Origin of the sequence: Vandammella animalimorsus (genome assembly GCF_002285285.1) — a bacterium.
GTDB lineage: Bacteria > Pseudomonadota > Gammaproteobacteria > Burkholderiales > Burkholderiaceae_C > Lampropedia > Lampropedia animalimorsus.
The window spans coordinates 508,487-685,088 of sequence record NZ_NSJF01000002.1; the positions used below are offsets into that span (position 1 = coordinate 508,487).

Genomic DNA, 176,602 nt, shown 5'->3' on the forward strand with positions numbered 1-176,602 from the left:
CACGCCTTCGACACTGGCAAGCGCCCGCTGTGGGACTTGCGCCAGGAAGGCTTTGCGCGCTGCTTCATTGCGCTGCACGGCCGTGGCGGAGAGGACGGCACCATCCAGGGCCTGCTGGAGCTGCTGGGTATCCCCTATACCGGCCCGGGCGTGACAGCTTCGGCCATGGCGATGGACAAGGTGCTGACCAAACGCCTGTGGCAAGCCGATGGGCTGGCCACCCCAGGCTGGCGCCTGGCCGATTCGCCCCAGGCCGTGGCCCTGGCGCTGGAAGAGTTGGGCGCGCCCATGATCGTCAAACCCGCGCGCGAGGGCTCGACCATCGGCCTGACCAAGGTCGTCAGCAGCGATCAGTGTGAGCAGGCTTATGCGCTGGCCGCGCGCTACGACGCGCAGGTGCTGTGCGAGCAATTCATCGATGGCGAGGAAACCACCTGTGCGGTGCTGCAGCTGCCCGGGCAAAAGGCGCGCGCCTTGCCGGTGATCCGCATCGTCGCGCCCGGCGGCAACTACGACTACGAGAACAAGTATTTCGGCGAGTCCACGCAGTACTACTGCCCCAGTGGCCTGCCTGCGCAGCTGGAAGAGCAGATCCAGCGCATGAGCCTGCAGGCCTACCAGTCGCTGGGCTGCCGCGGCTGGTCGCGTGTGGACGTGATGATCCGCGAAAGCGATGGCAAGCCCTTTTTGCTGGAGATCAACACCTCGCCGGGCATGACTGGCCACTCGTTGGTGCCGATGGCCGCACGCGCTGCAGGCATCAGCTATGAGGACTTGTGCCTGCAAATCCTGCTGGCGTCGCGCTGCGATGGCGCAGCGCCTCGGCAACACATGGACGAAAGGGCCGCTGCGGTATGAGAGCGATCCAGCCGCCACCAGTGGATGTACGCCTGATGAACGCCACGGCTTCGCTGGTGTTTTTGGGCGTGTTCGCGCTGGCCTGTGCGGCGCTGGTGGCCTGGCTGCTGCGCAATCCGGCTTTTGCCATTGCGCAAGTGGTGGTGCATGGAAACCCGCAGCACAGCAGCGCCGTGAGTTTGCGCGCCAATGTGCTGCCGCAACTGCAGGGCAATCTGTTCACGTTGAACCTGGCACTGGCCAGGCAGGCTTTTGAGCAAATGCCCTGGGTGCGACACGCTGAGCTGCGGCGCGGCTTTCCGAACACGCTGGAGGTGGTGCTGGAAGAGCATCAGCCCGTGGCCATGTGGGACGGCTCGGACGCCCAGGCCATGCTCAACAGCTTTGGCGAAGTGTTTGAGGCCAACCGTGGCGAGGTCGAGCACGAGAACCTGCCGCGTCTGGCTGGCCCGGATGGGCAGTCGCAGCAGGTGCTGGCGATGTATCGCTATCTGGCGCAGCTGTTGCAGCAGCGCCAGCCGACTACGCAGACCGCACAGGCTGTGGCGTTGTACCTGACGCCGCGCGGCAACTGGCAGCTGTTTCTGGATAACGGCGCGCAACTGGAGCTGGGCGCTGGCGAGCAGGCCCAGGTCGGCGCCCGGCTGCTGGATTTCATCGACACCTTGCCGCAGGCCCTGGGACCGCTGGGCGTCAAGCCTGGCGCGCTGGAGTATGCCGATCTGCGGCACAGCAACGGCTATGCCATCCGCCTGCGCGGCGTGGCCACACAGCCCGAGACGCGTGCGCAGGGCAAGTGAGGGGGCCGGGGCATGGGCAATGGATCAACCGACACGAAATGGACACTGGCCGCAAAGGCCTGATGAAAATGGCTAAGGAATACAGAGACGTCATCGTGGGGCTGGACATCGGCACGGCCAAGGTCATGGCGGTGGTGGCCGAGGTGCAGGAGGGCGGCCAGCTGCGCTTGGCCGGGTTTGGCGCTGCGCCCAGCAATGGGCTCAAGCGCGGCGTGGTGGTCAACATCGAGGCCACGGTGCAAAGCATCGAGCAGGCGCTGCGCGAGGCCGAGATGATGGCCGACTGCAAGATCCAGCGCGTCTACACCGGCATCACCGGCAGCCATGTGCGCGGCTTCAATTCCAGCGGCATGGTGGCCATCAAGGACAAGGAAGTCTCGCAGGCCGACATCAGCCGCGTGCTGGAAACCGCCAAGGCGGTGCACATCCCTTCCGACCAGCGCCTGCTGCTGGTGGCCTCGCAGGAGTTCGTCATCGACGGCCAGGAGGTCAAGGAGCCCATTGGCATGAGCGGCCTGCGCCTGGAGGCCAAGGTGCACATCGTCACCGGCGCGCAAAGCGCGGCCGAAAACATCATCAAGTGCGTGCGCCGTTGCGGGCTGGAAGTTGACCAGCTGGCGCTCAATCCGCTGGCCTCCAGCCTGTCGGTGCTCACCGACGACGAGCGCGAGCTGGGTGTGGTGCTGGTGGACATCGGCGCGGGCACCACGGATGTGTCGATCTTCTCGGGCGGGTCGATCCGCCACACCGCCGTGATCCCGATCGCCGGCGATTTGATCACCAGCGACATTGCCATGGCGCTGCGCACCCCCACCAAGGACGCCGAGGACATCAAGGTCGAGAACGGCTGCGCCAAGGCCATGCTGGCCGATCCGGATTCGCAGGTCGAAGTGCCTGGTTTGGGCGACCGCGGCCCGCGGCTGATCAACAAGCAGGCGCTGGCCGGCGTGATTGAGCCGCGCGTGGAGGAGATCTTCTCGATCGTGCAGCAGGTGATCCGTGAGTCCGGCTACGAGGAGCTGCTGTCATCGGGCGTGGTGCTCACCGGCGGCTCCTCGGTCATGCCCGGCATGGTCGAGCTTGGCGAGGACATCTTCCTCAAGCCCGTGCGCCGGGGCGTGCCCAACTACGACGGCCCACTGGCCGACATGATTGCCCAGCCGCGCGCGGCCACCGTCATGGGCTTGCTCGAAGACGCACGCATCGAGCGCACGCGCGGCTACAAGGTCGCCACCAAGAGCGGGCCGGTCAAGAACCTGCTGGCGCGCATTCGTGACTTCATTGCGGGGAATTTCTGACATGGCGCCACCCATTCCCATCCCCCGCAAGCTGTTGCGCTGGTTCCTGCGCAAGCGCGGCCGCCGGCGCTGGCGGCTGCCTACAGATTGCAACCGCTGGCGCGGCGATGCCGTTTTCAGGCATCGCCACGGCCCCATTCATTTTTGTTTTGGTTTTGATTTCACCCCATCCCCCAACCCGCAAGGAGAAACACTATGAGCATCGAAATGATCGACAACGAATCGTTCACCCAAGGCACACGCATCAAGGTACTGGGCGTGGGCGGCGGCGGCGGCAACGCCGTGCAGCACATGATCGAGAACAACGTGCAGGGGGTGGAATTCATCTGCGCCAACACCGATGCGCAGGCGCTCTCGCGCAGCTCGGCCGCGCGCATCATCCAGCTGGGCACCAACGGCCTGGGCGCAGGCAGCAAGCCTGAGCAGGGGCGGGAGGCTGCGGTGCTGGCGGAGTCGGAAATCCGCCGCGCCATCGAGGGGGCCAACATGCTCTTCATCACCGCAGGCATGGGCGGCGGTACGGGCACGGGGGCAGCGCCAGTGATCGCGCGCGTGGCCAAGGAGATGGGCATTCTCACCGTCGGCGTGGTCACCAAGCCATTTGACTGGGAAGGCCCGCGTCGCATGAAGAATGCCGATGCCGGCCTGGACGAGCTCGAGCGTAACGTGGACTCGCTGATCGTGGTGCTCAATGAAAAGCTGTTGACCGTCTATGGCGACGACATCACGCAGGATGAGGCCTTTGGCTTTGCCAACGACGTGCTGCGCAACGCCGTGGGCGGCATCGCCGAGATCATCAACGAGCACGGCCACGTCAACGTGGACTTTGCCGACGTCAAGACCGTGATGAGCGAGCCGGGCAAGGCCATGATGGGTACGGCCAGCGCCTCCGGCCCTGACCGTGCGCGCATCGCCGCCGAGCAGGCCATTGCCTGCCCGCTGCTCGAAGGCATCGACCTCTCGGGCGCCAAAGGCATTCTGGTGCTGGTCACGGCCGCGCGCGGCAGCCTCAAGCTGTCCGAGTCCAAGCTGGCCATGAGCACCGTCAACGCCTATGCCAGCGACGATGCCCACGTCATCTACGGCGCAGCCTACGACGACAGCCTGGGTGACGAGCTGCGCGTGACCGTCGTGGCCACCGGCCTGGTCAACCACCAGCAGCGCCGTCAGAACCTGACCATGGTGCAAAGCACGCTGCGCACCGGCACGGACAACCTGCCGCTGCAAGGCATGCAAGGCATGGTGCGCGGCGGCGGCCTGGCTGGCGGCGCGGCCGTGCCCATGCGCAGCAGCCAGCTCAACAACCTGGCCGTGCCCACGGCCTGGCGCACCTCGCGCGGCAGCGATGCCAGCGCCGCCGCCGCGCGCGTGGATGCCATGTCCTCCAGCGGCATGGACGACGTGGAAATCCCCGCCTTCCTGCGCAAACAGGCCGACTAAAGCCCGTGCTTGGTTTGTGAAGGAGTGCCGCCCCCGGCAGCAGCCGAGGGCGGCCCTGGCAGGCCCACAGCGGCCAATACCGTTTTTCAATAGAATGCGCGCCCATGCTAGCCCAGAGAACCATCCAGACCCTGATCCGTGCCGTGGGCGTTGGACTACACAGCGGCCAACGGGTCGAGCTGACTCTGCGCCCTGCGCCAGTGGGCACGGGCATCGTCTTCACACGCGTCGACCTGCCCGAGCCTGAGCCCGTGCCGGTTTCGGCCCAGGCCGTGTTCGACACGCGCCTGGCCTCCACCATTGGCCGGGAGGGCGCGCGCATCAGCACCATCGAACACATCATGTCCGCCTGCGCAGGGCTGGGCATCGATAACCTCTACATCGACCTTACGGCCGAGGAAGTGCCTATCCTCGATGGCTCTGCCGCTGGCTTTGTGTACCTGTTGCGCAAGGCGGGCATCGCCTTGCAGGGCGCACCCAAGCAATTCGTGCGCGTGCGCAAACCCGTCGAAGTGCGCACCGAGTCACTGGGCGAGCGCAAATGGGCCCGGCTGGAGCCCTACCACGGCTACCGCCTGAGCTTCGAGATCGACTTCAGCCACCCGGCCGTGGACTCCACCGGCCAATGCGTGAGCTTCGACATGGGCCAGGGCAACTACGCCCGCGACATCGCCCGCGCGCGCACCTTCGGCTTTACGCGCGATGTGGAAATGCTGCGCGCCAACGGCCTGGCGCTGGGCGGTGGCTACGACAACGCCATCGTCATGGACGACTACAAAGTCCTGAACCAGGACGGCCTGCGCTACGACGACGAATTCGCACGCCACAAAATCCTGGACGCCATCGGCGACCTCTACATCCTGGGCAAGCCCTTGCTGGCCTCCTACAGCGCCTACCGCTCCGGCCACGCCATGAACAACCAGCTGCTGCACGCCCTGCTGGCCGACCAACAGGCCTGGGAGCTGGTGAGCTTCGGCGACGAAAAACAAGCCCCGCAGGGCTTCGCGCTGCCCAGCCTGGCTTGGTAAGCCCAAGCCAACAAAGCGGCTGCAGCCAATTGCCTGTACTGTGGATCTCCCCTGATCCTCCTTGTGCCGTTACTGCCTGGGCCTTAATTCCAAACAAAGCTGATTTGGCGTGGGCTGCAAGGCACAAAACGCAGCCAAAGCTATAGCAAGGTTTTGCGGGTGCCCCAGCCTACCCAAATCCACGTTCTTGTTAGCAACTGTGTAGAGACTTTGAACAGACTCTTTTGACGGCGTTACGCTGGATTTTTGGGGCAGCCGCCAGATAAAAAAGCATTTCAAGTGCATTTGTGCAACCTCGGAAGTTTTCAAAGGTTGCACGAGGTTACTTGCGGATAAACTACCGCCGCCTCGACCCCGCAATGGGGTTGAGTCCAACATTTGTAATGGAAAGTTTTAGATTATGTGGACTGGAATCAGAAAGCATTGCGCCACTGCTTTGAGGTGTGACAAAAAGCAGTTGGCTGTGCTGTCGATGTTGCTGGTGGGGGGCGCGTGGTCAAACCAGGCCTTGGCAGCGCTCGATATCAAGGTGGCCAAGGAGTATGACGGCACCGGCACCTGCGCGCTCGATGCGAATGCTCAAAACAACTTGCTGTGCACCAACGACGAAGCGCGCTACAAGGTGGACTATCAAGTGACGCCGCCGCCCGTGGCGCAGGACAACGTTCGCATCACGGTGAGCCTTCCCGCTACGGAGCCGTTCCGTTTTTCTCGCACAAGCGGGGGCTTGACTGCCTGCCGAAATGCCGCCACCGCCATTAGTAATGATGGCCGCACGGTGGACTGTTTGCTGGCTGGCAGCGGCGGTGCCAACCAGCCCAATGGTCCTATCTCCAATCAGTCCGGTACCATCTTCTTTGACGTCTACACCAACAAGGATGCCAAGAATGGCGATCAGTTGGCCGGTGTCACCGGCAAGATCGTTTCCGATCAAGACACCGCTGGCGTAACCTCCACCGCGCCCGGCGTGACTGTGGTGGCCAAGCCGCAAATTGACATCGTCAAGCGATATGTCGACAGCCTTGGCGTAATCGCAAAGCCGAAAAGCTGTGACTCTGCCGCCTCCGACGTGGGGGTGGCCCTGCGGTACAGCGTGGCTTTGAACATCCCGCAAACCAAGGGCCATGAGTCGCTGCAGCAGGGCTGGAGCTACACCGATGACATCAGCGGCCTGGGCGCGGACGCCTGCGTGTACATGGTGGAAAGCTACCGCGAGCGCAACAAAGGCACCTTTCCTGTCGGCGGCGTGCCAGCCGATGTGCCGGTCGATGCCGGTACCGGTTCCTACAGCTTTGCCCGGGTTGGCAACTCGAAATCGGTGACTGTCACCGCCTCCACCACCAATCCGCCGCTGACCTCGGGCGAAATCACGGCGCCCTGGCCCGATGCGCCCAATGCCACGGCCCTGCACTACATCACGGTCTGGGTCCCCAAGGACACGGCAAACAGCAACGGCACCACCTGCCAGTACTCGCCGCAGAACAGCATCGAGAAATTCACCGCTCAGGGGCTGTCGGGCGTGCCCAACGACAGTGACGATCCCGCCAATAACGTGGTGACGACCAACGCGATCAATGTCTGTTCCGGCAACTTCCAGAAGATGTTCTATGCCACGAGCAAGGGCCGCTCTGCGCCGTTGATCAATGGCCCCAACCGCATGAGCAACGATCTGATCGGGCCGAGCGATTACATCGACTCCTACGTTTTTTGGAGCAACACCGGGCTCAACGCTGCCCAAGTATCGCTGTGCGACCATTGGGACAACCGCAAGCTGCAGCTCGACCTGTTTGATCCTTCCCAGCACGGGATCTGGACGGCGCCGCCGGGCAAGCCTCGTTTGGGTGCCAACAGCCATTACAAATGGAAAAAACTCCCAGCCAATTCGAATCCGGGCAAGGTGGATCACAGCGCTGGCTACGCCCACTTCTTCAGTGATACCGGCGATGCGGGTGGTGCCAGTTCGGCCAGTGTGCGGCCTGAGGACGAGGAAATCCAGTTTGGCTTCTCTGCCTTTGACAGCGGTGACGAGACGAAGCTGCGTAATGCAAGCTGCAACGATGGCGACTCCACATTGAGCGCCGTTGCTGCTAAGGCCGGCGTGCCGACCACTGGCATCCTGCCCTCCGGCTGGATCACCCAGAGCGAGCTGGAAAAAAATCCGGCGCTGGTGCCGTTCATCAACTCGGCCCGCGTGGTGAACGCAAACATCCCTGTGACCGGCCGCATTCAGTTGTTCGTACACCTGAAAACGCTGGCGGCCAACCCGGAGGGCGGCGCCACTTGGCCCAATGGCACCATCATTCCCAACTACGGCCTGTACCAGACCTCCACCGAGAACGGCTTTGAGCCGGGTACCCTCAACTGGAAGCGTTCCGAGTACGCTTTCATGGGCAATGACCCGAATGCCGCGCTGGAGGGCGCGGGCAGTTCATCGTGCCGGACCGGCACCGACCCGGCCCGCTATTGCGATGATGGCTACAGCGACCGCCTGCGCCTGTCCACGCAGTCCGTCAGCATCCGCAAGGGCATTGAGGGCGCCGACCCCGACGGCGGCCCGGCAGCAGACAACCCGGCCGTGCTCAAGACCAAGGGCCAGATCGTGACCTACCAACTGTGGCCGCGCCTGGTGCCCAACGATCCGAATGTGACCATCAAGAACGATTTGGTTCTGATCGACACCATTCCGGCGGGCATGAAGTTTGTTCCCGGTTCGCTCAAGTGGGGTGGTACGCCTGTGGCTGCCGGCGACTTCCACTTGGACGACCAATCGGCCACCTTTGCCGCGTCCACGCTGCACATCCGCCTGCCCGAGCAGAAGGCCACCCACCCGCCGGTCAATATTCCAGTGGTGGAGTTCGAAGCGGAAATCATGCTCGATGCGCCGGGCAACATCCCCAACGCCTCGCTGATCAACAAAGTGGAAGTTCGTGGTTGCGCCCCGGGGGCCAGCTTCACCGGTGGAGCCCTGACTTGTACCGACCAAACGGCAGGCCAGCGCCTGGCTGAGCGTCAAGCGATGCGCACCGTGCGCTTGGGCGCCATCGATGGCTTGGTGGTGCAAAAGTCGGTGATTGGCGATGCTGCCAAACAAATCGGCTCAAGCTTTACTATGGAGCTGCGTTACCAGAACGTGGGTAACGAAACGGTGCATGAGCACCGCCTGATCGACGTGCTGCCTTACAACGGCGAGCCGCCGCGCGGCGGCACCAGCTTCAGTGGCCAGCGCCCTGTGACCCAGGTGCGCGCGCCTGCGGCCACCGGCTATCAGGTCTATTACACGACCGACCTGCCGACCACCATCAACACCAATCCCAAGTGCTCCAGCAACATCACCGCCACCACCACCGGCAACTGGCCTGCGTTCGCGCCGGGCGTGCCAGCAGCGGCAGGCTGTGCCAACAACAGCGGCAGCACCACCTGGGTGCTGGCGACCCAAGCTGGCGCGAACTGGACGGTGCCCGAAAACACCACAGCACTGCTGATGAAGGACACCACGCCCTTTGCCTCTGGTGCGCCCAGCCGTGCATTCCAGCTCGACTTCGAGACGCCCGGCTCGCGCCATGACGATGTGTACGCCAACAACTTCAGCGGCGCCCACGGCAGCGCAGGCACCGCTGCGCAGGAGGGCACGGGCGCGCGCTTTGATGTGACCTCGAACAACGTGCAGGTGCGCGTGTACGCATCGAGCATCCAGGGCACGGTCTTCGTTGATCCGGATGCCAATGGCGCCGCCACAGGCTTTGACCCGACAGGCGGCGACACCGGTCTGGGCGGCCAGACCGTGACTTTGCAGCGCACTGGCATGCCTGATCGCACCGCAGTGACGGCCACGGCCGCTATCCCGGCTGGCCAGTTCTACAACCCGGCCGATGGCAGCGCCTCCGCCACTGGCGGCCCCGGCCTGTGCCCGGTGCCCGCCGCTGGCCTTGCCGTGGGCCAGTACCTGTTCTGCGACCTGGAAGCGGGTGAATACACGCTGGTCGAAACCCAGCCAGCAGGCTACACCACCACCGGCAACAAGCCCGGCACGGCGGTTGGCACGGTGGATGGCGATGCGATCAAGACCATCAACCTGCCTGCCAATGACGGCGCCAACCCCAATGCCAACGCCACTGGCTATGACTTTGGCGAGCGTGCGCTCACCTCGGTCACAGGCCGTGTCTATGTCGAAGGCAATGGCAACAATGCCGACGATGGCAACGCCACTGACCCAGGCATTGCTGGCGTGACTGTCACCCTGACCTACACGCCCCCGGGCGGCGGTGCGCTGGTGACGCTGAACGCGACGACCGGGCCGGATGGCAGCTATGCCTTCAACAATCTGCCGGTCGGTGCGACTGATGTGACCATCACCGAAACGCAGCCTGTGAATTACGTGAACATCTACAACACGCCAGGCTCGAATGGTGCAGCCAATGGTGGCGACAACGCTGGCACGACAAACAACAGCGTGATCACCATCCCGGCACTGGCCGTGGGTGGCTCGCAGGGCAATAACTTTGCCGAGCAGCGCCAGAGCACTTCGGTCTCCGGCCGTGTCTATGTCGAAGGCAATGGCAACAATGCCGACGATGGCAACGCCACTGACCCAGGCATTGCTGGCGTGACTGTCACCCTGACCTACACGCCCCCAGGCGGCGGTGCGCTGGTGACGCAGACCGCGACGACCTCGGCGGATGGCAGCTATGCCTTCAACAATCTGCCGGTGGGCGCCACCAATGTGACCATCACCGAAACCCAGCCTGCGAATTACGTGAATATCTACAACACGCCAGGCTCGAATGGTGCGGCCAATGGTGGCGACAACGCTGGCGCCACCACCGACAGCGTGATCACCATCCCGACACTGGCCGTGGGTGGCTCGCAGGGCAATAACTTTGCCGAGCAGCGCCAGAGCACTTCGGTCTCCGGCCGTGTCTATGTCGAAGGCAATGGCAACAATGCCGACGATGGCAACGCCACTGACACAGGCATTGCTGGCGTGACTGTCACGCTGACCTATACGCCCCCAGGCGGCGGCTCGCCAGTGACGCTGACCACGACGACCGGGTCGGATGGCAGCTACACGTTTACCAACCTCCCGGTGGGCGCGACCAATGTGACCATCACCGAAACCCAGCCCACAGGGCACGGTAACGCCTACAACACCCCGGGCACCGGGGCGGCCGATGGCGGTGGCGGCACGCCTGGCACCAGCACCAACAGCGTGATCACCATCGCGACTCTGCCGGCAGGTGGCTCGACGGGCAATAACTTTGCCGAGCAAGGCGCGACCACCGATCTGACCTCGGCCGTTGCCTGCACGGTCTCGGGCACATCGGCAACGTGTGAGCTGACCTGTACCAACAATGGGCCGGCTGCGGCGAAGAATGCGACCTGTGGCTTCACCTCGGCCCTGCCTTCGGGCGTGACCGTGAGCTGCACACCCAACTCGCCGCAGGCCACGCTGGCTGTGGGTGAGAGCATTGTGTGCAAAACCAGCCCATTCCCGGTTCCATCCAGCCCGCTGGACGTGCGTGGCGGCACCGGCGCTGACAACGACAGCAAGGGCGGCACAGATCCGGCTGCGGGCAACAACCCCTCGCGCACCACGCTTGGGGCGCCAGCGCCCTCGACAGTGCCGGTGCCGACCCTGGGCCTGGGTGGCGTGCTGCTGCTGGCCTTGGCGTTGCTGGTCGCCGTGGGCCTGCGCCGTCGCGTAGCCTGATTGGCTGAGCGTGCTTGAAACCAGGCGGCCCGTATGGGTCGCCTGGTTTTTTTGCGCGCATGAAAACCTGCTCAAGACTCTCGGCGCGAGCGGGCAGTCAATCGGATCGGAATGTTTGATGACTTGCGGGCCACCTCATCTTGGGGTAGAGCCATTCGTAACGAATTTGGCGGCAGGCGCGTAGTTCATCAAACGCCCACAGCCCCAAACCAGCGATCCAAAAAATGCGCGCCTGCGCAATGAGCCCGTTAGCCCGTTGGGGCAGATCAATGCAGCCGCCTATGGGGGATGATGGGGGCCCAAGCCCATAGGTGGTTTTTCACTGGGCTGCATCGTGTTGCTGCAGCTGGTCTTGCCAGTGCAGCAAATCCTGCAAATGTGCCTGCAGCCCGCCCGTGGCGCTGGCAGCGTTGAGATGATCGAAATAGCGGTACCAGCCGCTGGCTTCAATGCCGGCCAGCAGGGCATCGCGGGCTTGGGCGTCGGGAAAACGCCAGATGCCCAGAAAGCGATGCGCACTGGCGTGCGGGGTATTCATGGCGGTGGGCGCCAGGCTCAGCAGCTCAATGCCTACATCGGCCAGGCCTTGCATGCCCTGATTGATCTGGTTCATGAATGCTTGCCTTTGTTCTGCAGGCAGGGCCAGCCAGGCGGCGTTGGGGGTGTAAAGCTCGACGAGGTATTGCTGGGTCATGGGTCTTGTCCTCCAAAAAATCCAAACAGCTAGGGCCTGTTCACGCTATGCAAAGCGGCGCTATGGGGCTTGTGCGAGCAGGCTGCGTTGGGCGCGCTGGCAGATGCGGGCCGTGGCCGGGCATGGCGATTGCTGCAGCCATTGGCGGCACAGGGTGCGCACCCACTCGGGCTGGTCCTTGGCCACATCGTTGAGCCAGTTGGCCACGGAGTCCTGCACGTAGTGCGAGGCATCGGCGCGCAGCGGCTGCAGGATGGGCAGGGCGCGCTGCGGCGCTGTTTTGAGGGCGGCGATGTGCGCGCACCAGACGCCACGCGGGCGCAGGGCTTCGCTGGCGAAGCGGCGCAGGTTTTCGCTGGGGTGTTGCGTCCAGGGTGTCAGTGCGTCGATGGCTGCATCCAGCTCTGCGGCCAGATGGGGCCGCAGGGCCAGCCAAGCCCACTCGCGCACGGCAAAGTGCGGGTCATCGGCCAGCGGGGCAATGGCGGTCAGCCGCTGCGGCAATGGCAGGCCGGGCTGGGCGCCGATCATGAAGCAGGCCCAGCCGCGCACAGTGTCGCTGGGGTGCTGCTGGCAGCGGGCGATGCCATCTGGGCCCAGCGCGGCCAGCAGCGCGTCGGCCACCGCCTGCATGCGCTTGAGGATGCCCAGCTGGCAGGCGGCGTCGATCTGGGCCAGGGCGGTTGCACTCAGCTCTGGCAAGGCGCTGCGGGCCAGCTGGCGTTGGTCCAGGGCCAGGGCTTCGGTCAGCGTGGCGCTGGCGGCCTCGCCGCGCGAGAGCGCCTGCAGCAACTCGGGCGGGATGTCGGCGGCGCGGGTAGCGCCTTTGCGCGCTGGGGCCTGGTCGCTCATGGAGTGTTCTCCTGCATGGCGGCGGCGACTTTGCCCAGCAGATGTTGGAGCTGCCCGCGCTCGTCGCTGCTGAGCGGGGCCAGCAGCTGGGCGATCCATTGGCTGTGTTGTGCGATCACCTTGCGGGCCGTACGCCGCCCTTGGGCGGTGAGCACGATGCGCAGTGCGCGCCGGTCGTGGGCATCGGGCTGGCGTTCGATCAGGCCCTCGCGTTCCAGTCCGTCGAGCAGGCCGGTGACGGTGGCGCGACTGATGCCGGCCTGCTCGGCCAGGGCATTGGGCGCCAGCGCTGCGCCCTCTGCGGCGTCGAGCAGGAACAGCAGCACAAAGCGCCCTTCGGAAAGGCGGTATGGGGCCAGCCGGGCGGCGCAGTCGCGGTCGATGGCGCTGCTGAGCGAGAGCAGCTCGAAGCACAGGCGCATGCTCTGTGCATCGGCCAGATCGCGCTGCTGGGCCTGGCTAAGCAGGGCCTGGTATTTTTTCTCAAGGCTCATCATGCGGCATATTGTATGCTGGCTAATTATCTGTTGGCAAACTGATTGGGCTGATTGGGGTTGTCAGGCACAAGCGCCCGGCATAGGCCGCGCGGCAAGAAAAATGGGCAGCCCGTGGGCTGCCCATGTGGGTGGCGTTGCGCCTTGAGCGCTTGCTCAAGCGCCGAGGTAGGCCTTGCGGATGTCCGGGTTGCCCAACAGGTTGGCGCCGCTGTCTTCGAGCACGACCTTGCCGGTCTCCAGCACGTAGCCACGGTCGGCGATCTGCAGGGCCTTGTTGGCGTTTTGCTCGACGAGGAACACGGTCACGCCTTCGGCGCGGATGGTCTGGATGATCTCGAAGATCTGCGCAATGATCAGCGGCGCCAGGCCGAGCGTGGGCTCGTCCAGCAGCAGCAGCCGCGGCTTGCTCATCAGGGCGCGACCGATGGCCAGCATTTGTTGTTCACCGCCAGACATGGTGCCGGCGCGTTGGTGGGCGCGCTCTTTCAAGCGCGGGAACAGCGCAAATGCGTGCTCGATGCCGGCCTCAATGGCGTCGTTGTCCTGGAAGAAGCCGCCCATTTTGAGGTTTTCCACCACGGTCAGATCGGGGAACACGCGCCGCCCTTCGGGGGAGATGGCGATGCCGCCCTGCATGATTTTGTGCGTGGGCTGGCGGGTGATGTCCTGACCTTCGAACAGCACGCGGCCACTGGTGGCGCGCGGGTTGCCGCAGATGGTCATGAGCATGGTGGTCTTGCCCGCGCCGTTGCTGCCGATCAGGGTGACGATCTCGCCCTGGTTGACGTGGATGGAGACGCCATCGAGCGCCTGGATGGCGCCGTAGTGGGTGTGGATGTCCTCCAGCTGCAGCATGGGCTTGAGCGGTGCGGCGCTGTACGTGGCGTGGGTGGTGACGGTCATGGTTTCTTCGACGATCAGGCTCATCATTCTTCTCCCAGGTAGGCCTTGATGACGCGCGGATCGTTGCGCACGGCGTCGGGGGTGTCGGTGATGATGGGCTTGCCGTGTTCCATGACCAGAATGCGTTCGGAGACGTTCATCACCAGGCTCATGTCGTGCTCGATCAGCAGCACGGCGACGTTGAAGTCCTCGCGCAACTGGGCGATCAGGTGCTGCAGCTCGACTTTCTCCTGTGGATTCAGACCCGCAGCCGGTTCGTCAAGCATCAGCAGCCGGGGCTTGGTGATCATGCAGCGGGCGATTTCCAGGCGGCGCTGGTGGCCGTAGGCCAGATTGCCCGCCTCACGGTTGGCGTACTGGCGGATGCCCATGAAGTCCAGCCACCAGACGGCGCGCTCGAGCGCATCCTGCTCTGCCTTGCGGTAAGAGGGCAGCTTCAGCAGGCCCTTGAGCATGTTGCTCTCAACCTGGGTGTGCTGCGCCACCAGCAGGTTTTCCAGCGCGGTCAGCTCCTTGAACAGGCGCACGTTCTGAAAAGTGCGCACCAGGCCGTGGCGCGCCACCTTGTGGCTGGGCAGGCCGGCGATGTTCTGCCCGGCCATGTGGATTTGCCCGCTGGTGGGGCGGTAGAAGCCGCCGACGCAGTTGAACACCGTGGTCTTGCCCGCGCCGTTGGGGCCGATGATGGCGAAGATCTCGGTGGGGCCGACGTCGAAGGCCACGTTGTCCACGGCCAGCAAGCCGCCAAAACGCATGCTCAAGTCGCGCACGCTCAACAGCGGCGCCTGGCCGCCGGCCATGGCGGCCGGGGCGGAGTGGGAAAAGGTCTGTGCGTTCATTGCTGGATCTCCACGTGGGGGCGCTTGGTGGGCAGCAGCCCTTGCGGGCGCCACATCATCATCAGCACCATGACCAAGCCGAACAGCAGCATGCGGTACTCGGCAAATTCACGCGCCACCTCGGGCAGCACGGTCAGCACGATGGCCGCCAGGATCACGCCGATCTGCGAGCCCATGCCGCCCAGCACCACCACCGCCAGAATCAGCGCCGACTCGATGAAGGTGAAGGACTCGGGATTGACCAGGCCCTGGCGCGCGGCGAAGAAAGCGCCGCCGAAGCCGGCGAACATGGCCCCCAGCGTGAAGGCCGAGAGCTTGATGTTGGTCGGGTTCAGGCCCAGCGAGCGGCAAGCGATCTCATCCTCGCGCAGCGCCTCCCAGGCGCGGCCGATGGGCATGCGGATCAACCGGTTGGAGACGTACAGCGTGATCAACGCCAGCACCAGCGCCATCAGGTACAGGTAGATCACCATGTGCTGGTTGGAGAACGTCCAGCCCATCATCTGGTGAAAGGTCTGCGCGCCTTCCTCGCTGGCGCGGCGCGTCATCTCGTAGCCGAACACGGTGGGCTTGGGGATGCCGGAGATGCCGTCCGGGCCGCCGGTGTATTCGGTCAGGTTGATCAGCAGCAGGCGGATGATCTCGCCAAAGCCCAGCGTGACGATGGCCAGGTAATCGCCGCGCAGGCGCAGCACCGGAAAGCCCAGCAGGTAGCCAAACAGCGCCGCCGCTGCGCCCGACAGCGGCAGGGCTTGCCAGAACGACCAGCCGGCCCAGTGAAAGAGCAGGGCGTAGGTGTAGGCGCCCACGGCGTAAAAGCCCACGAAGCCCAGATCCAGCAGGCCGGCAAAGCCCACGACGATGTTCAGGCCCAGGCCGAGCATGACGTAGATCAGCACCAGCGTGGCGATGTCCACCTGGCTGCGCGTGCCGAAGAATGGCCAGGCAATGGCCAGCACGATCAGCAGCAAGCCCAAGACCTTCTGCCCGTTGCGCGGCATGGCCGGCAGGCTGGGCAGGCGTGCATAGCTGAAGATCTGCGCCAGCGAGGGCTTGAGCAGCTGCAGCACGAACACGATGGCGCAGCCCGCAGCCACCAGGCCCCACTGCGAATTCAGGTGTGTTTGGGAGCCCTGGCGCACCAGTTGCAGCCCGAAAATCGGGGTAATGATGATCGCCGTCATGGCGGCGGCGATGAAGGCATTTTTCAGAGCGTCGCGCATCAACATCAGACCTTCTCCACTTCAGGTTTGCCCAGCAGGCCGGTGGGGCGGAACAACAGGATCAGCACCAGCAGGCTGAAGGCCACGATGTCCTTGTATTGCGAGGAGATGTAGGCCGCGGCAAAGGTCTCGGCCAGGCCCAGGATCACGCCGCCGAGCATGGCGCCGGGGATGGAGCCAATGCCCCCCAGCACCGCAGCGGTGAAAGCCTTGATGCCGGCGATGAAGCCAATGAAGGGGTTGAGTTTGCCGATGGTGATGGCAATGAGCACGCCGCCCACGGCGGCCAGCACCGCCCCCAGCACGAAGGTGAAGGAGATCACGCGGTTGGTGTCGATGCCCAGCAGGCTGGCCATCTTCATGTCCTGCGAGCAGGCGCGCGAGGCGCGGCCCATGCGCGAGTTCTTGATGAACAGCGTCAGCGCCACCATCAGCGCCACGGTGATGCCGATGATGAGCATGCGCGAATAGGGCAGGGTGACGGTGAAGCCGCCCATGTCCAGTGTGGCTGCGCCGGAGATCAGCGTGGGCACGGCCTGGTCGCGCGCGCCCTGGCCCAGCGCGACCCAGTTCTGCAGAAAGATCGACATCCCGATGGCCGAGATCAGCGCCACCAGGCGCGGCCCGCCGCGCACCGGCCGGTAGGCAATGCGCTCGACGGCAAAGCCGTAGGCAGCGGTCACGACCATGGCCACCAGCAGCATGGCGGCAATGATGAGCGGCAGCGGCAGCCCGCTTTGCGTGCCAAAGGCTGTGAGCGTGACCAGCCCGACGTAGGCGCCGATCATGTAGATCTCGCCGTGTGCGAAGTTGATCATGCCGATGATCCCGTAGACCATCGTGTAACCGATGGCGATGAGGGCGTAGATGGCCCCCAATGACAGACCGTTGAAGATCTGCTGGATGATTTGTGCAAGTTCAGACATGTAGAAATGGCTCCTGACGAAGCCGGCGCTCAGCGTGTGGCTGGCGCCGGCTTCGGAATCCCTTCTTGGGAGGATGGCGCGCGCTGCGGCGGGTGGCGCCTGGCAGGCGCGCGGCGGGGCAATACTAAGGCCTGTTTACAGTTGTTTCTTGCTGCCGTCCTTGTCCTACTGGTAGACGGCAAACTCGAAATTCTTCAGATCGCCCTTGGCATCGAATTCAACCCTGCCGATCGAAGTCTCGAAGCTGCCGGCGTGCAGGTAATTGGCCACTTTCTCCGGGTCGTCGCCCACGGCCTTGATGGCGGTGGCCAGCAGCTCCACGGCGGCATAGGCTGGCATCTGGAAGGCGCCATCCGGATCGCGCTTGGCATCGCGGAAGGCCTTGACGATGTCGGCGTTTTCCGGGCGCTTGGTGAAGTCCGCCGGCAGCGTCACCAGCAGGCCTTCGATGGCCGGGCCGGCAATGGCCACCAGATCCTGGTTGGCCGTGCCCTCAGGGCCCATGAACTGCACCTGCAGGCCCTGCTCGCGCGCCTGGCGCAGCAGCAGGCCCAGCTCCGGGTGGTAACCGCCGAAATACACCAAATCCGGCGCCATGGTCTTGAGCTTGGTGATGATGGCCGAGTAATCGCTGTCGCCCACATTGATGCTCTCGAACAGGCTGATGTTGACGCCATGCTTTTGCAGCGCATCGCGCACCTGCGTGGCCACGCCTGCGCCGTAGGACTGCTTGTCATGCAGCACCACTACGCTTTTGGGCTTGAGCTTCTCTGCAATGTATTGCGCGGCAAACGGGCCTTGCTGGTCGTCGCGGCCAATGGTGCGGAAGAAGAAATGTGGTTTGATGGTATCGGTCACTGCCGGGTTGGTTGCGCCTGGCGTGATGGTGACGATCTGCTCTTCCTCATAGATCGGCACAGCCGGGATGGTGGTGCCTGAGCAGGCGTGCGCCACGGCGTAGCGCGCCCCGGAATTGACCACCTGGTTGGCCGCCGGCACGGCCTGCTTGGGCTCGCAGCCGTCGTCGATCAGGATGGGCTCGAGCTTGCGGCCCACCACGCCGCCGGCGGCGTTGATGGTTTCGATGGCCGTCAGGGCCCCGGCCTGAATCTGGTCGCCGTATTGCGTGTTGGGCCCGGTCATGGGCTGGGGAATGCCGATCTTGATCGTGTCCGCGGCCAGGGCCGCGCCGCCCAGGCAAAGTGCGGCCGCCGCAGCCAGGACGGGGGTGCGCCAGGAAAGCATCATGCTGAGAAGCTCCTTGTGAATGTCGATGTGTTGTGTGCAGGCGGCTGCACAGCTCAATGGCCGGGCCGCAAAGGCAGGCCAGAGACCTGCCATCAAAATGCCACGCTGGGTGGCAGCGCGGCTGGGGGGCGTATTGTGCTGTGCGTCATGGGGCTTGTCATGGGCAGGATTACCCTAAGAGCTTGATCAAGGCCTGGGGGCGGCGGGCAATCAAGCGGATTTGGGCGGTCTGCCGCGTTGCAAAGCCTCGCCGGGCCACCCGGCCCGCCTGCGTTTTGCGCCTTGCAGCCCATCCCAAACCACTTGTTGCCCGCTGCCCCCAGGCCTTGACCAAGCTCTGAGCTTGGTCGAAAGCTCTGCATGAACGGCGGAGTGATGGAAGCTGATGTGGGCGGTCTGCCGCGTTGCAAAGCCTCACCGGGCCGCCCGGCCCGCCTGCGTTTTGCGCCTTGCAGCCCATCCCAAATCGCTTGTTGCCCGCTGCACCCAGGCCTTGACCAAGCTCTGAGCTTGATCGAAAGCTCTGCATGAACGGCGGAGTGGTGGAAGCTGATGTGGGCGGTCTGCCGCGCCTGCAAAGCCTCGCCGGGCCGCTCGGCCCGCCTGCGTTTTGCGCTTTGCAGCCCGTCCCAAACCACTGCACTGACTCTTGTCAGCCCGGGCGCAGGGGCTGCGCGCAGGTTCTTAAAATAGCGCGCTTTTGTTTTGCCCTGGCGCCCGTTTGGGCGCACGGGCCTGCCTGCCCGAGCCTTCTGCCGTGACCTACGCCAAAGAAACCCGCCGCCGCCGCACCTTCGCCATCATCTCCCACCCGGACGCGGGTAAAACCACGCTGACCGAAAAGCTGCTGCTGTTCTCCGGCGCGATCCAGATCGCCGGGGCCGTCAAGGGCCGCAAAGCCAGCCGCCACGCCACGTCCGACTGGATGGAGATCGAAAAGCAGCGTGGCATCTCGGTGGCATCGAGCGTGATGCAGATGAGCTACCGCGAGCATGTCATCAACCTGCTGGACACGCCCGGCCACAAGGACTTCTCCGAGGACACCTACCGCGTGCTCACCGCCGTGGATTCGGCGCTGATGGTGATCGACGCGGCCAACGGCGTGGAGGCGCAAACGCGCCGCCTGATCGAAGTCTGCCGCCAGCGCGACACGCCCATCATCACCTTCGTCAACAAGATGGACCGCGAGGTGCGCGACCCGCTGGACATCCTTGATGAAGTGGAGCGCGAGCTGGGCATGCCCTGCTGCCCCATCACCTGGCCCGTGGGCCAGGGCAAGAGCTTTGGCGGCATCATCAACCTGCGCACGCAAAGCATGACGGTGTTCCAGGCCGGCACCGAAAAGCGCCCGCAGGACTTTGAAGTCATCCCCTTGGCTGAGGCCGACAAGCTGCGCGCGCGTTTTGGCAAAACCTTTGACGATGCGCTGGAGAGCATGGAGCTGGCCCAGGGCGCATCGGCCGAGTGGGATCACGAGGCGTTTCTGGCCGGCAAGCTCACGCCCGTGTTCTTCGGCTCGGGCGTGAACAACTTTGGCGTGATGGAAGTGCTGGACGCGGTGGTGGACATGTCGCCCCCGCCCGGCCCGCGCATCAGCCGCCTGATCGCCAAAAACGGCGAGGCGACCGAAACCACCATCCGCCCCGAGGACAAGGCCTTTTCTGGCGTGGTCTTCAAGGTGCAGGCCAACATGGACGCCAACCACCGCGACCGCATCGCCTTCGTGCGCGTGGCCAGCGGCCAATACAAGCCCGGCATGAAGATGAAGGTGCAGCGCACCGGCAAGGAGCTGCGCCCTACCAGCGTCGTCACCTTCATGAGCCAGCGCCGCGAGGCCGTGGAAGAAGCCTTTGCGGGCGACATCATCGGCTTTACTACCCACGGCGGCGTGCAGTTGGGCGACACCATCACCGACGGCGCGAATTTGCAATTCACCGGCCTGCCCTTCTTCGCGCCGGAAATGTTCGCCACCGTGGTGCTGAAAAACCCGCTGCGCACCAAACAATTGCAGCAAGGCCTGCTGCAATTGGGCGAGGAGGGTGCCATCCAGGTCTTCAAACCCGATGCGGGCGGCAACATGTTGCTGGGCGCGGTGGGGCAGTTGCAATTCGAAGTGGTGCAGCACCGCCTGAAAACCGAATACGACGCCGAAGTGCGGCTGGAGCCCAGCCAGTACACCAGCGCGCGCTGGATCACGGCCGAAACCCCCGAAGATTTGCGCCAGTTCGAGAACGCCTACCCGCTGCGCATGGCGCACGACGCCGCTGGCGCGCTGGCCTATATGTGCACCAGCCCCTACGACGTGCGCCTGGCGCAGGAGCGCTTCCCGAAAATCACCTTCCACCCGCTGCGCGAGCATGCCGGGCTGGAATTGCAGGCCGGTTGAGCATCGCTGCCTGCGAGTCTCCTGCACGACCTGCGCTGCGGCGCATCAGGAGGCCAGCAGCTCCTTGAGCGCATAGAGCTGCTCCAGCGCCTGGCGTGGCGTCAGGGCGTCCACGTCCAGCGCCTGCAGCTGGGCCAGGGCCTGGGCGGCGATGGCGTCCTGTGTGTGCTCGGCGTCGGCGCTGCCTGCCTCTGCGGCTTCGAGTGCCATGGGCGGCGGGCTGAACAAATCGGCCTGGGCCTGTTGCGGCTGCTGCTGGGCCTGCAGGCGCTCCAGCGTGGCGCGCGCCTGGTGCAGCAGGGCGGCGGGCATGCCCGCCAGCTTGGCCACGTGGATGCCATAGCTGCGGCTGGCCGGGCCGGGCTGCAGCTCGTGCAGGAACACGATGCGGCTGCCGCTTTCGGCGGCGGCCACATGCATGTTCACTGCATGTGGCAGCTGCGCAGGCAGCTCGGTGAGCTCGAAGTAGTGCGTGGCAAACAGCGTGAAGGCGCGCGTCTTGTCGTGCAGGTGGCTGGCGATGCTGCCGGCCAGCGCCAGGCCATCGTAGGTGGAGGTGCCGCGCCCGATCTCATCCATCAGCACCAGCGAATGCGCCGTGGCGCTGTGCAGGATTTGCGCCGCCTCGGTCATCTCCAGCATGAAGGTCGATTGCGCATTGGCCAGGTCGTCGGCCGCGCCGATGCGGGTGTGGATGGCGTCGATGGGGCCGATGCGGCAGCTTTGCGCCGGCACGTAACTGCCCATGCTGGCCAGCAGCACGATCAGCGCCACCTGGCGCATGTAAGTGGATTTACCGCCCATGTTCGGGCCGGTGATGATTTGCATGCGCGTGCGCCCGCCCATGCGCGTGTCGTTGGCGATGAAGGCCGCCTGCGAGGTTTCGGCCAGGCGCATCTCGACCACCGGGTGGCGGCCTTGTTCAATGTCGATGCAGGGCTCGATGGCAAATTGTGGCGCGCACCAGTTCAGCGTGACCGAGCGCTCGGCCAGCGCGCTGAGCGCATCGAGCTGCGCCAGCGCCGTGGCCACGCGCTGCAGCGCCGGCACGTGCGGTTGCAGCTGCGCCAGCAGTTGTTGGTAGAGCCATTTCTCGCGCGCCAGCGCGCGCTCCTGCGCCGAGAGGGCCTTGTCCTCGAAGGCCTTGAGCTCGGGCGTGATGAAGCGCTCGGTGTTCTTCAGCGTCTGGCGGCGCTTGTATTCGGTGGGCACCTTGTCCAGCTGGGCCTGCGTGACCTCGATGTAAAAGCCATGCACCTTGTTGTATTGCACGCGCAGGTTGGCGATGCCGGTGCGCTCGCGCTCGCGCGCCTCCAGCGCCAGCAAAAAGCCGTCGGCATTGTTCTGGATGTCGCGCAGCTCATCGAGCGTGGCATCGAAGCCGCGGGCGATGACATTGCCATCGCGCACCAGGGCGGCGGGCTCTTCCAACAGGGCCTGCTGCAGCAGGGCGATGACCCCACCCGGCGGCGCGAGGGCCTGCAGCACATCCTGCAGCGCCGCATGGCCACTCGCCTCGGCCAGCGCCTGTGCCTGGCGCAGCGTGTGTTTGAGGGCCACCAGCTCGCGCGGGCGCGCCTGCTCCAGCGCGATGCGCGCGCTGATGCGCTCGACATCGGCCACGCCCTGCAGCTGCTGGCGGTAGTGCTGCCACAGTGCTTGGGCGCCATCGTCCTGCCATTGGCGCAGCGCGTCGATGTGCGCCAGGCGCTGCATGGCTGCATCGCGCGCGCGCGGCGGGTTCAACAGCCAGGCCTTGAGCTGGCGGCTGCCCAGGCTGGTGATGCAGCTGTCCAGCAGCGACAGCAGCGTGGGCCCGGCCTCGCCGCGCAGGGTGTGCACCAGCTCCAGGTTGCGGCGCGTGGTGGCCGGCAGGTGGATCACGGCGTCGTCGCGCTCCACGCTGATGCGCTGCAGGTGCGGCACCTCGCGCCCCTGGGTGTGGGCGGCGTAGTGCAGCAGTGCGGCGCTGGCCGCGTGCGCCAGCGGCAAGGCCTCGGCGCTCCAGGCCTGCAGGCTGGCCGCCTGCAGCAGCTCTTTGAGTTTGTTGGCGCCCAGCGTGGCGTCGAACTGCCAGGCCGGCACGGTTTGCAGGGCGCAGCCGATGCCGGCCTGCTGGCGTTGGCGCAATTGCTCCTCCAGCGCGCTGCTGGCGCCAGCGCTGAGCAGCACCTCGGCCGCGCCGATGCGCTCCAGCCAGGCGTCGAGCGCTGCCGCCGGGCACTGCGCCAGGTGCACGATGCCTTGGGTCAGGCTCATCCAGGCCAGGCCATACTGGGCGCCGCCAGCCTGGCTGCGCGCACGCGCGCCACTGGCCTCGCTGATGGCCAGCAGCACGGCCTCATGCTTTTCGGGCAGCAGGGCGCTGTCGGTCAGTGTGCCGGGCGTGACCACGCGCACCACCTTGCGCTCGACCGGCCCTTTGCTGGCTGCCGGATCGCCAACCTGCTCGCAAATGGCCACCGATTCGCCCAGCTTGATCAGCCGCGCCAGATAGGTCTCGACCGAGTGGAATGGCACGCCGGCCATGGAGATGGGCTGCCCGGCGGACTGGCCGCGCTGGGTGAGCGTGATGTTCAGCAAGCGAGCGGCCTTGTGCGCGTCTTCATAGAACATCTCGTAAAAATCGCCCATGCGGTAGAACAGCAGCGTGTGCGGATGCTGGGCCTTGAGCGAGAGGTATTGCGCCATCATCGGCGTGTGGCCGGCCAGCTCGGGCTTGGCGTCGGCAGGGCAGGGGGCGGCGGTGTTCTTCATGGCAGCAGGCGCGGACAGGCTGTCGAGGGATCGGGCGCTGGATTGTAGAAGCGGCGGCCATGCCACGGGCCGCGGCTGCGTGCGCAAGGGCAGCGGCTTGCGGCGGCCCGGCATGGGCAGGCATCCAAGGGTTTTCCCATATATGTGCCGGCCTGAATGGCGCCCGATTGGCTGTATGCTTAAACGCTTTGACGATTTGTTCAACAATCTTGTTGGGCAAGGGGGTCTGCACGAGTTCGGCGCCTGGTGCGCGCTGGGGTTCATGCAGAACACCCCAAGAACTGCCATCGTTTCACAGGCGCGTTTTTGGCCATGAGTGACATCATTCTTGCAACGCAGAATCTGACCAAGGAGTTCAAGGGCTTCACCGCCGTGGACCAGGTCAACCTCCAGGTCCAGCGCGGTCATATCCATGCGCTGATCGGGCCCAATGGGGCCGGCAAGACCACCTGCTTCAACCTGCTGACGAAGTTTCTCGTGCCCACGCGCGGCACCATCACTTTCAACGGCATTGACATCACGGGCGAGAAGCCGGCGCAGATTGCGCGGCGCGGCGTGATCCGCTCGTTCCAGATCTCGGCAGTGTTCCCGCATCTGACGCTGCTGGAGAACGTGCGCATCGCGCTGCAGCGCCAGCTGGGCACGCAATACCATTTCTGGAAGAGCGAGCGCACGCTGGACCAGCTCAACGACCGCGCCCTGCAGCTGCTGGGCGAGGTGGGGCTGCGCGAGCTGGCCGATGAAATCACCGTCAACCTGCCGTACGGCCGCAAGCGCGCGCTGGAGATCGCCACCACGCTGGCCATGGAGCCTGAGCTGATGCTGCTGGACGAGCCTACGCAAGGCATGGGCCACGAAGACGTGGATCGCGTCACGGCGCTGATCAAGGAAGTCTCCAAGGGGCGCACCATCTTGATGGTCGAGCACAACATGAAGGTGGTTTCGACGATCGCCGACCGCATCTCGGTGCTGCAGCGTGGCGCGTTGCTGGCCGAGGGCAATTACGAGCAGGTCTCGCAAGATCCGCGCGTGATGGAGGCCTACATGGGCACGAGCGAAGGCCAACTGCAAGGAGCGCACTGACATGACGAGCACCAGCGCAAGCCAGGCGCCCCTGGCCCTGGAAATCAACAATCTGCACGGCTGGTACGGCGAATCGCACGTACTGCATGGCGTGAATCTGCAGGTGCGCCGTGGCGAGGTCGTTACCCTGCTGGGCCGCAACGGCGCGGGCCGCACCTCGATTCTGCGGGCCATCACCGGCCTGATCGGCAAGCGCAGCGGCTCCATCAAAGTCAACGGGGTGGAGACTGTGGGCATGGCCACGCACCGCATCGCGCACCTGGGCATTGGCTACTGCCCTGAGGAGCGGGGCATTTTCTCCAGTCTGACGACGGAGGAAAACCTGCTGCTGCCGCCCGTGCTGGGCGTGGGTTTCGTGCGTGCGCTGGGCGGCAGCGTGGGCAAAGGCCAGGAGGCGGGCATGAGCGTGGAAGAGATCTATGCCATGTTCCCCAACCTCAAGGAACGCCGCCACAGCCAAGGCACGCGCCTCTCCGGCGGCGAGCAACAGATGCTGGCCGTGGGACGCATCCTGCGCACGGGCGCCAATCTGTTGCTGCTCGATGAAATCTCCGAAGGCTTGGCACCGGTGATCGTGCAGGCGCTGGCGCGCATGATCAGTACCTTGCGCGCCAAGGGCTATACCGTGGTCATGGTGGAGCAGAACTTCCGTTTTGCCGCGCCGCTGGCCGATCGCTTCTACGTGATCGAGCATGGCGAGGTCATTGAGCACTTCGAGGCCGCGCAGCTGCAGGAGAAGATGGATTTGCTCAACGAGCTGTTGGGCGTGTGATGTCACTTCCCCAATCGCAGCAGGGCGCGATGTGCAAGCATCGCGCTGCGTATTCTTCATTTTGAAAATGGCCTGAGGTCTGTGGCGCCAGCCGTTTTTCATCCTTTGCCAATCTTTTACCCCCTCAAAGTGAACAAGGAGATCGTCATCATGAAAACCAAACTGACTGTGCTGGCCAGCCTGCTGGCCGCCGCGGGTGTAATGGGCACCGCCCAAGCACAGGACAAGGTCGTGATCGGCTTTGCGACCGACATGTCCAGCCTGTACTCGGACGTGGACGGCAAGAACGGCGCGCTGGCTGCGCAAATGGCCATCGATGATTTCGGCGGCAAGGTGCTGGGCAAGCCCATTGAGCTGGTCACGGCCGACCACCAGAACAAAGCCGACATCGCTGCGGCCAAGGTGCGCGAGTGGATCGACACGCAAAAGGCGTCGATGATCCTGGGCGGCACCAACTCCAGCGCGGGCCTGGCCGTCAACGCCATCACCAAGGAAAAGAACGTGCTGTATTTGGTCAATGGCGCAGGTTCGACGGCCTTCACCAATGAGCAGTGCGCGCCCTACACCATCCACTACGCCTACGACACCATGGCCCTGGCGCGTGGCACAGGCTCGGCCGTGGTGGCAGAGGGCGGCAAGAGCTGGTTCTTCCTGACGGCCGATTACGCCTTCGGCCACGCGCTGGAAAAAGACACGGCCGCCACCGTCAAGGCCGCTGGCGGCGAGGTCAAGGGCAATGTGCGTCATCCGCTCAATGCTTCGGATTTCTCTTCCTTCCTGCTGCAGGCGCAGACCTCTGGCGCCAAGGTGCTGGGCATGGCCAATGCCGGCGGCGACACCATCAACACCATCAAGGCTGCCAACGAGTTTGGCATCACTGGCTCGATGAAGCTCGCGGGCTTGCTGCTGTTCCTGACCGACATCCACAGCATGGGGCTGGAGTCCACCAAGGGCCTGCAGTTCACCACCAGCTGGTACTGGGATCAGGACGAGGCCTCGCGCGCTTGGGCGCAGAAGTTCTATGAAAAGGCCAAGCGCATGCCCACTTCCATCCATGCGGCCAACTACTCGGCTGTGATGAACTACCTCAAGGCCGTTGAGGAAGCAGGCACGCTGGAGACTGAAAAAGTCAACGCCGTGCTGCGCGGCAAGGAGCTGAGCGACTTCTACGCCAAGGGCACGATCCGCCCCGATGGCCGCTACGCGCACGACATGTACCTGGTCGAGGTGAAGAAGCCGGCCGAGTCCAAGCGCGAGTGGGATTACCTGAAGGTGGTCAAGACCCTGCCCGCCAGCGAGGTGTTCTTCAAGAAAGAAGAAACCAAGTGCGCGCTCTGGAAGTGACGCCGTAGCGCGGGGCGCCGGCTTGCCCGGCGCCCTGGCTCTTGTGGCGCGCTTGCGCGCGCCTTAGCCTGCTGATTGCCTCCGCGCACAGCAGGCCCCAGCGATTGTCTCGCGCCTGATCAACCCAGTGCATCTTTGCCATGGATACCATTTTCGGAGTACCGCTGCCCGCCCTGTTGAGCCAGCTTTTGCTGGGGCTGGTCAATGGTTCGTTCTACGCCATTCTCAGCCTTGGCCTGGCTGTGATCTTTGGCCTGCTCAACGTCATCAACTTTGCCCATGGCGCGCTGTTCATGATGGGCGCGGTCGTGGCCTGGATGGCCGCCAACTACCTGGGCATCAACTACTGGGTGATGCTGGTGGGCGCGCCCGTGGTGGTGGGGCTGTTTGGCATCGTGCTCGAACGCTTCTTTCTGCGCTGGATCTACAAGCTCGACCACATCTATGGCCTGTTGCTGACACTGGGGCTGACGCTGTTGATCGAGGGCGCGTTCCGTTCGGCCTATGGCGTCTCCGGCCTGAGCTACAGCACGCCTGATCTGCTCAAGGGCGGCGTGAATCTGGGCTTCATGTTCATGCCCAAGTACCGCGCTTGGGTGGTCGTGGCCTCGCTGGCGGTGTGCCTGTTCACCTGGTTCATGATCGAGAAGACGCGCCTGGGCTCGTACCTGCGCGCCGGCACCGAGAACCCCCGCCTGGTGGAGGCCTTCGGCATCAACGTGCCGCTGATGATCACGCTGACCTACGGCTTTGGCGTGGCGCTGGCGGCCTTTGCCGGCGTACTGGCTGCGCCGATCTACCAGGTCTCGCCATTGATGGGGCAGAACCTCATCATCACCGTCTTCGCCGTGGTGGTGATCGGTGGCATGGGCTCCATCATGGGCTCCATCGTCACCGGCCTGCTGTTGGGGGTGGTCGAGGGCCTGACCCGTGTGTTCTATCCAGAAGCCTCGTCCACGGTGGTGTTCGTCATCATGGCCATCGTGCTGCTGGTGCGCCCTGCCGGTTTGTTTGGCAAGGAACAATGACAAGGCGGGAATCAAGACTATGAACAAAACATTCGTTGCCGTCGGCTATGCGGCGCTGCTGCTGGCTCTGATCGCCGCGCCCCACATCGGCGCTTATCCGATCTTCATGATGAAGCTGTTTTGCTTCGCGCTGTTTGCCTGCTCCTTCAACCTGCTGTTCGGCTACACCGGCATGCTCTCGTTCGGCCACGCAGCTTTTCTGGGCGGTGCGGCCTACATCACCGGCCACTCGCTCAAAGTCTGGGGCGTGCCGCCCGAACTGGGCCTGCTGCTGGGTACGGCCTTTGGTGCGCTGTTGGGCCTGGTCATGGGCTATCTGGCCATCAAGCGCCAGGGCATTTACTTCACGATGATCACCCTGGCGCTGGCGCAGATGTTGTACTTCGTCTGGCTGCAGGCCAAGTTCACCGGCGGCGAAGATGGCCTGCAGGGCGTGCCGCGCGGCAAGCTGCTGGGCGTGCTTGACCTGAGCAGCGACCTGACCATGTACTACGTGACCCTGGCCATCGTGGCTGTGGCCTTCTTGTTCATCATGCGCATCGTGCATTCGCCCTTTGGCCACGTGCTGCACGGCATCAAGGAGAACGAGCCGCGCGCCATCTCCCTGGGCTATGACACCAACCGCTTCAAGCTGCTGGTGTTCGTGCTCTCGGCCGCGCTCTCGGGCCTGGCCGGCGCGCTCAAGACCCTGGTGCTGGGCTTTGCCACGCTGACCGACGTGCATTGGGCCATGTCCGGCCATGCCGTGCTGATGACGCTGGTGGGCGGCATGGGCACCATGCTCGGCCCCTTGGTGGGCGCGGTGGTGGTCGTGGCCATCGAGAACAAGGTGGGCGAATGGGGTGAGTGGATCGCCTCGCTCACCCAGATCGAATGGTTCCGCTCGCTGGGCGAATCGGTGACCATCGTCACAGGCCTGATCTTCGTCGTCTGCGTGCTGCTGTTCCGCCGCGGCATCGTGGGCGAAGCCATTGCGCTGTTGCAGCGCAAGCGCTGAAGCATCCTGCGCCCAATCCCAACGCCCCCGCCGCCTGCATTGGCTGCGGGGGTTTTTCATAGATGGGCGCATTGCACGTGCCGTGCGCGATGACCGGATGGCACTCCTACAATCGGCGGCTTTGCCATTGCATTGCCCAAGCAAGGCGCTGTCTGCCGCACTCGCAGTTCTCGATTGCGTATGGCGTTTTTGATAGTGACACCTATTGCACCTTGATAGGAGCATTCCTTTTCGCTCAAGCAGTACACAGCAGCACTTTGTAGTGTGGGAGGCACCGCACCGTCACGCTATGCCGCATACGTGCTCGGCGTTGTAGGTGCGCGTTTGCCGCGGCTTGAAACTTCGATGCGGCTACGCTGATTGCCGGTACATCCGTGTCGATGGGGTAGCGTTTGGCCATGTCGAGCTGTGTGCTACAGCGCCCACGACAGTTGTCTGAAGCGGTTTATCCACTTGACCAGCATGACCTCTGTGTCGATGCAGTCGGCGAATCCTGCCTGCCTGATCTTGATGGTGCTGGCGATGGACGCTGGTAGCGGAGCCTGCTTACCATGGTTGAGCTGGAAGTCTGCATAGGCGAAACCCTGGCCGACAAAGTCAGCCAGCCGCGCCGGTGCCTTTAAGCCATGCCGGTGCACGATTTGTTGCCACAGATCCTCCTTGGCAGGCAGGGTTTGCTCCAGTGAACAGGGGCGGTGCTCGCCCGGCTCCATGTCGAATGCGCGTGCGATCGTGGGCCAGACGTTGTGCCAGACAAACTCATCGCCGTTGGTCAGGTTGAAGATTTGTTCATGGCTACTTTGTGAAGTGGCGGCCCAGGCGCAAGCGCGACCGATCAGGTCCGAATCAGTGGCCTGGTAGATGCGTGGCGGCCCGCCGGGGAAATGCAGCGGCTCGCCGGAAGCTTTGAGCAGGGCTGCATATACGGCCAATGCAGGAACGATGTTCATGTTGCTGGCCCATGCATCGCCGAAAACTATTCTCGGGCGCAGCACTGTCCAGTGCCAGCGGCGTCGCGGTTGTCTCTCGCGCAGGTAGTCCTCCTGTAGCCAGTAAAAGTTAGCGTGGGGATGGCGTGGCCAGGATTCCTTAGCAGGCACAGGCACCTGCGGGTTGATGTGCACGCCATAGGCCTTGCCTCCCTGGAACACGGTGATATGTTGCAGTTCGTGCTCGCCGACCTCCAGCGCTTCGACTACGTGGCGAAGCATGGCGAGATTGATCTGCATTTGCTCTGGATCGCTCCAGCTTGCGATCAGCCCAGGCTTTTCGTGCACAGCGGCAAATACCAGATGCGTGATGCCTTTGCACTGTGCTAGTTGGCGCTGGGTGGCCTCGGCGTCGCGCAGGTCGATGGCCACATGCTCCGCATCCCCGACATCGAACGGCTTTCTCCGGCTGGCGCCTATGCATTGCCAGTCTGGAAGGGTGCTGAAATGCCGCAGTACCGACTGGCCAACTACACCGGAGGCGCCTACCACTAAGACTTTTTTTGCCATGACTGCTCCTTGATTTGCTTTCGTTGCCAACTTCACAAGAAGATGAGGGAGCCCGTTCTAGTCCTTCCTTGAGCAAGAGTCACGCTGCAGTGCATAAAAGTTTTGTCTTCTGAAAAACTGCGTCAGGGCCGAGGCTGTGGGAGGCTTCAGGTCGGCTGCATAGCGAGGAGGAGAGGAGCGGCAGTTTTGGAATACAAAACTATGCTGCATTGCGCAATGACAGAGTCTAGACGGCGCAGAAAAATCGATGCCAGTGAAATCCTGTTGATTTAAGGAGCCTGCTGTTGCCTGCCATCAATACGTCTGTGCAAAAAGCTTGCCGCCTGCTCAAAGCGCTGTCGGATGAGCGTAATGCGCGCCTGGTGGATTTGGCCCAGGCCACCGGCATCGACAAGGCGTCAGCGTTGCGCCTATTGGAAACCTTGGTGGCTGAAGGGATGGTTCAGCGCGATGCGCGCAGCAAACGGTTTAGCTTAGGGCGAGAGTGGCTGGTGGCGCGTGCTGCCGCTGCCCAACGGATGGATGCGCGGCACTTGGCGCGACCTGCACTGATCCGCTTGGCGCACCGTTTCGAAGATTCGGTCATTTTCTCTGAGCTCAGCGGCTGGGAGTCGGTATGCACCGAGTTGCGTTTTGGCACGTTCCCGATCCGGGCCAACTATTTGAGCATCGGTAGCCGGCGTCCGTTGGGCGTGGGTGCGGGTAGCTTGGCGTTATTGGCGGCACTGCCCGATGCCGAGGTTGAGGCGGTGATGCTGAGCATCGCTCCGCGCTTGCAGCGCTATCCACGCATCAGTGTGGATTTTCTCTGCCAGCAGGTCGAATGCACGCGCAGAAGAGGCTATGCGTTGCTGCTGGATGTGGTGGTGGAGCACATGGGCGGCATTGCGATCGCTGTGCCTGACGCCAATGGTGACTTGCTAGGCGCCATCAGCATTGCCGCTTTGAGCGAGCGCCTGATCGAGCGTCGAGATGCCATCGTGGTCGAGTTGCGGAAAGAGGCCGCCATGATCACGCAGCGGTGGCACGAACAGTCCGAACTATCTCGCCGACCCTTTGACTTACCTCACGCTGTCTTGCCATGAAACGCTGGATTCAACGACCACCAGGCTCCAACTGGGGCGATTTTGGCCCTGATGATCAATTGGGACGAGTCAATCTGATTGGCCCCGAGCAGGTGCGCAAGGGGGCGCAAGAGATCCAGGCAGGGCTCAGTTTCTGTCTGTCGATGCCACTGGATTTCCCCGGAGGTAGTGTGCTCAACCCGCGCCGGCATCCGCCGCAAAAAGGGCCGACCTACCGGGGCGAGACGCCGTACTTCAATCACCTGCTGCGGGACGATCTGGATGCGGCTGCTATTGATGGCATCAGCGACGATCAGGTGCTGCTGTCAATGCAGTACTCGACGCAGTGGGACTCATTGGCTCATGTGGGCGCGCTGTTCGATGCCGATGGGGATGGTGTGGAGGAGCTGGTGTACTACAACGGCTACCGAGCCGGCGAGCACATCATCGGCCCCGAAATGTCTTGTGCAAACTCTGCCAGCGACCGCGCCTGCGCAGCACATGGGCAGCTCAGTCATGCTGGCGCGCTGGGGGTGGACGCCATGGCCGTCAAGGGCATGCAAGGGCGGGGTGTGCTGCTCGATTTGGTGCGCGTGTTCGGCATGGAGTTGCGTCACGTTGGCTACGACGACCTGATGTATGCCATTGAGAGCACAGGTGTTGAGATAGAAGCTGGCGATATGTTGGTATTGCGCACCGGTTATGCAGAGCTGTTACTGCAAATGGAGCGACAGCCGGACGTGACGGAACTGCACCGCCATTGTGCAGCGCTCAATGGTCGTGACGAGCGATTGCTGCAATGGATCACTGATTCACAGGTCGCCGCCATTGCAGCTGACAACTACGCTGTTGAGCGAACGCCTGCCCTGCCCCCGCCAGTGGGGCAGGTCAAGTACCCGCTGTTCCCGTTGCACCAGCACTGCCTTTTCAAATTGGGCCTGCCGCTGGCCGAGCTGTGGTACCTGCGTGATCTGGCTGACTGGTTGTATGCACACCAGCGCTATCGTTTTTTTCTTACGGCGCCGCCGTTGCGCCTGCCGGGGGCGGTCGGCTCACCTGTCACCCCCATTGCCACAGTGTAGGAGTCTGATCGCGAGCCATTCTTTTTTCCACTACCAACAGGAGACAAAGTATGCAGAAACAAACATTTTCTCCGCGCGCCTGGCTGGCCAGCCTGATGGCCGTCTCGGCATTGGCTGGACATGCCTTTGCTTTGGCGCAGGTTTCTGACGATGCCGTACGACTGGGAATGCTGATGGACTTGAGCGGCCCGTACGCCGATATCACGGGGCGGGGCAGCGTGATGGCCGCGCAGATGGCCATTGAAGATTTCGGCGGCGAGGTGCTGGGAAAGAAGATTGAGCTGTTGTCCGTGGATCACCAGAACAAGGCGGACATTGCTGCCAGCAAGGCGCGTGAATGGTTCGACAAGAATCGGCTCGACGCCATCGTCGATGTCACCGGATCCGCGCCGGCGATTGCAGTGCTGGAAGTTGCCCGACAGAAAAACCGTATCACGCTGTTTTCCGGCCCTGGTACGGAGCGTCTGACCAATGATTTGTGTGCCTCCACGCTGGTGCACTACGTCTACGATACCTATGCCCTGGCCAACTCCACCGCACAGGCACTGACGCAGCGCGGAGGTAAGAAGTGGTACTTTCTTACAGCCGACTACACCTTCGGCCATAGCCTGGAGACCTCCGCTTCGAAGGTGGTCAGAGCCAACGGCGGGGAGGTGTTGGGTGCGGCGCGCCATCCAATCTCCACCAGCGACTTTGCTGCCTATCTGCTGCAGGCGAAGGCCAGCGGCGCCGACGTGGTGGGCTTGGCCAATGCTGGCACCGACACTGTCAATGCCATTAAGTCGGCCGCCGAGTTTGGCCTGACGCAGGATGGCCGCACCACCATGGCGGGGCTGCTGCTCTACATCAACGACGTGCACGCGTTAGGCCTGCCAGCGGCGCAGGGCCTGGTGCTGACCGAAGCGTTCTACTGGGATATGAACGAGGCCACGCGGCAATGGTCCCGGCGCTACTTTGCACGAGTCAAGAGCATGCCCAACATGAGTCAGGCGGGCGTTTATTCCTCGGTGATGCACTACCTCAAGGCCATCAAGGCAGCAGGTACTGACGATACCGAGGCAGTAATGCGACAGATGAAGGCTACGCCCATTGATGACTTTTTTGCTACCGGTGGCCATATCCGCGAAGACGGTCGCATGGTGCATGACATGTACCTGTTCGAGGTCAAGAAGCCAGAGGAGTCCAAGGAGCCATGGGACTACTACAAGCTGTTGGCGACGATCCCGGGCCAGCAGGCCTTCATGCCGCTGGCGGAGTCTCAGTGCCCGTTGGTTCAGAAATGATGGCTGGAGAGGTGTTCATCCGCGGGGTTGGTCACACTGCATTCGGTCGATTGCTTGGCAGTAACCCTCTGACGCTAATGGGTGAGGCAGCTGCGCAAGCCCTTGACAACGCTGGGTTGGAGGGGGCGGCCATTGATGGCGTGCTCAGTGGTTACGCAACTACTCTGCCACACCTGATGTTGGCCAATCGATTTTGCGAGTTTATGGGCTTGCAACCGCAGTATGCCCATGGTTTGGCTTCGGGAGGGGCCACTGGTGGCGTGATGGTGATGCTGGCGACGCAATTGGTGAGCTTGGGGCGCTGCCGCAATGTGCTGGTCGTGGCCGGTGAGAATCGCTTGAGCGGCCAGCAGCGTGACCAAGCCATGCAGACTTTGGCACAGGTCGGTGACCCTGCTGTCGAAGTGCCCAATGGGGCCTCGGTGCCAGCCTACTATGCACTGTTAGCCTCGCGCTACATGCACGAGTCGGGGGTGAACTCCACTGATCTAGCGCGTTTTGCCGTGTTGATGCGCAGCCATGCGCAATTGCACCCCCAGGCACATTTGCGCGAGCCGCTTGATCTGCAGCAGGCACAGCAGGCGCGCGTTATTGCTACGCCGTTGCGTCTGTCCGATTGCTGCCCTATTTCCGATGGCGGCGTGGCTGTGGTTGTTTCGGCTGAGCCAGGTACCGGTACTCCAGTACGCATTTCCGGAGCAGGCCAGGCGCACCGCCACCAGCACCTTTGCGCTATCGATGATGTGTTCGACACAGGGGCAGCGCGCAGTGCGCAGGCAGCGCTGGCGCAGGCCGGCTATGGCATTGATGACATAGATTACCTGGCGATCTATGACTCCTTCACCATCACCTTGGTGATGCTGCTTGAGGAGCTGGGTGTGGCGCCGCCTGGGCAGGCTGTGCGCCGCTTGCTGGCGGGCGATTTCGATACCGATGGAGCCTGCCCGCTCAACACCCATGGGGGGCTACTGTCGTTTGGTCATTCCGGCGTGGCTGGTGGTCTGATGCATTTGGTCGAGGCCTATCAACAGCTGGCGCGACGGGCCGGCAGTCGTCAGATTGCAGGACGTCGGCGAGCGCTGTTTCATGCCGATGGCGGGGTGTTGTCTGCCCATGTCAGTCTGATCCTTGATGCGAGCTAAGTCCCCATGACCCACTCCCGTTTCCAACAAGGGCTGGCGGCGCGGCAAGTGCTGTTGCAGGTATGCCGAGAATGTGGCCAGCACCACGCACTGGAGCGTTTTAGCTGTCCTGACTGCCACAGTCGTGCGCTGGAGTGGCGTGCGGCTTCAGGGCGTGCTTGGGTGCATGCCGTCACAGAGATCCATCGAGCGCCGGCACAGAGCTTCAAGGCCTTGGTGCCCTACACCATCGTTTTGGCTCGTCTTGAAGAAGGCCCGCTCGTGATGGGCCATGCCGATACTGGCTTGGTGATCGGTGAGCCAGTGCATGCGTCATTCAGGTCTCACGAGGAAGGCGTGCTGCTGTATTTCGTTCGTCAATGTGCACAGCGAAATAGCCTACTTTCAAATCCTTTCTGATTGGTATTTATGAATCATTCCCTGTCTGCGTTTCTAGCTCCTCGTTCCGTGGCGGTGGTAGGAGCCTCCGACAATATCCACAAGATCGGAGGCCGCCCCATTCACTACATGCGTGAGCACGGCTTTGCCGGCTCAATCTTGCCCATCAACCCTAGCCGGGATGTGGTGCAGGGTCTGCCATGCCATGCGCGTTTGCGCGATGTGCCCGAACCGCCGGATCTAGCGATCGTGGTGGTCGCTGGCGATGCCGCGCAGGAGGCTATAGAGGACTGTGCGGCACTGGGCGTGCCGGCTGCCATCGTGATTGCCTCTGGCTACGGGGAGGCTGGACCGGATGGGCATGCGGCACAGGCGCGGCTGATGGCCGCGGCACAGGCGGGCGGTGTGCGCATCGTCGGCCCGAACAGTCAGGGCCTAGCCAATTTTGGAACGGGCGCGATCTCCAGCTTTTCCACGATGTTTATTGAAGCGCCACCGAAAGACGGGCCGGTGGCGATTGTCAGTCAGAGTGGAGGCGTGAGCGCCATGGTCTATGGGATGCTGCGGCGTCAGGGTATCGGTGTGCGCCATATGCATGCAACCGGCAACGAGGCCGATGTGACCGTCAGCGAATTGGCGATCGAAGTTCTGCAGGACCCCACAGTCCAACTACTGCTGCTCTATATGGAAAGCCTGAAGGATCCGGAGCACTTGGCCGAGGCAGCGCGGCTGGCGCGCGCGCGCGGTGTGCCCATCGTGGCGGTCAAAGCTGGCCACTCCGCTGCAGGGCAGAAGGCCGCCGCCTCTCACACGGGGGCGTTGGCCAGCGAGGATCGGGCGGTTTCGGCTTTTCTGCGTAAGCATGGCATCTGGCGCGTCGAAGATGCGCATGCGCTGGCAGCTTGTGCATCCGTCTATTTGCATGGATGGCAGCCGCAGGGTCGGCGCGTGGCAGTGCTCAGCAACTCAGGTGCCAGCTGTGTGATGGCAGCGGACCATGCCGAAACTCTGGGTCTGGAGCTGCCCGTGCTGCAGCCGGACACGCAGGCCTGGCTGCGCCAGAGTCTGCCGAGTTTCGCTGCCACCACCAATCCGGTCGATGTGACGGCGGCGTTGCTGACCAACAGCGGCCTGTTTGGTCAGGCCCTGCCTGCTCTGGCCCGTGACCCCCAAGTGGACATGCTGCTGCTGGACATCCCTGTCACTGGCATGGGGTATGACGTTGACCGCTTCGCTGATGACAGTTTGCGCTTCATGCAGGAGCTCGATAAACCGATTGTCGTATCAGTCTGGCAAGAAGAGGCCATGCAGGCCTTTCAGCGTCGTGGTGTGCCGACTGCCGGCCATACCGGTGCGGCCCTGGCGGCTTTGGCTCAGCTGGCTAGTCACCACGAGCTGATGCGAAGCAGCCAGCAAAACCCCGATTGGCAGGCTCCGCCGAGCCAGCTGGTTGCAGCAGCCCCCTCTCATACACTCAGCGAAGCTACTAGCCTGATGCTGCTCGGTGGCGCTGGGGCTGGGGTTGCCGATTTGTCGCCAGCGATGTTGCAGTCTGCCGGCTCCCTGGGCTGCGCAGGGCTGCCGATCGTCGAACACCGTCTTTGCCAAAGCGCTGACGAGGCTGTGCAGGCTTGGCGTGACATGGGCGCATCTGTGGCGGTCAAGGCCAGCTCTCCGGCCGTGCCGCACAAGAGTGAGCATGGCCTGGTGGCGCTCGATTGCAACAGCGAGGCCGCTGTGCGGGCCGCGTTTGAAGCACAAACTCAGACCCTGATTCGTTTGGGAGCCCCGTGTGAAGGAGTGCTGGTGGCCCGCATGGTCAAGGGTCAGCGTGAAATGATGCTGGGCGCGCACTGGGATCCGGTGTTTGGTGCGACTGTGCTGATCGGTGACGGTGGCAAGTATGTTGAAAGTCTGCGGGACACTCAGCTGCTGATCGCACCGTGCAGTATGGATGAAGTGCTGTACGCCATCTCGCGCTTGCGTATCGCGTCGGTGCTGCAAGGGGTGCGTGGCGAATCACCGATCGACTTGCAGGCATTGGCGCACAGCGCAGTGGCGCTGGGGCAGTGGGTGACTGAGGCCCATGGCCGCATCCAATCCGTGGATCTGAATCCAGTCATGGCCAGTGCCAATGGCGTTACGGTTGTGGACGCCTTGGTCGTCGTACAGGCCGCTGGGGCAGGAAGCTGACACGGATTGCCTCATCACGCGATTGGCTGATCTCAGCTTCTTCGACCAAAGCATCGGCGATATAGCGGCAAACAGGCAAGGTGTTTGGGCATTGTTGAGATTCAGGTAACGGCGGGTCTTGGCTTTTCCTGTCAAGTAAAGCAGTCGAAGGCTGTAGAGATGCATGGCGCTGCTGCACGTGCATCGCATCCATAAAATTGGTGCCTTCCTGAACTTCAGACTTCCCCATGCCTGCTGCCTCCGGCCATCATAGTCTCAGCGATTTCGACTACGCGCTGCCCGAGCAGCTCATCGCCCACCACCCCGCAGCGCAGCGCAGCGCAGCGCGTTTGCTCGATGGGCGCAGTTGGCCGCCGGTCGATCGCGTGTTCCACCAATTGCCCAGCCTGCTGCGGGCTGGCGACCTGCTGGTGTTCAACGACACCAAGGTCGTCAAAGCGCGGCTGTTCGGCCACAAGGCCAGCGGTGGTCGGCTGGAAATTCTCGTCGAGCGCGTGCTGCACGGCGACGAAGTGGCCGTGCACTTGCGCGTGAGCAAAAAGCCTGCCGTCGGCGCGTTGCTGCACTTTGCCGGCGGCCGCGAGCAAGGCGGCTTCGATGCCCAGCTGCTGGGCCGCTACCCAGACGAGCAGGGGCCGCTGTTTCGCCTGCGCCTCTTGGCGCCGCCCGGCCAGAGCGCCTGGGATTTGATGGAACGGTTGGGCCATTTGCCGCTGCCGCCCTACATCGAGCGCCAGCAGGCCCAGGGCGACGACCCGCATGCCGCGCAGGACGCGCAGCGCTATCAAACCGTGTTTGCGCGCGCGCCTGGCGCCGTGGCCGCGCCCACGGCTGCCCTGCATTTTGATGAGGCCACGTTGGCGGCGCTGCAGGCTGCCGGCATCGAGCGTACGGCCATCACGCTGCACGTTGGGGCGGGCACCTTCCAGCCCGTCAAGACCGAAGACCTGGACGCGCACCGCATGCACAGCGAGCGCTACCACATACCGCCTGAGACCTTGGCTGCCATGGCTGCCTGCCGCGCCCGCGGAGGGCGCATCGTGGCCGTGGGCACGACCTCGGTGCGCGCGCTGGAGAGCTGGGCGCAGACCGGCCAAACCGAGGGCGAGACGCAAATCTTCATCCGCCCAGGCTTTGCATTCCAGGTCGTCGATCTGCTGCTGACCAACTTCCACCTGCCCAAGAGCACGCTGATGATGCTGGTCAGCGCCTTTGCCGGTTATGAACACGTGCGTGCGCTCTACCAGCACGCCATCGCCCAGCAATACCGCTTTTTCAGCTATGGCGACAGCATGTTGCTGGCGCGCGCTGCTGCAGGTTGAAGTGCCTGCCCAGGTGCTCCGGGCCATTGCCACGTGGAATACGGCATGTGTGTTGCGCGCAACGCGGATGGAATGAGGGCGCGCAAATGGCAGCGCCAGCCCCTACGACTGATCCGGTTTGGGCTGGTCTCTGAAGCTGAAACGGCGCTTGGTGGGGATGTTGGTCAAGGCCATGCGCACGGCGTGAGGAAATCGCCAAGCAGCGCCTGCCAATGTGTCCCTGGCTTGCCGTTTCGACGGTCGGATCAATGCGCACGCCAATCAATACACTGCTGCGATTTCCCATAACTGACCTGTCCATCATCTGATGGATGGCGGTGGCGCTGTTCCGGGGTGGATCTTCACGGAGCCAGGCCTGTCGCGCCTGCAGTGGCTTGTGTGGCTTGATAGACGAGCATGCGAGGGCGCAGGCTCTTGTAGAGCCTTGCGCAAACGGCTCAAAACGGCAGTTTTTGCTGCGGCGCTGGTGGGGGTTTGGGCTGGGGTTGCGATGATGCGTCAGGCGTGTGCGGCGGCACCTGCAGCGTGGCGCTGCCCTGGGCGAGCCGGGCGGTGATGGTTTGGCCGGGCTGCAGTTGCGCGGGCTTGCGCACGATCTCGCCCTGCGCGGTGCTGAGGATGGCGTAGCCGCGTTCGAGCACCTGTTGCGGGTCGAGCATGCGCAGCCGCAGCGCGGCCTGGGCCAGGCGCTGTTGCTGCGCCTGCAGGCTGGCCTGCAGTGCGCGCGGCCATTGCGCGCCGTGCTGTTGCAGGCGCAGTGTTTGGCGTTCGAGCTGTTGCTGGCCGCTGTGGCGCAGGCGCTGGGCGTTGCGTTGCAGTTGCGCGGCGTGCTGCGCCAGCAGCGCCGAGGGGCGCGCCAGCATGTGGCCGGCCCATTGCAGACGGCGCTGCTGCTCCATGCCGTAGCGATCCAGCGCCTGGGCCAGGCGGTCGTGGCTGTGCTGCAAGGCTTGCAGCAGCTGCTGGCGGGGCAGGGCGGCCAGCTCGGCGGCGGCGGTGGGCGTGGGCGCGCGCAGGTCGGCGCACCAGTCGGCGATGGTGAAGTCGGTCTCGTGGCCGATACCAGCCACCAGCGGCACTGGGCTTTGCACAATCAGGCGTGCCAGCTCGGCGTCGTTGAAGGCCCAGAGGTCTTCGATGGAGCCGCCGCCGCGCACCAGCAAGATGGTGTCGATGTGCAGCGGCTGGCCATCGGCGCGGCGCAGCCGGCCTTGGGCGATGCCCTCGTAGAGTTGGGCCAGCGCCGCGCGCAGCGAGGCCGGCGCGCCCGCGCCCTGCACCAGGGCCGGCACCAGCAGCACGGGCACGTGCGGCGCGCGGCGGCGCAGCGCGCTGAGCACGTCGTGCAGCGCGGCGGCGTTGGGCGAGGTGACGATGGCCAGTCCGCGCGGCAGCGCCGCCGGCGGGCGCTTGCGCGCAGCATCGAACAGGCCTTCTTGCTGCAGGCGTTGTTTGAGCTGCAGGAATTGCTCGTACAGGCTGCCCAGGCCGGCGCGGCGCATGCTCTCGACCACCAGCTGCAGGTCGCCGCGCGGGCCGTAGACGCTGACGCGGCCCTGCACGATGACGCGGTCGCCCTCGGCCGGCTCGAAAGTCGCCAGTTGCGCGGCGCGGCGGAACATGGCGCAGCGCAGCTGGCCCTGGGCATCCTTGAGGGCGAAGTACAGGTGCCCGCTGGCGGCGCGGCTTAGGCCGCTGATCTCGCCTTCGACGGCCACGGCGCCAAAGCGCGCCTGCAGCGCATCGCCAATGGCCAGGCACAGCGCCCCTACTGGCCAGACCCTGGCGCCGGGGGCGAGGGCGGTGCTCATGGGCGCGGCGGCGCTGTCTTGGGCATCGCCTGCGGCGTGCCAGGGGCTGAAGGGATCTTGGCTGGGCATGGGGCGGGCAGCGGCAGTGTGTCGACGGGAGGTGGGTGGCGGTATGTCCAAGGCGGCTATTGTCGCCGCTGGCCGGCTCAGGGCCATGCGCGGCTGCGCGCCGGGGCTATGGGACAATCGCCCGCTTGGCCGCAGGGCGTGGCGCAACAACAGAAGGTGACACAGGCATGAATGTGCGAGAGGCCTATCAGGCCAGTTTGGCGGAAAAGGGCTATCAGGCCGACCCAGCGCAGCTGCGCGCGGTGGAGGCGCTGCAGCGCTGCGCCGAAGAATGGGCGGCCTACAAGAGCAAGCGCTCGAACCGCTTCAAGAAGCTGCTCAACCGCCCTGAGATCCCGCAGGGCGTGTACATGTACGGTGGCGTGGGGCGCGGCAAGAGCTTTTTGATGGAATGCTTCTTTCAGCAGGTGCCCATCCAGCGCAAGGTGCGGCTGCATTTTCATGAGTTCATGCGCGAGGTGCACCGCGAGCTGCACGCCCTGCAGGGCACGCAAAATCCGCTGGACGTGCTGGGCGCGCGCATTGCCAAGCGCTACAAGCTGATCTGCTTTGATGAGTTCCACGTGGCCGACATCACGGACGCGATGATTCTCTACAAGCTGCTGCTGGCGCTGTTCGACAACGGCGTGGGCTTTGTCACCACCTCCAACTTCAGGCCCGATGAGCTCTACCCCAACGGTTTGCACCGCGACCGGATTCTGCCGGCCATCGCCCTGCTCAACGAGCGCATGGAGGTGGTCAACGTGGACAACGGCACGGACTACCGCCGCCGCACGCTGCAGCACGTGCAGCTCTACCACTGCCCCAACGGCCCCGAGGCCGACGCCGCCATGGCCGCAGCCTTCGAGCAACTGGCCGAAAGCGCCGATGAGGAGCCGCTGATGCGCATCGAGTCGCGCAGCATCCCGGCCAAGCGCCGCGCCGGCGGCGTGATCTGGTTCGACTTCAAGCAACTGTGCGGCGGCCCGCGCTCGCAGAACGACTATCTGGAAATCGCCAACCAGTTCCACACCGTGCTGGTGTCGGACATCCCGCAGATGTCGGTCAACCTGGCCTCGGAGGCGCGGCGCTTCACCTGGCTGGTGGACGTGCTCTACGACCGCAGCGTCAAGCTGATGGTCTCGGCCGCTGTTGCGCCCGAGCAGCTGTACCTGCAAGGCCCGCTGGCGCATGAATTCCCGCGCACCGTCTCGCGCCTGAACGAAATGCAGTCGCAGGAATACCTGGCGCTGCAAAAGCGCGTGGTCGATACCAGCCTGACTTGAAAGGCGGCCCCAGGCTTTGGAGCCTTTGCGTCAAGGCGCTGTCTGGACGGCGGGCAATGGCAGCGCAGCGGATGGGCGTTTGGCTTTTCTTGCCAAGCGCCATTACGCACGTGATGGCGGGGCGGGCAGCTCCACTTGCTGCGCCTGCCAGGATGGCGCCAGACGGGCGCACAGCGTCAGGAGCAGCAGCAGCATGGAGTAGTCGATGGTGCGCTCGAAGTGGGGCCCCAAGATGGGCTTCAGCTCCTCCTGCAAGACCAGCAGGCTGGTTGGCAGCAGCGCGCACAGCGGGCCGAGCGTCGCCACCAGCCAGCCCAGCGGCCGGATGCGCAGCGCCACATCCGGCGCGGCAGCCGGGCGCTGGCCGGCCAGCACGGCCTGGGCCGCGGCGGCAATGTCTTCGCTGACGGCGTGCTGGCCCAGCACGTCGGTGTCAAAGCGCCGGGTCTGGCCATCCTTGAACACCACGGCCAGGTGGCTGAAGTACAGCATGCCGTGCTCGCCCATGCGCTGCGTTTGGTAAGCGTAGACGGCCTGCAGTTGCTGCCAGGGCATGGGCGGGCCCAGTTGCTGGCGGGGCCAGAAGCCGGCCAGCGCGCTGTGGTCCACCACCAGGCGCAGGCCGTGCTGGTCGATCTGTGCCAGGCGCCGCCGGGGGTGCAAAAAGGCAAAGGCAAACAGCCGCCCCCAGACCAGCGCCGCCAGCAGCGCCAGGGCCGCAAAGGGCAGGGCCAGCAGGCTGAACCAGCCGCCGATCTTGAGCAGCGAGAACACGCCGATGCCCCCGCCCATGACCATGAGCAAGGCGGCGCCCATGCGCAGATTGGCCTCGGCCACGGTGTGTGGGTTGACGATCCAGTAGCGCTCGAATGGCTCGGCGGTGGGCATGCGCATGTCGTTCATCTCCTCCACGGCTCTCAGAGCCTGTTCAAAATCTCTCTACTGCGGCCAAGAGCGCGGATTGGGGCGGCCTGCTTCCGTTGCAAAGCCTCGCCATGGTTGGGGCCATGGCTGTGTTCTGCGCCTTGCAGCCCATCCCAAACCACTTTCTTGCCAACTCGCACCGAGATTTTGAACCGGCTCTCAGGCGCGGTGCTGTGGCCGCAGCATCGCATGATAGGCGGCACAATGCGCCGCGCGCCTGTTGCCGCCTGTTGCCGAAACCCCTTTGTGATGCCCTGCAGAAACCACCCGCCCATGAGCCCCGCCCCCGCCAGCGCCCGCCACGCGCCTTATGCCAGCCAGCCCGCAAACACGCGCGGGCGGCGCGTGGCCGAAGCCGCTGCGCCCACGCGCAGCGATTTCCAGCGCGACCGCGACCGCATCGTGCATTCCTCGGCCTTTCGCCGCCTGGTTTACAAGACGCAGGTGTTTCTCAACCACGAGGGCGATATGTTCCGCACGCGGCTGACGCATTCGCTGGAGGTGGCGCAGGTGGCGCGCTCCATCGCCCGGCCGCTGGCGCTGGATGAAGATTTGGTGGAAGCCATTGCGCTGGCGCACGATCTGGGCCACACGCCCTTTGGCCATGCCGGGCAGGATGCGCTGCACGCCTGCATGCGTGATTTCGGCGGCTTCGAGCACAACCTGCAAAGCCTGCGCGTGGTCGATGTGCTGGAGCAGCGCTATCCGCAGTTTGACGGCTTGAACCTGTGCTTTGAAACCCGCGAGGGCATCCTCAAGCACTGCTCGGCGCGCAATGCCCGCGCCATCGAGGCGCGCGAGCCTGGCGGCATTGCGCGGCGCTTTCTGGACGCGCAGTGGCCCAGCCCCAGCCTGGAGGCGCAGCTGTGCAACCTGGCCGATTCCATCGCCTACAACGCGCACGACATCGACGACGGCATTCGCTCGGGCCTGTTGCATGCCGAGCAACTGCAGGACGTGGCGCTGTTTGCCCAGCACCACGCCCAGGCCGCCGATGAGTTCCCGGCGCTGCGCCAGCAGCCCCGACGCTGGTTGTACGAGACCATCCGCCGCATGCTCAGCGCGCAGATCTACGACGTCATCGACACCACCAGCGCGCACCTGGCCCAGCACCGGCCAGCCAGCGCCGATGCCGTGCGCCAGCTGCCGCCGCTGCTGCGCTTCAGCCAGGCCATGCAGCGCCAGGCCGTGCAGCTCAAGCAGGCGCTGTTTCAGCATCTGTACCGCCACCCGCAGGTGCAGCACACCACCGAGCGCGCCCAGCAGGTCATCACCGATTTGTTCCAACACTACCTGGCCGCGCCCGAGCGCATGCCGCCGGAGTTTGCCGCCCGCGCCCAGCAAGCCGGCAGCGATGCAGGCGCGGCGCGCAGCGTGGCCGATTTCATCGCCGGCATGACCGACCGCTTTGCGCTGGCCGAGCACGAGCGCCTGCACGGCTACGCCATCATGCAGTCCTGATGGCGCTTGGGGGGCCGTTGATGGCGGCGGTGGGCAGGGCTTCAGCGCAGGCGCAAGCCGCTGGAGTCCAGCTGCAGCGCATCGACGTCAAAGCCCACGCGCTGCAGGCTGGCGCGCGCCTGGCTGGCAGCCTGGGCCTTGGCGCTGGCGTCTTTCTTTTCATCGGCCTGGTTGTAGGCGATTTGCTGCACGATGGCCGTCCACAGCAGCAGCTCGGCCATGCGCTGCTTGTCGGCATCGCTTTGCTTGAGCATGCCCTGGTCGCTGCTGAGCACGCTTTGCAGTTGCTTGAGCAGGCCGGCGGTTTCGATCTGGGCCGTGTCGATGCCGTGCACGATGCGGTAATTGCCCAGCAGCCAGAAGGCCATGGCCGTGGCCACGCTGTCGGGGTCGTGGCCCATGCGCTTGAATTGCTCGCGCACGGAGGCAATGCCGTCGTAATCGGCCAGTGCGTTGACGATGGCCAGGCTGGTGGCATCGCCCGCGCTGGATTGTTCGATGCGCTGGCGCATGCCTTGCATGAACTCTGCGCGCACCTGCTGGCTGACGGCTGGGGCGTAGCGGTAGCGGTAGGCGCTGGGCTTGGGCGCGGCCTTGCGCGAGGCCTGGGCCTTTTTGCTGCCGCCAGAGCTGTTTTTGAGCACCTGGCTGCTGAGCAGGTAATTGCCCGCGCCGATGGACAGGCTCATGCCGCCATCGCTGCTCATCCAATAAGACCAGGCCGGCGCGCCTGCGCCCAGGCCCAGGGCGGCGCTCAACAACAAGGTGCGGCAAGCCGATTGCAGAGGTGTCATGACAGCGCCCTTTCGTAGTGGTCAGCGGCTCAGCGGGTCAGCGCCAGAAGCGCCACCAGGATTTGGGCTGCGCCGGTTGCGCGCCGGGCAGTCCTTGCGGGAAGGAGCTTTCGATCACGCGGCGCGTGTCGTCGCGCAGCTCGGTCATGCCCAGTTTGTCGTAGGAGCGCTCCAGAATCTGCAGCGCCTCGGCCAGCGCCGGCGCGTCCTGGTAGTCCTGAATGGCCAGCTGGGCGCGGTTGATGGCGGCCACGTAGGCGCCGCGCGAGTAGTAGTAGCGCGCCACATGCACCTCGTACGAGGCCAGCGCATTGACGATATAGACCATGCGCTGGCGGGCGTCGCGTGCATAGCGCGACTCGGGGTAGCGCTCGACCAGTTCCTTGAAGGCCTCGAAGGACTCCTTGGCCGCGCGCTGGTCGCGCTCGGACAAATCCTGGCGGTGCAGCCAGGAAAACAGCCCGAGGTTGTCGTTGAAGTTGACGATGCCTTTGAGATAGAGCGCGTAATCGGCCGCCGGGCTGGTCGGGTGCAGCTGCAGGAAGCGATCGAGCGTGGCGATGGCCTCGGCCTTGTCGCCATTGCGGTATTGGGCGTAGGCCTTGTCGATTTGCGCCTGCTGCGCCAGCGTAGTGCCCGCTGCACGCCCTTCCAGGCGCTCCAGCAGCGGCACGGCCTTCTCGAAGTTCGAGGCATTCATCTCGCTGCGCGCCTCGGTGTAGATCCGGTCGGGCGACCAGTTGGCGGAGCGGTCGGACGAGGTGTTGGAGCAGGCTGCGAGCAAGGCCGCAAGCGCTGCCGCGCTGCAAAGGCGAAGCAGGTCAGTGGTGTGCATAGAAAATGGCGCAGGCATGGCGCACGCAAGCAGCGGCCAAGCAAGGTTGGAACAAGCCCCCGCGCCCGGTGTATGGCGCGCTGTGCCGCAGCGCCTGGCCGGGCGCGCCGCGATGGCGGCATGGCATGGGCTGGGCGATTGTAGCGGCCCTGTGCCGCGCCGCCTCAGGCAGGGCCTGCGCGCAGCCAGCGGCAAGCTGGGCGCTGCGCCTCTTGCCTTTCTTTCAGCGGGGGCTGCGGCGGCGGCGCACGCTGCGCCAGCGTCGCCAGGCTATGCGCAAATCCAGCAGCACCGGCGCGGTGGCCAGGGTCACCAGAATCAGCGCCAGCGCGGCCGTGAACACATAGCCAATGGTGTTGAAGGCCACAGCGCCCACCACGCCGCCGACGAAGAAGCACAACAGCAGCGCGCCGAGCATGACCAGGTGGCGCCGGTTGGCGCGCACCTTGCGCTGTTCGTCGCCCAGATCGGTGCGGTTCCAGTACAGCAGCCGGCCCAGCTCAATGCCAATGTCGGTGACGATGCCGGTGACGTGCGTGGTGCGGATCTGCGCGCCGCCCAGTTGCGAGACCACGGCGTTTTGCAGCCCCATGATGAAGCACAGCAGCACCACCGTCATGGGGATGAACAGCAGCGAGGGCAGGGCCTGCAGGCGCGCGCCCAGCGCGCCAAAGAGCATCAGCAGCGCAGCTTCCAGCAGCAGCGGCATGGCGTATTCGCTCTCGAGCCGGTGGCGTCGGGCATAGCCGATCATGACTGCGGTGCAGGCCGAGCCCATGATGAAGGACAGCAGCCCGCCCAGGCCTGCGAACACCGCATGGTAGGCCCCCAGCGCGATGGAGTCGGCCATGTGCGCCACGATGCCCGTCATGTGCGAGGTGTACTGCTGCACGGCCAGAAAGCCGCCGGCATTGGCCGCGCCGGCCACGAAGGTCAGCACCAGGCTCAGCCACAGGTTGTTGCGCGCAGTGCGGGTGCGGCCTGACAGCGGGCGGGCACGGCGCCAGTAGGCACGGAATTTCACGGTGGGCAGCTTGGCAAGAAGGCGGGCGGCAAAGCCGCGATTCTGCGCCTGCTGGGCAAGCCCTGCAAATCCCTGGCCTTGATCCAGACGCCCATGTTGTGCCGGCAAAACTGCTTGTTTCTGGCATGTGCGAGGCTCTTTAGACAAAACGTTACACTTGCATCCTTTCGATATTGCGCCTGAGAGCCTGTCCCCCCCAATTCGCTGCGAATGGCGCTCGCCCAGGTCCGGGATGCCTGCAAGGCGCAAAGCGTGGCCAACAGTGCGCTATTGGCAAGTTTTGTGGGTGCAGCAGAGGCCCGATTCTGGGGCTGAGCGCAGCGCGAGGATTTTTTGAGGGCAGGCTCTTACATGAGAGGGGTGAAAGCGCATGAGCCAGGACGATGTGCACAGCAGCGGAGCAGCTGGGATGCCCGATGCCGATTCGAGTGCGGATTCGCAGCAATGGGAGCTGGTGGCGCAATCGCGCCTGCATGAGGAGCCTGCCAGCGCGCCTTCGCAACCGTCCGATGGCGCTGCGCCGCCGTCGCCACCGAGGCCCAGAGCCGTGCGCCCTGCTGTGGCCAGGGCCGACAAATCCAAAATCCCCGTCAAGGCCTATCCCCTGAAGTTCACCGGAGCGGGCGCGCAGTATTTCCGCGTCTGGTTCGTCAATGTGCTGCTGCTGATCCTGACGCTGGGCATCTACACGCCCTGGGCGCGCAAGCGCACGGCCGAATACTTCTTCAGCCACAGCGTGATCGCGCGCAGCCCGTTGGAGTTTCACGCCAGCATCAAGCGCATGGTGATTGGCTTTTTCATCTTCCTGGGGCTGTACAAGCTGTTCGACTGGGCCATCAGCCACGACAACCTGCTGCTGGTGGGCCTGGCGCTGACCAGTGCGGCCGTGGCCATCCCCTTTCTGTGGGGCAGCGCCAAGCGCTTTCGCGTCACGGCCACGCGCTGGCGGGGCCTGCGGCTGCGCTTTGGCACGAACTGGAAGGAGATTTACTGGGCCAGCTGGCCGGTGTTCCTGATGGCTGCCAGCTGGTTTTTGGCCTACGTGGGGCTGGACATGATCGCCACCTTCACCTCGCCCAGCCTGCTGGAGGAAACCCGCCCCACGACCTGGCTGGGCCTGAGGCCCGGCAGCTGGGCGTTGATTGTGCTGGCGCTGCTGGTGAGCTGGCTGTGCGTGGTGCGCGTGCTGTTCAATTACCAGCGCCTGTTGGTGCAGCGCAGCTACCTGGGCATCGAAGGCGGCGTGTTCCGCGCCAACTACTGGGATTTCGTCAAGATCTGGCTGGCCAGCACGCTGATTGGCCTGGTGGGCCTGGCGGTGGTGGCCGGCGGCGCGGGCTACGTGCTCGTGCAAAGCGGGCTGGTGCAGGCCTACCAGTGCGCCGTGCAGCTGCAGCAACAGCAAACCTATGAGGACTTGCGCGAGATGGAGCGGCCCGAGGGCATCTCCGAGCAGGAGTGGGAGGAGTTTTTGCAGCAGATGCAGCGCCAGGCCGAGGCCGCGCCACAGGCCAAGGGGCCAGCGCCGCAGCCAGGTGGCCAGCCCCAAGCCTGCGAGCAATTCGATCAAGAGCGGCTGGAGGACTGGATTCCATCCATGCAGCAAGTGCTGCTGGCCTTTTTGGGCGGCTTGATCGCGCTGCTGACGGGCCTACAGGCCGCGCTGGCCTACCGCGAGGCGGCCCAGCACCGGTTGGTGTGGAACCGCACCGGCATCAGCGACATCGCGCGCTTTCGCTGCGCGCTGAGCGTGCCGGGCTTCGTCTGGCTGCGCCTGCAGAACTGGTTGCTGACGCTGCTCACGCTGGGCTTTTACCGGCCCTTTGCCCGGGTGCGCGAATACCGCGCCAAGTGGAACTCCACCACCGTCTACATCCGTGGCGGCGTCTCGCAGATCAAGAGCCTGCTGGTGATTCAGCAGGAAGGCGGCGCGCTGGCCGATGCCGTTGCCGACTTTGCCGGTTTTGACATCATCTCCTGAGCTCTCATGCCCGCCCATCGCGCCACCGCCCCTGCCCCGGCTGCACAGCCTGGCCGTGCCCTCAAGGCCTTGTGGTACGACGGCCTGAGCAGCCGTGGCCGGCGCGTGCTGGTCATGATCGAGCCGGCCGCTGGCGGCCCGCAGCTGGTGATCGAGCCCCTGGATGCAGCCGGCGATGGCCTGTGCCTGGCGCACCGCCAGGTGCAATGGCCGCAAACCTATGGCCGAGGTACGGCGCAAAACCGCCTGACCGTGGCCCTGGGCGAGCACGGCACGCTGGAGGTGCAAAGCGCCGCGCAATGGCACGAGGCCTACAACCGCGCAGGCGGCAAGCGCAAAGTGGCCGAGCGCCTGCAACTGGGCTGGAAGCTGCTGCTGGGCTTTACTGCCGCCAGCGTGCTGCTGCTGGTGCTGTTCTTCCGCTATGGCACGCCGATGGTGGCCACGCAGCTGGCGCGCTTCGTGCCCATTGGCTGGGAGCTGGAGATCAGCCAGCAGGCGCTGGCCCAGCTCGATGGCAGGGCCTTCAAGTCCAGCAGCCTGCCCGCAGCGCGCCAGTTGGCGCTGCGCCAGCGCTTTGAGGCCATGCTGGCCGACATCCCCGAGCCATTGCGACGCTATCGCGGCTACCAGCCGGTGTGGCGGCTGGAGTTCCGCGCCAGCGAGCTCATTGGCGCCAATGCGCTGGCCTTTCCCGGCGGCGTGATGGTGCTCACCGACGACATGGTGGCCCTGGCCGACAAGCACAAGCTGGGCGATGACGCGCTGCTGGGCGTGCTGGCGCACGAAATCGGCCACATCGTGCACCGCCACTCCAGCCGCGCGCTGATCGAGCAGACCGTGCTCAATGCCGTGCTGAGCATGGCGCTCAGCGACGTTTCCGGCTGGGTGGCGCTGGCCAGCACCAGCCTGACCACGCTGGCCTACAGCCGCGCACACGAGCGCGAGGCCGACTGCTTTTCCATGGCGCTGATGCGCCACCAGAAGATGGACACGCGCCCGCTGGCCAAGCTGTTTGCCGCCGTGACCGAAACCCCCATGCCCACGTCACAGGGGCAGGCCGGCCGCAAGTCGGGCGCAGGTTGGGATTGGCTGTCCACCCATCCCGACTCGGGCATGCGCATCGCCGACTTCCAGTCCGGCCAGGCCATGCAGTGCGACCTGCGCACCGGGCGCTTGCGCTGAGAGCGCACGCTATGACCGGCGCGCTTGCAGGTCAAAGCGAAACAGCCGGCAGTCGATGGGGCCGTTCCACATGGGCACGCGGCGCGACTCCTTCAGGCGCAGCTTGCCCGGCAGCTTCATGTCCGGGCTGAGCAGCCAGGCCGTCCAGCCGCCGTAGTGGCTTTTCCAGTGCGCAGCCAGCTGGGCGAAGAAGGCTGCGCCGTCGTCGTCGCTGCTGAATTCACGCGCTGAAAAGCCCATTTGCCTGCGCGTTTGCAAGTTGCGCCCGGCGCTGCCGGCGGCGTCGATGCGCGTGCCGTAGGGCGGGTTGAGCAGCAGGATGCCCGGCTGCGCGCAGGGCGGCAGGCGCTGCAGCAGGTCGCCGCCGCGCAATTGCACGGCCTGGGCCACGCCGGCGCGCTCGGCATTGCGGCGCGCGAAATCGACCATGCGGTGCGCGATGTCGCTACCGAAGACGGGCGCGGCCGGCGCGCGGCGCTGCGCCAGGGCCTGCTCGCGCAGCTGTTGCCAGTGCTGCGGCTGGTGCGGCAACAAGTGCTCGAAGGCGAAGCGGCGTTGCAGGCCCGGGGCGATGTTGCAGGCCATTTGCGCGGCCTCGATGGCGATGGTGCCGCTGCCGCAGCAGGGGTCGTACAGCGGCAGCGGCGCGTCCGACAGCGGCTGCCAGCCAGTGGCGGCGATCATGCTGGCAGCCAGGGTCTCCTTCAGCGGCGCATCGCCCTTGTCTTCGCGCCAGCCGCGCTTGAACAGCGGCGCGCCGCTGGTGTCGATGGCCAGCTGCTGGGTTTGAGCATCCAGGTGCAGGTGGATGCGCACCTGCGGGCGCTGGGTGTCCACGCTGGGGCGCTGGCCCTGCCGGGCGCGAAAGCGATCGGCAACGGCATCCTTGATGCGCAGCGCGGCGAAGTTCAGGCTTTTGAGCGGGCTGCGCTGGGCCGTGGCCTCGATCTTGAAGGTCTGCGCGGGCGTGAACCATTGCTCCCAGGGCAGCTGGGCGGCCAGGGCATAGAGATCGTCCTCGCGCTGGTAGGGGCCTTGGGCCAGCACGATGAGCACGCGCTGCGCGATGCGGCTGTGCAGGTTCAGCTGCATGGCCAGGGCCAGCAGCTGCTGGCTGTCGGCATCGGCGTGAATGGCCACGCCGGCGCGTTGCAGCGTCAGCGCCGCCTCGGGCAGGCCGGTGATGCGCTGTACTTCTGCGCCCAGCAGCGCTTCGGTGTGCGCGGCGCAGGGCAGGAACAGGTAGGGCGCAGGCTGGCGTGCAGCAGCGGGCGCGGGAGTGGATGCAGGCGCAGGGGCAGGGCGGGGCGATGGGAGGCGGGAGGCGGCGGTCACAGGCTTTTGCGCAGATTGGCGGGGGCGATGCGCAGCGCCTCGCGGTATTTGGCCACGGTGCGGCGCGCGCATTCGATGCCCTGCTCCTTGAGCAGGTTGGCGATTTGGCTGTCCGAGAGCGGCTGGCTGGGGTCTTCGGCGCTGATCCATTGCTTGATGAGGGCGCGCACGGCGGTGCTGGAGGCGCTGGCGCCGCTGTCGGTCTCCAGCCCGGAGCCGAAGAAGTACTTGAGCTCGAAAGTGCCTTGCGGCGTGGCCATGTACTTGGCCGTGGTCACGCGCGAGATGGTGGACTCGTGCATGCCCAGCTCCTGCGCGATGTCGCGCAGCACCAGCGGCCGCATGGCGGTGGGGCCGTGCACGAAGAAGTCGTGCTGGCGCGCGACGATGGCCTTGGATACCCGCAAGATGGTGTCAAAGCGCTGCTGGATGTTCTTGATGAACCAGCGCGCCTCCTGCACGCGCTGCTGCAGCTCGGCGTGGCTGCTGCTGCCGCGCAGCGCCTTGGCATAGACCTCGTGCACGCGCAGGCGCGGCATGACGTCGGGGTTGATGCGCACCACGAAGTCGCCGCTTGGTGCGCCGCGCTGCTGGCCGGGCTGTCCGGGTGGCGCGGCGTGCACCAGCACGTCGGGCACGATGGCGTTGCGCTCGACGTCGGCAAAGCGCCTGCCGGGCTTGGGCTCGAGCCGGGCGATCAGCAGCAGCGCGTCGCGCACCTGCTCGGGCTCGGCCTGGGTGAGCTGGCAGAGCTGGCGCACATCGCGCTTGGCCAGCAGCTCCAGCGGCTGCTGGCACAGCTGCTGCGCCAGGGCCAGCAGCGCGGGTTCGCAGTCGCAGTGCTCGTCGCGCTGCAGCGCGCGCAGTTGCAGTTGCAGGCATTCGGCCAGGTCGCGCGCGCCCACGCCGGCGGGCTCCATGGTGTGCAGCAGGTTCAGCGCCAGCTGAAAGTGGTGCAGCAGCTCGTCCACGTCTTCCAGGCTGCGCGCCAGCGGCAGGGCGAGGTCTTCGAGCGTGTCCTCCAGGTAGCCGTCCTCGTTGAGCGATTCGATCAGAAAGTCCAGCGCGCAGCGGTCCACGGCGTCGAGGAAGAACTCGCCGGCTTGCTGATGCAGGAAGTCGGCCAGCGAAATGTGCGCGCTGTTGATGTCGGCCGCGTCCACCTCGTCGTTCGCGCCTGCTGCGCCGGGTGCGGGCGCATCGCTGCCCCATTCGCCATCGTTTGCGGAAATGTCCATCGAGCCATCGCCGCCCCAGTCCTCGGGCACGGCCTCGAACTCGCGCTCCTCGCTGCCCTGGGCCTGGCCGGTGGCGTCGCTCTCGCCATCGCCCTCTTCGGCAGCGCCGTCATGGCTGCCGACGTGGTCGCCGCCGGGGCTGGTGGGGCCATCGCGCCCCAGCTCTGGCGCGCTGCCGTCTGCGGGCGGGGTATCCAGGCTGGCGTCGCCGCCATCCAGGCCATCGCTGCCGTCGCCTTCCTGCAGCTCCAGGAAGGGGTTTTCCTCCAGCATGTGCTCGACCTCTTGCTGCATCTCCAGCGTGGACAGCTGCAGCAGCCGGATCGCTTGCTGCAACTGTGGCGTCAGCGCCAGGTTTTGCGAGGTCTTGAGGGAAACGCCCAGCTTCATTGCCGCGCCTCACATGCGGAAGTTCTCGCCCAGGTAGACGCGGCGCACGTCCGGGTTTTCGATGATGTCCTGCGCCGGGCCGTGCGCCAGCACGGCGCCTTCGCTGATGATGCAGGCGCGGTCGCAAATGCCCAGGGTCTCGCGCACGTTGTGGTCGGTGATGAGCACGCCGATGCCGCGCTCTTTGAGAAAGGCGATGCTGCGCTGAATCTCCATCACCGCGATCGGATCCACGCCGGCAAAGGGCTCGTCCAGCAGGATGAAGCGCGGCTGCGTGGCCAGCGCCCGGGCAATCTCGACGCGGCGGCGCTCACCGCCCGAGAGCGACAGCGCCGGCGCGCTGCGCAGATGATCGACGCGCAACTCCTGCAGCAGCTGCTGCAGGCGCTGCTGCACCTCGGCCTTGCTAAGCGGCTTGCCCTGGGCGTCGAACTGCAGCTCCAGCACGGCCTGCACGTTCTCCTGCACCGTCAGGCGGCGAAAGATCGAGGCCTCCTGCGGCAGATAGGACAGGCCCAGGCGCGAGCGCTTGTGGATGGGCATGTCGGTGATGGCATGGCCGTCGATGAGGATCTCGCCGCCGTCGCTGCGCACCAGGCCGACGATCATGTAGAACGAGGTCGTCTTGCCCGCGCCGTTGGGCCCGAGCAGGCCTACGACCTCGCCCGGACCCACATCGAGCGAAACGTCCTTGACCACCTTGCGCCCGCCGTAGCTTTTCTGCAAGTGGCGCGCCACCAGGCCGATGGCCGGGGCAGCGGCTGCTGGCGTGTCTGGCCCGTGCGGGCCTTGTGTTGCTTGCGTCATGGCTGTGGGTTCAAGGGGCGGTCTGTTGCAGCTCGCTGCTGGGCGCCAGCGGCGTGGCCGGGGCCTTGGCGCCACGGCTGCCACGGTCGCTGCCGCTGCTGGCCTGGCCCGTGGTGCTGGCGCCGATCACGGCGCGCACGCGACCGCCCTGGCCGGCAGGCGCCGAGCCGCTACTGCCGCCGCCGCGCGTTGCGCCATCGACGCTGAACTGGCCGCTGCCATTGTGGTAGACGATCTCGCCGCCGCTGATCTCATCGTTGAGCTGCCCGCCCTGGTAACGGCGCAGCTGCGCCCGGCCCAGCAGCCGCACCCGGTCGGCCTTGCTGTCGTACTCGATGCGCGTGGCCTCGGCCTCCACCGTTTCCTTCGGGGCGCCTTTGGGGGTGTCGCGCTGCTGGCTGAAGAAGGCGCGCCGCCCGCCGCCTGCCTGCACTGTGCCCAGCTGGCTGCCATCAGCACGCTGCAGCACATTGAGCGAGTCGCCGCGCAGCACGATGCTGCCTTTGGTGACGACCACGCGGCCGGTGAACACCGTGGTCTGCTTGGCCTCGTCGTGGCGCAACGAATCGGCTTCGATGTTCATGGGCTGGGCGCGGTCGCTGGCCAGCGCGTGCGCTTGAGGCTGGGGCAAGGCCAGAGCCAACAGCACGACGCTGGCGGTGGCCAAGGGGAGGAACAGGGTCTTGCTCATTGCGGCATGAATTTTGCTTATGGGGTGCGCCAGATTCTAGGGCTTGTTCACCCGCCAGCGGGCTTTGCCCCTCAGCGGCTGCACAGCGCCAGGGCATGGCGCGGCAACAGGCCATAAAATCGCCGCGCCCTCAGAGCCTGTGCAAGGTCTGCATGAATCCAGCGGCCAGTGAGCCTTGCGATTCGTGCAGGCCTTGCTTGATGGGCGCGCTTGTTTTGCCAGGCACGGCCTGCGCCCCGAATGAATCTATGAAGCCACGCACCATTTTCGTCACCACTGCCTTGCCGTATGCGAACGGCACTTTCCACATCGGCCACATCATGGAATACATCCAGGCCGACATCTGGGTGCGCTTTCAGCGCATGCAGGGCCACCGGGTGGATTTTGTGGGCGCTGACGATGCCCACGGCGCGCCCATCATGATCGCGGCGCAGAAGGCGGGACAGACGCCCGAGCAGTTCGTGGCCGCCATTGCTGCCGGCCGCAAGCAGTATCTGGATGGTTTTTACATCAGCCATGACCACTGGCATTCAACCCACAGCCCGGAGAACACCGAGCTGGCGCAACAGATCTACCGCGATCTGAGACAGGCCGGGCTGATTGCCACGCGCACCATCGAGCAATTCTTTGACCCGCAGCAGGGTATGTTCCTGCCCGACCGCTACATCAAGGGCGAGTGCCCCCGCTGCCATGCCCAGGATCAGTACGGCGACAACTGCGAGGTCTGCGGCAGCGTGTACGCGCCCACTGAGCTGATCGCGCCGTATTCCGCGCTCTCGGGCGCCAAGCCGGTGCTCAAAGAGTCCGAGCATTTTTTCTTCACGCTTTCGGACGCGCGCTGCGTGGACTTCCTGCAGGAGTGGACGCAAAACGGCAAGCATGTGCAGCCGGAGGTGGCCAACAAGGTCAAGGAATGGTTCACCGTGCGCACCAACCCGGACGGCAGCACCAGCGAGGGGCTGGGCGATTGGGACATCAGCCGCGATGCGCCGTACTTCGGCATCGAAATTCCCGATGCGCCGGGCAAGTACTTCTACGTCTGGCTGGATGCGCCCGTGGGCTATCTGGCTGCGCTCAAGAGCCTGCTGGCGCAGCGCGGCGAGGACTATGAGGCCTACATGGCCAACCCGCAGTTGGAGCAGGTGCACTTCATCGGCAAGGACATCGTCACCTTCCACACCCTGTTCTGGCCCGCGATGCTGCACTTCTCCGGCCGCAAGACGCCCGACCAGATTGCCGTGCATGGCTTTCTCACCGTCAACAACGGCCAGAAGATGAGCAAGAGCCGTGGCACCGGGTTGGATCCGCTCAAGTACCTCAAGCTGGGCATGAACCCCGAATGGCTGCGCTACTACCTGGCCGCCAAGCTCAACGGCCGCAATGAGGACATCGACTTCAACGCCGAGGACTTCATGGCCCGCGTCAACGCCGATTTGGTGGGCAAGTACGTCAACATCGCCAGCCGCGCCGCAGGCTTTATCGCCAAGCGCTTCGATGGCCGCCTGGGCCAGCCCTCGGGCGATGGCCAGGCGCTGCTGCAAACCCTGCGCGCGAAGGCCGATGACATCGGCGATGCCTATGAGCGCCGCGACACTGCCCGCGCGCTGCGCGAGATCATGCTGCTGGCCGACCGCGTCAACGAATATGTGGACGCCAACAAACCCTGGGAGCTGGCCAAGGAACCAGCCCAGGGCGAGCGCCTGCACGACGTCTGCACCACCTGCATCGAGGCCTTCCGCATCCTCACCATCTACCTCAAGCCCGTGCTGCCCGCGCTGGCCGCCCAGGTCGAGGGCTTTTTGCAGGTCAGCCCTTTCAGTTTTGCCGACGCCCAGACTTCGCTGAGCGCGGGGCAAGCCATCGCCGGCTTCAAGCACCTGATCCAGCGCGTGGACGAAAAACAGCTCGAAGCCTTGTTCGAGGCCCCGGCCGCGCCCGCCGCTGCGCCTGCCGAGACGAAAAAGGAGGCCAAGAAAAAAGCTGCCTCGGCCTTCGATCCCCAAGCCCCTGGTGGTGAGCCGCTGGCCGATACCATCACCATCGACGACTTTGTCAAGATCGACCTGCGCATCGCCAAAATCCTGCAGTGCAGCGCCGTCGAAGGCTCAACCAAGCTGCTGCAGCTGACACTGGACGTGGGCGAGCAGGACGAGCACGGCCAACCCAAGACCCGTAACGTCTTCAGCGGCATTGCCAGCATGTACCAGCCCGAGCAGCTGGTGGGCAAGCTCACTGTCATGGTCGCCAACCTGGCGCCGCGCAAGATGAAGTTCGGCCTCTCCGAAGGCATGGTGCTGGCCGCCAGCCATGCCGATGAGGGCAGCCAGCCGGGCATCTACGTGCTCGAACCCTTCCCTGGCGCGCAGCCGGGCATGCGCGTGCGTTGAGTTCGCTTGTCGCAGCATAAAAAAAGCAGCGCCCTGGGCGCTGCTTTTTTTATGCGCTGACGCCGCAAAGGCTGCGGCATCAGCACGGTGCTGGACGCGGACTTATTGCGCAGTGGTCTTGCTGCCGTCCTTGTGCCAAGTGAAGACGTCAAATTTGAAGTTATTGAGGTCGCCAGCCTTGTTCCAGGACAGCTCGCCCACCGGGCTGGGCAGCTTGGCGCCCTTGAGGAACTGGGCCACTTTCTCAGGCTCGTTGGCGCCTGCGCCCTTGATGCCCTCGGCAATGGCCAGCGTGGCGGCGTAGGCCGTCAGCTGGAAGGCGCCGCCAGGATTGCGCTTCTTGTCCTTGAAGGCCTGCACGATCTTGGCGTTGTCCGGGTTTTGCGTGAAGTCGGCCGGCAGCGTCACCAGCATGCCCTCGGCGGCCTCGCCAGCGATGGCGTTGATGTCGGGGTTGCCCACGCCTTCGGGGCCCATGAATTTGGCCGTCACGCCTTGCTCCTTGGCCTGGCGCAGCAGCAGGCCCATTTCAGGGTGGTAGCCGCCGAAGTAAACGAAGTCCACACCCTCGGACTTGAGCTTGGTGATCACGGCCGAGTAGTCGGTGTCGCCGGCATTGATGCCTTCAAAAATGGCCACGGGCACCTTGGCAGCCTGCAGGTTGTCGCGCACGGCGCTGGCAATGCCCTGGCCGTAGGAGGCCTTGTCGTGCAGCACGGCGACCTTGCTGGGCTTGATTTTCTCGATGATGAACTTGGCGGCGGCCGGGCCTTGCTGGTCGTCGCGGCCGATGGTGCGGAAGATGAACTGGTAGTCCTTGCCGTCGGTCAGCGCGGGGGAGGTGGCCGAGGGCGTGACCATGACCACGCCTTCCTCGTCATAGATCGGCGCAGCAGCAATGGTGGCGCCCGAGCAAACGCCGCCGACCACGTAGCCGATCTTGTCGTTGACCACGCGGTTGGCAGCCACGGGGCCTTGCTTGGGCTCGCAGGCGTCATCGATGTAGACGGCCTCGAGCTGCTTGCCCAGCACGCCGCCGCCAGCGTTGATTTGCTCGATGGCCGTTTCCACGCCTTCCTTGACCATGTCGCCATACTGCGTCACGGGGCCGGTGGTCGGGCCGACCACGGCGATCTTGATGTTCTGGGCGTAGGCGCCGGCCGAGAATGCCAGCGCGCCAGCGATGGCGGCGGCAGTAACGACCGACTTGAGACGAAATTGCGTCATGATGACTCCTTGATGTGTGTGCGGGACTGTTCGAGATGCAGAACAGGTTTTGATGGATTTGCTCGCGCGTGCCTGACCATGCGCTTGGCGGCAGAACGCGCAAAACGGATCAAGCATACACGCCAAAATTGTTTGCGCCATTGAGGCAAACGCGGATTTCCGAGCCCGTGGTACGGATTCATCAATGGAGCGCAGCGCTGTTGTTGGGGCGTGCGCCGCAGGACGAAAGGATGGTAATGGAGGACAAGCAAAGCCGCGCCGCTGCAGGCATTGCGCTGGATTGGCACGCCGCAGGCGGGGGCGATGGCAAGGGAGACGGTACGCCCTGCTGGGCGCATGTGCGCGTGCGCAATCCGGGAAAACTCGGGGCCATGACGGTGGCCATGTGGTTGCAGTTGCGCGAGGTATTCGAGCGCATCGCGCAGCAGCCGCAGCTGCGCTGCGTGCTGGTCACCGGCGAGGATGGCGCGTTCTGCGCCGGCGGCGACATTTCCGAATACGCTCAGTTTCGCTTTGACCCGCAGACGTTGGCGCATTTTCATGAGCATCAGGTCTGGGGTGGCCTGAGCGCCATGCTGGCCTGTGACGTGCCGCTGATTGCCGCCATCGACGGCCCCTGTATGGGGGCAGGGCTGGAGATCGCCAGTTGCTGCGATCTGCGCATCGCCACGGGGCGCTCGCAGTTCGGCGCGCCGATTGCGCGGCTGGGCTTTCCGATGGCGCCGCGCGAGTTGGCCTTGGTAGGTCGCGCCGTGGGTGATGCGCTGGCGCGGCGCATGTTGCTGGCCGCGCAGGTGTTGCCGGCGCAGGCGTTGCACGAGGTGGGCTTTCTGGCCCAGCTGCTGCCCGAGCAGGAGTTCGAGGCTGCCGCGCAGCAATGGGTGCAGCGCCTGCTGGCCCTGGCGCCGCAGGCCGCGCGCATGCACAAGCGCAGTCTGCGCGTGCTGGCCGACGCCAGCCAGCAACAGGCCCTGGCCGCGCTGCTGCCGGGCGCATACGACTACGCCCCCAGCGCTGAGCACCGCGAAGGCATCGCCGCCTTTCTGGCCAAGCGCAAGCCGCAGTTTTGAACGGGTCTGAACAAGGCGCTGAATCAGCGCCGGGCATGGCGCAGGGCGGTGTACAGCCCGGCGGCGACGATCAGCGCTGCGCCCAGGTAAAAGCCCCATGCTGGCTGCTCGCGCCAGATCAGCCAGCCCAGCAACGTGGACCACAGCAGCAGGCTGTAGTCAAAGGGCACGACCACGGCCGCCGGCGCCAGCCGAAATGCCTGTGTGATGAAGCCCAGCCCCAGCGTGGCGCACAGCGCCAGCGCGGCCAGCTGCGGTGCGTGCGCGGGCGACAGCGGCACCCAGAAGCCGCCCAGCAGGGCGATGGGCGCTGCAAACACCAGCTGGCCCAGCACGATGTAAGTCATGGTGGTGAGCATGTGTTCGCCCGGGCGGATGCGCCGCGCGCTGAGCATCATGATGGCGTAGCCCAGCGCTGTGACCACGGGCAAGGCCATGGCCCACAAGGGCTGATGGGTTGCCTGCGCGCCGCCGCCATGTGAGGCGGCAATCAGTACCACGCCGAAAAACCCTGCGCCAATGGCCAGCCAGGCGCCCAGGCCCAGGCGCTCCTTGAGTACCAGGGCCGAGATCAGCGCAATGAACAGCGGCGCGCAGAAAGTCAGCGCTGTGGTGTGCGCCAGCGGCAGCAGCGTCATGCTCCAGTAAAAGCAAATGGCGCAGACGACGTTGATCAGCCCGCGCAGCGTGTGAATGCCCAGGTTGGCCGTGCGCAGTGCGGCGGGGCCCAGCGTCAGCGTCACCAGTGCCAACAGCGCCGGCGTGGCCAGCGCAGCGCGCAGCAGCAGCAATTGCATGGGCGGGTAGTGCGCGCCCAGCCATTTGGCCAGTGCGTCGCTGCAGGCCAGGGAAAAGGCCCCAGCCAGCATGTAGGCAATGCCTGCCGCGTGGCGTGGCGCGGGCGCGGTGGCGGTGCTCATATGGCGTGGCAGGTGGCAGAGTGCCGGGGCGGGCGATCGGCGCTCACCGGCGTTGCAGCACGAAATGGTGCACCCCGGCCTCGTCGGTGTGCTGTGCGATCAGCGCATTGCCGGTCTGGCGTGCGAAGGCGGCGAAGTCCTGCAGCGAGCCGCTGTCGGTGGCCAGCACGCGCAGCCGCTGGCCGCTTTGCAGCGTGGCCAAGGCCTTTTTGGCGCGCAGAATGGGCTGCGGGCATCGCAGGCCCTTGGCATCGACTTCGAGGGCCACCGCATCGCCGGCGCCATCGTGGGGCGCGGTTGGGCTGGTTGCCGACGGCGGGGCGGCGGCAGTTGGCGCGCCGCTGGCTGCGTCATCGTTGGGCGCTGCGCTGCTGGCCTGGGCGCTGGTCTGTGGATAGCGCTCGATGACCTGCGGCTCGAAGCCGCGCGCGCGCAGCCATTTCTGCAGTGCCAGCCCGGTGCCGGTGGTCCAGACCGTGGCCTGGGCCGGATCGACCAGCCGGTATTCGGACAACTCGGGCGAGAGCGCGATCTCGCCAGTGGCGACCACGTGGTAGCTGATGAGCACCTGGTTCATGCGCAAAAAGGCCGAGACATCAACCAGTGTGCACTGCTGTACGTCGAGGTTGACCTCCTCCTTGACCTCGCGGGCAATGCCTTGCTCGGGCGACTCGCCCGCCTCCATGAAGCCCGTGATCAGGCCGAAGAAGCGGTCTTTCCATAACGCATTGCGCGCCAGCAGGATCTGGTCGTGGTACTCGACGATGGCCGCCAGCACGGGCGTGGGGTTGTTCCAGTGCGTCCAGCCGCAGGCCGGGCAGCGCAGCCGGTCAACCAGGCCGCTGTCTTCAGGCGCCTGCACCCAGGCCAGCGCCGTGGCGCAGTGGGGGCAGTAGCGCATCTCGTAGGTGGGGGTGCTCATGGGGTGCTTTTGTTTGGTGCGTGGGTGCTGGGGACGGAAGGCTGGCTGCGTGGCGCTCAGATCGGAAACACGCCGGTGGACAGGTAGCGATCGCCCCGATCGCACACCACGAAGGCAATCACCGCGTCGCGCGCTGCAGCTTGCACCTGCAGCGCGGCCCAGAGCGCGCCGCCCGATGAAATGCCGGCGAAAATGCCCTCCTCACGGGCCAGGCGGCGGCACATCTCCTCGGCATCGTCCTGGGCCACCGGCAGCAGCTCATCGACCAGGCCCGGCTCGTAGATGCTGGGCTGGTAGGGCTCGGGCCATTTGCGGATGCCTGGGATGCGCGCGCCCGGAGCGGGCTGGGCTCCGATGATGCGGATGGCAGGGTTCTGCTCCTTCAGATAGCGCGCCACGCCGGTGATGGTGCCGGTGGTGCCCATGGCGCTGACGAAGTGGCTGATGCGCCCCTGCGTCTGCTGCCACAGCTCCGGGCCGGTGGTCTCGTAATGAATGCCCGGGTTGTCGGCGTTGGAGAACTGGTTGAGGATCACGCCCTCGCCCCGGGCGGCCATGGCTTCGGCCAGATCGCGCGCGGCCTCCATGCCGCCACTCTTGGGCGTCAGAATCAGCTCGGCGCCAAAAGCCTTCATGGTCTGGGCGCGCTCGATCGACAAATCCTCGGGCATGACCAGCACCATGCGATAGCCCTTGATGGCCGCAGCCATGGCCAGCGCAATTCCGGTGTTGCCCGAAGTCGGCTCGATCAGCGTGTCGCCGGGGCTGATCTCGCCGCGTTGCTGCGCGCGTTGAATCATGGCCAAGGCCGGGCGATCCTTGACCGAGCCAGCAGGGTTATTGCCCTCGAGCTTGGCCAGCAGCGTATTGCCGCGCGCCAGACACGCCTGACGTTCAAGGCGCTGCAGCGCCACCAATGGCGTTTGGCCGACGATGTCCTCAATTGTTTGGAATTGCATGCCGCGAATGTGCCATATAATTTACTGCTTTCTGCCAGCCGGAGTGGTGAAATTGGTAGACGCAGCGGACTCAAAATCCGCCGCCGCAAGGCGTGCCGGTTCGATTCCGGCCTCCGGCACCAGCGAATGTGCAAGGGCTTACGACCTGAATGGGCGTAAGCCCTTTTTTTGCTGCCTGCTTTGAAACAAAACAGCCCCCAGCGAGCCGGGGGCTGTGTGCCTTTGGGTGGCAGAGCTCGAAGGCGCAAGGGCTCAGCCCTGCTCGGGTTGCTCCAGCTCCTTGGCCAGCTCCGGATGGCGAATCAGCAGCTCGAACAGGCACACGGCCGCGCCGGGAGGCACTTGGCGGCCTTGCTCCCAGTCGTTGAGCAGGGCCAGCGGCGTGTTGATCAGCCGCGCGAAATTCACTTGCGGCAGGCCCAGGGCCTTGCGGGCCTGGCGTGTTTTTACCTGTTGTGGCGTGCTGCCAGCATCGGCAGGGCTGGACAATGTCGCGCTCAGAGGCGCGGGTGGCGCTGCGACGGGAGCTTGCACCTTGGTGGCCACCGCATCGGCCATTTCTGCCAGGTTGATTTTTCTTGCGCACATAGGGATATCTCGTCGATGGGGGTGATGCCATTTCCCCTTCAAGGCTTAGCTGGCGGCACTCGCTGGTGCGGCTTGCCCATGCCAGAACACGGCTTGGGCGGATCGCTTCGATCGGGAAATGAGAGAGAAAAGCGCCTGCCGGCAAGAGCTCCTGACAGGCTCGCAGTGCTTATGGCGTCATCAGCGGCTGGCGCGAGCTGGCGAAAAAGTGATGACGGCCATTGATGGCACGCAATGGGCCAATTGTAGAAGCGGATGCCCATGCCGGCGCTGAAGCTGGGCGTAAGCCGTGCGGCTGTGGGGTGGATGTGCAGGGTGGGCAGGGCTTGCGTCTCGTTTCACACGGTAGGCAGCAGTCCGTTGCTGTGCAGCCAGCCGATGATGTGATGGTTGACCTGCTCGGGCTGCTCCTGCTGGCTCCAGTGACCGCAGTTGCGGATCAGTTCGGTCTGGGCGCGTGGCACGTTGCGGGTGATGTCTTGTGCGGTGGCTGGCGGCAGCACAAGATCGTATTCGGCGGTGAGCATCAGCGCGGGCAGTTGCACCATGTCGGGCGTGCCGGCGCTGTCGAGCCAGTTGCGGTGCAGGTTGCGGTACCAGTTGAGGCCGCCGGTGAAGCCGGTGGCCTTGTAGGTGCGCACATAGACGGCCAGCTCGTCCTGGCTGAGCAGCGGTTCGCCCCACAGCTGCGGGGTGTGGCCCAGCAGTGTGGCGGGCAGGGCGCGCAGCAGTTCGGATTGCTGGCGCGCCAGTGTGGCGATGGCGGCTGGGTTGGGGCGGCGCATCATGCCGGAGAAAGTGGCGGCCACGTCGCGGCCCAGCAGCTCCTCGCCCTGGCCTGGCTTCTGGAAGAAGACCATGTAGTGTTGCTCGCCACGGTATTTGCGCAGGGTGGCGATCAGGTCGTCCTCGGTGCGGCGGGTGTAGGGGGTGTTCAGGGCGATCACGCCCAACAGGCGCTCGGCGTGGTCGCGCGCCAGGGCCCAGGCCAGGGCGCCGCCGAAGTCGTGACCGACGACCACGGCCTGCGCGATGCCCAGTGCGTCCAGCATGCCGAGCACGTCGCGCGCCAGGTTGTGCATGCGGTAATCCTCCAGCGCGCCCTGTGCGCCGGTGTGGCCGTAGCCGCGCAGGTCGGGCACGATGACCTGGCAGCCGGCCTGCACCAGCGGCTCAATCTGGTGCCGCCAGGAGTAGGCCAGCTCGGGGAAGCCGTGCAGCAGCACGATGGGCAGACCGGCGCCGGCCACATGCACTGAAAAACGCGCGCCATTGGCGTCGATGGTGTGTGCGGCGGGCATGTCGGGGTAGGGGGGCAGGCGTTCTGCTGTCATGGCGGTCCTTTCTGGCTGGTCGTGGCAGGTGTGGCAGGTGTGGCAGGTGTGGCAGGTGTGGCAGGTGTGGCAGGTGTGGCAGGTGGCGCGGCCATTGCCGGCGCTGGCCATGCCTGGGCTTTGCCGGGCGGTTGGGCGCACCGGGCGATGGTGGTGGCAAATCGTAGTTGCAGGCCCAGCGCGGGCCTGCAGCCTTGGGGACAGGCCCTACTATGCAGCTCCCCGATGCTGGCGCTGGTGCACGCGCGCGCACCACAGCACGCCGGCGATCAGGGCCGTCATGGCCAGCCATTCCAGCATGGAGGGCAGGCGCCAGTCATAGAGAAAGCCATAGACCAGGCCAAAGACGGTCTCGAACACGATCATCTGCCCGATCATGGTCAGCGGCAGCTGGCGGCTGGCGCGGTTCCAGAAGTTGTTGCCCACCACTGAGGCCAGGATGGCCAGCGTGCCCGTCAGCAGCCAGAAGTACAGCCACTGCGCCGGCGTGTGTGCCGAGTCGCCTGCAGCCGGCGCCACCCAGGGGGCCAGAAAGGCCGGCACAGCCAGCCCCAGAGACAGCAGCCCGGTGGCCAGCCCAGTCAGCAGCGACCAGTCCCACGGCGAGATGTCCGGGCGGCGGCGCAGCCAGTGGCTGTTGTAGATCGAATAGGCCGACCAGCTCAGCAGCGCGCCGCTGGCGGCCAGCAGCCCCAGTGCACGCTGGGCGGTGCTGAGCGTGGCCGTGGCCGGGCTGCCTTGCAGCAGACTTTGGGCTGCCACCAGGCTGGTGCCCAGCAGACACAGCGCCAGCGGCGCCAGCAGCGGGCGCAGGCCGATGGCGCCCTGGCGGCTGGTGCCAAACAGCGTCACCAGTACCGGGATCAAGCCAATGATCAGCGTGGTGGGCGCTGCACCGGCCCATTGCACGCCCCAGACCAGCAGCACGTAGTACACGATGTTGCCCAGCATGCTCAGCCCCAGCAGCCCAAGCAACTCTTGGCGGCCCAGCCGGCCGCGCAGGCGGCGCCAGCGCGGCGCCAATAGCAGTACGGCCACGCAGCCATAGACCAAATAGCGCGCGGCCGAAAGCTGCCAGGCGTTGAAGTCCGGCAGCAGCAGCGGAATCAAAAAGATCAGCCCCCAGAACGCCCCGGCCACCAGGGCATTGACGACCCCGGCGGTGACCTGTGACGGCGGCGTTGCGCGGGGTTGGGATGCGGCGAGTGGGGCGTGGGCGTGACTGGCGGGCGAGGGGTGCGACATGGGCGCGGACAGGGCAAAAAACGGCGGCCATGGTAGCAGCCGGGGGCGTGGGCCGGCCCCTACAATGCCTGTTTTCCCTTTGAAGGGTCTGCACGCAGCGCGCCGCGCGTGCTGCGCAGCGCCCGTGCCGTGCAGGCGCTGCGCGCGCTAGGCGCACTGGTGCGTGGTCCGTGCGGGCCTTTCCGTTGCAACGCACCTTGGAGACCTGCCCATGCTGTTGACTGAAGACCAGACCATGATTCGCGATGCCGTGCGCGCTTTCGTGCAGGAGCAAATCGCCCCGCATGCCGCGCAATGGGACCGTACGCACCACTTTCCCGCCGACGTTCACCAGGGCCTGGCGGAGCTGGGCGCCTATGGCATCTGCGTGCCCGCTGAATACGGCGGCGCTGGTCTGGACTACCTGACGCTGGCACTGGTGCTGGAGGAAATTGCCGCCGGCGATGGCGGCACCAGCACCGCCATCAGCGTGACCAACTGCCCTGTCAACGCCATCCTGATGCGTTATGGCAATGACGCGCAGAAGCGCCAATGGCTGGAGCCGCTGGCGCAGGGCAAGATGCTGGGCGCGTTCTGCCTGACCGAGCCGCAGGTCGGCTCGGACGCCTCTGCGCTGCGCACCACTGCGCGCCGCCAGGGCGATGAATACATCATCGATGGCGTCAAGCAGTTCATCACCAGCGGCAAGAACGGCCAGGTGGCCATCGTCATTGCCGTGACCGACAAGGCCGCGGGCAAGAAGGGCATGAGCGCCTTCATCGTGCCCACCGACAATCCCGGCTACCACGTCGAGCGGCTCGAGGACAAGCTCGGCCAGCACTCCAGCGACACGGCCCAGATTCGCTTCGAGGACTGCCGCATCCCGGTGGAAAACCGCATCGGCGAAGAGGGCGAGGGCTACAAGATCGCGCTGTCCTCGCTCGAAGGCGGGCGCATCGGCATCGCCTCGCAAAGCGTGGGCATGGCGCGCGCGGCTTTCGAGGCCGCGGTGCAATACGCCAAGGAGCGCGAGAGCTTTGGAACCGCCATCATCAACCACCAGGCCGTGGGCTTTCGCCTGGCCGAATGCGACATGCAGATCGAGGCAGCGCGCCAGCTCATCTGGCACGCTGCCAGCCTGCGCGATGCCGGCCGCCCCTGCCTGCGCGAGGCGGCCATGGCCAAGCTGTTCGCCAGCGAAATGGCCGAGCGCGTCTGCAGCGCCGCCATCCAAACGCTGGGCGGCTACGGTTACGTCAACGACTTCCCGGTCGAGCGCATCTACCGCGACGTGCGCGTCTGCCAGATCTACGAAGGCACCAGCGACGTGCAGAAAATCCTGATCCAGCGCGCGCTGGGTTGATGCACGGTGGCGACTAAAGTTCATTGAAGCAGCCATTTGACAGAACGCCCCGTCATCAGCGGGGCGTTCTGCTTTATTTTCTTCTAGGTGCTGGTATGGGAAAAGCGCTGAAATTTGATTCCATTAGTTTTTTATTTTTTGCTGCTTTTGTCTTTGTTTTTTATGGTTGCTTTGCCGATGATGCATTCATCGTGGCGCGTTATGCGGAAAACCTGGCGCATGGGGTTGGCCTGGTTTTCAATCAGGGGGATGCCGTCAATGCGCTGACTTCGCCGCTGCATGCTTTTTTCATGGCGGGGCTTGCTTGGTTGACTGGCGGCTCGGTCAGGGCCTATGTGCTGCTGGCCGCAGTGGCAGTCTTTTGGGTGGCTGGCTGGGCCGCGCACAGGATGTTTGCTTTCAGTCCTGAAAAGGCTCGCCTGTACCAATTCCTGTTATTGACATTCCCGCCAGTGGTGTTCTGGACTTTGGGTGGTCTGGAAACCCCGATTTTGCTGGTGCTGATTCTTCTGATATGCGCATGTGCAGCACAAGACAGCAGCGTGCGTGGCGATATGGGTATTTTGGTGCTGTGCGCGCTAGCGGGTTTCACCCGCTATGACATGGTATTGCTTTTGGGGCCGCTGGTGTGCGCCGTGCTGTGGCGTCGCAAAGGCAACATCGGAGTGTGGGGAGTGACAGTTTTTCTTGCTGCGCTGTTTTTCCTGTGGTTTGCATGGTGCTATTGGCATTATGGCGATTTATTGCCAACCTCTTTTTACAATAAAAATATTTCCAAGTCCTCTGCTGGCGTGCTGGGCAAGGGAATGTTTTATGAATTGTCGCTGGGGGCCTTGCTGCTCTTGCCATTGGCTCTGGCATTGTTGTTGGGCAGGCGTAGGCTGGCAGAAAATGAAAAGTTAAAAAGTAGCGTAACTGGTTTTAATGCGCTGATGGCCGGTTCGCTGTTTTATGGGGTTTATGGGCTGTTTGCAGGCACCGTGCACATGATGTATTTGTATCGCCTGTTTGTGCCGATCATCCCTGTGCTGCTGTGGGCGGTGCTCAGGCGATTGCCCGTGACGCCCAAGCCATTGGGTTATGGGCTGATGGGCCTGGTGCAGCTGGCGCTGGTGTATGGCATTGACCAGCATTCCTTGAATTTCAACTTGGCCTTGTTGATTCCAGGTGGGCAGGATTGGTACGAATTCAGCCGTGCTGGCGCAGGGTCGTCGAACAAGCAGGCCAACAAGGTTTTTGCCCAGCAGGCACAGGCCATTGAGCGGCATTGGCAGGCCCAAGGGCGGGATACTGCGGTTGTGCCCAGAATGGCCGTTTGGACGGAAGGGCAGCCCGGTTATCAATTGAAAAATTTCTACGTGTATGGCCCGCTGGTGAGTTATCGGCACGAATGCCGCGCCGATTATTTCAAGATGGCTCACTATGTGCAGGACATCCAGTACCTGCCCGCTGACGCAGCGCCGCCGCAGGCGAAAAATGCACAGGGCTGGGAGCTGGTGACATACGACGACATGCCGATTCGGGAATGGGGCGGTGAGCGCAAATTGATCCGGGTGCTGTGGTTTTTCAAGCAGCCGGAACTGGCGCACACGCTGCCTGCGCGGGTGCATGGGGCCTGCCGATGATGGCTTTGCTCAACCCCCAGGCGGCATGGGTACATGCTGTTGGGTGGAGCGCGGCGAGTGGCGCGGTGGCAGATTGTTGGTAATGGGCTGGGTGGTGGGCGCGGCGTACAGTGGGCTGGCGGCGGCCGGGCGCTGGGCGGGCGCGAACTCGGGCAGCTGCAATTGCAGCTGGGCTGCGCCGCCCCGGCTGGGGCCCAGTTGCGCGCTGCGCCCCGAGACCGACTGCAGGTAGAGGTTTTCGCCGCCGTCGAGCAAGGCGCCAACGCGGTAGTGCTTGGCGGGCTGGCCGTTGACGGCGATCAGCGCGGCGCCGTGGCCGCTGCGTGCGCCGGCCAGCACGCCCACGAGCTGGTACTGCGCGGCGGGCGGCGGTGGCTCGTCCGGGGCCGCTTGCGGCTCGGCGGCATCAGCGCCCAGCAGCTGGTTCAGGCCCTGGGCATCGGCCAGCAGGGCGGCCTGGGCCACGTCGGCCTCGGCCGGGGGCTGTTGGCTGGGCAGTTGCAGCAGCCAGAAAGCGGCGCTGCCGACAGCCAGAGCCCACAGCCCCAGTGTGAGCAGGCGCGGAGGCCAGGCGGAGGAGAGAAAAGGCGTACGCATGGGCTGCGATTATGATTCACGCCGCAGCTGGCAGCAGCTGCCTGGTTGCTGCCTTTGCGCTGTCGCGTGTTGCATGGGCGGCTGGGCTTGTTGAGATGGGGGTTGCAAAGCGTTTTTTTCGAGGCAAAAGCCGCAGGTGCCAGGCGAAAATGCGCGCAAGGTTGGATGCCTTTTACAAGCATTTTCAACCCAGCAACTGCGCAGTTTTGATCGAAAAACCGCCGCAACACCCCCATCTCGACAAGCCCTAATCCTGTGGCCCGTGTGCTGCCTGTGTTTTTTTGCTCCAGGGCGTTTCTATGTTGACAAGCATTTCCCGCCGCCCTGCTGGCCGCCGCCAGCAGGGCTTTACGTTGATCGAGATCATGGTGGTGGTGGTCATCATCGGGGTGCTGGCTGCGCTGGTGGCGCCCAGCATCCTGGGCCGCACCGATGAGGCGCGCCAGACAGCCGCGCGCGCCGACATCAATACGCTGATGACGGCGCTCAAGCTCTACCGTACCGACAACATGCGCTACCCGACCAGCGAGCAGGGTCTGCAGGCGCTGGTGGCGCGGCCCAGCACCGAGCCGGTGCCGGCCAAGTGGAGCCGCCCGTACCTGGACAATGGCAAGCTGCCCAATGACCCTTGGGGCAATCCGTATGTGTACGTCTTCCCCGGCGTGTATGGCGAGGTGGACGTGCTTTCCTACGGCGGCGATGGTCGCCCCGGCGGCGAGGGCACGGACGCGGACATCGGCAGCTGGCAGTAAGCCCCGCTGGCTGTTCAGACGGTTCAAAGTTCCAGCGCGAGGAGCCAGTTGGCATGGGCCGCAAGGCGTACACCGCAGCCATGGCCTGGGCGGGCGGCACTGCAGGCCGGCCAGCCTGGCCGTGCTGCCCTTCGCGCCTGTCACTGACGCCGCTGAAGCCGCGCCGCCAGCGCGGCTTCACGCTGATGGAGATTTTGGTGGTGGCCACCATCATCGCTGTCGGCGCGGCGGTGATGGTGTTGGCCTGGCCAGACAGCGGGCAGCGCGCGCTCGAGCGCGAGGGCGACCGCCTGGCGGCGTTGCTGGAGTCGGCGCGGCTGCACTCGCGCGCCAGCGGCCATGCGGTGCATTGGCGCCCCACGCCCGAAGGCTTTGTGTTCGAGGGGCGCATCCCGCATTTGCTGCAAGACCTGCCCACGCGCTGGGAGCAGCCGGGCGTAGTGGCCCAGCCCGTGCAGCCGGTGCTGCTGGGGCCCGAGCCCATTCTCACGCCCACGGCCATCACGCTCAGCCTGCCGGATCAGCCGGCGTTGCGCGTGCAGGTGGTCAGCGATGGTCTGGCGCCATTCGAGGTGCGCGCGCCATGACGCTGCCCTGGCCGCGCCGAGCCGCGCCCAAGCCTGCCGCGCGCGGGCTGCGCCAGCATGGCTTCACGCTGGTGGAGGTGCTGGTGGCGCTGGCCATCGTGGCGGTGGCACTGGCTGCGGGCTCACGCACCGCAGGCGGCCTGTTGCACAACGCCCAGCGCCGCGAGGAGGTGATGCTGGCGCAGTGGTGCGCCGAGAACGCCCTGGTGCAGGTGCGCCTGCTGGCGCAGACCCAGCTGCCCTCCATTGGCACCACGCGCGAGCGTTGCGAGCAGGCCGGGCGCGCGTTCGAGGTCGAGGTGGTCAGCAGCGGCACCGTCAACCCTTCGCTGCGGCGCGTCGATGCGCGCGTGCACAGCGCGCAGCACTTTGTGCTTTCGCTCTCGACCCTGGTGGGGCGCTTCTGAGATGGCGGGCCAAAGAACTTCTGCAGGCGCAGGGCGCGCGGCGTGTGGCTTCACGCTCATCGAGGTGCTGGTGGCTGTGGCGCTGATGGCGGTGCTGGCAGGTCTGAGCTGGCGTGGCATCGACGGCTTGTTGCGCGCCCAGGCCCATGCCGAGCGCAGCGCGCAGCAGCAGGCGCTGCTGCAGACCGCGCTGGCGCAGTGGCAGCGCGACCTGGATCAACTGGTGCAGGTGCCGGCATTGACCACGCTGGACTGGGACGGCAAGGTGCTGCGCCTGACGCGCGCCAGCACGCGTGTGCACGAGGGCGCCCCCCCCAGCCTGCGCGTCGTGGCCTGGGCGGAGCAGCAGATCGACGGCCAGAGCCACTGGCTGCGCTGGCAGTCGCAGCCCATCAGCCAGCGTCACCAATGGCTGGCGGCCTGGAATGCGGCCCAGCTCTGGGCCCAGGGGCAGGGCCAGTCACAGTACGGCCAGGCCGTGCGCCTGCTGCCGCTGGTGCGCTGGCAGATTTTTTATGCGCTGGAAGGGCGCTGGAGCAACCCGCTGTCCAGCCAGCAACTGGGCTGGGCCGGTGGCCCAGGCCCAGGCGGTGGCGGCCCGCAGGGCGGGCTGGACCAGCCCTTCGACCGCCAGGAGCGGCCGCCAGCCGATGGCCAGCTCGATGCGCCAGGTGGCCAGGCCCCAGGCAACGGGCAGGGCAATGGCGAGGGCAATGGCGAGGGCGGCGCAGAGGGCGAAGGCAACGCGCAGCGCTACCAAAGCCCGGCCGTGCGCATGCGCCTGCCCGACGGCATCCGCCTGGAGCTGGAGCTGGACGAGCACAGCGGCTTTGGCGGCCGCATCACGCGCGACTGGCTCAGCCCACTGTTCGGGAGTGCGCGCTGATGGCCGGCCGCATGCCCCCCCATCGCTCAGGCGGCCTGGCGCAGCGGCTGCGGCCCGCCGCTGCGGCGCGCATGCGCGGCGCGGCCTTGCTGCTGGCCATGCTGATTGTGGCGCTGCTGGCCAGCATGGCGGCTGCGGCCAGCTGGCGTCAGTGGCGCAGCGCCCAGGCCGAGGCCGATGAGCGCGCGCAAATGCAGTCGCACTGGCTGGTGCGCGGCGCGCTGGACTGGTCCAAGATCATCCTGAACATCGACGCCGTGGTCGATTCGGCCTCCAGCAGCCAGGGCGGCCAGCCCAGCGACCACTTCAACGAGCCCTGGGCCGTGCCGCTGGCCGAGGCCAAGCTGGGCACCTTTCTGAGCGCCGAGCACAACATCGCCACGGACGCCAATGCCGATCTGGGCGAGGCCTTCTTCTCTGGCGCCATCGTCGATCTCAACGGCCGGCTGAACTTTGCCAATCTGCTCGATGGCGGCCAGATCGACCCGCAGGTGCTGCAGCAGTTCGAGCGTTTGTTCATCGAGCTCGGTCTGGGTGCAGGGCGCGCTGCGCCGTTGGCGCAACGCTACCTGGAGGCCACCCGCGTGGATTTGCAGGCCGATGTGGATCTGGCGCCTACCTGTGTCGAGCAGCTGGCCTGGCTGGGCCTGCGCGAGCCCGAGATCGCCTTGCTGCGCCCGCACATCACGCTGCTGCCGGCGGTGCGCACGCGGCTGAACCTCAACACCGCCAGCGAGCGCGTGCTGGCCGCCGCGCTGCCCGAGGGCGCCGGCAGCGCCGCAGCGCGCCTGGTGGCCGTGCGCAGCCTGCAGCATTTTGATTCGCTGGCCATGGCCCAGGCCCTGCTGCCTGGGGAGATGGCGCTGCCCGAGCGCTATTTCAGCGTCGGCAGCGATTACTTTCTCGTCAGTGGCCGGCTGCGCCTGGACGCGCTGCAGACACAGGACCACTACATCCTGCGCCGCGATGGCCGCACGCTGCACACCGTGGGCCGCGAATGCGCCGTGCCGCCGCCAACGCTGGACGCCCCGCTGGCGCCGCTGAGCACGGCCCCACAGCCAGGCCAGCCAGGCCAGTCCGCAGCGCAGCGGCGCTGAGAGCCGCTGTTCAACAGCTTTGCACGGCGGTTTCCGGATTGCGGATTGAGCCGATCCGCTTGCGCTGCAAAGCCTCGCCACAGCGTCGGCCATGGCTGCGTGATCGGCGCAATGTGCCGCCTTGCACCCATCCCCAACCGCCTCTTGCACAGTTGCACCGAACGGTGGAACAGGCCCTGAGCCTCGCGCTTGCTGCACGCCCCGTGCCGCTGTCGGCTGGCGGACAGCCTTTGCCATGCCTTGCCTTTAGCATGGCCCCTCGTCTGCTGGAAACCGAACAGAAAAGGCCTTTTCTTCATGTCCGACCTTGCCTCTTCCCCCACCCCAAATGCTGCGGAGCCCTTGCTGCGGCAGCAGCATGGCCCGGTGTTGGCGCTGCAGTTGCAGCGCGCGCCTGTGCTGGCCGATCAGGCCGTCGTGTGCGCCGCCCTGCAGCAGGCGCTGCAACAGGCCCAGGACGATGCGGCCACGCAGGCCGTGCTGCTGCTGGCCGGCCCCGCCTGGGATGGCGCGCTGGACGCTGCGGCCGTGCAGGGCGATGCCGCGCGCGTACCCGATGGCCAGGCGCTGCGCGCAGCCTGTCAGAGCATCGAAGCCTTTCCCAAACCCGTCATCGCCGTGCTGCAACGCAGCGTGCAAGGCGCGGGCCTGGAGCTGGCCCTGGCTGCGCACTACCGGCTGGCCTTGCCTTCGGCCCGTTTGGCCTGGGCCGATTGGGCGCTGGGCTTGCCGCCGGCTGCGGGCGGCATGGCGCGCGCGCTGCGTTGGATGGGCGCCGAAGCCGCTGCCGCATGGCTGCTGGGCGGCAGGGCGCTGACGGCCCAGCAGGCTCGCGATGCCGGCCTGGTCGATCAGCTGCTGGCCGATGGCGACGATGCCCTGGCCGCTGGCCTGGCCTGGGCCGGGCAGTTGCTGGCGCAGCAGGCTGGGCCGCGCCCGGCCTCGGCCCAGCCGTTGGCATCGCCTGAGCAGGCTCTGGCAGAGCTGGACGCGCAGGAGCAGGCGCAGCGCAAGAGCAGCCGCGGCCTGCAAGCGCCAGGTTTGATCCTGCAGGCGCTGCGCGCGGCTGTGCAGCAGCCCTGGGTACAGGCCCTGGCGGCCCAGCAGGCCGTGTTCGAGCAAGCCCGCGGCAGTGCCCAGCACGCCGCGCTGCTGCATGCGGCCTGGGCCGAGCGCGCCGCCGCGCAGGTGCCAGAGGCGCGCGCCGCCGCGCCGCGCCCAGTGCATTGCATCGGCGTGGTCGGCGGCGGCACCATGGGCGCAGGCATTGCCGTGGCGGCGCTGAATGCAGGCCTGCCGGTGACCATGATCGAGCGCGACGCCCAGGCCCTGGCGCGTGGCCAGGCCAATCTGGAAAAGGTCTATGACGGCCTGATCGCCAAGGGCCGCATGAGCGAGCAGGCCAAGGCCGCCACCATGGCGCGCTTTGCCGCCAGCACCGATTACGCCGCGCTGGCCGAGGTGGATCTGGTGATCGAGGCCGTGTTCGAGGATCTGGCCGTCAAGCAGGCCGTGTTTGCCCAGCTCGAGCGCGTTTGCAAGCCCGGCGCGGTGCTGGCCACCAACACTTCTTACCTGGACATCGACGCCATCGCTGCGGCCACGGGCCGTCCGCAGGACGTGATCGGCCTGCACTTCTTCAGCCCGGCGCACATCATGAAGCTGCTGGAGATCGTCGTGCCCGCGCAGGCCGCGCCGGACGTGGTGGCCACGGCCTTTGCACTGGCCGCGCGCATGAAGAAAACGCCGGTGCGCGCCGGCGTCTGCGATGGCTTCATCGGCAACCGCATTCTGGCCGTGTACAAACAGGCGGCCGACTACCTGATGGAAGACGGCGCCAGCCCCTACGAGATCGATGCCGCCGTGCGCGGCTTTGGCTACCCGATGGGGCCGTTCCAGGTCACGGATCTGGCCGGGGGTGACATCGGCTGGGCCACGCGCAAGCGCCGCGCTGCCACGCGCGATCCGCGTGCGCGCTATGTGGAGATTGCCGACCGCATCTGCGAGCGCGGCTGGTTCGGCCAAAAGACCGGGCGCGGCTTTTACCGCTATGCCGAGGGCGCGCGCAGCGGCCAGCCCGACGAAGAGGTGCTGGCCATCGCCGCCGCCGAGCGCGCGCGCAAGGGCATCACGCCGCGCAGCTTCAGCGCCGATGAGATCATGCGCCGCTACATGGCCGCCATGGTCAATGAAGGCGCCAAGGTCGTGCAGGAAGGCATTGCGCTGCGCCCGCTGGACGTGGACGCCGTGTTCCTGGGCGGCTATGGCTTTCCGCGCTGGCGCGGCGGGCCCATGCACTGGGCCGATGCGCAAGGGCTGCAGACCATCCTGGCCGACATCCAGGCCTTCGCCCAGGAAGATGCGCTGTTCTGGCAGCCTGCAGAGCTGCTGCAGCAACTGGTGGCGCAAGGGCGCAATTTCGCCAGTCTCAATGCCGCCGCAGCCACCACGGAGGAGCAGACCACATGAGCGCCCCTGCAACGACCGAGCAGCCATTGCTGCGCCAGCGCCACGGCGCTGTGCTGCTGCTGTCCAACAACAACGTGGCGGCGCGCAACGCGCTCACGCCCGGCTTTTACCTGGGCCTGGTGCAGGCGCTGCGCGAGGCCGCTGACGATGCCAGCGTGGGCGCGATCGTGCTCACCGGCGAGGGCGGGCACTTCTGCGCTGGCGGCGATCTGCGCCAGCTGGCGCAGCGCCACGCCATGGCGCCGCAGCAGCGCCGCGAGGAGCTCGAACGCCTCAACATCCTGGTGCGCGCCATCGCCGATTGCCCCAAGCCGGTGATCGCCGCCGTCGAAGGCGCAGCCGCAGGCGCCGGGCTGTCGCTGGCGCTGGCTTGCGACATGCTGGTGGCCGCTGAAGACGCCGTGTTTTCCGTCGCTTACGTCAAAGTCGGCCTGAGCCCCGATGGCGGCGCCACGCATTTTCTGGCGCAGTTCCTCTCGCGCCAACGCATGACGCAGCTGTGCCTGACGGGCGAGCGCATCAGCGGCGTGCAACTGCATGCGCTGGGCGCCGTCAACGCGCTGACGCCGCCGGGCCAGGCGCGGGCCCAGGCGCTGGAGCTGGGCCAGCAGATCGCCCAGGGGCCGATGCAGGCCATGGCCGACATCAAGGCGCTGTGCCGCATGGCCGCCAGCCAGCCGCTGGCGCAACAGCTCGAAGAAGAGGCGCAGCGCATGGTGCAGGCCCAGGGCCGGGACGAGGCGCGCGAAGGCATTGGCGCCTTTCTCGAAAAGCGCAACCCCGATTTTGTGCGCCTGCGCCAGGCGCCGCGCGATTGAGGAGCAGGTCATGGATGCAAAAACTCAGCCCGCCGCCGGGCGTGCGGCCCCAGATGCAGCAGATGCCGCAGCGCCGCAGCCCCTGCCGCTGGCCGGCGTGCGCGTGCTCGACCTCTCGCGCGTGTTTGCCGGGCCGCTGTGCGCCCAGGTGCTGGCCGACTTCGGCGCCGAGGTCATCAAGATCGAACACCCTGGCCGTGGCGACGACACGCGCGACTGGGGCCTGCGCATCGGCCAGACCGAGACGACCTACTACAACAGCATGAACCGCAACAAGCGCTCGGTCACGCTGGATCTGCAAACCCCGCAGGCGTTGCAGATCATCGAGGCGCTGCTGCCGCAGATTGATGTGCTGGTGCACAACTTCAAAAGCGGCGGCGCGGAAAAGCTCGGCCTGGGCTACGAGCGGCTCAAGGCGCTCAAGCCAGAGCTGATCTACTGCGCCGTGGCCGGCTACGACAGCAGCGGCCCTGAGGCCACGCGCCCCGGCTATGACCTGGTGATCCAGGCCGAGGCCGGGCTGATGGCCCTCAACGGCGAGGCCGGGCAGCCGCCGCTGAAATTTGGCGTGGCCGTGGTGGACTTGATGACCGGCATGGCCGCCGCGCAGGCCGTGCTGGCGGCATTGTTTGAGCGCCAGCGCAGCGGCCGCGGCCGGTTGATCGAAATGGCGCTGTACGACTGCGGCCTGATGGTGACGGGCTACTACGGCCTGGAGGCCCTGGAGCTGGGCCACGACCCGGCGCGCTACGGCAACGCCCATCCGTCCATCATGCCCTACGGTTTGTTCGAGGCCGCTGACGGCCCGCTCATCATTGCCGTGGGCAACAACGCGCAGTTCGAGAAGTTTTGCCTGCACGTCATCGAGCGCCCGGAGATCGTGCAGGACGAGCGTTTTGCCACCAACGTGCAGCGCGCCCGCCACCGCCAGGCGCTGGCGCCGCTGCTGCAGCAGGCCATTGCGGCCTGGCCGCGCGCGCAGTTGCTGCAGCGCTTGCGCGCGCAGGGCATCCCCTGCGGCGAAGTCAGCGGCCTGCACGAGGCGCTGAGCAGCGATCGCACCCAGCGCAGCGGCCTGCTGCAGAGATTGCCGCACCCCGTGGCTGGCACGGTGCCGGTGTTCGCGCCGCCTTACCGGCTCGACGGCCAGCGCCTGCCCATCCGCCATGCGCCGCCCACGCTGGGCGAAGGCACGCGCGAGGTGTTGCACAGGCTGCTGGAGATGAGCGAGGAGCAATTGCAGCAACTGCAGACTCAGGGCGTGCTCAAACTGCCTGCTGCGGCTGAGGCGTCGAGCGCATCCAAGCCTTCTTGAACTGTCTGAACGGCCCTGAGCCAGGGCCAAGCCCGCGCATGGCGTAACCCTGGCGCCAGGCACGGGCGGGATCGGTCAATCACCACCGGGGGAGGGAGCATCGCCATGACTGTCATCACCGCTTGCCACCCACCGTTGCAGGCCCTGCGCCGCTGTGGTGGCGCAGGTATCGCAGGCTCTGCGCGGATTGGGAAGATGGGGGGGACTGGGCGTATGGCGCGCATGGCGCGGGCCGCCTGGGCAGCGCTGGGCGCGGCAGCCCTGCTGGCGCTGCCTGGCCTACCTGCACAGGCCAGTGAGCAGACCCAGACCCAGATCCAGGCGCAGGCCGGGCAGGGCGCCCAGCCCTGGCCGAGCCGGCCCCTGCGCATCATCGTGCCCTATGCGCCCGGCGGCTTCACCGACCAAATGGCGCGGCTGCTGCAGCCAGGCCTGCAGCAGCGCCTGGGCCAGCCCGTGGTGGTGGACAACAAGCCCGGCGCCAACAGCATCACCGGGGTGGCCGAGCTGGCCCGCGCCGCGCCCGATGGCCACACGCTGGGCGTCGTCATCGCCGCCTATGCCGTCAATACCACGCTGTACCCCAAGCTGCCCTACGACCCGGCCAAGGACTTGCGCGGCGTCTCGCTGCTGGGCATCTCGCCGCTGGTGGCTGGGGTGGCCAAGCAGGCGCCGTTCCAATCGGCCGCGCAGCTGGTCGAGTACGCCCGGGCGCACCCGGGCAAGCTCAGCTACGGCTCATCGGGCAAGGGCGCATCGGCGCATCTGACGACCGAATTGCTCAAGTGGCGCACGAAGGTGGACATGGTGCACGTGCCCTACCGCGGCGCAGCGCCGGCGCTGGCCGACTTGATCGGCGGCCACATCGACCTGCTGCTCGATGCGCCCACCAACCTGATCGAGCACGGCGGCCCGCAAGGGCGGGTGCAGCTCATTGGCGTGGCCGGGGCCGAGCGTCTGCCGGCCATCCCCGATGTGCCCACCTTTGCCGAACAAGGCATTGCCGGCGTCGAAGGCAGCACCTGGGCCGCGCTGATCGCCCCGGCGGCCGTGCCCGATGCCGTGGTGCAGCAACTCGCCCAGGCCACGGCGCAAATCCTGCAAGAGCCCGCAGTGCAGGCCACGCTGCAGCGCATGGGCACCTTCCCCAAAGGCTTGCCGCCGGCCCAGACCGATGCCTTCATGGCCGAGGAAACCGCCAAATGGGCCGGCGTCATTCAGCAGGCCGCCATCACGCTGGATTAGGGCCTGTGAAGCCCCTGGCCTGAAGCGACCACTTCTGAAGCGACCACTGCGACACAGCCCAACATCACCTCAACCCGCTGGCCTGGCCGGCAATGCGCAACGCCCCAATCGAAAGGAATCCACCATGCGCCAACACCCCAATCGCCGTGACTTCATGGGCCGCCAGTTGCTGGCAGGCCTGGGCCTGCTGGCCAGCGCAGGCGCCATCCCCGCCTGGGCTGCAGGCCAGTTCAGCAAGCCGCTGCAACTGATCGTGCCCTATGGCGCGGGCGGGCCGACCGATACCTTGTTGCGCACGCTCTCGGCCCAGGCGGCGCAGGCGCTGGGTCAGGAGATCGTGATCGAAAACCGCCCCGGCGCCAATGGCACCTTCGGCGCGGCGGCCCTGGCGCGGGCGCGCGATGGGCACACCATTGCCGTGCTGCCGGCAACGGTGTTTCGCGAGCCCTTTCTGACCAAGGTCAGCTTTGATCCGCTCAAGCTGAGCTACATCATCTGCATGACCAATTACGTGTTCGGCTTTGCAGTGAGCCAGGATGCGCGCTGGAAAAACTGGCAGGAGTTTGCGCAAGAGGCCAAACAGCGCCCAGGCCAGCTGACAGTGGGCGTGACCGGCGCCACCGGCACGCCGCGCATCGTCATGGGCGAAGTGGCGCAGGCGCTGGGGCTGGAGCTCAACATCGTGCCCTACAAGAGCGACAGCGACATCACCACCGAGCTGCTGGGCGGCCACCTGGACGCCGCAGCCATGACGGGCACGGCGGTGCAGTACATCCGCGCCGGGCGCATGCGGTATTTGGCCATGCTCACCGAGCAGCGCTCGGAGCTGTTTCCCGATTTGCCCACCATGCGCGAGCTGGGCGCTGACACCTGGGTGGATTCGCCCTTTGGTCTGGCCGGCCCGCCGGGCATGGACGCGGCCCAAGTGCAGGCCGTGCACGATGCCTTCAAACAGGCGCTGGAATCGGACGCAGGGCGCCAGGCGCTGGCGCAGCTCAACCAACCGCTGAACTACATGGGCCCCAAGGAATACGCGGCCTATGCGGCGCAGAGCATGGCCAAGGAAAAGGCGCGCGTGCAGCAGCTGCGCGCGCAAGGGCTGCTGGGTTGAGCCATCGGGCTGAGTGATTGGGCCTGTGAGAGGCCCTTCAATCCGCGCTGCGCTGGGCCTGCTGCGCCAGCGCAGCGCGCATGTGCTGCACCACGCCTTCGAGCGCCTTGAGCGGGCGCACCATGACTTTGAAGCGGGTAATCAGCCCGGCGTCGTCCCATTCGATCATGTCGATGCCGTTGACCTGCAGGCCGTCATCGAGCTCCACGCTGAACTCCAGCACCGCCGACTGCGCGCCGCGCCAGGTGTTCAGGTACTGAAAGCTGTCTTGGCCCAGCACCTGCATGGCCGCCAGCAGATAGGCCATGGTCAGCGCCCGGCCCTGTTGCGGCGTGTGCACGGCCGGCGAGAGGAATACCACGTCCGGGTGCAGCAAAGCCTGCAGCTGCGCTGGGTCACGGCTTTGCAGCACCTGGTGCCAGCGCTGCAGCGGGTCGGTCGATGGGGTGGGGCTGTTCATGGCGCTCCTCTGCAGGGTTGTGTGGCGCAGCAGCTTGCAGGCATTGCTTGGTCAGCTTAGCCGGCCAGCTTGGCCTTGAGCAATTCGTTGACCTGTTGCGGGTTGGCCTTGCCCTTGCTGGCTTTCATCACCTGGCCGACCAGGGCGTTGAAGGCTTTGTCCTTGCCGGCCTTGTATTGCTCGACGTTGGCGGGGTTGGCGGCGATCACCTCGTCGATGATTTTCTCCAGCGCGCCGCTGTCATTCATTTGCTTGAGGCCTTTGGCTTCGATGACGGCATCGACCTCGCTGGCCTGGCCGCTCCACAGCGCCTCAAAGACTTGCTTGGCGGCGTTGTTGGAGATGGTGCCGTCGTGGATGCGGCCGATCAGCGCCGCCAGTTGCGCCGGGCGCACGGGGGCGGCTTCGATGCCGATTTCCTCGGTGTTGAGGCGGCGCGAGATTTCGCCCATCACCCAGTTGCTCACCAGCTTGGCCTGGCCGCAGGCTTGGGCCGCTTCTTCAAAGTAAGCGCCCATGGCCTGGCTTTGCGTCAGCGTGGTGGCGTCGTATTCGGGCAGGCCCCAGTCGCGCACGAAGCGCTCGGCCATCTGGCGCGGCAGCTCGGGCATGTCGGCCTTGACCTGCGCGATCCACTCGGGGGCGATGACCAGCGGCGGCAGATCCGGGTCGGGGAAGTAGCGGTAGTCGGCGCTGTCTTCCTTGGTGCGCATGGCGCGGGTCTCGCCCGTGGCGGGGTCGAACAGCACGGTGGCCTGCTCGATGGCGTGGCCGTCCTCGAGCTGCTCGATCTGCCAGCGGATCTCGTAGTCGATGGCCTGCTGCATGTAGCGAAAGCTGTTGAGGTTCTTGATCTCGCGGCGCGTGCCAAAGGGCTGGCCGGGCTTGCGCACGGAGACGTTGGCATCGCAGCGGAAGTTGCCCTCCTGCATGTTGCCGTCGCAGATGCCGATCCAGGTGACGATCTTGTGCAGTTCCTTGGCGTAGGCCACGGCTTCTGCGGTGGAGCGCATGTCCGGCTCGGTGACGATTTCCAGCAGCGGCGTGCCGGCGCGGTTGAGGTCGATGCCCGAGGCGTCGGGGAATTGGTCGTGCACGGATTTGCCCGCGTCTTCCTCCAGGTGGGCGCGCACCAGACGCACGGTTTTTTTCTCGCCATCGACGAAGAAGCTGACCTCGCCGCCTTGCACCACGGGGATTTCGAACTGGCTGATCTGGTAGCCCTTGGGCAGATCGGGGTAGAAGTAGTTTTTGCGCGCAAAGATCGAGCGCGGCGCCACATGGCTGCCCAGCGCCAGGCCCAGGCGGATGGCGCAGGCCACGGCCTGGCGGTTCATCACCGGCAGCGTGCCGGGCAGGGCGCAGTCCACCGGCGCGGTCTGCGTGTTGGGCGCGGCGCCAAAGCCCAGCGGCGCGCGGCTGAAGATTTTGCTGGCGCAGGCCAGTTGGGCGTGGGTTTCAAAGCCGATGACGACTTCGTAGCCTTGGATGAGTGCTGTGGTCATGTGGATGTGCTGTTGTAGAATCGCCCGCAACGACTCGCGCCGTTCCTGTAAGCGGTATCTTCAAGTGTGAAGAGAGTCGTTCCTCTTTCAGGGCCAGTGTTGAATGCGAACACTGGCCTTTATTTTTTGCCAGATGGCCCAGGCCTGGGCTTCGTGCCACTTGGCAGGCGGCATGTTCTGGTGGTCAAAGCGTGCGGCCAGATACACCATTAAATCGGCTGCTTGCAGAAAGCGGCTGTGGTGCGAGTAGGTGAAGTAAATGGTGTCGTGGATGGGCTCCAGTGAGCGGCCAAACCAGTATTTGGTCGAGCCCGCTTGCTTGTAGGCGGAGAAGTCCATGACGGCCTGGGTGATTTCATCGGCTTCATAGTCGCAAAAGACCAGGCCGCGCGCTTCTTGCTGTTCGAGAAATTCGCTGTAGCGCTCCAGGATCAGCATCAGCCCCAGGCGGTATTCCGGCTCTGGCGTCGTGTAGCGCTTGCGGTGCTTGGCCACGTCGATGCGGATCAACTGCAGTGGCAGGGCCAGCTCCACCAAGGCGTCGGCCACGGCATTGAAGACTTTAAGGCGTTCAGGCAGCGAGTGCCTGCGCAGATTGCCCTTGCCGTGGAAGAGCTCCTTGCCATGCAATTCGGTCTTGGCCGAGAGCACGGAGCTGCCGAAGATGTCCGTCTGGATCTGGCGCAGGCGTTTTTCCAGCTCCGGCAGGGCTTCTTCCGAGACGTAAATGCCGCCGATCCAAAACGAGTCCCGCCCCGTTGAGAGGTCGAACTTGTTTTCGTCGAAATAGGCCAGCCACATAAGCCATGCAACTCAAAAGCCAGCGGGCGTTTGCAAATGCCAATCCGTGGCCTGTTGCAGGCGGTGGGCGACGTTCAGCAGGCGCGCTTCCTGCAGGTAGTTGCCAATCAGTTGCAGGCCCACGGGCATGCCGCCTGCGCCAAAACCGGCGGGCACGCTCATGCCGGGCAGGCCCGCCAGCGAGGCGGGCAGGGTGAAGATGTCGGCCAGGTAGTCGGCCAGCGGATCCTTGTGCGCGCCAATGGCCCAGGCGGTGCTGGGTGCCACGGGGCCGGCGATGACGTCGCACTGCTGGAAGGCGCGCTGGAAGTCGTCGGCGATCATGCGGCGCAGCTTCAGGGCCTTGAGGTAGTAGGCGTCGTAGTAGCCGTGCGAGAGCACGTAGGTGCCGACCATGATGCGGCGTTTGACTTCCTCGCCAAAGCCTTCGCTGCGGGTGCGCACGTACATGTCGTTCAAATCGTCGTATTGCGCGGCGCGGTGGCCGAACTTGACGCCATCGAAACGGCTGAGGTTGGAGCTGGCCTCGGCCGGGGCGATGATGTAGTAGACGGGGATGGACAGCTCGGTGCGCGGCAGCGAGACGGGCACCAGCTTGGCGCCGAGCTTTTCGTATTCCTTGAGGGCGGCCTCGACGGCGGCGCGCACGTCGCCCGCAATGCCGTCGCCGAAAAACTCCTGCGGCACGCCGATGCGCAGGCCTTCGATGCTGTCGTTCAGTTGGCGAGTGAAGTCTTCGGCAGGGGCGTCCAGGCTGGTGGAGTCGTGCTCGGGGTCGGGGCCGGCCATGGCCGAGAGCAGCAGCGCGCAATCTTCGGCCGAGCGGGCCATGGGGCCGGCCTGATCGAGGCTGGAGGCAAAGGCGATCATGCCGTAGCGGCTGACGCGCCCGTAGGTGGGCTTGATGCCGGTGATGCCGCAGAAGGCGGCAGGCTGGCGGATGGAGCCGCCGGTGTCGGTGCCGGTGGCTGCCGGGGTCAGGCCTGCGGCCACTGCGGCGGCGCTGCCGCCCGAGGAGCCGCCGGGCACGCGGCTGGCATCCCAGGGGTTGCGGCAGGGCGCGGCCTGCGCCTGGCCGATGGGGGCGATGGCGGTGTTTTCATTGCCCGAGCCCATGGCGAATTCATCGCAGCTGAGCTTGCCCAGCGTGACTGCGCCGGCGGCGGCCAGCTTGTGCACCACGGTGGCGTCGAACGGCGAGCGGTAGCCGGCCAGCATCTTCGAGGCGGCGGTGCTGGGCCAGCCCTGGGTGACGAAGATGTCCTTGTGCGCCAGCGGCAGGCCTTCCAGCGCGCCGGCCTGGCCAGCGGCCAGGCGGTCGTCAGCGGCGCGGGCCTGGGCCAGCGTCAGTTCTTCATCCACGGCCAGGAAGGCGCCCAGCGCCTGGTGCTGGCGGATGCGGGCCAGAAAGTGTTGTGCCAGCTCGGTGGCGGAGATGCGGCGCTGGCGCAGAGCGGCATTCAATTCACGCAGGCTCTGGGCGTGCAAGTCGGTGGTGCTCATTGGATCAGGGCGGAAATCGGGGCAGAAATCGGGGCGGTATGGCTTTTGTTTTGATGCGAACGAGTACCGCTGCAGGGTCGGGTCGCGCAGTGCGGGCCTGATCCTGATCGGGCAGGGCAGCTTGCTGCAGGGCGCGCGCCGGTGGCCGCGCTGGCGCGGCAGGGCCTGCTTATTCGATCACTTTGGGCACGAGGAAGAAGCCGTCCTCGGCGGCGGGGGCGTTTTGCATATTGCCTTCGCGCTGGCTGCGGGCATCGGCCACGTCCGGCTGCAGGCGCAGCTGAATGTCTTCGATGGCGGAGACGGGGTGGAACAGCGGTTCAATGCCGCTGGTGTCCACCGCCTCCATGCGTTCGACCAGCTCGAAAAAGCTGTTGATCTGGGCCAGCAGCGCCTGGCTTTGTGGCTCGTCAAAGGACAGCTTGGAGAGGCTGGCAATGCGGTGTAGGTCGTCGGAGGTCAGGGCCATGTCGTGGAATACGGGGCTTGGCATTGCCTTGGCGGCGCAGCCGGGGATGCCATGGGGAAGTTCGCGTGCGGGGATGGGCGCGCGACTCAACGGGCTGAGGCAGTGGCCAAAGGCTCGGTCATGGGCAGTCTGCTTCAGCAGCGTGAACAGGTGCGGTATTATCTGCCCTTTGCCGTCTTTTCAGAACATTTGAGGCTTGTTCGCGCCGTCTTGGGCCGCCTGGGCAAAGGTTGGCGGTGAACAGGCCATCATCGCGTTTGCGAACGCCACCGCTGCGGCGCACTGGAGCGCGCCGGGCAGCGCTGGCAAAGGATTTTTTTCAATGATCGGATCTTTGCGTCGCTATTTCTCCACCGATTTGGCGATTGATCTTGGCACGGCCAACACCTTGATCTTTGCGCGTGGCAAAGGGGTGGTGCTCGATGAACCTTCGGTGGTCGCCATCCGCCTGAGCACAGGGGGCAAGAAGGTGATCCAGGCCGTGGGCCATGAGGCCAAGGCCATGCTGGGCAAGGTGCCAGGCAACATCGAGGCCATCCGCCCCATGAAGGATGGCGTGATTGCCGATTTCGTCATCACCGAGCAGATGATCAAGCAGTTCATCCGCATGGTGCATCCGCGCTCGCTGCTGGCGCCGCAGCCGCGCATCATCATTTGCGTGCCCTGCGGCTCCACCCCGGTGGAGCGTCGCGCCATCAAGGATGCGGCGCTCAAGGCTGGCGCATCCAAGGTCTATTTGATCGAGGAGCCCATGGCCGCTGGCATCGGCGCGGGCCTGCCCGTGTCCGAGGCGCGCGGCTCCATGGTGGTGGACATTGGCGGTGGCACGACTGAGGTGGGGGTGATCTCGCTGGGCGGCATGGTCTACAAAGGCAGCGTGCGAGTGGGCGGCGACAAGTTCGACGAGGCCATCGTCAACTACATCCGCCGCAATTACGGCATGCTCATTGGCGAGCAAACGGCTGAACTCATCAAAAAGGAAATCGGCTCGGCCTTCCCCGGCGGCGAGGTGCTGGAGATGGAGGTCAAGGGCCGCAACCTCAGCGAAGGCGTGCCGCGCAGCTTCACCATCTCCAGCAACGAGGTGCTTGAAGCACTGACCGAGCCGCTCAACCAGATTGTCTCGGCCGTGAAGACGGCGCTGGAGCAGACCCCGCCCGAGTTGGGCGCGGACATTGCCGAGCGCGGCATGATGCTCACAGGCGGCGGCGCGCTGCTGCGTGATCTGGACCGCCTGCTGGCCGAGGAAACTGGCCTGCCAGTGCTGGTGGCCGAGACGCCGCTGGCCTGCGTGGTGCGCGGCTGTGGCATGGCGCTGGATCGCATCGACGACATGGCCAGCATCTTCACCGACGAAGGCTGACGGGTGAGGCCCATGGCCGCAGCGCTGTGCGCCTTTTACAGCCACCGCGCCCGAGCGCATGCGTGCGCGCCTGGGCATTGATTCACTTTCTCCGATAGCCGGCCATCATGTTCGAGCGCCGCACGCCACGCATCTTCACGGATGGCACCACGCCGGCGGCGAAGCTGCTGGTGTTTGGCGCGCTGGCCATTTTGTTGATGGTCGTCGATGGGCGCTTTCAGGTCGCCGGGCCGCTGCGCCAGGCAGTGGGCACGGCTGTTTATCCGCTGCAATGGCTGATGGGCCAGCCCGTGCAGGCTTGGCGCACGCTGGAAGGCTATACGCAGGATTTGCGCCAGGCGCAAGAGCAGGCGCAGCAGGCGCAGCGCGAAGCCATGGCGCTGGCAGAGCGGGTCAACCATGTTGAATACCTGGAGCGCGAGAACGAAAGCCTGCGTAGCTTGCTGGAGCTGCGCGCGCGCGTTTCCACCAAGGCCTTGTCGGCCGAAGTGGCCTATGCCGCGCCCGACCCCTACACCAACCGGCTGGTGATCGACAAAGGGCAGCTGGCAGGCGTTCGCCCCGGCGCGCCGGTGCTCGATTCGTTTGGCGTGCTCGGCCAGGTCACGCAGGTTTTTCCTTTCTCCAGCGAGGTGCGCGTGGTCACCGATCGTGACCAGAGCGTGCCGGTGATGAGCTTGCGCACTGGACTGCGCATGGTGGCATCCGGGGTGCGCGCGGCCAGCAGCGGCGGGCGCATGGAGCTGCGCTTTGTGCCGACCGGCTCGGACGTGCAGGAAGGCGATGTGCTGGTCACCAGCGGCATCGACGGCTACTATCCGCCGGGCGTGCCCGTGGGGACTGTGGATTTCGTCGAAACGCACAGCGATGCCCCCTTCATTCGCATCTTTGCCCAGGCCCTGGCCCAGGTGCAAAGTGCCCGCTACGTGATGGTGCTCGAACCTGTGGGCCTGTATGGCGAGCACGGGCCTGAGCCCCCACAGCTGCCGCCCGAGCCAGTGATTCCAGGCAATGCGGGCCAAGGGCAGACCGGGGCTGCCAGGGCCGCAGGGAGGTAGGCCACATGTTCAACATTCACCGCACTGAACAGCTTCTGCGTCCGGCCAGGCCCCTATTCATTGCCGCCAGCCTGCTGGTTGCGCTGTGCCTGCATGCCTTGCCCATGGGCCAAGTGCCGTGGTTTCCCGATGTCATGCTGCTGGTACTGTGCTTCTGGGCCTTGCACCAGCCCCAGCGCGTGGGCATTGGCACGGCCTTTGTGCTGGGGGTGGCCGTAGACGTGTTGCACGCCAGCTTGCTGGGCCAGCATGCGCTGGCCTACATCGTGGCCGTGTTCTGGGTGCAGACGGTGCAGAACCGCCTGCGTTGGTACCAGGGCGGCATGCAGCAAGCCATCTTGCTGCTGTTGCCGTTTTTTTTCGTTAGCGCTCTGCAGGCCTGCCTGGGCTGGCTCTCCAGCCGCATCTGGCCTTCTTCTCTGGTGTTTCTGGCCCCGCTGCTACAGGCTTTGCTGTGGCCGCTGGTGCGGCACTGGCTGCTGGCGCCACAGCTCAGCCCCTTGACGGAAAAAGAGCGGCGTCCGCTATGACTGGCTTTGAGGATGTGAAAAATGATGCTGGCCGCTTCACGGGTCGCATCGTTTTCATGGCTTTGCTAGTGCTGGCTGGCATGTTGGTGCTGGCCAGCCGGGCCTATTACCTGCAGGTGCTGCACCATGAGGAGTTTCAGGAGCGCGCCGAGAGCAACCGCACGGCAGTCGTGCCCATCGTGCCCTACCGGGGCAACATCGTCGACCGCAACGGCGTGCTGCTGGCGGGCAACTACTCGGCCTATACGCTGGAGATCTCGCCGGCGCGGGTGCGCAACCTGGAGCAGACCATCAACGAGCTGGCCGAGCTGGTGGACATTCAGCCCATCCACCGGCGTCGCTTTGAGCGCCTGCGCAGCGAGGCCGGGCGCTACGACTCGCTGCCCATCCGCACCCAGCTCAGTGACGAGGAAGTGGCGCGCTTTGCCGCGCAGAGCTGGCGCTTTCCTGGCGTGCAAGTGGCCGCGCGGCTGTTTCGCACCTACCCCATGGGCAACACCGCCAGCCACGTGATCGGTTACATCGGCCGTATCACACAGCAAAACCTTGAGCGCATCGAGGAGCGCGACGAAGAAGCCAATTACCGTGGCTCGACCCACATTGGCAAGCTGGGCATCGAGGACAGCTACGAGAGTGAACTGCACGGCATCACGGGCGTGGAGCAGCTCGAGCGTTCCTCGGCCGGCCGGCCGCTGCGCGTCATGGACAGCTCCCCGGCGCGCGCAGGCAACACCGTTGTGCTGTCGCTGGACATCAAGCTGCAGCGCCTGGTCGAGGAGCTCTTTGGCGAGCGCCGCGGCGCGTTGGTGGCCATCGACCCGAGCAATGGCGAAATCCTGGCCATGGTCAGCATGCCGACCTTCAACCCCAACCTGTTCGTCGAAGGCATTGATCAGGAAAACTGGCAGGCCCTGAATGAATCCATCGACCGGCCGCTGTTCAACCGCGCGCTGCGCGGCACCTACCCACCAGGCTCGACCTACAAGCCCTTCATGGCCCTGGCCGCGCTGGAGACTGGCGCGCGCAGCGCCAACACCGTCATCCAGGACGGCGGCACCTGGACCCTGGCCGGCCACCGCTACCGCAGCGGCGCGGCGCTGGGCCCGGTGGACATGCGCCGCAGCATCACGCGCTCGAGCAACGTTTACTACTACTCGCTGGCCTATGAGATGGGCGTGGAGAAAATCCACGACTTCATGAAACCGCTGGGCTTTGGCCAACTCACCGGCATTGACCTCAACGGCGAAAGCCGCGGCATCCTGCCCAACCGCGAATGGAAGCGCAATGCTTTCAGCGATCCGCGGCGCAAGAGCTGGATCCCCGGCGACACGGTGTCCTTGGGCATTGGCCAGGGCTACAACAGCTTCACCATGCTGCAGCTGGCCCATGCCACGGCCACGCTGGCCAACGCAGGCATCAGCCACCGCCCGCACCTGGCCAAGGGCCGCCTGGACGTGACCCGCAACGAGCTATTGGCCATCGAGCAGCCCGCCGGTGTCGATTTGGGCTACCGGCCCGAGCACTTGCGCGTCATCGCCGAGGGCATGGAAGGCGTGGTGCTGCGCGGCACCTCGCGGCGCGTGTTTGCTGGCGCGCCTTACCGCTCGGCCGGCAAGACCGGCACAGCCCAGGCCGCCTCCGTCGGCCAGCGCGAGCGCTACAACGCCGCCAAGCTGGCTGAGCACCAGCGCGACCACTCGCTCTACATTGCCTTTGCGCCGCTGGAAAAGCCGCAAATCGCCGTGGCCGTCATCGTCGAAAACGCTGGCTTTGGCGCAGCCCACGCCGCCCCCATCGCGCGGCGCGTGATGGACTATTGGCTCGCTGGCATCTACCCCAGCGCCGAAGACATCGCCGCCGTGCAGACCGGCCGCGCCACGGCCGCGCCGCTGGGCCAGCCCAGGCGGGTGGATGAAGTGGCCATGGATGCTGCCGTACTGCCACTGCACACGTTGAAGCGCAGAGGCGCCCAGCACAGCCTGGAGCCCTGGCAGCATGGCCCGCCAGCGCCTTGAGGCCTGTTCAAGAATCTCAGTCTCAGTGCAAGTGCGCCGGGCTGCACGAATCGCAGCGCCAATGGCCATGGGACAGGTCAAAGTGGCGCAGCGAACGGGTCGTCCTGCGGGTTCTCGCTCCAGAGGTACTCGCAATGCCGGGCGATGCGCCGGGCTTCTTCCAGGCCGCAGCGCTCGGCAATGAAGGCCAGGGCCATGTCCATGCCCGCCGACACGCCCGAAGAGGTGTGGAACTTGCCGGCCTGCACCCAGCGCGCGCGCGGCTGCCACAGCACCTGGGGGCCGCAGCCTTGCACCCAGGCAAAGGCTTTCTTGTTGCTCGTGGCGCGCAGCCCGTCCAGCGCTCCGGTGGCCGCCAGCAGCGCCGCGCCCGTGCACACCGAAAGCACCGTGTGCGCCTGCGCCACCCACTGGCGCAGCGCCTGCAGGAAATGCGCATCCTGCACCAGCGCCCGCGTGCCCTGGCCGCCAGGCACCAGCAGCAGCGCCTGCGCCGGCAGCTCTTTGAGCGCCGTCGTCATCACCTCGAAGCCCGCGCGGCTGCGCACCAGCCCGCCGTGCTGCGACACATAGTGCAAGCTCGCGCCTGCGTGCTGCAGCATCTCCACCGGCCCCATCAAGTCCAGCGCGTCGTAGTCGGCAAACAGCAGGCAATAGCAATCCATGGTCATCTCCTCGAAATGCACAGTCCATTCGTGACGCGGCAGTATCGGCCCATGCTGGCGTGGGCAGAGGCGGCTTGCCGCTCTCGCAGCATCGTGATCGTGCGCCATAGTAGCCGGGATCGGGCACGCACGGGATCAGGCATTCAGTGCGCCGCAAAGCGCACCCAGGCCTGCAGACCGCCGCCTGTGCGGTTGCGCAGTTGCAGTTGCGCGCCCTGGCCCTGCAGCAGGTTGCGGGCGATGGTCAGGCCCAGACCGGAGCCGCCGCTGGCGCGGTTGCGCGAGGCTTCGACGCGGTAGAAGGGCTCGAACACGCGCGCCAGCTCGTGCGGGGGCAGGCCGGGGCCGCGGTCCTGGATGCAGATGTGGCTGCCGCTGGCGTCCTGGCTGAGCACGATGCCTGCCTCGCGTCCGTGGGCCAGGGCGTTGTCCAGCAGGTTTTGCAGCGCGCGCCGGGTGGCGCGCGGGGCGCAGCGCACGGGCGCGGGCAGCCGGCCTTGCAGGCTGACAGCGTGGCCCAGGTCCTCGGCCTGTTCGATCAGGATGTCGACCAGGGCGTTCAGGTCAGTGGCGACCAGGGACTCCTGCACGTGTTCGCTGCGGGCGTAATCCAGCCCTTCCTGGATCAGCGCCAGCATGCCGTCGATGTCCTGCCCGGCGGCCTGGCGCTCGGCGGCGGTGGGCAGCTGGTCCAGGCGCAGGCGCAGCCGGGTCAGCGGGGTTTTCAGGTCGTGCGAGATGGAGGCCAGGATGCGCGTGCGCTCGGCCAGGTTTTTTTGCAGCGCGGCCTGCATGGCGTTGAAAGCGGCGCTGGCCTGCTGCACTTCGGCCGGGCCGCAGCAGGCCAGCGGGGGCGCGTCCAGGTTGCTGGCCAGCGCCTGCGCGGCCTGCGTGAAGCGTTGCAGCGGCCGCGTGAGCTGGCGCACGGCGTACAGGGCCACGGCCATGACGCCCAGGGAGAGCAGCAGCAGGTACAGGGCGATGACGTAGATGGGCGGGGGTGACAGGGGCGGCTGGGCCGGCAGCGTGACCAGCAGCGCCTCCCGGGCGTCGAGCGGCACGACGATGGCCGGCGCCTGGCCGCGCAGGATCAGGTGCGCCGATGGCGCCTGGCCCTGCCGGGCCAGCTGCTGCTGCAGGCCGTTCATGAGGCGCGCCAGCTCGTGCAGCGCGACGGGGGCGGGCAGCCCGGCCAGGGGCAGGATGTCGATGCCGTAGAGCTCGCCGCGGCCGAGCGCGGGCAGCCACTGGCGCCGCGCCTGCGGCGGCTGCTGGGCCAGGAAGCGGTGGATGAAGGCGGTGTCGGCGGCCAGGAAGTCGTAGAGCTTGTCGCGCATGCGCCAGGCGCCGCTGGCCATGACGGCGAAGCTGAGCAGCTGCATGGCGATGGTCGTGGCCAGCAGGATGAGCACCATGCGCCCGGCCAGCGTGGGGCTGCGCCGGGCCTTCATGGCGCGTCTGCCTGGCCAAAGCCCTGCGGGCGCGTGGCATGGCCGCTGACCTGCCGGCACAGCACGTAGCCTTCGCCGCGGATGGTCTTGATGTAGCTGGGCTCGCGCGCGGTATCGCCCAGGCGCTTGCGTAGCCGGCTCACGCGCAGGTCGATGGCGCGGTCGAACAGCTCGGCGTCGCGCCCGGCCAGGCCGGTGAGCAGGGCGTCGCGGCTGACCACTTTCAGCGGATGGTCGAGCAGAAAGCGCAGCAGTGCGTATTCGGCCGCCTGCAGCAAGGTGATGGTGCCGCCGCGGGCGATGAGGTGGCGCTGCACGGTGTCCAGCGTCCAGTCGCCAAAGGTCAGGTAGCGGGCAGTTTCGTCGCGCGGCGAGCCCGGCGGCAGCATGCGCGCGCGGCGCAGCACGGCGCGCACGCGGGCCAGCAGCTCGCGCGGCACGAAGGGCTTGGGCACGTAGTCGTCGGCCCCCATTTCCAAGCCGATGATGCGGTCCACGTCGTCGGCCATGGCGGTGAGCATCAGCACTGGCGTGCTGGCGTGGGCGGCTTGGGTGCGCAGCCAGCGAAACAGCGTCTGGCCGTCCTCGCCGGGCAGCATCAGGTCCAGCACGATGGCATCCACCGGGCTGCGCGCCAGCACGGCGCGCATGGCCTGCCCGTCGGCGGCGCAGCTGACTCTGACGCCTTGCCGGCCCAGGTAATCGGCCAGCAGGCGGCGGATGTCGGGGTCGTCATCGACGATGAGCAGGTGGTCGGTCTGGGACATGGCGCCATTGTGCGGGCCTTTCTGTGTCGGTGTGTGTCGCTGCCTTGCTGGAATGTCTCCAGCGCGGGCCGCGACAGCCGCGCATACAAATCGGCCCTGCCGCGGATAAACGCCCGACACCTTGTCGCGCTGCAATGCCAGCAGCCACAACCAGCAGGCAGCCGCCCGGAGCGCCGTGGCCGGCCCTGCGTTGCAGACAAGGAGAGTGCGAACATGAGCGAGATCGAGAGGAGGCCAGCGCCCTGTGTGGCGTCGTTGCGCCAGGTCGGCAAGCGCTACCGCATGGGCCAGGCCACGGTGGTGGCGCTGGATGCGGTGAACCTGGACATCGAACGGGGCTGCGTCACCGTGGTGGCCGGCCCCTCTGGCTGCGGCAAGAGCACGCTGCTGCACATGGTGGGTCTGCTGGACCGCCCCGACGAGGGCCGCGTGAGCGTGGACGGCCATGACCCGGCCGCCCTGCACGACGACGCGCTGTCGCGCTTTCGTGGCCGGCACATCGGTTTCGTCTTCCAGTCCTTCAACCTGCTGCCGGTGCTCAGCGCGCTGGAGAACGTGGAATACCCCATGCGGCTCGGCCAGCTCTCGCGCGCCGAGCGCTTGGTCCGCGCCCGGCAGATGCTGGCCGCCGTGGGCCTGACGGACAAGGCTGGGCACCGGCCCGACGAGCTCTCGGGCGGGCAGCGCCAGCGCGTGGCCATTGCTCGGGCGCTGGCCAACCAGCCCCCCATCGTGATCGCTGATGAGCCCACCGCCAATCTGGACCGCCAGACGGGGGCCAGCATCATCGCGCTGCTGCGCCAGATGCAGGCCGAGATGGGCTGCTCCATCCTGCTGTCTTCGCACGACCCGGCCGTGATCGAGATGGCCGACGTGCGCGTGAACCTGCTCGACGGCCGGGTGCTGGACATCAAGGACACGCGCCACAAGGCCCGATATCCCCGGGCGGATGCAGCTTTGCAGGTGCAGCCATGAAGACCTTCTCGCTTGCTCTGCGCAACGTGCTGCGCAACCGCCGAAGAACCCTGATCACCCTGGGCGCCATCGGCGTGGCCGCCGCCGCCATCGTGGTGCTGGCCGGCTATGTCTCGGCCACCATCCAGGGCCTTCAGACCATGACGGTGCGCAGCACCGGCCATTTGCACGTGATGGTCGAAGGCTGGCTGGACTTTGGCCGCGCCGCCCCCAGCCAGTACGCGCTGCGCGATGCCGATGACGTGCAGCGCCTGCTGGAGGAGGACGAAGCGCTCCGCCCCATGCTGCGCGTGCTCTCGCCCATGCTGCAAGTGCAGGGCGTGGCTGGCTACTTCGAGACCGGCAACTCCTCGACTTTCGTCGCCGCCGGCTGGTCGCCCGGGCCGCGCCAGCGCATGCTGGATTGGGACGGCCTGGGCACTGGCCATCCACCCATGGCGGCCAACCTGGATCCGGCCCGGCCCGATGCCGGCACGATCGGCGTGGGCCTGGCGCAGCTGCTGGGCATGTGCGATGCGCTGAAAATCAGCGACTGCGCCGCCCGACCGACCGACACGGCCGATGCCGACGCGCCGACCATCGGCCAAGACCTGGCCGAGCTGGGCCAGCAGGCACGCACGCTGGCACGCAGCGAGCAGCAACGCCCCTCGACCGACGAGGTCGCCATCGAGCTGATGGCCGCCAGCAGTGGCGGTGCGCCCAACATCGTGCGCATGCCCATCCGCCAGGCCCAGCGCCTGGGCCAGCGCGAGCTGGACATGATGTACGTGGGCATGCCGCTGCCCCTGGCGCAGCGGCTGGTGTTCGGCCCCGATGGCAAGGACGTGTCGGCACTGGTGCTGCAACTGCACCGCACCGAGCAGCTGCCCGCCGCCCAGGCGCGCGTGCACACGCTGCTGCAGCAGCGCTACCAGACACAGGGCGGGCAGAAGCTGCAAGTGCGCAACTTCATGGACGTGCAGCCCGCCTACGGCCAGATCGTCGCCATGTTCAACACCCTGCTGGGCTTCGTGACGTTGCTGATGCTGGTGGTTACGCTGTTCTCGGTGGCCAACACCGTCAACATGGCCGTCAGCGAGCGCGTCCATGAAATCGGCACGCTGCGCGCCATGGGCCTGACACGCGGCGACATCCTGCGCTTGTTCCTCGCAGAAGGCGGCCTGCTGGGGCTGCTGGGCGGCAGCCTGGGCGTGCTGTCGGCCATGGCGCTTTCGGTCTGGGGCATCAACCGGGCCGGCCTGAGTTGGACGCCCCCGGGCAGCACCACGTCCGTGCCCATCCAGATCGACATCGCGGGCAATCTTGCCCTGTGCGCCGCCATCGTGGGCCTGATGGCGCTGATCGCCTGCCTGTCCTCGTGGTGGCCCGCCCGCCGCGCCTCGCATCAGCAAATCGTGGAGGCCTTGAGCCATGTCTAAAGCATCCATCAAAACGGCAAACCCTTCGCTTGGCCCGCTGCCCCATCGCCGGGCGCTGGCGCTGGCCGCGCTGACCACTCTGCTGGCTTGGCCATTGACCCTGGCGCGGGCCGACGAGGCCGTCAGCGATGCCCAGGCCCAGGCATGGCTGGAGCGCAGCGACCAGATCCGCAACCTGCCCGGCAGCTTTGCGCTGCGCAACACGCTGACCGAGTTCCGCCACGGCAAACAAAGCGCGCAGTCCGTGCTCACCGTGTTCGCGCGCCCGGCCGCCAGCGGCGGGCAGTTCGACAACCTGATCCGCTTCGAATCGCCCGCGCGCGACCACGGCAAGCTGATGCTGCGCAACGGCTTGGAGCTGTGGTTCTACGACCCCTCGACGCGCGCCAGCGTGCGCATCTCGCCCCAGCAGCGCCTGCTGGGCCAGGCCAGCAACGGCGACGTGATGAGCACCCGCCTGGCCAGGGACTACACAGCCAGCTTCGTCCAGCGGGAGACGATTCGTGACGGCGACCGGCAAGAGCGCGCCACCCTCCAGCTCAAGCTGCTGGCGCAGCGCGGCGATGTGCCTTACGCCGCCATCGACTACTGGATCGACGCCAGCAGCCACCGGCCCGTGATGGCGCGCTACCGCAGCGCCGAAGGCCGCCTGCTGAAAACCGCCTACTTCCGCAAGTACCAGGACGTGCTGGGCGAGCAGCGCCCCACCGAGACCGTGATCATCGACGGCATGAGCCCGGATTGGGTGACCCTGATGACGCAAAGCCAGCACCGCCTGCAGGACATTCCCGCCACCTGGATGCAGCGCGACTACCTGCCCCGCTTCACGGGCGAGGCGGCCTCCGAAACGCCCGCGCAGGCCCAGCCATGACAGCGCCCCTGCCTATGCCCCCGGCCCGTCTGCTCGCGCCCAGGCAACGGGCGGCCGCCCGGCTGGGCGGCCTGCTGGGGCTGGGCCTGGCCGTCCTGCCGCTAGCCGCCCAGAGCCTTGACCCACTGTCGCTGCAAGCCGATGGCGCGGCGACCCGACAGGCGGCAGACCCGCTGGGGCTGCGGGTGGAGCTGTCGCAACAGTGGCTCGGGCGACGCAGCCTGCCGGCCACCGCCGTCTCCGCGCAGCAGCAAGGCTTCGTGCTGGACTTCCGGCGCGAATGGCCACTGGGCAACCGCACGCGGGCGGGGCTGTCCAACCGCGCTGAACGCCTGTGGTCATCGGCCCGCACGCAAACGCGCAATGCCTTGCGCGAGGCCTACGTCAGCCACCAATGGGCCAGCGGCTGGTTCATCGACGCCGGGCGCATCAACTGGCGCCACGGCGTGGCCAGCGGCTTCAACCCCACCGACTTCTTGCGCGACGGCGCAGGCATCGTGCAAGCCACGCAGGACCCTCGCGCGTTGCGCGAAAACCGCCTGGGCACCGTCATGCTGCGCCAGCAATGGCTGGGCGAGGCCGGCTCGATCCAAGCGGCCCTGATCCCGGCCATCGCGCACGGCAACGACGACCCCCGCGCCTTCGGCTGGCGGCGTACCAACGCGCGCGACGCGCTGCTGCTCAAGCTGGCCCCCACGCTGGGCGAACGCAGCACCTTTGACGCCATCGCCTACTGGCGACATGGCGATGCCCCCCGCTGGGGCGCCAACCTGACCTACCTGGCCACCGATGCTTGGGTGCTGCATGCCGAAATCGCCTACGCCCAGCGCGGCACGCTGCCCACCGCGCTGCGCCCGCCCACCTGGCGCGCAGCGGATGAGCAGCGTTGGGGCCTGGACCACGCCCTGGGCGCCACCTGGACCAGCGCCAGCGGCCCGGTCTGGACCATCGAGCTGCAACGCGACGCCCGACAGCAAAGCAGGGCCGCCTTCGTGCGCATGGCCTGGGACAAACCGCTGGGCTGGCCCGGCACCCAGCTGGCGGCCTTTGTGCGCCAGGACCTGGACCATGCCCGTCGCTGGTGGCAGCTCGATCTGAACTGGCACCTGAGCGGGCGCCACAGCCTGTCGCTGCTGCTGGGCGGCACAGCTGGCCGTTCGGCGCGGCTGGCGCACGCAGGCGGGGCGCGCCATCGCGCCGCGCTGGCTTGGCGTGTGAGTCTTTGAGTGGTTGGCTGACTTGGGGCAGGCGCTGTTCCTGACGACTTTGGGAGTTGAGGACAGGCGCTCAATGGCTCAGCGCACAAAGGCATCCCAGAGCGAGCGGACGATCAGCAGCGAGACCACGGCCACGAAGATCCAGCGCACGAAGCCTGAGCCATAGCGCAGCGCCATGAACGTGCCCAGCATGCTGCCCAGCACGTTGGCCAGCGCCAGCGGCACGGTCAGGTGCCACCAGATATAGCCGCCCAGGCCCAGCAGCAAGATCGAGGCGCAGTTGGTGGAGATGTTCAGCAGCTTGGCGCTGGCCGAGGCGTTGAGGAAGTCGTAGCCCAGCAGGCGCACCAGCGCAAACACGAAAAAGCTGCCGGTGCCCGGGCCGAAGAAGCCGTCGTAAAAGCCAATCGTCAGCCCCAGGCCGCTGGCCAGCGCGGCTTGCCGGCCTGTGCTGCCGCGCGGCTGGTGGTGGCTGCCCAAGTCTTTTTTGTACAGGGTGTAGAGCAGCACGGCCAGCAGCATAAAGGGCAGCAGCTTGCGCACCAGCTGGGCCGAGACCACCGTCACCGCCCAGGCGCCGAGCATGGCGCCGGCGAAGGCACAGGCCACGGCCGGCAGCAGCACGGCCCAGTCGAAGCGCACACGCTGCGCGTACTTCCAGGCCGCAAAGCTGGTGCCGAAGATGGCGCCGGTCTTGTTCGTGCCGCTGATCGTGGCGGGCGAGGCCAGCGGATAGACGGCAAACAGGGTGGGCAGCAACACCAGGCCGCCACCGCCGACGATGGAGTCAACGAAGCCGGCAAACAGCGATGCGAACGAAACGATGAGCCACTCTTGCATGGCGCGCGATTATCGGGCTTGCGCAGGCCGGGCAGCCTGCATAATCGGCGGCTTTGCTTGACTTGTGAACCATTCAGGAGACAACCCATGAGCGATTCCCCAGAAATCCTGACCGAAGTGCGCGGCAAGACCGGCTTCATCACCCTCAACCGCCCCAAAGCGCTCAATGCGCTGTCGCTGGGCATGGTGCGTGAGCTGGCCCGCGTGCTGCAGGCTTGGCGCGACGATCCGGCTGTGCTGGCCATTGCCATTCGCGGCAATGGGCGCGAGGGGCCGTTCGGAGCGTTCTGCGCTGGCGGGGATATTCGCTTCCTGCACCGCGCCGGCAGTGATGGCAACCCGCAGTTGGAGGACTTCTTTACCGAGGAATACCAGCTCAACCACCTCACGCACCACCTGGGCAAGCCCTACATCGCCTTCATGGACGGCATCGTCATGGGCGGCGGCATGGGCATTTCGCAAGGGGCGGATCTGCGCATCGTCACCGAGCGCACCAAGATGGCCATGCCCGAGACCGGCATTGGCCTGTTCCCAGATGTGGGCGGCGGCTACTTCCTCAGCCGTGCGCCGGGCCACGTGGGCGAATACCTGGCCTTGGTGGGCAACGTGATTGGCGCGGGCGATGCGTTGGCCTTTGGCCTGGCCGATGGTTTCATGCCCTCGGAAAAACTGGCCGCGCTGTGGGATGGTCTGGCCGGTGATTTTGCCGACTCCCAAGCCGTCAGCGACTATGTGCGCCAGCAGTTTGCCGCTGCGCCCGAAAGCCCGGCCAGCGCCCAGCGCGAGGCGATCGACCGCATCTTCGGCCTGGGCAGCGTCAAGGCCATCATCGAGGCCCTGGAGGGCGGCGCCCATGCAGACGGCCAAGCCACCTGGGCGGCCGAGACTGCGCAGACGCTGCGCAAGCGCTCGCCGCTGATGCTGCACGTGGTGCTGGAGCAAATCCGTCGCGGCCGCCAGCTCAGCCTGGCCGATGACCTGCGCATGGAGCGCGACCTGGTGCGCCACTGTTTCTACCTGCGCGATGAGCGCCAGAAGAACAGCGAGACCATCGAGGGCATTCGCGCGCTGGCGGTGGACAAGGACCACCAGCCGCAGTGGAAGCCAGCGCGCATCGAGGAGGTGGACGAGCGCGAGGTGGCGGCATTCTTCGACAGCCCTTGGCCAACCGCAGCCCATCCGCTGGCGGCGCTGGACTGACTGGGTTTGGGGCAACTCAGGTAAAATGCCCAGCCTCTGCAGGCCGCGCAGCCTGCAAGCATCCGCACGGGGCCGGCCGGCCCCGTTTCTTTATTCGCCAACCAGGTTGATGCAACGCCATGACTTTTGCCTTGACCACGACTTATCGTTGGGAGCGTGATGCCACGCTGTCGTTGGCGGCAGCGCGCAGCTACCACGCGCTGCGTGCGCTGATCGTCTGGTAATGGCGCAGCGGCCCTGCCGGCGCAGGCTGGGCCGTTGTTTCTTTGTTGTGGTCTTGCCTGGGCGCGTATGCCGCGCCCCAGTGGCCAAGCCGCCACAGCCCGCGCTGATGGGTCGGTCTGCTTTGCCGGCTGCTCCGGCCTCAGGCGCAGGCCACGCCTCACTTCCCCCCAGCCTTGCAGCAGCGCAAGGCCAGCAGCGCATACTTTTTTCGCACCAGCCGCTTGCCGGCTTGGTTGATGCATCGCTTTTTCCAAGGAGCAGGAGCAATTGCCCACCACCACCCCAGCGGCCCAGTTCGCAACCCCTTACTACCGCATCGATGAGCAGCGGTTGCTGGTCAACATGCAGCGCATTGCGCAGCTGTGCGAGCAGTCCGGCGCCAAGGCTCTGCTGGCGCTCAAGTGTTTTTCGACCTGGTCGGTATTCCCGCTGATGCGCCAGTACCTGGCGGGCACGACTTCCTCTTCGCTGCACGAAGTCAAGCTGGGCCGGCAGAAGTTCGGCGGCGAGACGCATGCCTACAGCGTGGCCTTTGCCGATCATGAGATCGACGAGGTGCTGGCGCACAGCGACAAGATCATTTTCAACTCGCTGGGCCAGTTGCAGCGCTTTGGCGCGCGCGCCGCTGCGGCGGGTCTGCCCGTGGGGTTGCGGGTCAATCCGGGGGTGAGTAATTCGCCTTATCTGCTGGCCGATCCGGCGCGTCCGCACAGCCGGCTGGGCGAGGCTGATCCGCAGCGCATTGCTGAGGTTGTGGGCCAGCTCTCGGGGCTGATGTTCCACAACAACTGCGAGAACCGCAGCTTCGAGAGCTTCGATGCCATGCTGGGCCAGATCGAGGCGCGCTTTGGCGCGTTGCTGGCGCAGGTGCAATGGGTCAGCCTCGGCGGCGGAATCCATTTTGCTGATCCTGGCTATCCGCTCGATGCGCTGGCGCAGCGTCTGAAGGCTTTTGCCCAGCGCCATGGCGTGCAGGTGTACCTGGAGCCCGGTGAGGCCGCCGTCGCCGGCGCAGCCACCCTGGAGGTCAGCGTGCTGGACGTGGGTTTCAACGGCAAGCCGCTGGCCATCGTCGACAGCTCCACCGAGGCGCACATGCTTGATTTGCTGATCTATGGCCTGAGCGGGCGCATCGAGCCCAACACCGGCGAGCACGAATATCTGGTGTGCGGCAAGACCTGCCTGGCCGGCGACATCTTCGGCAGCTTCCGCTTCGAGCGGCCGCTGCAGGTGGGCGATCGCCTGAGCATCGAGGACGCGGCCGGCTACACCATGGTCAAGAAGAACTGGTTCAATGGCGTGGCCATGCCCAGCATCGTCGTGGCCCGGCTGGACGGCCGCGAAGAGCTGGTGCAATCCTTTGGCTATGAGGACTATCTGTGCAGCCTCTCCTGAGGCATGCCTGAGGGCCTGAATGGCGATTTTTCAACCACTGTTTACAGGGGGCTTTGTGCGAAATGAAGAAGAACGTTTTGATCATCGGCGCTGGTGGAGTTGGGCAGGTAGCGGCGCATAAGTGCGCAGCGCACAACCGCTTGCTGGGCGACATTCACATCGCCTCGCGCACCATAGGCAAATGCCACGCCATCATCGACAGCATCCGTGAGAAAGGTTCGCTGCAGGATCCACAGGGCGTGCTGCAGGCGCATCAGCTCGACGCCATGGACACGGCAGCCACGCGCGCGCTGATCGAGCGCACCGGCGCGCAAATCGTCATCAACCTGGGCCATGCCTTCGTCAACATGTCGGTGCTGGAGGCCTGCATCGAAACGGGCGCAGCCTACATCGACACGGCCATCCACGAGGATGCCGACAAGATCTGCGAAACCCCGCCCTGGTACGCCAACCACGAGTGGAAGCGCAAGCCCCGCTGCGCCGAGCGCGGCGTGACGGCCATCCTCGGCTGCGGCTTCGATCCCGGCGTGGTCAATGCCTATGCGGCGCTGGCCGTCAACGAATACTTCGACCAGGTCGACTCCATCGACATCATCGACATCAACGCCGGCAGCCACGGGCGCTACTTCGCCACCAACTTCAACCCGGAGATCAACTTCCGCGAGTTCACCGGCCAGGTCTGGTCCTGGCAGGGGAGGCAGTGGCAGTCCAACAAGATGTTCGAGGTGCAGCGCACCGACGATCTGCCCGTGGTCGGGCAGCAAACCTCCTACCTGACAGGTCACGATGAGCTGCACTCGCTGTCGCAAAACCTGAACGTGCCCAACATCCGCTTCTGGATGGGCTTTGGCGAGCACTACATCAACGTCTTCAACGTGCTGCGCAACATCGGTCTGTTGTCGGAAAAGCCCGTCACGCTGGACAACGGCCAAAGCGTCGTGCCGCTGCAGCTGGTCAAGGCCGTGCTGCCCGATCCGGCCTCGCTGGCGCCGGGCTACGTAGGCAAGACCTGCATCGGCAACCTGGTCAAGGGCGTCAAGAATGGCCAGCCGCGCGAGGTCTTCATCTACAACGTGGCCGACCACGTCGAGGCCTTTGCCGAAGTGGGCAGCCAGGGCATTTCCTACACCGCCGGCGTGCCGGCTGCGGCCGCAGCCATGCTGATTGCCCAGGGCGTGTGGGACGTGCGCGGCATGGTCAATGTGGAAGAGTTGCCCTACCAGCCCTTCATCAATCTGATGAATCGCATTGGCCTGCCCACGCACATCCGCGAGACTGGTCGCGAGGATGCGCTGGTGCAGTTTGCCCAGCAGGAAAGCCTGGCTTGATGCAGCCGCTGGCACTGAAAACCTTACGAGCCCCTGAGGAAAACACCGCTTGTTAAGATGGCCGGCCATGGGGTTGTGGCAGAACCCCTTGTCCTTTGTGCCTGTAGTCTGCGGGCATCAACCAACAGAAAAGAAAGGTATAGAGATGGGAATTTTCTCCAAGCAACCCCGCGATGATTTCGAGCGTTTGGTGTCTGAACTGCGCGATGTGATCTCCAGCCGCGATCTGGACGACGTGCCGCAAATCCGCCAGCTGCGCGAAAAATTCGACGATGGCTACCACCGTCTGCGCGAAGCCACGGTGCGTACCGCCCAGGAAGCGGCAAGCCGTGCACGTGATGGCGCCGATGCCGCCAACCGCTATGCCCACGATGAGCCCTGGCATGTGGCTGGCGCAGCCGTTGCTGTGGGTGTAGTGCTGGGCTTTTTGCTGGGCCGTCGTTGATCCAGCAGCTGCGCAAAGCCTTTGAGCAGGCTCTGAGGCCTATTCAAAGGCGGAACAAGCTCTTCGTGGCCTGCCAGTTGCAGGCCAATCAAGCCAGCCGCAGGCTGGCTTCTTGTTTTGAAGAAAGGCTGGGCAATGAATTGGCAAAGATTGTTGGGTGTTGAGCGCCTGCGCGAGTCGGCGCGCTATTGGCTGGATGAGGGCGGCCTGGCTGTGGCCGACCGCTTGGATCTGGCGCAGCTCGAATGGCGCAAGCAATGGACGGGCCTTGTGGGCATGGCCATTGCCGTGGCCTTGTTGCTGATGTTCTTGTTCGGGGCCTTGATCGTGGGCTCGCTGGCTGTGATGCTGGCCTACTGGCAAAGCCCGCAGTGGCATACGGCCTTGTGGGTGCTGGGCGGCGCATGGGGCGGGCTGCTGCTGATAGCCCTGCTGGTCATCGTCATGATGAAAAAGCGCATGGCCAAGCCTTTCGTGCTGACACGCACGGTGTTGGCGCAGGACTTTCGCGCAATGAAGGAGCGTTTATGAATGTCAACCGCATACCAGGCCGCGACGACGACGACGCACTGCGTGACGTGGCGGCCCTCTTGAAGCACGCTGGCGCTTCGGTGCAGCCAGAGGAGGCGCTGGTGCTGCAGCGCATTGCCCAGCAGCGCCAACGCTTGCGTCTGCATGCCGCGCAGGCGCCAAGGCATGCGATGGCAGCGCGCACGCGCCTGGCGGCCAGCGAGGCGGCTGCGTTCGACGCCGAGCCGGCCCCGCCCAGGCATTGGGCGCGTGCGGCGGCGCACACCGTCGGTGCCAATCCGCTGTGGCTGGCAGGGCGAGACTTTGCGCTGCGCCACCCCATCTCCGTGGGGCTGGCCCTGGGCAGCGGCCTGGTGCTGGGCCCGCGCAAGCTGCTGCGCTCGCTGCTGTGGATGGGCCCGCTGGTCTGGCGCGGCTGGCGCATGGTCGAGCGCATGGAGCGACCGCTGCGCGCCCTGAGCCGCTGGCGCTGAACGGGCGCCTTGGCCCATCCCACCCAGCCAGCGCGCCCCGCTGGCTGGGTGGCCTCTGCTGAGATTGACGCATCCCCCTGTTTTGCTCCGTTGGCACTCATGAGCACTCCCATCGTTTCCCGTACTCTGCAACCCGAACAGGCCTTGGCGCACATTGGCCGCCAATGGGATGCAGACATTCTGCAGCGCTTGCAGGACTACATTGCCGTGCCGGCCAAGTCACCCATGTTCGATCCGGACTGGGCCGCGCATGGCTTGCTGGACAAGGTTTTGCAGGATGCGGCCGATTGGGTGCTGGCACAGAAAGTGCCCGGCCTGCAGTTGGAGATCGTGCGCTTGCCCGGGCGCACGCCTGTGCTGTTCTTTGACATCGCTGCCAGTGGCAGCACCACGGGCAAAACGGTGCTGATGTACGGCCACCTGGACAAACAGCCTGAGTTTTCCGGCTGGCGCAGCGACCTGGGGCCGTGGACGCCCAAGTACGAGCAAGGCCGGCTTTATGGCCGCGGCGGCGCCGATGATGGTTATGCCGTTTACGCCAGCATTGCCGCTGTGCAGGAGCTCAAGCGCCAGCAGCTGCCGCACCCGCGCATCGTCGGCCTGATAGAGACCTCTGAGGAAAGCGGCTCGGTCGATCTGCTGCCCTACATCGATGCGCTCAAGCCGCGCATGGGCGACGTGGGTCTGGTGGTCTGCCTTGACTCGGGTGCAGGCAATTACGACCAACTGTGGCTGACCACCAGCCTGCGCGGCAACATTACCGGTACGCTCAAAGTCGAAATCCTCACCGAAGGCGTTCACTCGGGTGATGCCTCGGGCGTGGTGCCTTCGTCGTTTCGCATCATGCGCCAGGTGCTCGATCGCCTCGAGGACAGCGCCAGCGGGCGTCTGCTGCCAGAGGTCTTCCACTGTGAAGTGCCGCCCGAGCGGCTGGAGCAGGCGCGCGCCACGGCTGCCATTTTGGGTGAGCAAGTCTATGCGCGCTTTCCCTGGGCGCATTACGACTGCGGGGGCGCCACGCTGTTCGCTCTGCCTACAACCACCGATCCGGTGCAGGCGCTGCTCAAGCGCACCTGGCGGCCCACGTTGAGCGTGACCGGCGTGGACGGTATGCCGCCGCTGGAGAGCGCGGGCAATGTGCTGCGCCCGCACACGGCTTTCAAGCTCAGCATTCGCATCCCGCCGCTGGTGGATGCCGCCGCCTGCGTGCAGCAGATGAAAGCCCTGCTGGAAGACAACGCCCCCTACCAGGCGCGCGTGACCTGGGAGAACGTGCATGGCAGCAATGGTTGGAATGCCCCGGCCATGGACGACTGGTTCCGTCAGGCGCTGGACACTGCAAGCCAGGCCCACTTTGGAGCGCCATGTGGCTACATCGGCCAGGGCGGCACGATTCCGCTGATGGGCTTGCTGTCGCAGGGTTTCCCCACAGCGCAGATGATGGTCTGCGGCGTGCTGGGCCCCAAGAGCAATGCCCACGGCCCTAACGAATTTCTGCATGTGCCGTATGCCAAACGCTTGACGGCGGCTGTGGCCCAGGTCATTGCCAGCATGCCGGGCGCGCAGGCGCAGGCTGCGTTTGAGCAGGGCTAATGGCAATGCTGCGTAGCTGAACGGCGTGTGCCGCCCAGGCCGCGGCCATCAAAAAAACGCCAGGCCTTGTCCGATGCGGCAAGGCCTGGCGTTTTGCTGGGGGTGGGTGTGAGGCGCCGCGCTCGATGCTCAGCGCTCAGCAGCGCTCAGCGCAAATGCACCCACCATTGGCCATCTTGCAGGATCCAGCGCTCTTCGGTCTCAGCCGTGGCGCGCATGCCTTGGAACTTGGGCACGTGGATCTGGGTTTCCAGATAGACCTTGGCGGTGCAGGCATCACTGCTCTCACAGCTCACGCCGCGCACTTCGGCCTTTTTCCAGGATGAGGGGTGCTGGTCGCTGAGGATGTTGTAGCGGCGCTTGTAGCCGTCCAGCGACATGACGCTGCGCACGCTGGGGGCCACGTGCTCGTAGGCCTTGGCGTACTCCCGATCCATCATGGCTTGCCAGCGAGCGGCGGCGCGCTCGCTGATGATTTCCTCGGGAGGGCGGTTGTCGGCTTTCTGGGTATTGCAGGCTGCCAGCAGTGCGGCGGCCGAGCACAGTGCTGCGGCCCAGGCGGCGCGGTGGCTGAGGCGAGGGCGGGCGGGTTGGCGGCTGGTGTGTGGCATAGACAATTCTCCGTGGTAGGGCCTGTTCCAAGTTTATGGGTTGGCAGGGCGGGCCGAATTCTGGCCCGTGGCGGGCAACTCGGCAGCGGGCGGCAGCGTGGTTTGCGTCAAGGGCTTGACCAGATCGGCCAGGTCTTCCTCGCCTGGCAGCACCGGGCCGCCGCGTTTGATTTCCTCGACGCGGGTGCGCAGCAGATCCTGCATGCGGTCGCGCAGCTCGTTGCCAGCATCGCGCAATTCGTCGCTGGAGCGGATCACCGTCGGCGTGATGATGACCAGCAGCTCGGTGCGCTCATTGCGCTGGTTGGTGGATCCAAAGGCATGGCGCGCCACCGGGATGTCGACCAGGCCGGGGATGCCGTCGTTGCCGTTGCGGGTATTTTCCCGGATCAGACCGCCCAGCACGATGGGCTCGCCCGAGCGCACGGCCACCTTGCTGGAGATCTGGCGCTGCACGAAACTGGGGTTGGTGTCGTCGCCACTGCCGGCCGAGAGCAGGTTGGTGACTTCCTGGTTCACATCCAGGGTCACGATGTCGCCAGCGTTGACCGAGGGCGTGACCTGCAGCGACACGCCGGTGTCGCGGTACTGGTAGGTGCGCGAGACGTTCTGGGTGTTGTTCGTGCCCGATGGCGTGGTCAGTGAGCTGGTGGCAATCGGGATCTGATCGCCCACCAGAATGCTGGCTGTGTGATTGTCCAGCACCAGCAGCGAGGGGCTGGAGAGCATCTTGGCCAGATTGCGTTTGGCCAGCATTTGCAGCAACGCATTGACGCGGTTGCCGCGCGTGAGCGCATAGGTAAAGGCATGGCCAGTGCCGCCGGCGGCAAAGCGGCCGATGTCCAGCGCGTTGTCGGTCGGCGGGGTAATGCCTTGCAGCGTGGGCGAGCCGCCCGTGCCACGGAAGCCATCGCCCAGGTTGCCGTTGAAGGCCCAGCGCAGGCCGTACTCCAGTTCCTTGGTGAGCGTGACCTCGATGATGCTGGCCTCCAGCAGCACCTGCACGGGCTGCTTGTCCAGGCGCTTGAGCGTGGCCTCGATCTTTTCGTACTCCTGGCGCGTGCCCCAGACCAGAATGGCGTTGTTGAGCGGATCGGCGATGACGCGCGCTGCGCCCAGATCCATGGCCACTGGGGCCGTGTTGACGACTGGCTGGTTGCTGCCCAGACCGCCGGCGCTCAGGCGATTGTTGCCTCCCAGGCCCGCCCCGGCGCCGAAGCGGCTGTTGGTATTGGCATTGGCAAAGCCAGTGGTCTGCGTGCTGGCTTGGCTCAGGCCAGGGGCCACGCCGCTGTTGGCAACGGCGCCACCGGCCGAGGGCGTGCCGCCGAAGATGCCTCCCAGCACCTGGGCCAGGTGCGCGGCCGAGCCATTCTTGACGCCGTAGACGAACAGTTGGGGCTCCACGCTGTCGTTGGGCTGATCCAGGCGCCCGATCCAGGTCTTGACCTGCTCCAGATACTGCGCGCGCGGCGTGATGACCATGATGCTGTTGAGCCGCTCCAGCGGCACGATGCGCAGCGAGCCCAGCACCGGCAGAACCTGCGCGGCAATGGGCGTGGCCGCCTGCGGCTGCTGGCCGCCCGGCTGCGCCTGACGGCCCTGTGCGGCCTGCTGTTGTGCGCGCAGCTGGGCAGCGCGCTGCTGTGGCGAGAGGTTTTGCTGCCCCGGCGCGGTGGCCGTTGCGCCGCTGCCGCCGGGCGTTTCGCCAGCCAGCACCTGCATGGCTGCTTGCACGTCGGATACAGAGGCGTACTTGAGCGGGAAGATGCCCACCGACATGCCTTTGAGCAGGTTCACGTCGAAGGTGCGCGCCAGCTCCATCCACCCCTCGGCCTGTGGCCGGGTGCCGGCCAGCACCAGCAGATTGCGGATGGTGTCCACGCGCAGCAGCGAGCTGTCGCCCATGACAGGCTTGAGGATCTCGGCCATCTCGGCCGCGCCGATGTATTCCAGCGGCAGCAGCACGATGCCATAGCCTGGGGGCAGCGGGCCGTAGCCGGTGCCGGCCATGCGCGGCGCGGGCACGATGCCGCGCAGCGCCTCGGGCGGACCAATGTGGTAGAAGCCGCGGCTGTCCTGCGCGATCAGCAGGCCGTTGGCCAGCAGCGCGGTCTCGAGCAGGGACATGGCCGTGTCCTTGGAGACGGCCTTGCGGGTCGAGAGCGTCAAAGTGCCGCCAATGGGCTGGTGCAGCACATAGTCGGCTTTGAGGATCTCGCCCATCATGACGTGCACCACCTCGGTGATGGGCGCTTCCTCGAAGTTGAATTCACCGGCCTCGCCAGTCAGGGCCACGGCGCGCTTGGGCGGGTTGAGGGTTACGCCTTCGCCTTCGTAGATGCGGATCTGCGGCTCAGGCGGGCCATCGTCTTGGCCATTGGCAGCGCGGCCTTCGATGCGGGGATTGGGCCTGGGCGCTTCGCCAGAGACGGCCATGGTCGTGCCCTGCCAGGCCTGCACCTCTTCTGAATTGGCCTGCACCGTCGTGGCGCTGGCAGAGGCGCTGGCGCTGGTTTGGCCGGTGGCGTTGTCGGCCTGTGGCGGCAGGTGGCTGCAGGCGAACTGGCTGGCGGCAACGGCCAGACAGGTCCAGACCCAGCGCGCAGTCAGCGGCTGGCGGCCTGGGCCCTGGGGGCGGGGGGCGGAAGTCAAACGGGACATGGGCATGGCGCGCAATCGGCGGCGATCAAATGCAATCGGATCCATTGAAGCAATGGGGCACTGTATTACAGCGGGCGCGTCGGCCACCGTGCTGAACAAGCAGCGGGCTTCAATGGCATGAAAAAATCGTTACGAAGTGAGGCGATTCATTGGGCTGTGCGAGGGTGGCATCCATGTGGCGTCAACGCGGCGGCAGCGGGCGCGGTACTGCGGCAGGCACGGGCGCGATGATCGGGCGCCGGTTGGTGGTGGCCGCGCCCGGCAAGGCAGCGGGGGCTGCCCCTGCTGCGGCATTGTCCTTGGCCTGCGGGCGGCGGCGCTCGATGCTCAGTATCTTGGCGCTCTGGCCAGAGCGCGTGAAGCGCGCCGAGCGGGCATCCAGGGCCGAGAGCGTCCAGCCCTCCAGGCTTTGCCCGATGCGCAGCCGCTTGCTCTTGCCCTCGATTTCCACAATCACCACGCCTTGGCCATCCTGGTCGTACACGCCCAGCAACCGGGCCGAATCAAAGGCCTGGGCCGGCTCGGGCTCTGGCGGTGGCGCGGGCGGAGTCTGGGGCGGCGGCGCTGGATCAGGCCATTTGCGCTCGAGCTCGAACAGCGGTTTTTGCGTGATCGTCGGGTAATCGGCCAGTTGCAGCTGGCCTGGCAGCGCCGCGCCTTGCAGGGCCGAGGTGTAATCCGGCGCGATGGCCGGCGGCGCAGTCCAGCGCGAGCGGCCCCAGAGCAGCCAAGCCAATGCCAGGGCCAGTGCCAGCACCAAGTTCAGCAGCCAGAGCAGCGCGATCGGAGAACGACGTGTGTTCATGCGGCGCGCCTCCAGACGAAAAAGCGGGCTTGCACAATGAGTTGGATGGGGTCGTAAGGGCTGAGTTTGCGCCCAGCCTGCAGCGAGATGGAGGCGATCTGAATGGTGGGCCGCTGGGCCGAGAGAGCCACCAGCCCCTGGCGCAGGCTTTGGAGGTTGCCTTCCATGCGCACTTCCACGGGGATGGCCAGCAGATGGCCTTCCTGCTCTTCCTCGGGCAGCACTTGGCTGCTTTGGATGACCATTTGCGTGCCGGAGAACGCAGCGCGCAGCTTTTGCTGGATGTCGGTGCCGATCTGGCCGGTGTCGCGCTCGGCCGGGTAGGTGTAGGCATCGAGCAGCTGGGTGCTGCGCTGCAAGGCCTGCTGCATTTGCGCTTCGGATTGCGTGATGCCCAGTAGGCGCTGATAGCGCGGGCCAACGTCGGCCAGGGTCTGCTGGGCCCAGAGGTGTTTTTTCACTACGTAGGCGCCGCCGGCAAGCAGCGCGGCCAGCACCAGCAGGCTAGTGAGCAGTTGCAGCAGGCTGTCCTTGGAGAGGCGGCGCTGCGCGAATGGGATCGTAGTTGGTTGGGCGACGCTCACTGCGCGTTTCCTCCTTCAGCGGGCTCGTCCAAAGCCTCGGCCTCGGCGTCTGCCTCGGCAGGCGCGTTGCCATCTGCTGGCGCTGTGGGCGCAGGCTCAGTCACCGGCGCCGTAGCGCTGCTGCCAGCGGCAGGCGACTGGCCAACGCCGGGCATGTTGGCTGGGACGGGGGTGTTCGGCGAGGCGCCGGGCAGGGCCAGCGCCGGGGCCGGAGCGATGGCGCCCGGGGCCACGTCGCTCTGGCCTTGCGGGCTGCGGCTGGCCGAAGGCGGCGTCACGCCTGCGTCCATCGGGGCAGCTGGGGGCGATGCCGGGCTGGGCGCAGGTGCGGCCGTGCTGGCTGCACCTGCGGCGGCATCGGGCTGGGGGATGGGCGCAGCGGCTGGCTCGGCCTGTGCGGCCTGTGGCGTTGTCTCAGGCAGGGGCTCGGGCGTGTAGCCGGTGTTCAGCGCCCCGGGCGCCAGGCGCATCTGCACGGAGAAGCGCTCCTTGTCGGCCCGTGGCACGACCTGCACTGGGCGTGTGGTGCGCACCTCGGCAAACGCCTCATGCTCGCTGAGCAGTTGGATGATGGCGGCAGCGTTGCCGGCCTCGGCGGTCAGGTCGATGGCCTCGCCGTCCCATTTGAGCTCCAGCGCCGAAACGTCATTGGGCAGCAGCTTGCTCAGCAGCTCGATGACCTCTGCCGGGTTGACGCGCCGCGCCATCTGGCTTTGGATGTGGGTGGCGCTCTCCAGCGCGCTCATCAGCACCGTGCGCTCGCCGTCCTGGCGGCTGGCCTGAGCCAGCAGCGCGTGATAGGCCTGATTGGCCTCGATGGCCTGGTTGCGCAGCCGCCAGGTGGGCGTGACGGCCAGGGCCGTCAGCAGCGCGGCGGCCAGCAGCAGGGCCAGCCAGGTGCGCTGGCGCCGGGCATTGATGGCCTGCTGGGCAATGCCCTCGGCAAAGCCTTGCAGCACGATGGGGCGGCCGCCCTGCGGCGCGAAGGCCCAAAGCTCGCTGCGCTCCAAGGGCCAGGCGGCAGGCAGGGCTGCTGCACCAGCATGGGCGGGCGGGCGCTGGCGCAGCCCGTCCAGGTATTGCTGAATGTGCTGACGCGCGCCAAAGACCGCCTGGATCTGCCGTGCGGCGCTGTGGCTGCTCACAGGCTGTTCGCTGAAGCCCCAGATGAGCTCGTCTGCAGGAAAGGGGCTGCTGCTGGCGATGTCCAGCTCCACAGCCTGGCGGATTTGGGCCGCAGGCAGGTCTGGCAGCGTCAGGCTGCGGCGCAGCAGCAGCGCTTCGGGCAGCTCGATGGCCCACAGCGGTGTATGGCTGGCGCGTTCGGGGCGTTCCTCAGGGCGCAGGCGGCCATCCTGCCAGCGCGCCAGACTGCCATCGGCACGCAGCAATTGGTAGCTGGGCGCCAGCTCAAACCAGCGCAGCGGCGCACGCTGGTGCAACTGCTTCATGGCCTGAAGCCAGTCCCGGCCGATGGTGCGCAGGTCCAGGCCGAACAGCACCCAGGGTGAATCTTGCGGCTTTTCGGGCGGGGTGGAAGAGGGCGGTGCACTCATGCGGGCTATGGGGAAACGACAGACCGAAAACAGGATGTGGCAGGGGGCTTCAGGGCGCAGCGGCATTGGCGCTGGCCACGCGGATGCGGCTGTCCAGCACCTGCCAATACAGACCACTGCGTTGCGCAAAGTGGCTCACGCGCATATCGCGTGTGAGTTCAAAGGTGGCGCCCTCCTGCGGCACCAGGGCGGTAAAGCGGAAAAACAGCTGGATGCGTTCCATGCGTTGCGCCTCACCCGCTGGCGCGGTATCGCCTGGCTGCAGGCCAAACAAGGCGCGCAGTGAGTCCGGGCTGGAGCGCAAATCCAGGTTGCCGTAGCGCAGGCTGGCGGTCACAAAGCCCGCCACTCTAGCATAGAGCGCGTAGTGCATGCCGGGCACTTGCAGCAGGTCTTCGGGGGCCTCGATGCCGCGCGCGATGCCGCTGCTGGTGGGCTCGTCGCGCCACTGCACGATGCGCGCAGCCAGCTCCTGCGCGGCAGCGCCGTTCAGGCCGCCGATGCGCTCGAGCAGCAGCGCCAGCAGCTCGGGCGGCGCGCTGGTCAGGTTAATGAAGCCGTGCAGGCCTTGAATGCGCACCGGGATGCTGGCGCCGCCGTATTGCACAGTCAGCTCGAACTGGCCTTGCTGCGGGTTCTCCTGGGCGAGCAGGTCGGCCTGCTGCGCGGCCAGGGCAATGGCGGCTTCGCCCAGGGCCTGGGCCTGCAGGCGTTGGCGTTCCAGCGCGGTGGTCTTGATCTCCGAGCGCACTGACTGCACCAGGCCGACGGTGATGACGCTCATGATGGCCACGACCCAGAGCACGGCAATCAGCGCGAAGCCGCGTGTGCGCCCCCAAGAGAGGCGATTACATCGGATGCGAATAAGAGGCATATGGCGTGTATGTTATCGACCACCACCAGTTGTCACGCTGTTGTCCACTTGCGAGGCTGCGCCCGGGCGACGCAGCGCAATGATCTTGACCGGCAGCGCCAGCTGCGTGGTGTGCATCTCCAGCATGACGTGCGAGGGCAGCTGGAAGGGGAAGCGCCATTGCTCGGCCCAGGCGATGGCGTCCTGCTCCTCGCCGCGATAGCGGATGGCGAAGTGGCTCAGGTCGTTGAGCAACACGCGCGATTGCATCTGGCTGGGCTCGGGCAGCTGGGGCAGGTCTTGCCAGGGCATGAAGCGCAGCACCAGGGCTTGGCCCTGCTCGGTGGGCTCGGCGGCGAGCTGGAAGAAGTGCTGCCCGCCCATGCCGTAGCGCGCGGGCATGATGCCGATCCAGCGGATGCGCTGGGCATCGCCCTCGAACCAGTAGCGCGACTCGTTTTCATGGCGCACGCCAGGGCGGCGGCGCATCACCACATGGCCCAGGGTTTGCTCGAGAAAGTGCATGGCGCTGCGCAACTGGCTGGCGCGGTCCAGGCGCGCGTCGATGCGCGTCTCGGTCTGCGCCAGGCTGTAGAAGGACGAGCCCAGGCCCAGCATCACCAGGCCCAGCAAGGCCATCACCACCAGCATTTCCAGCAGCGTGAAGCCGTGCGCCATGCCGCGAGCCATGCGCTTCATTGCGGCGCTCCTGCGTCATCAGGCAGTGCGTTGGCGCTGCCATCGAGGTAGCGCTGCGGCCGCAGCGTGGACAGGGCGATGACGCGCTCGTGCTCGCCGTCGCGCCAGGACACGCGGATGTTCAGCTCGTGCAGCGGCACCACGCTGAGGTGCTGCTGTTGTGGCGCGGTGGCGTAGGGCTGGCTGCTGACCTGCCAGTCGAAGCCGCCGGACTGGCCCTGGGCGTTCCAGCCCGATTCGGGCAAGGCGTCGTGGGCGCTCAGCAGCGACTGCGCCAGCATGGTGGCGCGTTGGTATTGGCCGCTGATGGCCACGGCCTGGGTGTTGCTGCCCAGCGTGCGGTACAGCAGCGCCAGCGCCAGCGCCATGATGAACAGCGCCACCAGCACTTCGATCAGCGTAAAGCCTGTCGCAACGCGGGCCGGGCTCGAGTGAATCGAACGGCGGGCATTCATGGCAGCAGCGGCTCCTGCGTAATGTCGCCGGTGAGCCAGTCCACGCGCAGCCGCGTGCCATCGCCATTGGGGCGCAGCAGCTCGATGCTGCCGCCGGTGGAGCCGCCTTCGGGCAGGAACCAAATGGCGGCCACCTCACGCCCGGCCTGCGGGTCCAGCTCGGCCACGGTGGTGCGCAGCTCCAACCCCTCGGGCAGGGTGTAGCTGCGCGGGCCCAGGTTGAACTGCCTGCTGCGCAAATCGAGCGTGAAGTGCGTCACCGTGCCGCTGCTGTAGGCCTCGTCGCGCAGCGTGCGCAGTGAAGTCCAGAGGCTGCGCACCGCATCGCGGTATTGCGCGCCTTCGTGGATGCGGGTGTAGGCCAGCGGCACCAGCGCCGCCATCAGCCCGGCGATGGCGATGACCACCAGCAGCTCGATGAGCGTGAAGCCGCGCTGCCGCCTGCGCAGTGCGCGCGGCCAAGGGGCGAGGTGCAGGACAGGGCGGAGCAAGAGCTTGTGGCCTGAATCAATGCCGGATGGGATGCCAGAAGCTGCGGCTGTGGCAGCTTGGGCAGGCGCTTATCACTTGGCGTTGCTGATGTCGGCGTTTTCCCCCTCGCCGCCGGGCGCGCCGTCACCGCCGTAGCTCATGATCTGCACGCCGCCATTGGGGCCAGGGTTGCTGTAGACGTAGGGCTTGCCCCAGGGGTCGCTGGGCACGCCGCCGCGCAGATAAGGGCCGTTCCAGATGGCCACGCCGCCCGGGCGCGTGACCAGGGCCTGCAGGCCCTCGCTGGAAGTGGGGTAGCGCCCCACTTCGAGCTTGAACACGTCCAGGGCTTTTTCGATCTCGGCGATCTGCACCAGTGCCGTTTTGGACTTTTGCCCGCCCAGCACGCCCATGACCTGCGGGCCCACCAGGCTGGCCAGCAGGGCCAGGATGGCGACGATGACCAGGATTTCGATCAGGGTGAAGCCGCGCTGCGCGCTGCGCAGGCTGCGCGTCAGGGCGCCGCGCAGGCGCTGTGGGGTGGATGGGGCGGACATAGGAAGTAGTGGTGTTGGCATGACAAAGACTATGAAAAAAGCTGGCGGGGCGGCCAGGAAAGCCTAGCCGCAATCGCATCAGGTAGCCAGCTGGTTGATCGAGAGAATGCCCATCATCAGAGCAATCAGGATGAAGGCCACCATGACCCCGAGCACGACGATCATCAGCGGGCTCAGCAGCGTCAGCGCGCGCTTGATGCCGGTCTCGACCTGGCGGTTGAGGATGTCGGCCAGCTCCAGCGACATGGCGCCGATCTTGCCGGTCTCCTCGCCCACGCGGATCAGGTTGATGGCCAACGGCTCGAAGATGCCGGTCTTGCCCATGGCATCGACCACGCGCACGCCTTCCTTGACGGCAGGCGCGACCTTGAGCAGCGGCTCGCGGATGCTGCGGTTGCTCACCGTGTCGGTGGCAATGCCCAGGGCGGTGAGCATCGGAACGCCGTTGCCCAATAAGGTTCCCCACGAGCGCGTGAACAGCGTCATCTGGTAGCGCGCGGCCAGCGCGCCGATGATGGGCAGGCGCAGGATGCGCGCCTGCCACCAGGCGCGCCCGGCCGGGCCGCGCAGCCAGCGCCAACCCATCCAGGCCAGCGCCGCCAGCGCCAGCGCCCACAGCCAGCCCCAGACGCGGAAGGCGTCGCTGGTGGCCAGCAGCACCTTGGTGGGCAACGGCAGCGCATCGCCCATCTCGACGAACATGGGGCGGAAGCTGGGCACGACGAAGGTCATCATGAACACCAGCGTGGCCACGGTCATCACCAGCAGGATGGCCGGGTAGATGGAGGCCGAGACCACGCTCTCGCGCAGTGCTCGCAGCCGCTCCATGTGCTCGACCAGGCGCGCCAGCACGCCAGCCATCTGGCCGCTGACCTCGCCCGAGCGGATCATGTTGACGTAGAAGTCGTCGAAGTGTTTCGGGTGCTGCGCCAGCGCCTTGCTGAAGGCGCTGCCGCCCTTGACGGCCTCGAGCAGCTCCTGCACCAGCTGGCGCATGGCCGGCTTGTGGCTCATGTCGATCAGCACCTTCAGCGCCGTGTCCAGCGCCAGGCCCGAGCGCAGCATGATGGTCAGCTCGCGCGTCATGGCGTGTACGTCCTGCGCGTTGACGGGGCCGCGGTCCTTGCGGCTGGGCTTGGCCGTGCCCAGCAGCGGCGCCTGGCTGGCTGCGGCCTGGCCGCGTGCCAGGGCCAGCTCCTCGCCGCTGGCCGGGGTCAGCGCCAGCGGGTGCAGACCGCGCGCGCGCAATTGCTGCATGGCCTGCGATTGCGAGGCCGCCGAGAGCACCCCACTGCTGATCTGGCCGCTGGCATTGGCGGCGCGCCATGCGTAATCAGGCATCGCTCTGGTCCTGTGTGACGCGGGTGACTTCTTCCAGGCTGGTCAGGCCCTGGGCGACTTTGCGCAGCCCGTCCTCGTACAGGCTGAGCATGCCGCGCTGGGCGGCCAGGCTGGCCAGCTCGGCCGCGTCCTTGCCGTCCAGGATGGCGCGGCGCAGCACTTCGTCGAGCACCATCAGCTCGTGGATGCCGGTGCGGCCCTTGTAGCCCGTGCCACGGCAGTGCTCGCAGCCCACGGGGCGGTACAGCGCCTGGCCCGGCTGCACGAAGCGCGCCAGGCCCGTGTCCTGCAGCACCTGCGGGGCCAGCTCGTGCGGCTGCTTGCAGTGCGGACACAGCGTGCGCACCAGGCGCTGGGCCAGCACGCCGTTGACCGAGGAGGTGATGAGGTAGCGCTCCACGCCCATGTCCTCCATGCGGATGATGGCGCCGGGCGCAGTGTTGGTATGCAGGGTGGAGAGCACCAGGTGGCCAGTCAGGGCGGATTGCACGGCAATCTGCGCCGTCTCGCCGTCGCGCATCTCGCCGATCATGATGATGTCCGGGTCCTGGCGCAGGATGGCGCGCAGCGCGTTGGCAAAGGTCAGATTGATCTGCGGGTGGACCTGAATCTGGTTGATGCCCGCCAGCTGGTATTCCACCGGGTCTTCCACGGTGATGATTTTCTGGCTGTCGGCGTCGAGCTTGGCCAGGCCGGCGTAGAGCGTGGTGGTCTTGCCCGAGCCGGTCGGCCCGGTGACCAGAAAGATGCCGTGCGGCTTGGCCAGCAGCTCGTTGAAGCGTGCCAGCGTATCGGGGGCAAAGCCCATGTCGTCCAGGTTCAGGCGCACGCTGGCGCGGTCGAGCACGCGCATGACGATGCTCTCGCCATACACCGTGGGCACGGTGGAGACGCGCAAATCCAGCTCGCGGCCCTTGACGCGGGTCTTGATGCGCCCGTCCTGCGGCAGGCGGCGCTCGGCGATGTCCAGGTGCGCCAGCAGCTTCACGCGCGAGCCCACGGCCGGCGCCAGACGCGGCGCGATGACCTCGGCCACGTTGATCACTCCATCGACGCGGTAGCGCACGTGCAGGCCGTCCTCGAACGGCTCCAGGTGGATGTCCGAGGCGCGCAGGTCGATGACGCGGCCGATGATGGTGTTGACCAGCTTGATGACTGGCGCCTCGCTGGCCAGATCCTTGAGGTGCTCGACGAAATCGGCCGCATCCAGGCCGCCGAGCAGGTCGTCGGCGCTGGCCTCCTGCTCGGCCTGCTGGGCGGCGGCCTCGGCCTGATCCAGCGCGCGCTCAATGTCGCTCTCCAGCCCCAGGTGCGGCACGATCTGCAAGCCTGTGGCCAGATGCAGGGCTTTGCGCACGAACTCGTCCTGCGGCACGGCCAGCGCCACGCCCAGGCGATCCTCGCGCTGCCAGAGCGCAAAGGCATTGTGGGTGCGCAAAAAGCCGGGCGCCAGGCCGGGCACTTCCAGCGGCTGCTCCGGGTAGTCGGCGGCCGTGGCCAGCGCCACCTGCAGCTGGCCGGCCAGCACTGGCATCAGATCGGCCTCGGAGACCACGCCCAGACGCACCAGCACGCGCCCGAGCATGCCGCCCATCTCCTGCTGTGCGGCCAGCGCGCGCTCCAGGTCGCGCGGCCCGAGCTTGCCGGCCTGCACCAGCAACTCGCCCAGGCGGCGCTGGCCGGGCTGGGAGGCTTGGGGGGGGAGAGGGGCGGCGGTGGCAGTCAGGGACACGGGCAGCTCGAAGAAAAGGCGGTGGGAGCAAATGCAGCGGGCATTGTATAAGCGCCGCCCGGCCCTGCCGGGAGGCGGCCGGCGCGCCTGCGTGTGCGGGCGGCGGCGCGACCGTCAGGCCGCCATCGGCAGGGGCTCAACTGGCTGCCGATGTGGCCGCCGGCGCGCTGTGCCAGGCCATGGCTTCGCCGGCGCGCAGGGGTTTGAGCACGGTCTCGACGTAGGGGTAGGCCTCGGGCATCTGCCAGCTGCGCTTGTGCAGCGTGATGCGCTCGGTGTTGCGCGGCAGGCCGTAGAAGTCTGCGCCATGAAAGGCCGCGAAGCCTTCGAGGCGATCGAGCGCGCCGGCCTGCTCGAAGGCCTCGGCATACAGCTCGATGGCGGCTGCTGCGGTGTAGCAGCCGGCGCAGCCCACGGCCGCCTCTTTCAGCGGCGCGGCGTGCGGGGCGCTGTCGGTGCCGAGGAAAAACCTGGGGTTGCCGGAGGTGGCCGCCTGCAGCAGCGCCTGGCGGTGGATTTCGCGCTTGAGCACCGGCAGGCAGTAGTAGTGCGGCCGTACGCCGCCCAGAAAGATGGCGTTGCGGTTGTAGAGCAGGTGGTGCGCGGTGATGGTCGCGGCCAGGTGCTGATCGGCCTCGGCCACGTACTGCGCGGCCTCCCGGGTGGTGATGTGCTCCATGACGATCTTCAGCTCGGGGAAGTCGCGCCGCAGCGGCATGAGCTGTTGCTCGATGAACACCGCCTCGCGGTCGAACAGGTCCACCTCGGGGTCTGTCACCTCGCCATGCACCAGCAGCACCATGCCGACCTCCTGCATGGCCTGCAGCGCCGGGTAGATGTTGCGCAGCGCGGTCACGCCGGCGTCGCTGTTGGTAGTGGCGCCGGCCGGGTACAGCTTGCAGGCCGGCAGGCCCTGGGCCTTGGCGCTGCGGATGGTCTCGGGCGTGGTGCGGTCGGTCAGGTACAGCGTCATCAGCGGCTCGAACGTCGAGCCTGGGGCCACCTGTTGCAGCGCGTCCAGAATGCGTGCGCGGTAGGCCAGGGCCTGGGCCGCGTCGGTCACGGGCGGGCGCAGATTGGGCATGACGATGGCGCGGCCAAACTGCGCTGCGGCATGCGCCACCGTGGTGTGCAGCGCCGCGCCATCGCGCAGGTGCAGGTGCCAGTCGTCGGGGCGGGTGATGGTCAATGTGGTCATCGCAAGGGGGAATAAGAAGCGCGGCGGCAATCATGAAACATGGCGCGCGGCACGGCTGCGCCGCGCGCAAGGCGCGCAGTATCATCGCTTGCCCGGCCCACTGCAATATTTCCCCCACGAGCTTTGCCATGCGTTGCCGCCTGTTTGCCACCAGCGTGCTGTTCTGCCTTGCGGCGCAGGCAGCGCCGCCTGCATCGCCTGCCCACACTACCTCGCCGAAAGCGCCGCAAGCACCGGCGTCCAGCCAGGCCCTGAGCCTGGAGCAAGCCCAGGCGCTGCTGCTGCGGCATTCGTCGCAGCTGGCGGCCAGCCAGGCCCAGCTCGACAGCGCCCGCCTGCGCCGCGCTGGCATGCAGGGCCTGGGCCGACCTTCGCTGGCCTTGCAGGCCTCGGGCTATGCCTATTCCGTCAATGCCGATCTGGGCCTGGGCAGCTTCCGCCAGGCCGTGGCCGGCGCGCTGGCGCAGTTGCCCGGCGATGTGGCGCACGCCATGGGCCCAGTCGCAGCCGGGCTGCCCGCCATCCCGGACAGCTACGCGCTGCGCCGCCGCGACGAGCGCGCCACGGCCAGCCTCTCGGGCGTCTGGCCGCTCTACACCGGCGGGTTGACCCAGGCGTTGCGCCATGGGCTGGACGCGGCCGAGCAAGAGGCCGCCGCCGATGCCAGCCTGGCCGCCGCCAGCCTGCAGCGCCAGCTGATCGAGCGCTACTTCGACGCCCAGTTGGCCGAGCGCGCCGCCACGCTGCGCGAGCGCGCCTTGCAGGCCGTGCGCGAGCATGACCTGGCTGCACAGCGCATGGAGCAGGCCGGCGTGATTGCCCACGTCGAGCGCCTGCAGGCGCGCAGCGCGCTGGCCGATGCCGCGCAGCAGGCCCTGCAGGCGCGCGATGCCGCCCGGCTGGCCCAGGCGGCTTTGCAGAACAGCATCGGCAAGCCAGGGCCGCTGCAGTTGAGCACGCCGCTGTTCGTGCAATCGCAGCCGCTGCCGCCGCTGGCGCAATTCGTTGCGGAAGCTCAGCGCCAGCACCCTGGGCTGGACAAGATTCAGGCCAAGCGTGGTCAGGCCCAGGCGCTGCACGATGCCCAGCAGGCGCGGCGCAAGCCCACCGTGCTGGCCTTTGCCAATCACGAGCTGCCCAGCTCGGGCAAGCCCAGTTGGGTGGCCGGCGTGGCGCTGCGCTGGACGCTGTGGGACGGTATCGACCATCGCCAGTTGGCACAGGCCGCTCAGCAGCAGGTGCAGCAGGCCGAGCACAGCCAGCGCCAGGCGCTGCAGGACATCGCCCTGCTGGTGGAAAAGCACTGGCTGGATGCCGAGCACGCGCGCACGCGCTACCTGGCGCAGCAAGATCAGCAGCAACTGGCCCAGGAGCTGCTGCGCTTGCGCCAGGCCGGGTTGCGCGCGGGCACCAGCACTGCGCTGGATTTGATGGACGCGCAATTGCAACTGGCCAAAGTGCAGACCGAGCGCGCTCAAAGCGCCAACCAATACGTCAAGGCCCTGGCGGCGCTGCTGGAGAGCAGCGGCCAGGGCGAGCAGTTCCAGCGCTACCAGCAGCAGGCCGATATCCAGCTCCTGCCCGATACGCCTTGAGCTGCTTTGAATTGCCTTGAGTCGCCCCGACCCGCATGCTCCTCGATTGCCTCTTTGCTCCATGACCACTTCCGCCCCTGCTTCCGCCGCCCCTCGCTCCTTGTTGCGTGGCCTGTTCAGCGCCATCGTCGCGCTGGCTGCGCTGGCCTTCGTCGCCTGGGGCTTTTGGCGTGCCGCCCAGCCCGCGCCGCTGTACCTGCAAGGACAGTTGGAAGTGCGCGAGGTGGATATCGCCCCCAAGATCACCGCGCGCATCGCCAAGGTGCTGGTGCGCGAAGGCCAGAGCATCGCCGCGGGCGATCTGCTGATCGAGATGGACAGCCCCGAGGTGCGCGCCAAGATCGCCCAGGCCGAGGCCGCCGGGCAGGCCGCCCAGGCCCAGGCCGAGAAGGCCGAGCACGGCGCCAGGCCGCAGGAAATCGAAATGGCGCGCCTGCAATGGCAGCGCGCCGTGGCCGCCGCCGAGCTGGCCGAGACTTCTTATCAGCGCGTGCAAAGCCTGTACGCGCAAGGGCTGGTGGCGGCGCAAAAGCGCGACGAGGCGCGCGCCAACGCCCGCACCAGCCGCGCCCAGGCCCAGGCCGCGCAGGCCCAATACCAACTGGCGCGCGAGGGCGCGCGCAGCGAGGACCGCGCCGCCGCCGCCGCCCAGGCGCGGCAGGTGCAGGCCGTGCTGGCCGAGGCCCAGGTGGCGCAGGCCGAAACCCGGCTGGCCAGCCCCATCGCCGGCGAGGTGGCCAAGGTGCTGGCCAAGGAGGGCGAGCTGTCGCCGCAGGGCGTGGCCGTGGTCACCGTGGCCGATTTGAGCGACCAGTGGGTGGTGCTCAACGTGCGCGAAGACCTGCTGCAACGCTTTGCCAAGGGCAGCCGCTTCGAGGCGGCGCTGCCCGCGCTGGGCGGGCAGCGCGTGACGTTCGAGGTGTACTTCCTGGGCGTGCTGCCGGACTTTGCCACCTGGCGCGCCACCCGCGCCAGCCAGGGCTTCGACGCCCGCACTTTTGAAGTGCGCGCCCGGCCGCTCCAACCCATCGAAGGCGCCCGCCCCGGCATGAGCGTGGTGCTGCAAGAGGCGCTGTGAGTATGGCCGCGTTCTGGCCCAGCCTGCGGCGCGAGCTGCGCCTGCTGCGCCGCCGCCCCTGGGATCGCGCCATGCTCACCTGGGTGCCGGCCCTGACCGTGGCGCTGCTGTGCGCCACCTTCTCGGCGGGCCTGCCGCGCGGCCTGCCCATTGCCGTGTGGAATGAGGACGCGGGCGCGTTGCCGCGCCAGTTGCAGCGGATGCTGCAAGCCAGCCCTGGGCTGGCGCTGGCCGAGCCCGTGCACAGCGCCGCCCAGGCGCAACAGGCTTTGCAGTCCATGCGGGTGTATGCCGTGCTGCACATCCCCCGTCAGACCGAGCAGCGCATCCAGCAAGGCCAGGGCGCGGCGCTGACGCTGTTGCACAACGCCCAGATGGGCACACACTCGGGCTTGATCGAGCGCGATGTGCGCCAGGTCGTCGGCACCCTGAGCGCCGGCCTGGAGATGCAGGCCAGCGCCAAGCGCGGCACGCCCGCCCAGGCCTTGCCCATTTGGCGCGAGCCCATCACGCTGGAGTTGCGGCCGCTGTTCAACCCCTCGGGCAACTACGAGGCCTTTCTGGCCCTGGCGCTGATCCCCGCGCTGCTGTACGTGCTGGCCATGACGAGCGGGGCCTGGGTGGTCGGGCGCGAGCTGCGCGACCGCAGCCTGGGCGACTGGCTGCTGCCCGCGCCGACTGCTGTGCCCGGTGCATCCGATGCGCCCGCTGTGGCCGCTGCGGCCGCAGCGGCCGGGCCGGATCTGCCGCGCTGGTGGGCCATTGCCAGCGCACTGGTTGGCAAGCTCGCCCCGGCCTGGCTGTCGCTGTCGCTGGTGGGCATGGCGGGCCTGGTGTATCTGACGCAATGGCGCGGCTGGCAGGCCGCTGGCAGTCTGGCCTGGGTGCTGCTGGCGCTGGCCTCGTTGGTGGCGGTCAGCCTGGTGATCGGCGGCCTGCTGGCGGCGGCCACCCGTTCGCTGCGCACGGCGCTGTCGTTCGCCGGCCTGCTGGCCGCGCCGGCCTTCGCCTTCAGCGGCGTGGGCTTTCCGCTGCTGGCCATGAGCCCCGGCGCCCACGCCTGGGCTGTGGCCATGCCGTACACGCACTACATCCGCTTGCAGATCGAGCAACTGCAAATGGGCGCGGACATCGCGCAAAGCCTGCCGGTGCTGGGCGGCCTGTGGTTGGCCTGCTTGTTGGGCCTGGCTCTGTCTGCCATGGCCTTGCGCTGGGCCTTGCCGCGCCCGGCCTTGTGGGGAGGGCGCTGAGATGGTCCGGCCCACGCCCCCAGCCCGGCCCGTGGATGCTGCGCCGCGCCAAGGCTTTGTCGCCCATTGGCTGGCAGCGCTGCGCGCCATGCTCAGGGATCAAGGCGTGCTGCTGCTGGTGGTGGGCGGGCCGCTGTTCTACAGCTTTTTCTACCCCTGGTTTTACAGCGCGCAGGTGGTGCAGCGCGTGCCCGTGGCCATCGTCGTGCCCGAGGCCGACAGCCTGACGCGCCAACTGCTGCGCTATGCCGATGCCAGCCCGCAACTGGCCGTGAACCTGGTCACGGCCGATGCCCAGCAGGCCCGCCAGGCCCTGCTGCGCGGCGACATCTACGGCTACGCCGAATTGCCGCGCGGCCTCAAGCGCGGCGTGTTGCGGCGCGAGCCGGTGCATGTGACGGTCTATGCCCACGGCAGCTATCCGCTGGTGAGCAAGCAGGTGCAGCAAGGCTTTGCGCAAAGCTTTGGCACCGTCGCCGCCGGGGTGCAGCTCAAGCGCTTGCAGGCTGGCGGGCAAAGCGCGCCGCAGGCCGCCGCCAGCCGCGCGCCGCTGCAACTGCAAAGCACCGCCCTGTTCAACCCCACGGGCGGCTATGGCAGCTTCGTCGTGGCGGCCGTGGCGCTGCTGATCCTGCAACAAACCCTGCTGATGGGCATTGCCATGTTGGTGGCCACCTGGCGCGAACAACAACGCGCCGCCGCCAGCCCCAACGCCTGGCTGGCGCGGCTGCTGGCCTTTTGCCTGCCCGGCTGGCTGGCCGGGCTGTACTACTTTGGCTGGATGTTCTTCTGGCACGACTACCCCAGCGGCGGCAACCCGCTGGGCGCGCTGGCGCTGCTGGGCCTGTTCGTGCCCGCCGTAGTCGGCTGCGCGGCGCTGTTGGGGCTGTGGGTGGCCGACCGCGAGCGCGTGCTCTATCTGGTGCTGTTCACCAGCTTGCCACTGGCCTTTCTGGCGGGCTTCACCTGGCCGGCCGAAGCCCTGCCGCCCTGGCTGGAGTGGCTGCGCTGGGCCTCGCCCAGCACGGCGGCCATCCAGGCCTCGCTGCGCCTGAACCAACTGGGCGCGCCACTGGCCGCGGCGCTGGGGCCGCTGGCCGTGCTGGCCGCCATCGCGCTGCTGGGCTGGCTGGGCACGCTGCTGGCAGGCAGCCGCCAGCGCTCGCCTGCGCCGCCTTGAAGGCGCTTGCGCTGCATCGGCCCCCACCATGCGAGCCCCTGAGAGCCTGGGCCGTCAGGGGCTTTTGCGTGCGATGGCCTTGACTGAAGGCGGCTCAATCGAGCAGCGCCTGGGCGAACTCGCGGGCGTTGAAGGTTTGCAGGTCTTCGAGCTTTTCGCCCACGCCGATGAAGTACACGGGCACAGGGCGCTCCTGGGCGATGGCGGCCAGCACGCCGCCTTTGGCGGTGCCGTCGAGCTTGGTGACGATCAGGCCCGTCAGTTGCAGTGCGTCATCGAAGGCCTTGACCTGGGCCAGCGCGTTCTGGCCGGTGTTGCCGTCGATCACCAGCAGCACCTCGTGCGGGGCGCTGGCTTCGGCCTTGGTGATGACGCGCTTGATTTTCTTCAGCTCTTCCATCAGGTGCAGCTGCGTGGGCAGGCGCCCGGCGGTGTCCACCAGCACCACGTCCTTGCCGCGCGCCTTGCCGGCGGTGACGGCGTCGAAGCTGACGGCGGCCGGGTCGCCGCCTTGCTGGCCGATGATTTCCACGGTGTTGCGCGTGGCCCAGACGCCCAATTGCTCGCGCGCGGCGGCGCGGAAGGTGTCGGCCGCGGCCAGCAGCACGCTGGCTTCGGCATCGGCCAGGTGGCGCGTGAGCTTGCCGATGGAGGTGGTCTTGCCCGCGCCGTTGACGCCCGCGACCATGATGACGGTGGGCTCGTGCTCGCCGATCACCAGGGTTTTTTCCAGCGGTTGCAGCAGCTGGGCAATGGCATCGGCCAGCAGGCCTTTGACCTGGGCCGGATCGGTGGCTTTGGCGGCCTTGACGCGGCGGCGCAGGTCATCGAGCAGGAAGGTCGTGGCCTTGACGCCCGCATCGGCCATGAGCAGCGCGGTTTCCAGCTCCTCATACAGCTCTTCGTCGATCTTCGTGCCGGTGAAAACGGTGGAGATGCTGCTGCCGGTTTTGCGCAGCCCGGCTTTGAGCTTGTCCAGCCAGCTTTTGCGTTCCGCAGCGGGTGCAGGTGTGGCGCTGGCGGGGGCTGTTTCGGCAGGGGCGGGCGCGGCCACGGGGGCGCTGCCCACGGCCGGGGCTGCCGGCTGCGGCATGGGCGTGGGCGTGGGCGTGGGCGTGGGCGTGGGCGTGGGCACAGCCTGCTGGGCTGACGACGCTGTGCCGGGTGCGGGTACGGCGGGCGCGGATGGGGGCAGCGGCGCAGGCGGCGGCGCTGTGGTCACGGCCGGTGGTGGGCTCAGTGACTGGGCCGGCGCCGCGGGCAGGTTGGCGGGTTGCAGGGGCGCGGCTGTGGGCGGGGCCGGGATGGCAGCCGATACAGGGGGCTGCACGGGGGCAGGCGCTGGCGCGTTGATGCCGGGGGGCGCGTGCGGCTCGGCGGCGGGAACGGCCGCAGGTGGCGCGGTGATTGGCGCCGGGGGCTGAGGGGGCTGTGCAGGGGCTGGCGCTGTGTGAGCCGGGCCCACTGTTTCAGCTGCGTCGGCGAGCTTGGGGGCTTCAGGGGCAGCAAGGGGCGCAGGCGTGGGCGGCGCAATCGGCGCGGCGGGGGGCGTGTCGATGGCTTGCTGGCGCAACCAGTCCATGACGCTGCTGTCGACAGCTGGTGGCGGTGGCTTGGCGCTGGTTTCGCTGGGCGCGGGGGCTGGGGATTTTTTTCTGAAAAAGCTGAACATAATGCGCGGCGTTGGTGCTGCCAGGGGCACGGGCCTGGGCACGCGCCAAAATGGCATTTAGGCGTTGGGCAACGTGCCCGACGGGGCGCTGTGGCGCCTTCATCAATGGAGAACCTGGACTGTGAAGACGCAAGAGCGCGATTGTATGAAACCTTGGTTGAGGCGCAGCGCAGCGCTGCTGGCTGCGGCCTGCCTGGCCGCATGCGCTAGCGCCCCAGGCACTGCCGCGCTGGAGGCGGACAAACCGCCGGCCGCGCAGGTGGCAGCGCCAGCGGCATCGACTGATCAATTGCCGGCCGGCGCGCAGGCGCTGCGCGAGGATGAGGCGCTGGCGCATTACCGGCTGGCCAATGGGCTGGAGGTCATCGTCAAGCCCGACCGGCGCGCGCCGACGGCCATCCACATGCTGTGGGTGCGCGTGGGCTCGATCGACGAAGCCGATGGCACCAGCGGCGTGGCGCATGCGCTGGAACACATGATGTTCAAGGGCAGCAAGGCCTTGGCGCCGGGCGTGTTCTCGCGCCGCGTGGCCGAACTGGGCGGGCAGGACAATGCCTTCACCAGCCTGGACTACACGGCCTATTTCCAGCAGGTGCCGGTGCAGCAGCTGGGCGTGGTGATGGGCCTGGAGGCCGAGCGCTTTGCGCACAACCAGTGGCCCGATGAGGAGTTCACGCGCGAGATCGAGGTCATCAAGGAAGAGCGCCGCCTGCGCACCGACGACCAGCCGCGCGCCAAGCTGTTCGAGCAGCTGATGGCGGCCACCTTCATGGCTGCGCCGCAGCGCCGCCCGATCATTGGCTGGATGGACGATTTGCAGCGCATGCGCGCCGAGGACGTGCGCGCTTTCTACCGCCAGTGGTATGTGCCGGCCAATGCCGCTGTGGTGGTGGTAGGCCAGGTGCAGCCGCGCCAGGCGCTGGCGCTGGTGGCGCGTCACTATGGCGATGCGCTGCAGGGCAGTGCGCAGTTGGCGGCCACGCTGCCGGCGCGCAAGATCACGCAGGAGCCGCCGCAGCAAGGCCCCAGGCGCATTGTGCTGCGCGACCGGGTCGAGCAGCCGGTGCTGCTGATGGCCTTCAAGGCCCCGGCGTTGCAGCAGTTGCAGCAACCTACCGCCAGCGATCGTGAGGCGCTGGCGCTGATGGCGCTGGCCGGCGTGCTCAGCGGCTACGAGGGCGCGCGACTGGAGCGCGCGCTGGTGCGCGGCCCGCAGCGCGTAGCCGACAGCGTTGATGCCAGCGCCATGCTCAGCAACCGCAGCGGCAATGGCCTGTTCCTGCTCAGCGCCATCCCCGCGCCCGGGCGCGATGGCCAGGCCGTGGAACAGGCGCTGCGCCGGGCGATTGCCGAGGTGGCGCAGCGCGGCGTTGGTCAGCAGGAGCTGCAGCGCGTGGTCACGCAGTGGACGGCGGCCACGGTGTACGAGCAGGACTCGATGTTCGCGCAGGCCAATGAGCTGGGGCGCAATTGGGTCCAGGGCTGGCCACTCGATGCCAGCGAGTTGCTGATCCAGCGGCTGCGCGAAGTCACTCCCGAGCAGGTGCAGGCCGTGGCGGCGCGCTATTTCGGTGACGATGGGCTGACGGTGGCCGAGTTGCAGCCGCAGGCGCCATCCGCCGCAGCATCCACGGCACCCAAGGCCACACGCAAGGAGCAACCATGATGAAGCGCCCATTTCTCATCCATGCCCTGAGCGCAGCGGCGCTGGTGGCCTGCGCGCCGCTGCCGCCAGCGGCCCAGCAGCCAGCACAGCAGCCAACGCAGCAACCAGTGAGGCAGCCAGCGGTGCTGCACCAGCCCTTGCCGGCCGATGCGCAGACGCAGGCCCCATCGCTGCTGCCCATCGAGCACTGGCGCCAGGCCAGCGGTGCGCAGGTCTGGCTGGTGCACAGCCCCAGCCTGCCGATGGTGGATGTGCAGATCGACTTCGATGGCGGCGCGCGGCGCGATCCGGCCGACCAGGCCGGCCTGGCCACGGCCACGGCCAGCATGCTGACCAAGGGCGTGCGCGCCGCACACGGCCAGGCCGCGCTGGACGAAGACCAGCTCGGCCAGGCCTGGGCCGACCTGGGCGCATCGTTCGAGGCCAGCGCCAGCCGCGATCGCTTCACGCTGCACCTGCGCAGCCTGACCGATGAGCAGCTTCTGCCCAAGGCCGTGGCGCTGGCTGCGCGGCAAATTGGCCAGAGCGCCTGGCCCGAGGCCGTCTGGCAACGCGAGCGCCAGCGCTGGAGCGCCGCGCTGCGTGAGGCCCAGACCCGCCCGGGCGTGATCGCAGGCCAGGCCTTCGATCAAGCCGTCTACGGCGCGCACCCCTACGGCTATCAAGTACAGCCCCAGACCCTGGCGCAGATCGGCGTGCGCGACATGCAAGCTTTTTATGCCCGGCATGTGCAGCCCTGCCAGGCCAAGGTCAGCGTGGTCGGCCGCATCGGCCGCGAGCAGGCCGACCGCCTGGTGCACGAGCTGCTGGCCCAGTTGCCCCAAGCCACGGTCTGCAAGGCCTTGCCGGTCGTCTCTGAGGTGCAGCCGCTGTCGCAGGCCAGCAGCCAGCGTATCCCCTTTGCGGCTGAGCAGGCCCAGGTACTGATTGGTCAGCCGGGCATTCGCCGCGATGACCCGGACTTTTTGGCGCTGCTGGTGGCCAACCACATCCTGGGCGGCAGTGGCTTTGGCTCGCGCCTGATGGAGCAAGTGCGCGAGCAGCGCGGCCTGGTTTATGGCGTCTCCAGCAGCTTCAGCCCGGGCAACCATGCCGGGGCCTTCACCATCGGTTTGCAAACGCGCGCCGACCAGGCCGAAGCGGCCGTGCAGCTGGTGCATGAACTGGTGGCCGAATTCGTCGCCAAGGGCCCGACGGAGAAAGAGCTGGCCGATGCCAAGGCCAATCTAATTGGCGGCTTTGCGCTGCGTATCGACAGCAACGCCAAGCTGCTGGGCAATGTGGCCAACATCGCCTGGAACGACCTGCCGCTGGACTATCTGGACACCTGGACGGCCAAGGTCCAGGCTCTGAGCGTTGCCGACATCCACCGTGCGTTGCAAAAGGCGCTGCAGCCGCAGGCCATGGCCACCGTCATTGTCGGCGCGGAGGGCAGGCCTTGAGTACGCCGCCGTTGGCCGGCCGCGCCCGCGTGGCCAAGGCTGGTGCTGCCAAGGCGACAGCGGCCAAAGCGGCCAAAGCGGCCAAAGCAGCGCCGGGGCAGGTGCGCATCATCGGCGGGCAATGGAAGCGCAGCCGCCTGCCGGTGGCCGCGCGCCCTGGCCTGCGGCCCACGCCCGATCGCGTGCGCGAAACTCTGTTCAATTGGCTGGGCCAGGATTTGCATGGTCGCCACTGCCTGGACGCTTTTGCGGGCAGCGGCGCGTTGGGGCTGGAGGCCGCCTCGCGCCATGCGGCGCAGGTGCTGCTGGTTGAGCGCGACCCGGGCCTGTGCCGCCAATTGCAGGCCCATGCGCAGCGCCTGCAGGCGGGCAATGTGCGCATCCAGTGCGGCGATGGCCTGGCGGCGCTGCGTGCGCCCTGCGCGCAGCAGCCCCAGGGTTGGGATGTGGTCTTTCTCGACCCTCCCTATGCCGCTGGGCTGGATGAGTCAGCCTTGCAGCTGGCGCGTAACGCGCTGGCACCCGATGGCTGGCTGTACTGGGAAAGCGGTCGTGAATGGGGCCAGGCCGAGCTGGCCGAACTGGGCTGGCAGCGCCGCCACTATCTGCGCGCTGGCCAGGTGCATGCGCATTTGCTGGCATTGGCGCCGGTTGAGGCTGAGGCATGAGCGGCGGCGCCGCGCCGCAGCTGCGCATCCTGGCCACGGGCGGCACCATCGCTGGTCAGGCCGCCAGCGCAAGCGACCACGTGGGCTACCAAGCCGCCGTGTTGCCGGTGCAGCAATTGCTCGATGCCGTGCCGGCGCTGCAGCAACTGCCAGCTCAGCTGCATGCCGAGCAAATCTTGCAAAAGGACAGCAAGGATCTGGATGCCGGCGATTGGCTGCGCATTGCCCAGGCCACGGCCGCCGCGCTGGCGCAGCCGCAGGTGCAGGGCGTGGTGCTGACGCATGGCACGGACACGCTGGAGGAGACCGCTTGGTTTCTGCACCGCTGCCTGCCTGCCGTGGGCAAGCCAGTGGTGCTGGTCAGCGCCATGCGCCCGGCTGGCGCGCTGGGAGCAGATGGACCGCAGAACCTGTTTGACGCCTGCGTGCTCGCACTGTCTGCCGCGCAGATTGGATTGGTGCGCGCAGGCGCAGGCTGCCAGGTGCTGACAGTGGCTGCGGGCCGCGTCTTCGATGCGCTGACAGTGCAGAAAGTGCAGCCTTACCATGTGCCGGCTTTCAGTGCCGGTGAGGCTGGCCCGCTGGCCTGGGTGGAGCAGGGGCAGGTGCGCTTGGCCAGAGCGCCTTGCTCGCCAGGGCACGGGCAGGATGAGCAGTGGGCCGAGGGGCCATGGGCACCAGGCCATTACCAGGCGCTGCTGCGGGCTGCAGCGCAGACGCCACCGCCTGCCGTGGCTTGGCTGAGCAGCCATGCAGGGTTTGATGCACGCCAGGTTCGGGCCTTGGTGGCGGCCGGTTTTGAGGGGCTGCTGGTGGCGGGCACGGGCAATGCGACCTTGCACCATGCCTTGCACGCGGCCTTGTGCGAGGCCCAGCGCGAGGCTGGGGTGGCCGTGGCCGTAACCAGCCGCTGCAATGCCGGGACCGTGGTGCCCGGCCCAGCGCCGACCTGGCCATTGCTGCCTTTGCCACCAGCCAAGGCGCGGCTGGAGCTGCAACTGCAGCTGTGGCTGCAGCGCATACCATTCAGCGCGGCAGGATCAGTGTGACGCACAAGCCCTGCGGCTGTGCGGATGTGACGCTCAGCGTGCCGCCGTGCAGCTGGGCAATGGCTTGCGCCGCCTGCAAGCCCAGGCCTTTTTCGTTGGTCAAAATGGCCTCGATGTCGTCCTGGGCGGCTGGCAGCAGGGCGGCAATTTGCGCTTCACTCAGGCCTTGGCCCCAGTCGCGTACGCGCAGCTCCAGCGCGTTGCGAGTGCTGGACAGACTCATTTCAATGGGGCAGTCGGGTGGCGTATAGCGGCAGGCGTTTTCCAGCACGTTCAGGATGAGTTGTTCGAGCAGGGCTGGATCGGCCGACAGCGCAAAGGCGGGCAGGTTGGCCAGGCGGGCTTGTCGCACGTCGAACGTGGTGCGATAGGTGCGCAGCGTCAGTGGTTGCTTGGAGGCCGCATGGGTGTCGCTGCCGTCTGCCTCGCTTTGGTCGGCATCCTGAATGCGCAGGTGCAGGATCCGCCCAGGGTAGATGGTGCGGATGTGCCCGCAGCATTGCTGTGCCAGCACATACAGGCTGCAAGGCAGTCGGCTGGCGCGCAGCTGGCCGTTTTCGATGCGTAGCCTGCTGAGCACGCTGTTGATCAGGTTGTGCACGCGCAAGGTGGCTTCGCGGATGTGGCGGCTCTTGCGTTCGAGCAAGGGGCTCAGATCATTGCCCTGGTCGGGGAAGTTGGCTGGGTGGCGCTGTATGCCATGCTTGAGACGCTGCATGTGGGTGTTGATCTCCAGCAGCGGCGCGCGCATTTGCTGTGAGAGCAGGGCCACGAAGTAGCGGTACAGGGCGTGCGCGCGGTGGGTGGTTTGCAATGCGGCAATGTCGCTTTGCAGGAGCCTGCGTTGCTCCATCAGCAGGGCGGTGTGGCGCGCGCGTTGCCGCAGCTGGCGCAGCAGCATCAATAGCAGAGCGAGCGTGCAAATGATCAGCAGCAGCAAAGCCAACAGAGCAGCGCGGATGAGCTGGTGTTGGTATGCCAACGCCTGGTCGTATTCGACGCGCTCGGTGGTGGAAATCTGGCTGCTTGCGGCGCGCAGTTTTTCTGACAGACTTTCTAGCAAAGCTGGGCTTGGCATCGCCATGGGCATGGGGGTGTCGGGCGCTGAGGCCGCCCGCGCAGGTCCGGTCAGGGCTTGGCTGAATACGTCATGCAGCAACGGCGCCAGCCCCATGGCGTGCAGATTGCGCCACTGCGGCCCATCGCGCAGCAGCTGAATGCGGCTTTGCCAAAGGTCATAGCGCAAGGCCATGGTTTCGTTGTCCAGCGCGCCGCTTTGCCATTGCTGCAAGCTGTGTTGCATGCGCAGTGTCTCGCGTTCGGCTTGCGCGATGTCCCACAGAACGCGCTCACCCGTGCGTTGAATTTGTGTCTGCTGCATCAGCAAGATCTGGATCAGCAAATACAGCAGTGTGATCGCCAGAGCGATCATGCCCGCCAAGGCCAAGCGCCACAGTTGGGGCGACGGTGGGAATGGACGTGAAGGGCGCGTCATTGCAGGGCCGGGGATATGACTTTTGTGGCTGCTTTTTGGGAGCAAGCTGGTGGTTACGGCAGTTCGTAGAGCTCGATAAAGTGCAGCTGCCAGGGCCAGCGGTGGTCGTAATGGGGCCGTTTGAGCTCTGCATGCGAGTCGCGCGGATAAATGATCCACAGCGGCCCTTTATCGCGCCGCGACATGGGGTGGCCGTTCATGCGCAAGGCAATGATCACATCCCACTTCCACGCATCACTGGAGGGGATTTGTACATGGTAGTCGTTGAGGGATTTGGCCAGCAGGCTGGTATTCAGAACGTCGTGCTCACGAGCAGCCAGTTTGAGTACGTCGCGCAGTAGCGGGCCGCGGAAAATGCGCGTCCCGTCTGTCCAGGGAGTGCTGGTGCGCACTTCGGTTTGAGGCAGGGCCAGTAGATCTTGCTCAGTCAGGCTCAGTGTGTCTTGCCAGGGTGTTTGGATGCGCAGCAACACAGGCCCAGTGTTGGGCTTTTCAGATTGTGTGGGCGTTGATGGCGATGGAGCTGGAGGCGCTTTTGTCTGTGCCGATGAACTGGATTGTTGTTTTTCAGCGTGTATGGGAGTCACGCCAGCCTGGCTGTTCGTTGCATTTGTGGCCGCTGGACTCTGCTGAGCCTGCCCTGCAATCCAGGCCATGCTCATGCACAAAGCCACGAGCCCTGATTTCAACCAGGATGAAGTCATACAAAAGGTCTGTCGCATGCAAGGGGGAAACCAGCGCGCATATTACTGCGCGCGCCGCCTGGCCTGCGCTTTGGCTAGCACGGCCGCCAGGATTTGGTGTTTTTCAGTTTTTGTGGGTGCAGCGCCCGTCGCTTGCAGCGGGCTGCTGTCGTGCTGTAAGGCCATTGGCTGTTCAGGCCCCGGTGCTGGCTCGTGTTGCGCCTGGTGGCGAGCCAGTGACCCGGTATTGCTGCTGGGGCCGACAGTGGCGATGGTGGCGCGGCCTGCCTGCCGTTGCATGTGGCGCCGATAGCGCACTCGTGCTTGCGCAGCCTGGGCAGGGCTCCATGCAGCCCAGCCTGTGGCCTGACCGGTGATGGGCTGCATGCGGATGCAGTCCACCGGGCAGACGGGGATGCACAGCTCGCAGCCGGTGCAGGCGGACTCCAGCACCGTGTGCATGCGTTTGTTGGCGCCGATGATGGCATCGACTGGGCAGGCTTTGAGGCACAGCGTGCAGCCAATGCACCATTGCTCGTCGATGATGGCCATGGCGCGGGCGGTTTCCTCACCGTGTGCTGCATTCAATGGCCAGGCAGGCCGCCCGGTGATCTCGGCCAGCCTGCGCACGCCCTCTTGTCCACCTGGCGGGCATTGATTGATGGGGGCCTGCTCAAAGGCAATGGCGTGGGCGTAGGATTGGCAATCCGGGTAGCCGCAGCGGGTGCATTGCGTTTGCGGCAAAGCCGCATCCAGCTGCGCTGCCTGCATGGCGCGGGTGCATTGGGACATGGCTTGAAATAGGGCAATGTACGGTATGGCGCGCAGCGCAGGGGATGCTGTATTTCAAAAGGCCTTGAAAGAACAAGGTGGTGCGGGCCTGCTCGTGCGCCGTGTACAGGCCCGCAGGCAACCCCATACCGCGCTGATTTGGGAGCAAATCAGCGCGAGCTGTTGGCTTTGCTGTTGGAGGCGCTGGTTTTTTTGCTGCCGGAGGATGTGCTGCGGCTGGGCTTGGTGCCGCCAGCCTTGGCCTTGTGCTCCGGCCACGGTGCTTTGGACGCCGCTTTGGCAGCAGGCTTTGCTGAGGCAGGCTTGGCGGCTGCAGGCGCAGTCGACTCCTGTGCCTTGGCGGAGGCCTTGACGACCGCGGATTGCTCTGCCGAGGGTAGGGCTGCTTCTTCATTGTTGGCGGCTGCCAGTGCATCGCCTGCGGCAGTGGCGGCAGCGGCCTCTTGCACTGCGGCCTTGGCCGCTGCTGGCAGAGCAGGTTGAAAGCGCCCGATGAAGTCACGGATCGTCGGATAGACCACCTTGCGCCAGCGGCTGCCGCTGAAGATGCCGTAGTGCCCAGCGCCCATGACATCCAGGTGCGCGCGCTGCGACTCTTCGATGTTTTCGCACAGCTGGTGAGCCGCTTGCGTTTGGCCGCTGCCGGCGATGTCATCGAGTTCGCCCTCAACGGTCAGCAGGCCGACGTTCTGGATGTCCTGCGGGCGCACCAGCTCAAGCTGCCCTTCGGGGTTGCGCACTTCCCAGGTGCCATGTACGAGCTTGAAGCGCTGGAATACGGTGTCGATGGTTTCCAGGTAGTAGTTGGCGTCCATGTCCAGTACCGCGTTGTACTCGTCATAGAACTTGCGGTGGTGTTCGGTGGCGTCTTCATCGCCCTTGATGAGGTTGCGGAAGTAGTCGTAATAGCTGCTGGCGTGGCGATCCGGGTTCATCGCAACGAAGCCCGAGTACTGCAAAAAACCAGGATAGACGCGGCGCCCTTCGCCTGGGTAGCCGTAGGGGACGCGGTAGATGAGGTTGTTTTCAAACCATTCGAAGCTGCGCTTGACGGCCAGGTCGTTGACGGAGGTCGGAGTCTTGCGCGCATCGATGGGACCGCCCATCATCACCATGGACAGGGGCAGCAGCTCTTTGCGGCTGGCCATCAGGGACACGGCTGCCAGCACGGGCACTGTCGGTTGGCAGACGCTGACCACGTGGCAGTTGCCATACTGCTTTTGCAGGTAGCGGATGAACTCCTGCACGTAGTTGACGTAATCATCCAGATGAAAATCGCCTTCGCTGGTTGGCACCATGCGGGCGTTTTTCCAGTCCGTGATGTAGACCTTGTGGCCGGTGAGCATGGTGCGCACCGTCTCGCGCAGCAAAGTGGCATAGTGGCCAGACAGCGGCGCGACGATCAGCACTACGGGCTGGCCCAGCATTTTTTCCAGCGTGGCGGGGTTATCGGAAAAGCGCTTGAAGCGCAGCAGGCGGCAAAAGGGCTTGTCAATCTCCACACGCTCATGGATGGCGACATTGACGCCATCGAGATCAACGGTTTCGATGCCGAACTCCGGTTTGACGTAGTCCTTGCCCAAGCGATAGAGCAGGTCGTAAGCTGCAGAGACGCGCTGCGCCATGGGCAGGCTGGAAAACGGCAGCGAAGGGCTGGAGAACATCTTGGATGCCGCTTTGGCAAAGTCGGCAAAGGGCTCAGAGAGTGAGCGCTGCGCTTCGTAGATCTGGTAGAGCATGGCTGGAAAAAGAAATTTTGTGCGCTGCAAAATATAACAGTTGTGCAAGACATTGCCTATGCCCGATTACCCCAATGTCCTGGGGTGTGGGCGTTGGTGAAAGGCTTGCTGCGCAGGCTCAAGTGGCGTCGGTGTGCCGGCCGATGTCTGGCCAACGCAAGTGCAGGTACAACCAGGCCAGCATGCCCACCAACCAGAACACAGCGGAGGCCACTGCAATCGCCATGGGCGAGTGCATGACCTGCGGCACGACCAGTGCGGCAACCAGCCCATTGGCTGCAGACGCCAAGCAGGCTTGCATGGATGCGGCCATGCCGCGACGCATGGGGTTGATGTCCAGCACCAGCAGAGTTACTGGCGGCATGACGATGGCCCAGCCAAAAGAAATCAGTGCCAGCGGGGGGATCAGCACAAAGGGTTGGAGCTGCCCGAGCGCCATGCTCAGCCCGGTCAACAGCATGTTCAGCACAACGGCGATGGCCATGATGAGAAAGCCATGGCGAATCTGGCGTTTCGGGGGCATGATGCCGGCCATGCGGCCGCTGGCAATGGCGCCGCCCATGATGCCGCCGATGGTGCAGAGAAACATCCAAAAGAACTGCGTGGGAGCCAGTTGCAGATGTTGCCCAAGGAACTCTGGCGCCGCCAAAATATAGATGAACATGCTGTTGAAGGGCAGGGCGCTGCTGATGGCCAACAGCAGAAAGCGAGCGCTTCTGCCCAAAGAAAAATATCCGGCCAGCAGCGATTGCAATGCAAACGGCTGGCGGGCCTGCGGTGCCAAGGTCTCGGGCAGGACCAGCCAGTTCAGCCACCACAGCCCGGCGCTGAGCAGGGCGATGAACCAGAAAATGCTCTCCCAGCCAGCCCAGGTGTAAAGCCAGCCACCGATGACGGGTGCAATGGCTGGTGCCAGCCCAAAGTACAAGGTGACCCGGCTCATCACCTTTTGAGCCTGCGCAGGCGGAAACACATCGCGAATGATGGCGCGCGACACCACCATGCTGGCGCCAGATGAAAGCCCCTGCAGCGCACGAAAGAGCACCAGCTGCTCCAGCGATTGAGCAAGAGCGCACCCGACAGAGGCCAGGGCAAAGGCAGCAACGCCCCACAACACCACTGGGCGGCGCCCGAAACTGTCAGCCAGAGCGCCATGGAACAGGTTCATGACGGCAAAAGCGAGCAAATAAGCCGCCAATGTGTGCTGCAGATGGGCTTTGGACGTACCAAGTGACGCGGCAATGCCTTCAAATGCAGGCAGATAGGTATCGATGGCAAAGGGGCCCAGAACACTCAGCGCGGCCAGTAGCGCGGGCAAGGCCCACATTGGGCCACGCCAGGCCGGGTAGGGGTGTGGTGTCAACATGACAGGCAGAGCCGTTTTGATTGAGGATCGCCGATTTTGCAGCCAGTACAAGGCCATTTTTTGCGCCGTTGGAGACAAAAGCCGGTGACGGCGTGTACTCTCCAACTCCGCGCTGCGATGGGCTGCGCTTGGTGGTGTTGTCTTGATGCAACGAAAAGCGGAAGAATGCCGCGCCAATTGCAAATACTCTTTGCCAAGCATCGCCGTGTCTGCTGCAATACGTCCTAACTTCCCCACCAGGAGGTTGGCTCGGGGAACCGGCGGGATTCAAACATGGCAGAAATGCAGCCCCTGACCCCCCGTACCGGAGCCCTATGTTTAACCTTGGAGTATCCGCAATGAAAAAATCTCTGATCGCCTTGGCCGCTGTTGCTGCTTCTGGCCTGGCAATGGCTCAGTCTTCTGTGACCCTGTACGGCGTGGCCGACATCGCTATCGGTGATGCCAACGACACGCAAGGCGCGCACGCCAACTCGAACATCAACAACGGCACCAGCCGCATCGGCTTCCGTGGCGTTGAAGATCTGGGCAACGGCCTGAAGGTCAACTTCCAATTTGAACAAGGCGTGAGCCTGGCCGACGGCGCCAGCTCCGGCTTCCAGCGTCAGGCATGGGTTGGCCTGGCAGGTGGCTTCGGTACGCTGCGCGCTGGCCGTCAGCTGACTCCCAGCTTCGACTCCGTTGCTGCTTACGAAATCACTGGTACTGCCAACTATTCGGCAGTTGCTCTGAACTTCGGTTACGGCGGTGGTTCGCGTGACAACGCCATGATCAAGTACGTGACTCCTAGCTTCGGTGGCCTGAAGGCTTCTGTTGGCTATGTGTTCGAAGACAACTACAAGCTGGGTAGCTACACCGACACCAAGGGTCACTATGACGTGGCTCTGATCTACGCAAACGGCCCTCTGGCTGTGGCTGCTGGCTACAACGCTGCTGAAGTGGCTACTGGCTGGGGTCAGCGTAGCCGTGTTGAGAACGCCAACGTGGGTGCTTCTTACGACTTCGGCGCCCTGAAGCTGGCTGCTTCTTACCACTACAACGATGTGGCCGCTGGTGGCTACATGGGTGGCCCGAACACTGGTTCGACCAAGGTTGTTCCTGGCGTGGAAGGTTACTCCCTGGGCGTGAGCCTGCCCCTGGGCGCTTTCAGCCTGGCTGCTGACGCTGTGTACGCTGAAGACCGCAATGGTACCCGTGACGGTATCGACTTCGTGGTCGAAGGCAAGTACGCTCTGTCCAAGCGCACCTTCGTGTACGGTGCTTACTACCGTGCTGACAAAGAAGGCCCTGCTTACGGCAAGCACTTCAGCGACGAAAACAACTTCGGTATCGGCCTGCGCCACAACTTCTAATTGGTTAGCCTGAGAAATTCAGGCCCCAATGGATGATTTGATTGAACGCCCCTGGTAAAACAGGGGCGTTTTTTTATTGGATTGTTCTGATTGAACTGCTGTGGGGTCGCAAAGCAGCTGATCAGGAATTTCCCTAAAAATTACGCAATGCCGATTGCGATGGGCAGCCACGATGGAATAATGCGCTCATTCGTCATCCGCGGCGCTGCAGTTTGGCATTGGCTTGGCTGCAGCGCCGTTGCTTATGCGGAAGGTGCGCGGCCAGTCGTGTGCCGAGTCTTGTTGGTCACCAGTGGGCGCCCGAGATGCGATCGCTATGCGCGCCAGCAGCCTGGCTGTGTCGAGGTGGCTTTCTCGCAAATTGAATTACAGGAGTTTTGAATGGCTTTGAAGAAACGTGTGTTGGCTGCTTCGGTGGCGGTTGCAGTGTTGGCGGCGTTGCCCGTGGCCCATGCCAAAACGCTGCGCTGGAGCAGCCAGGGCGATATCACCAGCTGGGACATCCACTCGCAGAACAATGCATTGAACAATAGCGTTCATGCCATGGTGTATGAAAGCCTGACTTACTACAACAGTGAGACTTTCGAAGTGGAGCCCTTGCTGGCTGTTTCCTGGGAGGAGGTCTCTCCTACACAGGTGCGCTTCAAGCTGCGCGAAGGGGTCAAGTTCTCTGATGGCACGCCGTTCACGGCCGACGACGCTGTGTTCTCGATCCAGCGAGCCATGGCGCCGACTTCGAACCTGGCTGTTTTTGCCAACAGCATTGAGCGTGCAGAAAAGGTCGATGAACACACCATGGATTTGCACCTGAAGGCTGTCAACCCGATTCTGACGCGCCAACTCACGGAGCTGCGCATGATGAGCAAGGCCTGGGCTGAGAAGAACAACTCCGTGGCCCCGAAGGATATGAAAGGTGCGGATGAAAACTTTGCGCACCGCAATGCCCTGGGCACCGGCCCCTACGTGCTGGAGTCTTGGCAGCCTGACACGCGCATGGTGCTCAAGCGCAACCCGAACTGGTGGGGCAAGATGCCCGGCAATGTCACGGAAGTCATCTATCAGCCCATTGGCTCGGCGGCAACACGCATGGCCGCGCTGCTGTCGGGTGAGGTGGATTTCGTGCTCGACCCCACGCCGCAAGACCTGCCGCGCCTGCGCAAGACGCCCAGCCTGAAGGTGGTGGACGGCATTGAGAACCGCACCATCTTCTTTGGCATGGACCAGCACCGTGATGAGCTGCCTGGCTCCAACATCAAGGGCAAGAACCCCTTGAAGGAAGTCAAAGTGCGCCAGGCGCTCTACCAGGCCATTGACATCAACACCATCGTGAAGAACAGCTTGCGTGGCCTTGGCCAGCCGGCCGGCACGCTGGTGGCGCCCATGGTCAACGGCTACACCAAGGAGCTAGACCAACGCTTGCCTTACGACGTGGCCGCTGCCAAGAAGTTGCTCGAAGAAGCCGGCTACCCTAACGGCTTCGAGGTGGACTTCGCCTGCCCGAACAACCGCTACATTGGCGATGAGGCCATTTGCCAGGCCGTCACGGCCATGTGGGCACGCATTGGCGTTAAGGCCAAACTGCGCACGCAGCCCACGGCAACCTATTTCCCGATGATTCAGCGCCATGAGGCCAGTATCTACATGCTGGGCTGGGGGGTGCCAACCTTTGATGCCATGTACTCCCTGCAGTCGCTGGTGCGCACCAAGGCAACAGGTGCCGATGGCAACTACAACGTGGGGCGCTATAGCAACAGCGAGGCCGATCGCCTGATTGACGCTGCCAAGGCAGAAGGCGATCCGGCCAAGCGCACGGAGTTGCTGAGCCAGGCACTGAAGGTTTCCAACGACACCGTGTCGCACCTGCCCCTGCACAACCAGATCATCCCCTGGGTGATGAAAAAGAACGTCAGCGTGGTGCACCGTGCGGACAACCGCCTGGACATGCGCCGCGTGGTGGTTGAATAAGCCCAGAGTCTGTTGGCCGCTTCTGCGAAACCTCGCCGAGCTGTTTGGCTTGGCGGGGTTTTGCTTGATGTGGGCGCGACTGCCGCGAGATCTCCCGCACGAGCTTTCGCTTGTGCAGGCAGGGTTCATGCACTTCTACAGCGCTTTGAAGCCAGTCGCAAAGTGTGGCTTGGGCGGATGGCTGTGCGCTGGCCGGTGATGCCTGCTACGCTATCACCCCTTGCGCGTCCGGGGATTGCCCAGTTTTGTTTTTGCAGGCAGTGCCTATCGCCATCGATACCGCCCAAGATGAGGTATTGCGGATAGCCAGTAAAGGCTGAGTATCCGGAATACCTCATCACGACGACGATTGTCGGGTGCGCTGGCTTGGGGCGCCTGTTTGTGACCGCTCCAGCAGTTGGCACGCGAACTTCACTTGACACTGCCATGATTGGCCTGCGCGCATCTAGCATCTAGCGCGTGATGCCAGGCTACGCCAGCAGCGCATGCTGCGATGACATCCATACCCCCTCGATTCGAATGCTTGTCTTCATTCTCCGCCGCTTGATTCAGGCCATTGTGGTGATGGTCTCCGTCGCGTTCATTGCCTTCATGCTGTTTCAGTATGTGGGCGATCCGGTGTATGCCATGCTGGGTCAGGACGCAACGCCCGAGCAAATCAGCGCATTGCGCGCCGATCTAGGGCTGGACAAGCCCTTTTTCGTGCAGTTCTGGCACTTTCTCGTCAATGCCGTGCAGGGGGATTTTGGCTTGAGCCTGCGCCAAGGGGTGAAGGTCTCGGCGCTGATTGCCGAGCGCTTTCCGGCCACACTGGAGCTGGCGCTGGTGGCTGCTGTGCTGGCGCTGGTGGTGGGCGTGCCCATGGGCGTTTATGCAGCGCTGCGCCGTGGCAGCTTCATGAGCCAGGTGTTCATGACAATTTCGCTGCTGGGCGTGTCGTTGCCGACTTTCTTAATCGGCATCTTATTGATTCTGGTGTTTTCCGTAACCCTGGGCTGGTTCCCCAGTTTTGGGCGCGGCCCGGTCACCGAGCTGGGCTGGTGGTCCACTGGCTTGCTCAGCGCCAAGGGGTGGCATCACATCACGCTGCCAGCCATTACTCTGGCGATCTTCCAGCTCACGCTCATCATGCGTCTGGTGCGCGCCGAAATGCTCGAAGTTCTGCGCACCGACTACATCAAGTTCGCTCGTGCCCGCGGCCTGCACAACCGCGCCATTTATTTCGGCCATGCTCTGAAGAACACTTTGGTGCCCGTGATCACCATCACTGGTCTGCAGCTGGGCGGCCTGATTGCGTTTGCCATCATCACTGAGACAGTGTTCCAGTGGCCGGGCATGGGTCTGCTGTTCATCCAGGCCGTGACTTTTGCCGATGTGCCGGTAATGGCCGCCTATCTGTGCCTGATCGCGCTGATTTTTGTCGTGATCAACCTGATTGTGGACTTGCTGTACTTCGTGGTTGACCCCAGGCTGCGGGTGGAGAAGTCGGCGGGCCATTAGGGGTTTTGAGATTTGGTTTGCGTCAAGGCGAAAGCTGCAGATGCAAGGCAAAAACGCGCGCAAGGCCTGAACACCTTGCAAGCGTTTACGACGTGGCAGTTGCGGGTTTTGACCGAAAGCACCACTGCAACACTCAATCTCAACAACCCCTAAGCCACCCAGTACCAATGCGGCGCACGCATCGGACAAGAAAAACCAGATGTCTGGCTGCTGCGCCATTGCAACTGGCGCACCTGGCAAATTGCAATTCGTTTGATTCAAACACACGATGACTGACCCTGCTTCCCGTTCCAACTTTCTGGCCCGCTGGTGGCACAGCGATGTGGGCTACAGCTTTCGCCATTCGCCCCTGGCCATCGTCGCGGCTTTGATTGCGCTGGTGTGCGTGTTCTGCTCCTTGTTTGCGGGCTGGGTGGCGCCACACAACCCGCTGGACGTGAGCACGCTGGAGCTGGGCGATGCGCGCCTGCCGCCCGCATGGATCGAGGGCGGCAGCACCAAGTACCTGCTGGGCACGGACGACCAGGGGCGCGATATCTTCTCGGCCCTGATCTATGGCGCGCGCATCTCGCTGGTCGTGGGCATCAGCTCGGTGCTGCTGTCCCTGCTGCTGGGCGTCACGCTGGGTTTGGTGGCCGGCTTCAAGGGCGGCTGGGTGGATGCCGTGTTGATGCGCATCTCGGACGTGATGCTGTCCTTCCCAGCCATTCTGATTGCGCTGCTCATCGCGGGTGTTGGGCGCGCCGTGTTTCCCAATGCGGGCGATACCCTGGCCTTTGGCGTGCTGGTGCTGTCGATTGCGTTGACCGGCTGGGTGCAGTACGCGCGCACGGTGCGCGGCTCCACATTGGTTGAGCGCGGCAAGGAATACGTGCAGGCCGCCCGCGTGACGGGCGTGCCTTCGGTGCGCATCATGCGCAAGCACGTACTGCCCAACGTCATGGGCCCGGTGCTGGTGTTGGCCACCATTCAGGTTGCCACGGCCATCATCACCGAAGCCACGTTGTCCTTCCTGGGGGTGGGCGCGCCGCCGACCTCGCCTTCGCTGGGCACCCTGATCCGCGTCGGCAACGACTTCCTGTTTTCCGGCGAGTGGTGGATCACCATCTTCCCGGGCCTGATGCTGGTGCTCATTGCGTTGTCAGTGAACCTGCTGGGCGACTGGCTGCGCGATGCGCTCAACCCGCGGCTGCGCTGATGCAGGCAGGCGGTGCAGCGCCCTGGGCGGCCGGGCGCTGAAGAGAAGAATAAGGAGTAGTCCCCATGAGCTTATTGCAAGTGAAAAACCTGGTGGTGGAGTTCCCCAACCGCCACGGCGTTTTGCGTGCGCTGGACAACGTCTCGTTTGACATCGCCCCGGGTGAAATCCTGGGTGTGGTGGGTGAATCGGGAGCGGGCAAATCGCTCACCGGCGCCTCCATCATTGGCTTGCTGGAACCGCCTGGGCGCGTGGCTGGCGGCCAGATCTGGCTGGATGGGCAGCGCATCGACCAGCTCACGCAGGAGCAGATGCGCCCCATTCGTGGGCGGCACATTGGCGCCATCTTCCAGGATCCGCTGACCTCGCTGAACCCGCTGTACACCGTGGGGCGCCAGCTGGTGGAAACCATCGTCACGCACTTGCCGGTCTCTGCCAAGGAGGCGCGCCAGCGCGCCATTGCGCTGCTCAAGGACACGGGCATCCCCGCTGCCGAGGAGCGCATCGACCACTACCCGCACCAGTTCTCCGGCGGTATGCGCCAGCGCGTGGTGATTGCCCTGGCGCTGGCGGCCGAGCCCAAGCTCATCGTCGCTGACGAGCCCACCACGGCGCTGGATGTGTCCATCCAGGCGCAGATCATCGGCCTGCTCAAGCGCATCTGCAAGGAGCGCGGCGCGGCTGTGATGCTCATCACGCACGACATGGGCGTGATTGCCGAAACCTGTGATCGCGTGGCCGTGATGTATGCCGGGCGCGTGGCAGAGATCGGCCCGGTGCACGAAGTCATCAACCATCCTGCCCATCCGTACACGCGCGGGCTCATGGCCTCTATCCCAGATATGGACATGGACCGCGAGCGCCTCAACCAGATCGACGGCGCCATGCCGCGCCTGAATGCCATCCCGGCGGGCTGCGCCTTCAACCCGCGCTGCCCCCAGGCATTCGAGCGCTGCTACCGCGAGCGCCCGGAGCTGCAGCCCGCCGGCGCTACCCATGCCGCCTGCTGGTTGGCCACCGCCCAGCCAGCCGCCACCCACGAGACGGAGACCGTATGACCGACGCCCTGATTGCCACTTCAGCAGCGGCCGCGCCGCAGGCCGAGGTTGCCAACTCCGAAAGCACTGCCCAACCTTTGGTGCGCGTGCACGATCTGGCGCGTACTTTCGATGTCTCGGCCCCCTGGCTCAACCGCGTCATCGAGCGCAAGCCCAAGACTTTTTTGCACGCTGTCGATGGCGTGAGCTTTGAGATCGCCAAGGGCAAAACCCTGGCGCTGGTGGGCGAGTCCGGTTGTGGCAAAAGCACCGTTGCGCGCCTGCTGGTGGGCCTGTACCCGCCCACGCGCGGCCAGTTTTTGTTTGACGGGCAGGATGCGCATCAGGCTTACCGCTCTGCCGGCGCCGAGCGCATTCGCCGGCGCATCCAGATGATTTTTCAGGACCCTTACGCCAGCCTGAACCCGCGCTGGCTGGTCGAGGACATCATTGCCGAGCCGCTGCGTGAGCACGGCATGATGAAAAACCGCGAGCAGCTGCGCCAGCGCGTAGGTGAGTTGCTGCAATCGGTGGGCTTGAGCGCGCAGGACATGAGCAAGTACCCGCACCAGTTCTCTGGCGGCCAGCGCCAACGCATCTCGATTGCGCGCGCCTTGGCCACCGAGCCTGAGTTCCTGGTGTGTGACGAGCCCACCAGCGCGCTGGACGTGTCGGTGCAGGCGCAGGTGCTCAACATCATGAAAGACCTGCAGCAGGCGCGCCAGCTGACTTATTTGTTCATCTCGCACAACCTGGCCGTGGTGCGCCACGTCAGCGACCAGGTGGGCGTGATGTACCTGGGGCGCATCGTCGAGCTGGCCGACAAGAAAGACCTGTTCGAGCGGCCGCTGCATCCCTACACGCGCATGCTGCTCGATGCCATTCCCAAAATGCACGACACAGGCAAGGCGCGCACGCCAGTGCAGGGCGAGGTGCCCAACCCGCTGAACCCGCCCAAAGGTTGCGCCTTCAACCCGCGCTGCCCGCACGCCAACGAGCGCTGCCGCACCGAGCGCCCCGTCATGCTGCGTGTGGGCAATGCCCAGGTGGCCTGCCATGCCGTGCAGGAAGGCCGCTTGAATATCCAGACCGAGCAGGCCCCGGCGATGGCCTGATCTGGTCTGTGCGTGCGGGCGGGCCTTCCAGGCCCGCTTTCGCTTGTACGCAGGCTTGCAACTCTTACAGCAGCCGTGGCGACCCATGCCAGGGGCTTACCGAGAATCGGGGCCGTTGCGGCGTTGTGCCCTGCATCTATCCCCATTTGCCCATGTCTGAAAAGCCTGTTCCCCTCCCCGCTGCCGCGCCCAGCGCCCAGCCGCACCGACCCGCTGAAATGCTTCGGCATGGCGATGTGCCCGAGCAAGCCGCGCTGGCGCAGCTGGCCGCTTTGGTGCCGGGCCTGCGCGCCGCCACTGTGCTGGTCATTGGCGCGGCCATCATTTGCGCGCTGTATTTCGGGCGTGAATTGCTGATTCCGCTGGCTTTGGCGATCTTGTTGGGCTTCTTGCTCGATCCGCTGGTGCGCAGGCTCAAGCGCTGGGGCCTGCCACGCATGGCGGCCATCGTGCTGGTGGTGGCCGTAGTGCTCGGCGGCCTGGGTGGCCTGGGCGCATACCTTGGCCAGCAACTGGCTGCGCTGGGTGAAAGCCTGCCCCGTTACCAGGTCACGATGAGCGAAAAGCTGCGCGGGCTGAGCGCTTCTGTCGAGGGGGCGGGCATGTTCGATAGGCTCACGAGCGCCCTTCAGGATTTGCATCGCGATATCGCTGGTCAAGGGGCTGAGCCCGCGTCTGGAGAGCCTGGGGGGGCTGCGCAAGCAGCGCCCGAGCAGACTGTGCAACAAGTGCAGGTGGTGCCTGCGCCGCCCACGAACGTGCAGCTGGCGCAGACTTGGCTGCTGCGCATCAGCGAGCCGCTGCTCATGGCCGGCATCGTGATTTTGTTCGTGGTGTTGATCCTGCTGGACCGCGATGCGCTGCGCGATCGCCTGCTGCGGCTGATGGGCGGCAACCTCAACATGGCCACGGAGGCGCTGGACGACGCCTCGCAGCGCATCGGCAAATACCTGCGCATGCAGCTCATCGTCAACATCACCTACGGCGTGCCGCTGGCGGCCGGGCTGTGGCTGATCGGCGTGCCTGGGGCGTTGCTGTGGGGCGTGGTCGCGGCGCTGATGCGATATGTGCCCTATGCAGGCCCGGCCTTGGCGGCCATTTTCCCTGTGGCGCTGGCCTTCGCCGTCGAGCCAGGCTGGAGCATGCTGATCTGGACGGTGGCGCTGATCCTGGCGCTGGAGCTGATCAGCAACAACATCGTCGAGCCCTGGCTGTACGGTGAAAGCACCGGCCTGTCCACGCTGGCCATCATCGTCTCGGCCACATTCTGGACGGCGCTGTGGGGGCCGATCGGACTGATCCTGGCCACGCCGCTGTCGGTCTGCCTGCTGGTGTTGGGGCGCACCATCCCTGCGCTGCACTTTCTGGAAGTGCTGCTGGGCAGCGAGCCGGTGCTGACGCCTGCGCAACGCCTGTACCAGCGCTTGCTGGTCGAAGACGTGGAGACTGCGCTGGAGATTTCGCAACAGACCATCGAAGACAGCATGCCGCGCTCTGCAGACGACGAGCAGGATCTGCCCCTGGCGCTGGTGCAGTACTACGACTCCGTGCTGCTGCCGTCTCTGCGCCTGTCCAGTCACCTGCACAGCAGCATGGCCACGGCCGAGCAGCGTTTTCGCTTCGACAACGGCATGGATGGTCTGCTCGATGAGCTGGCCGATGAATACCCGCCGCCGGCGCACACCCTGGCGCCTGAAGGCGAAGTGGCCGCTGTGCACTGCCTTGGCTCGCGCTGGGAAGTGGACGCCATGGCCGCTGCAGCCCTGGCGCATGGCCTGCGGCTGTATGGCCACACTGCCAGCGTCAGCACCCACGCGCTGGGCGCGCGCGTCGATCTGGCCAGCCTGCCCCAGCTGGACACCTGCCAGGTGCTGTGTCTGGTGGCCTTCAGCCCGCAGCCACAGGCGCAGATTCGCCACATCAGCCGCCGCATCCGCCGACGCTGGCCACATGTGCGCATCATTGCTTGCGTCTTCAACGCCCCAGGCTTGGAGCTGACATCGCAGATGGCGCAGCGCCTCTCGGCCGATGAGTTGGTCAACCGCATGCACGAGGTGGTGCTGAGCGTGAACAGCCAGCTTGCCGATGGCGCGGCGCTGGAGTACATCCCGGCGGCCATCCCCGAGGACGAGGCGCGGCGCCTGCGCGCCCTGCAGCAAAGCGACATGCTGGCCGAAGACAAGCTGGCGCTGTACCGCGACACGGTGCGCCGAGCCACCAATGCCTTTGCCGTCAAGCATGCGCAAATCTCACTGGTGGGCGAGGACTGGGTGCATACCCCCGGCAGCACCTTGGCAGAGGTGGATGCGGACCCTGCCAGCACCGGCCTGCCGCGCGCGCAGTCGGTGTGCTCCTACGTCACGCGCAACGGCCAGCCCCTGGTGGTGGAGGACGTGCAGCACGACCCGCGCTTTGCCCGCAATCCGGCCTTGAACGAGCAGGGCATTCGCTTTTATGCTGGCGTGCCCCTGCGGGCGCGGCGCGGCGAGGTCATCGGCACGTTGTGCCTGATGGACGACGAGCCGCACGACGAAGAAGATGTGGACTTGCAACTGCTGGAACTGATGGCAGGTGAGCTCATGGGCGAACTGCGCAAGCTGGCGCGCCGCAAGCCCGATGCCCAGCCAGAGCCTGAGACCCCGCCGGAGGATGGGTTGGACGCGCCAGCGACGCAAGCCCTTTGAGAGCCTGTTCAAAATCTCGGCGCGAGTGGACAAGAAGCGGTTTGGGGTGGGCTGCAAGGCGCAAAACGCAGCCATAGCTGGGGCTATGGCGAGGCTTTGCGGGCGCAGCAGAGCGCCCAAATCCGCTCTCTTGACCGCCGTGCAAAGATTTTGAACAGGCTCTGAGAGCCTGCCCACCATCGCTGGGGATAACGCTTGCTCTCAGCAGGGCCGCGCCTTGCGGCAATGCCGCTACACTCGCCCTTTTGCCTGCAGCATCCTGCCCATGTCCACCCAACTCGAAGCCCTCAAGCGCTGTACCACTGTGGTCGCCGATACGGGCGACTTCCACCAGATCCAGGCCTACCAGCCGCAAGACGCCACCACCAACCCATCGCTGATTCTCAAGGCCGTGCAAAAGCCCGAGTACGCCGATCTGGTGGCCCAGGCGCTGTCACAAAGCCAGGGGCTGGATCTGGCCGAGCGCATGGATCGCCTGATCGTGCGCTTTGGCACGGAAATCCTGCAGCAGGTGCCTGGCCGCGTCTCCACCGAGGTCGATGCGCGCCTGAGCTTTGACGCCAACGCCACGCTCACGCGCGCCGAGCGCATCATCGAGCTGTATCGCGCCGCCGGCGTCGATACGGCGCGTGTGCTCATCAAAATCGCTGCCACTTGGGAAGGCATCCAGGCCGCGCGCGTGCTGGAGCAGCGCGGCATCGCCACCAACCTGACGCTGCTGTTCTCTTTTGCTCAGGCCGTGGCCTGCGCCCAGGCCAAGGTACAGCTGATCTCCCCATTCGTGGGGCGCATCTACGACTGGTACAAGAAGCAGGCCGGCAGCGCCTGGGACGAGGCCGCCCACGCTGGCGCAAACGACCCCGGCGTGCAATCGGTGCGCCGCATCTTCGATTACTACAAGCACTTCGACATCGACACCGAGATCATGGGCGCGAGCTTTCGCAACACCGGCCAGATCCTGGCGCTGGCCGGCTGCGACCTGCTGACCATCAGCCCCGAGCTGCTGGCGCAGCTGGCCGCCACGCCGACCGAGCCGAGCGGCCTGGCGCCACAGCTCGATGCGCAGCGCGCCAAGCAGCAACCGCAGCAGTTCGTGCGCTACGACGAGGCGCAGTTCCGCTACGCGCTCAACGAGGATGCGATGGCCACCGAGAAGCTGGCCGAGGGCATTCGCGCATTCGCCGCCGATGCCGTGCGGCTGGAACACATCATGCAAGGCGCATGAGCGGCCCGCCCATGGGCACCGAGCAGCACATGTCGTCTTCTGTACCGCCGCCACCGCCGCCAAACACGCCGCGCTGTGACGCCGTGCCCGCATGGCAGGCGCTGCAGCGGCATTTTGAGCAGCAGGCGCGGCACTTCGATGTGCGCCAGGCCTTGCAGCAGGAGCCCGGGCGCTTTGCGCGCATGGCGCTGCAGGCCCCGGGCGTGCAGGCCGATTTCTCGCGCAACCTGCTCGATGCCCAGGCCCAGGCGCTGCTGCTGGCGCTGGCGAAGCAGTGCCGGCTGGAAGAGTCGATCGAGGCGCTGTTTGGCGGCGCGGCGCTCAACACCACCGAGCAGCGCGCGGCCTGGCATGTGCTGCTGCGCTGCCCGGCCGATTACCCGGCCGAGCACCCGGCCATTGCCCAGGCGCTGGCGCAGATGCGCGCTTGCCAGCAGGCATTTCTGGATTTTGCCCAGCAGGTGCGCGCCGACGAGCGCATCACCGACATCGTCAACATCGGCATAGGTGGCTCGGATCTGGGCCCGGCCGTGGTGGTGCAGGCGCTGCAGGCCTACCAGATGCCGGGCAAGCGCATCCATTTCGTCTCGAACATGGACGGCGATGACCTGGGCTGGACGCTGCGCGGACTCGATCCCGCGCGCACGCTGTTTTTGCTGGCCTCCAAATCGTTTGGCACGGCCGAGACCATCGTCAATGCGCATGTGGCGCGCGATTGGCTGCTGTCCGGCCATGGCTTGGCACCGGCAGGGCAGGGCAGCCCGGCTTCGTGGGATGCCTTGGCCGAGCCGCAGCGGCAGTTGGTGGCGCGGCACTTCGTGGCCATGACCAGCAATGCCCAGGCCGCCGCAGCCTTTGGCGTGCAAACCCTGTTCCCTTTTGCCGATTGGGTTGGCGGGCGCTTTTCGCTGTGGTCCAGCATCGGCCTGTCGGTGGCCATTGCCATTGGCGCTGAGCATTTTCACGCCCTGCTGGCTGGCGCGCACGCCATGGATCAGCACTTTCGCCACACGCCCTTTGAGGCCAACTTGCCCGTGCAGTTGGCCCTGCTGGACATTTGGTATGGCAACTTCCACGGCTTTGCCAGCCGCTGCATTGCGCCCTACAGCCATGGCCTGCGCCGCTTGCCGGCGTATCTGCAGCAGCTGGAAATGGAGAGCAATGGCAAGGGCTGCGACTGGGCCGGCCAGCCGCTGCCACTGAGCACGGCGCCCGTGGTCTGGGGCGAGGCGGGCACGAACTGCCAGCATGCATTTTTCCAGCTGATCCACCAGGGGCGCCAAATCGTGCCGGTGGAGTTCATCGTGCTGCGGGAAAAAGGCCTGGGCAGCCTGGCCCAGCATCGCGCGCTGCAGGCCAATGCGCTGGCCCAGGCCCAGGCGCTGACCGTGGGCAAGCACGACGGCCCGGCGCATGGCCACTGCCCTGGCAACCGCCCCAGCACCATGCTGGTGCTGCAGCGGCTTGACCCTTTCTCCGTCGGGGCGCTGATTGCGCTGTACGAGCACCGCACCTTCGCCGCTGGTCGCCTGTGGGGCATCAACAGCTTTGACCAATGGGGGGTGGAGCTGGGCAAGGGCTTGGCCAAGCAAATTCTGGCCAGCCAGGAGTCCGGCGGCAGCGAGTCCGCGGAGGCGGACGGCGTGCTGGCCTGGCTGCGATGAGTGCCTGTGCAAAGCCTGAACCCAAAGCGCCGCGCGGGCCGCGTGCGCGCAGACCATCCCCAGTGTGTTCCAACTGCCATTCTGAAATTTCCTGCCCTGACCATGACCCTGCCTGAAACCGACCGTGCCGCCGCGCCTCAGCCTTTCGATGCCCAGCGCGCCCTGCACATGGGGCGTCAGGCGATACAGATTGAGGTTGAGCAGCTGCAGGCCCTGCATTCCCGCTTGGGCCAGGCCTTTGCGCAGGCTGTGCAGATGATTTTGCAAAGCCCGGCGCGGGTGGTCGTCACTGGCATGGGCAAAAGCGGCCACGTGGGCCGCAAGATTGCCGCCACACTGGCCTCCACCGGCACGCCAGCGTTCTTCCTGCATCCGGCCGAGGCCAGCCACGGCGATCTGGGCATGGTGACGGCCGCCGATGTGGTGCTGGCCCTGTCCAACAGCGGCGAGAGCGAGGAGCTGGTCAACATCCTGCCTGTCATTCGTCGCTTGGGCGCACACATCATTGCCATGACTGGCCGCCCGCAATCGGCCCTGGGCCGGCATGCCGACGTGGTACTGGATACCCAGGTGGCGCAAGAGGCCGATCCGCTCAACCTCGCGCCCACGGCCAGTACCACCGTGCAGCTGGCCCTGGGCGATGCGCTGGCCGTGGCCGTGCTTGACGCGCGCGGCTTTCGCGCCGAGGACTTCGCCCGCTCGCACCCAGGCGGCGCGCTGGGTCGGCGTCTGCTCACGCGTGTGCGCGACGTCATGCGCAGCGGCGGCGCCGTACCGCGCGTTGGCGCGCAGGCCGGCTTTGCCGAGCTGGTGCACGAAATTTCCGCCAAGGGCCTGGGCATGACCGCCGTCATTGCCGACGGCAGTGACGGCCAGGCCGCGCCGGGCCAGGTGCTGGGCATCTACACCGATGGCGACCTGCGCCGCCACATCGAGGCCGGGTTGGACTTGCGCGCCAGCACCGCCGCTGAGCTGATGCACGCGCGGCCGCGCAGCATCGGCCCCCAGGCCCTGGCTGCCCAGGCGGCGCAGATGATGGAGGAACACCGCATCACCAGCTTGCTGGTGGTGGACGAGGCCGGCATGCTCATCGGCGCCCTGCACGTGGGCGACCTGATGCGCGCCAAGGTCATTTGAGATTGCCCGTCTGCGCCCTGGGCGCAGACCCTGTTGTGGATGGAGCTGCCATGCCTGCGATTGCCATTGCACCGCGTTTTGCGCACAGTCTGCTGGTGCAGGCCGAGCCGGTGCGCCTGCTGTTTCTCGACGTCGATGGCGTGCTCACCGATGGCGGGCTTTACTACGGCCCTGAGGGTGAGCAACTCAAGCGCTTTCACACCCTGGACGGTCACGGCATCAAGCTGCTGGCCCAGGTCGGCATCGAGGTGGCCGTCATCACCGGCCGCGACAGCGCCGCGCTGCGCCTGCGGTTGCAAGCGCTGGGGGTGCGGCATGCGGTGTACGGCACGGAGCACAAGCTGCCCGCGGCCGAGCAGCTGCTGCACAGCCTGGGCCTGGGCTGGGCGCAGGTGGCGGCCATGGGCGATGATTGGCCCGATCTGCCCGTGCTCAGCCGCTGCGCCCTGGCCTGCGCGCCCCCGGGCGCGCATGAAGAGGTCAAGGCCTTGGCCCACTACACTACCCAGGCGGCGGGCGGGCAGGGCGCAGTGCGTGAGCTGTGCGACCTGCTGCTGACGGCCGGCGGCCACTATGGCGCGCTGCTGCAGCAGGCCATGGGCAACCCGGCCTGAGCAGGGCCGCCGCAACGCAGCGAGGACACCGCGCCATGCCCCAGCAAAACCAACACAAGGCCAAACGCAGCCTGCGCTACCGGCTGGACAAGCTTTCCATCTACAGCCCCATGCTGGCCATGGGCCTGCTGGCCCTGGGCAGCTACTGGCTGGTGCGCAATGCGCCGCAGCCCGAAGTGTTCGAGGCCGTAGAGCTGCCGCAGGACGAGCCGGACTACCAAATGCGCGATTTTGTCGTGCGCAACTACACACCCGATGGGCAGCTGACGCTGGAGCTCTTCGGCCAGCAGGGGCGCCATTACCCCAATGAAGACACATTGCAGGTCGATGCAATGCGCCTGCGGGCTGTGACCGAATCGGGCGATATCGTCACAGCCACCGCCGATACCGGCACCAGCACCCACACGCGCGATCAGCAGCGCCTGCATGTGCGCTTGCAGGGCAATGCCGTAGTCGTGCAGCATGCCAGCGCTGGTAGCCCTCGCATGGAGTTCCGTGGCGAGGAGCTGCAGCTCTGGCCCGACGCACAGCGCGTGCGCAGTACGCAGCCGGTGCTGTTGCTGCGCGGCCAGGACCGCCTCAGCGGTGAGCGCCTGGACTACGACAGAAAGCAGCGCATTACCGAGCTGCAAGGCCGCGTGCGCGGCGTGCTGCAGCCCGAGACAGCGGCGCGGGCGCGGCCCTGAGAGCGATCTGGGTTCGGCACAGAGATCGCGCGCAGGTTCTGCCGCTACCTCCACCACCACCGCATTGGCAGGAATCTTGCTCATGACATATGCCCAATCCCCTTCAACTGCCAGCAAAGCCGTGGCCACACAGCCGGCGCGACTGGTCTTCATCACTGGCGCTTCCAGCGGCCTGGGCCAGGCCCTGGCCGAGCACTATGCGCGCCGAGGCTGGCGGCTGGCCCTGGTGGCGCGGCGGCTGGAGCTGATGCAGCAGTGGCGCGCGCGCCTGCAACTGTCCGAGGCCGACTGCGCGCTGTATGCGGCCGATGTGTCCGAGCCCGAGCAAATCCGCGCCGTCGCGCAGCAATGCCTGCAGCAGCAGGGCCTGCCCGACGTGGTCATCGCCAGCGCCGGCATCAGCCACGGCATCGACACCGCCGATTGGGATGACCTGGCGCACATGCAGGCCATCTGGGAGACCAACAACCGCGGCCTGGCCGCAACTTTCATCCCCTTTATCACGCCCATGCGCCAGCGCCGCAGCGGCACGCTGGTGGGCATTGCCAGCGTGGCTGGCGTGCGCGGCCTGCCTGGCCACGCCGGCTACAGCGCCAGCAAGGCCGGCGTGATCGCCTATTGCGAGAGCTTGCGCGGTGATCTGCGCGGCAGCGGCGTGCGCGTGGTGACCATCAGCCCAGGCTTTGTCGATACGGCCATGACGGCGGGAAATCCGTTTTCGATGCCGTTTCTGATGAGCGCGCCAGACTTTGCCGCCCGTGCCTATGAGGCGATTGAAAAGCAGCAAAGCTCGGTCGTCATCCCCTGGCAAATGGGCTGGGTGGCGCGCCTGCTGCGCCGCCTGCCCGATGCCGTCTTCGACTATGCTTTGGCCGGGCGGGGGCGCAAGCCGCGCAAGAAGCCGCAGTGATCGTTGCCTTGATTTGATGCAACAGCGGCGCACCGGCAAGGGCAGAACAACAAGGAGGTGCAAGTGGGCAACAGCGTCATCGTATTGGGCGCGGGCATGGTCGGGGTTTGCACCGCCGTGCAATTGGCGCGGCGCGGCGATGCGGTTGTGCTGCTCGACCGTCAGCGGCCTGGGCGCGAGACATCCTACGGCAATGCCGGTCTGATCCAGCGCGAGGCGGTCGAGCCCTACGGCTTTCCGCAGGGCCTGCTGCCCATCGCCCGGGCTGCGCTGCAGCGGGGCATCGATGTGCGCTACGACTGGACGGCCCTGCCTGGCCTGGCAGGGCGGCTGGCGCAGTACTGGCGCAACTCCACGCCGCAGCGCTATGCCGCCATCGTGCGCGACTTTGGCCGCTTGATCGAACACGCGCTGCACGAGCACGCCGCGCTGCTGGCCGAGGCCGGCGGCCAGGAGCTGGTGCAGCAAAGCGGCTGGATCAAAGCGATGCGCGATGAGCGGGCGCTGGCGCTGCTGCAGGCCTATGCCAGGCAGCTTGAGCGCGAATGGGGCGTGCAATCCACGCCGCTGGATCGCGCCGCGCTGCAGGCTTTGGAGCCTGGGTTGCAAGGCGGCTTTGCTGGCGGGCTGCACTGGACACAGCCTTGGGCTGTGCGCGATCCAGGGGCGCTGGTGCAGCGCTATGCGCAGTATTTCGAGCGCCTGGGCGGGCGCATCCTGCAGGGCGATGCCGCCAGCCTGCAGCCACAGGGCGCGGGCTGGGCGGTGCAGACGGCGCAAGGGCGCATCGATGCGCAGCAGGCCGTGATCGCGCTGGGCCCCTGGGCCGAGCCGCTGACACGGCGGCTGGGCTATCGCCTGCCGCTGTTCATCAAGCGTGGCTACCACCGTCATTACCGCAGCCAGGCCTTGCAGCGCCCGGTGCTCGACGCCGACCACGGCTACATGCTGGTGCCCATGCAGCAGGGCTTGCGCCTGACCACGGGGGCCGAGTTCGCGCGGCTCGACTCCCCGGCCACGCCGGTGCAGTTGTTCAAGGCCGAGCAGGTGGCGCGCAGCGTGGTGGCGCTGGGCGAGCCGGTGGAGGCCCAGCCCTGGATGGGCTCGCGCCCCTGCACGGTGGACATGAAGCCCATCGTCGGCGCTGCGCCGCGCCATCCGGGGCTGTGGTTCCACTTCGGCCATGCGCACCAGGGCTTTACGCTGGGCCCGGTCACGGCCCAACTGCTGGCGCAGCTGACGCACGGTGAAGCCCCGCTGGTCGATCCAGCACCTTACAGCCCGCAGCGTTTTCGCGGTTGATGGCCGGCCCCCCTTTGGGGGCTAGGGCTTGTTGAGATTGAGTGCTGCGGCGGTGTTTTCGGTCGAGAAGCCGCAACTGCTGCGTTGAAAACGCTTGCAAGGTGTCCAGGCCTTACAAGCGTTTTTGCCTTGCATTTGCGACTTTTGCCTCGAAAAACCGCTGCACAAACCCATTCTCAACGCCCCCTTGCGCTGTGGCGAGAGGCGGGGGGCGCTCAAGAAGTGGCGACAAGCCGACTTTGTAGCGTGGCATTGCTGCCGGCCCTGGTGTAGGGGCGCTCAGGAGCAATGCGCGGGCCCTCCTGCAAGGCGCGCTGCACCAGCTGCAGCAGCAGCTCAAGCTCCTGCGCATCCAGCCCGAAATGCGGCGTGAAGCGCAGGGCGTTTTCGCCGCCGTGGATCACGCCCAGGCCATGTTGGCGCAGCCACTGCTCAATGCTGTCCTGGCCGTAGCTTTTGAACTCTGGTGAAAGCTCGCAAGAGAACAGCAGGCCCGTGCCCTGAACCTGGACGATGGCCCCGCCCAGTTTGGCCTGCAGGGCTTGCAAGCGGGACACGGCTTCGATGCCTCGGCGGCGGATATTCTCGCGCAACGCTGGCGTCATGGCCTCCAGCACAGCGCAAGCCACATCCAGCGCGCGCGGGTTGGCCGTCATGGTGTTGCCGTACAGGCCGCGCTGGTAAATGGCGGCGGCTCGCTCGCCTACGGCCAGCACCGACAGCGGGTACTGGCCGGCGTTCAGGGCCTTGGAGTAGGCTTCCATGTCGGGCGGGGCAATGCCTTCAAAGCCCGGGTAGTCGATCAGGGAGAGATAGCCCGTGGCGCGCAGTCCGGCCTGGATGGAGTCCACCAGCAACAGCGCGCCGTGCGCTGCGGTCAGCGTGCGCGCCCGGTCGTAGAAGGCGCGCGGCACGGCTCGGCCGGGGTTGCCCTCTCCCATCACGGGCTCCATGAACATGGCCTCGATGAACCAGCCCTGGGCTTCGGCTTGGGCAAAGACGGCTTCGAGGGCAGCCACGTCGTAAGGCGCCACGGTCAGCACCGAGTCCTCGCCACGGTAGCTGGCCAGATGCTGGATATAGGCCTGGCGGCTGGAATCGGAATACAGCGCAGGCCGCTCGGTGCGGCCGTGGAAGGCGCCCTTGACCACCAGGCGCTTGATGGCCTTGCCAGCATGGCGTGCGCCCGGGTCGGTCTGGTGCTTGGCGTTGATGTCGACGATGCGCGAAGCCAGTGACACGGCTTCGGAGCCGGAGTTCAGGCACATGAAGTGGCTGTAAGGGCAGGCCCCGGCGCGTTGGCCCACTTCGCGGCGCATGGCGCGCACAAAGCGCAATTGACTGAGGCTGGGCGTCATGATGTTGGCCATGACCTGGGGCCTGGCCATGGAGTCCAACACGGCCTGCGGACTGTGGCCCAGGCCCAGCATGCCGTAGCCACCGCAATCCAGCAGCACAGCCCCCTTGAGCGTGACCAGCCAGGGCCCGCGCGCGGCAATGGCCACGTAGGGGTTGACAGCATCGCCTGCGTAGAAGTTGAGGAAGCCGGCCTGGATGCGGCGCAGCTGCTCGGCTTCGTCGAGCTGCAACAGCTCTGGAAACTCTGCCGCGATGTGGGCATAGGCAGATGCGGCTTCGGCGATGGCCTCGGCCAGCTCGGGATGGTTGGCGGCCATGCGCTCGATGCAGTCATCGGGCAGGCCTATCGTACTGGCCAGGCCATGGGCGCGCAGCGGCGCCAGGGTGTGCAGCAGGATCGTCATGGCGTGCTCCTCGCAAAGTCGATGGGGGAGGGGGCGTCGCACAGGCCGTAGCTTGGGGCGTGCGTTTGCCTGCCTGACATTTTCCAAATCAAATCGTCGTTTTCAACCCATTCTTCCGACGAAAAACATGGATTTTTCGTCAGAATAACGAGATTTTGATGTCGAAATGATCGGGGCAAGCCATGGACAAGCAGGATGGGCAATTACTGAATTTGTTGCGAGAGAACGCGCGCGCCTCGATCGCTGAGCTGGCGCGGCGCCTGAAGCTGCCGCGCACCACGGTACAAAGCCGCATGCAGCGTCTGCAGCGTGAGGGCGTGATTGCCGGCTATACCGTGCGTGTCAGCGACGAGAGCGAGCGCGGCCACATTCGCGCGCACATCATGGTCCAGCTGGCCCCACGGCAGATGCCCACTGTGGCCAGGGCCTTGCATGGTCTGCCAGAAGTGCGGGCGCTGTACTCAGTCAGTGGAGCCTCGGACCTGATCGCGTTGGCCGTGGCGCCCACGGTGCAGGCCATGGATGAGCTGACCGACCGAATTGGCATGCTCGATGGCGTGGAGCGCACCACCACGGCCATCATCCTTTCCACGAAATTCGAGCGTTGAATGCAGCTGGGCGGAGGGCATAAAAAAGCCTGACACAAAGGCCAGGCTGTGAAGCAATTGCAATGCCTGTGGGCAGAGGCAGCGCGGTAGATGCACCGCATCTGCCAACCGAGCAAGCACTATTACGGGCGCACGACAATCATGTTCTTGACGTTTTTCACGTGCTTGACGCCAGCGGCGATCTGGCCAGCTTGGTCTTTTTCGTGCTGCGACTTGGCAAAGCCCGACAGTTGCACCTCGCCGTTGAGGGTTTCAACGCTGATGGCCACTGCAGAAGTGGTGGGATCCTCAGCCAGCTTGGCCTTGACGGCTGTGGTGATGCCTGCATCGTCGATGTAGGCGCCAACGGTTTGCTGGTCGCGGGCCACGGCGCAGCCGGTGGCTGTGACGGCGGCAATGCCCAGTGCTGCAGCCAGTGCCAGGGCTTGAGTCAGTCGTGTAGCGGTCATGGGGTTCTCCTCTATTGTGTGGAAGTAAGGCGGGGATGCATGGCAAACCCCGCGTGGTTGTAATCGCAGATTCAGCGGCCGCGGCGACCGGTCAGCAGCAAAGTCAGAATGGCGCCTGTGGCGGCTGCCATGAGCAGCGACTTGCCCGGCTTCTCAACCACATAGCGGTTGGTGGCTTCGCTGAGCTCTTGCACGCGTTGACGTGCGCGCTCGCTGGTATCGGCGACCAGGTTGATGCTTTGCGTGGCCACGTCCAGTGCCTTGTGTGCCAAAGCGTCAATGGCAGGGTCGGAGCGTTGATGCAGGCTGCGCACGGAGTGCTCGGCCTTCTCCAGGCCAGAGTCGATGGCCTTGCGAGCTTGATTGAGACCGCGCTCAACGCCATCCAGGGCCTTGTCGGTCAGATCCTGCGCGGTGTCTGCAGCCTTATCAACGCCTTTTTCAATGGCCTGCACGCTTTGTGAAGCTGCTTTGCGCACCGTTGCCTCTGCCTCGACGGCCGCATTTTGCACGGGAGTTTTTCCTTGTGTGTTCATTGAAAATCCTTTTCTGATTGTGATAATTTTGCGCAAAGCTGCGTGTGTTTGGAGATGTGCAAAGGGTCGCTTTTCGAAAATGCGATTCAATCGTAATCCGGTCGATTGCACATATCCGCTCTATAGGATGTGTTGATTTATTTTCGGATGGCATTCAGAACGAATGTCACAATAGCGAAAATAATGAATACGAAAAACAGAATCTTCGCGATCTCTGAAGCGCCTGTAGCAATGCTGGTGAAGCCAAAGAGTGCGGCAACGAGTGCGATGACGAAGAAGATCACTGCATAGCGAAGCATAGGAAGCCCTTTCTTTTTCTGTCAAAAACGAAAACACATTGTATGGAAAATAGAAAATCTGAGGTAAAAATATGTTTTTTAGAAATGGTGTAAATGGATGGTCGTTGAATTCAGCCACGATACGGCACAGCAAATTTTGCGGCATGCCCCATGGTGTGGCATCTGGTATGTGACTGAAATGTAAAAGTACGAGGCCTGTCATTGAAGCGCCTGGCATGCGCCCAAAATTGGGGGCATGGTTTGTCAAAGGTGTTTGGCGATCAGCTGCGAGGATTGAGTGAGCAGGAGGTGAATGTGAATGGGTTGATGACAACAATTGCTAGCACTTTTTTACTTTTATTGGGCCTGATGTTGGGTGCTGCGCTGTTTTTCGTCCTCATGTTTGTGATGGCTGGCGCTTGGCTGGTCTTTAAGGTGCGTCAGCTTTGGGCCCGGTGGCTGGGGCGCGAGCCGAAAACCGTCTGGCAAGGGGCTCGCTTTGACCCGAGACATGGCTTTCGGCGTGCTTATGCTGCAGCCCAGCGCCCGGGGTTGCGCCGTCGGTCGGGGGGGATGCCAGGCCGCACACAGGCCGCGGATGTGACGGATGTCACGCCTCGCCCGCCTGCACAGTGAGCGCTTGTTCCAGGCTTCGGCGCGAGTGGGTAAAAGCGTTCTGCAACTGCAGTGGGCTGCAGCGCCGCAGACCGCTCAAACCTGCGCATTGTGCGCTCAGTGCGGATGCTTTTGAGCCGGCTCTGAGGTTGAAGGCGTTGTCCCATTGCGGCCAGCGCGCCTGATCGAACGAACGCGTTTTTGCATGTGGCAATTCGAGTTGGATACGCTGCTGGGCTGGCTGGCGTTGCCTGAGTACGGCTTGTCCACGGTGTTCGCTGTGGCCTTGCTGTCGGCCACGTTGCTTCCTCTGGGGTCGGAGCCGGCGGTGTTTGGCCTGGTGCAGCTCAATCCAGCGTTGTTCTGGCCGGCTGTACTGGTGGCTACGCTGGGCAACACCTTGGGCGGCATGATCAGTTGGTGGATGGGCAGCGCAGCGCAGCGCGCTGTGCAGCGTAAGCGCCGACTGGATGGGCAGCCAACGCACGCCAGAGCCTTGCGTTGGCTGCAGCGCTTCGGTCCCAAAGCCTGTTTGCTGAGTTTTTTGCCAGTGGTCGGCGATCCGTTGTGCGCGGTGGCAGGCTGGCTGCGCTTGCCGCCAACACAGTGCGCGATCTACATGGCGCTGGGTAAGTTGCTGCGCTATGTGGTGATGACTTGGCTGCTGTTGCAGGCTTCCCAGGCTGGCCAGAGTTGGCTGGGAGGCTGATGACCCGAGCAAAAATCTCTGCAGGGCCAAGCAAGCGCTTGAGGGATGGGTAATGAAGAGGTGTTTCAAAGCCTTGCCACAGCGGCTGTGCCATGGCCGTGTTTTGCGCCTTGCCACCCAGCTCAAGCCGGCTTTTTTCGACTCCGGACTGTGGACCCAAGGTTTTGAACAGGCTCTAGAGGGCGCCTCATCGTCTACTCCCTTGAAGCGGACAGGCCTCGCCTGATTGGGTAATGAAAAACCGCAGACCCGGTCAGGGACTGCGGTTTTTTGTTTGGTGCTACTGATCCCTGGGGCTCAGGATGCCATGGCCTCTTCGTAGCGGCGCGCCACTTCGGCCCAGTTCACGACGTTGAAAAACGCGCCAATGTAGTCAGGGCGGCGGTTTTGGTATTTCAGGTAATAGGCGTGCTCCCACACATCCAGGCCCAGGATGGGGGTATTGCCAGAGCCAATGCCAGCCATCAACGGGCTGTCCTGGTTGGCGCTGCTTTCCACCAGCAGCTTGCCGCTCTTGTCGCTGGACAGCCAGGCCCAGCCACTGCCAAAGCGTGTCTGTGCGGCTTTGGTAAAGGCTTCTTTGAAGGCCTCGAAGCCACCCAGATCGCGCTCGATGGCCTGCGCCAGCGCGCCGCTGGGTTGACCGCCGCCGCCTTGTCCGGCCGGCGCCATCACCGTCCAGAACAGGCTGTGATTGGCATGGCCCCCGCCATTGTTGCGCACGGCAGTGCGAATGCCTTCGGGCAGCTTGTCCAGTTGCTGGATCAGCGCTTCGGCTGCCTGGCCATCAAACTCCGTGCCCTTGACGGCAGTGGCCAGATTGTTGATGTAGGCCTGATGGTGCTTGGTGTGGTGGATTTCCATGGTTTGCGCATCGATGTGCGGCTCCAGGGCATCGTAGGCGTAGGGCAGGGCAGGCAGTGTGTAGCTCATGTGTCGTCCTCTTGTGGGTAGATGTGAATGGCGAAGAAGCCGGGGCCGCGATGGCAGCCCCGCTTCTGCACCGCAGCCAGACGGGTGTGGCTGCTCAGAGCCGCATGATTCTAGCGGGACAGGAAAGAGCGGGCGCTGATGGGGCTGTTGTTGCAGCGCGAAGGCTGCGTGCTCAGGAAGCGCCTGCACGAATCCTGCGGCACAAGACGCGCGTGGCGATTCGTGCAAACCTTGCGAGGTTCAGATGGCTGCAAGCCTTGCATGAATTGACAAGGCAATGGGCGCTGCCTGAGCGCAGATTTTTGATTGCGCTGGAAGAACTTCCCTCACAAAACATGCAAAAGGCTTGAAAAAGTTCCTTGATTGCAGGTTTGTCTTTGCAACCAATCGTACTTCCAGTAGCATGGGTCGCTCGTGTATGAGAGAGCCGGGCCTTGCTACCCGGCTCAGGAATGGGGCTGAATAAGCTGTGTGAGAGAAATTATTTCTACTGCATCTGCTTGCAACCGACCTGCAGTCGCAGGCAGCCATGCGCAAGGCATGGCAGGTGGTGGCCCCATTCATTTTTCACAGTCGAAAGGACTTTCTTTGATGACGAAGATCAACTCACCCAGGCCGGGCAGGCTGTGGCAGTTGAGTGCGACGGCTGCCGCCTTGTGGCTGGCCGTGGCGCTGCCGCAGGCGCATGCGCAAGTGACGGATGTGATTTATGCCAATGCCTACGATGGCGCTCTGGCGCCGTTTGATATCCAAACCGGCCCGGGCTATGACAACGAGCGAAACAACAACATCGTGCGCACCAACGATGCTTTTGCTTACAGCGTGAGCTTGCGCAGTCAGTATCCGGCAACGGGCGCGAAGAACATCACCGTCAAGGCCCAATTTCCCGCCAATACATTGGCGGATTGGCAAAGCCCCTCCGCCCAACTGTGCGATGGCGGTATCACCATCAGTAACGATCATGCGGCCGGGCCGCAGTTGAGCTGCACGATCACGACGTTGGCCGCTTCCGGTACGCGCAATTTGACTTTTATTGCACATGCCAGCGGCAAGGCGCCCAATGGTCACCGCATTGCCAAACCCACTTTCAGCATCGATGTGGGAGGCAATCAAGGCTCGACCGCCATTGCCACCAATGATGGCGATCTGCAAGACATCACCGTGAGCGCCTATCCGTTCTACGATGTGGTGGTACAGCCCAGCTTTCAGGGTAGTCCCAAGCCCTATGGTTTCTATGCGGGCAATGGCCCGAACGGCGAGGATGGCTTCTATCATCGCCCCTTGGTGGGTCTGCGCGCCATGCACCCCAACGCTGGGCGTGGCCGCATCGGCGTGGAGATGCTCAATGGTCAGCCAATTGAGCTCAATATTCAGTTGAATGAGCGCGGTCTGAAAAATGCCCAGCTGGTAACTTGGGATACACATTCCCGCGGTGCTCGGGGCAGCTTCCTGGTCAAAAACAATAATTCGAAGAGCAAAGGCTGTGGCAGTCCGGCAAATGGCAGCCTATCTGCCTATTTGGGCGGCGGCGTCAATATGCACGGCCTGGTCAGTGATGCCGGTGCTGCAAGAGATGTCCGGAGTGTCGTGCCCAATGGTGGCGTCTGCTCGGTGGCCCAGTCTGCCCCGGGGGGCGCGATCACTTTGACTTTGACCGGTGTGGATACCAGCCTGCAGCGCCGCCCAAGTCATGGGAGCGGTAGTGCAGGCAATGCCATTCCCCAGGATGAATGGTGGGTGGCCAACAAGGCCTTGGTGCTGTGGACGCCCATGGCCGATTACCCGCCACACAATCCGCCAAATGCCGTTGTCAAATACCCCCACGAGATCAGCGTGGCTGGCATCAAGGCCACGTCCATCAGCGGTGCTCAGATAGCGATCAACAGCGCCGCTGAACTGGGGCAGAACAACAAGACCAGTTATGAGCTGTGGCGCGAGAATAAGGGCAACTACAGCAAGCGTTACGCCCCCGATGGCAAAAGACCGATTCCTGAAAAGACCCTCCAGGATCCTGCAGTCATCGGCGACATCAATGTCAATCACATGGCGGTGGGGCAGAGCGTGTCTGCGCGCCTGATTTACAGCAACACTGGCACCGCCACGCACACAAACGCATACATCTGCGAGACCATCGACCGCACGGCATTCCGCCTGGGGGATCGACATGAAGTGCGCGGCATGCACACTGGCGACCGGCTTCAGTATGGTCGCCGACCGGCTGGCAAGTACTTTGCCTCAACCAGCGTCAATGACAAAAACGATGAGTATCAATATGGCACCACGCATGTTTCCGACTATCGTGACGCCGGCTGTGCTGACCCCAAAATTGAATGGGGCGACCTCAAGACCATCGGCCGCGACAATGTGGTGTATATCCGCATAGGGCTTGGCGATTTGAAAGGAGGCGAGTCCCGCTCGGTCTTTATCGATGACTTGATTCTCGAAGATACCTGGCAAGCGAGTATCGACGTGAAGACCGGTGGCGCGGCAGGAGTGCCTGCGCAGCGCAATCGAGGCGAGTCGATTGCGCCTGCTACGCGCGCCGAAGGGCAACTGATTCTCAACCGTGCTGAAGTGGGGTCGGATTTTTATTCTCCGGCTGTGCTGATGTATGACTATTTGCGGGTCGTGCCCAGCCGCACCGTATCGCGGATCAGCAAGCAAATTACCAGTCCGGCAGCCCCTCCAGGTGGCGACGCCCCTGTTGTGGCGCGTGGCGGCACGGTGAAGTATGGGCTCAAAGCCCGCTATTCCACCCATACGCCCTTGCTCAAGGATCCGCAGGGCAAGTACGTTGTGACTGTGGTGGACTACCTGCCGCCGCATATGGATTATGTGGATGGCAGCGAAAAAGTTGCCTCCATCAATGGCGGCAATGTCAATAGTTATTCCTTCCGCAAATCTAAAGAACTGAACGGCGCCACCAAGCTGGAATGGGTGTTCGACCAGGTGGTGCCGGTGGTGGGCGATGACAATGATGCAGCCGAGTTTGCCCAAATTGCCTTTGACGCCAAGGTGGCAGACAATGCGCCAGCTTCGACGTCGGCCTTGATGAGCAATACTGCGATTACCAGCAATTTCGATACTGAGGGCGCCTGCAAGCTGGACAAAGTCGAAGAAGGCTTTTATTTGATGGTGCCTGGTGATGTAAAGACTTCGTGTGAGAAGTCTGCAACCGCTACGGTGCTGCTGGGTGCCAATAACGGCGCCTACGATATCCTCAAGCAGGCGGTGATGCCCGACGGCACGGTGGTTCAGGGTGACAAAGCGAAAGCAGAGATTCGACCGGGCGATGAGTTTGGCTATCAGCTGACCTATGAGGCCAAGGACTTCGCGAATTCCGGCGTCAATATCCCGCACTGGATTGATGTGTTGCCGTGGGTGGGTGATAGCCGCGGCTCGGCTTTTGCCGACGGCGCATATCGCCTTAAGAGTGTCAGCGCAGTGGATGGCGACCCGGCTGCCAAGGTGTATTACACCAATCGTGCGCCGGCTTCAATCCAGATCGATCCCCGTCATGCCGACAATACCGATGACACAGGCGCGGTCAATACCGTTAATTGGTGCGAATTGTCGAGCTGCGGCTTCGCCATCGACAAAGCCACGGCGATCCATATCGTGCCCGGTGTCAACGCCATGCCGCTGGGGCAGAAATACAAGCTGAGGCTGACTTTTGAAACGGATGCAGCCATTGCCAAGCCGGGGGACAAATACGCCAACATGATCCATGGCCGCTCCCCGACCGATGCCAGCACGCTGCAGCTGGTTTCCAAACCCGCACAGCACCATGTCTATATCCCGAACCACAGCCTCTCAGGTCAGGTGTTCTGGGACAAGAATGGCAATGGCGCGCTAGATGCATCACCAGCTGCTGATGAAGCTATTGCTGGCAACAACATCACACTAACGGGCTGCTTGGCGGGTGCGGACGGCGTGATTGACACGACGGACGTAGCGGCTGGCTGCCATGCGAACGACCAGGCGTTCACCCAAGTGGTGAAGGCTACGACTGCCGATGGCAAGTTTGAGTTCACTGGTTTGGCGACGGGTATCTATACCCTGGCGCAAGGCGAGGATGCTCTGGGTGACTACAAAAATGGTGTGACGCTGGTGGGTAGCGTTGGCGGCTCGGTGACGGCGCTGGATGTGGTGCCGAGCAGGATTGAGAATATCAAGCTGGAGGGCGCGACCGCGCAGGCCGGTACGGGTTATTTGTTCGGCGAAGTGAAGGTGAGTGCGGTCAATGATGACTACACGACGCCTGCACTGCCGACGACGGGTGGCACCACGCCTACGACAGACCCTGTGACCAAGAACGACTTGGCGAACGACTCGGCGGTGGATCTGGATCCGACGACGGGCAATGCGACGATTAGTGGCATTGGCGTTGTGGGTGGCGATCCTGCGACGGGCGGCTTGGTGCTGAACCCGAATGGGACGATTACGGTGCAGCCGAACACGCCGGCGGGTACTTATGAATATGAGTACCAGCTGTGCCTGCGCTCGCCGTATGAGACGGTGTGCGCCACGGCAGAGGCCACGGTAAAAGTCGAAGCGGCGGGCACTGGGGGGAATAACATCCTCTCGGGCAAGGTGTACTTCGACAAAGATGATGATGGCCAGCCACAAGCGGGTGAGCCGGGTATCCAGAACACTAAGCTAGTGCTGTATGGCTGCACCGCCGGCTCCAATGGTGCGTTGGACACCAACGAAATCAATGTCCCGGCGGCCGGTCAGGCGAACTGGTGTAAGGGCGATGATGAGCCAGTGGAGTTGGAAACCGCGACCGATTCTGATGGCGACTATGTATTCAGCAGCCTGGATAACGGCCTGTACATCGTGGTGCAGCCAGATCAGCCAGCGGGCTACAGCAATGGCAAGACCAGCGCTGGCAACGCCGGTGGCGTGCCTTCGCAGGTGGCAGACCTGCCGAGCTATATCAAGAATATTGCCCTGAACAATGATGCAGACGCCAAGTACAACAACTTTGGCGAGCTGCAGCAAGCACCGCCGACGATCAAGGCGCAGGGTGATGACCTGGGCAGCTACAAGAAGGGTGTGGACAGCACAACGCCATCGGTGCTGGCTGACAACGGCAGCGGCGCGGACAAGGCCAACGGTGCGGATGCGACGCTGACGAACGTAACACTCAAACCGATATCGACGTCGGACTTGAATGTGACGCTGGACGCTGCGACGGGTCTAATTAAAGTGGGTAAAGATGCGCCCTTGGGCACGCACACGGTGGAGTACGAGATCTGCTTGGTCAGCCATCCGACGATCTGTGCGAAGGCAACGGAAACGGTGCACGTGGTATCGATTGACGCCGTGGACGACGACATGGGCACGATCCCCAGCACGGGCGGCAAGACGCCGTCGGTGGTGGCCGACAACAACGGCAATGGCGGCGACAAGGCCAATGGCCTGCCGGCAGTGATTGGCACGAACGTGACGCTCAAGCCGGGCGCGCTGCCCAATCCGCCGGCCACGGGCGGTCTGGAAATGAATCCGGACGGCACCATCACGGTCAAGCCAGGCACGCCTGCGGGCACGTACGAATACCCGTACGAAATCTGCCTGCTGCCAGCGACGACGCCTGCGACCTGCTCGAATGCAGTCGCCACGGTGAAGGTCAACGATGTGAAGGTGGACCTGCAGGTGATCAAGTCGGTGGACAAGCTCGCGCCGAACGTGGGCGAGACCGTGCGCTTCACGCTGGAGGTGAAGAACCTGGGGTCGGCCGATGCGACGGGCGTCAAGGTGGTGGATCAGCTGCCTTCGGGCTATGAGTTCGTGGCGGCGCAAAGCCCAGCCTACGATGCGGCAACGGGCGTGTGGACGCTGGGCAATCTGGCCAATGGCGCCAGCGCCTCGCTGTGGATCGATGCCAAGGTCAAGCCTGCGGGCGAGTACCGCAACACGGCCACGGTGGACAGCGACCAGAGCGATGTGGTGCAGAGCAACAACCGTTCGAGCGTGCAGCCCGCGCCAGTGGGCGCGCCCAGTGCCAGCCCGGTGCCGGTGCCTGCCAATGCGCCATGGGCTTTGCTGCTGATGATGCTGGCGGTGCTGATGCTGGCGCGTCAGGGCCGGCTGGGCCGTCGCTGATCGGCGCCAGTGACTAAAAAAGCCTTGAAGGGGTTGTGCTCCTTCAAGGCTTTTTTCCGTCAGGACTGTCATCACCACTTTCACGGAAAGTGAGCGCAAGGCATGGGAATTTTCAATTGGCTGCTGGGCAAGGGCGCTTCAGCGCGGGCGGTGGCGAAAAAGCAGGCGGCCATCGACGAAGGGCTGTGGCGCCAGCAGCTGGCGGCGTTGCCGTTTCTGCATGGGCTGGACGCGCAGGAGCTGCAGCGCCTGCGCCAGCATTGCGCCTGGTTTCTGGCCAGCAAGAGGTTCGACGGCGTGCAGGGCCTGCAGGTCACGGACGCCATGGCGCTGGGCATTGCCTTACAGGCCTGCCTGCCGATTCTGAATCTGGGCACACAGTGGTATGAGGGCTGGACGGGCATCGTCGTCTACCCGGGCGCGTTCGTGACGCGGCATGCGCAAGTCGATGCCGCTGGCGTGGTGCACGCCATGGACGAGCCCAGCTATGGCGAGGCCTGGGAGGGCGGGCCGCTGGTGCTGGCCTGGGAGCAGGCCCGGCCCGGCCAGCAGGAGCAGCCCGGCCAGCTTGGCCAGCGCATGAACGTGGTCATCCATGAGTTCGCGCACAAGCTGGATATGGCCCATGGCGCGGCCGATGGCATGCCGCATCTGGGGGGTACAGGGATTGACCCGGCGCACTGGCAGGCTCAGCTGATGGGCGGCTGGCGGCGCCTGGGGCGGGCGCTGGACATGCTGGATGCGGCCATGCCCCCGGATGTGGACCCCGATTCGCCCCAGGGCCAGGCGCTCTACGACGGCCTGCCGCTGGACCCTTATGCGGCCACCGATCCGGCGGAGTTCTTTGCCGTCAGCTCCGAGAGTTTTTTCACCGAGCCGCTGCGGCTGCAGCAGTGGCAGCCAGAGTGGTATGCCCTGCTGCGCGCGTTCTACCGGCAGGATCCGCTGGCCCGCCTGGGCGGGCGGAGGTAGAGCCTGTGAGCAAAACACCTAGAGAATTTTCGATTTAATTCATTACATACCCAGCTGATCTGAAGTAATTGGCACACTCTTGAGCCGAGAACAGATCAACCAGCTGCCCCATGCGCTGCCACAGCGCACCCACCGTGCGCTCACCCGCCCTGCGCAGCAGCGCCTTGAACTTGGCAAACAGCTTCTCGATGGGGTTCAAATCCGGCGAGTACGGCGGCAGATAGCGAATGCTGGCGCCCACGCCTTCGATGGCTTCTCGCACGCCCGCCACTTTGTGGCTGGAGAGGTTGTCGGCAATGACGATGTCGCCAGGGCGAAGTGTCGGGCACAGAAAGGTTTTGACCCACGCCAGAAACACGGCGCCATTGATGGGGCCATCGGTCACCATGGGGGCTGTCAGCGCATCACAGCGCAAGGCGGCAATGAAGGTGCTGGTCTTCCAGTGCCCATGCGGGGCGCTGGCCACGCAGCGTTGACCGCGCGGAGCGCGCCCGCGCAGCGGCGTCATGCAGGTGCTGCTCCAGGTCTCGTCCAGAAATACCAGGCGCCTGGCATCGAGCCGGGCCTGCTGCTGTATCCAGCTCGCCCGTGCCTGCTGCACGTCTTCACGTTCCTGCTCGCTGGCGTGCAGCGTTTTTTTTGAAGCTCAGCCGCCATTTGTTGAGCTGGTGCCACAACGCCGAGGGTTTGATGCTGATGCCATGCTCGCCCAAACGCTCGCACATTTGCACCAAGGTCAGATCGGGCTCGGCCTTGATCCAGTCGCGGATCATGTCCTCCACTGGCGCCAGTCGGGAGATGCGCTTGCCGCCTTGCTGCCTGCTGCTGCGCTCGCCTTCTTTTTCGAAGCGATCACGCACCCGATATACCCACATGCGGCTGACTTCGTAACGACGGGCAATGGCGCTGGGTCGCTCTCCGCGCTCCAGCGCTCCCAGCACTCGATCTCGCAGGTCTTGCGAATAGGCTCGCATCTCATGCTCCGGCTGCCAGAAAAAACCTATTATGTAACGTTTTCAGTCGAAGTTGCTCTAGCAGCGCGATGGCATTCAGGTACAGCATTAGGGCCGCTGCCCGGCCAGCCGCAGCAGCTCGCCGGCCAGACCGCGCTTGACGAAACCCTGCGTGTAATCAAAGTACCAGGCGGTGTGGGCATAGACGGGATCCCACCAGGGCAGCGAGCGCGCCAGCGCCAGGGCCGAGATCAACAGGTACAGCAGCACCCAGCCGGCGCTGCGCCAGCGGCCCGCGCTGGCGCTGGCGCTGGGCGGTGCGGGGGGCTCGGATGCGCTGCGGCCAGGCACGGGCGCGGTGCTCCAGGCAGGCGGTGCGCGGCGGCGGCCGCGTTCAGGCGAAGCGGCGCACTTCGCCTGCGCCGAACAGATTGCTGATGGCGCGGGCCGAGAGCGTGGGGTGCTGGGCGTCCTGGCCGACGGTGTCGCTGTAGTGCCAGGTCATGGCGCATTTGTTGCCCGCAGCGGGCGAGACCTGCACCTGCGGCGCCTGGCCGGGCTGGCCGGGCTGCAGTTGCACGGCCGAGGTGATGAACACGTATTTGAGGTCGTCCTCCAGGCTGGCCAGCAGTTCGTAGTCCTCGGGCTGGGCACTGATGTGCAGGGCCGCCTGCAGCGAGGCGCCGATGCCGCCGGCGGCGCGCAGGTTTTCGATCTCCTTGTTGGCCACGTCGCGGATGGCGCGGATGCGGCCCCACTTGGCGAGCAACTGGTCGGCGCTGGCGGTGACCGGGATGTCGTAGAAGGTCTCGATGAAGATGCTCTCGCTCTGGCCGGGGGCGAAGATGGGCCAGGCCTCCTCGGCGGTGAAGGAGAGGAAGGGCGCCATCCAGCGCAGCATGGCGTGGGTGATGTGCCACAGCGCAGTTTGCGCGCTGCGCCGCGCCAGGCTTTTCTCCTGGGTGACGTAGAGCCGATCCTTGAGCACGTCCAGATAGAACGCGCCCAGCTCCTCGGAGCAATAGACCTGCAATTTCGCCACCACGGGGTGGAATTCATAGACGTGGTAGTGCGCCAGGATCTCGCGCTGCAAGGCGGCGGCGCGCGCCAGGGCGTATTGGTCGATCTCCAGCATTTGCTCCAGCGGCACGGCGTCGCGCGCGGGGTCGAAATCGCTGGTGTTGGCGAGCAAGAAGCGCAGCGTGTTGCGGATGCGGCGGTAGGCATCGACGACGCGGGCGAGGATTTTCTCGTCGATGGCCAAATCGCCCGAGTAGTCGGTCGAGGCCACCCACAGGCGGATGATCTCCGCGCCCAGCTTGTTGCTGACCTGCTGCGGCGCGACGGTGTTGCCCAGGGATTTGCTCATCTTCTTGCCCTGGCCATCGACGGTGAAGCCGTGCGTGAGCAGGCCCTTGTAGGGCGCGCGGCCATTGAGCGCCGAGGACAGCAGCAGCGAGGAGTGGAACCAGCCGCGGTGCTGGTCGTGCCCTTCCAGGTACAGGTCGGCCTCTTGACCGCTGTGGTGGCCCACGGCGGCGTGCGTGCCGTGCAGCACGTGCGAGAAGGTGGAGCCGGAGTCGAACCACACATCCAGCACGTCGTTGAGCTTGTTGTAGTGCGGCGCATCCTCGGGGCCGAGGATGTCCTCGACGCTGGCGCGGCTCCAGGCCTCGATGCCGCCTTGCTCGACGATGGCAATGGCCTGGTCGAAGATTTCCATGGTGCGCGGGTGCAGCTCCTCGGTCTCCTTGTGCAGGAAGAAGGGCAGCGGCACACCCCAGTTGCGCTGGCGCGAAATGCCCCAATCGGGCCGGTTGGCGATCATGTCGTGCAATCGCGCCTTGCCGTTGGCGGGGTAAAAGCTGGTTTGCTCGATGGCGGCCAGCGCCGTCTGGCGCAGCGTCATGGGCGGCTGCTCCTGGGCAAACAGGCCCTGGCCTTCGTCCATGCGCACAAACCATTGCGCCGTGGCGCGGTAGATCACCGGCGATTTGTGGCGCCAGCAATGCGGGTAGCTGTGCGTGATGGGCTGCGTGGCCAGCAGGCGCCCGGCGAGCTTGAGCGCATCGAGGATGACGGGCACGGCCTTCCAGATGTGCAGGCCGCCAAAGAGCGGGAAGTCCTGCGCGTACACGCCGCCCGCCTGCACGGGGGTGAGGATTTCGTTGTGCTTGAGGCCGTAGCCCAGGCAGGAATAAAAGTCGTCCACGCCATAGGCGGGCGCGGAGTGCACGATGCCGGTGCCGTCCTCGGCGGTGGCGTAGTCGGCCAGGATCACGGGCGAGAGGCGGCGGTAGCCCGCATCGGCGTCGTAAAGCGGGTGCTCGAAGGGCAGATCGGCCAGGGCCTTGCCTTGCGCGGTGGCGATGACTTCGCCCGTCAGGCCAAAGCGCTCCAGGCATTTCTCTACCAGCACGCGCGCCAGGATCAGATAGCCCTTGGCGGTATCGACCAGCGCGTACTCGATCTCGGGGTGGAGGTTGAGCGCCTGGTTGGCTGGGATCGTCCAGGCCGTGGTGGTCCAGATCACGGCAAACGCATCCTTGGCCGCATCGGGCAGGGCCGGCAGGCCAAAGGCTGCGGCCAGGCGGGCGCGGTCGTGGGCCTTGAAGGCCACGTCCAGTGTGTCGGACTTCTTGTCGGAGTATTCGATCTCGAACTCGGCCAGCGAGGATTGGCAATCAAAGCACCAGTAAACGGGCTTGAGGCCGCGGTAGAGAAAGCCGCGCTCCATCACCTTTTTCAGCACGCGCAGCTCGCCCGCCTCGTTGGCGTAGTTCATGGTTTTGTAGGGCTGCTCCCAGTCGCCCAGCACGCCCAGGCGCTTGAAATCGGCCATTTGCTGGGCGATTTGCTCCTGGGCAAAAGCGCGCGCCTTGGCCTGCATGTCATCGCGGCTGAGGTTGCGCCCGTGCAGCTTTTCAATTGCGTTCTCGATCGGCAGGCCGTGGCAATCCCAGCCGGGTACGTAGGCCGCGTCAAAGCCTTCGAGCTGGCGCGACTTGACGATCATGTCCTTGAGGATTTTGTTGACCGCGTGGCCGATGTGAATCTGCCCGTTGGCATACGGCGGCCCGTCGTGCAACACGAACAGCGGCCGCCCCTTGCGCGCCGCGCGCAGCTTCTGGTAGAGGCCGCCTTCTTCCCACTGCTTCACCCATTGCGGCTCGCGCTTGGGCAAATCGCCGCGCATGGGGAAGGGGGTATCGGGCAGGTTGAGCTTGCTGCGGTAATCGGTAGGGGCGGAGTGGTCGGAAGACATGGCGTGAGCGGAACGTGATCTCGGGCTGGGCGGGGCGAGCCCAGGCGGCGCGGCGCGCTCAGACCCTGAACAGGCCCTCACCATGTGGCGGTGTTCGTCAATCTGCAAGCCCGCGATGCGCGCGCAAAAAGGGCCGATTCTACCTGCCGCTGCCCATTACCAACGGGCCGGGCATCACCCGCCCGCAGGGCCCGGGGCGTCGTCTGTCTTGCCCAGCTCCAGTCCAGCGGCATACAGCAGTTTGCGCGATGCGCCCGTGAAGTGGGCCGCAGCGCGCGCGGCGCTTTTGAGGGGGATGTCTTCTGCCAGCAGCAACTGCAGCAGGCGCAGGGCTTCGGGCGGCGGGCTATCCGGGGTGGCGGCCTGAGACGGCGCAGTGTCCGGGTGCACGATCACCACGAACTCGCCGCGCTGGCGCGAGGGCTCGGCAGTCAGCCAGGCGCTGGCTTCTGCGGCAGGCAGCGTGTGCAGCTGCTCGAACTGCTTGGTCAGTTCACGGGCCAGGGTAATACGGCGTTCGCCCAGTTCGGCCAAGGCCTGCGCCAGCTCGGCAATGCGGTGCGGCGCCTCCAGCAGCACCACAGCGCGCGCCTGCTGCTGCACTTCGCGCAGGGCAGCCTGCCGCATTTGCCCCTTGGCGGGCAAAAAGCCCATGAAGACGTAGCCGCCCGGCGCATCGGGCGGTTGCGAGAGCGCCGTGGCGCTGAGCGCCGCCGTGACGCTGCTGGCCCCGGGGATGGGCAGTACGGCAAAGCCCGCCTGCTGCACTGCCTGCGCCACCAGCGCGCCAGGGTCGCTGATGCCGGGCGTGCCCGCATCGCTGACCAGGGCCACGCGCTGGCCTTGGGTCAATCGCTGCACGATGGCATCGCCAGCGCTGCGCTCGTTGTGCTGATGCGCCGCCAGCAGCGCGGCAGGGGACTTGTCGATGCCGTAGGCGTTGAGCAGCTGGCGGGTGTGGCGCGTGTCCTCGCAGGCGATGGTGTCGGCCAGCTGCAGCACATGCAGCGCGCGCAGGCTGATGTCGGCCAGATTGCCAATCGGTGTGGCTACCACATACAGTGCGGCCTTCGGGTAATGCTGTGCGGCGGCGGCCTGTTGCGCTGCCTGCAAGGCCAGGGAGAAGGATGGAGTCATGCGGTTTCTCAAAACGATTGCCGGCAGGCTGGGGCAGGGGCGCAGCGCGCCAAGCGCGCCGCAGGCGGGCATTGTCGCACCGCTGCGACAGCGCATCGGCCAGGCGGGCGAGGCGCGTGCGCTGGCGCACCTGCAGGCCCAGGGCCTGCAACTGGTGCAGCGCAACTGGCGCGCGCCCGGGCGTGGCGGCGGGGAAATCGACCTTATCGTGCGCGAGCCCGATGGCACTTTGGTGTTCGTCGAAGTGCGTGTGCGCGGCCGCCAGAGCCACGGCGGTGCGGCGGCCAGCATCGACGCGCGCAAACGCCGGCGCATCGTGGCCGCAGCGCGGCATTACCTGGCCCAGCACTCGGGCATGAGCTGGCCTGGCTGCCGTTTTGATGTGATGTTGGTCGATGGCGAAGGGCCGCAGGCCGAAATGCAATGGCTCCAAGCGGCCTTCGACGCCGATGAGGGCGCGTGATGAAAGCTTATGAAAAGTTTTGCCCAGCGGCCCGCACAACGGTTCCCATCTGAGGGCTCTGCAGCGTATCGGCGTGCCCATGGAAGCAGCCGGGCCCAGAGGGCGAGGCTTGCCTGATTGGCTCGGTCATGTGATAATGGCCGGCTTTTCGCCTTGCGTACTTTGTTTTCGCTGGGGCGAGAAGCTATGCCCGGGCCTCTGCCTGGGTTCACGTTTTGCAATCACGTTGAGGAACTCGATTCAATGCCAACGATTAATCAGCTTGTCCGTCGCGGGCGCACGGTGGAGACTGTCAAGTCCAAGAGCCCTGCGATGGAAGAGTGCCCGCAGCGCCGAGGCGTTTGCACTCGCGTCTACACCACAACTCCCAAGAAGCCGAACTCCGCTTTGCGTAAGGTGGCCAAGGTGCGCCTGACCAACGGCTTCGAAGTCATTTCCTACATCGGCGGTGAGGGCCACAACCTGCAGGAGCACAGCGTGGTGCTGGTGCGCGGCGGTCGTGTGAAGGACTTGCCTGGTGTGCGTTACCACATCGTGCGTGGTTCGCTGGACCTGCAAGGCGTCAAGGATCGCAAGCAGGCGCGCTCCAAGTACGGCGCCAAGCGTCCCAAGAAGGCCTGATGGCCGCCTGTGGTGCCGGCTTTGCTGCGGTGCCCGCTTTCGTTTTTTGCCGGCCTGGCCGGTGTTCTGGTTTTACGGTGCCTGTATCCGCTTGACGAGCGGCAGGCGTAGTGGCCCTTTGGTTGCAGGTGTGTGCCTGCCTGGGGTCGAGTAAGTGCAGCGCCCTTTGGTGTTGCATGGCGCGTCAGCGCCAACTGAAGCAATTTTTGAGGTGAAAAATGCCACGTCGTCGCGAAGTTCCCAAACGTGAAATCCTGCCGGATCCCAAGTTCGGCAATGTCGAGCTGTCCAAATTCATGAACGTGATCATGGAAGGCGGCAAAAAGGCGGTGGCCGAGCGCATCATCTACGGTGCGCTGGACATCATCGGTGAGAAGCAAAAGGACAAGGATCCGCTGGAGGTCTTCACCACCGCGATCAACAACGTCAAGCCGATGGTCGAGGTCAAGTCCCGCCGTGTTGGTGGCGCCAACTACCAGGTGCCCGTGGAAGTGCGTCCGGTGCGTCGTCTGGCCCTGTCCATGCGCTGGATCAAGGATGCAGCCCGCAAGCGCAGCGAAAAGTCCATGGCTCAGCGCCTGGCCAATGAGCTGATCGAGGCCACCGAAGGCCGTGGCGGCGCCATGCGCAAGCGCGATGAGGTGCATCGCATGGCCGAGGCCAACAAGGCCTTCAGCCACTTCCGTTTCTGATTGATTTTTTCTGCGGCTGCAAGCCCGGCCTGTACCGTACAGCACAGGGCGGGCTTTGGCCGTTATGGAGTATTTGACAAATGGCTCGCAAAACCCCCATTGAGCGCTACCGCAACATTGGCATCTCGGCGCACATCGACGCCGGCAAGACCACCACGTCCGAGCGCATTCTGTTCTACACCGGCGTGACCCACAAGCTGGGTGAGGTTCACGACGGCGCCGCCACCACCGACTGGATGGAGCAGGAACAAGAACGTGGCATCACCATCACTTCCTCGGCCGTGACGGCCTTCTGGAAGGGCATGGACATGAGCCGCCCCGAGCACCGCATCAACATCATCGACACCCCGGGTCACGTGGACTTCACCATTGAGGTGGAGCGCTCCATGCGCGTGCTCGACGGCGCCTGCATGGTGTACTGTGCCGTGGGTGGCGTGCAGCCTCAGTCCGAAACCGTCTGGCGTCAGGCCAACAAGCACAAAGTGCCGCGTCTGGCCTTCGTCAACAAGATGGACCGCACCGGCGCCAACTTCTTCAAGGTCGTTGACCAGATGAAGCTGCGCCTGAAGGCCAATCCCGTGCCAGTGGTGATCCCCATCGGCGCCGAGGACAGCTTCAAGGGCGTGGTCGACCTGATCAAGATGAAGGGCATCCTCTGGGATGAGGCTTCGCAGGGCATGAAGTTCGAATACGTGGACATCCCTGCCGAACTGGTCGACACCGCCAAGGAATGGCGCGAGAAGATGGTCGAGGCCGCAGCCGAGTCCTCCGAGGAACTGATGAACAAGTACCTCGAGGAAGGCGATCTGTCCGAGCAGGAAATCATCGCCGGCCTGCGCCAGCGCACCATCGCCACCGAAATCCAGCCCATGCTGTGCGGCTCTGCGTTCAAGAACAAGGGCGTGCAGCGCATGTTGGATGCGGTGCTGGACTTCCTGCCCTCGCCGGTGGACATCCCCGACGTGGCAGGCACCGACCCGGACGATGAGGAAAAGCCGCTGACCCGCAAGGCCGACGACAACGAAAAGTTCTCGGCGCTGGCGTTCAAGCTGATGACCGACCCCTTCGTTGGTCAGCTGACCTTTGTGCGCGTGTACTCGGGCGTGCTCTCCAAGGGCGACACCGTGCTCAACGCCACCAAGGGCAAGAAAGAACGCATCGGCCGTATCGTTCAGATGCGCGCCAATGAGCGTCAAGAGATCGATGAGATCCGCGCGGGCGACATTGCCGCTTGCGTGGGCCTGAAGGACGTGACCACCGGCGAGACGCTGTGCGACATCGACTCGCCCATCGTGCTGGAAAAAATGGTCTTCCCCGAGCCGGTGATTGCTCAGGCTGTGGAACCCAAGTCCAAGTCCGACCAGGAAAAGATGGGCATTGCCCTGTCGCGTCTGGCATCGGAAGATCCTTCGTTCCGCGTGCGCACCGACGAAGAATCGGGCCAGACCATCATCGCTGGTATGGGCGAGCTGCACCTGGACATCATCATCGACCGCCTCAAGCGCGAGTTCGGTGTCGAAGCCAACGTAGGCAAGCCGCAGGTGGCCTATCGTGAAACCGTGCGCAAGTCGGTGGCCGATGTCGAAGGCAAGTTCGTGCGCCAGTCCGGTGGTAAGGGTCAGTACGGTCACGTGGTGTTCACGCTCGAACCCATGGAGCCCGGCAAAGGTTTCGAGTTCGTCGACGAGATCAAGGGTGGCGTGGTGCCGCGCGAATACATCCCCGCTGTGCAAAAGGGCGTGGAAGAAGCGCTTACCAGCGGTGTGCTGGCCGGCTACCCCGTGGTGGACGTTCGTGTGCGCCTGACCTTCGGTTCGTACCACGACGTGGACTCGTCCGAACAGGCCTTCAAGATGGCTGCCATCTTCGGCTTCAAGGAAGCGGCCCGCAAGGCCAACCCTGTAATCCTGGAGCCGATGATGGCCGTGGAAGTCGAGACCCCGGACGACTACGCCGGTACCGTGATGGGCGACCTCTCCAGCCGTCGCGGCATGGTGCAGGGCATGGAAGCCATGGTCGGCGGTGGCCAGGCCATCAAGGCCGAGGTGCCGCTGTCCGAAATGTTCGGCTACGCCACGCAGCTGCGTTCGATGACGCAGGGGCGTGCCACCTACACCATGGAATTCAAGCACTACGCCGAAGCGCCCAAGAACGTGGCCGATGCCATCGTTGCCGCTCGCGCAAAGTAAGCTGCTTGCGTGTTTCCTGATCCGCAAGGGTCGGTCTGCGATGCCGCGCTCCTGTTTCGCCCGTGGGCAGGAAATCAGCAGCGGCATGCAGACCTAAAACCACAATCACGGGCGTGTTCTTTTCTCTCAAGGAAATTTCAAAATGGCAAAAGGTAAGTTTGAGCGCACCAAGCCCCACGTGAACGTGGGCACGATTGGTCACGTGGACCATGGCAAGACGACGCTGACTGCAGCGATCGCCACCGTGCTGTCCAAGAAGTTTGGCGG

At 65.4% G+C, this 176,602-nt stretch carries 150 protein-coding genes, 1 tRNA gene and 1 pseudogene (1 of these 152 only partly in view); 87 read left to right on the forward strand and 65 right to left on the reverse strand.

What is annotated here, in order from left to right; translation table 11 throughout:
• From CK620_RS05685 to CK620_RS05715, 7 genes are all read left to right on the forward strand, one after another.
• Positions 1-858: the 3' portion of a D-alanine--D-alanine ligase gene (locus CK620_RS05685; protein WP_095549468.1), read on the forward strand. The gene continues 141 nt to the left of window position 1, outside the view; 858 of the gene's 999 nt are visible here — the last part of the coding sequence; its start codon lies beyond the left edge, outside the window; it ends in the stop codon at positions 856-858.
• Complete coding sequence (locus tag CK620_RS05690; RefSeq protein ID WP_095549469.1) at positions 855-1,658, forward strand: cell division protein FtsQ/DivIB; 804 nt, start codon at positions 855-857, stop codon at positions 1,656-1,658. The genes CK620_RS05685 and CK620_RS05690 overlap by 4 nt, the downstream gene beginning before the upstream one ends.
• Before the next feature lie 68 nt (positions 1,659-1,726).
• On the forward strand, positions 1,727-2,956 hold the full coding sequence (ftsA, locus tag CK620_RS05695; protein ID WP_095539714.1) for a cell division protein FtsA: 1,230 nt from the start codon (positions 1,727-1,729) through the stop codon (positions 2,954-2,956).
• A 1-nt stretch (position 2,957) separates the two neighbouring features.
• Positions 2,958-3,155 carry a hypothetical protein gene (locus tag CK620_RS05700; RefSeq protein WP_095549470.1) on the forward strand — a complete coding sequence of 66 codons (198 nt, stop codon included), beginning with the start codon at positions 2,958-2,960 and terminating at the stop codon, positions 3,153-3,155.
• On the forward strand, positions 3,152-4,396 hold the full coding sequence (gene ftsZ / locus CK620_RS05705) for a cell division protein FtsZ (protein WP_095539604.1): 1,245 nt from the start codon (positions 3,152-3,154) through the stop codon (positions 4,394-4,396). Before CK620_RS05700 ends, ftsZ begins: the two co-directional genes overlap by 4 nt.
• A 104-nt stretch (positions 4,397-4,500) precedes the next feature.
• Complete coding sequence (gene lpxC / locus CK620_RS05710) at positions 4,501-5,424, forward strand: UDP-3-O-acyl-N-acetylglucosamine deacetylase (RefSeq protein WP_095549471.1); 924 nt, start codon at positions 4,501-4,503, stop codon at positions 5,422-5,424.
• Between the two features lie 508 nt (positions 5,425-5,932).
• The gene (locus tag CK620_RS05715) at positions 5,933-11,131 is read left to right on the forward strand and encodes an MSCRAMM family protein (protein ID WP_179290580.1); all 5,199 of its coding nucleotides are present in this window, start codon (positions 5,933-5,935) and stop codon (positions 11,129-11,131) included.
• A 319-nt stretch (positions 11,132-11,450) separates the two neighbouring features.
• Here the strand turns inward: CK620_RS05715 and CK620_RS05720 are convergent, their stop codons facing one another.
• From CK620_RS05720 to CK620_RS05755, 8 genes are all read right to left on the reverse strand, one after another.
• Positions 11,451-11,825, reverse strand: a complete 375-nt coding sequence (locus tag CK620_RS05720; protein WP_095549473.1) for a DUF6616 family protein — start codon at positions 11,823-11,825, stop codon at positions 11,451-11,453.
• Positions 11,826-11,885: 60 nt separating this feature from the next.
• Positions 11,886-12,677, reverse strand: a complete 792-nt coding sequence (locus tag CK620_RS05725; RefSeq protein WP_095549474.1) for a HEAT repeat domain-containing protein — start codon at positions 12,675-12,677, stop codon at positions 11,886-11,888.
• On the reverse strand, positions 12,674-13,171 hold the full coding sequence (locus CK620_RS05730; protein ID WP_095549613.1) for a MarR family winged helix-turn-helix transcriptional regulator: 498 nt from the start codon (positions 13,169-13,171) through the stop codon (positions 12,674-12,676). The genes CK620_RS05725 and CK620_RS05730 overlap by 4 nt, the downstream gene beginning before the upstream one ends.
• 156 nt (positions 13,172-13,327) lie before the next feature.
• Complete coding sequence (locus tag CK620_RS05735) at positions 13,328-14,029, reverse strand: ABC transporter ATP-binding protein (protein WP_095542516.1); 702 nt, start codon at positions 14,027-14,029, stop codon at positions 13,328-13,330.
• A gap of 71 nt (positions 14,030-14,100) precedes the next feature.
• Entirely contained in the window at positions 14,101-14,877 is a 777-nt protein-coding gene (livG, locus tag CK620_RS05740) for a high-affinity branched-chain amino acid ABC transporter ATP-binding protein LivG (RefSeq protein ID WP_095549475.1), read from the reverse strand.
• Positions 14,878-14,912: 35 nt separating this feature from the next.
• Complete coding sequence (locus CK620_RS05745; protein ID WP_095542483.1) at positions 14,913-16,145, reverse strand: high-affinity branched-chain amino acid ABC transporter permease LivM; 1,233 nt, start codon at positions 16,143-16,145, stop codon at positions 14,913-14,915.
• Positions 16,145-17,065, reverse strand: a complete 921-nt coding sequence (livH, locus tag CK620_RS05750; protein WP_095542482.1) for a high-affinity branched-chain amino acid ABC transporter permease LivH — start codon at positions 17,063-17,065, stop codon at positions 16,145-16,147. The genes CK620_RS05745 and livH overlap by 1 nt, the downstream gene beginning before the upstream one ends.
• 165 nt (positions 17,066-17,230) lie before the next feature.
• The gene (locus tag CK620_RS05755) at positions 17,231-18,313 is read right to left on the reverse strand and encodes a high-affinity branched-chain amino acid ABC transporter substrate-binding protein (protein ID WP_095549614.1); all 1,083 of its coding nucleotides are present in this window, start codon (positions 18,311-18,313) and stop codon (positions 17,231-17,233) included.
• A gap of 757 nt (positions 18,314-19,070) precedes the next feature.
• Here CK620_RS05755 and CK620_RS05760 point away from each other — a divergent pair.
• Positions 19,071-20,699, forward strand: coding sequence for a peptide chain release factor 3 (locus CK620_RS05760; protein ID WP_095549615.1), 1,629 nt, complete (start codon positions 19,071-19,073; stop codon positions 20,697-20,699).
• A 45-nt stretch (positions 20,700-20,744) separates the two neighbouring features.
• On the opposite strand, the gene mutS is transcribed toward CK620_RS05760, so the two are convergent.
• A complete protein-coding gene (mutS, locus tag CK620_RS05765; RefSeq protein ID WP_095549616.1) occupies positions 20,745-23,456 on the reverse strand; it encodes a DNA mismatch repair protein MutS in 2,712 nt (903 codons plus the stop codon).
• Positions 23,457-23,768: 312 nt separating this feature from the next.
• Here mutS and CK620_RS05770 point away from each other — a divergent pair, with 312 nt between their 5' ends.
• The 5 genes from CK620_RS05770 (at position 23,769) to CK620_RS05790 (ending at position 28,680) form a co-directional block, all read left to right on the forward strand.
• Positions 23,769-24,539, forward strand: coding sequence for an ABC transporter ATP-binding protein (locus CK620_RS05770; protein WP_095539709.1), 771 nt, complete (start codon positions 23,769-23,771; stop codon positions 24,537-24,539).
• A 1-nt stretch (position 24,540) separates the two neighbouring features.
• Positions 24,541-25,311 (forward strand): ABC transporter ATP-binding protein, encoded by a 771-nt coding sequence (locus CK620_RS05775; RefSeq protein WP_095542480.1) that lies wholly within the window; start codon positions 24,541-24,543, stop codon positions 25,309-25,311.
• 150 nt (positions 25,312-25,461) lie between these two features.
• Positions 25,462-26,655 carry an ABC transporter substrate-binding protein gene (locus CK620_RS05780; protein ID WP_095549617.1) on the forward strand — a complete coding sequence of 398 codons (1,194 nt, stop codon included), beginning with the start codon at positions 25,462-25,464 and terminating at the stop codon, positions 26,653-26,655.
• Between the two features lie 140 nt (positions 26,656-26,795).
• On the forward strand, positions 26,796-27,683 hold the full coding sequence (locus tag CK620_RS05785; protein WP_095549476.1) for a branched-chain amino acid ABC transporter permease: 888 nt from the start codon (positions 26,796-26,798) through the stop codon (positions 27,681-27,683).
• Positions 27,684-27,702: 19 nt separating this feature from the next.
• A complete protein-coding gene (locus tag CK620_RS05790; RefSeq protein ID WP_095542479.1) occupies positions 27,703-28,680 on the forward strand; it encodes a branched-chain amino acid ABC transporter permease in 978 nt (325 codons plus the stop codon).
• Positions 28,681-29,093: 413 nt separating this feature from the next.
• On the opposite strand, the gene CK620_RS05795 is transcribed toward CK620_RS05790, so the two are convergent.
• The gene (locus CK620_RS05795; RefSeq protein WP_095549477.1) at positions 29,094-30,179 is read right to left on the reverse strand and encodes an SDR family oxidoreductase; all 1,086 of its coding nucleotides are present in this window, start codon (positions 30,177-30,179) and stop codon (positions 29,094-29,096) included.
• A gap of 284 nt (positions 30,180-30,463) precedes the next feature.
• Between CK620_RS05795 and CK620_RS05800 the strand changes: the two genes are divergently transcribed.
• The 7 genes from CK620_RS05800 (at position 30,464) to queA (ending at position 38,643) form a co-directional block, all read left to right on the forward strand.
• Entirely contained in the window at positions 30,464-31,264 is an 801-nt protein-coding gene (locus tag CK620_RS05800; RefSeq protein WP_095549478.1) for an IclR family transcriptional regulator, read from the forward strand.
• Entirely contained in the window at positions 31,261-32,325 is a 1,065-nt protein-coding gene (locus tag CK620_RS05805; protein WP_095549479.1) for a cyclase family protein, read from the forward strand. Before CK620_RS05800 ends, CK620_RS05805 begins: the two co-directional genes overlap by 4 nt.
• Before the next feature lie 95 nt (positions 32,326-32,420).
• Entirely contained in the window at positions 32,421-33,608 is a 1,188-nt protein-coding gene (locus tag CK620_RS05810; protein WP_238946048.1) for an ABC transporter substrate-binding protein, read from the forward strand.
• Positions 33,608-34,750: a thiolase family protein gene (locus CK620_RS05815; RefSeq protein ID WP_095549618.1), complete on the forward strand. Its 1,143-nt coding sequence runs from the start codon at positions 33,608-33,610 to the stop codon at positions 34,748-34,750. The genes CK620_RS05810 and CK620_RS05815 overlap by 1 nt, the downstream gene beginning before the upstream one ends.
• A gap of 6 nt (positions 34,751-34,756) precedes the next feature.
• Positions 34,757-35,149: a Zn-ribbon domain-containing OB-fold protein gene (locus CK620_RS05820; protein ID WP_095549481.1), complete on the forward strand. Its 393-nt coding sequence runs from the start codon at positions 34,757-34,759 to the stop codon at positions 35,147-35,149.
• A 9-nt stretch (positions 35,150-35,158) separates the two neighbouring features.
• On the forward strand, positions 35,159-37,321 hold the full coding sequence (locus CK620_RS05825) for an acetate--CoA ligase family protein (RefSeq protein WP_095549619.1): 2,163 nt from the start codon (positions 35,159-35,161) through the stop codon (positions 37,319-37,321).
• Between the two features lie 227 nt (positions 37,322-37,548).
• Positions 37,549-38,643 carry a tRNA preQ1(34) S-adenosylmethionine ribosyltransferase-isomerase QueA gene (gene queA / locus CK620_RS05830; RefSeq protein WP_095549482.1) on the forward strand — a complete coding sequence of 365 codons (1,095 nt, stop codon included), beginning with the start codon at positions 37,549-37,551 and terminating at the stop codon, positions 38,641-38,643.
• Positions 38,644-39,080: 437 nt separating this feature from the next.
• Here the strand turns inward: queA and xseA are convergent, their stop codons facing one another.
• Positions 39,081-40,454 (reverse strand): exodeoxyribonuclease VII large subunit, encoded by a 1,374-nt coding sequence (xseA, locus tag CK620_RS05835; protein ID WP_095549620.1) that lies wholly within the window; start codon positions 40,452-40,454, stop codon positions 39,081-39,083.
• 236 nt (positions 40,455-40,690) lie between these two features.
• On the opposite strand from xseA, the gene zapE reads away from it, so the two are divergent.
• Entirely contained in the window at positions 40,691-41,788 is a 1,098-nt protein-coding gene (zapE, locus tag CK620_RS05840; RefSeq protein WP_095542469.1) for a cell division protein ZapE, read from the forward strand.
• 102 nt (positions 41,789-41,890) lie between these two features.
• Here the strand turns inward: zapE and CK620_RS05845 are convergent, their stop codons facing one another.
• Complete coding sequence (locus CK620_RS05845) at positions 41,891-42,691, reverse strand: hypothetical protein (protein ID WP_095549483.1); 801 nt, start codon at positions 42,689-42,691, stop codon at positions 41,891-41,893.
• 294 nt (positions 42,692-42,985) lie between these two features.
• On the opposite strand from CK620_RS05845, the gene CK620_RS05850 reads away from it, so the two are divergent.
• Positions 42,986-44,173 (forward strand): deoxyguanosinetriphosphate triphosphohydrolase, encoded by a 1,188-nt coding sequence (locus tag CK620_RS05850; protein WP_095549484.1) that lies wholly within the window; start codon positions 42,986-42,988, stop codon positions 44,171-44,173.
• A 41-nt stretch (positions 44,174-44,214) separates the two neighbouring features.
• On the opposite strand, the gene CK620_RS05855 is transcribed toward CK620_RS05850, so the two are convergent.
• The 3 genes from CK620_RS05855 to CK620_RS05865 all read right to left on the reverse strand — a co-directional run bounded on the left by CK620_RS05855 (position 44,215) and on the right by CK620_RS05865 (position 46,826).
• On the reverse strand, positions 44,215-44,967 hold the full coding sequence (locus CK620_RS05855; protein WP_143325953.1) for a DUF6683 family protein: 753 nt from the start codon (positions 44,965-44,967) through the stop codon (positions 44,215-44,217).
• Positions 44,968-45,004: 37 nt separating this feature from the next.
• Positions 45,005-45,802: an outer membrane protein assembly factor BamD gene (locus tag CK620_RS05860; RefSeq protein ID WP_095549486.1), complete on the reverse strand. Its 798-nt coding sequence runs from the start codon at positions 45,800-45,802 to the stop codon at positions 45,005-45,007.
• 223 nt (positions 45,803-46,025) lie between these two features.
• Positions 46,026-46,826, reverse strand: coding sequence for a YoaK family protein (locus CK620_RS05865; protein WP_095549621.1), 801 nt, complete (start codon positions 46,824-46,826; stop codon positions 46,026-46,028).
• Between the two features lie 370 nt (positions 46,827-47,196).
• Here CK620_RS05865 and CK620_RS05870 point away from each other — a divergent pair, with 370 nt between their 5' ends.
• Both CK620_RS05870 and CK620_RS05875 read left to right on the forward strand, forming a co-directional pair.
• Complete coding sequence (locus CK620_RS05870; RefSeq protein ID WP_095549487.1) at positions 47,197-48,807, forward strand: YjgN family protein; 1,611 nt, start codon at positions 47,197-47,199, stop codon at positions 48,805-48,807.
• 6 nt (positions 48,808-48,813) lie between these two features.
• Complete coding sequence (locus CK620_RS05875) at positions 48,814-49,992, forward strand: M48 family metallopeptidase (RefSeq protein WP_095549488.1); 1,179 nt, start codon at positions 48,814-48,816, stop codon at positions 49,990-49,992.
• Positions 49,993-50,001: 9 nt separating this feature from the next.
• Here the strand turns inward: CK620_RS05875 and CK620_RS05880 are convergent, their stop codons facing one another.
• The 4 genes from CK620_RS05880 to lptA form a co-directional block, all read right to left on the reverse strand.
• On the reverse strand, positions 50,002-51,234 hold the full coding sequence (locus CK620_RS05880) for a THUMP domain-containing class I SAM-dependent RNA methyltransferase (RefSeq protein ID WP_238946049.1): 1,233 nt from the start codon (positions 51,232-51,234) through the stop codon (positions 50,002-50,004).
• Positions 51,235-51,323: 89 nt separating this feature from the next.
• Entirely contained in the window at positions 51,324-52,955 is a 1,632-nt protein-coding gene (rpoN, locus tag CK620_RS05885) for an RNA polymerase factor sigma-54 (RefSeq protein ID WP_095549490.1), read from the reverse strand.
• A 9-nt stretch (positions 52,956-52,964) separates the two neighbouring features.
• Complete coding sequence (gene lptB, locus CK620_RS05890; protein ID WP_095549491.1) at positions 52,965-53,762, reverse strand: LPS export ABC transporter ATP-binding protein; 798 nt, start codon at positions 53,760-53,762, stop codon at positions 52,965-52,967.
• A gap of 10 nt (positions 53,763-53,772) precedes the next feature.
• On the reverse strand, positions 53,773-54,453 hold the full coding sequence (lptA, locus tag CK620_RS05895) for a lipopolysaccharide transport periplasmic protein LptA (RefSeq protein ID WP_095549492.1): 681 nt from the start codon (positions 54,451-54,453) through the stop codon (positions 53,773-53,775).
• Positions 54,454-54,701: 248 nt separating this feature from the next.
• Between lptA and metG the strand changes: the two genes are divergently transcribed.
• The gene (gene metG, locus CK620_RS05900) at positions 54,702-56,840 is read left to right on the forward strand and encodes a methionine--tRNA ligase (protein WP_095549493.1); all 2,139 of its coding nucleotides are present in this window, start codon (positions 54,702-54,704) and stop codon (positions 56,838-56,840) included.
• A gap of 102 nt (positions 56,841-56,942) precedes the next feature.
• Here the strand turns inward: metG and CK620_RS05905 are convergent, their stop codons facing one another.
• Positions 56,943-58,067, reverse strand: coding sequence for a high-affinity branched-chain amino acid ABC transporter substrate-binding protein (locus CK620_RS05905; RefSeq protein ID WP_095549494.1), 1,125 nt, complete (start codon positions 58,065-58,067; stop codon positions 56,943-56,945).
• Between the two features lie 236 nt (positions 58,068-58,303).
• Here CK620_RS05905 and CK620_RS05910 point away from each other — a divergent pair, with 236 nt between their 5' ends.
• A complete protein-coding gene (locus tag CK620_RS05910) occupies positions 58,304-59,137 on the forward strand; it encodes an enoyl-CoA hydratase/isomerase family protein (RefSeq protein WP_095549495.1) in 834 nt (277 codons plus the stop codon).
• A gap of 23 nt (positions 59,138-59,160) precedes the next feature.
• Here CK620_RS05910 and CK620_RS05915 read toward each other — a convergent pair whose 3' ends face one another.
• The 4 genes and pseudogenes from CK620_RS05915 to cysM all read right to left on the reverse strand — a co-directional run bounded on the left by CK620_RS05915 (position 59,161) and on the right by cysM (position 61,938).
• A complete protein-coding gene (locus CK620_RS05915) occupies positions 59,161-60,057 on the reverse strand; it encodes a DMT family transporter (RefSeq protein WP_095549496.1) in 897 nt (298 codons plus the stop codon).
• 43 nt (positions 60,058-60,100) lie between these two features.
• A complete protein-coding gene (locus CK620_RS14290) occupies positions 60,101-60,325 on the reverse strand; it encodes a sulfurtransferase TusA family protein (RefSeq protein ID WP_172424454.1) in 225 nt (74 codons plus the stop codon).
• A gap of 81 nt (positions 60,326-60,406) precedes the next feature.
• Positions 60,407-60,979 (reverse strand): annotated as a pseudogene (locus CK620_RS14295) (NUDIX domain-containing protein); the annotation flags it as partial.
• 56 nt (positions 60,980-61,035) lie between these two features.
• Complete coding sequence (cysM, locus tag CK620_RS05925) at positions 61,036-61,938, reverse strand: cysteine synthase CysM (protein ID WP_095549498.1); 903 nt, start codon at positions 61,936-61,938, stop codon at positions 61,036-61,038.
• A gap of 37 nt (positions 61,939-61,975) precedes the next feature.
• Between cysM and CK620_RS05930 the strand changes: the two genes are divergently transcribed.
• A tRNA-Leu gene (locus CK620_RS05930) sits at positions 61,976-62,060 on the forward strand.
• A gap of 130 nt (positions 62,061-62,190) precedes the next feature.
• Here the strand turns inward: CK620_RS05930 and CK620_RS05935 are convergent.
• The 3 genes from CK620_RS05935 to CK620_RS05945 form a co-directional block, all read right to left on the reverse strand.
• On the reverse strand, positions 62,191-62,526 hold the full coding sequence (locus CK620_RS05935; RefSeq protein WP_143326755.1) for a helix-turn-helix domain-containing protein: 336 nt from the start codon (positions 62,524-62,526) through the stop codon (positions 62,191-62,193).
• A gap of 338 nt (positions 62,527-62,864) precedes the next feature.
• A complete protein-coding gene (locus CK620_RS05940) occupies positions 62,865-63,860 on the reverse strand; it encodes an alpha/beta fold hydrolase (RefSeq protein WP_143325955.1) in 996 nt (331 codons plus the stop codon).
• 210 nt (positions 63,861-64,070) lie between these two features.
• Positions 64,071-65,105 (reverse strand): DMT family transporter, encoded by a 1,035-nt coding sequence (locus CK620_RS05945; RefSeq protein WP_095549501.1) that lies wholly within the window; start codon positions 65,103-65,105, stop codon positions 64,071-64,073.
• Positions 65,106-65,316: 211 nt separating this feature from the next.
• Between CK620_RS05945 and CK620_RS05950 the strand changes: the two genes are divergently transcribed.
• Both CK620_RS05950 and CK620_RS05955 read left to right on the forward strand, forming a co-directional pair.
• Positions 65,317-66,447 (forward strand): acyl-CoA dehydrogenase family protein, encoded by a 1,131-nt coding sequence (locus tag CK620_RS05950; protein ID WP_095549502.1) that lies wholly within the window; start codon positions 65,317-65,319, stop codon positions 66,445-66,447.
• Positions 66,448-66,542: 95 nt separating this feature from the next.
• Complete coding sequence (locus CK620_RS05955) at positions 66,543-68,072, forward strand: hypothetical protein (RefSeq protein ID WP_095549503.1); 1,530 nt, start codon at positions 66,543-66,545, stop codon at positions 68,070-68,072.
• 9 nt (positions 68,073-68,081) lie between these two features.
• Here CK620_RS05955 and CK620_RS05960 read toward each other — a convergent pair whose 3' ends face one another.
• Complete coding sequence (locus CK620_RS05960) at positions 68,082-68,669, reverse strand: type II secretion system protein N (RefSeq protein WP_095549504.1); 588 nt, start codon at positions 68,667-68,669, stop codon at positions 68,082-68,084.
• Positions 68,670-68,968: 299 nt separating this feature from the next.
• On the opposite strand from CK620_RS05960, the gene gspG (CK620_RS05965) reads away from it, so the two are divergent.
• The 10 genes from gspG (CK620_RS05965) to CK620_RS06010 all read left to right on the forward strand — a co-directional run bounded on the left by gspG (CK620_RS05965) (position 68,969) and on the right by CK620_RS06010 (position 79,356).
• Entirely contained in the window at positions 68,969-69,421 is a 453-nt protein-coding gene (gene gspG, locus CK620_RS05965) for a type II secretion system major pseudopilin GspG (protein WP_095549505.1), read from the forward strand.
• 53 nt (positions 69,422-69,474) lie between these two features.
• Positions 69,475-70,008 (forward strand): prepilin-type N-terminal cleavage/methylation domain-containing protein, encoded by a 534-nt coding sequence (locus CK620_RS05970; protein ID WP_238946032.1) that lies wholly within the window; start codon positions 69,475-69,477, stop codon positions 70,006-70,008.
• Entirely contained in the window at positions 70,005-70,415 is a 411-nt protein-coding gene (gene gspI / locus CK620_RS05975; RefSeq protein ID WP_095542435.1) for a type II secretion system minor pseudopilin GspI, read from the forward strand. Before CK620_RS05970 ends, gspI begins: the two co-directional genes overlap by 4 nt.
• A gap of 1 nt (position 70,416) precedes the next feature.
• Positions 70,417-71,301 carry a PulJ/GspJ family protein gene (locus CK620_RS05980; protein WP_179290581.1) on the forward strand — a complete coding sequence of 295 codons (885 nt, stop codon included), beginning with the start codon at positions 70,417-70,419 and terminating at the stop codon, positions 71,299-71,301.
• An 11-nt stretch (positions 71,302-71,312) separates the two neighbouring features.
• Positions 71,313-72,398 (forward strand): type II secretion system minor pseudopilin GspK, encoded by a 1,086-nt coding sequence (gene gspK / locus CK620_RS05985; protein WP_172424449.1) that lies wholly within the window; start codon positions 71,313-71,315, stop codon positions 72,396-72,398.
• Positions 72,399-72,695: 297 nt separating this feature from the next.
• Positions 72,696-74,867 carry a 3-hydroxyacyl-CoA dehydrogenase NAD-binding domain-containing protein gene (locus CK620_RS05990; protein ID WP_095549507.1) on the forward strand — a complete coding sequence of 724 codons (2,172 nt, stop codon included), beginning with the start codon at positions 72,696-72,698 and terminating at the stop codon, positions 74,865-74,867.
• Complete coding sequence (locus CK620_RS05995; RefSeq protein ID WP_095549508.1) at positions 74,864-75,685, forward strand: oxepin-CoA hydrolase, alternative type; 822 nt, start codon at positions 74,864-74,866, stop codon at positions 75,683-75,685. The genes CK620_RS05990 and CK620_RS05995 overlap by 4 nt, the downstream gene beginning before the upstream one ends.
• 10 nt (positions 75,686-75,695) lie before the next feature.
• Positions 75,696-77,000 (forward strand): CaiB/BaiF CoA transferase family protein, encoded by a 1,305-nt coding sequence (locus tag CK620_RS06000; protein WP_095549624.1) that lies wholly within the window; start codon positions 75,696-75,698, stop codon positions 76,998-77,000.
• Positions 77,001-77,105: 105 nt separating this feature from the next.
• Complete coding sequence (locus CK620_RS06005) at positions 77,106-78,245, forward strand: tripartite tricarboxylate transporter substrate binding protein (RefSeq protein ID WP_238946033.1); 1,140 nt, start codon at positions 77,106-77,108, stop codon at positions 78,243-78,245.
• Positions 78,246-78,369: 124 nt separating this feature from the next.
• Complete coding sequence (locus CK620_RS06010) at positions 78,370-79,356, forward strand: tripartite tricarboxylate transporter substrate binding protein (RefSeq protein ID WP_238946034.1); 987 nt, start codon at positions 78,370-78,372, stop codon at positions 79,354-79,356.
• Between the two features lie 37 nt (positions 79,357-79,393).
• Here the strand turns inward: CK620_RS06010 and CK620_RS06015 are convergent, their stop codons facing one another.
• The 5 genes from CK620_RS06015 to gatC form a co-directional block, all read right to left on the reverse strand.
• Entirely contained in the window at positions 79,394-79,816 is a 423-nt protein-coding gene (locus CK620_RS06015) for a nuclear transport factor 2 family protein (protein ID WP_095549509.1), read from the reverse strand.
• A 56-nt stretch (positions 79,817-79,872) separates the two neighbouring features.
• Positions 79,873-81,321, reverse strand: coding sequence for an Asp-tRNA(Asn)/Glu-tRNA(Gln) amidotransferase subunit GatB (gatB, locus tag CK620_RS06020; protein WP_095549510.1), 1,449 nt, complete (start codon positions 81,319-81,321; stop codon positions 79,873-79,875).
• Positions 81,322-81,408: 87 nt separating this feature from the next.
• The gene (locus CK620_RS06025; protein WP_095542687.1) at positions 81,409-82,122 is read right to left on the reverse strand and encodes a DUF3800 domain-containing protein; all 714 of its coding nucleotides are present in this window, start codon (positions 82,120-82,122) and stop codon (positions 81,409-81,411) included.
• A gap of 12 nt (positions 82,123-82,134) precedes the next feature.
• Entirely contained in the window at positions 82,135-83,625 is a 1,491-nt protein-coding gene (gene gatA, locus CK620_RS06030; RefSeq protein ID WP_095549511.1) for an Asp-tRNA(Asn)/Glu-tRNA(Gln) amidotransferase subunit GatA, read from the reverse strand.
• A gap of 169 nt (positions 83,626-83,794) precedes the next feature.
• A complete protein-coding gene (gene gatC / locus CK620_RS06035) occupies positions 83,795-84,094 on the reverse strand; it encodes an Asp-tRNA(Asn)/Glu-tRNA(Gln) amidotransferase subunit GatC (RefSeq protein ID WP_095542685.1) in 300 nt (99 codons plus the stop codon).
• Between the two features lie 322 nt (positions 84,095-84,416).
• Between gatC and CK620_RS06040 the strand changes: the two genes are divergently transcribed.
• The 4 genes from CK620_RS06040 to mrdA all read left to right on the forward strand — a co-directional run bounded on the left by CK620_RS06040 (position 84,417) and on the right by mrdA (position 89,060).
• Positions 84,417-85,457 (forward strand): rod shape-determining protein, encoded by a 1,041-nt coding sequence (locus CK620_RS06040; protein ID WP_095540328.1) that lies wholly within the window; start codon positions 84,417-84,419, stop codon positions 85,455-85,457.
• A gap of 107 nt (positions 85,458-85,564) precedes the next feature.
• Positions 85,565-86,515: a rod shape-determining protein MreC gene (gene mreC / locus CK620_RS06045; RefSeq protein ID WP_095549512.1), complete on the forward strand. Its 951-nt coding sequence runs from the start codon at positions 85,565-85,567 to the stop codon at positions 86,513-86,515.
• Between the two features lie 5 nt (positions 86,516-86,520).
• Positions 86,521-87,045, forward strand: coding sequence for a rod shape-determining protein MreD (mreD, locus tag CK620_RS06050; protein WP_095549513.1), 525 nt, complete (start codon positions 86,521-86,523; stop codon positions 87,043-87,045).
• A complete protein-coding gene (gene mrdA / locus CK620_RS06055; RefSeq protein ID WP_095549514.1) occupies positions 87,042-89,060 on the forward strand; it encodes a penicillin-binding protein 2 in 2,019 nt (672 codons plus the stop codon). The genes mreD and mrdA overlap by 4 nt, the downstream gene beginning before the upstream one ends.
• Positions 89,061-89,137: 77 nt before the next feature.
• Here mrdA and CK620_RS06060 read toward each other — a convergent pair whose 3' ends face one another.
• The 3 genes from CK620_RS06060 to CK620_RS06070 all read right to left on the reverse strand — a co-directional run bounded on the left by CK620_RS06060 (position 89,138) and on the right by CK620_RS06070 (position 91,943).
• Positions 89,138-89,725, reverse strand: coding sequence for a DJ-1/PfpI family protein (locus CK620_RS06060; protein WP_095549627.1), 588 nt, complete (start codon positions 89,723-89,725; stop codon positions 89,138-89,140).
• 143 nt (positions 89,726-89,868) lie between these two features.
• Positions 89,869-91,176: an ATP-binding protein gene (locus CK620_RS06065; protein ID WP_095549515.1), complete on the reverse strand. Its 1,308-nt coding sequence runs from the start codon at positions 91,174-91,176 to the stop codon at positions 89,869-89,871.
• The gene (locus CK620_RS06070; RefSeq protein WP_095549516.1) at positions 91,173-91,943 is read right to left on the reverse strand and encodes a response regulator; all 771 of its coding nucleotides are present in this window, start codon (positions 91,941-91,943) and stop codon (positions 91,173-91,175) included. Before CK620_RS06070 ends, CK620_RS06065 begins: the two co-directional genes overlap by 4 nt.
• A 213-nt stretch (positions 91,944-92,156) precedes the next feature.
• Here CK620_RS06070 and CK620_RS06075 point away from each other — a divergent pair, with 213 nt between their 5' ends.
• From CK620_RS06075 to CK620_RS06090, 4 genes are read left to right on the forward strand one after another with little or no spacing between them, the layout of a single operon-like run.
• Positions 92,157-92,918 (forward strand): ABC transporter ATP-binding protein, encoded by a 762-nt coding sequence (locus CK620_RS06075; RefSeq protein ID WP_420894205.1) that lies wholly within the window; start codon positions 92,157-92,159, stop codon positions 92,916-92,918.
• Positions 92,915-94,336: an ABC transporter permease gene (locus tag CK620_RS06080; RefSeq protein ID WP_095549517.1), complete on the forward strand. Its 1,422-nt coding sequence runs from the start codon at positions 92,915-92,917 to the stop codon at positions 94,334-94,336. The genes CK620_RS06075 and CK620_RS06080 overlap by 4 nt, the downstream gene beginning before the upstream one ends.
• Positions 94,329-95,207 (forward strand): outer membrane lipoprotein-sorting protein, encoded by an 879-nt coding sequence (locus CK620_RS06085; protein ID WP_095549518.1) that lies wholly within the window; start codon positions 94,329-94,331, stop codon positions 95,205-95,207. The genes CK620_RS06080 and CK620_RS06085 overlap by 8 nt, the downstream gene beginning before the upstream one ends.
• Positions 95,204-96,433, forward strand: a complete 1,230-nt coding sequence (locus CK620_RS06090; RefSeq protein WP_143325959.1) for a hypothetical protein — start codon at positions 95,204-95,206, stop codon at positions 96,431-96,433. The genes CK620_RS06085 and CK620_RS06090 overlap by 4 nt, the downstream gene beginning before the upstream one ends.
• 69 nt (positions 96,434-96,502) lie before the next feature.
• Here the strand turns inward: CK620_RS06090 and CK620_RS06095 are convergent, their stop codons facing one another.
• Positions 96,503-97,264, reverse strand: a complete 762-nt coding sequence (locus CK620_RS06095) for a sulfite exporter TauE/SafE family protein (RefSeq protein WP_095549520.1) — start codon at positions 97,262-97,264, stop codon at positions 96,503-96,505.
• Positions 97,265-97,351: 87 nt separating this feature from the next.
• On the opposite strand from CK620_RS06095, the gene CK620_RS06100 reads away from it, so the two are divergent.
• The 7 genes from CK620_RS06100 (at position 97,352) to CK620_RS06130 (ending at position 104,454) form a co-directional block, all read left to right on the forward strand.
• A complete protein-coding gene (locus CK620_RS06100) occupies positions 97,352-98,464 on the forward strand; it encodes an enoyl-CoA hydratase/isomerase family protein (protein WP_095542680.1) in 1,113 nt (370 codons plus the stop codon).
• Between the two features lie 567 nt (positions 98,465-99,031).
• On the forward strand, positions 99,032-100,084 hold the full coding sequence (locus CK620_RS06105; protein WP_095549629.1) for a carboxynorspermidine decarboxylase: 1,053 nt from the start codon (positions 99,032-99,034) through the stop codon (positions 100,082-100,084).
• 62 nt (positions 100,085-100,146) lie between these two features.
• On the forward strand, positions 100,147-101,412 hold the full coding sequence (locus tag CK620_RS06110) for a saccharopine dehydrogenase family protein (RefSeq protein WP_095542679.1): 1,266 nt from the start codon (positions 100,147-100,149) through the stop codon (positions 101,410-101,412).
• A 145-nt stretch (positions 101,413-101,557) separates the two neighbouring features.
• Positions 101,558-101,857 (forward strand): ElaB/YgaM/YqjD family protein, encoded by a 300-nt coding sequence (locus CK620_RS06115; protein ID WP_095542678.1) that lies wholly within the window; start codon positions 101,558-101,560, stop codon positions 101,855-101,857.
• A gap of 135 nt (positions 101,858-101,992) precedes the next feature.
• Entirely contained in the window at positions 101,993-102,388 is a 396-nt protein-coding gene (locus CK620_RS06120) for a phage holin family protein (RefSeq protein WP_095542677.1), read from the forward strand.
• Positions 102,385-102,861, forward strand: coding sequence for a hypothetical protein (locus CK620_RS06125; RefSeq protein WP_095542676.1), 477 nt, complete (start codon positions 102,385-102,387; stop codon positions 102,859-102,861). The genes CK620_RS06120 and CK620_RS06125 overlap by 4 nt, the downstream gene beginning before the upstream one ends.
• Before the next feature lie 99 nt (positions 102,862-102,960).
• Complete coding sequence (locus tag CK620_RS06130; RefSeq protein ID WP_095549521.1) at positions 102,961-104,454, forward strand: M20 family metallopeptidase; 1,494 nt, start codon at positions 102,961-102,963, stop codon at positions 104,452-104,454.
• Between the two features lie 146 nt (positions 104,455-104,600).
• Here CK620_RS06130 and CK620_RS06135 read toward each other — a convergent pair whose 3' ends face one another.
• From CK620_RS06135 to pyrC, 13 genes are all read right to left on the reverse strand, one after another.
• Positions 104,601-105,065 carry a hypothetical protein gene (locus CK620_RS06135; protein WP_095549522.1) on the reverse strand — a complete coding sequence of 155 codons (465 nt, stop codon included), beginning with the start codon at positions 105,063-105,065 and terminating at the stop codon, positions 104,601-104,603.
• Between the two features lie 33 nt (positions 105,066-105,098).
• Positions 105,099-107,729 (reverse strand): type II secretion system secretin GspD, encoded by a 2,631-nt coding sequence (gspD, locus tag CK620_RS06140; RefSeq protein WP_179290582.1) that lies wholly within the window; start codon positions 107,727-107,729, stop codon positions 105,099-105,101.
• A 181-nt stretch (positions 107,730-107,910) separates the two neighbouring features.
• Positions 107,911-108,534 carry a hypothetical protein gene (locus tag CK620_RS06145; RefSeq protein ID WP_095549524.1) on the reverse strand — a complete coding sequence of 208 codons (624 nt, stop codon included), beginning with the start codon at positions 108,532-108,534 and terminating at the stop codon, positions 107,911-107,913.
• Positions 108,531-109,118, reverse strand: coding sequence for a GspMb/PilO family protein (locus CK620_RS06150; RefSeq protein WP_095549525.1), 588 nt, complete (start codon positions 109,116-109,118; stop codon positions 108,531-108,533). The genes CK620_RS06145 and CK620_RS06150 overlap by 4 nt, the downstream gene beginning before the upstream one ends.
• Positions 109,115-110,674, reverse strand: a complete 1,560-nt coding sequence (locus CK620_RS06155; protein ID WP_095549526.1) for a PilN domain-containing protein — start codon at positions 110,672-110,674, stop codon at positions 109,115-109,117. The genes CK620_RS06150 and CK620_RS06155 overlap by 4 nt, the downstream gene beginning before the upstream one ends.
• A gap of 49 nt (positions 110,675-110,723) precedes the next feature.
• Positions 110,724-111,548, reverse strand: a complete 825-nt coding sequence (locus CK620_RS06160; protein WP_143325961.1) for a general secretion pathway protein GspK — start codon at positions 111,546-111,548, stop codon at positions 110,724-110,726.
• 12 nt (positions 111,549-111,560) lie between these two features.
• Complete coding sequence (locus CK620_RS06165) at positions 111,561-112,226, reverse strand: prepilin-type N-terminal cleavage/methylation domain-containing protein (RefSeq protein WP_095549528.1); 666 nt, start codon at positions 112,224-112,226, stop codon at positions 111,561-111,563.
• Positions 112,223-112,681 (reverse strand): prepilin-type N-terminal cleavage/methylation domain-containing protein, encoded by a 459-nt coding sequence (locus CK620_RS06170; RefSeq protein ID WP_095549529.1) that lies wholly within the window; start codon positions 112,679-112,681, stop codon positions 112,223-112,225. Before CK620_RS06170 ends, CK620_RS06165 begins: the two co-directional genes overlap by 4 nt.
• On the reverse strand, positions 112,678-113,172 hold the full coding sequence (locus CK620_RS06175; RefSeq protein ID WP_238944825.1) for a GspH/FimT family pseudopilin: 495 nt from the start codon (positions 113,170-113,172) through the stop codon (positions 112,678-112,680). The genes CK620_RS06170 and CK620_RS06175 overlap by 4 nt, the downstream gene beginning before the upstream one ends.
• A 72-nt stretch (positions 113,173-113,244) precedes the next feature.
• Complete coding sequence (gspG, locus tag CK620_RS06180; RefSeq protein WP_095540308.1) at positions 113,245-113,709, reverse strand: type II secretion system major pseudopilin GspG; 465 nt, start codon at positions 113,707-113,709, stop codon at positions 113,245-113,247.
• Between the two features lie 78 nt (positions 113,710-113,787).
• Positions 113,788-115,050: a type II secretion system F family protein gene (locus CK620_RS06185; RefSeq protein ID WP_095549530.1), complete on the reverse strand. Its 1,263-nt coding sequence runs from the start codon at positions 115,048-115,050 to the stop codon at positions 113,788-113,790.
• On the reverse strand, positions 115,043-116,776 hold the full coding sequence (locus tag CK620_RS06190; protein ID WP_420894209.1) for a GspE/PulE family protein: 1,734 nt from the start codon (positions 116,774-116,776) through the stop codon (positions 115,043-115,045). Before CK620_RS06190 ends, CK620_RS06185 begins: the two co-directional genes overlap by 8 nt.
• 142 nt (positions 116,777-116,918) lie before the next feature.
• Positions 116,919-117,980: a dihydroorotase gene (gene pyrC / locus CK620_RS06195; RefSeq protein ID WP_095549531.1), complete on the reverse strand. Its 1,062-nt coding sequence runs from the start codon at positions 117,978-117,980 to the stop codon at positions 116,919-116,921.
• Between the two features lie 128 nt (positions 117,981-118,108).
• On the opposite strand from pyrC, the gene CK620_RS06200 reads away from it, so the two are divergent.
• From CK620_RS06200 to CK620_RS06215, 4 genes are all read left to right on the forward strand, one after another.
• Positions 118,109-119,575: a TolC family protein gene (locus tag CK620_RS06200; protein WP_095549532.1), complete on the forward strand. Its 1,467-nt coding sequence runs from the start codon at positions 118,109-118,111 to the stop codon at positions 119,573-119,575.
• Positions 119,576-119,636: 61 nt separating this feature from the next.
• Complete coding sequence (locus CK620_RS06205) at positions 119,637-120,653, forward strand: HlyD family secretion protein (RefSeq protein ID WP_095549533.1); 1,017 nt, start codon at positions 119,637-119,639, stop codon at positions 120,651-120,653.
• A gap of 2 nt (positions 120,654-120,655) precedes the next feature.
• A complete protein-coding gene (locus CK620_RS06210) occupies positions 120,656-121,903 on the forward strand; it encodes an ABC transporter permease (RefSeq protein WP_179290583.1) in 1,248 nt (415 codons plus the stop codon).
• Position 121,904: 1 nt separating this feature from the next.
• A complete protein-coding gene (locus CK620_RS06215; protein WP_095549534.1) occupies positions 121,905-123,083 on the forward strand; it encodes an ABC transporter permease in 1,179 nt (392 codons plus the stop codon).
• Between the two features lie 94 nt (positions 123,084-123,177).
• Here the strand turns inward: CK620_RS06215 and ftsY are convergent, their stop codons facing one another.
• Positions 123,178-124,347: a signal recognition particle-docking protein FtsY gene (gene ftsY, locus CK620_RS06220; RefSeq protein WP_478212751.1), complete on the reverse strand. Its 1,170-nt coding sequence runs from the start codon at positions 124,345-124,347 to the stop codon at positions 123,178-123,180.
• Between the two features lie 316 nt (positions 124,348-124,663).
• Between ftsY and CK620_RS14025 the strand changes: the two genes are divergently transcribed.
• The 5 genes from CK620_RS14025 to CK620_RS06240 all read left to right on the forward strand — a co-directional run bounded on the left by CK620_RS14025 (position 124,664) and on the right by CK620_RS06240 (position 129,580).
• Positions 124,664-124,816: a hypothetical protein gene (locus tag CK620_RS14025; RefSeq protein WP_179290584.1), complete on the forward strand. Its 153-nt coding sequence runs from the start codon at positions 124,664-124,666 to the stop codon at positions 124,814-124,816.
• An 84-nt stretch (positions 124,817-124,900) separates the two neighbouring features.
• A complete protein-coding gene (locus tag CK620_RS06225) occupies positions 124,901-126,421 on the forward strand; it encodes a M16 family metallopeptidase (RefSeq protein ID WP_179290585.1) in 1,521 nt (506 codons plus the stop codon).
• Positions 126,418-127,863 (forward strand): M16 family metallopeptidase, encoded by a 1,446-nt coding sequence (locus tag CK620_RS06230; RefSeq protein ID WP_238946036.1) that lies wholly within the window; start codon positions 126,418-126,420, stop codon positions 127,861-127,863. The genes CK620_RS06225 and CK620_RS06230 overlap by 4 nt, the downstream gene beginning before the upstream one ends.
• Positions 127,860-128,531 (forward strand): 16S rRNA (guanine(966)-N(2))-methyltransferase RsmD, encoded by a 672-nt coding sequence (gene rsmD, locus CK620_RS06235; protein WP_238946037.1) that lies wholly within the window; start codon positions 127,860-127,862, stop codon positions 128,529-128,531. Before CK620_RS06230 ends, rsmD begins: the two co-directional genes overlap by 4 nt.
• Positions 128,528-129,580, forward strand: coding sequence for an asparaginase (locus CK620_RS06240; RefSeq protein WP_095549538.1), 1,053 nt, complete (start codon positions 128,528-128,530; stop codon positions 129,578-129,580). Before rsmD ends, CK620_RS06240 begins: the two co-directional genes overlap by 4 nt.
• Here the strand turns inward: CK620_RS06240 and CK620_RS06245 are convergent.
• From CK620_RS06245 to CK620_RS06265, 5 genes are all read right to left on the reverse strand, one after another.
• Entirely contained in the window at positions 129,558-131,012 is a 1,455-nt protein-coding gene (locus CK620_RS06245; RefSeq protein WP_179290586.1) for a sensor histidine kinase, read from the reverse strand. The genes CK620_RS06240 and CK620_RS06245 overlap by 23 nt on opposite strands.
• 116 nt (positions 131,013-131,128) lie before the next feature.
• Positions 131,129-131,779 carry a putative pterin-binding protein gene (locus tag CK620_RS06250; protein WP_238946038.1) on the reverse strand — a complete coding sequence of 217 codons (651 nt, stop codon included), beginning with the start codon at positions 131,777-131,779 and terminating at the stop codon, positions 131,129-131,131.
• A gap of 42 nt (positions 131,780-131,821) precedes the next feature.
• Positions 131,822-132,550 (reverse strand): RnfABCDGE type electron transport complex subunit B, encoded by a 729-nt coding sequence (locus CK620_RS06255; protein ID WP_095549540.1) that lies wholly within the window; start codon positions 132,548-132,550, stop codon positions 131,822-131,824.
• Positions 132,551-132,699: 149 nt separating this feature from the next.
• Complete coding sequence (locus CK620_RS06260) at positions 132,700-134,289, reverse strand: polyhydroxyalkanoate depolymerase (protein WP_095549541.1); 1,590 nt, start codon at positions 134,287-134,289, stop codon at positions 132,700-132,702.
• A gap of 118 nt (positions 134,290-134,407) precedes the next feature.
• Positions 134,408-135,652, reverse strand: a complete 1,245-nt coding sequence (locus CK620_RS06265) for a multidrug effflux MFS transporter (RefSeq protein ID WP_420823110.1) — start codon at positions 135,650-135,652, stop codon at positions 134,408-134,410.
• 341 nt (positions 135,653-135,993) lie between these two features.
• On the opposite strand from CK620_RS06265, the gene CK620_RS06270 reads away from it, so the two are divergent.
• From CK620_RS06270 to CK620_RS06335, 14 genes are all read left to right on the forward strand, one after another.
• The gene (locus CK620_RS06270; protein ID WP_179290587.1) at positions 135,994-137,007 is read left to right on the forward strand and encodes a porin; all 1,014 of its coding nucleotides are present in this window, start codon (positions 135,994-135,996) and stop codon (positions 137,005-137,007) included.
• 381 nt (positions 137,008-137,388) lie between these two features.
• The gene (locus CK620_RS06275) at positions 137,389-138,972 is read left to right on the forward strand and encodes an ABC transporter substrate-binding protein (RefSeq protein ID WP_095542651.1); all 1,584 of its coding nucleotides are present in this window, start codon (positions 137,389-137,391) and stop codon (positions 138,970-138,972) included.
• A 519-nt stretch (positions 138,973-139,491) separates the two neighbouring features.
• A complete protein-coding gene (locus CK620_RS06280) occupies positions 139,492-140,472 on the forward strand; it encodes an ABC transporter permease (RefSeq protein ID WP_095540294.1) in 981 nt (326 codons plus the stop codon).
• A gap of 268 nt (positions 140,473-140,740) precedes the next feature.
• Positions 140,741-141,670 (forward strand): ABC transporter permease, encoded by a 930-nt coding sequence (locus CK620_RS06285; RefSeq protein WP_095549543.1) that lies wholly within the window; start codon positions 140,741-140,743, stop codon positions 141,668-141,670.
• A gap of 65 nt (positions 141,671-141,735) precedes the next feature.
• Positions 141,736-142,728, forward strand: coding sequence for an ABC transporter ATP-binding protein (locus CK620_RS06290; RefSeq protein WP_095549544.1), 993 nt, complete (start codon positions 141,736-141,738; stop codon positions 142,726-142,728).
• Entirely contained in the window at positions 142,725-143,822 is a 1,098-nt protein-coding gene (locus CK620_RS06295; RefSeq protein ID WP_095549545.1) for an ABC transporter ATP-binding protein, read from the forward strand. Before CK620_RS06290 ends, CK620_RS06295 begins: the two co-directional genes overlap by 4 nt.
• A gap of 152 nt (positions 143,823-143,974) precedes the next feature.
• The gene (locus tag CK620_RS06300) at positions 143,975-146,506 is read left to right on the forward strand and encodes an AI-2E family transporter (RefSeq protein WP_238946039.1); all 2,532 of its coding nucleotides are present in this window, start codon (positions 143,975-143,977) and stop codon (positions 146,504-146,506) included.
• A 265-nt stretch (positions 146,507-146,771) separates the two neighbouring features.
• Entirely contained in the window at positions 146,772-147,731 is a 960-nt protein-coding gene (gene tal, locus CK620_RS06305) for a transaldolase (RefSeq protein WP_095549546.1), read from the forward strand.
• A gap of 29 nt (positions 147,732-147,760) precedes the next feature.
• Positions 147,761-149,395, forward strand: a complete 1,635-nt coding sequence (pgi, locus tag CK620_RS06310; protein ID WP_095549635.1) for a glucose-6-phosphate isomerase — start codon at positions 147,761-147,763, stop codon at positions 149,393-149,395.
• Positions 149,396-149,497: 102 nt separating this feature from the next.
• Positions 149,498-150,532, forward strand: a complete 1,035-nt coding sequence (locus CK620_RS06315) for a KpsF/GutQ family sugar-phosphate isomerase (RefSeq protein WP_238946040.1) — start codon at positions 149,498-149,500, stop codon at positions 150,530-150,532.
• Positions 150,533-150,582: 50 nt separating this feature from the next.
• Positions 150,583-151,146: a KdsC family phosphatase gene (locus CK620_RS06320; RefSeq protein WP_095549637.1), complete on the forward strand. Its 564-nt coding sequence runs from the start codon at positions 150,583-150,585 to the stop codon at positions 151,144-151,146.
• 35 nt (positions 151,147-151,181) lie between these two features.
• Positions 151,182-151,832, forward strand: coding sequence for an LPS export ABC transporter periplasmic protein LptC (lptC, locus tag CK620_RS06325; protein ID WP_095549547.1), 651 nt, complete (start codon positions 151,182-151,184; stop codon positions 151,830-151,832).
• Between the two features lie 82 nt (positions 151,833-151,914).
• A complete protein-coding gene (locus CK620_RS06330) occupies positions 151,915-152,742 on the forward strand; it encodes an SDR family oxidoreductase (RefSeq protein WP_095542643.1) in 828 nt (275 codons plus the stop codon).
• Positions 152,743-152,805: 63 nt separating this feature from the next.
• Positions 152,806-154,044 (forward strand): NAD(P)/FAD-dependent oxidoreductase, encoded by a 1,239-nt coding sequence (locus CK620_RS06335; RefSeq protein WP_420894211.1) that lies wholly within the window; start codon positions 152,806-152,808, stop codon positions 154,042-154,044.
• A gap of 215 nt (positions 154,045-154,259) precedes the next feature.
• On the opposite strand, the gene CK620_RS06340 is transcribed toward CK620_RS06335, so the two are convergent.
• Positions 154,260-155,807 (reverse strand): aminotransferase class III-fold pyridoxal phosphate-dependent enzyme, encoded by a 1,548-nt coding sequence (locus CK620_RS06340; RefSeq protein WP_095549549.1) that lies wholly within the window; start codon positions 155,805-155,807, stop codon positions 154,260-154,262.
• A gap of 182 nt (positions 155,808-155,989) precedes the next feature.
• Here CK620_RS06340 and CK620_RS06345 point away from each other — a divergent pair, with 182 nt between their 5' ends.
• On the forward strand, positions 155,990-156,415 hold the full coding sequence (locus CK620_RS06345) for an Lrp/AsnC family transcriptional regulator (RefSeq protein ID WP_095549550.1): 426 nt from the start codon (positions 155,990-155,992) through the stop codon (positions 156,413-156,415).
• Between the two features lie 122 nt (positions 156,416-156,537).
• Here the strand turns inward: CK620_RS06345 and CK620_RS06350 are convergent, their stop codons facing one another.
• The 3 genes from CK620_RS06350 to CK620_RS06360 all read right to left on the reverse strand — a co-directional run bounded on the left by CK620_RS06350 (position 156,538) and on the right by CK620_RS06360 (position 157,699).
• Complete coding sequence (locus CK620_RS06350) at positions 156,538-156,864, reverse strand: BON domain-containing protein (protein WP_095540284.1); 327 nt, start codon at positions 156,862-156,864, stop codon at positions 156,538-156,540.
• Between the two features lie 71 nt (positions 156,865-156,935).
• The gene (locus CK620_RS06355; protein ID WP_143325963.1) at positions 156,936-157,511 is read right to left on the reverse strand and encodes a hypothetical protein; all 576 of its coding nucleotides are present in this window, start codon (positions 157,509-157,511) and stop codon (positions 156,936-156,938) included.
• A gap of 26 nt (positions 157,512-157,537) precedes the next feature.
• On the reverse strand, positions 157,538-157,699 hold the full coding sequence (locus CK620_RS06360; protein ID WP_095542638.1) for a DUF1328 domain-containing protein: 162 nt from the start codon (positions 157,697-157,699) through the stop codon (positions 157,538-157,540).
• Between the two features lie 799 nt (positions 157,700-158,498).
• Between CK620_RS06360 and CK620_RS06370 the strand changes: the two genes are divergently transcribed.
• On the forward strand, positions 158,499-159,002 hold the full coding sequence (locus tag CK620_RS06370) for a YqaA family protein (protein WP_095549553.1): 504 nt from the start codon (positions 158,499-158,501) through the stop codon (positions 159,000-159,002).
• Between the two features lie 297 nt (positions 159,003-159,299).
• Here the strand turns inward: CK620_RS06370 and CK620_RS06375 are convergent, their stop codons facing one another.
• Positions 159,300-159,935, reverse strand: coding sequence for a superoxide dismutase (locus CK620_RS06375; RefSeq protein WP_095542635.1), 636 nt, complete (start codon positions 159,933-159,935; stop codon positions 159,300-159,302).
• Between the two features lie 23 nt (positions 159,936-159,958).
• On the opposite strand from CK620_RS06375, the gene CK620_RS13800 reads away from it, so the two are divergent.
• The 3 genes from CK620_RS13800 to CK620_RS06385 all read left to right on the forward strand — a co-directional run bounded on the left by CK620_RS13800 (position 159,959) and on the right by CK620_RS06385 (position 167,015).
• Positions 159,959-160,285, forward strand: coding sequence for a hypothetical protein (locus CK620_RS13800; RefSeq protein WP_143325964.1), 327 nt, complete (start codon positions 159,959-159,961; stop codon positions 160,283-160,285).
• Positions 160,286-160,526: 241 nt separating this feature from the next.
• Positions 160,527-166,043 carry a CARDB domain-containing protein gene (locus tag CK620_RS06380; RefSeq protein ID WP_179290588.1) on the forward strand — a complete coding sequence of 1,839 codons (5,517 nt, stop codon included), beginning with the start codon at positions 160,527-160,529 and terminating at the stop codon, positions 166,041-166,043.
• Between the two features lie 108 nt (positions 166,044-166,151).
• A complete protein-coding gene (locus CK620_RS06385; protein WP_095549638.1) occupies positions 166,152-167,015 on the forward strand; it encodes a M90 family metallopeptidase in 864 nt (287 codons plus the stop codon).
• A gap of 34 nt (positions 167,016-167,049) precedes the next feature.
• On the opposite strand, the gene CK620_RS14465 is transcribed toward CK620_RS06385, so the two are convergent.
• The 4 genes from CK620_RS14465 to rsmI all read right to left on the reverse strand — a co-directional run bounded on the left by CK620_RS14465 (position 167,050) and on the right by rsmI (position 172,370).
• Positions 167,050-167,989 (reverse strand): IS630 family transposase gene (locus CK620_RS14465; RefSeq protein WP_420894206.1). Its coding sequence is split into 2 segments (ribosomal slippage): positions 167,050-167,655 and positions 167,657-167,989, totalling 939 coding nucleotides; the frame shifts between segments, so codons are not numbered across the junction.
• Positions 167,990-168,076: 87 nt separating this feature from the next.
• Entirely contained in the window at positions 168,077-168,319 is a 243-nt protein-coding gene (locus tag CK620_RS06400) for a hypothetical protein (RefSeq protein WP_095549557.1), read from the reverse strand.
• A 43-nt stretch (positions 168,320-168,362) separates the two neighbouring features.
• On the reverse strand, positions 168,363-171,233 hold the full coding sequence (ileS, locus tag CK620_RS06405) for an isoleucine--tRNA ligase (protein ID WP_095549558.1): 2,871 nt from the start codon (positions 171,231-171,233) through the stop codon (positions 168,363-168,365).
• A 174-nt stretch (positions 171,234-171,407) separates the two neighbouring features.
• Complete coding sequence (rsmI, locus tag CK620_RS06410) at positions 171,408-172,370, reverse strand: 16S rRNA (cytidine(1402)-2'-O)-methyltransferase (RefSeq protein WP_095549559.1); 963 nt, start codon at positions 172,368-172,370, stop codon at positions 171,408-171,410.
• On the opposite strand from rsmI, the gene CK620_RS06415 reads away from it, so the two are divergent.
• The 5 genes from CK620_RS06415 to CK620_RS06435 form a co-directional block, all read left to right on the forward strand.
• Positions 172,369-172,833, forward strand: a complete 465-nt coding sequence (locus tag CK620_RS06415; protein ID WP_095549560.1) for a YraN family protein — start codon at positions 172,369-172,371, stop codon at positions 172,831-172,833. The genes rsmI and CK620_RS06415 overlap by 2 nt on opposite strands.
• Positions 172,834-173,076: 243 nt before the next feature.
• Positions 173,077-173,454, forward strand: a complete 378-nt coding sequence (gene rpsL, locus CK620_RS06420) for a 30S ribosomal protein S12 (RefSeq protein WP_095540275.1) — start codon at positions 173,077-173,079, stop codon at positions 173,452-173,454.
• Positions 173,455-173,672: 218 nt separating this feature from the next.
• Positions 173,673-174,146: a 30S ribosomal protein S7 gene (rpsG, locus tag CK620_RS06425; protein WP_095540274.1), complete on the forward strand. Its 474-nt coding sequence runs from the start codon at positions 173,673-173,675 to the stop codon at positions 174,144-174,146.
• An 80-nt stretch (positions 174,147-174,226) separates the two neighbouring features.
• Positions 174,227-176,335: an elongation factor G gene (gene fusA / locus CK620_RS06430; RefSeq protein ID WP_095549561.1), complete on the forward strand. Its 2,109-nt coding sequence runs from the start codon at positions 174,227-174,229 to the stop codon at positions 176,333-176,335.
• 142 nt (positions 176,336-176,477) lie between these two features.
• A partial coding sequence (locus CK620_RS06435) for a GTP-binding protein (RefSeq protein ID WP_229427325.1) occupies positions 176,478-176,602 on the forward strand: 125 nt, incomplete at its 3' end.

What these genes read in the sequence shown, in the direction of transcription:
- CK620_RS06160 (WP_143325961.1), bottom strand. Translation starts at nt 111,548, where the DNA reads ATGCCTCTTATTCGCATCCGATGTAATCGCCTCTCTTGGGGGCGCACA.
- CK620_RS06210 (WP_179290583.1), top strand. Translation starts at nt 120,656, where the DNA reads ATGGCCGCGTTCTGGCCCAGCCTGCGGCGCGAGCTGCGCCTGCTGCGC.
- CK620_RS06295 (WP_095549545.1), top strand. Translation starts at nt 142,725, where the DNA reads ATGACCGACGCCCTGATTGCCACTTCAGCAGCGGCCGCGCCGCAGGCC.
- queA (WP_095549482.1), top strand. Translation starts at nt 37,549, where the DNA reads ATGCCTGCTGCCTCCGGCCATCATAGTCTCAGCGATTTCGACTACGCG.
- CK620_RS05855 (WP_143325953.1), bottom strand. Translation starts at nt 44,967, where the DNA reads ATGACACCTCTGCAATCGGCTTGCCGCACCTTGTTGTTGAGCGCCGCC.
- gspG (WP_095540308.1), bottom strand. Translation starts at nt 113,709, where the DNA reads ATGTCCGCCCCATCCACCCCACAGCGCCTGCGCGGCGCCCTGACGCGC.
- zapE (WP_095542469.1), top strand. Translation starts at nt 40,691, where the DNA reads ATGAATGTGCGAGAGGCCTATCAGGCCAGTTTGGCGGAAAAGGGCTAT.
- CK620_RS05755 (WP_095549614.1), bottom strand. Translation starts at nt 18,313, where the DNA reads ATGATGCTTTCCTGGCGCACCCCCGTCCTGGCTGCGGCGGCCGCACTT.
- lptB (WP_095549491.1), bottom strand. Translation starts at nt 53,762, where the DNA reads ATGACGCAAGCAACACAAGGCCCGCACGGGCCAGACACGCCAGCAGCC.
- lptC (WP_095549547.1), top strand. Translation starts at nt 151,182, where the DNA reads ATGCCCCAGCAAAACCAACACAAGGCCAAACGCAGCCTGCGCTACCGG.
- tal (WP_095549546.1), top strand. Translation starts at nt 146,772, where the DNA reads ATGTCCACCCAACTCGAAGCCCTCAAGCGCTGTACCACTGTGGTCGCC.
- xseA (WP_095549620.1), bottom strand. Translation starts at nt 40,454, where the DNA reads ATGAGCACCGCCCTCGCCCCCGGCGCCAGGGTCTGGCCAGTAGGGGCG.
- CK620_RS05745 (WP_095542483.1), bottom strand. Translation starts at nt 16,145, where the DNA reads ATGTTGATGCGCGACGCTCTGAAAAATGCCTTCATCGCCGCCGCCATG.
- CK620_RS06090 (WP_143325959.1), top strand. Translation starts at nt 95,204, where the DNA reads ATGACAGCGCCCCTGCCTATGCCCCCGGCCCGTCTGCTCGCGCCCAGG.
- pyrC (WP_095549531.1), bottom strand. Translation starts at nt 117,980, where the DNA reads ATGACCACATTGACCATCACCCGCCCCGACGACTGGCACCTGCACCTG.
- CK620_RS06255 (WP_095549540.1), bottom strand. Translation starts at nt 132,550, where the DNA reads ATGTCCCAATGCACCCGCGCCATGCAGGCAGCGCAGCTGGATGCGGCT.
- CK620_RS05825 (WP_095549619.1), top strand. Translation starts at nt 35,159, where the DNA reads ATGAATCATTCCCTGTCTGCGTTTCTAGCTCCTCGTTCCGTGGCGGTG.
- rsmI (WP_095549559.1), bottom strand. Translation starts at nt 172,370, where the DNA reads ATGACTCCATCCTTCTCCCTGGCCTTGCAGGCAGCGCAACAGGCCGCC.
- CK620_RS05940 (WP_143325955.1), bottom strand. Translation starts at nt 63,860, where the DNA reads ATGACAGCAGAACGCCTGCCCCCCTACCCCGACATGCCCGCCGCACAC.
- CK620_RS06000 (WP_095549624.1), top strand. Translation starts at nt 75,696, where the DNA reads ATGGATGCAAAAACTCAGCCCGCCGCCGGGCGTGCGGCCCCAGATGCA.
- CK620_RS05815 (WP_095549618.1), top strand. Translation starts at nt 33,608, where the DNA reads ATGGCTGGAGAGGTGTTCATCCGCGGGGTTGGTCACACTGCATTCGGT.
- ileS (WP_095549558.1), bottom strand. Translation starts at nt 171,233, where the DNA reads ATGTCTTCCGACCACTCCGCCCCTACCGATTACCGCAGCAAGCTCAAC.
- CK620_RS06225 (WP_179290585.1), top strand. Translation starts at nt 124,901, where the DNA reads ATGAAACCTTGGTTGAGGCGCAGCGCAGCGCTGCTGGCTGCGGCCTGC.
- CK620_RS05785 (WP_095549476.1), top strand. Translation starts at nt 26,796, where the DNA reads ATGGATACCATTTTCGGAGTACCGCTGCCCGCCCTGTTGAGCCAGCTT.
- CK620_RS06145 (WP_095549524.1), bottom strand. Translation starts at nt 108,534, where the DNA reads ATGAACACACGTCGTTCTCCGATCGCGCTGCTCTGGCTGCTGAACTTG.
- CK620_RS06260 (WP_095549541.1), bottom strand. Translation starts at nt 134,289, where the DNA reads ATGCTCTACCAGATCTACGAAGCGCAGCGCTCACTCTCTGAGCCCTTT.
- CK620_RS05945 (WP_095549501.1), bottom strand. Translation starts at nt 65,105, where the DNA reads ATGTCGCACCCCTCGCCCGCCAGTCACGCCCACGCCCCACTCGCCGCA.
- CK620_RS06230 (WP_238946036.1), top strand. Translation starts at nt 126,418, where the DNA reads ATGATGAAGCGCCCATTTCTCATCCATGCCCTGAGCGCAGCGGCGCTG.
- CK620_RS06110 (WP_095542679.1), top strand. Translation starts at nt 100,147, where the DNA reads ATGAAGAAGAACGTTTTGATCATCGGCGCTGGTGGAGTTGGGCAGGTA.
- CK620_RS06300 (WP_238946039.1), top strand. Translation starts at nt 143,975, where the DNA reads ATGTCTGAAAAGCCTGTTCCCCTCCCCGCTGCCGCGCCCAGCGCCCAG.
- mreC (WP_095549512.1), top strand. Translation starts at nt 85,565, where the DNA reads ATGTTCGAGCGCCGCACGCCACGCATCTTCACGGATGGCACCACGCCG.
- CK620_RS06115 (WP_095542678.1), top strand. Translation starts at nt 101,558, where the DNA reads ATGGGAATTTTCTCCAAGCAACCCCGCGATGATTTCGAGCGTTTGGTG.
- mreD (WP_095549513.1), top strand. Translation starts at nt 86,521, where the DNA reads ATGTTCAACATTCACCGCACTGAACAGCTTCTGCGTCCGGCCAGGCCC.
- CK620_RS05915 (WP_095549496.1), bottom strand. Translation starts at nt 60,057, where the DNA reads ATGAGCACCGCCACCGCGCCCGCGCCACGCCACGCGGCAGGCATTGCC.
- CK620_RS06250 (WP_238946038.1), bottom strand. Translation starts at nt 131,779, where the DNA reads ATGACTTCATCCTGGTTGAAATCAGGGCTCGTGGCTTTGTGCATGAGC.
- CK620_RS05955 (WP_095549503.1), top strand. Translation starts at nt 66,543, where the DNA reads ATGGGAAAAGCGCTGAAATTTGATTCCATTAGTTTTTTATTTTTTGCT.
- cysM (WP_095549498.1), bottom strand. Translation starts at nt 61,938, where the DNA reads ATGCAATTCCAAACAATTGAGGACATCGTCGGCCAAACGCCATTGGTG.
- CK620_RS06040 (WP_095540328.1), top strand. Translation starts at nt 84,417, where the DNA reads ATGATCGGATCTTTGCGTCGCTATTTCTCCACCGATTTGGCGATTGAT.
- livG (WP_095549475.1), bottom strand. Translation starts at nt 14,877, where the DNA reads ATGGCCGGCGGCCAGGCGCCGCTGTTGAGCGTGCGCGACTTGAGCATG.
- CK620_RS06380 (WP_179290588.1), top strand. Translation starts at nt 160,527, where the DNA reads ATGACGAAGATCAACTCACCCAGGCCGGGCAGGCTGTGGCAGTTGAGT.
- CK620_RS05780 (WP_095549617.1), top strand. Translation starts at nt 25,462, where the DNA reads ATGAAAACCAAACTGACTGTGCTGGCCAGCCTGCTGGCCGCCGCGGGT.
- CK620_RS05770 (WP_095539709.1), top strand. Translation starts at nt 23,769, where the DNA reads ATGAGTGACATCATTCTTGCAACGCAGAATCTGACCAAGGAGTTCAAG.
- CK620_RS06340 (WP_095549549.1), bottom strand. Translation starts at nt 155,807, where the DNA reads ATGACGATCCTGCTGCACACCCTGGCGCCGCTGCGCGCCCATGGCCTG.
- CK620_RS06350 (WP_095540284.1), bottom strand. Translation starts at nt 156,864, where the DNA reads ATGACCGCTACACGACTGACTCAAGCCCTGGCACTGGCTGCAGCACTG.
- CK620_RS06170 (WP_095549529.1), bottom strand. Translation starts at nt 112,681, where the DNA reads ATGAATGCCCGCCGTTCGATTCACTCGAGCCCGGCCCGCGTTGCGACA.
- CK620_RS05980 (WP_179290581.1), top strand. Translation starts at nt 70,417, where the DNA reads ATGGCGGGCCAAAGAACTTCTGCAGGCGCAGGGCGCGCGGCGTGTGGC.
- ftsA (WP_095539714.1), top strand. Translation starts at nt 1,727, where the DNA reads ATGGCTAAGGAATACAGAGACGTCATCGTGGGGCTGGACATCGGCACG.
- CK620_RS06135 (WP_095549522.1), bottom strand. Translation starts at nt 105,065, where the DNA reads ATGCCACACACCAGCCGCCAACCCGCCCGCCCTCGCCTCAGCCACCGC.
- CK620_RS06375 (WP_095542635.1), bottom strand. Translation starts at nt 159,935, where the DNA reads ATGAGCTACACACTGCCTGCCCTGCCCTACGCCTACGATGCCCTGGAG.
- livH (WP_095542482.1), bottom strand. Translation starts at nt 17,065, where the DNA reads ATGTCTGAACTTGCACAAATCATCCAGCAGATCTTCAACGGTCTGTCA.
- CK620_RS06275 (WP_095542651.1), top strand. Translation starts at nt 137,389, where the DNA reads ATGGCTTTGAAGAAACGTGTGTTGGCTGCTTCGGTGGCGGTTGCAGTG.
- lpxC (WP_095549471.1), top strand. Translation starts at nt 4,501, where the DNA reads ATGCTAGCCCAGAGAACCATCCAGACCCTGATCCGTGCCGTGGGCGTT.
- metG (WP_095549493.1), top strand. Translation starts at nt 54,702, where the DNA reads ATGAAGCCACGCACCATTTTCGTCACCACTGCCTTGCCGTATGCGAAC.
- CK620_RS05970 (WP_238946032.1), top strand. Translation starts at nt 69,475, where the DNA reads ATGGGCCGCAAGGCGTACACCGCAGCCATGGCCTGGGCGGGCGGCACT.
- CK620_RS05845 (WP_095549483.1), bottom strand. Translation starts at nt 42,691, where the DNA reads ATGAACGACATGCGCATGCCCACCGCCGAGCCATTCGAGCGCTACTGG.
- CK620_RS06100 (WP_095542680.1), top strand. Translation starts at nt 97,352, where the DNA reads ATGAGCGATTCCCCAGAAATCCTGACCGAAGTGCGCGGCAAGACCGGC.
- CK620_RS06105 (WP_095549629.1), top strand. Translation starts at nt 99,032, where the DNA reads ATGCAGCGCATTGCGCAGCTGTGCGAGCAGTCCGGCGCCAAGGCTCTG.
- CK620_RS06415 (WP_095549560.1), top strand. Translation starts at nt 172,369, where the DNA reads ATGCGGTTTCTCAAAACGATTGCCGGCAGGCTGGGGCAGGGGCGCAGC.
- CK620_RS06065 (WP_095549515.1), bottom strand. Translation starts at nt 91,176, where the DNA reads ATGAAGGCCCGGCGCAGCCCCACGCTGGCCGGGCGCATGGTGCTCATC.
- CK620_RS06270 (WP_179290587.1), top strand. Translation starts at nt 135,994, where the DNA reads ATGAAAAAATCTCTGATCGCCTTGGCCGCTGTTGCTGCTTCTGGCCTG.
- pgi (WP_095549635.1), top strand. Translation starts at nt 147,761, where the DNA reads ATGTCGTCTTCTGTACCGCCGCCACCGCCGCCAAACACGCCGCGCTGT.
- CK620_RS06330 (WP_095542643.1), top strand. Translation starts at nt 151,915, where the DNA reads ATGACATATGCCCAATCCCCTTCAACTGCCAGCAAAGCCGTGGCCACA.
- CK620_RS06370 (WP_095549553.1), top strand. Translation starts at nt 158,499, where the DNA reads ATGTGGCAATTCGAGTTGGATACGCTGCTGGGCTGGCTGGCGTTGCCT.
- ftsZ (WP_095539604.1), top strand. Translation starts at nt 3,152, where the DNA reads ATGAGCATCGAAATGATCGACAACGAATCGTTCACCCAAGGCACACGC.
- CK620_RS06200 (WP_095549532.1), top strand. Translation starts at nt 118,109, where the DNA reads ATGCGTTGCCGCCTGTTTGCCACCAGCGTGCTGTTCTGCCTTGCGGCG.
- rpsG (WP_095540274.1), top strand. Translation starts at nt 173,673, where the DNA reads ATGCCACGTCGTCGCGAAGTTCCCAAACGTGAAATCCTGCCGGATCCC.
- lptA (WP_095549492.1), bottom strand. Translation starts at nt 54,453, where the DNA reads ATGAGCAAGACCCTGTTCCTCCCCTTGGCCACCGCCAGCGTCGTGCTG.
- CK620_RS06085 (WP_095549518.1), top strand. Translation starts at nt 94,329, where the DNA reads ATGTCTAAAGCATCCATCAAAACGGCAAACCCTTCGCTTGGCCCGCTG.
- CK620_RS06060 (WP_095549627.1), bottom strand. Translation starts at nt 89,725, where the DNA reads ATGGATTGCTATTGCCTGCTGTTTGCCGACTACGACGCGCTGGACTTG.
- CK620_RS05820 (WP_095549481.1), top strand. Translation starts at nt 34,757, where the DNA reads ATGACCCACTCCCGTTTCCAACAAGGGCTGGCGGCGCGGCAAGTGCTG.
- CK620_RS05905 (WP_095549494.1), bottom strand. Translation starts at nt 58,067, where the DNA reads ATGACGCAATTTCGTCTCAAGTCGGTCGTTACTGCCGCCGCCATCGCT.
- CK620_RS06025 (WP_095542687.1), bottom strand. Translation starts at nt 82,122, where the DNA reads ATGTGGCTGGCCTATTTCGACGAAAACAAGTTCGACCTCTCAACGGGG.
- rpoN (WP_095549490.1), bottom strand. Translation starts at nt 52,955, where the DNA reads ATGAAGCTGGGCGTTTCCCTCAAGACCTCGCAAAACCTGGCGCTGACG.
- CK620_RS06345 (WP_095549550.1), top strand. Translation starts at nt 155,990, where the DNA reads ATGGACAAGCAGGATGGGCAATTACTGAATTTGTTGCGAGAGAACGCG.
- CK620_RS06240 (WP_095549538.1), top strand. Translation starts at nt 128,528, where the DNA reads ATGAGCGGCGGCGCCGCGCCGCAGCTGCGCATCCTGGCCACGGGCGGC.
- CK620_RS06095 (WP_095549520.1), bottom strand. Translation starts at nt 97,264, where the DNA reads ATGCAAGAGTGGCTCATCGTTTCGTTCGCATCGCTGTTTGCCGGCTTC.
- CK620_RS14025 (WP_179290584.1), top strand. Translation starts at nt 124,664, where the DNA reads ATGACGCTGCTGTCGACAGCTGGTGGCGGTGGCTTGGCGCTGGTTTCG.
- CK620_RS05730 (WP_095549613.1), bottom strand. Translation starts at nt 13,171, where the DNA reads ATGAGCCTTGAGAAAAAATACCAGGCCCTGCTTAGCCAGGCCCAGCAG.
- gatA (WP_095549511.1), bottom strand. Translation starts at nt 83,625, where the DNA reads ATGAGCACCACCGACTTGCACGCCCAGAGCCTGCGTGAATTGAATGCC.
- CK620_RS05775 (WP_095542480.1), top strand. Translation starts at nt 24,541, where the DNA reads ATGACGAGCACCAGCGCAAGCCAGGCGCCCCTGGCCCTGGAAATCAAC.
- CK620_RS05960 (WP_095549504.1), bottom strand. Translation starts at nt 68,669, where the DNA reads ATGCGTACGCCTTTTCTCTCCTCCGCCTGGCCTCCGCGCCTGCTCACA.
- CK620_RS05870 (WP_095549487.1), top strand. Translation starts at nt 47,197, where the DNA reads ATGAGCCAGGACGATGTGCACAGCAGCGGAGCAGCTGGGATGCCCGAT.
- mutS (WP_095549616.1), bottom strand. Translation starts at nt 23,456, where the DNA reads ATGAAGAACACCGCCGCCCCCTGCCCTGCCGACGCCAAGCCCGAGCTG.
- CK620_RS05935 (WP_143326755.1), bottom strand. Translation starts at nt 62,526, where the DNA reads ATGTGCGCAAGAAAAATCAACCTGGCAGAAATGGCCGATGCGGTGGCC.
- CK620_RS06280 (WP_095540294.1), top strand. Translation starts at nt 139,492, where the DNA reads ATGCTTGTCTTCATTCTCCGCCGCTTGATTCAGGCCATTGTGGTGATG.
- CK620_RS06155 (WP_095549526.1), bottom strand. Translation starts at nt 110,674, where the DNA reads ATGAGTGCACCGCCCTCTTCCACCCCGCCCGAAAAGCCGCAAGATTCA.
- gspG (WP_095549505.1), top strand. Translation starts at nt 68,969, where the DNA reads ATGTTGACAAGCATTTCCCGCCGCCCTGCTGGCCGCCGCCAGCAGGGC.
- CK620_RS05850 (WP_095549484.1), top strand. Translation starts at nt 42,986, where the DNA reads ATGAGCCCCGCCCCCGCCAGCGCCCGCCACGCGCCTTATGCCAGCCAG.
- CK620_RS06125 (WP_095542676.1), top strand. Translation starts at nt 102,385, where the DNA reads ATGAATGTCAACCGCATACCAGGCCGCGACGACGACGACGCACTGCGT.
- CK620_RS05795 (WP_095549477.1), bottom strand. Translation starts at nt 30,179, where the DNA reads ATGGCAAAAAAAGTCTTAGTGGTAGGCGCCTCCGGTGTAGTTGGCCAG.
- CK620_RS06360 (WP_095542638.1), bottom strand. Translation starts at nt 157,699, where the DNA reads ATGCTTCGCTATGCAGTGATCTTCTTCGTCATCGCACTCGTTGCCGCA.
- fusA (WP_095549561.1), top strand. Translation starts at nt 174,227, where the DNA reads ATGGCTCGCAAAACCCCCATTGAGCGCTACCGCAACATTGGCATCTCG.
- CK620_RS05875 (WP_095549488.1), top strand. Translation starts at nt 48,814, where the DNA reads ATGCCCGCCCATCGCGCCACCGCCCCTGCCCCGGCTGCACAGCCTGGC.
- CK620_RS06245 (WP_179290586.1), bottom strand. Translation starts at nt 131,012, where the DNA reads ATGATCGCTCTGGCGATCACACTGCTGTATTTGCTGATCCAGATCTTG.
- CK620_RS06130 (WP_095549521.1), top strand. Translation starts at nt 102,961, where the DNA reads ATGAGCACTCCCATCGTTTCCCGTACTCTGCAACCCGAACAGGCCTTG.
- CK620_RS05725 (WP_095549474.1), bottom strand. Translation starts at nt 12,677, where the DNA reads ATGAGCGACCAGGCCCCAGCGCGCAAAGGCGCTACCCGCGCCGCCGAC.
- CK620_RS05700 (WP_095549470.1), top strand. Translation starts at nt 2,958, where the DNA reads ATGGCGCCACCCATTCCCATCCCCCGCAAGCTGTTGCGCTGGTTCCTG.
- CK620_RS05995 (WP_095549508.1), top strand. Translation starts at nt 74,864, where the DNA reads ATGAGCGCCCCTGCAACGACCGAGCAGCCATTGCTGCGCCAGCGCCAC.
- CK620_RS05805 (WP_095549479.1), top strand. Translation starts at nt 31,261, where the DNA reads ATGAAACGCTGGATTCAACGACCACCAGGCTCCAACTGGGGCGATTTT.
- CK620_RS05910 (WP_095549495.1), top strand. Translation starts at nt 58,304, where the DNA reads ATGGAGGACAAGCAAAGCCGCGCCGCTGCAGGCATTGCGCTGGATTGG.
- CK620_RS06315 (WP_238946040.1), top strand. Translation starts at nt 149,498, where the DNA reads ATGACCCTGCCTGAAACCGACCGTGCCGCCGCGCCTCAGCCTTTCGAT.
- CK620_RS05720 (WP_095549473.1), bottom strand. Translation starts at nt 11,825, where the DNA reads ATGACCCAGCAATACCTCGTCGAGCTTTACACCCCCAACGCCGCCTGG.
- CK620_RS06070 (WP_095549516.1), bottom strand. Translation starts at nt 91,943, where the DNA reads ATGTCCCAGACCGACCACCTGCTCATCGTCGATGACGACCCCGACATC.
- CK620_RS06320 (WP_095549637.1), top strand. Translation starts at nt 150,583, where the DNA reads ATGCCTGCGATTGCCATTGCACCGCGTTTTGCGCACAGTCTGCTGGTG.
- CK620_RS06080 (WP_095549517.1), top strand. Translation starts at nt 92,915, where the DNA reads ATGAAGACCTTCTCGCTTGCTCTGCGCAACGTGCTGCGCAACCGCCGA.
- CK620_RS06005 (WP_238946033.1), top strand. Translation starts at nt 77,106, where the DNA reads ATGACTGTCATCACCGCTTGCCACCCACCGTTGCAGGCCCTGCGCCGC.
- CK620_RS06165 (WP_095549528.1), bottom strand. Translation starts at nt 112,226, where the DNA reads ATGAAGCGCATGGCTCGCGGCATGGCGCACGGCTTCACGCTGCTGGAA.
- CK620_RS05690 (WP_095549469.1), top strand. Translation starts at nt 855, where the DNA reads ATGAGAGCGATCCAGCCGCCACCAGTGGATGTACGCCTGATGAACGCC.
- gspD (WP_179290582.1), bottom strand. Translation starts at nt 107,729, where the DNA reads ATGTCCCGTTTGACTTCCGCCCCCCGCCCCCAGGGCCCAGGCCGCCAG.
- gatB (WP_095549510.1), bottom strand. Translation starts at nt 81,321, where the DNA reads ATGACCACAGCACTCATCCAAGGCTACGAAGTCGTCATCGGCTTTGAA.
- CK620_RS06290 (WP_095549544.1), top strand. Translation starts at nt 141,736, where the DNA reads ATGAGCTTATTGCAAGTGAAAAACCTGGTGGTGGAGTTCCCCAACCGC.
- CK620_RS06075 (WP_420894205.1), top strand. Translation starts at nt 92,157, where the DNA reads ATGAGCGAGATCGAGAGGAGGCCAGCGCCCTGTGTGGCGTCGTTGCGC.
- gspK (WP_172424449.1), top strand. Translation starts at nt 71,313, where the DNA reads ATGCCCCCCCATCGCTCAGGCGGCCTGGCGCAGCGGCTGCGGCCCGCC.
- gatC (WP_095542685.1), bottom strand. Translation starts at nt 84,094, where the DNA reads ATGGCCCTGACCTCCGACGACCTACACCGCATTGCCAGCCTCTCCAAG.
- CK620_RS06015 (WP_095549509.1), bottom strand. Translation starts at nt 79,816, where the DNA reads ATGAACAGCCCCACCCCATCGACCGACCCGCTGCAGCGCTGGCACCAG.
- mrdA (WP_095549514.1), top strand. Translation starts at nt 87,042, where the DNA reads ATGACTGGCTTTGAGGATGTGAAAAATGATGCTGGCCGCTTCACGGGT.
- CK620_RS06215 (WP_095549534.1), top strand. Translation starts at nt 121,905, where the DNA reads ATGGTCCGGCCCACGCCCCCAGCCCGGCCCGTGGATGCTGCGCCGCGC.
- CK620_RS05810 (WP_238946048.1), top strand. Translation starts at nt 32,421, where the DNA reads ATGGCCGTCTCGGCATTGGCTGGACATGCCTTTGCTTTGGCGCAGGTT.
- CK620_RS05990 (WP_095549507.1), top strand. Translation starts at nt 72,696, where the DNA reads ATGTCCGACCTTGCCTCTTCCCCCACCCCAAATGCTGCGGAGCCCTTG.
- CK620_RS05860 (WP_095549486.1), bottom strand. Translation starts at nt 45,802, where the DNA reads ATGCACACCACTGACCTGCTTCGCCTTTGCAGCGCGGCAGCGCTTGCG.
- CK620_RS05790 (WP_095542479.1), top strand. Translation starts at nt 27,703, where the DNA reads ATGAACAAAACATTCGTTGCCGTCGGCTATGCGGCGCTGCTGCTGGCT.
- CK620_RS05735 (WP_095542516.1), bottom strand. Translation starts at nt 14,029, where the DNA reads ATGCTGCAGCTGGAGGACATCCACACCCACTACGGCGCCATCCAGGCG.
- gspI (WP_095542435.1), top strand. Translation starts at nt 70,005, where the DNA reads ATGACGCTGCCCTGGCCGCGCCGAGCCGCGCCCAAGCCTGCCGCGCGC.
- CK620_RS06285 (WP_095549543.1), top strand. Translation starts at nt 140,741, where the DNA reads ATGACTGACCCTGCTTCCCGTTCCAACTTTCTGGCCCGCTGGTGGCAC.
- rpsL (WP_095540275.1), top strand. Translation starts at nt 173,077, where the DNA reads ATGCCAACGATTAATCAGCTTGTCCGTCGCGGGCGCACGGTGGAGACT.
- CK620_RS06010 (WP_238946034.1), top strand. Translation starts at nt 78,370, where the DNA reads ATGCGCCAACACCCCAATCGCCGTGACTTCATGGGCCGCCAGTTGCTG.
- CK620_RS06185 (WP_095549530.1), bottom strand. Translation starts at nt 115,050, where the DNA reads ATGCCTGATTACGCATGGCGCGCCGCCAATGCCAGCGGCCAGATCAGC.
- CK620_RS05950 (WP_095549502.1), top strand. Translation starts at nt 65,317, where the DNA reads ATGCTGTTGACTGAAGACCAGACCATGATTCGCGATGCCGTGCGCGCT.
- CK620_RS06120 (WP_095542677.1), top strand. Translation starts at nt 101,993, where the DNA reads ATGAATTGGCAAAGATTGTTGGGTGTTGAGCGCCTGCGCGAGTCGGCG.
- CK620_RS06205 (WP_095549533.1), top strand. Translation starts at nt 119,637, where the DNA reads ATGACCACTTCCGCCCCTGCTTCCGCCGCCCCTCGCTCCTTGTTGCGT.